Source organism: Curtobacterium sp. PhB142, assembly GCF_004341255.1.
In the GTDB taxonomy this organism is placed as follows: Bacteria; Actinomycetota; Actinomycetes; order Actinomycetales; family Microbacteriaceae; genus Curtobacterium.
Genome location: NZ_SLUT01000005.1, coordinates 113,531 through 344,216, shown reverse-complemented (window position 1 = coordinate 344,216; position 230,686 = coordinate 113,531). Strand labels below are relative to the sequence as shown.

The following is a 230,686-nucleotide window of genomic DNA, read 5'->3' as shown; positions in this document are numbered from 1 at the left end:
CGGATGGAGCATCCGGTGACGATCCCGACCGAGATCGATGAAGCATTTCGCTCCTGGTCGTTCAATCCGGGTCAGGCGCTGTCCGGAAGTCACACGTTCACCACGCTCGCCGTGGTCGTCCGGACCGCTAAGGCGTGGATGGCCCTCGATGAGGACGCTCGTGGTCGTGCTCTCGATGATCCATGGGCGTGGCGTGACCTCGTGGCGGCGGTCGACGGAACCGCGCTTCCCATCCAGCGGAATGAGCTGCTGTTCCTGGTCCATCCCGGAGTGTTCGGAGAGGTGGTCTCCGGCGACAACCGGGAGTCCATCCGGAGCGCATTCGCGGGCGAGGTCGAGGGGCAGATGGATGATGACCCCGACGCAGCGCTCCTACAGATCACGATTGCTCTGCAGCAGAAGGCGAAAGGTCCTGCGCTTTACTATGAGGAGCCGCTCTCGTCACGGTGGCAGAGGCGGCTCGTCCCTGCAGCGCCTTCCGACGACGCACAGAGCTCCGACGGGGAAGCGCCAGTGGCACCGCGAGACGATTTCCCGCGAGCGAACGGGGCGTTGACAGACTCCCTCCACATGCCGCTTCCGTGGCTGCAGGGCACCCTCGATTTCATCGAGCGCCGCAAACAGGTGATCCTCTACGGCCCTCCGGGCACCGGCAAGACGTTTCTCGCCCAGGCCCTGTCGAAGCACGTGACGGACGGCACCGACGGCGACACCACCATCGTGCAGTTCCACCCGACGTACTCGTACGAGGACTTCTTCGAGGGCTTCCGCCCCGTCGCCAACGACGACAGCGGCAACCTCGCCTTCACTCTTCGGAAGGGACCACTCCGGCGCCTCGCCGACGCGGCCGCCGCCAACCCGGAGGCGAGCTACTTCCTGGTCATCGATGAGATCAACCGCGGCAACATCGCGAAGGTCTTCGGCGAGCTGTACTTCTTGCTCGAATACCGGGACAGCGAGATCTCCCTGCTCTACAGCGACGAGCCGTTCACCCTGCCGAGCAACATCTTCGTCATCGGCACGATGAACACCGCAGATCGCTCGATCGCGATGCTTGACGCCGCGATGCGGCGCCGCTTCGCGTTCATCGAGCTGCACCCGGAACGCGACCCCGTGCAGAACGTGTTGTCGCGTTGGGTGGTGACCAAGGGCCTCCAGGACGACCGTGCCGCGCTGCTGACGCGACTCAACGCGCAGATCCAGGACCACGATGCCAAGGTCGGCCCGTCGTTCCTGATGCGCGATCTCCGTGGGACCGGTCTGCAGGACGTGTGGCGGTACGAGATCTTGCCGCTCCTGGCGGAGCACCACTACGGCGAAGGCGTCGACCTGGAGGCGCGGTACGGCCTGGCAACGCTGCGTCGGCAGACGACGCCCGCGTCGGCGGACGGGGCCGAAGGTGCTTCCGTCGACGATTGAGCTGCGGGAAGCGGACCAGCCGGTGGTGCACCGGCTGCCGCGGGCGGTCGCCGTCGGGCTCGCGGCGGCGAACATCGCGACCGTCGCGCCCACGCTCGGAGAGGACGAGTACCGCGTGAGCGGTGTCCGGAAGGTCGGCGTCGTCCGGATCGCCGGTTACACGGTGTGGTTGAAGCCGAAGACGCCAGTGCGGCGGCTGTTCGCGATGCTCGGGTACGCCCGTGCCGGGAGCGCGATATGGACGGTGGACGACTTCGGGTTCGAGGAGGACGAGGACCTCTTGCCGGCATTGGCGCACGCGTTCGTGCGGCAGGCCTCGCGGGCGTTGGCCGGAGGGCCGCTCCGCGGGTACGTCACGCGGGAGGATGCGCTGCCGCTCGTGCGCGGACGGTGGCGGATCGGGGATCAGCTGACGCGGCGGGGCGGGCAGCCGCTGCCGGTCGAGGTGTCGTTCGACGACTACGTGGAGGACATCGCGGAGAACCAGGTGCTACTGACCGCTTTGACCCGGTTGTTGCGCCTGCCGGGAGTGCCGGCGGACGTGCTCGGAGCGCTGCGGCGGATCGTGCGGGTGCTCGATGGGGTGTCGGTGATCCCGGTCGGGGCGCCGGTGCCGGTCGTTCGGGCGGATCGACGCAACGCGCGGTACTCATCGGCGTTGGCTCTGGCGTCCCTCGTGTTGTCAGGGTCGTCGGTCGAGCAACGCGCCGGGGCGGTCGTCGCGTCGGGGTTCCTGGTGGACATGTGGTCGGTGTTCGAGGACTTCGTGTCGGCTGCCCTGCGTGAGGCTTTCAGGCCGTACGGGGGAGTGCTGGTGTCGCAGTACCAATCGACGCTCGACATCGACGGCACGGTGAAGATCGCCCCGGACCTCGTGTGGCTCGTCGACGGAGAGGTACGGGCGTGCATCGACGTGAAGTACAAGGTTGAAAAGCACGGGCAGTACCCGAACGCAGATCTCTACCAGATGGTGGCGTACTGCCGGAGGTTCGGGTTGGAGGAGGGGTGGCTGGTATACGCCGGGACGGGTAGCGAAAACTCTTCGGCGGAGTTGACGAACGGTCCGACAGTCACGCGCAGTCCGGTCGATCTTGATCGAATCGGAGTCGCGTCCCGACTTGACTTCTTTCAATTGAGTGCTCGCGTTGCAGGCGGGGTGCCGTGCGAGCGGTCACGGCCGTGACTCGCTCCACTACAGGTCCGGTCCGCTGCGGTAGTCCAGAGCGGGAAGCGCCGCGACGATGCGAACCGTTTCGACGCTGACCGTCACGATGCGTTGGATCAGCTCGACGATGTAAGCCGAGTTGCCATGTTCAGCTCCCCAGTCGTTGGGATCGTTGACGATGCCGGACGCTTTGTCGGTCTTGACCTGGTACCGCTCGAGGATCCAGTCGAGTGCCGACCGAGAGCCGAGCTTGTACTCGTGCGCCGCGGCCGGGATGCCACTGATCGTTACGCCGGACGCAACGTGAATGACCGTGCGGTCCCAGTTGCCCGCCTTGCCGCCGTACCGCACCTTCGTCACGCGCAGGTCAGCGGGTATCGGCCCGCTGAGCTCTACCGGGTACAAGTCGGCGCTTTCATACCCGATGTGTAGCTCGGACAGCGCCCGACCTGCCGCCGCAAACGCCTGGAAGTCGGCCGTATCTGTCAGTTCCGGGATGCGCGGCAGCATCTTCTTCAGATCAGCGTCGAACTCGCGTCGGTAGTCCTCGGAGTGCAAGAGCCCGTAAACAGCGAAAAACACGTCATCACCGGTGACTTCCTGCCCGTACAGCTTCCGATACCGGGCGAGCGCGGTGTCGGTGATGTTGTCGCGGCGTTGCGGCCCGTCGAACATCGCGAACCCCCCGTCGTTTTGCTTAGCGTCGTAGACGTAACGCGGGAAGAACTGACCGCTGCCGGAGCCCCAAAGCGCAAGGTCGGGAACTGCGTCAACCGACAGCGCTGAAGCCGCATGGCCCGCTCCTGGCGCGGTGAGGTAGATGCCGTGGTTGCGTTCACCCGAGGGGAAATACGCCGTGTGCTGAGCAGGGCGGTGGATGACGCGAGGATCGAAATACAGCTGTTGACGGCTGAAGGGGCGGTACATGGCTGTTGTGATCTGAGCGTTGTTAACGCTGATGCGTTCGTCGCGCTTGAACCGGGCGAGCAGTGACGACGTCCAGCTGATGCGTTCCGGATTCGTATCGATGAAGTCCTCGGCAGGTTGCGGTCGGCCCGCTTGCTGCCAGCGGTCGAGTTCGGCGTTATACGCGTCGATCATGCGGGTTACGTTGCCGCGAAGCGCTGGGGCGGACGAGTTGTAGACCCACGCGTCGCGGTTGGTCTGGAGCCCCGCTGAGAAGCTACGGAAGATCGCCGACTCGGGCGCCTTGCGATCCCCGATCGCGGTGAACGTCTCGAAGGCGTCGTTGCGCTGGTTGATCCAGTCGCCGTGGTTGTTCGGGGTTATCTGCTGCCACGGGACACCGTCGGAGTCGCCGTACTGCTCCAGGAGGCCGAGCTTGTCGTCGCGGCTCAGGTAGTCGCCGATGTCGCGGTAGTGGATCGCGCCGGAAGAAGACCGGTCGGGGTTCTTCACGAGCAGTGAGATAGCGACGGAGGCGCGGCTGCCTGAGCCAAACACCTTCCCGCCTTCGCGTCGGGACTCCTCACCAGCGGTGCGTTGATTGCCGCGGAGGTTGAGGATGTAGAGCTCGGTGAATTCGTCTTGGAGGGCGAGCCGGAGGCCCGCTGCGGTGTTGCCGTCGAGAAAGCCGCCGTTGGTGACGTAGGCGACAATGCCGTGGTCCTTGATCCGGTCGGACGCCCAGCGGATCGCACGGATGTAGGAGTCGTACAGGCTGTTCTTGTTCTGCCCCGTCGACCGCGCCGCATAGGTGTTGGCAATGCGCTTGTCGAGGTAGGGGTACTTGAGGTTCTGGTTGTTGTCGTTGGCGGAGTCTTGCCCGGATGAGTAGGGCGGGTTGCCGACGATGACACGGATGTCGAGTGCGTTCTGCTGCTTGACACGTTCGTTGTTGTCGCCGAACACGCCCTGGTCGTCGTAGGTGTCGTCGTCCTCGGCGGTCTGGAATGTGTCGGTGAGGACCACGCCGGGGAACGGCACGTACTTGCCGCCCTGGAGGCTGTTGTAGGTGGCTTCGATGTTCACGGCGGCGACGTAGTACGCGAGCAGCACGATCTCGTTCGCGTGGAGCTCGTGCCGATACTTGTGCGCCAGATCGGCCGGGGTGATGAGGCCGGATTGAAGGAGGCGGACGATGAAGGTGCCGGTGCCGGTGAACGGGTCGAGGACGTGGACGCCGTGGTCGGTGAGGCCGGCACCGAAGTGGTCGCGGGAGAGCCTGTCGGCGCTTCGGAGGATGAAGTCGACGATCTCGTTGGGTGTGTAGACGATGCCGAGCCGTTCGGACGTTCCCCGGAAAGCGCCGGTGAAGAACTTCTCGTAGAGCCGTTTGATGATCGTCTGACGGCCGGAGGCGTCGCTGATGCCAGCGACGGTTCGTTGCACGCCGGCGTAGAAGCCGGCGAGGTCACTGGTTTCGGTGGTGAGGTTCTGCTCTTCGAGGGCGTCGACCATGCGTTGCATGACCTGCGAGACCGGGTTGTGGTCGCTGAAGGCGTGGCCGGCGAAGAGGGCATCGAAGACGGGTTGGGTGATGAGGTGCTGTGAGAGCATCTCGATCGCCTGCGGTTCGGTGACACCGGGGTTGAGGTTGTCCTGGAGGCCTTTGACAAAGCGGGTGAACTCGGTGTGGAGACTTTCGTTGGAGCCGTCGACGAGGCTGGTGATGCGCGCGATCTGCCGACCGGCGATTTCGGCGACGTCTTTGGCCCAGTTTTCCCAGTAGTCGCGTTCGCCGACCTTGTCCACGATGCGGGCGTAAATGGCGTTCTGCCAGTCCGCGCCGAGGATGCTCATGTCGAGCGGGATCTGCGACGTCTCCGGTGTCGCCGTGCCCGGTGCGGGCTCGGGGAGGTCGGCGTCGGTGTAGTTGGTCGCGATGACGGGACCGGTGTCAGTGCGGCCGTTTAGATCGATCTGTTCGATCTTTGCTTCGAAGCGTTCATCGTGTGCACGGAGTGCGCGGAGGACGTCCCAGACGACCTTGAACTTGGTGTTGTCGTTGAGCGCTTGCTCGGGTGACTGTCCCGCTGGTACTGCGATGGGGAGGACGATGTAGCCGTAGTCCTTGCCGGGGGCTTTGCGCATGACGCGGCCGACGGATTGGACGACGTCGACGGGGCTGTCGCGAGAGTTGAGGAAGATGACCGCGTCCAAGCTGGGCACGTCGACACCTTCGGAGAGACAGCGCGCGTTGGTGAGGATGCGGCAGACGTTCTCACCTGCCGTGTCGGCTTTCAGCCAGTCGAGCTTCTGGTTGCGTTCGAGGATGTTCATCCCGCCGTCGACATGGTCCGCTTCGAGGCGGAACGTCTGCTCGTCGCCGTCGGCGTTCCGGTCGATGCGGGCTCCGGCGAGGCTGTCCGCGCGGACGCCGTCGACGCCGTCGTAGCCGTTGAGGTATCCGCGGACGGTTTTCGAGTCGGCGATGGAGCGGGAGAACGCGACCGCCCGGCGGAGCGGCTTGTGCGCGTTCGGGGCGGTGGTGTCGATGCCCTGCACGCCCCGCTTGGCGAGGCCGTTGTAGATCCCCACGATGCGGGCAGCGTCGGGGATGTTCAGTTCCCCGTCGGCGGCGAACGTTTCCTGGAATGCGGATCCGATGGAGTCCTCGTCGATGGTGAGGACCAGCACCCTGTAGTCGGTGAGGAGGTCCCGTTCGACGGCTTCCCCGAACCCGAGCCGGTGGAACACGGGGCCGAACACGGCTTCGTCGTCCATCGAGTACAGCACAGCCGCGTTTTCATCCGCCTGGCTGCGGGCGGATTCGGCGTAGATCTTCGGCGTAGCGGTCATGTAGAGCCGCGCCTGCGTCTGGATCGACTCGTCCGAGTGCACGCGGAGAAACGCCGACTCTTCCGCGCCTTGCCGGATGAATCCAGCGGTGCGGTGTGCCTCGTCGCAGATCACGAGGTCGAAGTCGGCGAGACCCTCTGCTTGGGCTTTCGCGATCACGTCAATTGATTGGTACGTCGAGAAGAAGACGGTCAATCCGTCGGGCGCTGTACTCTTTGCGACCTCTGTGAGGAGCTGTTTGGTGTTGGTTGTTGCCGGGTATGCAAGGTCAGCAACGGTGAAGTCCTCCGAGACGCGCCCGACCTTGCTGTCGGAGCAGACCGCAAAGGCGCGAAGCGGCATGGCGCGTTCTTGGGACCATTCCCGCAAGGTCTGCGACAACAAAGCGATTGAGGGAACGAGGAACAAGACGTTGCCTCCGCGCCCGGCGACATCCTCCGCAATCCGGAGGCTTGTGAAAGTCTTGCCTGTTCCGCAGGCCATGATCAGCTTGCCCCGCGCCGACTCGGCAAACCCGGCCCGCACGGCGTTCAGTGCCTCCACCTGATGCTGGCGGAGCATCTTCTGTTGCGGGGCTGCTAACGAATCGGGGTGGTCGAAGGAGTACTCGGACCAGTCGATACCGGAGTGTTCAAACTCTTCAATCGGGATCTGCGCGGTGGGCAGCTGCTGATCGACGAGCGCTTCGAGCGCGTTCTTCCCGAGCGGGGCGGTGGCTACGATCAGGCGGGAAGAGAACGCCGCCTTTCCCGACGCGGTGAAGAACGAGTCGAGGTCGCCCTTCTGAACCGTGTTGCCCGCGTCGTGGAACTTGCACTGGATCGCGCACAACCCGCCACCATGACGCTCCCGTGCAACGAGATCGATGCCGGTGTCGGTCTTCCCGTTTCGGTCAGGCCAGTCTTGCCAGAGCCACACCTCGTCGAAGCGCGCCGTCCACTTCGGGTCGGTTGTCAGGTACGCACGAGTCAACCGTTCGAAGAGGCGGCCCTTGGTGCGCTTGTCCGGAGCGATGGTCGCGTAGACGTCGAGCAGATCGTGGATGGACATCGCCATGATGCGGTTCCCCTTGAGGTGCGGCTGGCACGGAGGCCAGGTCGGAGCGAGATCGAGACTAGCTGGCGAGATCGTCTGGCTGGTCCTGCGGCTCGCGGTTCACCGGCTCTTCCGTGTCAGCCGCGACGTTGGGTGGCGTCCCCTTCGCCGCGTTGACGATCCCGAAAGGGACGTGAACACTCGGTACTTCGTTGGCCGCCCCGCGCAGGTGATCCACTTGGTCGTCGAAGAAGATGTGCGGACGGAGGACTCGCAGGATGCGGGCCTTCTCGACACCGCCGAGGAAGAACGCATCGTTCACCCGGAGGCCCCAACCCTGCAGAGTCCGAACGACTCGTTCGTGTGCCGGCGCATTCCTCGCGGTCACGATCGCGACGTGAACGCGACGGTTGTAGGTCGGATCGGTCCCAACCAAATCCTCTTCGATGTCCTGGATGCGATTGATCCCGCGCAAGAACCGTGCCATCAACCCCTCCGGCATCGCTTCGTCGGTGTGAGAGGCCTCGTTCTCATGGAAGGCCGCGAGATCGGAGGCTTGCATGATGCGCTCGGAGGAGTCGTCCGTCAGCACACCGTCGAAGTCGAACGCGATGCGTAAGTCAGTGCCGGTCGGATCCTCTGCCGGCGTGCCGACAACGCGACCGGCAGGCAGGCCGCGGTCGATCGCAGCTCGGACGTCGTCGTCATTGGCGGAGAGGAACAACGACATGTTGAGCGCCTCCATGTATTCGTGCGACGACCGGCCCTGCATGAAGATCGCCCGCGAGATTGCGAGGTCGTGCGCTTCGAGTGACCGCATCACTCGTAGTCCCGTCTCCGGGTCGTTCCGGGAGAGGATGATCACTTCGACCAACTGCCCACCGTCCGGGCGCAGGTCGTTGAGAGACAGCAAGCGGCGGATGAACGGGAATGCGACGCCCGGGAGAAGTGTGTCGTCGAGGTGCTCTTCCTGGTGCTTCCGGTACTCGTCCTCCCCGTACTCGCGGAAGATCTTGTCCGAATCGGACAGGTCGAACAGTGCGCTCGAGGCGACACCGACGACCAACATGTCGTCTAGAGCGAAAGGCATCTCTGTTCCTTGTTTGGTGCTCATGTTGAGCGAGTCGAGGTGTGTTGTGAGGAAGGAGAATCAGCGGCAGCACTAGATGCGCCGAAGTTGTCATCGTCAGTAAGCGTGCGTCGCCACCCAGAGCCCGTCGCGCGCCCGTGTCATACCCACGTACGACTGCCGCCGCTCGAGTTCCCGGCGCTCCCGCTCGGCCTCGCTCATCAACTCATGGGTGTTGAGCGGTCTCGGCCTCGGTGCCCTCGGCGATCTCGTAGCGTCCCGCCTGCTATTCAGCTTCGTCCGCCTGCCGCCGGTGTTCGTCGGCGCGGCTGCGGAGTCGTCGAGCTTCTGCCCCTGCAGAGGTTCCGGCGATGGTCATAGTGGTGCTCCCCGAGGAGTGTCCTGATCACACCGGCGTCCCCCTCGAACCCTCCGGTACTGCAACATCCTCTCTCGTGAGCAACTGTCAAGGGAGCTCCCCGTTCTGGGGGGCTGCTCAGCGTTCGAGCAGTTCGTCGGTCGTCGCCTAGCGTTTCCATAACGAGGGGAATGGAAATGGTCTGGGACATCCCGATCGGCACGAGCATCGGACGGCGCGAGCTGCACAGCCGTCTCGGCGGTGGCAGCTGGCAGGACGGCATCACGCGTGTCGTGAAGACGAACGAGATGCTCGTCTTCACGAACGACGGCGGCGGGGAACATGGCTACGGCGTGCACGAGGGCCTCCGCGGTGACGGCCTGTTCCGCTACAGCGGGCAAGGACAGAACGGCGACCAGACGCTGACCGGCAACAACAAGGCGCTGGCGGATTCCGAGGCAATCGGTCGCCCCATCCGCGTGTTCCGGGGTCAGGGGACCGTGACCTACGTCGGGAGCTTCGCGCTCGCTGATCCTCCCTACAGCTGGGAGCGCTTCCCCGGGACCGGCTCGTCTCCTGAGCGGGACGGACTGGTGTTCAACCTCGTTGCCGTCGACGCGGACACGTCGCTCTTGCCTGCCCTCGTCGACGAGGCCGGCGACCCTTCCGGCCGCGCGTCAGCGATCGGTGCCTCTTCAGCCACGTCTGCCTGGCAACCGCTCGACTTCAGCGAGTACCAGGTGCGGCGGGTCGAAGAAGGCGAGTCGATGCGATCCGTCTCCCGTCGCGAGTTCGAGCTGCAGACCCGGTTCGGCGAATGGCTCCGTGCTCGGGGTGATGATGTGCAGGTGCTGCGTCTCACGGACGACGGTGTGACGATCGTGCCCGATCTCTACGTCCCGACGATCGGCCAGGTCGTCGAGGCGAAGAAGTCGACCGCGCGGGCGTACGTCCGAACCGCGATCGGGCAGGCGCTCGACTACGCGGCGGTCGCGAGACGTCACGGTCTGGCGGTGACACCGGCGGTCCTCCTGCCTTCCGAGCCCCAACCCTCGATGTTGGAGCTGTGCACCTCGATCGGGATCACCGTGTGGTGGCCGATATCGAGCGGTGGCTTCCGGGAGGTCAGGCCGTAGCCGCGGCTCTGCTCAGGATCCTCACTGTGGGCAGATCTGGCTCGGCCCAACCGAGCGAGCCGAGTTCGGCGGGGAGGACCCAGCGCAACTCGTCGTGGTCCGTGCTCGACGTCGGTCCGTCCGCGGCCCAGGCGACTCGGTATGTGGCGAGGTCGATGTCGACATTGCCGACACGGGTGAGGGAGCGGTCGATCGGTTCGCCAACGACGACGTCAAGACCGAGCTCTTCGTGGAGCTCGCGTCGCAGGGCTTCGGCAGCGAGCTCTCCCGGCTCGACCTTCCCGCCGGGGAACTCCCATTGGCCCGCCGCTGGTCGATCACGTGCCCTTCGACATGTGAGTACGCGACCGTCAGGCCGAGTGAGTACGCCGGCCACGACCTCGATCATGCGTTCCATCCTGCCTGAGAAACTCAGCGCGGTACGAGCGATTGCACCCCATTGATCCAGGGCGTGCTCGACGGAGGCGGCTGCCTCCTCGGGACGTTCGTGCTCCCAGAAGCGCAGCACCCGCCAGCCTTCCATCACCAAGATCGCCTGGTTCTGTGCGTCCCGCTGACGATTGGCGAGCAACTTCCGACGCCACAGCTCGGCGTTCGCCTTCGGAAGGTGGGCGTGCTCCTCACAAAAGTGCCAGAAGCACCCGTCGACGAAGACAGCGATCCGCGCACGTGGAAACACGAGGTCGGGTCGAACGCGGCACCGACTGCTCACGCGCCGATCGACGAAGAACCGTCGCCCTCGGCGGTGCAGTTCACGACGAAGTGCGAGTTCGGGCACGGTGTCTCGTCGACCAAAGCGCGCCATGTGCCGCCGACGAGCATCGTCTGCTTCCCACTTCTCCACGCTCCGATCCTCACCAAGTATTAGATGAGTTGAGGATCCGAGCGGTGATCTGTGGACGGACCGACGATGGACTGCGATGTGGGGGAAGCGGGCGATCAGCGCGAGTCGGCCGCAGTCGCTCCGACCGGCGAGACCGGCACATCGAGGGGCGCATCCGGAGCCACGGGATCACCGGACGGCACTGACGACTGCGCCTCCAGATCCGCCCTCACCGACTCCGACACCCCGAACAACAACGTCGCCACGAACCCGACGACGTACGCCACCACGAGTCCCGACCCGTACCCGAGCAACGCCCACCCGTACCCGGACGAACCATTCAGCAGCGGGATGAGCGATAGGTCCGACGCCCCGATGGCGATCGCCCCGACGGAATGCCCGAGCTGGTCGAAGAGCCCGACGACACCGCCACCGAACGCGCCACCGATGCACGCGGTGATGAACGGCCGACCGAGTGGGAGCGTCACGCCGTAGATCAGGGGCTCGCCGACACCGAGGAACCCGGCCGGCAGCGCACCACGGATGGTCCGCACCAGGGAGGCGTTCGAGCGGAACCGCACCCACAGCGCGATGCACGCACCGATCTGCCCGGCGCCACCCATCGCCAGCACGGGCAGCAGCACGGTCCACCCGGTCTGGTCGATCAGGGTGGTGTGGATCGGGATGAGCCCCTGGTGCATGCCGGTCATGACGAGCGGCAGGAAGAGGCCTCCGAGCACGAAGCCAGCGAAGGCCCCACCGTTCGCGAGCAGCCAGGTCGCCGCGGTCCCGATCGCAACGGAGACGACACCGGCGACGGACATCAGGATCCCGAGGGTGATCGACCCGGCAACGAGCACGGTCACAGTCGGCACGACGATGAGCGCGATGACGTCGGGGGTGACCTTGCGCATGAAGCGCTCGACGTAGGCGGCGAGGATGCCGCCGGCCAGAGCGCCGAGCACACCGCCCTGCCCGGGGGCGAGGGTCTCGCCGAACACGGTCACGTTCGCGACCCCGGCAGCGACGATGATGCCGCCGACAGCGCCACCGAGGATGGGCGTGCCGCCGAACTCCTTCGCGGCGTTCATCCCGACGAAGACGGCGAGCAGGGACAGGAAGCCTGAGCTCAGGACGCCGAGGAACGGCGTCACCCCGGGCAGCCACCCGAGGTTCGTCAGGATGCCGTTGATCCCGGCGATCAGACCGCAGGCGATCAGTGCGGGGATGAGCGGGATGAAGATCGCGGAGATCTTCCGGATCGCACGCATAGTGCGGCCGTCGGAGCGGGACCGTGCGGACGCCTTGATCGACGCGCCGCGAGCGGCGAGCTCCTCGGGTGACGCACCGGACGCACCGGATGCACCCGACTCGGCAGCGGCACTGGATGCACCGGACCCACCAGCCGCAACCGACGGGGCGGCCGCGCGCAGGGCCTCCAGGTCGACGGCCACGCGATCGACGAGACCCGGGCCGAGCACGATCTGCAGGTTCGAGCCGGCCGCCAGCGCGGCCATGACGCCGTCGGTGGACTTGAGCTCGTCGAGCGCGACCGCGTCGGTGGACACGACCTCGACGCGCAGGCGGGTCATGCAGTTCTCGACGTCGGCGATGTTCGCGGAGCCTCCGACGGAGTCGAGGATCTGCTGGGCGAGTTGCTGTGCATCGGGCATTGCTGTGCTCCTCGGGGGAAGGAATCGAGCGGAAGGAAAGCGGGGAAAGGGGAAGAGGTCTACAGCACGGCGCGCAACGAACCGGAAGCACCGACGAGGCGCTCACGGGCCGAAGCAGCCGAGGCGCCGGTGAGGATCACGGCGATGGCGGTCTTCACCTCGCCGTCCGAGGCATCGAGCGCCGCCTGGACGTCGGCGGAAGCAGCGCCGGTGACGTCCTGCACGAGCGAGAACGCCCGGGCGACGAGCTTCGCGTTCGTGGCCCGGACGTCGACCATGCGGTTGCCGTACGTCTTGTGGCTGCGCACCATCGCGAGCGTGGTGAGCATGTTCAGCACGAGCTTCTGCGCGGTGCCCGCCTTCAGGCGGGTCGACCCGGCGATGAACTCGGGGCCGACGACGACGTCGATGGCGATGTCCGCCTCGCGCCCCGCGGCCGAGTCGGGGTTGCACGCGACGGAGACCGACAGGGCGGAGCGGCGACGGGCCTCCAGGATGGCTGCGATCACGTAGGGCGTCCTGCCGGACGCGCTGATCCCGACGACCACGTCGTCGGCCGTCAGGCCGAGCGCGTCGAGGTCGCGGACGGCCGCTGCTTCGTCGTCCTCCGCGCCCTCGACGGCGGTGGTCAGGGCGACGTCGCCGCCGGCGATGAGCCCCACCACCTGCGAGGGGTCGGTGCCGAAGGTGGGCGGGCACTCGCTGGCGTCGAGGACGCCGAGCCGACCCGGCGTGCCGGCGCCGACGTAGACGAGTCTGCCGCCGCGCGCGAACGCTGCGGCGATCGAGTCTGCCGCCAGGGCGATGGCCGGGAGGCACGGCTCCAGTGCCGCAGGCACGCTGCGGTCGCCGGCGTTCATGCGCTGGGCAGCTTCCAGCGTGGAGATCGTGTCGATGTCGTCCAGCGAGTGGTCGGTCGCCTCGGTCGTGAGGGCGGCGAGTTCGTCGCGGAGGGCGTCATGGGTTTCGTGCGTCTGGTTCATGGTGGTGCTCAGTTCCGGTGGTGGGTGCGGACGGCGTCGCGGCTGCGGGCGAGGAGCGGCTGGGACCGCTCGTCGGTGCGCTGCGCGACGACGATGAAGAGGGCGTCGACGATCGCGAGTTGGCTCATGCGGCTGCCCATGGCGGCGGGGCGGAGGGCACTCTCGGCACCGGCGACGCCGAGCAGGACGTGGTGGGCCGTGGTGGCGAGCGGGGCGTTGGCATGGCCGGTGATGGCGACGATCGTCGAGCGCTGGGCTGCGGCGGCGTGGGCGACCTCGAGGGTCTCGGTGGTGGAGCCCGAGTGGCTGACGAGCACCAGGACGTCGTGCTCACCGATGACGCTCGCGAGGGTCAGGGCGTTGTGCGGGTCGTCGGCGATCGAGCTCACGATGCCGATGCGTTCGAGCTTGAGGTGCAGGTCCCGCGCGACGATGCCGCTCGCGCCGACGCCGTACAGGACGACGCGGCGGGCACTGGCGAGTTTTCGTGCTGATTCGTCGAGTGCGTGCGGGTCGAGCGCGGCGCGGGTGTCGGCCATCACGGCGCGGACGTCCTCGGTGACCTTCGCGATGACGGTGGCGACGTCGTCGTCGACGGCGACCCCGGCGTGGATCTCGGTGTGCTCCCGCTCGTGGATGCCGCGCTCGACGGCCCGGGTCATGCTGCGCTGCAGGCCGGCGAAGTTCGCGAAGCCCAGGTGCTGGGCGAATCGGGAGACGGTGGCGGGGGAGACGCCCGCGCGGCCGGCGAGTTCGGCGGCGTTCGTGGTGGCTGCGGCTGCCGGGTCCTCGAGGACGGCGTCGGCGATGGCGCGCATGCTCGACGGCATCGTGGCCGACTGGGTGCGGACGAGGGCGAAGGCGTCGGCGCGCTCGACCCGGTCGGCCCGCTCGGTGATCGTCATCCCGCTATGAAAGCGTCTTTCGTGCGTGAGCGCCAGAGGTGAAAGTAAATTGCGTGTTACGGGTGATGCGGTGGCCGCGCGGTGGGGCTGGCGCGTTCAGTGAGCAGAAAAGGTCGAGTCGCCGCAGCGGACTCGACGTTTTCTGCTCACTCGATGAGCGGCGGACGCGAACCCGGGCGGCCGAACCCGGGCGGCCGTGCGTCTGGCGGCCGACCGGCTCCGTCACCCCCGCCGGTACCGCGTCGCCGGCTTCCCCGGCCCGTCCGCCCGCTTCGTGTCCGTCGCGGTCAGCTTCGGCAGCATCGCTCGCCGGAACGAGTCCGGCAGCAGGCGCTCGCCGAGGATCGTCTCGTGCAGCTGCCGCAGCTCCGACATCGTGAACGGCTCGGCGAGCAGCCCGTGCGGATCCGGGGCGTCGCTGTAGGCGGACCGGAGCCGAGCGACCGCGAACTCGAGGATGTCGTCGTGCCCGTGCACCATCCCGCGCACCTCGAACACCGGCGTGAGTCGCACCTGGGGCTCGTCCAGGTCCAAAGCACGAGCCGGCACCACGTCGAGGTGCGCCACCGACAGCACCCACCCGCGGTCGTCCCGCGCCGGATCGTCGAACACGTGCAACTGCTCCGGCGCGAGCCCCGTCACGCCCGCCTTCGCGGAGAGCGACCGCAAGACGGCCGAAGCCAGCCGCTCACCCTCGTGCACGAACGTCCCCGGCAGTCGCCAGTCGCCCTCGGTGGCATCGCGGACCTGCACGACGGACAGTGGTCCGCCCGCGGGGACGGTCAGCACCGCGGTGTCCACGGCGACGGAGGGCCGCGGGTAGTCCGTCAGGCGTCGGCCGCTCGCGTCGCGGTACTCGTCGGTCATGTTCGTGAGTTTACGCACACTTGCGCAAACGTGGTGAGTGGTGCAGGATCGGTTTTACGCAATCTCGCGCAAACCTGATCCGGAGGTCCACATGACCACCCCGCAGATCCACGACCGAGCAGTCGGTGCCGTCCTCGGCTCCGCCGCCGGCGACGCCCTCGGCGCCGGGTACGAGTTCCGACCGGCAGTGCCGGAGCCGACCCCGATCACGATGACCGGCGGCGGATCCTTCGGCTGGGCGCCGGGGGAGTGGACCGACGACACGAGCATGGCCGTTCCGATCCTCCGCACGGTCGCCCGCGGCGGCGACCCAGCGTCGGAGCCAGCCCTCGACGGCCTGGTGGCCGCCTGGGCAGCGTGGTCGGTCAACGCGCCCGACGTCGGCATCCAGACGCGCAACGTGTTGACCGGTCTGGAGGCACGGATCGCCTCCGTCGCGCGGGCTTCGGCCCGGCAGGAGCACGAGTACAAGGGCCGCTCCGCCGGCAACGGGTCGCTCATGCGCACCGCACCGTTGGTGCTCGCCTACCTGCGCGGTGACGTCGGCGAAGAGGAACGGCTCGCAGCGGCGGCTCGCGCGATCAGCGACCTGACGCACTACGAGTCCGACGCGGGGGACGCGTGCGTGCTCTGGTGCGTGGCGATCCGGCACGCGGTGCTGTCCGGTGAGCTCGACCTCCTCCGCGGGATCGACCTGCTCGACCTCGACCGGCGCCGAGTGTGGGTGGACCGGATCGTCACGGCCGAGCACTCGCAGCCCGTGGACTTCACGGAGTCGAACGGGTGGGTGGTGTCCGCGCTGCAGGCCGCCTACGCCGCGGTGCGCCAGAGCTCTTCGCTCGAGGACGCCCTGGTCCGCGCGGTCCGCACCGGCAACGACACCGACACGGTCGCCGCGATCGCCGGTGGCCTTGCAGGTGCGCTGTACGGGGCGTCGTCGTTGCCGGCCCAGTGGCGGGAGCTACTGCACGGCTGGCCGAACCTGCGCGCCGACGACCTCGTCGCGCTCAGTGAGCAGGCGCTCGCCGTCTGACCGGACCGGCGTCGGAGGCTGCCGTGGGGGGAGCCTCCGCCGTCGGGCTGGTCGTTCTCGTGGGGCAGGCCCACCGCTCTGGAGGCGACCACATCGGCAGCGCGGGTGGTGGGCGGAGGTGAGCCGGGCCTCCCGGTCGGCCGCCGTCAGGCGATGCCGCGTCGCGGACGGAAGACGCCTGCACGGACCAGCCACACGTAGAGCAGGCACCCGATGCAGACGTCGAACACGGCGTTGAGGAACGCGGCGATCAGGGCGACGGCGGCGCCGATCGGCGCCGCGTACGGCACGCCGAGCAGGGCGAGGAGGAGCGCGACGGCGGTGACGAACAGGCCGACTTGCTGGGCGAAGGTCGGAGGTTCAGGAGCCTCGAGCTCGGCGGGTGGGGCGAGCCGCGGCCGGACGAAGCGACGGAAGAGCGCGCCGTAGGGGTGGCGGCGGATGCCGGCGATGCCGCCGATCGCGAAGAGCACCACGATGACCGCGAGCAGGACGATGCCGACGACCCACGTTGCGGGGATCAGCGTCAGGACGATCGTCAGGGCGAGCAGGACCGTGGTGATCGCGGCTCCGAAGCGTGGGGAGCGCGGGTCGATGCCTGCTGTGTCAGGGGCGGTGGTCATCGGGACTCCTGTGGGCCGGTGAGGACGGTGTCGAGGGCTGCGGCGAGCTCCGGTGGGCGGGGTGGCCCTCCGAAGCGGGTGCGGACGGCATGGGCACCGTCGACGAGCAGGACCGTGGGGGTCTGCAGGACGTTGAAGCGCGTGGCGAGGTGCGGGTGCTCGGTCAGGTCGATCTCGAGCCGGGTCACGCCGGCGTGCTGCGCTGCGAGGGCGTCGAGCTGGCGGGCCGTCGCCGGGCAGCGGGCGCAGGTCGGCGTGGAGAACTGGACGAGGGTGGCGCGGGTTCCGAAGGCGGTCGGGGGAGCGATGTCGGCGACGCTGCTGTCGGGGCTGGCTGGCGTGTTGCGCGCGCGGCCGGTCTGGGGGACCGCTCGGCCCGTCCTCGTGCGCAGGAGCAGGCCGATCGCGGTGGCGAGTGCGAGGACTCCCACCAGGACGGCGACGGCCACGATGACGGTCATGCCGTGACGGTACGTCGTTCTGGTGCGTCCAGGGGCGAACGTGACCGAACGTGACGGTCTCGGTGGGGTCGGACGATCGTGGAGGGGGTCGGGGTCGGGGTCGGGGTCGGAGGTCCGGCCGGCCGGTCGCTGGCCCCTAGATTAGGCATACCATTCAAGGGACCGCGACCGGGACCATCACCTGGACCGACGCACATGGCGGCGCGCGGCGGTCGCCGGACGCGGTGGACCGGCGACAAGACGCGGGAGGGCTCGCGTGTCGTCAGAGCGCGGCGCGGGCCTGTTCGATCCGCTCGATGAACGCCCGAACGCCCCAGACGACGAAGGTCAGGCGCTGCCCGTCCTGCAGGACGACCTGCATCTGCCGCGAGACGTTGCGTGAGGTGTCGTGGAGCTCCGCGATGGAGTCGAGCGGGATGCCGAACGTCGGCCGGAAGAAGTTGAACGGGTGCGCGCGGAACCAGAGGACCGCGGGGGTCAGGGTGAGTCGGCCTCCCGCGGCTTCGTGGCGGCGCATCCCGAACCGGCCGGGTGCTGCGATCGAACGGACGAGGCCGGCCTCCGCTGCCGCTTCGTCGATGACGAAGTTCGCGTTCTTGCGTGCCAGTACGGTCTCCGCGTCCCCCAGGCCCATGCGCTGACCGTACCGCGATCAGACTCGGCGGAGCAGCCGGGCGACCGTGCCCTGCAGCACGAGGAGCAGGGCCCAGAGCAGGCCGATGCTCGGGAACACCACCGACAGGACCAGAGCGAGCGACAGCAGGCCGGCTGCGATGAGCCCCCGCGCCGAGTCGCCCAGCGGAGTCGAGAGCAACTCGGGGTTCCGTCGGAGCACGAGTTCGATGCCGGTGAGCGCCAGGCTCGTCACGACCATGCTGCCGAGGTACAGCGCGTGGGCAACACGGTCGTCGTTCTCGCCGCTGTTGAGCAGGTTGGCGGCGAAGGGCAGGAACACGATGCTGATGAGCCACACGAAGTTCAGCTGCATGACCCGGGCGTTGTAGGAGCGGACGTGCTCGAACACCTGGTGGTGCAGGATCCAGAACCGCGAGATCAACCAGAACGTGATGAGGAACTCGAGCAGGGCGGGCCAGTGGGCTCTGAGCAGGTCGCCCGCGCCCTCGCCGTCGCGCAGGTCACTGGCGATGTCGACCAGCGGCAGGATCAGGAGCGTGATCGCGATGGCGACCGTGGCGTCCGAGAAGTTGACGAGTCGGTCGAGGCCGCGGTCCGTTCGAGCGTGCTCGGTCATGGCCCGAGTGTAGGAGCGCTTAGTGTCGGGGCGTGAGCGACGACGTGACTCCTGGCCGGTACTGCCACTTCAAGGGCAACGACTACGAGGTGCTGCTCGTTGCCCGTGACGTCGAGACCGAGGAACCGGTCGTCGTCTACCAGGCGCTGTACGGCGAGCGGGGGCACTGGGTCCGCTCGCTCACTGACTTCACGGCCCACGTCACCCGCGACGGGTACGACGGGCCGCGGTTCTTCAGGACCAGGCTCGACTGAGTTTGAAACATCACCGTTGAGTGCGATATACCCTTCTCAAGCAGTCAAGGGGGCTGCCAATTGGAGAAGGGGGGTGCGCAGTGAAGCGCACCATCAAGCAGACACTCGTCGTCGGCGCGGTGGTGGCTGTCGTCTCGCCGCTGCTCGCAGCTGGTCCGGCGGCCGCGACGGGCATCGATTCCTCGCTGGCAGCGTCCGGAATCGTCGTCGACCCGACGTTCGATTCCACGGACGCTGTCCGAGTCGACGAGAACGGTGACCCGCTCGGACGGGCGAATCCGTGCCATGACCGCGCGTTCACGGCGATTCCGAAGATGCTCGCGTCCGTGTCTGGTTGCAGCATCATCGGGTCGAGCACGAAGACGAAGGTCACGTACAGCTGGTACCGCGACCGAGGCCGGGTCGGGGTCTGCGTGTGGAGCAAGGGCTTCAACGCTCGTGCGCAGACGACGTGGACCGCGTCGGGATGCGGGACCGGTCGCCGTGGCGTGGTCATCAACTGGGGCAACGTTGCGGCATCGAAGCAGATTCGGGGAATGACTGCTTCGGGCGTCGCGGGCGTGCAGTGGGGCTGATCGCGACACGTCGGCGCAGGCGCTCGCTCATCTGGGTGGGCGCTTGCGCCGTCGCGGTCGCCGCGACTGGGTGCGGTGCTCCCGACTCGACGACGACCCGAACGCCCCGGACCACCACAACCGTTCGCCCGGCGACGGAAAGCGCCCGGATCATCGAGACCGTCTCGCAGCAGCGTCTTGCCGATGTGCTCATCGCGGGGCTCCCCTGTGAGGACCGGGACGACTACCAGGACGACTTGACGTTCTGGGACTCGATGCGTGGCTACGACTGCGTGGACGCGGCCGACACGGTCTCCGTTCGGGTGTACGGCAGCAGCCGGTCCGTCGACCAGATCCTCCCGTCATGGGCTGACGCTCTCGTGGACGGACGCGGCGCTCGGCGCGGCGTGAACTGGTTCGTCGTCGGACCGCGCGATCTGATCTCCCAGGTCGATCCGCCTCGCGAGGATCCCGAGGTGCGGTCGTCGTCGACATCCGCCCCTGCCCCGACGGCGCAGCAGGAGTTCCTGACCAACTGCTCCCAGTACACGTTCGACGAGGCCGTCCGTGCGATCCGCGGTGAGCGGGTGACGGAGACGGACGGTGCGTACTACAACCGGGCGTTCTCTGGCGTCGGCGAAGCCGTGCGAGCGTCGTTGGACCAGCGTGATCTCGCGCTCCTCCGTGCGGAGGACGACGAGGCGCGATGGCCATCGATGCTGTCCGAGCGCGGCCCCGCGTGGAAACAGGTGTGTCGAACAGCCATGTCACGGCACGACGACCTGCTCCGGTCTGGAGCGGAGGACTGATGCGCGTTGTGTCGATCGGACGAAGCGCCGGGGCGCTCGGGGCTCTCGGAGTGACGATCCAGGCAGCCGATGACTTCACCCGCATCTTCTTCGAGAGTCCGATGGCCAGCTCGTCCGCCGTGTTGGCGGGTGCGAGCATCGTGCTGCTGCTGATCGGGGGCGTGCTCAGCTGGCGTGGAGACCGGCTCGTGTGCTGGACGCTCGGTGCCCTGGCTGTTCAGGTGGTTGGTCGCATGGCTGTCGATGTGGAACCAATGGCCGTGTACTGGTCGGTGTCGGTTGCGCACATGCTCGGGCCGGTCCTCGCGCTCGCCATCGGCGTGGTGATCGCCCGTCGGGCCGGTTCCACGGCACTGCGGCGTCTCGGGTGCATCATCGGGATCGCCGCGGGCTGCTGGATGCTCGCGAGTTGGACGCAGGTGCCGTTGCTGCTCGTTCCGCTGACGCGCGCCGTCACGGACGGCTGTCTGCTCGCCGTGGTCGCTTGGCCTGCCGTCATTGAGGCCGGTCGGCTGGCGCGCCGCCTTTGGGACTCCGCGGAGGTGCGCTGACGCCGGCCACTGCCGTCTGACCGCGCGCGGCGCCGGTGTCGGCGGGCGGCCCTAGGCTCGCAGGGCACCAGAGAGACGGGGGAACGCATGCAGATCGGCGTCGACGGGCACGTGCTGCTCAGCCCGAGTGACCTCAGCACGTGGTCGGCCTGCGAGTGGGCGTTCCTGCGCCGACTCGACGTCAAGCTCGGTCGCGGGGAACCCCTGCCCGAGGCACACGACGACATGCTCGAGCGCACCGCCCGCCTGGGGGACCAGCACGAGCTCGACTACCTCGACATCCTCAAGGACACGCGGAACGTCGTCGAGTTCGACCGCCCCGCCCCGCCGGACTACGCACGCGCCGCAGCCGAAGCGCGACAGGCCTTCGCTGACGGCGCCGACGTCCTGTACCAGCCGACGTTCCACGCGGCGCCCACGACGGACAGCCCGGGCTTCATCGGCTTCGCGGACTTCATCATCCGCAACGACCAGGGCGAGTACGAGGTCTACGACACCAAGCTCGCCCGGCACGCCAAGATCAGCGCCCTGCTGCAGCTCGCCGCCTACGCCGAGCAGATGAAGGCACAGGACATCCCCACCGGGGCGCAGGTGCACCTGGTGCTCGGAGACCGGACGACGACCACGCACGACCTCGCCGACATCGCACCGGTGTACCGCACGCAGCGCGCCGAGCTGCAGCGGGTCATCGCCGAGCGGATCGCTGCCGACGCCGAACTGCAGTGGGGCGACCCGCGCTACTCCAGCTGCGGTCGCTGCGCCATCTGCTCGACCCAGGTGGCCGAGCACCGCGACCTCGTCCTCGTCGCCGGCATGCGCCTCGACCAGCGGGCGAAGCTCATCAAGCACGAGGTACGGACGATCGACGACCTGGCGGTCCGCACCCGGGCAGTGCCGGGCTTGTCCCGCGCGACGCAGGATCGGCTGGTGCGCCAGGCGAGCCTCCAGATCGACACGGAGACCGCCCGACGGAACGGCGCCGACGGGCCGGACCAGCCCGCGAAGCCGCGCTTCGAGGTCCTCGATGCCAGCGCGCTCGACGCGATCCCGGCACCCGACGCCGGCGACGTGTTCTTCGACTTCGAAGGCGACCCCCTGCACACCGAGGACGGCGTGCACTGGGGGCTCGACTACCTGTTCGGCCTGGTCGACGACCGCGCGGACTTCACCGCGTTCTGGGCGCACACGATCCGCGACGAGCGAGTCGCGCTGGAGCAGTTCCTCGCGTTCATCGAGGCCCGGCGGCAGCAGTACCCGGGCATGCACATCTACCACTACGCCGCCTACGAGCGGACGCACCTGCTGTCGCTCGCCGCCCGGCACGGGGTCGGTGAAGAGGCCGTCGACGACCTGCTGCGCGCTGGCGTCCTGGTCGACCTGTACCCGATCGTCCGCAAGGCCCTGGTCGTCGGCAGCCACAGCTACTCGATCAAGAAGCTCGAGCCGCTGTACATGGGCGACGACCTGCGGCTCAGCGATGTGACGAACGCGGCCGACAGCATCACCGCCTACGTCGACGCGATCGAGGAACTCCGCAACGGGGACCCCGCCGCCGGCCAGCACATGCTCGACGAGGTCGCCGACTACAACGCCTACGACTGCCGCTCGACCCTGCGCCTGCGCGACTGGCTCCGATCGCTGCGCACCGACGACCCGGACGCAGTCGATCCGGCACTCGAACTCGACGTCCCGCCGATCCCCGTCGAGCGCGAACCGAACCCGGTGTACGTCGCGCTCGCGTCACACCTGGAGGACGTCGACGCCCTCGAGCGCACGCCGGACGAAACCGCGCTGGCGCTCGCCGCAGCCGCGATCGACTACCACCGCCGCGAGGCCAAGACCTTCTGGCAGGACCACTTCGACCGCCTGCGCAAACCGGTCGACGACTGGGCCGACACCCGCGACGTCCTCGTCGTGGAGCGCGCGTCCGTCGAGCGGGACTGGGACACGCTGCCGCGTGCCCGCTCGCAGTCGCGGGAACTCCGGTTGTCGGGGACGCTCGCGCCCGGTTCGCGGCTCCGGCCGGGAGGCACGCCCCACCTCGTCTACGACGACCCGCTCCCGCCGTCGGTCGCGTCTCCGGGCCCCGGGTCGAAGGGCGCGTCATCCCGCGCCGTGATCGTGGACGTGTGGGACAACGGCGACGCCGTCGAGATGCTCGTGAAGGAGGGCCTACCCGTCGGGGCGGAACCGCACCACGAGTTCCCGGTCGCGCTCGCGCCGTCAGCACCGCCCCGCGCGAAGCCGCAGCCCGAGGCGATCGCCGAGTGGGGGCAGCAGGTCCTCGACGAGCTGCCCTCGATGGTGTCGGACCCGGCCTTCGACCTGCTGCGCCGGGTGCCGCCACGCGGAGCGATCGTGCCCGTGCAGGGCGACGACACGGTGTCCGCCGTGGTGGCGACGCTGCTCGGCCTCGACCACTCGTACCTGGCGATCCAGGGGCCTCCCGGCACGGGCAAGACGTACGTCGGGTCGAACGTCGTCGCACGGCTCGTCCGCGAGTACGGCTGGCGCGTCGGCGTCGTCGGACAGTCCCACGCGACCTCGGAGAACTTCCTGTCGTCGGTCGTGAACGCCGGCGTGCCCGCGGACCGGGTCGTGAAGGTGCCGAAGTCCGGTGCGACCGAGGACGAACTCGATGCCGCCGCGTGGACGCCCGTGAAGAACGGTGCTGCCGTCGCCGCGTTCTTGTCGTCGTGCGAGGCCTCCGGCACCGGCGGCGTGGTCGGCGGGACCGCGTGGACGTTCGCGAACGCGTCGACGATCGAGCGCCGCTCCCTCGACCTGCTCGTCGTCGACGAGGCCGGGCAGTTCTCGCTCGCGCCGACCATCGCGTCCTCGATCGCCGCGACCCGGCTCCTGCTGCTGGGGGACCCGCAGCAGCTCCCGCAGGTGTCCCAGGGCTCGCACCCGGAGCCCGTCGACGAGTCGGCGCTGGGGTGGCTGGCGGACGGCGAGCACGTCCTGCCGCCGGAGTTCGGCTACTTCCTCGCCCGCACCCGTCGGATGGAGCCGGCGCTCACCGAGTCCGTCTCGGCGTTGTCCTACGACGGGCAGCTCGCGTCGATGGTGTCCGGTCGGCACCTCGACGGCATCGACGCGGGCGTGCACCCCGAGCCGGTCGTGCACGTGGGCAACACGACCTCGTCACCAGAGGAAGCCGCCCGTGTGGTGGCCCTCGTCGGCGATGTGGTCGGCCGCACGTGGACCGACGGCTCGGACTCCCGCGCCCTGATCGACGAGGACGTCATCGTCGTCGCCCCGTACAACGCGCAGGGTGCCCTGATCCGTCAGGAGCTCGACCGTGCTGGCTTCACCGGCACCCAGGTCGGCACGGTCGACCTGTTCCAGGGCCGCGAGGCCGTGGTGTCGATCGTGTCCCTGGCAGCGTCGAGTGCAGCCGACATCCCGCGCGGGCTCGACTTCCTGCTCATGCCGAACCGGCTGAACGTGGCGATCTCGCGGGCGAAGTGGGCGGCGTACCTCGTGCACTCGCCGGCGCTCACCACGGGACTCCCACCCTCGATCGCCGGCCTGTCGCTGCTGTCCCGCTTCATCGAGCTCGTCCAGCCCGCTCGCTGACGGCCGCGCCGGCCGCGCCGGCCGCTCCGCCGCCGCTCGGTGGCGGAGCCCGGCGTGCTGCCGGGCGAGTGACGGTCCTGGTTCAGGAAGTCCGGCGATCGTGAACCAGAACCGTCAGCGTGCCAGAGCGCCGAGCCGCACCGCCGCGGCTGTGACGCCAGAACGAGGGCTGGTCCCGACACCTGTCGTCCTGGGACGGTGGACACATGGGGGAGAACGCCGCTGTCGCCGACCACCGCCCGACTCCGAGGGGCGGGGCCGCGCTGACGCTCCGAGCGCGGAAGCCCGGGTACGCGGTCATGCAGGAGTGCCTGGCCATCCAAGCTGAGGGGCCGGCGCGAACCGGCTGGCAGCGCTTCTGGGGGCACGACCCGCTTCGTGACGAAGCCCGCTCGTGGTTCAAGGGCGCTGTGGGAGAACGGCAGGTCGCTGCCCAGCTCGATGCGCTCGGCCCCGAGTTCACGGTGCTGCACGCGGTACCGGTCGGGAAGAGCACGACGGACATCGACCACGTCGTCGTCGGACCCACCGGCGTGTTCTCGATCAACACCAAGAACCATTCGGGGCAGAAGGTGTGGGTCGGCGGACGGATGCTGACCGTGAACGGGCAGCGGACACCGCACGTGCACCGCGCCCTCGCCGAGGGGGAACGAGCGACTCGCCTGTTGTCCGCCGCAGCCGGCGGACCGGTCCCGGTCCAGCCGGTCCTGGTCATCGCAGCGGGAACGCTGCAGTTCGGGAAGACCGCACCGGCCGTCGTGACGGTCGAGCCCCGTCAGATCGGCGCCTGGATCAGGGATCTGCCACGAGTCCACTCCGACGAAGCCGCCCGGTTCCTGTCGATGCTGGCCGAGGAACGTGGGACCTGGCACGTCGAGGCTGTCGTGGTGAACGACACCCTTCGCCACGTCCAGCGATTCGAACGGCTCGAGCGGGAGATCGGCCAGGCGGCGCGGCGGAAGCGGATGATGCGTCGCGCCGTCGCGGTCGCCGTGCTGGCAGTCCCGGCAGGAGCGCTGCTGGGCTACTGGTGGGCGATCGCCGGTGCCGCTCTGACCGCGAGCAGCTGAGCAGCAGCGGACCTGCCCGGCGTACTCGACTGGTACGACCGTTCGAGTCAGCCGTCGCTGGTCGGGACGCCACCCTGCATCTGCACCCGCATCTGGGCGAGGACGTCGGCGTGCAGGAAGTTCGCCTCGGCCACACTCGTGGGGTCGACCACGATGCCGAACTCCTCGGGCAGGGCGGTCACGAGCTCGGACATCGGAACCGGACGCCCCTCGGCCTCGGGCAGGCCAGCGGAGAGTTCGTCCGGGTCGGTGAAGACAGGCACGAACGGCTTGTCACGGATCATGACGTGCGCGACGCTGCCGGCCTCCGGAGTACCCGCCGGCTTCCACGGCACCCACGCCGCGCTGCGCAGGAAGCCCGCCGGCGAGGCGGCCATCCGGCGGCGGAGTTCGGCGGCCGCGGTGGGCGGGGCCTTGTCGACGCCTCGGCCGAAGGCGGATCCGTTCGTCTCGTCGTTGCTCACGCCAACCATGCTGTCATGCTGAACGGACACGCCGGGGCTGAGCCGGGCCTCCAGGTCGTCACCCGGCGCACGAGGAGGTGCGCCGGGCGTCGGACCGGTGCGGCTCAGTACGCGGCCGACTGCCCGCCGTCGATCGGGACGACCGTCGCGTTGACGTAGGACGCGTCGTCGGACAGCAGGAACGCGACGACGGCGGCGATCTCGGGGGCTTCGCCGTAGCGCTTCGTCGGGTTGACCTGGATGAACTCCTCGGCGGCCTTACGGGGGTTCTCCGCGTCGAGCTGCTTCATCGAGTTCTCGACCATCGGCGTCCAGATGGCTCCGGGCGCGATGGCGTTGATGCGGATGCCGTAGCGGCCGTACTCGACGGCGGAGTTGCGGGTCAGGCCGACGACGCCGTGCTTGGCGGCGGCGTACCCGGACTGGTTGCCGATGCCGCGGATGCCGCCGACGCTCGCGGTGTTCACGACCATGCCGGAGCCCTGCTCACGCATGACCTTGAGGACCTTCTCGAGCCCGAGGAACACGCCACGCAGGTTGATCGACACGACCTTGTCGAACTCGGCGGCGGTGAACGACTCGGTGGGGTTCTGCTTGCCCTCGATGCCGGCGTTGTTGAAGAAGCCGTCGATGCGGCCGAAGCGCTCGGTGGTGGCTGCGACGTAGGCGTCCACCTGGGCCTCGTTGGAGACGTCGGCGACGGTGGTCAGGACCTGGGCGTCGGGGGTGGCCTCGAGCACGGCGGCCTTCGAGGACTCGAGTCCCTGCTCGGAGACGTCGACGAGGGAGAGCGCGGAACCCTCGGCGGCCAGGCGGACGGCGGTGGCACGACCGAGGCCGGAGCCGCCGCCGGTGATGAGGACGACGCGGTCGGCGAAGCGCGACGTGACGGAGTTGGTTTCGGGCATGGGGAGGCCTCCTGAGGTCTTCGACGATGAATTCCCTTTAGGCTACACCTGTCGTTTTGCAGGGTGTGCTGGCGACCTCAGCTCGTGATGACCGTGGTCGTCGTCGCGGTGGTCGCCGCCATGATGACGATCATCGCCGCGGCCTGGATCTCCTCGAGCACGGCCTTCACCGCAGGGCTCGCCCAGGTGCCCGAGGTGATCTCCTGCACCAGTCCCTTGTCGACCGCGCCGAACTGCTTGCGGAGCGTGTTCGTCGCGTCGAGCAGCCCGATGACCGCAGCGGAGAACGGTGTCGGGGTCGCCCGCCGAGCCAAGACGTCCGCGATGCCCGATCGCAGCAGTGCCTCCAGGGCCCCGTCGCGCTCCGGGTGCTTCGTGGTGGGGAAGAGCCCGAGCACCTTGCCCTGCTCGACGCTGATGATCCCTCGCTCGACGAGTCCGGCGAGGACGTCGTCGCGGAGCCGCTGCTTCCCGAGCCGGCTCACCCACCACTTCGCCTTGCGCGGCGCACCGGACGCCGCGATCGAGCCGACGACGCTGTCGAGCACCGGGTCGCCCGTGGCGGCGCCGTCGACGACGGTGACCAGGCCGTTCTGCAGCGAGACGGCACCGCGGAGCGCCAGGTCGGCGAGGACCGCTCCCGCGAGACCGGTGTCCAGCGTCTGCCCGTCGAGGGACTTGCGGCCGTCGGGTTCGACCTGGAGGAGCGCGAACGCCTGCGGGACCGTGAGTTGCTCAGCCATGTCCGCAGCCTGCCACGCGGGGCGGAGGTGCGCCGGGCCTCCAGGTCGACACTCAGCGGCGGCAGACCGCCTGACGTCAGCAGGCGCCGAGCACCCGCTCCATCGCATCGCGCTCGGCGGGCACGACCCACAGGCGGTACTCGGCCTTCACGGACACCTGGTGCTCGATGTAGGTGCAGCGGAAGGCCTTGTTCGCGGGCAGCCAGGTCGCGGCGTCGCCCGAGCGCTTCTGCGAGTTCGACCGGCCGTCGACGGCGAACAGGTTCGACGGGTCGTTCGCCAGGGCCTCCCGCTCCGACTGGCTGAGCTGCTGGGCACCGGTGCGCCAGGCGTTCTCGAGCGCGACGACGTGGTCGATCTGCACGAGGGTCGAGGTCGTGTTGCCGCGCACGAAGTCGATCGTCGCCCCGGTGTACGGCGAGACGAGCGTGCCGGTCATCACCTTGCACGGACCCTGGCGCACGATGCCGCTGAGGTCGCGCGCGAGCACGTCGTTCCGGGTGTCGCAGCCGTTGTGGTCGACGTCGATCCACGCGCTGCCGAACTCGCCCGTGCGGTCGTACCCGGTGCCGGCGGCCTTGCCCTTGACGGGCAGCGTGGCGAGGAGCGCGCGGGCGTCCGCAGCGTCGGTGTCGGTCGACGTGCTGACGGTCGGATCCGTCGGATCCGTCGGATCCGTCGAATCTGTCGGACTGGAGGCTCGGCTCGGCTCCGGTGCGCCGCTGTCCGTGCCGACGGTGGCCGTGGCGACTGCCGTGGGCCCGGCAGCCGCGTCGGCGTCCGGACCGAGGACGCCGGTGGCGTCGAGCGCGTAGCCACCGACCGCGAGGGCGAGGACGACGAGGACGGAGGTGAGGCTGATGCGGGTACGGCGGCGTCGGCGGGACGTCATGCGGGTGGGGCTCCTGCGTGGTGCGGTGGTGCGGTGGTGCGGGCCGGGTGGCCTCGACGATCATGCCGGAGACCTCGGACACCGCCGCGGAGGCCACGCTCCGAACGGGCGGACGCCGACGGCGTAGACACGGGGGCATGACCGATTACGCGAATCCGTCCGTGTCCGTCACCGGTGGGTCGATGCCGCTCCTGGGCTTCGGCACCTGGCAGATCCCGGACGGCGAGGCCCCCGCCGCCGTCGGCGAAGCACTGGCGGCCGGGTACCGCCACATCGACACCGCCACCGGCTACAGCAACCAGCGCGGCGTCGGCAAGGCCCTCGCCGAGTCCGGCCTCGCCCGCGACGACGTGTTCGTGACGACGAAGCTTCCGCCGGACAGCGCCGACCGCGTCCGCGAGACGATCGAGGAGAGCCTCGACCAGCTCGGCCTCGACCACCTGGACCTCTGGCTCGTGCACTGGCCGCCGAACGGCGAGGCCCGCCCGGACGTGTGGGAGCAGGTCGTCCAGGCGCAGGCCGACGGACTGACCCGAGCCGTGGGTGTGAGCAACTACTCGCTCGACCAGATCGACGAGCTCGTCACCGCGACCGGCACCACCCCGGCCGTGAACCAGATCAAGTGGAGCCCGGTCGAGTACGACAGGACGATCGCGGACGGGTTGGCCGAACGCGGGGTCGTGCTCGAGGGGTACAGCCCCTTCAAGGCGAGCAACCTGCAGGACCCGACGCTGCTCGACATCGCGGGCGAGCACGACGCCGACAGCGCCCAGGTCATCGTCGCGTGGCACGTCGCGCACGGCTTCGTCGTCATCCCGAAGTCGTCGAACCCGGAGCGCATCCGGTCGAACGCTGCCGGTGCCCGCATCGAGCTCTCGGCGGACGAGGTCACGGCGATCGACGCGCTCGCACGCTGACGCGCTCGCCTGCCGACGCTCGCGCCCGCTGACACCCGCGCTCGCGCTCGCCTGACCGCTCCGTCGCGTCAGGCGAGCAGCGAGCGGATGTCGTCGGCCGTCAGGTCGTCGGCGAACAGGGCGTCGTCGTCGATCATCGTGGCGAACAGCTCGGCCTTGCGCGCGGCGAGTGCGAGGACCTTCTCCTCGATGGTGTCCTCGGCGATGAAGCGCTGCACGCTGACCGACCGGGTCTGCCCGATGCGGTGCGTTCGGTCGACGGCCTGCGACTCGGCGGCGGGGTTCCACCACGGATCGAGCACGAACACGGTGTCCGCCTCGGTCAGGGTGAGCCCGAAGCCGCCGGCCTTCAGCGAGATGAGGAACGCGGGCGCGGTGCCCTGCCGGAAGCGCTCGATCACCTGTGGGCGTTTGCGCGTCGAGCCGTCGAGGTACTCGTAGCCGACGCCCCGTTCGTCGAGGGCATCGGACACCATCCGCAGGAACGACGTGAACTGGCTGAACACCAGGGCGCGTCGGCCCTCGGCCGCGAGCTGCTCGAGCTCGTCGAGCAGCAGGTCGAGCTTGGCGGACGGGATCGGCGTCGACGGCGACAGGGGCGAGTCCGACCCGCTCGAGACCAACGCCGGCGACAGCGCGAGCATCCGCAGCAGCGTCAGCGACCGGAACACGATCATCCGGTTCTTCGACAGGTCGTCGATCAGGTCGAGGACCTTCAGTCGCTCGCGGTTGAGCGTGCGCTCGTACAGCTCGCGGTGCGCGGGGTCGAGCGTGACCCGAACGACCTGTTCCTGCTTCGGCGGCAGGTCGGCGGCGACGGCCTGCTTCGTCCGGCGGAGCATGAGCGGCCGGATCCGACGCCGGAGCTTCGCGGTGAGCTGCTGGCGTGCTTCGCCCCGGAGCTCGGGGGAGGCGAGCGGCTTCACGAAGTCGTCGCCGAACCGGGTCCAGGTGGACAGCAACCCGGGCGCGACGATGTGGAACAGCGCCCACAGGTCGGTGAGCCCGTTCTCGAGCGGGGTGCCGGTGATCGCGAACTTCACGGGTGCCTGCAGCTCGGACGCCACCCGGTGGGTCTGCGACTGCGGGTTCTTCACGAACTGCGCCTCGTCGAGCACGAGTGCCGACCACGGCAGGTCGGTCCACGCCTGCGAGTCGAGCCGGAGCAGCGCGTACGAGGTGACGACGACGTCGGCCTGCGAGGCCGTGCGGGCGACGAGACCGGGATCCTTCAGCGACGTCGAGGTGACGGCCGCCACCCGCAGTGACGGCGTGAACTTCGCCGCCTCGGCCACCCAGTTGCCGACGACCGAGGTCGGCGCGACGACGAGGAACGGCGCCCCGTCGGGCTCGGCGGCACGACGGGCAGCGACCATCGCGAGCACCTGCAGGGTCTTGCCGAGGCCCATGTCGTCGGCGAGCACCCCGCCGATGCCGTGCGCCGCCAGGAACGACAGCCAGGCGTACCCGGCGTGCTGGTACGGCCGCAGTTCGGCGTGCACGGTGTCCGGCACCGGGACGTCACCCGGGGGAGTCGCCCCCATCAGCCCCGCGGTGATCGCCTGCCAGCGTTCGTCGTGCGAGGTCTCGTCGGCGAGCAGGTCGAACTCGGTCCACAGCCCGGCCTGCAGCGGCGTCACCTGGATCGGCTGGTCGGGCTCCCACTCGTCGAGGTCGCGGGCCTCGTCGATGAGTTCCTTGAGCCGGTCGAACGCGGGATCGGCGAGCGACAAGTAGGAGTTGTCGACGAGCTTCAGCCGCCGCTGCCGACCGGCCAGGGCGGTGAGCAGCGGGGTGAACGGGATCTGCTTGCCGTTCACACTCACGATGATGCCGAGGTCGAACCAGTCGTGCTTGTCCGACGGCATCGTCGTGACGCGGATGTGCGGCCGCCCGCTCAACCGCTCGTAGTCGAGGCGCTCACCCTGCACCACCGTGCGGACGCCGAGCGCCGGCAACTCGGGCAGGAACTCGTTCGCGAACACGGCGACGTCGGCCCCGTCGATGGTGCCGTCCTGGAACCAGTCCAGTCCGCCACCGGGTCCGGCAGGGCGGACGGGAGGCTCGCCAGACGTCGCGTCGTCGGCTCGCGCTGTCGACGTGGCGGGTTCCAGGGCCGCGGGCACGTCGGCGTCGGCGGTCGCCGCCTCGGTGCCGGCTCGGTCGTCGGTGCTGGCTGAGTCGTCGGTGCTGGCTGGATCGTCCGCGGCGCGGAGCCCGGTCAGGTCGGGGAGCGGCCCGTGCAGCGACACCGGGTCCTTGCGGCCGTCGACGTGCCAGCGCCAGTGCAGGTGCACCCGGTCGTCGGTGCGGGGTGCCCTTGCGGGCTCGAACGTCGCCGTCAGCACGAGTTCGGGCGGGGTGCGCTCGGGCAGCTCGACCGAGCCGTCGGAGCTGACGAGCCCGAGGGCACCGCGCAGCCGGGGCGACCAGTCGGCCAGGAACTCGTCGACCTCGGCCGTCGGCACCGTGATGCGGGTGCCCTCGAGGAGCATGCGCCGTTGGTCGTCCGGCACGGGCGCCGGGGTCGGTGCGAGCCCGACCGTGAACTCCGGGCTCTCGCGGAACACGTACACACCGTGGTCGCCGACCATCCGCGCCGCACCGGGGACGACCGGGCGGCCGTCGAGCACCGCGCTCGCGCCGATCACCACGGCGTCGTCGTGCCGGGCGACACCGGGCCGAGAGACATCGAGCAGCACCTGGGCCTGCTCGCCGAGGACCACCCCGCCCTCGCGCTTGCCGGTCACGAAGGCGATGTCGAGCCCCGACGCCTGCCGGAGCAACGGCCACAGCAGCGGGCTGCGGAAGTCGTCGAGGTGCAGCCAGTCGCTCTCGCCGGGCAACCCCGCCAGCTGACCCGCACGGTGCAGGGCCGCGAGCTGCATGAACCACCCGTGCTGCTCGGCGCCGAGGCCCAGGCGGTTCTGCGAGTAGGGGAGCGTGCCCCAGGTGAGCTGCCCGCGCACCCAGTTGCCGGCGTCGCTGCGGGTCACCGGCCGGACCCCGAGCCGGACCGTGCGGGACGGCGCCGGCAGGGCTCGGCCGGCGGCCCGGGCGCGGGCCGCGAGGGCGGCGGGGACCGCGTCGCGCAACTCGAACTGCAGACCCATCCGGGTGCCCTGCGGGGTGACCGCCTGCTCGTCGTCACCGGCGAGGCGGGCGAGGTCGTGCCTCCAGTCCGAGGGCGGCGGAGCCGGCGCTTCCGGACGCGGGCCGGCGTTGGCGGCCAGGGCACGCGCGTTGATGGTGAGCAGTGCGGCGGCGACGTGCTTGCAGTCGCCGCCGAGGGGGCAGCTGCACGTGCTGCGGACCGGGCGGATGAAGTCGCCGCGCGCCACGGTCATGTCGATGCGGCACTCGTAGGGGTCGTCAGCGGTGCCCGTGACGGTCGCCGTGACGGTGCCGTCGTCGGCGTTCCAGACGGCATCGTCGACCAGGCCGGCACGGACGACGTCGCGCGCGCGACCGAAGGTCTGCGGCCCGACGAAACGGATGACGTCGACGGCGTCGATCATCGGGGCTGCTGGCACGGGTCAATCGTGCCAGGTGCCACCGACGCGCGGAGCCGCCGACCCGAACGGCACACATCGAGCAGGGCTACCGTCTGCGTGGACGGGCGACGACTGCTCGCCGCTCTCCACTCGATTGGACACGCTCATGCCGGACCGCTTGCGGTGGGTGCACGACTCCGCAGACCACTGGAACGTGTGGCTCGGCTCCGAGGTCGTCTGCGACGTCACCCGGACGGACCAGTTCACGGTGGACTCGCCGGACCACTCGATCAACGGGGCGCACTCCTCGCTCGAGAGCGCTGCGGCGCAGGTGCAGGGCTGGGTGCGCTGGAGCGGACGCTAGGGCGCCTGCTCGCTACGGCTTCGTCGCGTCGGTCGGCTCGCCGGCCGCCAACTTGCTGTGCTTCCGCGAGTAGCCGAAGTACACGCCCAGGCCGATCGCGAACCAGACCGCGAACCGCACCCACGTCTCCCACTGCAGGAACGTCACGAGCCACAGCGACGCGATGACGCCGATGATCGGGATGACGGGCATGAACGGCAGCCGGAACTGACGGTCGAGGTCGGGCTGGCGGTAGCGGAGCACGATCACCGCGGAGCAGACCACCACGAACGCGAGCAGGATCCCGATGTTCGTGAGTTCGGCGACGACTCCGATCGGCAGAACGCCTGCCAGGATCGCCGACGCGATGCCGAGGATCCACGTGACGCGGGTCGGGACGTGGCGCTTCGGGTCGGTCTTCGAGAACCACTTCGGCATCAGACCGTCGCGGCTCATCGAGAACCAGACGCGGCTGGCGCCGAGCATGAACGTGACGAGCACCGTGACGATGCCGACGATGGCGCCGATCGCGATGACGTTCGCGACACCACCGAGGCCGACCGACGCGAACGCCGACGAGAAGCCCGAGGCCGGGTCGATGTCCGTGTACTTCTGCATCCCGGTCAGCACCAGGGTCGCCAGCACGTACAGGACCATCGAGATGCCGAGGGACAGCAGGATCGCCTTCGGCATGTGCTTGCGGGCGTCGACGGACTCCTCGGCCGCGGTGGACATGGCGTCGTAGCCGAACACCGCGAAGAACACCGTCGCGGCGCCGGTCATCACGCCGCCGAAGCCGAACGGGAAGTACGGGGAGTAGTTCGCGCTGTTGATGTGGAACACGCCGAGCACGACGATGAGCACGACGAGTGCGACCTTGATGCCGACGGCGACGAACTCGAACCGGGCGGCACTGCGGATGCCGCGGGTGAGCACGAACGCGGTGACCAGGCACAGGATGATCGCGAAGACGTCGATCACGTGGCCGTCGCCGGTGCCGGGCGCGCCGAGCATCCACGCGGGCAGGTCGATGCCGAACTGGCCCACCAGGAACCCGACGTAGCCGGAGATGCCGATCGCGACCACCGCCACGATCGCCGTGTACTCGAGCAGCAGGTCCCACCCGATGAACCACCCGACGATCTCGCCGAGCACCGCGTACCCGTACGTGTACGCACTGCCGGCCTTCGGGATGAGGCCGGCGAACTCGGCGTACGACAACGCTGCGGCGGCACTCGCGACGCCGGCGACCAGGAAGCTGATGAGGACCGCGGGACCGGCGACGCCGTTCGCCACGGTGCCGGCGAGGGTGAAGATCCCCGCGCCGATGATGCCGCCGATGCCGATCGCGGTGAGCTGCCAGAGGCCGAGGTGCCGTTTCAGGCCACCCTCGGCTCCGGTGTCGTCATCGATCGTCTCGATGGGCTTCCGTCGGAAGAGCGTGCGTGTCGTCGTCGTCACCCGCCCATGGTGCACCTTGCGGCGGCTCCGTGCACCCCGCCCGCCAGCCGGACCGCAGCCGTTCGGCGTAGACACGAGCCCATGCGCCATCCCACACGGATCGAACCCGGCCCCGGACAGGAATCGGTCTGGGACTACCCCCGCCCGCCCGCCGTCGAGCCCGTCACCGCCCGCGTCGTCGTCCGGTTCGGCGGCACCGTCGTGGCCGACACCACCGATGCCGTGCGGGTCCTCGAGACCTCGCACCCGCCGGTGTACTACCTGCCGATGGCGGACCTCGACCTCCGCCCCGCCCAGGGGTCGAGCATGTGCGAGTTCAAGGGCCGGGCGCGGTACTTCGACGTGGTCGGCGGGGACGGCACCGTCGCGAGCCGCGCCGCGTGGAACTACCCGACGCCCGAGCCGGGGTACGAGTCGCTCCGGGACCGCGTCGCGATCTACCCGTCGGCGATGGACTCGTGCGAGGTCGGCGGCGAGGTCGTGCAGTCGCAGGACGGCGACTTCTACGGCGGCTGGATCACGTCGGACGTCGTCGGCCCGTTCAAGGGTGCGCCGGGCACGCTCGGCTGGTGACCCGCGTCAGCGGTTCGCGTAGGGCGACCAGAACGGCGGCGGGAACGCCCCGGCGGTCGCGATGACGAGCAGCTGCCAGAGGATCATGACCAGCCCGGCGGCGCCGATCACGATGCCGATCCACGCCCAGACCTGCACCGCCCGGCGACGGCGACCGGCGATGACGATCGCACGCCAGCCGCTCAGCACGCAGACGACGCCGAACGCCGCACCCAGCAGGACGTGCCGGACCGTGCCCTGCGCCGGCACGATGATGCCGAGGTAGAACGCGACCGGGCCGAGCAGCACGGCGAAGGTCGCGGGGGCTGCTGGCGGTTCGTGGTCCCGAGAGGGTGCTCCCATACGTCTGAATGTACCGAGCCGGTCGGGTTCCGTACACGTGCGAGCACCGTCGCCCGGGAGCAGGCACGATGGAGGCATGCGTTCCTTCCTCCGCGTCCTGCTCGGCCTGGCGCTCGTGTTCGCCGGCACGAGTCACCTCACCTTCGCGCGCAAGGAGTTCACGGCCCAGGTTCCGGAGTTCGTGCCGCTCTCCGAGGACACGACCGTGCTGGCCTCCGGTGTCGCCGAGATCACCCTCGGTTCGGCGCTCGTGCTCGCGCCGAAGCCGGCCCGGCGCTTCGTCGGCTCCGTCGCTGCGCTGTTCTTCACGGTGATCTTCCCGGGCAACCTGTCGCAGTGGGTCAACCGCCGCGACGCGTTCGGCCTGGACACCGACGAGAAGCGCGTCGCGCGCCTCTTCGGGCAGCCGCTGCTCATCGCCGCGGCCCTCTGGTCCACGCGCGGCCGGCGGTCCTGATGGACGCGCCCGCCCGGTCGTCCGGTCCGGCTGACGCCGGTTCGGCTCCCGGGTCCGGGCCGGAGTCGGTGCCCGGCTCGGGTCCGGAGTCGGTTCCGGGGGCGCGTCTCGATCCGCTCGGGTCGGCTCCGGCACGGTTCGGACGGGAGGCCCGCCACCCCCTGGCAGGGCGCCGCCGCGTCGCGGACATGGTCGCCTCCATCACCCTGCTCGTGGTGCTGACGCTCGAAGCGTTGGCAGCGGGGTGGGGCATCAAGCTCATGTCGTTGGCGTTCGTGTCGTGCGCTGCCCCGGGGAACACCTGCAACGTGGGGCTCGGTGACTCGGTCGTGACGGTCGGGCCGATCCTGATCGCGCTCGTGCTGGTCGCCTCGATCGTGGTGTGCATCCTGCGGCTGGTGCGGCGTCGGCTGGCGTGGCCGGTCGTGCTCGTCGGGATGGCCGCCGTCGTCGCGGTGTTCTTCGCGGCGCTGTTGCTCATCGAGAGCTCGGTGACGCACGGCATCTAAGGGGTGCTGCCGTCCCGAGGTTCCGAAATCTCGGCATGTCGGCGCCCTGTTCGTCGAGATCTGGAACCTCGGCGATCAGCGTGCGGCATGTCGTGGAACCTCGCCGAGCCGGTCGGGTTCGGACTGGAGGCCCGTCCAGCGACCGCGGGGGCATCGGGATCGCCGAAGTCGGACGGCTCGCGGCCTCAAGTCGTCCTCCACAGGTGGCTGCGGCGGCGAGGTTGTCCACAGATGCACACGGCGGCCGTCGGTGGGCGGGCCGGGTTCGCGACGCTGGAGTCATGCCTGACACCGACACCCTCGACCGCCTGATCCGAACCCCTGTCCGTACCGACGACGACGTCGTCCAACTCGTCGCCGCCCTGGTCGACCGCCCGGTGCGCCGGCAGTGCTGGGTGGTGTTCCTCGACGAGCTCGGGATGTCGATCCCGTTCCTGCTGCCCATCGCGGACCTGCCCTACCAACCGGACGAGCACGTCAGTGACTTCGCGTCGTTGATCTCCGAGATCGTCGGACAGCTCGGCGCGGTCGACGTCGTCCTCGCGTGGGAGCGGCCCGGTGTCGACCGCGTGCACCCGGTCGACTGGGAGTGGGTCGACGCGTGCGCCTGCGCCCTCGACGAGCACGCGATCCGGCTGCGCGCGCAGGTCATCGTCCACGACGGCGGTGCCGCGATGGTCGAACTCGACGAGCACGACCAGGACCAGGACGTCGCCTGACCGACGGGCCCGGCGGTCTCGTGCCCGGTCAGCCCTGTGGCGCGGTGTCGGGCACGGTCTCGCCCGTCAGCCCCTCGACGACGGCCTTGGCCGCGGGCCAGGACTTCGCGTAGTGCTCGGGGTCCGAGTTGATCTGCACCGCGTGCGCCATCTGCGTCGGCGTCATCGTCTTCCAGCCGGGGACCTTGACGAGCTTCGCGTAGAACATCGACGCCGCCGTGTACGGGTCCATCCGCTGCTCGTACGTGCCCCAGGCGCCGTTGTCGCGCTGCTGGAACAGGCCGCGGCTGTCCGGTCCCGCGGCGTCGCCGTGGTCCAGGTTCACCAGGCTCGACTCGCCGATCGCCGTCATGACCCCGACGGCCTGGGTGTGCGGCCCGATGCCGACCGCCTTCGCGGCCTGGATCACCGACGCGGCGTTCACCAGGCGGTCCTGGCAGAAGCCCGCGATGGGGCCGGCGGGGACGACCATGCCGCCGACGGTCTTGGAGGCGACCTTCGGGCACGTGGGGGTGGCGTCGGCGGCGCTGGACTTCGCGATGCCGGCGATCGAGTTGACCGCGATCACGACGAGCACCACGACGCCGATCCCGACGACCACGATGCCGGCGCCGAACACCGACGCGAGCGTGATGCCGACACGGCGCATGACGGGACCTCTCGACGGACGGGGCGGGGCAGGCGGAGCACGACGAGCGTACGGGCGCCGCCTGGGAACCGCACCCGCCCGATCGGGGGCCGCTGTGACGCACTGACGGTCCTGGTGCACCGAACACGGGGTTCGTGCACCAGGACCGTCAGCCGCGACGTCAGCGTCGGCGTCGGCGCGACCTGCTCCGACCCCATCCGCCGGCGGACAGGGAGATGAGCGCGATGGCGGCGATGACGGTCGTCCAGATGACGGCGGTCGCGTCCATCAGTCGTCGCGGTGGTCGTGCGGCGGGTGCTGCACCTTCGTCGGCTCGGTGACCAGGCCGGTCGGGGCCTTCTCGGGCTGCTTGCGGCCGTGCGTGAACCAGGTCACCGCCCACAGCACCACGCCGAGGGCCAGCAGTGCACCGGCGATCTGGTACTGCTGCGGGTCGCGGCCGGACGAGAACGGCAGCACGAGCCACAGACACGTGATGATGCCGATGACGGGGATGATCACGCCGGCTCGGAAGTGCTTGTGGTCGACCTTGTCGCGGCGGAGCACGACCACCGTCAGGTTCACGACGGCGAACACGGTGAGCAGCAGGAGCGAGGTCGTGCCACCGAGGACCACCACGATCGGGGAGTCCGGGTCGAGCGAGACCCAGCCGATGAGCAGCAGGGAGATCGCGGTGGTGAAGACGATCGCGTTCGACGGGGTGCGACGAGCGGGGGAGATGCGGGCCAGGAAGCCCGGCAGCACGCCCTGCTTGCTCATGCCGTACAGCAGTCGCGACGCCATCATCATGTTGATCAGGGCGGTGTTGGCCACGGCGAACATCGAGATGAACGGCAGCAGGTCGGCGATCGGGAAGTCCGGGGCGGCGGTCTGCACGACGGTCACGAGCGGGGTCTCGTTGCCGGCGAGCTCACCGATCGGCACGACGGCGACGGCGCAGATCGACACGAGCGTGTAGATCACGGCCGTGATGCCGAGGCCGGTGAGCATCACCTTCGGGAAGATGCGCGAGGGGTCCTTGGTCTCCTCGGCCATGTTCACCGAGTCCTCGAAGCCGACCATCGCGAAGAACGCCAGCGACGTCGCCGTGGAGATCGACATGAGCAGGGTCTTGTCCTCCGGGGTCTCGAACATCACCACCCGCGAGAAGTCCGCGTTGCCGCCTGCGATCGCCCAGAAGCCGATCAGGATCACCATGACGAGACCGGACAGCTCGACCAGGGTGAGGACCACGTTCGTCTTCACGCTCTCACTGACGCCGCGGAAGTTGATCGCCATCACCGCGAGCATGAAGCCCATGGCGATGAGCATCACGACGGCGTTCGGCAACTCGAGGCCGAACCCGACGCCGAGGTTGGCGGCGAACGCCCGCGACGCCGTCGACGCCGAGGTGATGCCGGAACACATCACGATGAAGGTCACGATGAAGGTGATGAAGTGGACGCCGAACGCCTTGTGCACGTAGAGCGCAGCGCCCGCGGTCTGCGGGTACTTCGTGACGAGTTCCAGGTACGAGAACGCCGTCAGCAGGGCGACCGCGAAGGCGATGAGGAAGGGGAGCCACGCTGCTCCTCCGACCTCTGCCGCGACCTGACCGGTGAGCGCGTAGACACCCGTTCCCAGGATGTCGCCGACGATGAACAGCAGCAGGAGCTTGGGACCGATGACCCTGCGGAGCTCGGGCTGCTCCTGCTGTGGTCGGTCCGTCTTGGTGGTGGCCATGCGTCACCCTTGCGCGCGAGACGCCTTGCTGTCTAGTCCCACAGGAAGGTTTCTCGCGATCGCAACACGGTCGCTCGGCGACGGATACTCTCCGGGCCATGGACCACGAGTCGAACACCACCGAAGAGCCCGTCGAGTTCGCCGACTTCAACGCGAAGCTGCTGGTGCTCGACGTCCTCTGCTACGACCTCGACGTCCTCGACCCCTACGACCCGGAGGCTGCCGACGAGACGGACGAGGACCTCGACGTCGACGGCCAGGACGACCGGGCCCGTGAGTACTACGACGACCTGGAACTCCTGCCGTCGCACCTGTCGCTCGTCACGGAGCTCACCGTCGACACCGACCTCGAGGTGCTCCAGGACGTACACCCCGGGTGGGAGGGCTCCGACGACCGCTTCGACCCGCAGAACTGGGACGACGTCCTCGACCTGCCGGCCCTCCGCACCGTGTACGCAGCTGCGCCGCTGCCCGCCCACGTCGCCGAGGCCCTGGCCGCGAAGGGCGTCGAGGTCCGCTCAGCCTGACCGGAGGGACCGGCACGGGGAACTACAGCGAGCGGTCCAACGCTCGGAGCTGCTCGGTGAACTGCTTCGCGCCACCCTGCGCAGGGTGCCGGACGGCGATCGCCTCGATGCCGGCCAACGCGAGCGCACCCTGGGCCTTCCGGCCCACCGCGACCACCCGGACCCGGTCGACGCCACCGAGTGCCTCGAGCAGCGCGAGGGCGACCGATGCTCCCGACCGCACCTCGGCCGGACGGGGTGTGCGGTTCGTCAGCCGGTCCGGGGCGACGAACGGGTGGTGCGGGAAGATCGCCCACGCCACGGGGAGCGGCCCGGCCCAGTCGGACAGTGCCGCCTGCACGACGCGCGATGAGGCCTCCCACGGGGCGGTCGGCTCCGGCGGCACCAGGTAGTCGTCGCCGAACCGGTCCGTCTCGAGCTCGCGCATGCTCGTGAACGGGATGCCGGTGTTCGTCATGCCCCGCCACCCGGGTGCCTCGGCCACGAGCAGGGTGTCCGCCGCCGGCCCGAACTGCTCCAGGTACCGCTGCAGGTTCGATCGCCGCAACCGCCCCTCGGCCGAACCGAGGTCGTAGAGCGCCTCGGCGTCCGCCTCCACCGGCACGGCGTCGAGCGCTGCCCAGAACGCGTCGAACGCCGTCATCTCACGATCCGACCCGCGACCCGCTGCCGAGCACCCGGCGGTACACGTCCTCGAGCCCCGAAGCCGATCGTTCCCAGCTCAGACGCTCCGCGTGCTCGCGCCCGGCCGAGGACAGCGCGGCCGCGTACCCGGAGTCGGTCAGGATCCGCTCGATCTCGGCGGCCCACACCGACGGCTCACGGGACTCGAGCACGACACCCGTCTCACCGTCGACCACGGCCTCACGCAGGCCCCCGGCAGCCGCGGCCACGACCGGCACCCCGGACGCCGAGCCCTCCAGCGCCACGAGCCCGTACGTCTCGGAGTGCGACGGCACCAGCACGGCTGCCGCGCCACGGAACAGGAACGCCAGGTCGGCACGCGACTGCGGCCCGATGAAGGTGACGCGGTCGGCGATGCCACGCGCGGCGGCGAGCCGACGCAGTTCGTCCACGTAGTCACCCGCCTCGCTCGAAGCATCCCCTGCGATGACCAAGGTGGGACGGGCCTCCTGGCTGATGCCCGCGATCGCCTCGATTGCCAGGTCGAGCCCCTTCAACGGCTGCACGCGAGCCGCCGCGACGACGTAGGGCGTGGCGGCCCGGCGCGCACCGGCGGCCGCCGGACGGAAGACCGACCCGTCGACCCCGGGCGGCACGATCCAGATCCGCGCGTCGGCACCGCCGAGCCGCGTCCGGACAGTCGACGCCTCGGCTTCGGACACCACGACGACCGCATCGGACTCACGCGCCAGCTGCTGCTCGCCCGTGATGCGCCCGGCGGACTCTGGCCGCTCACCCTCGGACAACGGCGTCTCGGGGTCGGCGGCGATCGAGTGGAACGACTGCACGTGCGGGATGCCGCGCTGACGGGCGACCGGCAGGGCAGCGGCACCGGAGAACCAGTGGTGCGAGTGCAGGACGTCGAACGGCCCGAGCTGCTCGAGCTCGTGGCGGAACGGCTCGATGAACGCGTCGTGCTCACCCTTCGGCACCGGCTCCGCCGGACCCGCCGACAGGAACCGCAGGCACACACCCGGCACGAGCGACACCGAGTCCGGCTGCGTCGGCGCCGAACGCCGCGTGATGATGTCGACGTGGTGGCCACGATCGGCCAGCGCCTCGGCCTGGTGCCGGACGACGACGTTCATGCCGCCGACCTCGCCCGAGCCGGGTTCGTCTCCGGGGGAGGTGTGCAGCGACACCAGCCCGATGTGCAGGGGTTCGCTCGTCGTGCTCACCGGTCAACCCTAGCCGCGCGTCGGTGCGTCCACCCGGCTCTGGAGCGCAAGGGCTCGACCGCGTAGAATCGGTCTCATGGCCAAGCGAGTCGTTCGAACCGTCAGTGGCGCCGAGCGCGCCAAGCGGTCGCACGCCGTGGCGGCGGTAATCCACTCCGGTCGACTCGAAGGGTTCGAGGACAACCCCGAGTGGATTCAGTACATGAGCCGCTTCGCACGGGGTGAGATCAGCCGCGAGGAGCTCCGGGCCTTCGCACACCGCCGGTGAGTCGACCGGTCGGCGGTTACCACGACGAGAACTTCGTTCTGCGGAACAAGTTCGGAGCGACGAGCAGAGCCGCACTCGCGGCACTCGAAGTGCCTGAGGTGCAAGACCGCGAACTCGACTTGCTGCTCGGCGAGGTCCGCGGTCTCCGCGGTCTTCGACCATCGCAGCGGATTCGACGAATCCACGCCCACCTCTTCCAGGACGTCTACGAGTGGGCTGGCGAGTACCGTCTCGACGGCATCGCGAAGAACCCGGACGAACCTTTCCTGCCTCCCCAACTCATCGCTCCGCGGATGGCCCAGCTCGACGGCGAGTTGGCTGGCGGGGGAGAGATGCTGAAGCGGCCGCTCGACTTCCTCACGGAGCAGTTCGCGACACTCAACTACATCCACCCCTTCATGGAGGGCAACGGTCGAACGCAGCGAGAGTTCTGGCGACAGTACGCCGCTGAGCACGACGTCACGCTCGACTGGCAGCAGGCGACGAAGTCCGAAAACCACTCTGCAGCCCGCCGCTCGATGCTGGGCGATCTCGGTCCACTGCGCGACCTGCTCGCAAAGGTGATCGCTTCAGACGCTCAGCGCGAGCACGACTGACCAATCTGCGGCGGCCTCCGCTGCGACGGGCGCGCAGGCGCCACCACGACCGGCCGGCGGCCCGCCTCGTCCACCGGGTCGGACGGGAGGCCCACATCGCCTCCCAGGATCTGCACGCGTTCGTCCCCGTGCCGCTCCCAGAACGCCGCCGTCCAGGCACACAGGGCACCGTCGAGCAGGTCCTCGCGGTGCTTGTGCGTCGGACCGTGCAGCACTGACGGGTCGGCGAGGCCCGCAGCCAGCGGATGCGAGTCGAGCTGCAACGGCGGGTCGAGCGGGGTCTCGCGCAGGCGCCGGACGAGCTCGTCGAACGCCTCGGCGCGGCGTGCCCGGGCCTCGGCTGCCGGCACCCTGAGGTCCAGGCGCTTGTACCGGGGCCGCTCGACGTCGTACCCGAGCTCCTCCACGCCGACCAGGGTCGTGTACGGGTAGCACTCGAACATCGCCGGCCCGGTCCTGGCGTGCATGGATGCCGTGTCGGACACGTACTCGACGCCCAGTGCGGTGAGCCGGTCGAGCAGGCTGGCGCCGGCGCTCGCCGCGGAGGCCTGGTTCGTCGGGTTCGCCGCCACCTTCCACCGGCCGTAGCGCTGCCCGACCTGCCGTTCGGACTCGCGGATGCCGGTCGGGTTCGTCACGACGAGCGAGGCGTCGACGGCGATGAGCGACCGCGGCCCGAGGTGTTCCGCGACCCAGGTCGTGACGTCGTCGACCCCGCGGGCCCATCCGGCATCGGTGATCGTGCCGTCGGACTCCATCGCGACCAGTCCGGTCTCGTTCGGGGCACGGCTCGCGGTGCCGAGCCCCCACGCCAGGTCCACTCCGAGGTACGCGCTCACTCGTCCATCGTGCACCGAGTACCTTCCGCTGCATGGCGAGCGAAGCGACGACGGTGCGGGTACCCGGGCCCGACGGGGACCGCGAGGTCCGGATCAGCAGTCCCTCGCGCGTGCTCTGGCCGGAGGCCGGGATCACCAAGGCCGACCTCGCCGAGTACCTGGTGACCGTGGGCGACGCCTTCGTCCGGGCCAACGGCGACCGGCCCATCTCGCTGCAGCGGTTCCCCGGCGGCGTCGACGGCGAGCAGTTCTTCTCGAAGAACCCGCCGAAGGGCGCCCCGGTGTACGTGCGGTCGGTCACGGTGACGTACCCGAGCGGCCGGAAGCACCCGCAGCTCGTCATCGACGAGCCGGCCGTCGCGGTGTGGGCCGCGCAGATGAACACCGTGGTCTTCCACCCGTGGGCGTCGCGCGCCGAGGACAGCGACCACCCGGACCAGCTCCGCATCGACCTCGACCCGCAGCCCGGCACGGACTTCTCGGATACGGTGCCCGTGGCGCAGGAACTCCGGAAGGTCCTGGACGAAGCGGGTCTGACGGCGTGGATCAAGACGAGCGGCAACCGCGGTCTGCACGTGTTCGCCCCGATCGCACCCGAGCACGAGTTCCTCGACGTCCGGCACGCCGTGATCGCCGCCGCCCGAGAACTCGAACGGCGGATGCCCGACCTGGTCACGACGGCGTGGTGGAAGGAGGAGCGAGGCCAGCGGGTCTTCGTCGACTTCAACCAGGCGAACCGTGACCGGACGATGGCCGGTGCCTACAGTCCACGGGCTCTCGCGCACGCCTCGGTGTCGACGCCGATCACGTGGGACGAGCTGCCGACCGCGGACCCGACGACCTTCACGATCCGGACCGTCCCCGAACGCTTGGCGACGATCGGCGACCCGTGGCAGGCGATGCACGACGAGCCAGCGAGCATCGCGCCGCTGCTGGCGTGGTGGGAGCGCGACCTGGAGAACGGCGAGGGTGAACTGCCGTTCCCGCCGGACTTCCCGAAGATGCCCGGCGAGCCGCCGCGTGTGCAACCGTCCCGAGCCAAGAAACCCTGAGTCGGGTCAGCGGGGACCGTCAGACGGAGGGCAGGGTGTCCGTCGAGCGGTCGGGGTCGTCGACGCGCGACGTCTGCATCGGCAGCCCGACGCTCGCCGTGTGCAGGCGGGTCAGGCGCGACCAGGTGCCGCGGTGCGCGTCGCTGATGCCGTCGACGATCACGAGCCCAGGCCGATCGTGACGAGTGCGAGCGCGGTGGCGGTCACGCCGGCGATGGCGCTGATGACCGCACTGAGCTGCAGGGTGCGCTGGCGGCGTGCCTCGCGTACCTCGGTGAAGGGGTTCCGCTGCGAGTGGCGGACAAGCGTGCTGGTGCTCATGTCGATCCGCTTTCGGTCCTGGGGCTCCCGGGATGGGTGCCTCGTGGTGCTGATCACCATCGTGGCAGCGTTTCGCTAGTTCGACTAACTACTTTCCTGCGATCACGGGGAAGACGACGAAAAACGGACAACCACGCGTCAGGACAGGACATCCCGCAGGTCGTACGCCGACGGCACCTCGAGCTGGTCGAACCCGCACGACGCCGCGTCGCGGTCCGGACGCCACCGTTCGAACTGCACCGTGTGCCGGAACCGGTCGCCCTCCATCTGGTCGTACCGGACCTCGAGCACGACTTCCGGCGCCAGCCGGACGAACGACGTGTCGCGACCCGACGAGAACCGCGAGCGTTCCCCGTCACCGGTGACGGGCCTCCCGTCCGCATCGCGGAGCACGACGGGCTCGAGCTCGTCGACCAGGGCGAGCCGGCGCTTGTCGGAGAAGGCGGAGACGCCGCCGACCTGGCGGAGCTCACCGTCGTCGCCGTACAGCCCGACGAGCAGCGACCCGACGCCCGAGCCGCTCTTGTGCACGCGGTACCCGATCGCGACGACGTCGGCCGTCCGGTGGTGCTTGATCTTGAGCATGGTCCGCTTGCCCGGTTCGTACGGCTTGGCCCGGCGCTTGGCGACGACGCCGTCGAGTCCGGCGCCCTCGAAGGTGGTGAGCCACTCGCGTGCCTGGTCGACGTCGAGTGTGGTGCGCGTGACGAACAGCGGGTCGGACATGCCGCTCGCGAGCTGTTCCAGCCGGTCACGTCGTTCGTCGAACGGCAGGTCGACCAGCTCGTCGCCGTCCGCTGCGAGCAGGTCGAACGCGACGAACTGCGCGGGCGTCTCGGCGCTGAGCTTCGCGATCCGCGAGGCCGCCGGGTGGATGCGCTGCGACAGTGCCTCCCAGTCGAGGCGCTCGGCTCCGGGCTCGCCCGAGCGAAGGATCACCTCGCCGTCGAGCACCACCGGGTGGTCACGGCCGCCGAACTGCGCGCGGAAGGCCTCGACGAGTTCGGGGAAGTAGCGCGTGAGCGGCTTCGCCCCGCGGCTGCCGATCTCGACGTCGTCGCCGTCGATCGTCACGATGCCGCGGAAGCCGTCCCACTTCGGTTCGTACCGCAGGCCACCGGTCACGCTGTCGGGTTCCGGGACGTCGGCGACGGCCTTGGCCAGCATCGGTGCGATCTCCATGCGTCGTGTCTACTCGGGCGCGGGTGGGGCTTGCGTGGGCGGGGTGTGCGCTTGGTGAGCAGGAATGGTCGGGTCCGGCGCGACGACTCGACCATTTCTGCTCACGAAGTGCGGCCGGGAGGCCCGGATCACCCGGGGCAGGTCGGATCGCGTCAGTAGTGTGGTGCGGGTGACGACCGTGCCCCCGTCGGCAGCGCCGGCTCCGGAACCGATCAGCCCCGTGCAGGCCGCCGCGCTCCGCGACGGCGTCCTGCCGCCCGTCGAACAGATCCGGCCGGGGATCTGGACCTTCGCGGTGCCGTTCCGGTTCGGGGTGCCCGACGCGACCCTGGTCTACGTGGTGGAGGGGTCGGACGGGTCCCTCGCGCTGATCGACCCCGGGTGGTCGGCCGACGACGGGCTCGATGAGGTCCGCGCCGCGCTGTCGGCGATCGGCCGGTCGCTCGACGACGTGTCCCTCGTCGCCGTGACGCACCTGCACGCAGACCACCTCGGTGCCGCCGCCGCGGTGCGTCGAGCGACCGGTGCGCGGGTCGCGATGCACGGGCTCGAGGTCGACGCGCTGGAGCGGGAGCGCACCGACGCGGTGCGGAACGACGCCGACATCGCCACGTGGGGCCTGCCGCCCGAGCTGCACGACGGCGTCGTCGCGGCCTGGGGGAGCGGGCGACGGATCGGGCTCGGCTGGAGCGAGGCGCCCTACGCCGACCTGCTGCTGGCCGACGGCGACGAGCTGCCGATCCCTGGGCGCACCATCCGGACCCTCTGGACGCCCGGGCACACCGCCGGTCACGTGTGCTTCGTCGACGAACCGGACGGGCTGCTCTTCACCGGGGACCACGTGCTGCCGCGGATCAACTCGGGGATCGGCCTCGGTGGTCGGACCGCCACGAACCCGCTCGGCGACTACCTGGCGTCGCTCAGCCGACTCGACGTGTACGCCGGGCTCGAGGTCTGCCCGGGCCACGAGTACCGGTTCGCCGACGTCGTCGCCCGCGCGCAGACGTTGGCTCGACACCGCGAGGAGCGGTCGCGGCACGTCGCCGAAGCACTCGACCTGCTCGACCGGCCCACGCTGTTCGAAGTCGCCGCGCGTGTGCCGTTCAGCGGCGGGATCGAGTCGATGACCGGGTTCCTGCTCGCGAGCGCACTGACGCAGACGGCGTTCCACGCCGAGCTGCTCGGCCGGTCGGACGAGATCCGTCCCGCCTGACCGCTCGCGTCCTGACCTCAGCCGAGGGTCGACGCCAGGCGCTCGATCGTCGTCTTCGCGTCGGCGAGCTCGGCGGACGCGTGCTCGGCGAGCGGGGCGAGGTCGGGCAGCCGGTCGGCCAGGGTCGCACTGACCGTGATCGGGTAGAGCTTCATGCCGAGCGCCGTGCCGAGGATGAGGTGTAGGACCGGCGAGCCGTGGTCCCAGTCCTCGGTCGGGGTGCCGGCGTCGTACGTCGCACCGCGGCTGACCACGGTCACGACCGGACGGCCGGCCAAGGGCTGCACGTCGCCCGCCAGGACCCCGGGGATGTGGATGCGGTCGATCCAGGCCTTGAGCGTCGACGGCACCGTGTAGTTGTACAGCGGCGACCCGACGACCACGACGTCGGCGGCGAGGAGTTCGTCGATGACCTCCTGGCGTAGTGCCTCGGCCTCGGGAGCGACGGACTCGTCCGCGGTGCGGTCCGCTGCCGCCCAGTGCAGCGCCGAGGTCTCGAGGTGGGGGAGCTGGTCGACGTGCAGGTCGCGGCGGACCACCGTGTACTCCGGTCCGCGTGCGCGCCAGGCATCGGCGAACGCGGCGGTCAGCGCGCGCGAACGGGAGTGGGAGAGGTCGGCCGAGGAGTCGATGTGCAGCAGCGTGGGCATGGTGCCCACGCTACCGACGGTGGGACGGAAACGGCCCCGCCGCCCCGGGGAGGCGGACAGGCGGGGCCGAGCCGGGCCTCCCGTCCGTCACGCGGGCACGCGACGGACGGGAGACGACGGGGGACCGTCAGCGCTGGTCGTACGTCAGCGCTGGTCGTCCGTCAGCGCTGTGCGCGGCGACGGCGCAGGGTGCGGGCGCCGATCAGGCCGGCACCGGCGACGAGCAGACCGAGGGCCCAGGGCAGGGCGCCGGTGGCGTCCGAACCCGTGTAGGCGAGCTGGCCGCCACGGTTCGTCGGGGTGACCGGTGCGGCCGCGGGGACCGGGGTGACCGGAGTGGACACACCGGGCACTGTCGGGACCGCGGTCGGCTGGACGTCCACCGCGAACGAGGTGGTGAAGTCACCGGCCGAGACGGACAGGTTGTGGATCGACGCGTGCGGGAACGTGACGTTCACGAGGCCGAAGAAGCCCAGGTCGGGGTCCGGCGCGATGACGTCGCTCGCCACGTCCGAGGTGACGGTCGGGACGATCGACTCCTCGTTCTCGTCGGTGATCTCGTTGCCGAACACGTCGACCAGGCCGCCGGACACGACGAGCGTCCCGCCCTGCTTGATGGTCGGCCGGCCGCCCTCGACCTCGTTGCCGGTGTAGCCGCCCTCACCGTCGCCCGTGATGGTGAACGTGTAGACCTTGCCCTCCGGGTCGATGATCCAGCTGGTCCGGGTGCTCGTGTCGTCCTCGTCCTCGCCGAGGTCGAACGCACCGGCACGGTCGGTCGTGAAGACGATGATGCCGAGCGGCGCGGCGGCCTCGACGGTCAGGTCGACGTACTGCGTGACGGTCTCGGTGCCGCTCGTCGCGGTGACCGCGAAGGTCCAGTCGGACGCTTCCGTCGAGACGCCGCTGAGCTCACCGGTGGAGGCGTCGAACGTGATGCCGTCCGGGAGCTGCTCGTCGGGCTCCGGGACGTACTCGTCACCGTTCTCGTCGTAGTACGTGGTGTCCTCGAGCTCGTCCTCGTCGAACCACGCGAGCGCGTACTTCGGCTCCGGGAAGCCCTGCGCACGGAAGGTGTGCGAGAACGCGTCACCGGCCGTGGTGCTCAGCTCGAGCGGGTGGTCAGCGTGGGCGCCGGCCTTCGTCGGCTTGCCGTCCTCGCCGAGGAAGGCTGGGGTCTGGCTGACGGGCGCGGTCGCGTCGGAGGTCACCGAGGTCGTCTCGGTGGCGCCGGGCAGGGTGCCGGTCACCGTGACGGTGATCGTCTTGCGCACGTCGGTGGGGTCGATGCGGTAGGTCGCGGTCTTCGACAGGACGTTGCGGTCCTGGTCAGCCCAGACGTACTTGTACGAGGAGTCCTCGTCGAAGCCGGTGACGACGGCGCTCAGGAGGGTGCCGACCTTGGCTGCACCGTCGATGGTGACGGTCGCGTCGGCGGCCTTCGTGGTGACGTCCGGGGTCGGCGTCGCGGTCGGAGCCGGGGTCTCGGCGGCCGGAGCCGTCGTCGCGGGGGTGGTCTGCTCGTCGGCCGGGGTGGTCGCGTCGTCGCTCGGGGTGGGGGCCGGGGTCTCCTCGGCGGGTGCCGGGGCCGGGGTCTCCGTGGTCTCGTCCGCGGGGACAGACGGCTCGTCGGTCGGTGCGGGCGTCTCCGTCGCGACGGGGGCCGTTGTCTCGTTCGAGGAGACGGGCTGCGTCGAGTCGGTCGGCTCGACGGCGCTGGCGGCGGTCGCCGACATGATGCCGAGACCGGTGGTCAGACCGACGAGTGCGACGGTGGTGCCGACGGCGCAAGCGCGACGAACGGCGGAGGTGCTGCGGTGCACGGGTTCCCCCCATGTTCAGGTCCGGCTGGGTGGCCGGATCGTAAGAATCTGCCGAGAGTTTCGGCCTGCTCGGATCGTAGTGCGGCTGCGTGGCCGTTCAGGCGTCGGTGACCGGAATGTGACCATGGTTGGGGGTCCGTGCGGAAACCCGCGTCGGACGGGAGGCCCGTGGCGGATCCGCCACGGGCCTCCCGTCCGTCATCCGGTGCGGTGCACCGCGTCAGGCGCGTCGGCGACGCAGGCGGTGGACGAGCAGGCCGCCGCCGGCGGCCAGCAGGCCGAGCGCCCAGGCGAGCGTGCCGGACGTCTCCGCGCCCGTGAACGCGAGGGTGCCGGTACCGGCCGTCGGGGGCGTGGTGCCGACGGTGGCGGCCGCGGGCTGCACGTCCACGTCGAACGAGGTCGAGACGTCACCGAGTGCGACCGTGATCGTGTGCGGCGACGCGTGCGGGAACGCGACGCGGGGCTCCCACGGGCCGTGGGGGAGCAAGACCTCGTCGCTCGACACCGTGCTCGTGACGACGGGCTGTGCGCCGTCCGACTCCTGCGTGCTGTTCCCGAACGCGTCGAGCGCCGTCACACGGATGGCCATCGTCGAGCCCTGGGCCACCGGGACCGCGTCGAACGGGATCGACTCCCCGCTCTCCGCGAAGACCTCGCGCAGCCCCCGGCCGTCGCGGAGCCAGCCCCTGGGGGACCCGATCGTCCCGACGAGCAGGCTGAGTTCCTCGGTGGCGGCCGGACGGATGGACAGGTGGACGTACTGCGTGGCCGCCCGGGAGCCGTTCATCGCCATGACCTGGAAGTCGTACTCACCGGCCACCGTCGGGGCGCCGCTCAGGACCCCGCTCGTGTCACCGACGGCGATCCCGAGCGGCGCGATCGGGGCTTCGTTGCCCGGGACGGGGAACGCGGTCGCGCCGGTCAGCAGCACGTAGTGGAGCTCGCTCGAGGACCCGGTGGCGGTGAAGGTGCGTTCGACCTGCTCGCCCGCGATCGTCTCGATGCGGATCGGGGACTCCGGCGTCGACTGCTCGTCGAACATGATGGTGTCCGGAGCCGCGGGTTCGCCGGTGCCCTCGGCGCCGACCACCACGTCGAACGCCGTGGAGACGCCGCCCTCCGAGACCGTCACGGTCCGGGTACCGGTCCCGCCGAAGGTCACGGTCGTCGAGGAGTCTCCGTCGTTCCACGTGGCCACGTCGGAGTCGTCCGTGCTGGTGACCGTCGACCGCGGGTAGTCGTCGTCACCGCCGGGGGTGGTCCGGTTGCCGTAGGCGTCGACGGCGAGCCCGGCGAGGGTGAGCGGGGTGTCCTCGGCGACGGGGATGTCCGGCACGATGCGGACTCGGCCCTGCCCGGCGGCCTGCTCCCAGATCGTGCCGTCGGCTTCGACCTGCCAGAGGCCGTCGTAGTCCGGCGTCGCGACCCCGAACGTCACGCCCACGGGGGCACCGGGGGAGACGGTGAGCTCCACGTACTCGGTGATCTGGGTCGAGCCGCTCAACGCGACGACCTCGAAGTCGAACGTGCCGGCCTCTGTCGGGGTGCCGCTCAGGACACCGGTCTCCACGTTGACGCTGTACGCCGCTGACGGGGCGTCCTGGATGGCGTAGCCCACGGTGCCGTTGCCGCCGGTGGTCTCGAAGGTGTGCGAGAACGGGGTGCCGGCGGTCGCGGTGAGGACGAGCGGGGCGTCCGCGGTCGACGGCTCCGTGAACGCCAGGTCGCTGCCGTCGTCGGCGGCGGGCGCAGCGGGCAGTGGGGTCTCCGACTCGTCGGCGGGAGCCGGCGTCGGATCGGGAGTCGTGCCTCCCGGCTGCTCGTCGGGGGCGTCGGTCGGGACGGGCGTCTCGGGCGCCTCGGGCGAGGCGGACGCAGCGGGTGTCGCGGCGCTCGTCGCCACCGGTGTCACGGTGCTGGTCGCGGTCGGTTCCTCGGCGGCGACGGCGGTCGTGGCGCCGATGCCGAGGGCCGACGAGGCGGCGACGATGGCGACGGCGGCGCCGATCGCGGCGACGCGACGCGTAGTGGACGTGCAGGGCTGACTCATGGGATCCCCCTCGGATACCGGACGGGGCACCGAGAAGTGCCCTCACCCAGGAGATGTCGTCGATCCCGCGATCCTGACGGCCCGTCAGGTCTCGGTTCGGTCTCGGTGCAGTCAGCCGGATCGGGGACGGGGCCCGTCAGTCGCCGACGGCCGCCGCGGCGCGTTCGAGGGCGGCGCGCAGCGCACGGACCGCGGGCGAGGACGCCCCGGCGGCGCGCACGACGGTGAAGATCGTGCGGCGGGGCTGCTCGGGCAGTTCGAGCAGGCGGCAGGTCGTCGTGCGTCCGGTCCACATCAGGTCCGGCATCAGGCTGACGGCGTTGCCGGACTCGACCAGTCGGATCTGGGTCTGCAGGTCGGCGGTCTCGTAGCGGACGTCCGGCTCGAAGCCCCAGCGTCGGCACACCTGCTCCGCGAAGTGCCGCGACGCCGTCCCGCGGGGTTCCATCACCCACGGCAGGGCCTCGGCGTCCTCGAGGCTCGAGACCGGTAACAGCGCCGTGTCGAGCGGCGGCAGCGCCAGCCGGACCGCATCGGTGGTCAGGTCCGAGCGGTCGAGCCCGGACAGGTGCGGGGCGGCGTGCGCCGGGTACTGCTCGGCGATGACCATGTCGAAGTCCCGCGCCCACGTCTCGTTCAGGGCGGTCTCCGGCTCGCGCTGCACCATCTCGACCCGGACGTCGGGGTGTTCGGTGGCCATCTCGTGCAGGGCGTTGGGCATCAGCGCGAGGGCGGCGGACTGGAACACGGCGACGCGCACTCGCCCCTGGACCGACGGCAGGGTGTCCTCGACCTGCGCCTGGGCCTGCTCGAGCACGTCCTGCACGTGGCCGGCGGCGGCGACGAGCACCTCGGCCTGCGGGGTGAGCTGCAACCGTCGGCCGGCCTTGCGGAGGAGCTGCACCCCTGCCTCGCGTTCCAGGGCGCTGAGCTGCTGCGAGACCGCCGACGGCGTGAAGTTCATGGCCTCGGCGACGGCCGCGATGGTGCCGCGGATCGACAGCTCGCGGAGCAGGACCAGGCGGCGGACATCGAGCATGGTCTGACGGTAGCGGGGCCGCCGTAGATTCGGTAGTGCAACTGAACGGTACCCATCAGGAACGGTCGCTTCCGCTACCGTATCCCGGGCCTCCACACTGATCCCATGACGACCCTGCAGGAGCACCCCGCCACCGACCACGACGCGCTGGCGGACCAGTCCGTCGCACTCGTCCGACAGTGGCTGGCCGAGGCCGAGTCGTTCCCGGTGGACGGCTCCGCCAAGCAGCTCGCCGGGGTGCTCGCCGACCCCGCAGGTCTGGACTTCGCCGTCGGCTTCGTGGACGGCGTCGTCCGCCCGGAAGACCTCGCCGTCGCCGCGCGCAAGCTCCGGCAGATCGCGCCCGGTGCCCCCGGGTTCCTGCCCGCCGCGATGCGCGGACTCGTGCGCCTCGGTGGCGGCATGGCACCGGTGCTTCCGGGCGTCGTCGTGCCCATCGCTCGTCGAGTGCTGCGGGGCATGGTCGGCCACCTCATCGTCGACGCGACCGACTCGAAGCTCGGGCCCGCCATCGCCAAGATCAAGCGGGACGGCGTCCGGCTCAACGTGAACCTGCTCGGCGAGGCCGTGCTGGGCGAGCGCGAGGCCGCGCGCCGGCTCGAGGGCACGCACAAGCTCCTGGCACGCGACGACGTCGACTACGTGTCGATCAAGGTCTCGTCGACCGTGCACCCGCACTCGCCGTGGGCGTTCGACCACGCCGTCGACGACATCGTCGAGCAGCTCCGCCCGCTGTTCGAGCGCGCCGTGGCCTCGACCCCGGCGAAGTTCATCAACCTCGACATGGAGGAGTACAAGGACCTCGACCTGACGATCGCGGTCTTCACGAAGCTCCTCGACGAGCCTGCGTTCCTCGGGCTCGAAGCCGGCATCGTCCTGCAGGCGTACCTGCCCGACGCCCTCGCCGCGATGGAGCAGTTGCAGGAGTGGTCCGCCGCTCGCCGGGCCCGTGGTGGTGCCGGCATCAAGGTCCGCCTGGTCAAGGGCGCGAACCTGCCCATGGAGCAGGTCGAGGCCTCGGTGCACGGCTGGCCGCTCGCCACCTGGCACACCAAGCAGGACTCCGACACCAACTACAAGCGCGTGCTCGACTGGGCACTCACGCCGTCGCGCGTCGAGAACGTCCGCGTCGGCGTCGCCGGGCACAACCTGTTCGACGTCGCGCACGCGTGGCTGCTCGCCGGTGAGCGGGGCGTGCGGGACGGCATCGAGTTCGAGATGCTGCTCGGCATGGCGCAGGGCCAGGCGTCGGCAGTGAAGAACACGGTCGGTTCCCTCCTGCTCTACACGCCGGTCGTCCACCCCGGCGAGTTCGACGTCGCGATCGCGTACCTGATCCGCCGCCTCGAAGAAGGCGCCTCGCAGGACAACTTCATGTCCGCGGTCTTCTCGCTGGTGTCGTCGCCGCCGCTGTTCGCCCGCGAAGAAGAACGCTTCCGCGCCTCGCTCGTGCCGCTCGCCACACCCGAGGGCCTCGCCGCTCCCGCGTCCCACCGCGTCGCCGACCGCTACGCGGCCGTTGGGCGCCCCGGACCCGGCCGGTTCGAGAACACGCCGGACAGCGACCCGTCGGTCGCGCCGGTGCGCCAGTGGGGGTCGGCGATCACGGACCGGATCGCGTCGTCGACGCTCGGCGTCCGCGCCGTCCAGGAGGCCCGGGTCGACTCCGCCGCGTCACTCGACTCGGCGCTCGCTCGCGTCCAGGCCGCCGGTGCGGTCTGGGGGACCTGGTCCGGTGCCGCTCGTGGCGCCGTGCTGCACGCCGTCGGCGACGCACTCGAGGCGAACCGCGCAGCACTCATCGAGGTCATGGCCGCGGAGACCGGCAAGACCATCGACCAGGCCGACCCCGAGGTGTCCGAAGCGATCGACTTCGCACACTTCTACGGCTCGCTCGCGTCCCAGCTCGACGACCTCGACGGTGCGACCTTCACCCCGGCCACGCTGACCCTCGTCGCACCGCCGTGGAACTTCCCGGTCGCGATCCCCGCCGGCTCGACGCTGGCCGCACTCGCTGCCGGGTCCGCCGTCGTCCTCAAGCCGGCGCCGCCCGCCGAGCGCTCCGGGGCCGTCCTCGCCTCGATCATCGAGACCGCGCTCGACGCCCACGGGGCCCCGGCCGACGTGCTCGCGTTCCTGCAGGTGTCCGAGAACGAGCTCGGCCAGCAGCTCATCGCCTCGCCGATGGTCGACCAGGTGATCCTCACCGGTGCCTACGAGACCGCAGAGCTGTTCCGCTCGTTCCGCTCTGACCTGCCGCTGCTCGCCGAGACCTCGGGCAAGAACGCCGTGATCGTCACCCCGTCGTCGGACCTCGACCTCGCGGTGAAGGACGTCGTCGCCTCGGCCTTCGGGCACGCCGGCCAGAAGTGCTCGGCCGCGTCGCTCGTGGTGATGGTCGGCTCGGTCGCGAAGTCGAAGCGCTTCCGCAACCAGCTCCTCGACGCCGTGTCCTCGCTCACCGTCGGCTCGCCGACCGACCCCACCACCCAGATGGGCCCGATCATCGAGCCGGCATCGGGCAAGCTGCTCGCCGGCCTGACGACGCTCGGTGCGGGGGAGACCTGGGCCGTCGAGCCGAAGCAGCTCGACGAGACCGGCAAGCTCTGGAGCCCCGGTGTCCGCCAGGGCGTCCGCCGCGGCTCGGAGTTCCACCGCACCGAGTACTTCGGCCCGATCCTCGGCATGATGACCGCTGACACCCTCGACGAGGCGATCGACATCGTCAACGAGGTCGACTACGGCCTGACCTCGGGCCTGCACTCGCTCGACCCGGCCGAGATCGGCACCTGGCTGTCGCGGATCCAGGCGGGCAACCTCTACGTCAACCGCGGCATCACGGGCGCCATCGTCCGTCGGCAGCCGTTCGGTGGCTGGAAGAAGTCGGCCGTCGGCGCGGGCACGAAGGCCGGCGGGCTGAACTACCTGCTCGGGCTCGGGTCGTGGGCGCCTGCTGCGTCGACTGCTGCGTCCGTTCCTTCCGCTCCGGTCAGCGCCTTCGTCCGTGCGGCCGGGGGCACCTCGCCGGTGCTCGACCGGTCGCTGGCGTCGGACGAGCAGGCCTGGTCGACGCTGTTCGGCACCGCGACCGACGTCTCGGCCCTGAGCGCCGAGCGGAACATCGCGCGGTACCTGCCGTTCCCGTCGGTGCAGGTGCGCCTGGCTTCTGGTGACGAGGATGCTGTTCCTGACCTCGTCCGCGTCGTCGCGGCTGCGCTCCGGGCCGGCACGACGATCGACGTCTCGACGGCCGCCGCGCTGCCGACACCCGTCGCATCGGCGCTCCGCTCGCTGCCCATCGTCCGGTCCGTCTCGCAGTCGGTCTCCGACGAGTCCTTCGCGTCGTCGATCGCGGCGGGGCCGTCGACCCGTGTCCGGCTCATCGGCGGCGACACCTCTGCGCTGTACTCGGCGATCGGCGGGCGTCCCGACGTCGCGGTGTACGGCGGCCCCGTGACCGAGGCCGGGCGGCTCGAGATCCTGCCGTTCGTCCGCGAGCAGGCGGTCTCGATCACGGCGCACCGCTTCGGCACGCCGAACCACCTGACCGACGAGCTCATCTGACCGGACCGCGGCGCTGGCGTTCGGGTCGAGCGCCGCTGTCCGGTCGCCGCACGCTGTCGGGATGCACCGAGGTGGCAGGGGTTGCCTCGGGTGCGCGTCGCAACCACGGCGCGCACCCGACAGCCCTGCGTCGGGTCGAACCCGGAGGAGCTCCACCATGACCGAACCGTTCGCACGCCCGACCGCCCTTGCCCACGTCCGCGTCACCGTGACCGACATCCACCGCAGCAAGGCGTTCTACCGGCAGCTGCTCGGCACCGACCCGGCGATCGACTTCAGCGACCAGGTCGACGAGCCCGGCGTGCGCGAGGACCGCGAGCGCTTCTACGGCGGCTCCGTGTTCCGGCTCGGCGACCAGGTCTTCGGTCTCCGCCCGGTCGCTCCGGCGGGGCAGACGTTCGACCCGGACACCGTCGGCCTCGACCACGTCAGCTTCGTCGTGGGATCCGTCGACGAGCTGCACCAGGCGGCCGCACGTCTCGACGCCGCGGGGGTCGAGCACGGCGAGGTCACCGACCTCGGTGACGCCGGCATGGTGATCCTGTCCGTGCAGGACCCCGACGACATCAACCTCGAGCTCGCTGCCCTCAAGTCCTGAGCAGTCCTCGGGCCGCGGGCTAGCATGGGGTGACGAGAGGGGACGTCATGCGCTTCGTGCAAGCCATCGGCCGGGGGATCGGCTTCGTGTTGTCGACCGTGGCGAAGGTGCTCGGGACCCTGAACGGCGCGAAGCCAGCGGGCGACGACCTCGCCGCGCGGCTGAACCAGCCGAGCCGCGACGACTACCGCCCCTGACCTTCTCGCTGCGCCAGCCCCCGGAGCCCGGTCCCGATCCGGCCTGCACAACCAAAGTGCCCTCGAGCCACGCGATTGCGCGGTTCGAGGGCACTTTGGTTGTGCGCCGAGGTGGGCAGGGTCGGCGCCCGAGCGGCGGCGCCGCGTCGGTGTCGGGCGACGGCGCGCGGGGTCAGTCGGCGACGGCGGGCTCCTGCGCGACCATCGTGCCGGTCACGAGCGCGCGCAGCGACTCCGGCAGGGGGATCGGTCGGCGGGCGCCCTCGCGGTCGATGATGACGTGCGCGAACTCGCCGGTGGCGAGCAGCGCGCCGTCGGACTGCCGGAACAGGCCGAACTCCCACGACAGGCTCGTGTTGCCGAGGTGCTTGGACCGCATCCCGACCTCGATGACGTCCGGCCAGACGGCGGACTCGACGAATCGGCAGCTCGACGACACCAGCACCGCGATCCACTCCGACGTGAAGGGGTCGAGACCCGCTTCCTCGCGGAACCAGTACGTCGACGCGTTGTCCATCGCCGAGTAGTAGATCGTGTTGTTGACGTGCCCGAACATGTCGTTGTCGTTCCAGCGCGTGGGGTAGAGGCGGCGGAACGGGTACTCGTCGATGGTCATCGGTCTCCGATCGGAGGTGCGGGTGTGGCGTGATCGGCGGCGGGGCGCAGCACGTACTCGAACGCGGCGCGTGCCCGGACGGGGTCGGGGGCCTCACCGGAGATGAACTCAGCGTAGGTGAACGACTCTGAGATCCGGACGAGCAGCCGCGCGAGCTCTTCGGCGGACAACGGGGCCGGATCGAACTCGCCGGACGACTGCTCCTCGACCACGAGCGCCGTGACCCGTTCGACGAACCGGCTCTGCACGTCGCTCTCCGAGGTGGTCAGCAGGCGCATCGCCCGCGCGGGTTCGCGGGTCAGGAAGGCGCGGAAGTAGGTGGCCTCGATGAGGTCGGCGGTGAACCGGTCGAGCACGTCGACGATGCGCGCCGCTCCGGACGACCCGATCGTGTCGGCAGCGCGGGACGCCCGGTCGAGCGTCGGGACTGCGAGGGACCACAGGATCTCGGACAGCAACCGGTCACGGTTGCCCACCCACCGGAACAGTGACGTACGGTCCACGCCGAGTGCGGCAGCCAACGCGCCCATGTCGATCCGTGAGCCGTCGATGAACGTGTGGCGAGCCTCCCGGAAGGCGCGCAGCGCAGAATCCGATGTGTACACGCGGTCCTCCCTTGCAACGTTTTCGAGAATGATGCATCGTTGGTTCCATGTCAACGCTGACGCCCACGACGGGCCTCCTCGAATCGGACTTCTACGGCTTCCAACAGCAGCTGACCGAGCCGGAGCGCGCGTCGATCGGGCGACTCCGCGAGTACCTCGAGCGCGAGGTCGCGCCCATCGCCGACGGGTACTGGGCACGCGCCGAGTTCCCGATGCAGGTGATCGCGCCCCTCGCCGAGCTGGGCATGTACGGGCCGGGGATCCCGCTCGTGCGCCAGTTCGAGAACTCGGCCGTGTACCGCGGGTGGGCTGCGCTCGAGCTCGGACGCGTCGACGCCAGCGTCGCGACGTTCATCGGCGTGCAGTCGGGTCTGGCGATGAACTCGATCGCCGTCGCCGGCAGCGAGGAACAGCAGCGCGAGTGGCTGCCGCGCATGGCGGCCGGCGAGGTCATCGGGGCGTTCGGCCTGACCGAACCGCTGTCCGGCAGCGACTCCGCCCGTGGCCTGCGCACCACCGCCCGCCGCGACGGCAACACGTGGGTGCTCGACGGCGAGAAGCGCTGGATCGGCAACGCCACCTTCGCCGACGTCGTCGTCATCTGGGCGAAGGACGTCGCCGACGAACAGGTGAAGGGCTTCCTGGTCACCACGGACACCCCCGGCTTCACTGCCACGAAGATCGAGGACAAGATCGCGCTGCGTGGGGTGCAGAACGCCGACATCGTCATGCAGGGGGTGCGCGTGCCGGAATCGCGTCGGCTCCAGCGCGCCGACTCGTTCCGGTCGACCGCCGAGGTGCTCCGTCTGACCCGCACCGAGGTGGCCTGGCAGGCCGTCGGCATCGCGGTCGGCGCCTACGACGCGGCGCTCGCGTACGCCCGCGAGCGGATCCAGTTCGGCAAGCCGATCGCGTCGCACCAGCTCGTGCAGGACCTGCTCGTGAAGTCGTTGTCGAACATCACGGCCTCGATCGCGCTCTGCACGCAGGCCTCGGCCATGCAGGACGCCGGTGTCGGGGGCGACGAGCACTCCGCGATGGCCAAGGCGTTCGCGACCGCGAAGATGCGCGAGACCGTCGGCTGGTGCCGCGAGGTGCAGGGTGGCAACGGCATCGTGCTCGACAAGGGCGTCGCCCGGTTCTTCGCGGACGCCGAGGCGATCTACTCGTACGAGGGCACCCGCGAGGTGAACACGCTCATCGTCGGTCGGGCGATCACCGGGCAGGCCGCCTTCGTCTAGCAGCCCGCCCGGATCGGGTCGGTCGGGTGGATCCGACCCGGAACGACGTTCTCGATGTCGTGCGACGTCGATCGTGTCGTTCCGGGTCGACCGCCACGCCCGCGCTACCCGAGCAGCTCCGGCCGCTCCCACTCCTGGCCGAGCACGTGCTGCCCGAGGAACGCGAACACCGTCTCGTACCAGACCACGGCGTGCTGCGGCGAGAGCACCCAGTGGTTCTCGTCCGGGAAGTACAGGAACCGGTGCGGCATCGTGCCGTCGTCGGCCGCGTGGTGCTCGGCGAGCTCGGACCACAGTCGCAGCCCCTCGCCGATCGGCACCCGGTAGTCCTTGTCGCCGTGGACCACGAGCATCGGTGACGTGATGTCCGCCACGAACCGGTGCGGGTCGTTGGCCTCGATGCCGGCGGCGTCGAAGATCGACGACCAGTACTGCGACGAGTCCGTGGTGCCGTTGAACTGGTCGAGCGCCCACAGGCTTGCGTGCGTGACGATCGCGCGGAAGCGGTCGGTGTGCCCGGCGACCCAGTTCGCCATGTAGCCGCCGAACGAGCCGCCCATCGCCGCCGTGCGGGTCTCGTCGATGTCCGCTCGGGCCTCGACCACGTCCGTGATCGCCAGCAGGTCGGTGTACGGCGCCTGCCCCCACGCGTTCCACCCACGGTTCACGAAGTCGAGCCCGTAGCCGGTCGACAGTGCCGGGTCCGGCAGCAGCACGGCGTACCCGCGCGCCGCCAGGAGCATCGGGTTCCACCGCCACGACCACTGGTTCCACGAGTTGAGCGGTCCGCCGTGGATCCAGAGCAGCAGCGGGTGCGGCCCGTCACCCTCCGGCACGACCAGCCAGCCGCGCACGCGCGCGCCGTCGGCCGCGGTCGTCTCGACCTCTTCCAGGTGCGCGGGGACCTCGGGCAGGGGCGCAGGCGTCGCGAGCGGGGTCACCTCGCCGTCCGTCGCGATCCGCACGGGGTGCAGCGGTGCCGCCCAGGAGGCCCGGAGCGCCACGACCGCGCCCGTCGCCTCCGCCACGCGCAGGCTCGAGTACGCCCAGTCGTCGTGGGTCAGCTGTTCGACGGCTGCGCCGTCGAGCGGGATGCGGAACACGGGTGCCCGGCCGTCCTGGTCGGCCACGGCGAGCAGCGCTCGGTCGCCGTGCTCGAACACGAGCTCGCTCGGCCAGCGGTCCCAGTCGGTGGCGATGCGGCGCGGGTCCGACCCGTCGATGCCGGCCGTCCAGACCTCTTGCTGGTTCGCACCGGCGGGGGTGGAGCGCACCGTCCGGACCCAGGCGATCGTGCGACCGTCGTGGCTCAGCGCGGGCATCTCGTGGTCGACGTCGGCGTCGTCGAACAGCACCGAGTGGTGGCCGCTGGTGCAGTCGATCGTGACGAGCGTCGAGCGGTCCCCACGGGCCTCCCGGACACCCACGGCTGCCAACAGGACGGAACCATCGGGCGTGAGTGCCCCGGCGACGTGGTCCAGCGACCGGCCGGGAGCCGGCGTGCGGTCGGTGAGGCGGGGGAGCGCGGTTGCGTCCTCGGCGTGGTCTTCGGTCTGGCCTTCGGCCAGGTCGAGCGTGAGGATGTGGGTCTGGGCCGGCCCGAGGTCGTGGTCCCAGTACCGCACCGGGTACGTCTCGTGCAGGATCGCGCGGACCTTCTTGTCCGTGCGGGCCTTCCGGAGCTGGGCGTCGGCGTCGACCACGGTGGCCGGGTCGGTACCGGCGCCGGGCAGCAGGTCGGCGGTGAGCGCTGCGGTGTCGGCGGCCGCAGCGGTCGCCAGGACGCCGCCGACCCCGCCGGTGAGCCGCGTCAGGGGGCGCGCTTCACCACCGGCCGCCGGGAGGACCCAGAGCTGGGCGGCGTCGGCGTCGGTGGCATCGGCGTCGGGGCGGGCGGAGACGAAGAGCAGGTCGCCGGTGCGGGTGAAGGCGATGCCGCCCTCACCCTTGGCGGAACGGGTGAGGCGGACCGCGGTACCGGCTGCGGCGCTGCCCGCTGCGTCGGCATCGGCGTTCGTTTCGGTGTCGTTGCCGGCGGGCACCTGCCAGATCGAGCGCCGGTACCCGGTGCGGTCCGGGTCGAGCGCACTGACAGTCAGGGCGACGCGCTCACCGTTCGGGCTGATAGCGATCCCGTCGACCCGGGGGAGCGCGATGTACTGGTCGAGGTCGGAGAACGGCGTCGTCATGCGACCACGCTCACCAGGTCATCGGCCCAGAAGGCGGCGATCTGCTCGGCGACCGCCGTGCCCTGGGCGCGGCCGGCCTCGGCCGAGGGCGCCTGGGTGGCCAGCGAGAGCGAGTTCGTGCCGAAGGCTTCCTGCGCGGTGCTGTCCGCCACGACGACCTCGACCGAGCTGCCGCCGGCGCGGAGCGACTCGACCGCGACGTCGAGCCACGGGCCGACCGGCGACGGACCCTCGGGACCGCAGGCGATCACGAGGACACGCTCGTGTCCGGCGGCGGCGTCGGCGTTCGTGCCGGAGCGGACCCCGCCGTCGACGTACGGTCGGCCCTCGATGCCGACGGGCGACCACACGAAGGGCACGGAGCAGCTCGCGGCGACCGCACGGGGGAGCGGGACGCCGTCGGCCGCGGTCAGCAGTCGGAACGTGCCGTCGGTGGCGTCGACCGCGGTGATCGCGAGCGGCTTCGCCGGCCAGTCGGTGGACGGCAGGGTCTCGGTGAAGGTCGCCGCGCGCTCGTCGTCGGACTGTCCGTCGGTGACCTGCTGGGCGGCGAGGCCGAGGCGGGCGCGGGCGTCCTGCTCGCCGGTCGCGCCCTCGAGCGCGGCACCGATCCGCTGCTGGACGGCGTCGGTGTCGATGGCCGGCGGCTCGACGTAGGTCGTCGGTGCGGGGGTGTGCTGCTGGTCGTACGCCTGCTGCACCGCGCCGTTCCGGACGAAGGCGCCGACGACGCTGCCGGCGCTCGTGCCGACGACCAGGTCTGCGGCGTCGAGGTCGACGCCGGCGTCCTGCAGGGCGGTGAGGACGCCGACCTCCCAGGCGATGCCGGCGACACCTCCGCCACCCAGGACGAGGGCTCTGGATCCGGGAACTGGCGTGCTGGCATCGGTCATGGGTCTTGCTTACCAGGTGCGTGCGACGGGCCGGTGGAGGCCGACAGATCCTGTGGAGAACCGACCTGTGGACAACTCCGTCTGCGTCGGTGGCGTGACCTAGCGTCGTGGTCATGGGGCAACAGCGTTCAGGACGGGTCGGCACGGTCGGGTGGCCGATCGTGGTGGCGGCCGCGCCCACTGCGGCGTTCCAGCTGCCGAACCTGTTCGTCACCCCGGCGGTCCGACTGTCGCTCGTCGTGTTCGGGCTCGTCGTGCTGGCCGGTGCCGTGGCGGTGCAGGTGGTCCGGACCCGACGCAGCGACGCTGCGCGGGCGGTGGCCGAGGAGAACGCGACCGGGGCCGAACTCGAACAGTCGACGGCGGTCCGGTACGCGTTCGGCCAGATCGCCACTCGGCTCGTCCGCTTCACCGAACTACCCCGTTCCGAGCGCCACGGCGAACTCTCCGTCGTCGCTGACCGCGTCGCCGTGGCCCTGGCGTTCTACCTGCTGCCGAAGGTGCCCGACGTCCGGGCCAACGTGTACCAGCTGTCCACCGATCTGCGTGCGCTCGAGCCGATCGGTCACGGGGGTGCCGGCGACACCGCCGGGGTCTTCCGCGCGGGCACGCCCTACGGCGACCGCAACCTCGAGTGGGTGCTGGTCGGGGGATCACCCCGGATCGTCGGCGACCGCTCGGCCGACGTCGACGTGGACCAGGACGTGCCGGGCTTCGAACCGCGCTACTCGTCGTACGTCTCGGTGGTGATCCGGTCCGACCAGTACTCGTTCGGCATGCTCACCGTCGACTCCCCGGTCCCCGACGCCTTCACCGAACTCGACGCCAAGAACATCGCGATGATGGCGTCGTTCATGGCCGTGGCGTTCTCGTTGACCTACTCGTTCCCCGAGCGCGACCGCAATCCAAGGAAAGGCCCGTGATGCTCACACGCTCTGTCGGACGCTCGACGTACGATGCCCTCATGACGACCGTGAACCCTGCTCCGCCGTCGTTCGGGCGTGCCCGGATCTCATCGCCGAACTGGAACGACACCACCACCGACGCCGACTACGAAGACCTCGACGTCATCGCCGCCAACATCGAGCGCGAGCGCGAAGCAGCCCGGATCCGGGTCGCCGCAGCCATCGCCGCGCGCCTGGGTCGCTGACCCTTCCCGCATCGTCCACCACGAACGGCTCCCACGGGTGTGGGAGCCGTTCGTCGTCTGGGCGTCGGGGCTACTACGCCTGGGGCACGTCGATCAGCACCTTGCCGACGGTGTCCTGCTCGACGGCGTCGTGCGCGTCCGCGGTGCGGGCGAGGTCGAAGCGGGTGAGCGGCAGTCCCGCGTCCGCGCCGACCGGCAGCACGCCGTCGTGCAGCGCCTCGGTGACGTCCTCGGCTGCTGCGGCCAGGGCCTCGTCACCGATCGTGTAGAGCAGCAGGAACTGGTAGCGCGCGTTCACGCTCATGTTCGGGCGGATCGGCAGCGTGGCCTCGTCGCCGCCGTTGTTCGCGTAGATCGACACGACGCCGTGGTTCGCGAGGACGTTGGCGACCAGTTCGGCGTTCTGGGGGATCGACACCTCGACGACGATGTCGACGCCGTCCCGCGCGATCTCGCGGATGCGAGCCGCGGCGTCGTCCTGCCGGTAGTTCACGACGTGGTGGGCACCCGCCGCGGTGGCGAGTGCGGCCTTGTCGTCCGAGCTGATCGTCGTGATCACCGTCGCGCCGGCCCAACGGGCGAGCTGGATCGCCGCGTGCCCCACCGCTCCGGCACCACCGGCGACGAGCACCGTGACGCCGTCGAGCGCACCGGGGCCGAGTCGTGCGGGGCCGTCCTCGTGCGTCGTGAGGGCGCGGTGCGCGGTCATCGCCGGGACACCGAGCGAAGCACCGATGTCGAAGCTCGTCTCGTCGGGCAGGCGGACCGCTCGGGTCTCCGGCACGACGGTGTACTCCTGAGCAGTCCCGGTCGGGCGCGAGGCGGCGGCCATGAAGAGCCACACGCGGTCACCGACGGCGAGGTCCTCGACACCCGGGCCGACCGCGTCGACGACACCGGCGCCGTCCTGGTTCGGGGTGATCTCGGGGAAGGGCAGTCCGTCGCCGTAGGTACCGCCCGCCCGGGCCTTCCAGTCCGTCGGGTTCACGCCGGAGACGACGACGCGGACGCGGACCTCGCCGGCGCCGGGTTCGGGGACGTCCCGCTCGACGAGTTCGAGGACGCTGCTGTCACCGGGCTTCGTGTAGACGATCGATCGCATGTCCCCAGGCAACCACTCGCCGCCGTCGGGGATTCCGAGTGTGGGCGTGGCGGCACTTCGTGAGCAGAAATGGTCGGGTGCGTTCGGCGGACCCGACCATTTCTGCTCACGAAGCGCCCCCCGCCCCGCCCGCGCCCGCCGCGCCAGGTCAGCGCGCGTCGTACTCCACGCGCGACACCGCGACGTCGTCCATGTGCGAAGTGGCCCACGCCTCGAGCGGCTCGAGCACCCGGCGGAGCGACCGCCCGCGATCGGTGAGCTCGTACTCGACGTGCGGCGGGATCTCGGGGAACACCGTGCGGGTGACGAGTCCGTCCCGCCCGAGTGCCCGGAGGGTCTGCGTGAGCATCTTCTGCGACACGCCCTGCACCCGGTTCGCGATCGCCGAGTACCGTTGCGGCCCGTCGGCGAGGGTGCCGATCGTCAGCACGCTCCACCGGTCGCCGATGCGGTCGAGCAGCTGGCGACTGGGGCAGTCGGCCGCGTAGGGGCTGTACTCGAGTGCTGACATCTGGCCTGGCCTCCGTGACGAACGCGCTCCGATACGCACCGTGAGGTGCCTACTTACTCAAAGAGAGTAACTCTTGTACGGTGAGCTGCACCAGCCCCACGAAAGGAACAGCATGACCAGCATCGTCGTCTTCGGAGGCACCGGCTACGCCGGCTCCGCCATCACCAGCGAAGCCCTCTCCCGTGGCATCGCCGTCACCGCCGTCGCGCGCGACACGAGCAAGCTCGACGCCGCCGAGGGCCTGACCCTGGCGCAGGGCGATGCCTTCGACGCCGACTTCGTGGCCGAGGTCACGAAGGACGCCGACGTCATCGTCGTCGCACTGCACGCGGTCCAGGCCGACGGCAGTGAGCTCAAGGACGAGTTCCAGCACTTCGTCGACGCTGCGGCCAGCGCCGGTGCGCGTCTCGGCATCGTGGGCGGCGCCGGTTCGCTGCTCGTCGCCGACGGTGGACCGCGCCTGTTCGACTCGGCCGAGTTCCCGGACGCGTTCAAGGGCGAGGCGAAGAGCCACGCGCAGATCCTCGACGCGCTCCGTGCCTCGGACACCGACGTCGACTGGTTCTACGTCAGCCCGGCCGCCGGCTACGGCAGCTACAACCCGGGCGAGCGTCGTGGCACGTACCGCACGACCGACGAGGTCCTGCTGACCGACTCCGAGGGCAACTCGGACATCTCCGGCGACGACTTCGGCCTGGCCTTCGTCGACGAGATCGCGAACCCGGCGCACCACCAGGCCCGTTTCGGCGTGGCTTACTGAGGCAACCGCTCACCGGACGGGAGGCGCGTGGCGGGGCCGCCCCGTGCCTCCCGTCCGTCCGGGACCGCGTCCGCGCCCTGTTGCGGGCATTGCGCCCCTGTGTGTCGGGGCGCGACGCCCGCAACAGGGCGCAACGCCTTGGCGCGCGGCGGACGGGAGGCCCGTGGCGACGCCGCCACGCGCCTCCCGGTCGGCGCGCCGGTGCGTCCACCGCCCCGCTCAGTGGGCGACGATGGCCGGCAGCGGCACGTGGTGGCGCATGCGCACGGCGAGGTGCAGGCCACCTCGGCGGGCGAGGACGAGCGCGATCACGGCAGCGGCCGCCGCGGGCACCCCACCGGCGACCATCATCCCGACGTGCGCCCCGAAGTGGTCGACGACCTGGCCCATCAGCGGCCCGCCGATCGCCTGGCCGCCGAGCAGCACGAGCACGTAGAGCGACATCACCCGGCCGCGGATCGCCACGTTCGACGACAGCTGCACGAGCGAGTTCGACGCGGTCTGGAACAACAGCTGCGACATCCCGACGGCGACGAGCGCCACGGTGAACGGCGCGATCACGGGGATGGACCCGGAGACCACGAGCAGCACCCCGGTCCAGAACACCCCGCCGACGATGGTCCGGAGCCGCACGACCGCCCGCCGCGTGGAGAGCAGGGCGCCGACGAGCGCACCGATCGCCACGGCCGAGTTGAACACGCCGTACCCGGCGGCGCCGACGTCGTACACCTGTGACGCGAAGGCCGACAGCAGCACGGGCATCGTCAGGGCGAACACCGAGAAGAACGCGACGAGGATCACCGGCACGATGATCGTCGGCTTGTTCACGGCGTAGCGGAGCCCCTCGATCAGCTGTCCCTTGCCGCGGGGCGCCGGGGGCGTCCGGTGCAGCTCCGACACCTTCAGGAACCCGAGCGTCACGACGACGGCGACGCAGGCGATCGCGTTCACGCCGAACGACCACCCGGCCCCGACGGCGACGAGCAGCGCGCCGGACAGCGCCGGGCCGATCATGCCGCCGAGCTGGAACACCGACGAGTTCACGCTGATCGCGTTGCGGAGGTGCTGGTGTCCGACGATCTCGGTGACGAACACCTGGCGAGCCGGGTTGTCGATCACGGTGACCATGCCGACCAGGAACGCGATCACCCAGATGTGCCAGGCCTCGACCACACCGGCGAGCGTCAGCACGGCGAGCAGTGCGGACAGCACCGCGAAGGCGCCCTGCGTGATCATCATCAGCGCGCGCTTCGAGAACCGGTCGACGAGCACGCCGCCGAGCAGCCCGAACAGCAGCATCGGCGCGAACTGGCAGGCGACGGTGATGCCGACCTGCGCGACCGAGCCGGTCAGCTGCAGGACGAGCCAGTCCTGGGCGATGCGCTGCATCCACCCGGCGGTCATCGCGACGAGGTTGGTGGCCGTGAACAGCCGGAAGTTCGGCACGGACAGGGCGATGAGGGTGTGCCGCCAGGGCGGGCGGGTGGCCTGGATCGGGAGTGGTTCGGTGGGCGGGGGGAGGGTCGTCGATGACGCACTCACGGTGAGGGGTTCTCCGGACGTCGTTGCGGATCTGGTACCCCAACGAAACTACGTGGCCGCGGGCCATTCGACACCCCTATGGTGGCTATCAATCCATTGCGATGTCGAATGACCGCGCGAACGACCGCGCGAACGAACGAGGTGCCCGTGCTCGATCCGGTCCTGCTGCAGACCTTCCTGGCCGTCGCCGAGACGCAGAGCTTCACGCAGGCCGGAGCCCGCCTCGGCATCAGCCAGCCCACCGTCTCCCAGCACGTCCGGCGGCTCGAGACCGCGGTGTCCCGCACGCTCGTCGCCCGCGACACCCGTGGCGTCACCCTCACGGACAACGGCGACGCGATGGCCGGCTTCGCCCGGACGATCCTCGCGGCCCACGCCACCGCGGATGCGTACTTCTCGGGGTCGGCGACCCGTGGGCGCCTCCGGTTCGGTGCGGCCGACGACCTCGCGATCACGCAGTTGCCGCGCATCCTCCGGGACTTCCGGCGGCTGCACCCGCAGGTGAACCTCGAGCTGACGGTGAACCAGTCGTCACCGCTCCTGCGCCGGGTGCACGCCGGGCAGCTCGACCTGGTGTTCATCAAGCAGACCGCGGGGGAGTCCGCCGAGGGGACCCGGGTCGCGACCGACCAGATGGTGTGGATGGCGCAGGACGGCATCGCGGTCGAACGCGACGAGCCCGTGCCGCTCATCGCGTACCAGGCGCCGAGCATCAGCCGGCAGATGGCGATCGACGCCCTCGAGGCAGCGGGCCGCACCTGGCGGATCACCTGCAACACCCGCGACGTGAACGGCGTGCTGGCGGCGGTGCGGGCGGGGATCGGCGTGGCGGTGTTCCCGCACTCGCTCATCCCTGCGGACCTGGTGAAGGTGTCGCAGCGGCTCGGGTTGCCGGATCTGCCGGCGGTCGACTACGTCCTCATCGCCAACCCGACGGTGCAGCGCGAGCCGATCGACGCCCTGACGAACGCGATCCTGTCGCGCGGGGTCGTCCGCGCCGTCTGACCGCCAGCCGAGGGGCCGAACCGGAGACCGAGCCCGCTACGGCGCGAGGGTCGGGGTCGTCCCGGTCCCGGTCAGGTCGGGCAGCGTCACCCCGGCGAGCGGCAGCAGCGCCGACGCGACGGCCCACAGCAGCACGAGCGTTCCGACGCCACCGAGCACGGCGCCGAGCAGCGCGACCGGCCGCTGCCACGTCGCCGCGCGGTCGCGGAGCGTCACGAGCGACACCACCAGCGCGAGGAGTCCGAGCACGACGCCGACACCGTGCACGGTCGCCGGCGCGGTGAACCACCAGGCCGCGAGTCCGAGCGTCGCGATGCCCGCCACGGCGCCCAGGACCGCCCCGGGCGTCGCACCGAGTGCGCGGCGCGGCTCCGGCTCGGCGGCTGCGGCCACGGGCTGGTCGAGCAGTTCGGTCGGGAGGCCCGGCTCGGCCCCGACGGACGCACTCGCCTCCGCCACGGGTGCGGTCGAGGGCACGGTGGCGTTCGTGGGCACGGTGGCGTTCGTGGCCGCGGGTGCAGCCGCGGACTCCGGCGCCTGCAGGACCGCGTCGAAGGAGCGCACGTGGGCGGACGCCGGGGTCGGTGCCGGGGTCACGGCGGTGGCGGCGGCCTGCTGGTGGGCGAAGCGGCGGGGCGTGCGGAAGCCGATCGGACCGACGGGTTCGGGCTCGGTGCCCTCGACGACGACGTGCTCCAGGCCGGGCACGGAGAACCGGGGCTGTCCGGCGGAGGGCACGGGCGACGGTGCGGGGGCCGGCGCGGTGCGGGGAGCGGCGTCGATCGGTGAGACCGGGGTCGGTGCGGAGGCCACGGCGGCGGTGTCGAACGGCACGGTGTGCACAGTCGGTGATGTGGGGGCCGGCGGCAGGAGGTCCTGCTGCGGCGGGTAGTCGGGGACCGTGACGTCGTCCTCGACCAGGGTGGCGATGGACGCAGGCTCCGGCGTCGGCGCTGCCGTCGGGTCGAGCGTGGCCGTCGGCTGCGGGGCGGAGCCGAGCACGGCGGTGGGAGCCGGTGCACCGTGGGCGGCGCGCGACGTGGCGGGGGTGGGACGGGCCTCCTGGCCGGTGCTCGCTGCGGAGTCGGACGCGACCCGCCCGGCGGACGCGGCCGGTTCGACGACCGGTGCGGTCACCCAGGACGGGACGGGACGGCGCGGCCGTTCCGAATCCTGCATGCGATGCGACGCCACTGCGGTGCTCCCTTCGTCGACTGATCCATCGTCAGTTCTAGCGGCAACGGTCGCGGATGTCGCAGCCCCAGTTCCGGGGTCGCCGGTACGTTCGGGGCATGACCGGAATCGAACACCGTCCACTGGGCCCCTCGGGGCTCGTCGTCTCCACCGTCGGCCTCGGCTGCAACAACTTCGGGCGGCCGGGGACCGCCTCCGAGTCGCAGGAGGGCACCGACGCCGTCGTGCGGGCGGCACTCGACGCCGGGGTCACGCTCTTCGACACGGCCGACATCTACGGCGGCCGGCCCGGCATGTCCGAGGAGATGCTCGGCCGGTCGATCGCGGGGCGGCGTGACGAGATCGTGCTCGCGACGAAGTTCGGCATGGACATGCAGGGCGCGAACGGCCCGGACTGGGGTGTGCGGGGGTCGCGACGGTACGTCCGGTTGGCCGTCGAGTCGTCGCTCCGTCGCCTCGGCACGGACTGGATCGACCTGTACCAGATGCACCGTCCCGACGACGTGACCCCGATCGAGGAGACGCTGTCGGTCCTCGACGACCTGGTCCGCGAGGGCAAGATCCGCTACATCGGGCACTCGAACTTCGCGGGGTGGCAGATCGCCGAGGCCGAGTTGACCGCGTCGATCGCCGGCACCACGGCGTTCGTGTCCGCGCAGAACGAGTACAGCCCGCTCGCCCGTGCCGCCGAGGCCGAGGTGCTGCCGGCCGTCCGCGCCTACGCCCTCGGGTTCCTGCCGTTCTTCCCGCTGTACAACGGGCTGCTGACCGGCAAGTACACGAAGGCCGGGGGTCCGGCCGACGGGCGTCTGTCGACGTCGAAGCCGCAGCTGCTCGAGGACGCCCCGTGGGACGTGCTCGACGACTACCAGCGCTTCTGCGACCACCGCGGTGTCACGATGCTGCAGGCGACCTTCGCGTGGTTGCTCGCGCAGCCGGGGCTGTCGAGCGTCATCGCGGGGGCGACGAAGCCGGAGCAGATCACGCAGAACGTCGAGGCCGGCACCACGTGGGAGCCGACCGAGGACGACATCGCCGACATGACGGTCATCTTCGACCGGGCGTAGGCGGGCCGTCGGCGCCGGGTTTCGCGCTGGACGACAGTTCGCGGGCTCCGCAGCTCGTGATGTGTCGCTCAGCGCGAAACCGCGCGCGTCAGCGGGTGGCTGCCTGCAGTGCGTCGCGCAGCTGGTCGGCGGTCAGGCGCGGGCCGTAGCCGGGGGTGTCCCGCTGGATGCGCCAGCCCTCGGCGAGGGGTCCGGCGTCGACGACGTCGAAGCCGAACTCGTCGATGAGGTCCGCGGTGACCTGCTTCGCCTCGGCGTCGTCGCCCGCGATCACGAGGGCGCGACGGTCCGGGGTACGGGCCGGGCTGGCGTGGCCGGTGAGGTCCGCGGCGCCGATGTGGTTGAACGCCTTGACGACCCGGGCGCCGGGCAGGTGGTCCTGCAGCAGCTCGGCCGTCGTCGTCGACTCGTCGTCGAGCGCAGGGATGTGGCCGTCGCGCTCCCAGTAGTAGTTGTTCGTGTCGATGACGACTTTGCCGACGAGCGGCTCCGCCGGGATCGTCTCGATTGCGGCGAGCGGCACCGTCACGACGACGACCTCGCCGGCGGCGGCGGCTTCGTCACGGGTGACCGCACGGGCCTGGTCGCCGAGTTCGGCCACCAGGCCGGCCAGGGTCTCGGGGCCGCGGGAGTTCGCGATCACGACCTGGTGGCCGTGCTGTACCGCGAGCCGTGCCAGTTGGGATCCGATGTTGCCTGCGCCGATGATGCCGATCGTTGTCATGGTGTCCATCCAACGCTCGGCGGCCACGAGCATTCCCGGTGGGGCACGTGCGCCCCGGGCGGAGCATGATGGCGGCGTGGACCACGAGTTCCGCGACGAGACCGACCAGGACCGCTACGCGATGTACGTCGGCGGCGAGCTCGTGAGCGTGCTCGACTACCGCGAGAACGGCGACGCGATCGCGTTCCCGCACACGTACACGGTGCCGAAGCACCGCGGGCACGGCTACGCGGCCGAGCTCGTCGAGTACGCGGTCGCCGACGTCGAGACGAACTCGACGAAGCGGGTCGTGCCGATGTGCTGGTTCGTCGGCAAGTGGTTCGACGAGCACCCCGAGAAGTCAGACCTGCTCATCCGCAGTGCCGCGGACTGAGCCGACGCGAGAAGAGCGCCCCATGCCCACCATCACCCCCTTCCTCTGGTACGACGACCAAGCCGAGCAGGCCGCCCGGTACTACGTCGACCTGTTCCCCGGTAGTTCGATCGACAGCGTGGCGAAGACCCCGGACGGCGCGACCCTGGTCGTCGAGTTCACCTTGCTCGGGCAGCCGTACCGGGCGATGAACGGCGGCCCCGGACACCCGCACACCGATGCCGTCTCGTTCCAGGTCGACGTCGACACGCAGGACGAACTCGACCGCATCTGGGACGCCCTGCTCGCCGACGGCGGGAAGCCGAGCATGTGCGGCTGGTTGTTCGACCGCTGGGGTGTCGCGTGGCAGGTGACCCCGTCGATGATGGGTGAGCTCATGACCGGGTCGGGCGACCCCGAGGCGAACGCCCGTGTCTTCCAGGCGATGATGACGATGCAGAAGCTCGACATCCCCGCGCTCCGGGCCGCAGCTGCAGGTCACTGAGCCCGAATCTCGCGTACCGACCGGTATGGTGTCGGCACAGAAGACCGCCGGCCGGCGCCGGCACCGAAAGGCTGGAGCCACGATGGACCACCCGAGCTCCGGGATCCGGAACAGCGAGATCGGCCGGGCGTACACCGAGCTCGCCCGGATCACCCGACGTGCGAGCATCCGTGCCCGCGGGTCCGACCAGGCACTGAGCGTGGTCGACCAGTCCCTCGTCGACTTCGTGGTGCAGCACCCCGGCTGCATGGCCATCGACATCGCCCGGTACCTGCGCCTGAACCGCTCGACGATCTCGCGCCAGCTGTCCGGGCTCCTCGCCACGAAGCTGATCGAGACGACCGACGGCGGTACCGGCAACGCGAAGCCCCTCGTGGCGACGGACGCCGGTCGCACCGCGCTCGAACGCTCCGTGCAGCTGCACCGGGATGCGCTGGAGGAACGGCTCGCCGGCTGGTCCGACGACGACATCGCCCTGCTCGCCGGACTGCTCGAACGGCTCGGTGCCTCGGACGAGGCCGGGCTGCCGATGCCCGGACGATCCTCGACGTGACCACGTCGTTCGTCCTGCTCTCCGACACGCACCTGCCGAAGCGGGCGAAGGACCTGCCCGCGGCGCTCTGGGCGGACGTCGACGCCGCCGACCTGGTGGTGCACGCGGGGGACTGGGTCGACCTCGCCACCCTCGACGCCGTGCAGGCCCGATCCCACCGGTTCGAGGGTGTGCGCGGCAACAACGACGGCCCCGAGTTCGACGACCGGCTGCCGCTCGTCGCGCACTTCGCGGTCGAGGACCTGCGGTTCGCGCTCGTGCACGAGACCGGTGCCGCGACGGGCCGGGAGCGCCGGATGGCCGCCGAGTACCCGGACGTCGACGTGCTCGTCTTCGGGCACTCGCACATCCCGTGGGACACCGTCGCACCGTCCGGGCTGCGACTGCTCAACCCCGGCTCGCCGACCGATCGCCGTCGGCAGCCGGACTTCACGTGGATGCGCGGCACCGTGACCGGCGCCGAACTGGCCGTCGAGCTGGTGCGCTTGCCGCCGCCGGCCCGCTGAGGCCGCGCGAACTGGCCCGTTCGCGAAAGCGACAGATCCCCGCGGAACATCGGCGGACATCTGTCGCTTTCGCGGGGTGGTCGGCGGTCGTCAGCGTAGAAGTGACGCTTCCGCGGCAATGACCCCGGCACCAGCGCCGGCACCCGGAACGGCCAGCGGCATCGCGAAGAACGCCAGCTCCCACTCGGTCGAGCGGCGGAACGCGCGCGCCATCCGCCCCCGCTCGGACGGGGTCGCGGCCGCCGCCATCTCCTCGACCAGACGGGTCGCCTCGGCACTCGACGCCGCGAAGCCCGGGTCGCCGTACGCCGTGATCCAGTCCGCGAACGCGTGCCCGTCCGGCGCCGCGCCGAGCTGCGCCCCCACCCACGCGTAGACCCGGAAGCAGGGGAGCACTGCCGCGGCGAGCACGGCCGCCGACCCGGAGTCCGCCGCCTCCTGCAGGTGTGCGAGGTACCCGGCGCACGTCGGGTGGACGGGATCGTCGGCGTGGGTGCCGGCGAGGCGTCGGTGGTGCAGGTCGCGGGCCTCGGCGGCGCACCCCTCGGACGCCGCCGTCCAGAAGGCGGCAGCCACAGGACCACGACCAGCGCCGGCAGCCGCAGGGCCAGCAGCAGCACCAGCGCCACCAGCGCCACCAGCGCCACCAGCGCCCGCAGCGCTCGCCGCCAACGCCGCCAGGTGCTGCTCGTAGGCCCGCAGGTAGTGCACGTCCTGCGCGAGGTACCCGGCGAAGACGTCCGCGTCGAGCGTCCCGTCGCGCAGCCCGACCAGGAACCCGCACTCGATCGTGGCCTGCAGCACGGAGTCGACGTCGGACCACCACACGTCGGTGAACCGGACCTCGGGCAGCAACGCGCGGATCACGGCGCCGTGGTCGATCGGCCCGTTGCCGGACCCGACCTCCAGGGCATCGGCTCCGCGCAGAGCCGCCGTCAGCCAGGGCTTCGCCACCCCGACCGCGAGTTCCCAGTCCCCGTGCCGGGCGGCGAGCGTCGCGATGGCGCTCGACAGGGAGCACCCGGTGCCGTGCGTGTTGGCCGTCGCGACGCGGGGACCGGTGAACCGCCGGGCGGACCCCGACGGCGACACGAGCACGTCGTCGGAGGTCGGCCCCTCGTCGTGCCCGCCCTTCGCCAGCACGAGCACGTCCCACGTCGACGCCACGAGCCGCGCAGCGTCGAGCGACGACAGCGACGAAGGCGCCGCACCAGCCGCAGAACCAGCGGCACCAGCACGAGCACCACCAGCCCCAGCCCCGGCCAGCTCCGCCAACACCTGCAACTCGGCTCGGTTCGGCGTCACCAGGTCGGCCAGCCCGAACAGCGCCCCCATCGCCGCGGCGGCGTCCTCGTCGAGCAACCGGTCACCACTCGTCGCCACCATCACCGGGTCCACGACGACCACGGGCGGCCGGTGCTCCCGCAACCAGTCCGTCACGACGCGGACGACGGGTGCTGTGCCGAGCATCCCGATCTTCACGGCGTCGATGGTGACGTCGTCCGACACCGCGTCGAGCTGCTCCCGCAGGAACGCGACGTCCGGCACGTGCACCGACCGCACCCCGTGCGTGTTCTGCGCGACGAGGGCGGTGACCACGCCCATGCCGTAGCCGTCGTGCGCGGCGATCGCCTTGAGGTCGGCCTGCAGTCCGGCGCCGCCCGTCGGGTCGGTCCCGGCGATGGCCAGGACGCGCGGGACGCTCACGACCAGGCCCCGGCCGGGAGGCCCGGATCACCCTGACCGGGTCCCCTCGCCTCCGCCCTGTGGCCGGTTCCAGGTCCCCACGCGGCCACGTACGCCGCCGCGGCGGATCCGGGGTCGGCCGCGGCGCAGATGCCCGAGACGATCGCGACTCCCGCGGCACCGGCATCCCGGAGCGGCACGACGTCGTCGAGGGTCACCCCGCCGATCGCCACGCACGGCACGTCGGTCGCGGCGGCCAGCCGGGCGAACCCGTCGTGGCCGAGGGCCGGCGGGTGGTCCGCCTTCGTCGCCGTGGGGTGCACGACCCCGACGCCGAGCAGGTCCACGGTGCCGCGGGGCAGGCGGGCGACGACGGCCAGGTGCTCCGGGGTGTTCGCGGTCAACCCGACGTGTGCGTCCGGCCCGAGCAGGGCACGAGCTGCGATCACGGGGACGTCCGACTGGCCGAGGTGCACCCCGGCGACCCGGTGTCCCGCGTGCCGAGCGGCGAGGGCGACGTCGAGCCGGTCGTCGACCACCACGGCGGCGCGGTCGCCCACGGCGTCGGCCACGGCAGCGGTCAGTGCCAGCAGGTCCCGTGCCGAGGCGTCCTTGTCCCGCACCTGCACGATCCGGACCCCGGCGTGCACCGCGGCGCGGACCACCCCGAGCACACCGACACCGTGCCGGTCGGCCAGGGCACCGTCGGTGACCAGGTACACGCCGAAGTCCTCCGGCAGCCCGCTCATGCCGGCACCACCAGGGACGCAGGCTCGGCCTCGACCGTGATCCGGGCCTCGCGGACGACGTCCTCGGGGGTGAGCGACGCCAACCGGTCCAGGAACACCGGCTGGAAGGTGCCGGGGCCGCCGGCCTCGCGGGCGGCGAGCTCCGCGGCGATCGTGTGCACCGCGGTCGCCGCGACGGCGGCCGCACCGGCGTCGTCGGGCGCGACCGACGTGAACGCGGCGACGACCGCGCCGAGGGCGCACCCGCCCCCGGTGATCCGCGTCAGCAGCTCGGTGCCGTTCGCGACCCGGACCACACCGGTGCCCGGAGCGACCAGCAGGTCGACGGGACCCGACACGGCCACCGCGGCCACGAGCCTCCCGGCCGCCTGACCGGACACGGCGTCGACCGCAGCCGCACGGGCGTCCTCGGTGCCCACCGTGCTGTCGACACCGCGGCCACCGGCCGACGTGCCGAGCAGGGCGAGGACCTCGGACGCGTTGCCGCGCAGCACCGTCGGGTGCAGCGCCAGCAGGTCGCGGGCCAGGGCGGTGCGCACCGGTAGCGAGCCGACCGCGACGGGGTCGAGCACCCAGGGGGTACCGGTGTCGCGGGCGGCGTGCGCGGCCTCGAGCGCCGCGACCCGGGGTTCGGCGTGCGGGGTGCCGGTGTTCACCAGCAGGGCGTCGGCGACCCGGGCGAACGGTCCTGCCTCGGTCGCCACGTCGACCATCGCGGGCGAGGCCCCGAGGGCGAGCAGCACGTTCGCGGTGACGTTCTGCACCACGGTGTTCGTGATGCACTGCACCAACGGACTCCGGGCCCGGACGGCCTCGAGCAGTTCGGCGGTTCGGTGGGCCCAGGCAGGGGAGGGCGCAGCGGTTTCCATGGACGATCCCTTCGCGAGTACGAGCTCGAGCAGGTTCGACGGGTGTGATCTCAGCCGCTGGTTGCGGCACCCCGTGTCTCGATCGACACCGTACACGAGCAGCTGCGCCGGGCCACGGCTCGTCGTCTCCGGCGTCGTCGTCTCCGGCCCCGTCGTCTCCGGTCACATGCCCTGCACCGTGTGACAGGGTTGGTGTGTGCCTGACTCCACCCCTCCCGGACCGCCACCGGGCCCCCGCGACCCCGGCGATGCCTGGGCGGTCGGTCCCGACGGCACCAAGGCCTGGGGACTCTTCGGCGCCGCAGGCCTGCTCGTCGACGACGGCGCCGGACGCGTGCTCCTGCAGCACCGCGTCGAGTGGAGCCACCACGGCGGCACGTGGGGCATCCCCGGGGGCGCACGCCACCAGGGCGAGGAGGCCGTCACCGGCGCGCTCCGCGAGTCCGCCGAGGAAGCCGGTGTGCCCCACGACGGCGTCGACCTCCGCCACACGGCACTCCTCGACCTGGGGTTCTGGACCTACACGACCGTGGTGGGGCGTGCCGCTCGGCCGTTCGAACCGGTGATCGCGGACCGCGAGAGCCTCGCCCTGTCCTGGATCCCCGTCGACGAGGTCGACGACCTGCCCCTGCACCCCGGGTTCGGGAGGTCGTGGCCGGCGCTCCGCGCGTCCCTCACCACCACCCCGCACGTCGTGGTCGACGCGGCGAACGTCGTCGGCAGCGTGCCCGACGGCTGGTGGAAGGACCGGGCGGGAGCCGCTGCACGCCTGCTGTCGTCGGTGACGGCGCTCGCCGAGTCCGGGGTGACCGCCGACGTGCTGGCGCTGCCGTTCGCTCGCTGGTGGCCGCGGTGGACCGTGGTGCTCGAGGGCGAGGCCCGCGAAGCCCGGGGTGCCTCCGGGTCGTCGGACGGCGCACTGCACGGCGCACTGCCCCGTGCACTGCCCCGTGCACTCGACGTCGTCGCAGCGCCGGGTTCGGGGGACGACGCCATCGTGGACGCCGCTCGTGCCGCGGTCGAGGCCGGCGACGGTCCCGTCGTGGTCGTCACGGCTGATCGCGAGCTCCGTGCCCGCGTCGAGGCGCTCGGTGCCGTGGTGCACGGGCCGTCTTGGCTGCGCGACCAGTTCTAGCGGCGGTACGCCGTCGGCGCACGGTGCGAGGTCGCACGGCGCACGGCGCGCGGCGTCCGGCGCACGGTGCATGGCGTCCGGCGCACGGTGCGAGGTCGTTCGTTCGGTGCTGGCTTGATCGCTCCGTGCGCCGCATCAACCTCGCACCGAGCGGCCTGTGTCGCACGGACTGACGCACCGCGCACGGTGCGGCACGCCCCCGCGCCCCCGCGCCCCTACGCCCCTACGCCGTCGGCAGGTACCGCCGCGACGACACGAGCACCGCGCCCCACGACACGACACCGAGCCCCACGATCACCCAGAGGACCACCGGCAGCGCCACGACGTTCGCGATCGCCGCGATCACGGCCGGCGCCAGGAACCCCGCGTACGCCGCCGCGTAGAACACCCCGGTCAGTCCGGCCAGGTCGCGGGACCCGGCGATCCGCTGCACCTCGAGCAGTGACGACACCAGGGCGAGCCCGATCCCGACGCCGATGACGACGTTCGCGACGAGTCCGACCACGACGGACTGCAGCTCGATCGCGACGACGACCACGGCGATGCCGGCCGTCATGCACGCGAGGGCCGTCGTGAGCCCGCGGGCCGAGGTCAGCGAGTGCACGCGCCGCGCGAGGGGTTGGACCGCACTGGACACCCCGAGGGCGACGACGGTCGCGGCGGTGGCGAACAGCAGGCCCCACGCGCCGGTGGCTCCGGTGAGCCGGGTCGGCAGGTAGCCGTACCCGATCGCCGCCGAGCCGAAGATCCACGGTGCGGTGACGAGCACCACGCGGGTGAACCGTCGGTGCCCGGCGCTCGGTACCCGCAGCTGGCGCCACCACGGACCGGGGACCCCGCCGGAGCGGTTGGTCTCGGGGGTGCGCCAGACGACGACGGCGAAGGGCAGGGCGACGACGATGTGGACCAGGAAGGGCAGCACCTCGGGGATCGGGCCCCACTGTGCGATGAGTCCGGCCACCAGGGCGCCGGAGGCCGAACCGAGCGTGAACGCCAGCGAGGCCCGGCGGGCACCGGACCCGGCGTCGGCGGCGGGGTCGAAGCGTCCCTGTGACAGCTCCTTGACCCAGCTGTTGCCGACGGCCATCGCGATGCCGACGGTGATGCCGGAGAACAGCCGTCCGGCCGCCAGGAACCCGGGGCCGAGCGGTCCGAGCGCGAGCAGTCCGCTGCCGACGACGGCGGACACGATGGCGGCGAGCATGAGGGGCTTGCGGCCGTGCCGGTCGGACAGCGACCCGGCGACGAGCAGCGCCGGCGCGAGCCCGAGCACGTAGACGCCCAGGAAGACGTTGACGACGACCGACGAGTAGTGCTCGCGGCCCTCGTACATGAGCAGCAGGGGCGAGAACTGGTTGCCGCCCCACGAGCAGACGAACACCGCGCCCCACACGGCGACCCAGGGCATCACGCGCGCCGAGGGGACGGACAGCGAGCCGGTGGTGGGGATGCTCCCCGTCGCGCTCACAGGGCGCCCCGGTGCGAGGCGACGTGGGCGTGCAGGACCTCGGCGTAGCGGGCCGAGTCGCCTGCTGCCAGGGCTGCCGCGAGGGCTCGGTGGTCGTCGAGCGATGCCTGCAGCTGTGACGGCTGCACCCGCATCAGCTGGTGTCGGAGCCGGTTCTGCCGGTCACGGAGCGTCTGCGCGAAGCGCACCGCGATCGCGTTCCGCGACGCGCCGATCACCGCACCGTGGAACGCCGCGTCGACCTCGATGAACCGGTCGACGTCGCCCGTCGCGACCGCCTGCTCCTGCTCCGCCAGCATGGCCTGGAGGCCCGGGGTGACGTCCGCCACGCGGCCGTCGGTCACGACTCGGGTCGCCGCCGTGGCCTCGATCGCCTCGCGCATCTCGAGCACGTCCGCCGCCTCGTTCGGGGACATCGGGCGCACCACCGCACCCTTGCGGGACTCCAGGGTGAGCAGGTCCTCGGCGGCCAGGCGCAGGAAGGCCTCGTGCACGGGGGTGCGGGACACCCCGATCTCCTGGCACAGGGCGTTCTCGCTGATCGCGGTGCCACCGGGGAGGTCGCCGCGGATGATCGCCCGTTTGACGTGGTCGTACGCGCGGTCGGATGCGGCCTGGGTCGTCGTGTGCTGCTCCACGGTGCACGATCGTACGCCCTTGCATGCAACGCTGCATGCCGTCACGTGACGTGTTGTTCACACCACCGGGTCACACGCGGCGGCACACGTCGATACGCTGGCCGGACGTCAACGGAGACGCACACACAGGAGGTTCCCCATGGAGCGGATCACCAGGGCCGACGACCGAGTCCACCGCCCGGCCGGACCGTGGACACCGACCGTCCACCGGCTGCTCGCACACCTGCACGAACAGGGGTTCGTCGCGGCGCCGGAACCGATCGAGCACGGCGACACCCTCGAGACGGTGTCGTTCGTCCCCGGGGTCGCGGGGGAGTACCCGTGGACCGAGGACGTCGCGAGCGAAGCCGCCCTCGTCACGAGCGCACGACTGCTCCGGCACTTCCACGACGCCGCGACCACGTTCCCGCGTGACGGGGCACGCGACTGCTGGTCGCAGGCCGAACGCACCCCCGTCGAGACGATCGTGCACGGCGACTTCGCCCCGTACAACTGCGTCTACGACGGCATCCAGGCCGTGGGCCTCATCGACTTCGACACCGCACACCCCGGCCCCCGGGTCTGGGACGTCGCGAGTGCCGTGTACCGGTTCGCCCCGTTCACCACCGGCGCCGTCGAGGGCATGACCGCCCCGGACCTCGACGACCGGCTCGCCCGCGCAGCCGAGTTCTGCCGCGCCTACGACCTCGACGACCGCTCCCGCAGCGTCCTCGCCGAGACGATGGCCGCGTCCCTCGTCGCGATGGTCACCACCATGGAGACCGAGGCTGCTGCCGGCAACCCGAAGTTCGTCAGCGACCTGGCGCACGGGCACGCCGACCTGTACCGGGCCGACGTCGCCTACATCGAGCAGCACGCCGACGCCATCGCCGCCGCCGTCGCGTGACCCCGACCCCTGCGCAGCTCCGCACGCTGCGGCTCGCCGCGCAGGGGATCGCCGTCCCCGGCCTCAGCCCCACCGCGGCCGTCGAACGGATGACCGCCGTGCAGGGGCAGGACCTCGGCCAGGTCCTCTGGGCCATCGGGGTCCGCACACCCGGAGCCACCCGTGACGACGTCCGCGCCGCCTTCGACCGCGGCGAGCTCGTCCGCTCCTGGCCGATGCGGGGCACCCTGCACGCCATGCGCCCCGACGACCTCCGGCTCCTGCTCTCCCTGACCGCCGAACGGACCCTGCGCAGCATCGCCCGACGCGCCACCGAACTCGGCATCGACCAGCACTTGCTCGCCCGAGCACGGGACACCACCGTCGCCGCACTGTCCGGCGGCCGCGCCCTCGTCCGCGACGAACTCTTCGACGAGTACCGCGCCGCCGGCATCGACCCCACCGCCGGCCGCGGCTACCACCTGCTGCTGCAGCTCTCGCAAGAGGGACTCGTCGCCTGGGGCCCCACCGCCCGCGTCGGCCAGGGACTCGTGCTCCTCGACGAGTGGGCACCGGCGCTCGCCGAGGTCCCCGACCGCGACGAAGCACTCCGCCGGGTCCTGCTCGGGTACCTCCGCGGCCGGGGCCCCGCCACCGAGGCTGACGCCGCCAGCTGGACGAAGCTCCCGCTCGGCGACCTCCGCCGTGCCCGAGCCGCCGCCGGCGACTCCGTCGAGGACCTCGGCGACGGACTCCTCGCGCTCGCCGACCGTCCCACCACCGGCGGCACACCCACCGGGCACCTGCTACCCGGGTTCGACGAGTACCTGCTCGGGTACGCCGACCGCTCCGCCCAGCTCGACCCCGCACACGCCGACCGGGTCGTCCCGGGCGCCAACGGGATGTTCCTGCCGATGGCCGTCGTGCGCGGGCGGGTCGTGGGCACGTGGAAGCGGACTGAGCGTGCCAGCGGGGTGGCCGTCACCGTCACACCCTTCGCGGAACTCGACGTCGCCTCGGTGCGCGCGCTCGAGGCGGCCGCCGCCCGGTACGCGCGGTTCCTCGACGCGCCCGTCGCGTTCGGGGTGGTGGAGGCGACCAACCGCTGACCGCAGCCGGTGGGCTCGAGTCCATCCCAGCCTCCAGGCCGTCCCCAGCAACCACGCGGCGGACTCGTACCCTGCCTCGGGTAATGTCGCAGGGCCATGACCGACAGCCCGGCCGACGCCACCCCGTACGAAGTCCTCGGCGTCCCCGCGACCGCCGACGACGACGCGCTCCGCCGCGCCTACCGGCGCGCCGCCCGCGAATCCCACCCCGACCTCGGCGGCGACGCCCAGCACTTCCGCCGCGTCCAGCTCGCCTGGGAACGCATCGGCACGCCCGCAGCACGCCGCGCCTACGACGCCGGCTCCCGCGGATCGTTCAGCAGCAGCGGCGCCGGTCCGTTCGGCGCGTCCGGTGCGTCCGGTTCGTCGACCGGGAGGCCCGACAGCGGTCGCGATGCCTACGCACCCCCGTCAGCCCGTCGCGACACCCGCCCCCGCGCCCGGTCCCACGGACACCCCGGCGGACGCTCCCGCGAGGTCTTCCTGCAGGCAGAACGCGAATGGGTCGGACTCGGCGACCCCATCGAGGACCCCTACGACCCCACCCTCATCCGTTCCGCGCCCCGGCACATCCGACGGCTGCTCGGCGAAGCGCTCGCCGAAGAGGCCACCGCCTCGATCGTCTCGGACATGGGCATCGGCGTCACCGTCTGGCACGACCTCGACGCCGGGTCCGAGGGCAAGCTCGACCACGCCGTCCTGACCCCGAGCGGGCTCTGGGCCGTGGAGTCGATCGACTGGGGAGCCCCCGTCCGGGTCGAGCACGGCGACATCGTCGGGGAGACCCTGGCGCCCGGCGAGCGTCCGGTGAAGGAACTCGTCCGCGCCGCCCGTGCCGTGCAGAAGCAGACCCGGGTGCGGTTCACTGGCCGGCTGCTCGTCGTGCCGGACTCCGCCGTCGAGGTCGACGTGCAGCTCGTCGGCTCCCCGAAGAAGCCGACTGCCCTGGTTGTCCGCCGCAGTGCGCTCGGGCAGGTGCTGAACGGCGTGTGGTCCCCGCCCGGATCGGTCGACGTGTTCGAGATCCGCGACCGACTGCAGCAGACCGTCCGCTTCGTCTAGCGACGGGCGTCAGTAGCCGCGGAGCTTCTCGAGGTCGCGGCGCTCCCGCTTGCTCGGACGCCCGGCACCGCGGTCGCGCATCGGTACGAACCCCGCCTCTTCCTTGGACAGCCGCGGAGGGGTCTTGTCCTCGAAGTGCTTCGCGGCCTCGGGGGCGCTCGTCCGCTTCAGGATGATGCCCGTGACGACGACGATCCGGTCGAAGCCGTTCTGCCGCACCCGGACCTCGTCGCCGGGGCCGATCGGCTGCGCGGGCTTCGCGCGCTCCCCGTTCACCCGGACGTGCCCGGCCTTGCACGCGGCGGTCGCAGCGGAGCGGGTCTTGGTGATCCGCACCGCCCAGATCCAGCTGTCCACGCGAGCCTTGGCCATCCCCTCACTCTAGGCGGCCCCTACGCTGGGCGGGTGAGCACCGGGGAACAGGCAGCGATCGCGCGGGCCCGTGCGCTCGGCGCGCTGCACGATGCCGCGATCGGGGACCGGCTCGTGGTCCGGGCGCACCACGGCGACGGCGCACAGGACGCCCTCGGGGACCTCGTCGCCCGCACCCCCGACACCGTGACGATCGCCACCCGCCGCGGCCTGGTCGATGTCCTGCTCGACGACGTCGTCGCCGCGAAGCCCGTCCCGCCGCCCCCGGCCCCGCGCTCGCCCCGCCGCTGACCTCGCACCGTGCGAGGTTCGTGCGCCGTTGGTCGCGCCCGCACGGTGCGGGGTTGGTCAGGCCGTGCGAGCGAGGTTGCTCGGTGCGAGCTTGCTGCGCTGCACGGTGCGGTCAGACCTGCACCGGTTGGCGGCGGACGCACCGTGCACGTCTCGCGTCGCCGCGCCCGCACGGTGCTCGGTTGGTCAGGCCGTGCGAGCGAGGTTGCTCGGTGCGAGCTTTCTGCGCTGCACGGAGCCGCCAACCTCGCACCCGGCGACGAGACCCGCACCGTGCGAAGCGCACGCACCCGCCCGCGCGCGCACGGCGAGCCGCACCCCTCCGCACCCCGCACCCGACGTAGCCTCGACCCATGGCAGTCCCCGTCCCGCTCGGCACCGAGGACCGCACCGCCCGCCTCACCCTCCGCCGCCCCGACCAGTGGCGCCGCGAGGACTCTGCCCAGGCGGACCTGCGCGTCACCGGCGACGACATCGTCCTCACCGTCCGATCCCGACCCAGCGACCGCGCGATCGGCGACGAGAACACGGGCCTCCTCGCGAGACTGCCCGGTTCCGTCGAAGGGCTGCTGCTCGTCGGCTGCGACACCTGGACCGCTGCCGGGGCTCCCGCGCGCCTGGTCGAGTACGTGCGTCCCGACGAACACGGCGACGTCGCAGGTGCGCACCTGCTCTTCGTCACCGGGCGGCACCGCGTCGACCTGACGATCGAACGCCCCCTGGCACGCCTGCTCGAGACCGACGAGCTCGTGTTCGCGGTCCTCGAGAGCGTCCGCGCCGCCGAGCCGTCCCCGGTCCGCCCCGAGCGGGACCTCGAACCACTGCCCGCCCCGGTGCCCGGCCCGGAGCTCGACGGCCCCCGCCTGAGCGCCGACGCGGTCGGCACGCTCAAGAGCCTCGCCGGACGCCGCTGGAACCCGACGCTCCTCCGCACCGCGGCGGGCCGCGAACTCATCGAGGCGGGCTTCGTCGGCCGGCTCGGCACGCTGCCGGAGTCGACCCAGACACTGCTCGAACCGTGGCAGGGCGATGCCCAGCCGGTCACGCTGGAACAGCACCTGCCCGACGGAGGCGAGTCGCGCCTCCAGGCCTGGTCGCAGACCGTCGTGGACGGGACCGCCGAGGCGGGCGCGGTGGTCGCGTCCGTCACGCCGGACCGGGCGGTCGCGCTGACGGCCGGGAGGCTCGGCATCGGTCCGACGTGGACCTTCCCGTTCCGCACGGGGTCGCTGCCAGGGCACCTGCTCGGCCGCCGGCTGGCCGGCGGCTCCGACGCACCGGACCTGCCGGAGGCCCTCGTCGAGGCGGACCCGCGGCTCGCGCGCTTCTGGGCCGCGCCGTGGACGGTGTCGTACCTGCGTCGGCCGGGCAAGCCGAAGCCCGTGACGATCGTGCGCGTCGAGGGGATCGGCTTCGCCCGCGTGGGCAAGACGGAAGCCGGGGAGACCGTCTTCCAGACGGACTCCCCGGCCAACGTGTACCGGTCGGTGGTGCGGGCGCTGCTCGGCTGAGCCGGCGCCCGCTCGCGCTTCTGCTTCTGCTTCTGCTTACGCGGCCGGGCCGGCGGTCAGGGTGACGGTGACGGTCTTGGCGGCGCCGGAGCTGTCGGTGTAGCCGACCACGACCTTGTCGCCGACGGAGTGCGACTGCACGGCCGCGGTGAGCTCGTCCGAGGTCGTGACCGTCTTGCCGCCGAGGCTCGTGATCGTGTCGCCCTCGGCCAGGCCGGCGCTCGCGGCACCGGAACCTTCGACCGTGCCGGCGACGGCGACGCCGCCCGTGGAGCTCGCGGTGCTGCTGACCTGGACGCCGAGGAACGCGGGCAGGCCGATGGTGATCGTGCTCGAGGACTCCCCGGCCAGGATCTTCTCGGCGATCGCCTTCGCGGTGGTGATCGGGATGGCGTAGCCGGTGACGTCCGCGGTGCCCGAGGACGCCGCGGTCGCCATGCCGACGACCTCGCCCTCGCTGTCGACGACGGGGCCGCCGGAGTCGCCGGAAACGATGTTCGCCGCGATCTCGATCAGACCGGACAGCGACTCGGTCCCGGTGCCGGACTCGCTCTGCACCTGGATGTCCTGGTCGGTGGCCGTGACGGTGCCCTCGGCGGCGACGAGGTTGCCCGTGCCCTCGGCGTTGCCGACGTCGGTGACGGTGTCACCGGTGCTCGGCTCGCCGTCGTCGTCGAGCGTGACGGTGGACAGGCCGGACGCGTCCTCGAGCTTCAGCACGGCGACGTCGTTCGTGGCGTCGGTGCCGACCACGTCCGCCTTGTACTCCTTGCCGGTGGTCTCGTCGGTGACGGTGATGCTCGTGGCGCCCTGGATGACGTGGTTGTTCGTCAGGACCGTGCCGTTCGCGCTGAGGATCATGCCGGTGCCGGCCGCCTGCGACGACTCGTCGTAGTTCAGGACGGTGTTGATCGTCACGACGCCCTTCTTCTGGGCGGCGGTCGCTGCGGTGGCGGCGGACTCGGTGCTCGTGCCGGTGCTGCCGTCGGTGCCGTTGCCGGTGGTGCCGCTGCCGTCGGTGCCGTTGCCGGTTCCGCTGCCGGTGCCGCTGCCGTCTCCGGGGACGGTGAAGCCGTTCGTGCCGTCGCTGCTACCCGTGCCGCTGCCGGTGTCGGGTAGCGTCGTGGTGCCCTGCGACTGGCTCGACGTCGTGGTCGTGCTCTGCGAGGACAGGCCGAGGGCCGTGCCGCCGGCGGCGCCGACGATCGCGAGGGCCGCGATGCCGGAGCCGATCATCAGCCCGAGGCGACGCGGGCGCTTCGTGCTCGCTCCCGGGTGGTTCGCCGTCGCCGCGGTGTGCGCCCAGGCGTGGTGGGTGCCGGTGAGCGCAGGGCTGCCGATCAGGTACGGGCCGCGGCCGTCGGGGGAGTAGGCGTAGGGACCGGAGCCGTCCGGGCCGTACAGGTACGGGCCGGAGCCGTCGAAGGCGTAGGCCGGACGGAGGGTGGCGGGGTCGGCATGGGGTGCCTCCCAGCTCATCCCGTACGCCTGCTGCTGCCGCTGCTGCTGCGTGCCGTCGGTCCGGGCGGTGCCCTGCTCGTCGTGCTCGCGGTCGGCGTCGGCGGCGGGGTTCGGGGTCTCGTTCATCGGTGCTCTCCGGTCGTCCCTCGACGACCCGGGCGGGTGTCGATGGAGACCAGTACAGGCGGCGATCCAATGACGAGCCTATGAACGGACCCAGCGACTGCTCCGGGCTTGCTCGGGGGACGCCGAGTGGGCTGCCGGTTCGGTCGCCCGGGGTCCGTTAGGGTTGCCTTACTTCCCATGCGCTCCTCCACGTCCGCGCCACCGGCGCCCGCCTCCGTCTCCCGTCTGGTCGGGGCGACCGTGCTGGCCGTCGTCGTCCTCGCCGTGGCGTGCGCGCTGTCGATCGCCTACGGATCCCGGCCGATCCCGCTCCACACCGTGCTCGACACCGTCCTGCACCCGGGGCGGAACGACGAGGTCGGGCTGATCGTGCTCGGCAACCGCGTCCCGCGCACCGTCGTCGGGCTCCTCGCGGGTGCCGCCCTCGGTGTCGCCGGCGCGGTGATGCAGGGCGTGACCCGCAACCCGCTCGCCGACCCGAGCGTCCTGGGCATCAACTCCGGGGCAGCCCTCGCCGTGGTCGCCGGCATCGCGCTCTTCGGGGTGAGCGGCACCGCCGCCTACCTGCCGTTCGCGTTCGTCGGTGCTGCCCTGGCCGCACTGCTCGTCTACGGGATCGCCGCCGTCGCCCGGCGCGGACTGTCGCCGGTCGGCCTCGCGCTGTCCGGTGCCGTGGTGGCCGCCGCGCTGTCGTCGATCACGACGGCGGTGCTCGTCACGAACGCGAGCCTGCTCGACCAGCTGCGGTTCTGGCAGGTGGGCGCCCTCGCCGGCAAGGACCTCGGCACCGCCGGCATCATCACGGCGCCGGTGCTGATCGGTCTCGCGATCGCGTTCGGCCTGGGCCGCTCGCTGAACACCCTCGCCCTCGGCGACGAGCTCGCGGCGTCGCTCGGGCAACGCGTGGTGCTCGTCCGGGCCGTCGGCGGGCTCGTGACCGTGCTGCTCGCCGGCTCGGCCGTGGCCGCAGCGGGGCCGATCGCCTTCGTCGGGCTCGCCGTGCCGCACGCCGTCCGTCGGCTGAGCGGCCCCGACCACCGGTGGACCATCCTGCTGTCCGCGATCGTCGCGCCGGCGCTGCTGCTGGTGGCCGACGTCATCGGTCGCGTCGTGGCGTACCCGGGGGAGCTGCAGGTCGGCATCGTCACGGCCCTCATCGGTGCGCCGGTGTTCATCGCGCTCGTGCGGTCGAGGGCGGTGCGGGGCCTGTGAGTCGTGTCCGCCGGTCGGTCGGCGTCCGGCAGGAGCTCGTCGGTGCCCGGCGCGAGCTCGTGGTCCTGGCGGTCGTCGTCGTCGTGCTCGTCGCGCTGGTGCTCATCGGACTCGGGGTCGGCTCGATCCCGCTCACCCCGGCGCAGGTGGTCGGCGCGCTGTTCGGCCAGGGCGACCGCATCTCGGACTTCGTCATCGGACAGCTGCGCGGCCCCCGGGTGCTCGGTGCGGTCCTGGTCGGCGCCAGCCTGGGGGTCGCGGGCGCCATCGTGCAGAGCGTCGTCCGCAACCCGATCGCGAGCCCGGACGTCATCGGCATCACCTCGGGTGCCAGTGCTGCGGGTCTCACCGCGATCGTGCTGTTCGGGGCGTCCGGCGGCACCCTGTTCTCGGTCGTGCTCGTCGGCGCGGTCGTGGTGTCGATCGTGATCGCCGGACTGGCCTGGCGGCGGGGGATCACCGGCAACCGGGTCGTGCTCGTCGGGATCGGCGTCTCGGCGATCTGCCTGAGCATCACGGGGTGGATGCTCACCAGCGGCACCGTCACCCAGGCCGGCACTGCGCTGCTGTGGTTGTCCGGCAGTCTGAACGCCGTCGACCGGAACCTGGTCGGCGTGCTCGGCGTCGCGTTCGTCGTGCTCTTCCTGCTGGCCCTGCTGCAGTCGTCGCGCCTGACCGTCCTGACGCTCGGCGACGAGGTCTCGGCGGCCCTCGGGCTCCGGCCGGACCGCGCGAAGGTGCTGCTGCTCCTCACCGCCGTGTGCCTCACCGCCGCTGCGGTCGCCACGGCGGGGCCGGTGGCGTTCGTCGCACTGATGGCGGCGCCGATCGCCCGTCGGCTCGTCGGCGGCGGCCGCGTCGCCCTCGGGCCGGCAGCCGCGGTGGGAGCGGCGATCACCCTCGGCAGCGACCTCATCGCCCAGTTCGCGATCCCCGGCAACGCCCTGCCAGTCGGCGTCGTGACGGGTGTCGTCGGCGCCCCGTACCTGCTCTGGTTGCTCGCGCGCGGTCGCTGAACCCGGGCCGCGCGTTCGCGCACCGCGGACGATCGTCCACAGGCCCAGTTCGGGGCTGCCGCTGGAGCCCTCCTTTCCGATACGCTGGTGGGCCAAGAGGAGGAGGTCCACCGATGCCAGATCCAGTGGTCCCGCAGCCGGACGGTCAGAAGACCCCGGAGCAGCGGCTGGTCGACACCACGTTGACCTTCAGCATGGACATGGGCGCGGCGCTCACCGCCGAGTCCGGTGTCTCAGCGGAAGAGCGCGAGGCGGTCAACGCCCTGCCGTCCGGATCGGCGCTGCTCGTCGTGCGCCGCGGTCCGAACGTGGGTGCGCGGTTCCTCCTCGACTCCGACGTCACGACGGCCGGACGACACCCCGACGCCGACATCTTCCTCGACGACGTCACGGTGTCGCGCAAGCACGCGCAGTTCCTGCGGCACGGCACGGCGTTCACCGTCAAGGACAACGGTTCGCTCAACGGCACGTACTTCGACGGTGACCGCATCGACGAAGCACCGCTCACCGACGGGGCAGAGGTCCAGGTCGGCAAGTTCCGTCTGACGTTCTACGCGTCCCGGGTCGACCTGGCGCGCCTGGCGAACGCGTAGTGGCCGCACGGTCCGCTGCGGCCCGGGCGGGGTCAGCGGCACCGGACCTGCTCACGATCGGGCAGGTCCTCGCTCGCCTCAAGCCCGAGTTCGCGGACCTGTCGAGTTCCAAGCTGCGCTTCCTCGAAGAGCGGGAGCTCGTCACGCCGATCCGCACGGCCAGTGGGTACCGCAAGTTCTCGGCGGCCGACGTCGATCGCCTCCGGGTGATCCTCGGTCTGCAGCGCGACCACTACCTGCCGCTCAAGGTCATCAAGGACTACCTCGCCGACCTCGACGCCGGGCGCGAGCCCGTGCTGCCGGGCGGTGGGGACGCCCCCCGCCCCTCGATCCTCGGGCGCGAACGCCGGTACACCCGTGACGAAACGGCCCGAGCGGCCGGCGCGTCCCCGATGCTCCTGGCCGACGCGGTCTCCGCATCACTGCTCCCCGCCACCGAGACCTACGGCGAGGACAGCGTGTCCGTCCTCAAGGCACTCGTCGAGCTGCAGCGGACCGGCATCGAACCGCGGCACCTGCGCACGCTCCGCAGCACCGCCGAGCGCGAGGTCGGACTCATCGAATCCGCGCTCATGCCCGTGTCCCGCCGGGGCGATGCGACGTCACGGGCGAAGGCCACGGAACTCGCACGCGAGATCGCCGTCCAGCTCGAGGTCATCCGCTCGAGCCTCATCCGCGCGGCGATCGGTCGTCTCGACGCATGATCCGTTCCGGTGGTCCGCGGGGGCTTGTGCGTCAGTGGGTGGGGCGTATCCTCGACACGCCGGACGCGCCGAGTCGGATGTCCCGCGCGGGAGCGGTCGGAGTCGCTACCGTTGACCTCGGAACAACTCTCAACCCGTCGTTGAACCTTCGGGTGGGAGCTCGATCGTCGTGGAAGGCAAGCGCATGAGTGGGAACGACACCCCAGGCACCGAGTCGGACACGACGCGGTACGACCTCGGGCTGCTCTTCACCGACGGCCTCCCCGAGCACGACGAGCAGAACGGCTACCGCGGCACCGTCGCCGCACGTGCAGCCGGCATCTCGTACCGACAGCTCGACTACTGGGCACGCACCGAACTCGTGCAGCCCACCATCCGCGGCGCTGCCGGCTCCGGTTCCCAGCGCCTGTACGGCTTCCGCGACATCCTCGTGCTCAAGCTCGTGAAGCGCCTGCTCGACACCGGCATCTCGCTGCAGCAGATCCGCACCGCCGTGAACCAGCTCCGCGAGTCGGGCGTGTCCGACCTCGCCCAGACGACGCTTATGTCCGACGGCGCCTCGGTCTACCTGTGCACCTCGGACGACGAGGTCATCGACCTGGTGTCCCGCGGTCAGGGTGTCTTCGGCATCGCGGTCGGCAAGGTCCTGCGTGAGGTCGAGACCTCCCTGGTCGAGCTCGACGCCTCCGCGGCGGCCGACCCGTCCGACGAGCTCGCCGCGCGTCGCGCTTCCCGCGCTTCCTGACCAGGTTCTCGCGGTTCTCGTCCCGCGGATCGCCCCGAGTGGTCACCCCCCGTCGTGTGCGCGTCGCCGAGTGGTCACGAACCGTCGTCCGCGCGGCCGTCGGCCGACAGATGGTGACCGCTCGGCGGACGTGAGCGGGATGTTGTGACCGCTGGGAGAGCCGGGGCCGGGCGTGTCTGCCGGGGCACAGACGGGCCTCCTGGCAGTCGGCGCGTGGTCACGCACCGTCGTGTGCGCGTCGCCGAGTGGTCACGAACCGTCGTCCGCGCGGCGGTCGGCCGACAGTTGGTGACCGCTCGGCGGACGTGAGCAGCGCGTCGCGCCCGCGCGGCAGCGACTACGCGCCTACTGCACCCGAACCGTCGGCGTAGGGCCCGATCTTGCCGGTCCGCATGATGCGCTCGAGCAGCTGGTCGAAGTTCTTCGCCATCTCCTGCGCAGACTCTCCGGGCCACACGTGCAGCGGCTTCGCGGCACCCTGCGCCTGCTGCAGCGACGTGCGCTCGGGCAGCTGCGGCGACAGGACGAGCGGGCCGAACATGTCGCGGAGTTCCTTGATGCGGAACTGGTGCTCGAGCGACTGGACGCGGGCACGGTTCACGATGATGCCGAGCGGCTGCAAGCGGGGGGAGAGACCGCGGCGGATCTCCTCGATGGCACGGAGCGCGCGGTCGGCGGCGGCGACGGAGAACAGGCCGGGCTCGGTGACGACGGTGACGCGGTCGGACGCTGCCCACGCGGTGCGCGTGAGGGCGTTCAGCGACGGTGCGCAGTCGATGAGCACGAGCTCGTAGTCCTGCTCGACGTTGGCCAGGGCCTCTTCGAGCTTCCAGATGTCGCGGATGGAGGGGTGCGGCCCGTCGAAGTTGATCGCGGAGGGCGACCCGACCATGACGTCGATCTTGCCCTGCGAGCCCTTCGTCCACCCGGAGGGGGCGATCGCCTGGCGGACGATCTTCTCCTTCGGGTTCTCGAGGACGTCGGCCACGTTGAGGTGTCCGGCGATGTTGATGTCGAGGCCGGTGGAGACGTCGGACTGCGGGTCGAGATCCACCACCAGCGTGCGCAGTCCCTTGGCGAAGGCGGCCGAAGTCAGGCCGAGCGTCACCGTCGTCTTGCCGACACCGCCCTTGAGGGAGCTCACGCTGAGTACATGCACGATCAGCAACGTTACCGCCACTAGGGTTGTCTCACCTCAACCCGGGCTGAAAGGGACGTCGTGTTCAGCAAGATCCTCGTGGCGAACCGTGGTGAGATCGCCATCCGCGCATTCCGTGCCGCGTACGAACTGGGGGCGCGCACCGTCGCCGTCTACCCCTACGAAGACCGGAACTCCCTGCACCGTCTGAAGGCCGACGAGGCCTACCTGATCGGTGAGCGTGGCCACCCGGTCCGGGCGTACCTGGACGTCTCCGAGATCATCCGCGTGGCGCACGAGTCGGGCGCCGACGCGATCTACCCGGGGTACGGCTTCCTGTCCGAGAACCCGGAGCTCGCCGCCGCGGCCGCCGCAGCCGGCATCACCTTCATCGGTCCGGGCGAACACGTGCTCGAGATGGCCGGCAACAAGGTGACCGCGAAGGAGCACGCGATCGCGGCCGGCGTCCCGGTCCTCGCGAGCACCCCGGCGAGTCGCGACATCGAGGAGCTCATCGCCGGCTCCGACGCCATCGGGTTCCCGGTGTTCGCCAAGGCCGTCGCCGGTGGTGGCGGTCGTGGCATGCGCCGGGTCGAGACCAAGCCCGAACTCCGTGCAGCGCTCGAAGCAGCGATGCGCGAGGCCGACAGTGCGTTCGGCGACCCGACCATGTTCCTCGAGCAGGCGGTGATCCGGCCGCGGCACATCGAGGTGCAGATCCTCGCCGACGCAACGGGCACCGAAGCGGGGACGATCCACCTGTTCGAGCGGGACTGCTCCGTGCAGCGCCGCAACCAGAAGGTCGTCGAGATCGCCCCGGCGCCGAACCTCGACCCCGCCATCGCCCGGGCTCTGCACCGCGACGCGGTCGCCTTCGCCCGCTCGATCGGCTACGTGAACGCCGGCACCGTCGAGTTCCTGCTCGACACCGAGGGCGAGCGCGAGGGGCAGCACGTCTTCATCGAGATGAACCCGCGCATCCAGGTCGAGCACACCGTCACCGAAGAGGTCACCGACGTCGACCTGGTGCAGTCGCAGATGCGCATCGCCTCGGGCGAGTCGCTCGCCGACCTCGGCCTGTCGCAGGACACCGTCTCCGTGCACGGGGCCGCGCTGCAGACCCGCATCACGACGGAGGACCCGACGCAGGGCTTCCGGCCGGACACCGGCCGCATCACCACGTACCGCAGCCCCGGCGGCGCCGGCGTGCGCCTCGACGGCGGCACGGTCGCCACCGGTGCGCAGATCAGCCCGCACTTCGACTCGATGCTCGCCAAGATGACGTGCCGCGGACGCGACTTCCCGACGGCCGTCGCCCGTGCGAAGCGCGCCCTCGCCGAGTTCCGCATCCGCGGCGTCAGCACGAACATCCCGTTCCTGCAGGCCGTGCTCGAGGACCCGGACTTCGCCCGCGGCGACGTCTCGACGAAGTTCATCGAGGAGCGTCCGCAGCTGTTCAGCGGCCACGTGTCGAAGGACCGCGGCACCAAGGTCCTGAACTGGCTGGCCGACGTCACGGTGAACAAGCCGAACGGTGACCGGTCGCCGCTGGTCACCGACCCGAGCGCCAAGCTCCCCGCCCTCGACCTCAGCGCCCCGGTGCCCGAGGGCCAGCGCGACCTGCTGCTGGCGCAGGGTCCGGCCGAGTGGGCGAAGGCACTCCGCGCCCAGACCCGGCTCGCCGTGACGGAGACGACGATGCGGGACGCGCACCAGTCGCTGCTCGCCACCCGTGTCCGCACGAAGGACCTCGTCGCCGTCGCACCGTACGTCGCGCGGCTCACGCCGCAGCTGCTGAGCGTCGAGGCCTGGGGTGGAGCGACGTACGACGTCGCCCTCCGGTTCCTCGGCGAGGACCCGTGGGAGCGCCTGGCCTCGCTGCGCGAGGCGATGCCGAACATCCCGATCCAGATGCTCCTGCGCGGCCGCAACACGGTCGGCTACACCCCGTACCCGACCGAGGTGACGGACGCGTTCGTCGCCGAGGCCGCCGCCACGGGCGTCGACGTCTTCCGCGTGTTCGACGCGCTCAACGACGTCAGCCAGTTGCGACCGGCCCTGGAGGCAGTGCTCGCGACCGGCACGGCCGTCGCCGAAGCGGCGCTCTGCTACACCGCCGACCTCCTCGATCCTGCCGAGGACCTGTACACGTTGGACTACTACCTCCGCCTGGCGGAGCAGATGGTCGAGGCCGGCGCGCACGTCATCGGCATCAAGGACATGGCCGGCCTGCTCCGCGCCGGCGCCGCCGAGAAGCTCGTCGGCGCGCTGCGCGAGCGCTTCGACCAGCCCGTGCACGTGCACACGCACGACACCGCCGGTGGGCAGCTCGCGACGCTCCTCGCCGCCGCGCGTGCCGGTGCGGACGCGGTGGACGTCGCCTCGGCGCCGATGGCCGGCACGACGAGCCAGCCGAGCATGTCCGCGCTGGTCGCCGCCCTGGCCCACACGGAGCGCGACACCGGACTGTCCCTCGACGCGGTCGGCGACCTCGAGCCCTACTGGGAGGCGGTCCGTCGGGCCTACGCCCCGTTCGAGTCCGGGCTGCCCGGTCCGACGGGTCGGGTCTACAAGCACGAGATCCCCGGTGGTCAGCTGTCGAACCTGCGCCAGCAGGCGATCGCGCTCGGCCTGGGCGACCGGTTCGAGCAGGTCGAGGACTGGTACGCCGAGGCGAACCGGATCCTCGGACGCCCGACCAAGGTCACGCCGTCGTCGAAGGTGGTCGGTGACCTCGCGCTGCAGCTCGCCGCGGTGAACGCCGACCCGGCCGACTTCGAGCAGAACCCGGACAAGTACGACATCCCGGACTCCGTCGTCGGGTTCATGGCCGGCGAGCTCGGTGACCTGCCGGGTGGGTGGCCGGAGCCCTTCCGCACGAAGGTCCTGGCGGGCCGCGACGTGCGCCTCGAGATCACCCCGGTGCCGGACGCCGAGCGCGCGCACCTCGACGCCCAGGGGCCCGAGCGCCAGCAGGCGTTGAACCGGCTGCTGTTCCCGCAGCCCACGGCGCAGTTCGAGCGGGTGCGCGAGCAGTACGGCGACCTGTCCGTGGTGCCGACCGTCGACTACCTGTACGGGCTGCGTCCCGGGCAGGAGCACGTCGTGCCGCTCGGCAAGGGCGTCAACCTGTTCGTCGGGCTCGAGGCGATCGGCGAGGTCGACGACAAGGGCATCCGCACGGTCATGGCCACGATGAACGGGCAGCTCCGCCCGGTCTCGGTCCGCGACCGGTCGATCGAGGTCGAGACGAAGGTCGCCGAGCAGGCCGACAAGTCCGATCCGAAGCACGTCGCCGCGCCGTTCTCCGGTGTGGTGACGCTCAAGGTCGCCGTCGGTGACGTCGTCGAGGCCGGAGCGGCCGTGGCGAGCATCGAGGCGATGAAGATGGAAGCGGCCATCACGGCGCCCGTGGCGGGCACCGTCGGCCGTCTCGCGATCCCGGCGACCCAGCAGGTGGACGCCGGCGACCTCCTGGTGGTGCTGCAGTAAATTGACCGTCCGTCCCATCCGCCTGTTCGGCGACCCCGTCCTCCGTTCGCCTGCGGACCCGATCGCTCCGGCGGCACTCGGGTCGAGCGGGGTCCGCGACCTCGTGCAGGACCTGATCGACACCGTCAAGGAGCCCGGCCGCGCCGGTGTGGCCGCGCCCCAGATCGGTGTCGGACTCCGCGCGTTCTCGTACAACGTCGACGGCGAGGTCGGGTACGTCCTGAACCCCGAGGTCGTCGAGGTGTCGGGGGAGCCCGAACTCATGGAGGAAGGGTGCCTGTCCGTTCCCGGGCTCGGCTACCCGACCCGGCGGCACCCGTACGCCAAGGTCCGTGGCGTCGACGTCGACGGCGCCGAGGTGGTGCTCGAGGGCACCGGGCTGATGGCCGAGGCGCTGCAGCACGAGGTCGACCACCTGGACGGCACCGTCTACGTGATGACGCTCGAACCAGAGGTCCGACGGCAGGCGCTGCGGGACATCCGGGCGCAGGAGTGGTTCCACTGATCCGCTGGTCATGAGTGCCTGCTCATGACACCCCCACGGGGGATTGTCGCTTTGTCCTGACGAAGAGGTACCGTATCCGCGTCGGCCTCCCACCGACGACCATCCCATCCCCCAGGACTCCCGCATGACCAGTCAGACTGACGAGCTCAGCTCGCACCGCACCCGCACCAACCGTCGTCCGGCCGACACCACGGTCGCCACCGGTTCGACCGCCGTTCTCGACGCCCCCGCGACGGAGCAGTCGCCGGAGGCCTGAGCCCCGCGCGCGCCTGCACTCCGCGCGCACACACCCCGTGCGCACCTGGCGCAATCGGGCGTCCCTGGTCGGAAGAAACGACCTGGTACGCCCGAAACGCCTTGGTACGCCGAGACGGCGGGACGCTACGCGCTACGCGCGGCGCGCGCGACGCTCCTCGATGACGGGCGTCGCGGTCGTCTGCACCTTCGACCCCGAGTAGATGTGGTCGATGTCGGCCGCGAAGTCGCGCAGGATGACCGACCGCTTGATCGTCAGCTTCGGCGTCAGGTGTCCGGAGCCCTCCGTCAGCTCGGTGTCCAGGATCGTGAACGACCGGACCGACTCGGCTCGTGAGACCCGGCCGTTCGCGGTGTCGATCGCCTCTTGCACGGCGGTGAGCACGCGTTCGTCGTACGCGGCCTCGTGCGCGGAGAGCGCCGGGGTGATCCCGCGGCTCTCGCACCACCCCGGGAGCATCTCGCGGTCGAGCGTGACGAGGGCGGCGATGAAGGGCTTGCCCTCGCCGACGACCACGACCTGCCCGATGAGCGGGTGTTCGCGGACGCCGTCCTCGAGCGGTGCCGGTGCGACGTTCTTGCCGCTCGCGGTGACGATGAGTTCCTTGGCGCGTCCGGTCACCGTCAAGATGCCGTCGTCGTCGAGCCGTCCGAGGTCGCCCGTGCGGAACCAGCCGTCGTCGGTGAACGCCCGCTCGGTGGCCTCGTCGTTCCGCCAGTAGCGGTCGAACACGTCGACGCCGCGGATCAGGATCTCCTGGTCGTCGGCGATCCGGATCTCGACCCCGGGGAGTGCCGGTCCGACCGTCCCGATGCGCAGGTCCGCCGCACGGTTCACGGTCGCGGGGGCCGTCGTCTCGGTGAGCCCGTAGCCCTCGAGGATGAGCACCCCGATCGAGCGGAAGAAGTGCGAGAGCCGCGGTGAGAGCGGCGCCGAACCACTGACCGCGTACTCGGTGCGGCCACCGAGGGCGTTCCGGAGCTTCGCGTAGACGAGCTTGTCGAACAGCTTGAACTTCAGGCCGAGCACGAGCGGGACCCGACCGGCGGCCAAGGCCTCGGAGTGGGCGACCGCGGTGTCCGCAGCGGCCCGGAAGATCTTCCCCTTGCCGCCGAGGTCGGCCTTCTGCTCGGAGGCGTTGTAGATCTTCTCGAACACCCGGGGGACCGCCAGCAAGAAGGACGGCTTGAACGACGACACGGCCTGCATGAGGTCCTTCGTGTCCGGCTCATGGCCGACCAGTACCCCGGCGGACACGGACATCGCCGCGATGAAGCGGGCGAACACGTGGGCCATCGGGATGAAGAGCAGGGTCGAGGCGCCGTCCGCGACGACCTCGGGCATCGCGACACTGGCGTTCTCGACCGTCGCGGTGAAGTTGTCGTGCCGCAGGACGCACCCCTTCGGGCGTCCGGTCGACCCGGAGGTGTAGATGATCGTCGCGTCGTCGTGGCCGTGCACCGACGCCGTCCGCGCGTCGAGTTCGTCGTCGGTGACGTCCTCGCCGAGCCGGGTCAGGTCGTCGAGCCCGCCGCCGTCGATCGTCCAGTGCTGCCCGAGGTGCGGCAGGTCCGGAGCGATCGAGGCGACCCGACGCGCGTGCTCCTCCTGCTCGACGACGATCGCGACGGCCTCGGAGTCGGAGAGGATCCACCGGACCTGGTCGGGGGAGCTCGTCTCGTAGACGGGGACGGAGACCAGTCCTGCCGTCCACACCGCGAAGTCGACGAGGGTCCACTCCAGGCGGGTGCGGGACAGGATCGCGACGTGGGCGCCGGGCTCGAGGCCGGCGGCGACGAAGCCCTTCGCGATGCCGCGGACCCGTGCGAGCACCTCGCCGGCGGTGATCGTCGTCCACGTGTCGCCGTGGCGCTGGGCCAGGATCGGACGCGACGGCGTCAGCCGGGCGCGGTCGCCGAGCAGCCGCGCTGCGGAGCCGTGGTCAGGAGCGACGGGGCCGCTCGTCGGACGCGAGGCGTGCCTCCCGGTCGGGACCTGACTGGCGCGTTCGGGTCGCTGATCGTTCACGGTGACTCCCTTGTCTGCCGGTTCGATTCGAGGGCGCCTCATCCTGCGAGGCGACACAGTCAGCATAGGACGCGTCACCGGGCGTTCCGTGAGTTCGCGGTGAACCGGTAGGCTCTTGGACCGTGCACGCCATCGGAATCGACATCGGGGGCACCAAGATCGCGGGAGCGGTCGTGACGGAACTCGGCGAGATCATCGCCGAGGACCGCGTGGCCACCAACGCTGCGGACCCGAACGCCATGCTCGACGACGTCGTCTCGATGGTCGAGCGACTCAGCTCAGGCCACGAGGTCGGCGCGGTCGGCGTCGCGGCCCCGGGCTTCATCGACGCCTCGCAGTCGATCGTCTACTACACGCCGAACATCCGGTGGCGGAACGAGCCCCTGCGCCAGAAGCTGCAGCAGCGCCTCGGCGACCTGCACATCACGGTCGACAACGACGCCAACGCCGCCGGGTGGGCCGAGTTCCGCTTCGGCGCCGGCCGGCTCGTCTCCGACATGACGATGCTCACCATCGGTACCGGTGTGGGCGGCGCCATCGTGACCGAGGACCGCCTGTTCCGCGGTGGGTTCGGCACCGGCGGCGAGATCGGTCACCTGCGCATCGTGCCGAACGGTCTGCCGTGCGGCTGCGGCGCGCGTGGCTGCATCGAGCAGTACGGTTCCGGCCGTGCCCTGCAGCGGATGGCGAACGACGTCGCCGACGCCGGCGGCATCGGATCCGCGCTGGCCGACGCGCGTGAAGCCAACGGCGGCGAGCTCGACGGACACATCGTGGGCGACCTGATCCTGGCCGACGACCCGGGCGCCCTCGCGGCGCTCCGTCGCCTCGGCCGTCACCTCGGTGAGGCCTGCGCCTCGCTGTCCGCGGTGCTCGACCCGCAGCTGTTCGTGTTCGGCGGCGGGGTCGCCAGCGCGGGGGACCGGCTGCTCGACCCGATCAAGCAGGCGTACCTCAACAACCTGCCGGCGCGTGGCTACCACCCCGAGCCGGACTTCGTGATCGCCGAGCTGGTGAACGACGCCGGAGTCGTCGGCGCCGCCGACCTGGCCCGCATCCACGCCCGCACGGCGTAACCGCGTACCGGCCCGCACGGCGTAGGGTCGCTCAGGCCCACCCCACCACCTGGAGTCGTCGATGACCTACTGGCTGCTGAAGAACTTCCTGCTCGGCCCGCTCATCCTCACCCTGTTCCGCCCGTGGGTGGTCGGCCGTGAGAACGTCCCCGCCAAGGGCCCGGTCATCTTCGCGTCCAACCACATTTCGTTCATCGACTCGGTGATCCTGCCGGCCGTGCTCGACCGGCGGCTGTCCTTCCTGGCGAAGAGCGACTACTTCACCGGGCGCGGACTCAAGGGCTGGGCGACGAAGACGTTCTTCAACGCCATCGGCCAGCTGCCGATCGACCGCTCCGGTGGCAAGGCGTCCGAGGCGTCGCTCCGCACCGGCCTGCAGGTCCTGGCGCGCGGCGAGCAGCTCGGCATCTACCCGGAGGGCACCCGCAGCCCCGACGGCAAGCTCTACCGCGGTCGCACCGGCATCGCGCGGATGATCCTCGAGGGCCGGGTGCTCGTCGTCCCCGTCGCCATGGTCGGCACGCGTGAGGTGCAGCAGATCGGGCAGCGCTTCCCGAAGATCAAGCGCGTCGGCGTGGTGTTCGGCAAGCCGCTCGACTTCTCGCGCTTCCAGGGATTCGAGACCGACCGGTTCATCCTGCGCAGCGTCACCGACGAGGTCATGCACGAGCTCGCGGGGCTGAGCCGTCAGGAGTACGTGGACGTCTACGCGACGAGCGTCAAGGAACGGGCGAGCTCCGCTCGCGAGGCAGTCATGCGGGAACGGAAGTCGTCGCCCGCACGTTAGGCTCTGATGGTCCCTGCACTCCGCCAGGACGCCCGTTCTGCCGCCTTCCCGCGGCCAGGCGGGCCGCCCGCACAGAACACCGAGGTAACGCCCTTGTTCGAGTCGACCGACTTCGTCGCCCTGCAGGATCCGGACGTCATCGAGGGCCTCGACTATTGGCGCACCCTCCCCATCAAGCAGCAGCCCACGTGGCCCGACGCCGCAGCGGCCGAGGCCGCCTCGGCCGAGATCGCCACGCTGCCGCCCCTCGTCTTCGCGGGCGAGGTCGACAAGCTCCGCGAGCGGCTCGCCGCCGCCGCACAGGGCAAGGCGTTCCTGCTGCAGGGCGGTGACTGCGCCGAGACCTTCGCCGGCGCGACCGCCGACTCCATCCGCGACCGTGTCAAGACGATCCTGCAGATGGCCGTCGTCCTGACCTACGGTGCATCGATGCCCGTCATCAAGATGGGCCGCATGGCCGGGCAGTTCGCCAAGCCGCGCTCGAGCGACTTCGAGACCCGCGGCGACGTCACGCTGCCCGCCTACCGCGGCGACATCGTGAACGGCTACGACTTCACGCCGGAGAGCCGGACGGCCGACCCGCGCCGCCTGGTGCAGGGGTACCACACGGCCGCGTCGACGCTGAACCTCGTCCGCGCCTTCACGCAGGGTGGCTTCGCCGACCTGCGCCAGGTGCACTCGTGGAACAAGGGCTTCGCGTCGAACCCGGCGAACGCCCGCTACGAGCACCTCGCCAAGGAGATCGACCGCGCGATCCGGTTCATGGACGCCTGCGGTGCCGACTTCGAGGCACTGAAGCACGTCGAGTTCTACGCGTCGCACGAGGGTCTGCTCATGGACTACGAGCGCCCGATGACCCGCATCGACTCGCGTTCCGGTCTGGCCTACGACACCTCCGGCCACTTCATCTGGATCGGGGAGCGCACGCGTGACCTCGACGGTGCGCACGTGGACTTCCTGTCGCGGGTGCGGAACCCGATCGGCGTGAAGCTCGGCCCGACCACGAGCGTCGACGACATGAAAGCGCTGGTCGACAAGCTCGACCCGAACCGCGAGCCCGGCCGTCTGACCTTCATCACGCGCATGGGTGCCGGCAAGATCCGCGGCGAGCTGCCCAAGCTGCTCGAGGCGATCAAGGGAATGGACGCCAACCCGCTGTGGGTCACCGACCCGATGCACGGCAACGGCCTGACCACGCCCACCGGCTACAAGACCCGTCGGTTCGACGACGTCGTGGACGAGGTCCTCGGCTTCTTCGAGGCGCACCGCCAGGTCGGTACGTACCCGGGTGGCATGCACGTCGAGCTCACCGGTGACGACGTCACGGAGTGCCTCGGCGGGTCGGAGCACATCGACGAGGCCACCCTCGCCACCCGCTACGAGTCGCTGTGCGACCCGCGGCTGAACCACATGCAGTCGCTCGAGCTCGCGTTCCTCGTGGCCGAGGAGCTCGGCGCGCACCCGCACGTGCGCACGTAGCGCGCAGCGGGTCGCGTCAGTCCCGCCAGAGCGACAGAACCCCGCGAACTGTTCGCGGGGTTCTGTCGCTTCCGCGTGCCGGACGGGAGGCCCGTGGCGGCCCTGCCTCGCGCCTCCCGTCCGCCGTGCCGGTTGCGTCCACGTAGCGCCCCGCGACGCGTCGGCCACGCCGGTCCGCGAAAGCGACAGTGTGCCGCCGATGTTCGGCGGCACACTGTCGCTTTCGCCGTGCCTTCGGCGACGCCGTGCGGACAAGTGTCGCTTCGGCGGACCGGACCGGACCGGGCGGGCGGGACCGCCTACTGGTCGTAGGAGAGCGTGACCGTGTCGCCGCGGTACACCGTGGCTCCGCCGCCCGGGTCGGTGCCGGTCACGGGGAGCTTCGACTTCCAGTCGTAGAACCCGCACAGGATGTTCGTGCAGTCCGGCACGGCGACCTTGAGCCCGAGGCCCTCGAGCGTCGCGGTGGCCTCGTTGATCGTGGCGCCGACGACGCCGTCCTCGGGCACGGTGATCGGCGTCGGGCCCTTCGACACGACGACGTCGATCGCGGTGCCGCGCACGGCGGGGGAGTCCTGCACCTCGGCGGAGACGATCTGTCCGGAGGGGACGTCCTCGCTGAACTCCTCGGTGCGGGCGCCGAGGATGAGGCCGACCGCGTCGAGTTCGGCGGAGGCCTGGTCGACGGACTTCCCGACGACGTCCGGTACGGCGCCGAGGGACACCGTGAGCGTGACCGGACCGGTCTCGCCGTAGGCCTTGACCGACGTCAGGTCGAGCGCCTTGCCGCCGGACGCCCGGCCGGTCGCCGCGATGACGGTGTCCTTCGCGGCGTCGGCCGAGAACTCGTACCGGTTGTCCTGCAACTCGAAGTCGTCGTCGAGCGCGGCGGTGACGGTGGAGATCGGCTGCCCGACGATCGTCGGCAGCGCGATCATCTTCGGCCCGTTCGACACGACGAGCTGCACCGAGGTGCCCTTCTGCACCTCGCGCTTCGCGGCCGGCTTGGTGATGGACACCTGTCCCTTCGCGACGACGGCGTCGAACCGGGTTCCGGTCTTCGACGCCGCGTGCAGGCCCTGGGCTTCGAGCAGCTGCCGGGCCTGCGAGACCGACTTGCCCGTCACTTCGGGGATGCGCACGTTGCCGCCCGGCCCCGGCCCGAAGTACCAGCCGAAGCCCGCGCCGATGAGCAGGAGCACGACGAAGACCGACAGCGCGATCCAGCCGCGCTTGCGACGCTTCGCGGAGAGGTCGGCCAGGCGCTGTCCCGCGGGCGAGAGCACCCCGGGCTGCGCGCCCGTGCGGCGCGGGCCCGGACCGGTGTTGCGGTTCCGGGTCGTGGGACGCCCGCGGTCGGGGCTGTCGATGATCGCCGTGGCATCGGTGGCCGCCGGTGCGTCGGCGGCAGCAGCACGGGCACCAGCGGCAGCAGCACCGACACCGGCAGCGGTCCCGCCGCCGGACGGCAGGATGGCGGTCGCGTTCTCGGGCCGCAGCACGGCGGTCCGGTACTGGCCCGTGGCACGCTGCTGGTTGCCCGCCATGTGGTCGAGCATCTCGCGGGCATCGCGCGGGCGGTCCTCGGGGTCGCGGGCGGTCGACCAGGCGACGAGTTCGTCGAGCTCGGGCGGGACGCCGGACACCGCGGCACTCGGGACGGGCACCGTGTCGTTCGCGTGCTGGTAGGCGATCTGCATCGGCTGCTCGCCCTTGTAGGGCTGCTCGCCGGTGAGCATCTCGTAGAGCATGATGCCGAGCGCGTAGATGTCGCTGCGCGAGTCGGCGGCGCCACGGGTGACGAGCTCGGGGGAGAGGTACGCGATCGTGCCGAGCAGGGCGGCCCCGGTCGCGGTGTTCGCCGTCGTCGCCCGGGCCAGGCCGAAGTCGCTGAGCTTGATGCGGCCGTCGTCGGCGAGCAGGACGTTCTCGGGCTTCAGGTCGCGGTGCACGATGCCGGCGCGGTGGGCCGAGGCGAGACCAGCCAGCACGGCCCGCAGGATGTCGGTCGCCTGCTCGGGCGTCAGGGCGTGGTGCTCCTGCAGCAGGTCCCGCAGCGTGATGCCCGGGATGTACTCCATGACGATGTACGCGGTGTCGTCCTCGGCGCCCTGGTCGTAGACGCCGACCAGGTTCGGGTGGGACAGCCGCGCGGCGGACCGCGCCTCTTGGATGAAGCGCTCACGGAAGGCCTGGTCGTCGGCCAGGTGCCCGTGCATGATCTTGATCGCGACGCGTCGCTCGAGGCGGACGTCGGTCGCGAGGTACACGGTCGCCATGCCCCCGCGCGCGATGCGGGAGCGGACGCGGTACCGCTGATCGATCATGCGACCGATCATCGGATCCGTGGCGGCGTTGGTGGTCATCGGCGGCATTCTACGAATCGAGACTGCACGACACCGCACCGGCGCACCGGTCGTGACCCAATCTCGATCTTCCGGATGAGACTCAGAGGGTCGCCAGCCAGCCCTGGGCCGCGCTCGCCCAGTTGGCGTAGGCCTTGGGGTAGGCGGAGAGCTGCACGGCCTGGGCGGCGTCGGTGATGCTCATCGACGACCACCCGGGCACGTCGAGCAGCCCGCGGGTCTTGCCGACGTTCGGGTTGCTGCGACCGCCGAAGAACAGCTTCGTCGCGTACGCGGGGTCCTGCAGCTTCGCCGCGCTGCCCCAGCCCTGGCTCGGCCGCTGCTGGAACAGGCCGACCGAGTCGCGGTCGCCGTGGGGCAGGTTGCGCAGGCTCGACTCCTGCATCGCGGCGGCCAGCGCCACCACGATGCCGCGGTCGGACACCCCGAGGGAGCGGCCGACGGCGACGATGGCGGCCGCGTTCTGGCGCTGCTCGGCACTCAGTCCGACGGCGGCGCTCACCGCGGCACGCGACGGCGCCGCGGCGGTCGTCGCAGCAGTGCTCGACGACGGGATGACGAGGGTCTTGCCCGCGTAGATCGTGCTCGTGTAGGTCAGGCCGTTCGCCGACAGCAGCGAGGCGACGGAGACGTGGTGGGACGCAGCGATCGAGCCGATCGTGTCGCCCGAGGAGATCTTCACACTCGACTTCGACGAACCCGACGAGCCCGACGACGCTGCGGCCGTGGACACCGAGCCGCCACCGGACGCGCCGTGCGGTACCCGGAGCGTCTGACCGGGGTAGATCACGCTGCGCTGCGAGAGCTTGTTGGCGCTGAGGAGCGCCGTGGTCGACACGCCGACCCGCGACGCGATGCCGGACACGGTGTCGCCCGACTTCACGTGGTAGCTGGAGGTGCTCGACCCGGACCCGGACGTCGATCCCGCGCTCGTGGTCGCGCGCGCCGTGGTCACCGCGGGCGTCGACGCCAGGTGCAGCGTCTGTCCGGGGTGGATGATCGTGTTCCAGCCGAGGCCGTTGCGCACCAGGACCTCCTGCGCCGACAGGCCGAACCGGGCGGCGATGCCCGAGACCGTGTCGCCCTGACGGACGGTGTAGGTCGTGGGGGCGGGTGCCTTCGTCGTCGCGGCGACCGTCGTGACGACGGTCTGCGACGGACGTGCGACCGCGGTGCCGAAGACCGGACGGTTGCCGACGTTGCGGTCCTGGTCGACGTGACGCTTGTGGTTCGAGTCCGCGTCGTCGTGTCGCGGTTCGGCGTGGGCGACCGGGCCGGTCAAGCCGGCGGTCACCGCGATCGTGCCCGCGAGGACGATGGGCATGGTCGCGAACCGGGCGGATCGTGCGCGCCGGGCGGCTTCGTCTGCAGCGTTGTCCACGGTTTCTCCTGATCTCGACTGTCCCGTGCGCGTGCATGCGCGCACTCACAGGTGGCACAACGCTGGCATGGTGTGATTCCCAAGTCAACCAGAGAGCCGGATGTGGTGCGTGTGACGAATGTGACGAACGTTGCGTACTCACTCGGGGCCCCGCTCTGGCACCATGGGCGTGTGAGTGCTGCACCCGTCGACGACCTCTCCCTCTCCGAGCGCTGGCTGACCGTCCCCGAACTGGTGGACCTGTTCAGCACCAGCCCCGGCCGGATCCACCGCCTGTTCGAGGAGAAGACCCTGCTGGCGGCCCGCGTCGGTGGTGTCCTGCGTGTGCCGAGCGAGTTCCTCGAGGACCGCGAGCCCATGCCCGAGCTGCGCGGCACCCTGACCGTGCTCAGCGACAACGGCTTCACCGACGACGAAGCCGTCCGCTGGATGCTCACGGTCGACGACTCGATGGGCGTCTCGCCCATCGCGGCGCTGCGCGCCGGTCGCAAGGCCGAGGTGCGTCGCGTGGCCCAGTCGCTGCTCTAGACGCGTTCCGGACGGACGGGAGGCCCGGTGCCAGCTGGCACCGGGCCTCCCGTCTGTCCTGGTGTCGCGTCTACGACGACCGGCGGCTGACCGTGTCGGCCAGCGACGCGAGCTGCTCCCGTGCCGACGGCGTCAGCGGCGACGCGTCGAGCGCCGCCTTCGCACGCTGCACATGCCGGTCGATGGAACGCTCGACCGCGGCGACCGCACCGGACTCGGTGAGGGTGGCCCGGAGCATCTGCACCTGCTCCTCGTCGAGGTCGGGGTCGCCGAGGAGCTCGTCGAGCAGCTGCCGCGGGCCACTGGCCAGCGCCTTGCGGGCCGAGGCGATGAGCACGGTCCGCTTGCCCTCGCGCAGGTCGTCGCCGGCGGGCTTGCCGGTGACCTCGGGGTCGCCGAACACGCCGAGCATGTCGTCGCGCAGCTGGTAGGCGACGCCGAGGGGGAGCCCGAAGGCGCGGAGGCCCTCGAGCTGCGAGTCGCTCGCGCCGGCCACCAGCGCGCCGATGACGAGCGGTGCCTCGATCGAGTACTTCGCGGACTTGAAGACGATGACGCGCTGGGCGCGGAGGAGGTGCTCGGACTCGTCGATGACGGGCCAGGCGGTCTCTTCGTGCACGTCGAGGTACTGGCCCGCGGTGACGTCGAGGCGCATCGCGTGGAACTCCTGGCGCACGATGCGGGCGCGCACCGGGTCGAGGAGCGCGAGGCCCTCGTCGAACACCGAGTCGCTGAGGGACAGCAGCAGGTCGCCGAGCAGCAGCGCCGAGTTCGTGCCGTACTGCCCGCGGTCGCCGACGAAGCCGGACTCCTGGTGGAGGGACTCGAACCGGCGGTGTGCTGCGGGACGCCCACGGCGGGTGTCCGAGCGGTCCATGATGTCGTCGTGCACCAGGGCCGCTGCGTGGAAGACCTCGAGCGCTGCGGCGACCGTGACGATCGCCTCGGCCGTGGTCTGACGGGAGCCCTCCGCCAGCGGGTCGAACGAGCCCGAACGGCCCGCCACCGACTGCCATCCCCAGTAGCAGAACAGCGCCCGGAAGCGCTTGCCGCCGGACAGCAGATCTCGGGCGTACAGGTCGAACGGGGCGAGATCGGGGCTGATCGCGAGGAGCCGTTCACGCTGCTCGTCGAGTGCCCGGTCGATACGCGCCGATACGAGGTCCACTAATCGCGTACTCTCAGCCACAGTCCCTACCCTAGTGGAGCGGTTGGGACATAGAATCGGTCCACTCAACCGAGTGTTTTCCAGCCCGGTTGTTCAACCCCGCGTCGATCCCAGGAACAGAGGGAACCAAGATGCCGCTCTCGGAACAGGAGCAGCGCCTTCTCGAAGAGATGGAGCGCAGCCTCTACCAGAACGATTCCGATTTCGTGGCGCGTGTCACACGTCGACAGGGTCGTCCGACGTACACAGCCATCACGCTCGGAGTGCTCGGTGCACTCGCCGGCGTCGCGATCGTGATCGTCGGTCTCGTGATCAAGGCCCCGCTGCTGGGCATCCTCGGCTTCGTCGTGATGCTCGCCGGTGTGCTCTTCGCGTTGCGCCCGGGCATGCGTGCCCCGAAGGCGAAGCCCGCTCGGCCGGGTGCTCCGGCGTCCGGTGGTTCGGCTCGTCCGGCCAGTGGCGGCGGTGGCGGCGGGTCCTTCATGGACCGCATGAACGACCGCTGGGACAAGCGGAACGACCAGGGGCAGTAGCAGCCCTCCAGACTCCTCCCTCGTGACGGGGCCGGCCTTCGGGTCGGCCCCGTTTCGCGTTCCCGGGGCGGGCAGGATCGGGCGGGGCAGGTTCGTGTGCGCGCGAGTGGTCACGACATGCCGCGCGGTGGTCGCCCGGGGGCCACGAACTGTCGGCTGCGGTCCGCGCGAGCGACGGTTCGTGACCACTCGGCGTCGCGGCGGCAGTACGTCGTGACCGTGCGCTGACCGGCGGCTGGCCGTGGTGGAGCCGCCCGTGAGCCTCGGCGCGCCACGGGACGCTCCACTGGCTGCGAAAGTCCTCCACTTTCCTCCACGCCCACCACTCCCGCCCAGATCCCCGGCACGACGGGCATCCGCCACGGCTGGCCGGGCTTCGGCGCTGCCGAAACGGCCCCAAAAGGGGTGCCACGCGGCGAAAAGGGAGCGGAATCCTGGCCGAGGGGAGGGCAGTGGAGTAAAGTGGGGCTTGCAACGGTCCGGTGGAGCGGAGGGGAGGCCCGACGTGCTGCTCGGTACTCATGCCCCGAAGCTCGACGAGAAGGGTCGCGTGATCCTCCCCGCCAAGTTCCGGGACGAACTGTCCGGGGGACTCGTGATGACCCGCGGCCAGGAACGCTGCGTCGTGGTCTTCAGCGCCCGGACGTTCGAGGAACTCCACGAACGCATCCGGACCGCACCGATGACGTCGAAGCGCACCAGGGACTACATGCGCCTGTTCCTCTCGGGGGCCAGCGCTGAACAGCCCGACAAGCAGAACCGCGTGACGATCCCGCAGAACCTCCGTGAGTACGCGGGGCTCGAACGGGACCTGACGGTCATCGGCAGCGGTGACCGTGCCGAGATCTGGTCGACCACCGCGTGGGAGGCCTACTACGCCGAAGCCGAAGAGGCGTTCGCCGACAACGACGAGGAGGTGATCCCGGGGATCTTCTGATCCGTGGATCGGGACTCCCAGCCGTGAAGCCCTGACATCACTTCCCCGATGTCAGGTCGCATGGATGGGGATCCGGACCCGCGGCCCGGAAGACGAGGGGCCGCACATGGCCGACAACGACAACGGGGCACCACGCTTCCCGCACACGCCGGTGATGCTCGAGCGCATCGTCGACCTGTTCACACCGACGCTCGACGGCCCGGGCAAGGTCGTCGTCGACGCCACGCTCGGCATGGGCGGACACTCCGAGGGGCTGCTCGAGCGGTTCCCGGACCTGACGCTGATCGGTCTCGACCGTGACACCGACGCCCTCGGCATCGCGGGGGAGCGCCTGGCCCGCTTCGGCGACCGCGTCCGCCTGGTGCACACCGTGTACGACGGCATCGTCGACGCGATCGAGGGCGAGGGCTTCCGCCAGGTTGACGGCGTGCTGTTCGACCTCGGCGTCAGCTCGCTGCAGCTCGACCGGGCTGAGCGCGGCTTCGCGTACAGCCAGGACGCTCCGCTCGACATGCGGATGGACCGGACCGAGGGGCAGACCGCCGCCGACGTCCTGGCCACCTACGACGAGGGCGAACTGCGCCGCATCTTCCAGCGCTACGGCGAGGAGAAGCTCGCCGGCCGCTACGCCCGGGCCATCGTCGACCGCCGCGCGAGCGTGCCGTTCGAGATGTCGGGCGACCTGGTGCAGGTGCTCCACGACGCGACCCCGGTCGCGATCCAGCGCCAGGGCCACCCCGCGAAGCGCGTGTTCCAGGCGCTGCGCATCGAGGTGAACGCCGAACTCAGCGTCCTGGAACGCGCGATCCCGGCGGCGCTCGACGCCATCGCGGTCGGCGGTCGCATCGTCGTGGAGTCGTACCAGTCGCTCGAGGACCGCATCGTCAAGCGGGCGCTGGTGGCGCGCACGAAGTCGAGCGCCCCTGCCGGGCTGCCGGTCGAGCTCCCCGAGCACGCCCCCACCTTCTCCCTGATCGTCAAGGGCGCCGAGCTGGCCGACGAGGCCGAGCGCGCCGCCAACCCCCGAGCAACACCCGTGCGCCTGCGCGCGGCCGAGCGGATCCGGAAGTGACATGAGCACGAACCTCGCACTCGTCGACCCCGCCGTCGTCCCGTCCCGCGCCCCGCGCCCGGACCGCCAGAACCGACCGGAGCTCGTCGAGGTCACACCGACCGCGGCCCAGCGCCGTGCACGGCCCCGCATCGGCTACGCCGTCACCGCGGTCGTCGCCCTCGGCGTCCTGCTGCTCGCCCAGCTCGGCATCAGCATGGTGCTCAGCCAGGGGGCCTACACGCTGAGCGCGCTCGGCACCGAGCAGACGAATCTGTCCCGCACGCAGCAGTCGCTGTCCGAGGAACTCCGGGTGCTCGACTCGCCGCAGAACCTGGCCCGCAACGCGCAGTCCCTCGGGATGATCGCGAACTCCACGCCGGTCTACCTCGACCCCAAGACGGGCCGGGTCTACGGCACGCCGACCCCGGCGGTCGCCGACCAGGCCACCGCAGCGACCTCGAACCAGGTGCCGAACTCCCTGCTCAACGACGTCCCCCTCGCTGCGAAGCAGGGCGACACGTCGACGAGCAAGGAGACGGGCTCGACCACGGGCAGCGCCGGTACCGACGCGAAGGCCGACGACACCGCCGGCAACAGCACCGCCGACAGCACCACCGGCACCGCCGCGTCTGGGAAGACGAGCGGCGCCAGCGCGTCGGACGGGGGTTCCTCGAAGTCCTCCGTAGAGTCCGACGCGAACCAGCTCCAGGCGCCCTCCACCCGGTGACCTGCGGGTCTGAACCACCCTCAGCACCATCCGGGAAGGACCTCACCGCGTGACGAAGACGATCCGCAACCGCCGACTGCGCTACAGCATCGTGATGATCGCCGTGATCGCCCTGGTGGGTGTCTTCGTGGTCCGCCTCGTCGACATCCAGGTCGTGCAGGCCTCGGCCCTCAACGAGCAGTCGACGCAGAAGCGCAGCATCCCGGTGACGATCTACGGCACCCGCGGGTCGATCGTCGACCGCAACGGCACGGAACTCGCCGACAGCGTCACCCGGTACAACATCACCACCGCCCCGCGCCTGGTCAAGGCCTTCAAGGGCAAGCTCGGCGGGACCCGGGTCAAGGACATCAGCGTGTCGACGGCGCTCACCGCCCTGGCGAAGGCCTCGGGTGGCGACGTCGCGACCATGCGGAAGAACATCGCCGCGAACCCGAAGTCGGACTTCGCGTACCTGGTCAAGGGCCTCGACGTGAAGCACTACGAGGCCGTCACGGACCTCGGCATCCCCTGGATCTACAAGGAGCAGCAGGCGTCTCGGGTCTACCCGACGGGTGCGACCACGGGCAACGTCACCGGCTTCATGGGCACCGACGGCGCACAGGCCGGCCTGGAGTACGCCTACAACAAGTGCCTCGCCGGCACGAACGGCTCGGAGACGTACGAGCGCGGCGAGGACGGCGTCCAGCTGCCCGGCAGCACCGTGACGAAGAAGCAGGCCAAGGACGGCGGCACGCTCGTCACGACGATCGACAGCGACCTGCAGTACATGGCGCAGCAGACCATCGCGTCCGCCGCGAAGACCCTGCAGGCGGCGTCGGCGACGGCCACGGTCACGAGCGTGAAGACGGGCGAGCTGCTCGCGGTCGCCGACTACCCGACGGTCGACCCGAACGACGTCGACGCCACGACCGACAAGGGGGCGTTCGGCTCCCGTGCGCTCACCGACTCCTACGAGCCCGGTTCGACGATCAAGGCCGCCATCGCCGCCGCCCTGATCGACCAGGGCAAGTCGAGTCCCACCGACCAGGCGGTCGTGCCGTACTCGCGCACCTTCCCCTGGGGCGGCACGATCCACGACTCCGAGTTCCACGAGACCGAGAACCTGACGCTGACGGGCATCCTGCAGAACTCGTCCAACGTCGGCATCACCGAGCTCGGCGCGCGGCTGACGGCGCAGCAGCGGTACGACTACATGCAGAAGTTCGGACTGTTCGAGCCGGAGTCGGCGATCGACTACCCGGGCCAGCCGTCGATGGACTACGGCTTGAGCCCGAACTGGGACCAGCAGACGAACATCAACTCGATGTTCGGCCAGGGCATCTCGACGACCGCGGTCCAGGTCGCCAGCGTGTTCCAGACCATCGCGAACGACGGTGTCCGGATCCCGCTGCACTTCGTCAAGGGCTGCACCACCTCGGACGGCAAGACCATCGACGCGCCCGACGTGCAGAAGCAGCGCGTCGTGTCCGCCGACGCTGCGACCCAGGTCACCGACATGCTCCAGAGCGTGGTCACGGGCGGCACGCTCGTGGGCATGAAGCCGATCTCGGGCTACAACATCGCCGCGAAGACCGGTACCGCCGAGGTGGCCGAGGGCTCGAAGGGCTACGGCGGTCAGCGCATCACCTCGGTGGCCGGAATGGCACCCGCCGAAGACCCCCAGTATGTTGTCACGGTGACGTTCACGAAGCCGCAGACCAACAAGTGGTCGAGCGGAGCGGCTCCGGCGTTCCGCACACTCATGTCCCAGGTGCTCGAGAAGTACCGAGTAGCCCCCTCCGCGTCCGAGGCGAAGCTCTACCCGTCCACGTGGTGAGGAAGAAGGAACACTTGTCCGCACGGATCCCCCCGGTCCTCCGGCCCGAACACCCGACCCCGAGGGCGGTCGCCGAACTCGCGAACGCGTTCGGCCTCCGCGTCGTCGGTTCCCTCGACGCCGTCGAGACGACCGGTGTCACGCTGAGCGCCGCCGAGGTGCAGCCGGGTGACGTCTTCGTCGGCGTGCACGGTGCGAACCGGCACGGCGCGGAGTTCTCCACCGAGGCCGCCGAGCGCGGTGCCGTCGCCGTCCTGACCGACGACGCCGGCGTGGAGAGCGCACGAGCGGCCGGCCTGCCGGTCCTCGTCGTGGACGACCCCCGTGCAGCCCTCGGCGACGTGTCCGCCTGGGTGTACCGCACCCACCCGGACGAGGCCACCGACCTGCCGCAGCTGTTCGCCGTCACCGGCACGAACGGCAAGACGAGCACGTCGTACATCCTCGAGGGGATCCTCAAGCAGCTCGGCCTGGTCACCGGCCTGAGCTCGACCGCCGAGCGCCACATCGGCACGCTCAGCGTGACGAGCCGCCTCACCACGCCCGAGGCCAGCGAGATGCACGCGCTCCTCGCCCGGATGCGCGAGAGCGAGGTGCGCGCGGTCGCCGTCGAGGTGAGCGCGCAGGCCCTCAGCCGTCACCGGGTCGACGGCATCGTCTTCGACGTCGCGGCCTTCACGAACCTGTCGCACGACCACCTCGACGACTACGCCGACATGGAGGAGTACTACCAGGCGAAGCTCCCGCTGTTCCAGCCCGAGCACGCCCGTCGCGGCGTCGTCTCGCTGGACACCGACTGGGGCCACCGCGTGGTGCAGGACTCCCGCATCCCGGTCACGACGATCACCGTGCACCCGGACGTCGAGGCCGAGTGGCACGTCGACATCGTCGAGGCGCACGCCGCGTACACCGAGTTCCGCCTGACCGGTCCCGAGGGCCGCGAGCTCACCACCCGTGTGCCCCTGATCGGCTGGCACATGGCCGCGAACGCCGCACTGGCGATCGTCATGCTGGTCGAGGGCGGCTTCGAGCTCGGTGCCATCGCGCACGCGCTCGACAGCAACCACCGCCGCTACCCGGACGAAGACGACCGCGACGAGCACGAGGCCCGAAGCGACCGTGACCGCGACGGCGCCGTGCGCCGCGTCTCCGCCATCGAGTGCTACCTGCCCGGCCGGACCGAGCGCGTCTCGGGCGAGCACGGCCCGAGCGTCTACGTCGACTTCGGTCACAGCGCCGACGCGTTCGAGAACACCCTCGCGGCCGTCCGCCAGTTCACGTCCGGCAAGGTCCTCATGCTGTTCGGCGCCGACGGCGACCGCGACACCACGAAGCGCGGCGACATGGCCCGCGTCGCGGCGGCCGGCAGCGACATCCTCGTCGTCACCGACCACCACCCCCGCTTCGAGGACGCCGCGTCGATCCGGAAGACCCTGGTCGACGCCGCGCGCGAGGCGTTCCCGGACCACGAGCTGCACGAGGTGAGCCCGCCCGAGGCCGCCATCCGCGTGGCCGTCGGTCTGCTCGGTGAGGGCGACTCCATCCTCTGGGCCGGCCCTGGCCACCAGGACTACCGCGACATCGCCGGTGTCCGCACCCCCTACTCGGCACGCGACGAGGCCCGTCAGGCCCTGCGCGAAGCCGGTTGGGAGCCGAACTCCGGTCCGGCCGAGGACCTCCGATGATCGCGCTCACCCTCGCCGAGATCGCCACCGCGGTCGGCGGCGAGCTGATCGGTGGTGCCCAGGCGACCGACGTCGCCGAGCCCGGCGACCTGGTGGTGGAGGGCTCGGTCGAGACCGACTCGCGCCTGGTCCGCCCCGGCAGTGTCTTCTTCGCCCTGCCCGGCGAGGTCACGGACGGGCGCCGCTTCGTGCCCGCCGCGACCGAGGCCGGTGCCGCGCTGGTCATCACGCCCGAGCGCGTCGAGACCACCGCGCCGCAGATCGTCGTCGCGGACGGCTACGCCGCCCTCGCCGCGCTCGCGCACGAGGTCGTCACCCGGGTCCGGATGGCATCCGCCGACCGCGTCGACGCCGAGGGGCGTCCGGCACCGCTCAAGGTCGTCGGCATCACCGGCTCGAACGGCAAGACGAGCACGAAGAACATGCTCCGCACGATCCTCGAGCAGCACGGCGAGACCGTCGCGCCCCAGGGGTCCTTCAACAACCACGTCGGGGCACCGATCTCGATGCTCCGGGTCACGTACGACACCCGGTTCCTGGTCGTCGAGATGGGGGCCAGCGGCGTCGGTCACATCGCGGCACTCGTCCGCATCGCCGAGCCGGACGTCGGTGTCGTGCTCAAGGTGGGCCTGGCGCACGCCGGCGAGTTCGGCGGCATCGAGGCGACGCAGCGCGCGAAGTCCGAGATGGTCACCGACCTGCCCGCCTCCGCGACCGCACTGCTCAACGTCGACGACGACCGGGTCGCGTCGATGCGCGACCTGACGGCCGCCCAGGTGGTCGGCTTCGGCACGTCGGCGGATGCCGACTACCGCATCACCGGCATCGAGACGGACCGCAGCGGCACCCGCTTCACCCTCACCGCGCCTCCCGTCGATCAGGAAGGCGACCGTCCGACGGACGGTACCCAGCCTGGAGGCCCGGATCACGTGGACGTGCGCCTCGCGATCCTGGGTGAGCACCACGCGATGAACGCGGCCGCCGCCCTGACGGTCGCCCACCGCTGGGGCGTCCCGCTCGCCGACGGCGCCGCGGCGCTCGCGTCGATGACGCGCGCCGAGCGCTGGCGCATGGAGCTGCTGCAGGGCGGCCCCGAGGGCGTCACCGTGATCAACGACGCCTACAACGCGTCGCCGGACTCGACCGCAGCGGCGCTGCGGACCCTGGCGCAGATCGTGCGCCCGGGGGAGCGGACCGTCGCCGTGCTCGGCGAGATGGCCGAGCTCGGCGAGTTCTCGACCGAGGAGCACGACCGCATCGGTCGGCTCGTCGTCCGTCTCGGCATCGGTCAGCTCGTGGTCGTCGGCCGCGGCGCGATGCCCATCCACCAGGCAGCCACCCTCGAGGGATCGTGGGACGGCGAATCGGTGTTCATCGAGGACGTCGACGACGCCGTCCGGTCACTCCAGGACATGCTCCGCCCCGGCGACGTGGTCCTGGTCAAGTCCTCGAAGTCGGCCGAACTGCGATTCCTCGGCGACCGCCTCGGAGGTGTCACCGAATGATCGCGCTCCTCATCGCCGGCGCTACGTCGCTGGTGTTCACGTTGCTGCTCACCCCGTTCTTCATCAAGCTGTTCCACCGTCTCGGGTGGGGGCAGTTCATCCGTGACGACGGTCCGCAGTCGCACCACACCAAGCGCGGCACCGCGACGATGGGCGGCATCGTCCTCATCATCGGCGCCGTGATCGGGTACTTCGTCGGCCACCTGGTCGGACGTGACTCGATCACCCTGTCCGGCCTGCTCGTGCTGTTCCTCATGGTGGGGCTGGGCTTCGTCGGGTTCATCGACGACTTCCTCAAGGTCCGGCGCCAGCGGAGCCTCGGGCTCGGCGGGTGGGCCAAGGTCCTCGGCCAGGTCATCGTCGGCGTCATCTTCGCCACGGTCGCCCTGGTCGTGCCGACGTCGAACGGCAAGCCCCCGGCGTCGACCATGATCTCGGCGATCCGTGACATCCCGTGGCTCGACTTCATGGCGCTCGGCACGGTCATCGGCACCGTGCTGTTCCTGGCCTGGATCGTGCTGCTCACGGTGTCGACGTCGAACGGCGTCAACGTCGCGGACGGGCTCGACGGTCTCGCGACCGGCTCGAGCATCCTGGCGATCGGCTCGTACGTCATCATCGGCTTCTGGCAGTCCAACCAGATCTGCGGCGGCGCCCGTCTCGACTCGAACACCGCACACGCCTGCTACACGGTGTCGAACCCGCTCGACCTCGCCGTGGTCGCGGCCGCGGTCTGCGGTGGGCTCATCGGGTTCCTCTGGTACAACACCTCGCCGGCGCAGATCTTCCTCGGCGACACCGGTTCGCTCGGCCTCGGCGGCGCGCTGGCGGGTCTCGCGATCCTCAGCCGCACCGAGCTCCTGCTCATCCTGATCGGTGGCCTGTTCTTCATCGTCACCGGCTCGGTCATCCTGCAGCGGGCGTACTTCAAGATCACCCACGGCAAGCGGATCTTCCGGATGAGTCCGCTGCACCACCACTTCGAGCTGAAGGGGTGGGCCGAGGTGACGGTCGTCGTCCGGTTCTGGATCATCGCGGGGCTCTTCGTCGCCGCGGGGGTCGGCCTCTTCTACCTCGAATGGATCGCACGCGTTGGTTGACCCGGTGTCCTCGTCCTCCCGCCTCCAGTCCCTCGACAGCTGGTACTCCGAAGGGTGGAAGGGCCTGAACGTCGCCGTGCTCGGGCTCGGCGCGACCGGGTTCTCGGTCGCCGACACCCTGGTCGAGCTCGGCGGTGCGGTCACGGTGTACTCGTCCGACGCGCCGTCGGACAGCGTCGACCTGCTCGACGTCATCGGTGCGCGCTTCGTGCAGACGCCGCTCGACACCGTGCCGGCCGCGCTGCAGGAGCAGGCACCGGACGTCGTCATCGTGTCGCCCGGCCTGCCGCCGCACAACGCGACCGTGCAGTGGTCCGTCCAGAACAGCACGGTCTGGGGCGACATCGAGCTCGCCTGGCGCGTGCGCGACAAGGTCGTGCGCGGTCCGGTCGCGGCACCGTGGATCACGATCACGGGCACGAACGGCAAGACCACCACGACGCAGCTCACGACCGCGATGTACGAGGCCGGCGGCCTGCGTGCCGTGGCCTGCGGCAACATCGGCGTGCCGGTGCTCGACGTCGTCCGCGACCCGGACGGCTACGACGTGCTCGTCGTCGAGCTCTCCAGCCACCAGCTGCACTACATGGCGACCTCAGGCGACGGCGCGGTCGTGCCGCTCGCGAGCGCCTGCCTGAACATCGCCGACGACCACCTCGAGTGGCACGGCTCCGCCGCGGCGTACCGCGCCGCGAAGGCCAAGGTCTACGAGCGCACCGTGATGGCGTGCGTCTACAACACCGCCGACGACGTCACGCGCGACATGGTGCAGGACGCCGACGTCGTCGAGGGCTGCCGTGCCGTCGGCTTCACGCCGGGGGTGCCCGCGCCCGGTGACGTCGGCATCGTCGAGGACGTCCTGTGTGACCGCGCCTTCAACGACGACCGTCGGAACAGCGCGCTCGAGCTGTCGACCCTCGCCGACCTCGAGGTCGCCGGGCTCGCCAGCCCGCACATGACGATGAACGTCCTGGCCGCCGCGGCCCTCGCCCGTGCCGGCACCGTCCAGCCGAGTGCGATCCAGTCCGCCGTCCGGGCCTTCCGCGCCGACCACCACCGCACGGAGCTCGTGGCGGAGTCAGCCGGCGTCGCGTGGGTGGACGACTCGAAGGCCACGAACCCGCACGCCGCCACCGCCTCGCTCGCCTCGTTCGACACCGTGGTGTGGATCGTCGGCGGCCTGTTCAAGGGCGTCGACGTCGACGGGCTCGTCGCACGCTTCGGCCCCGAGGTCCGTGCCGTCGTCGTGATCGGCACCGACCGGACCCCCGTCCTGGAGGCATTCGCGCGACACGCGTCCGGGGTGCCGGTGCTCCAGGTGGAGACGACGGACACTGATCAGGTCATGCCCGAGGCGGTCCGGCATGCCGCATCGGTCGCGAGGCCGGGCGACACGGTCCTCCTCGCCCCGGCGGCTGCGTCGTTCGACCAGTTCGGCTCCTACGCCGACCGGGGGCGTCGTTTCGCGGCGGCGGTCCACGAGCACCTGGGAGGCAACGCCGATGGCGACGACGGATCTTCCGAACAGTCGTAGCACGCCGGCGACGGGCACTTCGCGTCGCACGAACGGTGCACTCGTCGCCGTCAAGAACGTCTTCGTCGCCGAGTCCAGCACCTTCTACACGATCCTCGGCGTCACGCTCTTCCTGGTCGTCTTCGGTGTCGTGATGGTCCTGTCGTCGTCGAGCGTCGAGCAGTACGCCGCGACGCACGACTTCTTCGGCGCAGCGTCCCGCCAGGGGCTGTACGCGGTCCTCGGCATCCCGCTCATGCTCGTCGCGAGCCGAATCCCGACACGGCTGTGGCGGAAGTGGGCGATGCGGTTGCTCGGTGCCGCCCTCGTCCTGCAGCTGCTCGTGTACACACCGCTCGGCATCGACGTCCAGGGCAACCGGAACTGGATCGGCATCGGCTCGTTCACCGCGCAGCCGTCCGAGGTCGTCAAGCTCGGCCTGGTGCTCGGCATCGGCGCGATCATGTACGTCAAGCGCGACAAGCTCGACGACTGGAAAGAGGTGTTCATCCCGATCGGGATCGCCTCGCTCCTGTCGCTCGGCCTCGTGATCCTCGGTGGCGACCAGGGCACCGCGATGATCATGCTCATCCTGGTCCTCGGTGCGCTCTACGTCGGCGGGGCCCGCGCGCGGCACCTGCTCGTCGGCTTGGCGGCGATGGCGGTCATGTTGCCGTTCGTCACGATGGCGTCGTCGTCCCGCCAGGTGCGCATCAGCGCGTGGCTGTCCGGCTGCACCGACTCGAACCAGTACGCCGACCTGTGCTGGCAGCCCGTGCACGGCATGTGGGCGCTGGCGTCCGGTGGCGTGTTCGGCGTCGGACTCGGCAACTCCAAGGCGAAGTGGTCGTGGCTGCCCGAGGCGGACAACGACTACATCTTCGCGATCATCGGCGAGGAGCTCGGCCTGATCGGCGCCGTCGTCGTGCTCGCCCTGTTCGTCGTGCTCGCCGTCGGCATGATCAAGATCATCCGGCAGTCCCGCGACCCGTTCGTGAAGACCGTCACGGGCGGCATCCTGGCTTGGATCATCGGCCAGGCGCTCGTGAACATCGCCGTCGTGCTCGGCCTGCTGCCGGTCCTCGGCGTCCCACTGCCGCTGATCTCGGCCGGCGGGTCCGCGCTCATCATGACCCTGGTGGCGATCGGCGTCGTGCTGTCGTTCGCCCGCGACCTGCCCGGGAAGAACGACCCGCGCACCACGAACCCGCCCCTCGACAGCACCACCACGAACGGACGACTCCGGTGAGCAAGTACCTCTTCGCCGGCGGGGGCACCGCCGGACACGTCAACCCCCTGCTCGCGGTCGCCGACCGGCTGACCGAGCGCGAGCCGGATGCCGAGGTGCTCGTCCTGGGCACCGCCGAAGGCCTCGAGTCCCGCCTGGTGCCGATGCGCGGCTACGAGCTCCTGACGATCCCGCGCCTGCCGTTCCCCCGGAAGCTGAACGGCGCGGCCCTCCGCTTCCCGCAGCGCTTCGCCGCGGCCGTCAAGCGCACCGAGCAGATCATCCGCGAGCACGAGGTCGAGGTCGTCCTCGGCGTCGGCGGCTACGCGGCGGCGCCGGCGTACATCGCGGCCCGGCGCACCGGCACCCCGATCGTCGTGCACGAGCAGAACGCGAAGCCGGGGTTGGCGAACCGCCTCGCCGCGTTCCTCACCGAGCACGTCGGCCTGACCTTCTCGAACACCCGACTGCGGCACGGCCGGGTCGTCGGCATGCCGCTCCGGCGCGAGATCGAGTCGCTCGACCGCCGTGCCAGTCGTGCCGAGGCCCTCGCCGAGTTCGGGCTCGACCCGGCTCGCCCGGTGCTCCTCGTCACGGGGGGTTCCTCGGGCGCCCGCAGCATCAACCGCACGATCAACAAGTCCGCGGCGACCATCGTGGGCGCCGGCTGGCAGGTCCTGCACGTCGTCGGTGCCGCGTCGGACATCGGTCCGAGCGACCTCGACGGCTACCACGTGCTCGCCTACTGCGACCGGATGGACCTGGCGTACGCGGCGAGCGACTTCGTCGTGTCCCGCTCCGGCGCCGGCATGGTCTGCGAGCTCACCGCGGTCGGGCTGCCGAGCGTGCTCGTGCCGTACCCTGTCGGCAACGGCGAGCAGCGGCACAACGCGAAGGACGTCGTCGATGCCGGGGGAGCAGTGCTCGTGGCGGACGGGGAATTCGACCCCGACTGGGTGACGTTCCAGCTCCTGACGATCCTGCAGGACCGGGCCCGCATCGCGGACATGACGGTCCGGGCGGGCAGCGTCGGACACCGCGACGGCGCGGACCGGATGACCGACCTCGTCCTGGACGCAGCACGAGGCACCGAACGAGGTGCCGCACGAGGAACCGCACGAGGCAACGGCGCCGCCAGCACCACGGAGGAACCATGACCATCAAGCCGGACCTGACGCAGCCGATCCCGGACGACCTCGGCACCGTGCACTTCGTCGGCATCGGCGGCGCTGGCATGAGCGGCATCGCCCGGATGTTCCTCGCCGCCGGTCGCCGCGTGACGGGCAGCGACTCCCGCGAGACCGAGACGACGGGCATCATGCGCGACCTCGGCGCCGCGGTGCACATCGGCCACGACGCCGCGAACGTCGGCGACGCGGACACGATCGTCGTCACGAGCGCGCTGTGGCCGGACAACCCCGAACTGCTCGAGGCGCAGCGCCGCGGCCTGCCGGTGCTGCACCGGTCCCAGGCCCTCGCCGCCCTCATCGCCGAGCACCGCCTCGTCGCGGTCGCCGGCGCGCACGGCAAGACCACCTCGACCGGCATGATCGTCACCGCGATGGTCGAGCTCGGCCTCGACCCGAGCTTCGTCAACGGCGGCGTCATCCAGTCGCTCGGCACGAGCTCGGCGCCGGGCTCGAGCGACCTGTTCGTGGTCGAGGCCGACGAGTCCGACGGCTCGTTCCTGCTCTACGACGTCGCCGTGGCCCTGATCACGAACGTCGACGCCGACCACCTCGACCACTACGGCAGCGAGGAGGCCTTCACCGACGCGTTCGTCGAGTTCGCCGCGAAGGCGAGCGAGCGCGTCGTCATCTCGAGCGACGACGCCGGCGCGAAGACCGTCACGGCGGGCATCCGCGCGCGTGCCGACGCCCCCGAGGTCGTCACCTTCGGCGAGGCCGTCGACGCCGACGTGCGCATCGAGCGGATCATCGAGTCCGCGGGCGTCGAGGTCGCGTTCCGCGCCGGTGGCGAGGCACACCACCTGACCCTCCGCGTGCCGGGCCGGCACAACGCGATCAACGCCGTCGGCGCCTTCGCGGTCCTGACCGGTCTGGGAGTGAGCGCCGCCGACGCGATCCGCGGGCTCGAGGCCTTCGGCGGCACCCAGCGCCGCTTCGAACTGCACGGTGTCGAGCGCGGGGTGTCGGTCTACGACGACTACGCGCACCACCCGACCGAGGTCGCCGCGGCGCTCAAGGCCGCCCGCAACGTCGTCGGCGACGGCCGCATCATCGCGATCCACCAACCCCACCTGTACTCGCGCACCCGTCTGATGGCCGGTGACTTCGCGCGGGTCTACGAGGAGCTCGCCGACCACACGGTCGTCCTCGACGTCTACGGTGCGCGCGAGGACCCGGAGCCCGGCGTCACCGGCGCCCTGGTGCAGGAGCGCTTCGCCGACCAGTCCCGCGTGGAGTTCCTGCCGGACTGGGACGAGGCCGCCGCCCGTGCCGCCGCGGTCGCCCGCGACGGCGACATCATCATGACGCTCAGCTGCGGTGACGTGTACCGGATCATCCCGCAGGTGCTGGGAGCGTTGGGCCGGTGAGGCGACCCGAGGGGTTCGACGAGGGGGACGCCCGCAGGGACGCCCCGGTCGAGGGCGCCGACGCGCCTCGGCAGCGTCGTGGCCCCTCGATGCCGCGGCTCCCGTTCCGCGGGCGCACACCCGACGACCGGGAGGCCCGTCCCACGCCCGACGAGTCGGCTGCGGTCGACGAGGCCCCGGCCGTCACTCCCGCACCCGGTTCCTCCGGATCGCGCCCCCCAGCGGTCGGTGCGCCCCCGAGCACCGGGGCGCGACGGCCGTCCGCGGGCGCGGAACCGACCACCGATGCCGCAGACTCGACGCGCGACCGCGTCGGCGCCCTCGCGGGCGCGGCCGGCCGCCGCGTCGGCGCCGGCTTCGGCGCCGTCGCCGACCGCCTGCGCGAGTACACACCGGACGAGGAGCACCGCGACCCGCGCCCCGACGCGGGCAACGCGCCCCGAGGAGACGGGGCGCGACGACCGTCCGGGGGCGCGGCGGGCAGTGCACGCGAGCACGACGCGACCGTGACCGACGTGCTCGACGCTGGGAGTGCCTCCCGGCCGGTCCAGCACGACGACGCACCCATCGGTGCCGGTGTCCGCGCTGCCGAGACCGCGCGTGAGGCGCGCATCGCGAAGCGTCGCCGTCGCCTGCTCGAGCGGGCCGAGGTGCGGCGGTTCACCCGGCGCAGTCGCCACCGTCGCGCCGCGTGGATCACCGCGGCCGGCATCGTGCTCGTGCTCGGCGTCTCGATCCTGGTGGCGGTGTTCTCGCCGCTGATGGCCCTGCAGACGATCGAGGTCAAGGGCACCAACCGCGTCGACGAGACCGCGCTGCGGCAGGCCCTGTCCGACCAGATCGGCACCCCGCTCGCGCGGCTCGACTTCGACGAGATCAAGCAGGACATCGCCGGCTTCCCGCTCATCGAGAGCTACGTGACCGAAGAGGCCCCGCCGCACACCCTCGTCGTGACGGTGACCGAGCGCACGCCCGTCGTCGCCGTGAAGTCCGGCAGCTCGTTCGACCTCGTCGACCCGGCCGGCATCGTCGTGCAGTCGTCGCCGCAGCGTCCGGCCACCATGCCGCTCGCCGACATCGCCCGTGCGCGCCTCGGGTCCTCGAGCTTCCGCACGATGACCGAGGTCGTGCTGGCGCTGCCGTCGACCGTCCGGTCGCAGGTCACGCGGGTCGCCGGGTCCACCGCCGACGACGTGACCCTGACGCTCAAGGACGGCTCGACCGTCGTGTGGGGGAGCCCCGACGACTCCGAGGCGAAGGCCGCGCTGCTCGCCGCCCTGGTGAAGGACCACGCGGCGCGGAACCCGGGCGTCGTGGTCGAGTACGACGTATCCGCACCGGACAACGGCGTGATCCGCGCGAAGGACTGAATTGCCGACCTGATCGGCGACACGCGGCGTGGCGGGGCGACAGTGCGCGGAACCCACCCGTAGCGTCGAAGCCAGCACCACATCTACCAGCATTGCCCCTGAACTTCAAGTAGAGGTTGAGGGTTCAACCGGAGGCCTGACTGACGTGACCACGAACCACAACTACCTCGCCGTCATCAAGGTCGTCGGTGTCGGCGGCGGCGGCGTCAACGCCGTCAACCGGATGATCGAACTCGGCCTCCGTGGCGTCGAGTTCATCGCGATCAACACCGACGCGCAGGCGCTGCTGCTCAGCGACGCCGACGTCAAGCTCGACGTCGGCCGCGAGATCACCCGCGGCCTCGGCGCCGGCGCGGACCCCGAGGTCGGCCGTCGTGCCGCCGAGGACCACGCCGAGGAGATCGAAGAGGCCCTCGCCGGTGCCGACATGGTCTTCGTCACCGCCGGTGAAGGCGGTGGGACCGGCACGGGTGGTGCGCCCGTCGTCGCCCGCATCGCCAAGTCGATCGGCGCCCTCACCATCGGTGTCGTCACGAAGCCGTTCAGCTTCGAGGGCAAGCGTCGCCAGTCCCAGGCCGAGAACGGTGTCGCCGGGCTCAAGGACGAGGTCGACACGCTCATCGTCGTGCCGAACGACCGCCTGCTCGAGATCAGCGACCGCGGCATCTCGATGGTCGAGGCGTTCGCCACGGCCGACCAGGTGCTCCTCGCCGGCGTGCAGGGCATCACCGACCTCATCACCACCCCGGGTCTCATCAACCTCGACTTCGCCGACGTCAAGTCCGTCATGCAGGGTGCGGGTTCCGCGCTCATGGGCATCGGCTCGTCGCGCGGCGCCGACCGTGCCATCAAGGCCGCCGAGCTCGCCGTCGCGTCCCCGCTGCTCGAGGCCTCGATCGACGGAGCGCACGGTGTGCTGCTCTCGATCCAGGGTGGCTCGAACCTCGGCATCTTCGAGATCAACGACGCCGCGCGTCTGGTGCAGGAAGCCGTGCACCCCGAGGCGAACATCATCTTCGGTGCGGTCATCGACGACACCCTCGGCGACGAGGTCCGCGTGACCGTCATCGCCGCGGGCTTCGACGGCGGCGAGCCGGCGCAGCAGCAGAAGGAGCGTCGCTCGAGCTACGTCGACCCCGAGTCGAGCGCGACGGCCCCCGTCGCCGCCTCGACCGGTGCGATCGAGGACTCCAGCACGTCGAGCCCCTCCTGGGCCTCGCAGGAACACCAGCCGCCGGTGCAGCGCGCCGCCGACCCGGCGTTCGACGACGACGACGAGCTCGACGTCCCCGACTTCCTGAAGTAACCCCTCCTTGGTAGCAGACACGCGCCTCCCGTCCGCCTCGTCATCAGACGACGGACTGGAGGCGCGTCTCGCGTCCGTCAGAGGTGGCATCGCCGACGCGGCGCGCGCCGCAGGGCGCTCGGCCGACGACCTCACGCTGATCGTCGTCACGAAGTACCACCCGGCGTCACTCGTCCGTGCGCTGGCGTCACTCGGCGTCACCGACGTGGGGGAGAACCGCCACCAAGAGGCACAGGCCAAGGCCGCGGAGCTCGCCGACCTCGACCTGACCTGGCACTTCATCGGGCAGCTGCAGTCGAAGAAGGCCCGGCAGGTCCGTCGCTACGCGCACGTCGTGCAGTCCCTCGACCGCACGTCGGTCGTGGATGCCTTCGCACCGACCGAGGCCGAGCCGGATCCACCGGTCATCGACGGGTTCGTGCAGGTCAACCTGACCGACGACCCCGGCCGCGGCGGCGTGCAACCGGAAGACGTCGAGGCGATGGCCGCACGCGTGCTCGAGACCGGCACCATCCGGTTGCGCGGGGTCATGGCCGTCGCGCCGCTGGACGAGGAGCCCCGTGCGGCGTTCGCTCGGCTGCGGGCGATCTCGGACCAGGTGGTGGCGCTCGAGCCCGGCGCCACCGACATCTCGGCCGGCATGAGCGGCGACTACGCCGACGCCGTGCTCGAGGGCGCGACACACCTGCGGATCGGTACCGCAATCACGGGAAATCGGCCGGCGGCACCCTAGCCTCGTTGCAGGGCATCCACGTGCACCAACCTCCGGAGGAACCATGGCCAACCCGCTGAAGAAGACGATGGTCTACCTCGGCCTCGCCGACGAGGAACTCGACTACGAGGACGAGCAGCCGCAGCAGGCCGCGCCCACGCGCCAGCAGGCTCCCGCCACTCCGGCCGCAGCCCCGCAGGATGCCCCCGCCCCGGCGGACGCTCCCGCGGCCGCCGCAGCTCCGGCAGCGGCCCCGGCCGCCGCTCCCGCGAAGACGCACACCCACCAGCGCGGCGCCCAGGTCACTCCGCTCCGCCGCTCGCACACGACCGCACAGAAGGCGACCCCGGTCCAGGAAATGAACGAGATCCTCACCGTCCACCCGCGCGAGTACAAGGACGCCCAGTCCATCGCCGAGAGCTTCCGCGACGGGATCCCCGTCATCATCAACCTCTCGCAGATGACCGAGAACGACGCCCGACGCATGATCGACTTCGCCTCCGGCCTGTCGCTCGGCCTGTACGGCAAGATCGAGCGCGTCACGAACAAGGTCTTCCTGCTGTCGCCCGCACACGTCGCAGTGAGCGGTGAGCCGGCTGAGGTAGAGTCCGACATCGAGGCGAACTTCTTCGCCCAGTCCTGAGCCGTCCCCCGGCCACCCGCCCGTGAGCGTCGTCGCATGACGGCACTCGCCCGAGACGAGCGAGCCCCATCGTGTCCGTGATCCTAGGGATCATCTCCCTCGCCCTCCTGCTGTACTTCTTCGTCATGTGGGGGCGGTTCGCGCTCGACCTCGTGCAGAACTTCAACCGGTCCTGGCGGCCGCGCGGGGGGCTGCTCGTGGTCTCCGAGTTCGTCTACACGATCACCGATCCGCCGATCCGCGCGGTCCAGCGGGTCCTGCCGCCGCTCCGCATGGGGCCGGTGGCACTCGACTTCGGCTGGACGATCGTCATGCTCGTCGTGATCATCGCCCGGGTCGTCGTCAACGGCATCGCCGTCGCGGTCTGACCCGATCCAGGTCCGTTCCTGGCTCGATCCCGGCCCGCTCGTGGGTCGATCCAGGTCCGCGACACGCGCCGCGCCGATGCAGCGGTCGTCGTTCCTCCCCGTCGTCGGTGTACGGTGGTCGGGATCGATGCTCGCCTCCGGCGCGGCATCCGCACCACACGTGGTGACTGGTAAGTTCGGTCACGACGCAAGTGGTTCCACACGTTCAGCAGTTCTATTGAGGTGACGGCAATGGCTTTGACGCCGGAAGACGTAGTCAACAAGCGGTTCCAGCCGACGAAGTTCCGCGAGGGCTACGACCAGGACGAGGTCGACGACTTCCTCGACGAGGTCGTGGTCGAGCTGCGTCGCCTGACCGCGGAGAACGACGAGCTCCGCCAGCGCCTGCAGGCGGTCGAGTCGGCCCCGCAGTCGGCGCAGACCGAGCAGCCCGCTCCCGCGGCAGAACCCGAGCCGGAGCCCGTGCCGGCCCCGGTCGAGGCGGCTCCCGAGCCCGCTCCGGTCGCAGCGGCCGCCCCGGCGACCACGGTCCCGGCGGACGAGGATACCGAGGGCACCACGAACCTCCTGACGCTCGCGCGTCGTCTCCACGAGGAGCACGTCCGCGAAGGCGTCGAGAAGCGCGACGCGCTCATCGCCGAGGGCACCGCCCAGGCAGCGCGTCTCGTGTCCGAGGCCGAGGCCAAGCAGCGCCAGATCATCGCCGACACCGAGAACACGAACCGTCAGCGTGTCCAGGTGCTCGAGCAGGAGCAGCGCCAGCTCGAGGGCAAGATCGACGAGCTCCGGACGTTCGAGCGCGACTACCGCGCCCAGCTCAAGAGCTACATCCAGGGGCAGCTCTCCGAGCTCGACTCCTCGAACGAGCAGTCCGGTCTCACCCCGGCGCCGGCATCGGCGCAGGGCTTCGGCAACTGACGTTGTCACGACCAGCATCACGAGCGAAGGTCAGTGTCCGCGCAATCGCGGCACTGGCCTTCGCCGCTGTCGTGGTGGTGGCGTTCGACCAGGTCGCGAAGGCACTGGTCGTCGCGAACCTGCCGTACGGCACCCCCGTCCCGATCCTGGGCGGGGCGCTCCAGTTCCTGTACGTCCGGAACCCCGGGGCGGCGTTCTCCTTCGCGGTGAACATGACGTGGGTGTTCTCGATCATCTCGGCGGCGGTCGTCGTCGCGATCATCATCTACTCGCGTCGGATCCGGTCGATGTGGTGGGCGGTCGTGCTCGGCATGCTGCTCGGCGGCGCGCTCGGCAACCTGATCGACCGACTCTTCCGTGAGCCCGGCTTCGGCCGCGGCCACGTGGTCGACTTCATCTCGACGCCGTGGATGATGCCGGCGATCTACAACGTCGCCGACTCGTTCATCTGCATCAGCATGGTGGTCTTCGTGCTGCTGGTGATCCTCGGGGTGAACCTCGACGGGTCCCGCACGGTGTCCGCCAAGCGCGGCGCTGCGCAGGCGGACACGACGGAGCCGCTCGACGGCGGGGCCGCGTTCTCGTCAGCTGACGCTGCTGTCGACGAGCCGACCCGCGCCTCCAGGCCGAACGACGGCGACCGGCGCGACGCGCTGGGGCACGACGCCACGTGAGCGAGTCGCGTTCCCTTCCCGTCCCCGACGGGCTCGCCGGCGAGCGTGTCGACGCCGCCATCGCGAAGCTCCTCGGGTTCAGCCGGTCGTTCGCGGCCGACGTGGTCGCCGCCGGTGGGGTCCGGGTAGACGGCGTCCCCGTCGACAAATCCGACCGCCTGCACGCCGACTCGTGGCTCGAGGTCGAGTGGTCCCCGAAGGAGCCGCCGCGCATCGTGCCGGCGGCCGTGCCCGGGATGACGATCGTGCACGACGACGAGGACATCGTCGTCGTCGACAAGCCCGTCGGCGTCGCCGCACACCCCTCGCCCGGCTGGGACGGCCCGACCGTGCCCGGCGGCCTCGCCGCTGCTGGGTTCACCATCGCGACCTCGGGCGCCGCCGAGCGAGCGGGCATCGTGCACCGCCTCGACGTCGGCACGTCGGGACTCATGGTCGTCGCGAAGACCGAGCTCGCGTACACGCACCTCAAGCGGGCGTTCAAGGAGCGCACGGTCGAGAAGGTCTACCACGCCCTCGCGCAGGGGCACCCCGACCCGACCTCCGGCACCGTCGACGCCCCGATCGGTCGGCACCCGTCGAGCGACTGGAAGTTCGCGGTGACCGCCGACGGCAAGCCGAGCGTCACCCACTACGAGACCCTCGAGGCGTTCCGGTCGGCGACCCTGCTCGAGGTGCACCTCGAGACCGGGCGCACCCACCAGATCCGCGTGCACATGGCCGCGACCCGCCACCCGCTGGTCGGTGACGCGATGTACGGCGCCGACCCGGTCCTGGCGCAGGAGCTCGGGCTGACCCGCCAGTGGCTCGACGCCGTGCGACTCGGGTTCGACCACCCGCGCACCGGCGAGTGGGTGTCGTTCCAGGCGGAGTACCCCGACGACCTGCGCCTCGCGCTCGACCGCATCCGAGCCGCTTCGTCCTGACGGGCGTGCGCGTCGTCGCGCCGGTCGCGCCGTCGCGTCGGTCGCGCCGGTCGCGTCGTCGCGTCGTCCCGCTGAGGTTCCGAAATCTCGGCATCTAGGCGCGCTGTGCGTCGGTCTGTGGAACCCCGGCGGAGCGCACGCGGCGTGTTGTGGAACTCCGGCGGGGGAGCGACGGGCGTGTCGCGCGTGACGAGCGCGTGACGCCCACCCCCGGCCGGGAGGCCCGTGGCGCCGCCGCCCCGTGCCTCCCGTCCGCCACGCGCGGGCTCCACCGCCGTGGGGACACGATCTGCAGGCTTCGGGCCCGCCGAGCGACGGTTCCTGCACCCTCGCCGGGCTGCGCGCGGCGTGTCGTGCGACCTCGGTGTCGGACCGCTCGGACACGCGCGGGTTTGTCCGCGGTCGCGGTTAGGCTGTTCGCGTCCCGCAAGCAGCTCGTTCGACCGGAGGTTCCGTGGCGGATTCCGACTCCTTCGTCCACCTGCACGTGCACAGCGAGTACTCGATGCTCGACGGCGCGGCCAGGCTCGGCGACCTCGTGCAGGAGACCGCTGCGCAGGGCATGCCGGCCGTGGCGGTGACCGACCACGGCAACATGTTCGGCGCCTTCGAGTTCTGGAAGGCCGCCAAGGCCGGCGGCGTCAAGCCGATCATCGGGACCGAGGCGTACATCACGCCCCGGACGCACCGCACGGACAAGACCCGTGTGCGGTGGGGCGACGGCGGTGGGGACGACGTCTCCGGTGCCGGTTCGTACACGCACATGACGATGTTCGCCGAGAACACGACGGGCATGCACAACCTGTTCCGGCTGTCGTCGAAGGCGTCGCTCGAGGGCTACTACTTCAAGCCGCGCATGGACATCGAGCTGCTCGAGGAGTACCACGAGGGCATCATCGCCACGACGGGGTGCCCGTCGGGCGAGGTCCAGACGCGCCTGCGCCTCGGCCAGTACGACGAAGCCGTCAAGGCCGCCGCCGACTACCGCGACATCTTCGGCAAGGAGAACTACTTCGCCGAGGTCATGGACCACGGACTCGAGATCGAGCGTCGGATCATGAGCGACCTGATCCGGCTGGCGAAGGACCTCGACATCCCGCTGGTCGGCACGAACGACTTGCACTACACGCACGCGCACGACGCCAAGTCGCACGCGGCCCTGCTGTGCGTGCAGTCGGGTTCGACGCTGAACGACCCGAACCGGTTCAAGTTCGACGCCGACGAGTTCTACCTGAAGTCCCCGCAGCAGATGCGGCACGTCTTCCGCGACAACCCCGAGGCCTGCGACAACACGCTGCTCATCGCCGAGCGGTGCAACGTCGAGTTCGACACCTCGGCGAACTACATGCCGAAGTTCCCGGTGCCGGCGGGCGAGACCGAGCACTCCTGGTTCGAGAAAGAGGTCGCGAAGGGGCTGGACTACCGGTACCCCGACGGCATCCCGGCCGAGGTGCAGGAGCGTGCCGACTACGAGGTCGGCATCATCAACCAGATGGGGTTCCCGGGGTACTTCCTCGTGGTCTCCGACTTCATCCTGTGGTCGAAGAACAACGGCATCCGCGTCGGCCCCGGCCGTGGTTCCGGTGCCGGCTCGATGGTCGCGTACGCGATGCGCATCACCGACCTCGACCCGATCCGGCACGGCCTGATCTTCGAGCGGTTCCTGAACCCGGACCGCGTCTCGATGCCCGACTTCGACGTCGACTTCGACGACCGGCGCCGCGGTGAGGCGATCAAGTACGTCACCGAGAAGTACGGGTCGGAGCGCGTCGCGCAGATCGTCACGTACGGCACGATCAAGGCGAAGCAGGCGCTGAAGGACTCCTCGCGCGTCCTCGGGTTCCCGTTCGGCATGGGCGAGAAGCTCACCAAGGCGATGCCGCCGCCCGTGATGGGCAAGGACATCCCGCTCACCGGGATCTTCGACAAGGACCACCCGCGCTACAAGGAAGCCGTCGACGTCCGCACCGTGGTCGAGAACGACCCCGAGGCGAAGACCGTCTTCGACACCGCGCTCGGGCTCGAGGGGCTGAAGCGCCAGTGGGGCGTGCACGCGGCCGGCGTCATCATGTCGAGCGACCCGCTCATCGACATCATCCCGATCATGAAGCGGGAGCAGGACGGCCAGGTCGTCACGCAGTTCGACTACCCGGCAGCGGAGTCGCTCGGCCTGATCAAGATGGACTTCCTGGGGCTCCGCAACCTCACGATCATCAGTGACGCCCTCGACAACATCAAGAACAACCGTGGCATCGAGCTCGACCTCGAGACCATGGGGCTCGAGGACCCCGAGGCGTACGCGCTCCTGCAGCGCGGTGACACGCTCGGTGTCTTCCAGCTCGACGGTGGGCCGATGCGTGGCCTGCTGCGTCTGATGAAGCCCGACAACTTCGAGGACATCTCCGCGCTCATCGCCCTGTACCGTCCGGGCCCCATGGGTGCGAACTCGCACACGAACTACGCGCTCCGCAAGAACGGCGAGCAGGCGATCACGCCGATCCACCCGGAGCTCGAAGAGCCCCTGGCGGAGATCCTCGGCGGGACCTACGGCCTGATCATCTACCAGGAGCAGGTCATGGCCATCGCGCAGAAGGTCGCGGGGTTCTCCCTCGGCCAGGCGGACATCCTCCGCCGCGCGATGGGCAAGAAGAAGAAGTCCGAGCTCGACAAGCAGTACGCGGGCTTCGAGAAGGGCATGCTGGACAACGGCTACTCGGCCGCGGCGATCAAGATGCTGTGGGACATCCTGCTGCCGTTCTCCGACTACGCGTTCAACAAGGCGCACTCCGCCGCGTACGGCGTCGTCTCGTTCTGGACCGCCTACCTGAAGGCGCACTACCCGGCCGAGTACATGGCGGCGCTGCTCACCTCGGTGGGCGACGCCCGCGACAAGCTCGCGCTGTACCTGAACGAGTGCCGCCGCATGGGCATCAAGGTCATGCCGCCGGACGTCAACGAGTCGATCGGCTTCTTCGCCGCTGTCGGTGAGGACATCCGGTTCGGCATGGGCGCGATCCGCAACGTCGGGTTCAACGTCGTCGACGACATCGTGAAGGCCCGCACCGACAAGGGCGCGTTCGAGTCGTTCCACGACTTCCTGCGCAAGATCCCGATCTCGTCGGCGAACAAGCGGACCGTCGAGTCGCTCATCAAGGCGGGTGCCTTCGACGAGTTCGGCGATTCCCGCCGCGCCCTGGTCGAGATCCACGAGGGCGCGGTCGAAGGCGCCGTCAAGGTCAAGCGTGACGAGGCCCACGGCAACGTCGGCTTCGACTTCGACTCGCTGTTCGCCGAGGTCGCCGAGGAATCACCGGCCACCGGTCCGGTGTCACAGGTGCCCGACCGTCCGGAGTGGTCCAAGCGCGACAAGCTCGCGTTCGAGCGCGACATGCTCGGCCTCTACGTCTCCGACCACCCGCTCGCGGGGCTCGAGATCGAGCTCGCGAAGCACCAGTCGATCACCATCGCCGACCTCATCGCGGCCGACGACTCGGTCGAGGGCGAGACCGTCACGGTCGCGGGTCTGCTGACGAGCGTGCAGCACCGGGTGGCGAAGACGAGCGGCAACCCGTACGGCATCGTCGACATCGAGGACTTCGGCGGTCAGATCGGCGTGATGTTCCTCGGCAAGACCTACCAGGAGTTCGGTCCGTCGCTCGTGGCCGACTCGATCGTGGTCCTGCGCGGTCGTGTGAACGTCCGCGACGACGGCAAGGCCCTGCACGCAGTGAGCATGTTCCAGCCGGCGATCGGCGACGCGATGGGCTCCGGCCCGCTCACGTTGTCGTTGCCGGAACGGCAGGCCACCACGTCCACGGTGACGGAGCTCGCCGCCGTGCTCGGACGGCACCAGGGCGAGACCGAGGTCCGGCTGAAGCTGCTGAAGGACGACGTCGCGCGCACGTTCGAGTTGCCGTTCCCGGTGAACCTGACACCCGACCTGTTCGGCGAGCTGAAGAGCCTGCTCGGGCCGCGCTGCCTGGTGTAGCGGGGGCGTGAGCGTGGCCGGACACCGGATCTTCGGGACGCCCTTCGCGGCGGTCTACCCGCACTACCTGGCGAAGGTGGAGCGGAAGGGCCACACGAAGGGCGAGCTCGACGCCGTCATCACGTGGCTGACCGGGTTCGACGACGCAGCGCTCGCACGGCACCTGGCGGACGAGACCACGTTCGAGGGCTTCTTCGCCGCCGCGCAGCTGCACCCGAACGCGTCCCTCATCACGGGCATGATCTGCGGCGTCCGGATCGAGGAGATCGACGACCCGCTCATGCGGCAGATCCGGTACCTCGACAAGCTCGTCGACGAGGTCGCGAAGGGCCGTCCGATGGCGAATGTGTTGCGGACCGCGTGACCGGAGCGGGCGGGAGCGTTCCCGGCGCCAAGGCGCTGCGTGCCTTCGGGGTCGCCGGGTCCACGCCCGTGCCGCTCGCGGGTGGGCGCGGGCTGACCTGGCGTGCCGGGGGCATCGTCCTCCGGCCCCACGACGGCGTTGCGGTGACCGACTGGCGTGCCGGCCTCCTGGCGGACCTCGACCACGCAGCGGAGTCCGAGCACCCGGCCGAGTTCCGGACACCCCGCCCCGTGGTCGCCCGCGACGGCAGCTGGCGGTCGGGGGACTGGGAGGCGTGGGAGTTCGTGCCCGGCGTGGCCGACGAGTCCCGCGTTGAGGACGTGATCCGAGCGGGTCGTGCCTTCCACCGCGCGATCGCCGACCTGGAGCGGCCCGCGTTCCTCGGCACGGATCCCGGCACCAGCACGGGCGTCACCGCATCCAGCGCCGCTACCGACCCGTGGGCCCGTGCCGACCAGATGGCGTGGGGCGAGGAACCGCTGCCCTCGGACCCGACCCTCGACCGGCTCGCCGCGGCGTTCCGGCCGGTCCGAGCACCGTCGCAGCTGGTCCACGGGGACCTGCTCGGCAACGTGCTGTTCGCCGACGGGCAGCCACCGACGATCATCGACTGGCCGCCGTACTGGCGCCCGGCGGGGTTCGGCACCGCGATCGCGGCCGTCGACGCGGTGTGCTGGCACGGGGTCCCGGTCGATCGGCTCGACGCGCTCGGCGCCGACGAGCCGGAGTGGCGTCAGCTGCTGGTCCGGGCGCTCGTGTTCCGCATCGCGACGCTCCACCAGCTGGGCGCGTGGGACGCGACGTGCGTCGCACGCCACCGTCCGGTGGTCGACGTGGTCGCCGTCTGACGGGAGGCCCGTGGCGGGGCCGCTACGGGCCTCCCGTCAGACGAACGTGGAGTCTCAGACCCCACGGCCGGCGATCGATCGCAAGCGGGCGGTGAGCCGCGGGTTGCGTGCGCCGAAGGCGAGGGCAGCGAGGCGCCGCATGGAGACACTCGCTGGATGGACCATGAGGCCAGTGGCCTCGGCGATGTCGGTCACGGCCGTCCAGCGAGCGCGGAGACGGTCGGCATCGATCGGCTCTGCCGCAGTGGACCGGACGACATCGAAGAGGTCCGCCGGTCCCCGCCACGGAACGGTGCGGTCCTCGAAACGACGGATGATGCGGTCCAGGGCCGTCGAACGGTGATGTGCCACAGCCAGGGACCACCGGGTCAGCGGTGCGATCGCATCGACGAGCACCCAACGGGGAGCGCTTGCGTTCAGCGCGGTGAGCGCGTCGAACGTCGTGACCGGCCCCAGCGCGATGCCCACGTCGTACACCTGGCGAGAACGGACGCCTGCCGCGACGCGGGCCCCCGGGAAGGCTGACCGCGCGGCCCGCAGCTGTTGCCGGGTGACCACCAGCGTCACGACCACGTCCTCGGGGGCGTCGGAGAGGAAGGCTTCCACCCGAGCGACGGCGGACGCGTCGACCACCGTCGGGAGGTGCAGCGCAACGCGGACGACGCCGTCGTTCGGCAGGAAGGCATCGGCGAAGACGTCGACGGCGTCGCGGAACCGGCTCTGGAACAGCGCCAGGGCGCCGCTGTAGAACGGGTACCGCTCGAGCAGGATGCGCTCGTGTGCGAGCCGCAAGGTCGGCCCGCGATCACCGCTGAAGCTCGTCGAGCCGGTGTGGATCACGAGCGCTCTGTTCGCGAAGACCGACGTGAACCCGTGCTCGTTGATGCGGAGGCAGTAGTCGTTCTCCTCGCCGTACCCGGGCGAGAAGACCTCGTCGAAGAGGCCGAACCGATCGATCAACGATCGGCGAGTGAGGAAGCAGAAGCCCATGGCCACCGGTGCCGGCGTCGACCGGGGGAGCAGATCGCGCACGGCCGCGTGGACCTGTTTCGTCCGTTCGGGAGAGGTCTTCGCAGAAGGGTTGCGGCGGGAGAACGGGATGGACGCGATCGTCGCGTTGTCGCTCCGGGCGCACACGACACCGATCATGTCGTCTGATGCGAGCACCGAGGCCATCTCGTCGACGAATCCGGCCAAGGGGACCGTGTCGCTGTTGAGCAGGAGCACGTCATTGCCGGAGGTATCGACCTCGAGTACGGCGCGGTTGCAATTACCGACGAACCCCAGGTTGCGTTCGTTCCGAACGTAGGTGAACCCCCGGTGGCCTCCGATCAACTCGAGCACCCGGCGCTCGATGACATCGGCATTCGGGCCGACGTCGTTGCTGAGGAGCACCTGGTCGACCTCGAAGTCCACGACTTCGCGGAGCGACACGATGCAGCGTTCGAGCCCGGGGAGGTCGTCGTAGATCGGGACGACGATGGTGACCGGGCGACGTGAGACCTTCATCGTTGGACGAGCCTCCTGACGATCGCTCCGGGCATGGCCAGCAGACGTCCGACAACACCGGAGCGGGTGCGCAAGCGGTCGGCGAGCAGACCGACGGCGGCACGAGCGCTGGTCGCGCCGAGGGAGGCATAGGCACCGGGGAGTGCGAACCAGTACTGGGCGATCTCGGGCAAGCGGTAGCCGTCGCCGGCGAGGGCAACTGCGCGCAGATGCTCGATCGCAGCCGCATTCGTGTGGGCGCCTCCCATCAGTCTCGACAGGTGTCCGGGCGCGGCATCGCCGTGTGCAGCCGCCCGGCCCCGGTCTCGCGCGTACGTCTCGAGCGCCTCGGCGAGCGAGTCGATGTCCTCGACGTCGAAGAGCCGCCCGGTCTCACCGTCGGCGACGAGTTCAGCGCTACCACCCGAAGAAGATGCGACCACTGCTCGACCGAGTGCCATGTACTCCGCGGTCGTCCGGCCGAACGCTTCGAGGGTGGACGGCGTCACACAGACCTCCGCTGCCTCGATGTAGGGCGCCGGGTTGCGCTGCTCACCGACGAAGACGACCTGGTCCGCGACCCCGAGCGCGCGGGCGCGCGCGAGCAGCTGCAGGTCGTAACCGGGGTGCTTCCACGAGCCGACGAAGCACGCGGTGACGGTCAAGCCGCGTCCGCGCAGTACTCCGAGCGCATCGATGACGCGGTGCTGCCCCTTGCCGTCCTCGACACGCCCGACGACCGTGACGCGGAGATCTGACGCGGTCTGTGGGAACGGCGTGACCGCCGGAGCGCTCCCGCGGCCGGCGAGCAGCCCGTCGATGTCGACCACGGGGTAGGCGACGGTGATCTTGTCGTCGTCGATGTCCGCCGCGAGGTGCGCGCGCATGGCTTCGGAGTTCGTGACGACCGCGCCGGACATCAGACCGATGTCGCGGAACGTGGCATTGCGGCCGATCTGGAAGTGGAGGCCGTGGTCGAGATCGCCGTACTCGCGGACGATCCAGGCTTGCGGGATGCCGAGCGCGGCGGCGGCGAACGAGGCCCAGGGAGCGACCAGGGTGTTGGTGACGACCAGATCCGGGCGGTTCTTCCGGAACAGTTCGATCATCGCCCGCACAGCGGCGTAGTCGACCGTGGCGAACGCGGCCTGCTCGGCGGCAGGAGCCGGTTGCGGGCTGGGAAGTGCCCAGCCGCGGTACCGGTACGCCCTGAACGGCCAACCACGTTCCTTGAGCGCCTTGATGAAGGTGCCCTCCGGGGCCTTCGTCACGAACACCGGCTCGAGTTCGGGGTCGATGCGCTGCCAGTCCTCGACGAACCGGAGGAGCGAACGTTCCGCGCCTCCGAGGTTGGTCGGAGCCGACGAATGATTCGCGAATATTACTCGCACCTGAGAACCCTACTTGATTGCGTCCCGCCCGACACATCGGGCGGGGTGTCGACCCGGGGCCACGCCACGACGCGGGCCACGGATGCTGTGGATCCGTCCAACATAGGGCGCTCCGAGGGTAGTTGCCGAGAGACGCTCGGAGACGTGTGAGAATGGACCGTCCCTGAGTATTTCGGGGTGGCGTCGATCGTCACCGCCCCCGGAGAGAACCGAATGACCTACCTCAACGAGCTCGCATCGTCTCGCGAGCTCCTCGCGAACCTGATCGCTCGGGAGGTGAAGGGGAAGTACCGGCGGACGCTCTTCGGCCAGTTGTGGTCGCTCATCAACCCGCTCGCGCTGATGCTCATCTACACGTTGGTGTACTCGTTCATCTTCCGGGCGAAGATCGAGATCGGCGACCCTTCAGGTCTGAACATCTACCCGCTGTGGCTGATGTGTGGTCTGCTCCCCTGGACGTTCTTCACGAGTGTGGTGAACGGTGGGATGTCGTCGATCGTCTCGAACGGCTCGCTGGTGAAGAAGGTGTACTTCCCACGTATGGTGTTGCCGATCTCGGCCATGGGCTCAGTGGGCTTCACCTGGTTGCTCGAGATGGGCGTACTCGCGGTGGCGCTCTTGCTGTTCGGAGCCAACATCTGGGTCTGGCTGCCGCTGACAGTCGCGTTGATGGTGCTGCTTGCGATGTTCGCTGTCGGGTTGTCGATGGTGCTCGCCGTGATCAACGTGCACTTCCGTGACATGCAGCATCTGGTCGGCATCCTGCTTCGCCTCTGGATGTACCTGACGCCGATCATCTACCCCATCTCCTTGGTAGAGGACGCGGTCACGCCGAAGACTGCGTGGCTTGTCGACCTCTACCACCTGAACCCGATGGAGCACTTCTCCGTGGCGTTCCGGAATCTGCTCTACGACAACCGCATGCCCGCTGGCGTCGACATCCTCTGGTGCGTCATCGCTGCATTCGGCATGCTCGCGATCGGCTTCTGGGTCTTCGCAAAGAACGAGAAGAAGTTGGCTGAACTCCTGTGAACGAACCCGCTGTCTCCGTCGAGAACGTCTCCAAGCGCTTTCGGCTGTACCACGAGCGGAACAGCTCGTTGAAGAGTGCCGTGATGCGCGGCAAGAAGAGCGTCCACGAGGACTTCTGGGCTCTGCGTGACGTCTCCTTCCAGGTACCGCAAGGATCGACGTTCGGACTGATCGGCAAGAACGGGTCAGGGAAGTCGACTCTGTTGAAGTGCCTTGCGAAGATTCTCTGGCCCGAGCACGGATCGATCGCCGCGAACGGCAAGCAGGCCTCGCTGCTCGAGGTCGGGTCCGGCTTCCATCCGGAACTGTCCGGACGAGAGAACGTCTTCCTCAACGGGTCCATCCTCGGCATGAGCCGCAAGGAAGTCGCTCGGAAGTTCGACGACATCGTGTCGTTCTCCGGCGTCGGGCACTTCATCGACCAACCGGTGAAGAACTACTCGTCCGGCATGTACGTTCGCCTCGGCTTCTCCGTTGCGATCAGTGTGAGTCCCGACATCCTCGTCGTGGACGAGGTACTCGCCGTTGGCGACGCGACGTTCCGTAAGCGCTGCGAGGGGAAGTTCAAGGAGATGCAGAAGGAAGGTCGCACGATCATCCTCGTCTCGCACTCCATGGGCATGGTCCAGTCCATGTGCGATCAGGTGGCATGGCTCGACGGCGGCGAGCTCAAGCAGGTTGGATCCGCGAAGGACGTCATCGCGGCGTACAACCAGACCGTCTGAGCCTCATCGTGGACCCTGGTCCGCGCCAGAGATGCGGGCTGCCCGGGAGGCGAGTGTCCTCGCCCCCGGGCGAGCCGCCCGATCATCTGCGTTCAGTTGGCCGTCGGTGCTTCGACGACGTAGAACGCTGTGCGATCGATCGTCTCCTCTTGGGTCAAGCGGCGACGCTCCGACCATTCGTCGACCACAGACCGTTCGTCGGCGCGGTCGGCGTCGTCGACGGCGATGACGGTGCCCGCCGCGACGCGCTGATCGAGCAGGGGGAGGGCCGGCCACCTGGAGTGGATGCGGACCGAGGCTGGCGGTCCGTCAACGAAGAGCAGATCGATCCGCTCGATCGAGTCCCACGCCGCGCGGCCGTACCACGGGAAGTGCTCGCCGTCGAACGCGTAGCCCTCGAGGGGCGCGTGGCGTACTTGCGCATGCGCCGCCAATCCGGCCTCGTCGAGCATCTGCTGCGTCTCGGCAGCGAAGTGCGCGTCGTGGTCGAGGGAGACCAGCCGCAGGTCCGGGCGGCTCTTCGCGATCGCCGCAGCGAGTCGGACCGTCGAGTGCCCGCTGCCGAGCTCGACGATCGTGGCGTCCTGCGGGAGCGTCATCGCGCGGTGGACGAGCGCCAGCTGCGTCTCGACCGTCGCAGCGTAGGAGGTCGCTTCGACCGAACCCGCTCCGACGGGAGCAAGCGCTTCGAGTTCTGCATCGAGCTGCCCTCTCGCGGTCTTGTCGTCGTGCTGCTCAGACTCGTGGAGCAACGTGCCGAGTGCGGTCCCGTCAGCCTCTCGCACCTCCGGAACCGGGCCGAACGCGGCTTCAGCGGTGGTTGTCACGTCATGCAGCAAGTAGGTCACGTTCCGGACGTCGCGCCCGGAGGCGAGGTCCTCGACGACGAGCGTTCGCGTCGCCACGATGTTGCGGGGGGCCTCAGCCACACCTGTGAGCATGGAAGCCGCAGTGACCACGACGACGTCGGCTGATGCCCGGTCCGCGTCGTGGAGTTGGGAGATCCGCCCGGCACCCACCATGTCCTGCAGATCGTCGGGCAAGAGTGCGGCGTCCTTCGACGTGCTCACGGAGTCGATCTGTGCAATGGCGACGGAGGACGAACCGGCGAGCTCGTCGAGCTGCGCGATGAGTCGTTCGAGGGTGCCCGGGGTGTTCGCTCCCGGGCGGAAGTCCGAGACCACGACCACGTCGAAGTTCCGGGCGGGCACCGTCTTGCCCTGGATGTACTCGTTCGCGGGGTAAGGCCGATCCGCCATCGGGTGCGCCATGTACGGGCCGGCCTGCCCGGCAGCGATCTGATCGTGCCAACGGAGCCAACCACTCTTGTACGCGACCCTCGCGGAGTGCACCCACCCGTCCCCGAAGTCCGAGCCGGTGAGTGAAGTCCGCGAGTAGCGGACGAGCATCAGTGGGGACGGGAGCTCGAGGAGCGGGACCCGCGTGCCGAAGGCTGCCTCGATGCGCAGGCGGAACTCGCTGTCGGCGCCCTTCCGGACGTCGTCGTAGTACCCGATTCGTTCGACGACCTGGCGGCGGCGGAAGAGCAGCGACGTCTCGGTTAACCGGAGAGACGCACTCCGCGGCTGGACGAAGGCAAGGTCGTTCGTCACGCGGAGCGAGGAGGTGACGTTCCCCACGAGATCTGGGTTCGCCTCGAGATGCCGGACCTGGATCTCCAGGCGCCGCGGGTGCGCCCAGTCGTCGGAGTCGTGCATCGTGACGAATTCGCCGAACGACCGACGGATCCCCTCGTTGCGCTGGTAGTACGTACCGTGGTTTTCGACCGAGCGGATCACGCGCACCCGGCGGTCCATCGCAGCGGCCTCCGCGAGCACGGCGTCGAACTCGGGGCCGGAACCGTCGTCGATGACGAGCAACTCCCAGGACCTCCAGCTCTGGCGGATCATCGAACGGATCGCCGTGATGATGCCGGAATCGGGACGGAAGCAGGTCATGATCACCGAGATCAGCGGCCCTTCGGTCACGCGATCGCTCGGGACGCACTCGAGGCGGTCGAACGGCGTCTCACCGCTTGAGCCGAGGCGGACCGGCTCGAGGGAGTGTTCCGTGTAGACCAGGTTGAAGAGATCGAGCCAGGCCGACGCGGAGCGGTCCTCGTGGCCCGGGAGGTGCGGATTGGCGAGGTCTGCGCGGTGCAGGGACGATCGGTAGTCGGGGTTAGTAGTGCGCTGGACGACGCGTTCCGCGCTCGCCTCGTCGCCGGCGAGCAGCAGGAGTTCCGTCGCCACGTGACGTGCCTCCGTCGACAGCCGAGCACCGGCTGGGCCGGAGAGGTGGCGCAGGATGCGTTGAGCCTTGGTGCCTTCTGGCTCGGTCTCAAACGAAGCGAGCAGTCGGGCGAGCGTGAGGAGCGTGCCTGGATCGAACGATTCCGGAGCGCCCTTCACCGCGGCGAGGACCGCTCGATCGAGAGCTTCCAGCCCGTATCGACCGCGGCTGGCGCGGAACGCCAGGACCTCGGCGGCCCACATCGACCGGTTCTTGGCCCCGAAGCGCTGGATCGATCGAGGATTGGCGCGCGACCAGTGCGCGACGACCGAGCGCCGCGCTGCCGCAGTCGACAGGTTCCGCATCGGCACGGCACGGACCACTTTGGCGGCGGCGGCCTCCGCCGCTGCTGCTGCCGCCCGCGCGGCAGCTTCGTCGGCATCGTGCTCGGCCTGCGCGCTCTCTCGGGCCGCTCGCTCGTTGCGCGCGGTGCGTGCGCGCCGCTGCCGAGCAGTCACTTCCGCGCGGGCGCGCCGCCGTGCGACTGCGAAGAGCCCTCCGACTACCAAGGCGGACAGGGCGAGCCACGCCGCGAGGACCGTCCATCCGATCCAGGTCTCCTCGATCCCGGCGAGCACCGCGATCGCTGCGATGACGATGGATGCACCGACCCAGCTGAGGACCACCAAGAGACGGACGTCGGGTCGACTTGTGTCGATGGGGCGCACGGAAGGCCTTTCAAAAGCGGACGGAGCAACGATCAATCTAGCGGCACAGGTGCTCGGGCCAGCGTTCAGAACACACTAGGCTTGTCCAGGTTTTGTAACGAATGCTCATGGAGGAAGCTTGCGTCTCGTCGTCGTCGGTCAGGGGTACGTCGGTCTTCCCCTGGCTCAGGAAGCAGTGAAAGCCGGTCTGCAGGTCATCGGGTTCGAACAGAACACGGCAAGGGTGGCGGACCTCAACAACGGGCGATCCCACGTCGATGACATCAGCGATGCCGAGGTTCGGACGATGGCCGAGGCGGGCTATCGTGCCTCTGCTGATCCCGCCGATCTCGGCGGCGCGGATGCGATCGTCATCTGCGTCCCGACGCCGCTCACCATCGACGGCGCACCAGACCTGTCGGCCGTTCGTGGCGCTGTCGGCTCGATCGCAGAGAACCTCACGGACGGTACGTTGGTCGTCCTCGAGAGCACCACGTACCCGGGTACGACTGAAGAAGTCGTCCTCCCTATTCTCGAGGCAGGTGGTCTCCGCCTCGACCAGCACTTCTACCTCGCCTTCTCACCGGAACGGATCGATCCAGGAAATCCGCACTACGGCCTCGCGAACACGCCGAAGGTCGTCGGAGGCGTGAGCGACCGATCGACTGACGTCGCTGTCGCCTTCTACTCGCGGTTCGTGGACACGGTCGTCCGGGCGAAGGGCGCGAAGGAAGCCGAGACTGCGAAGCTGCTCGAGAACACGTACCGGCACATCAACATCGCGCTCGTCAACGAGATGGCGAAGTTCTGCCACGACCTCGGGATCGACATCTGGGACGTCATCGACGCCGCATCATCCAAGCCGTTCGGCTTCCAGGCGTTCCGCCCCGGACCCGGCGTGGGCGGGCACTGCATCCCGATCGACCCGAATTACCTCAGTTTCGAGGTGAAGCGACGCCTGGGGTACCCGTTCCGGTTCGTCGAGCTCGCTGAGAGCATCAATGCTTCGATGCCGTCCTACGTCGTCGACCGTGTCGGCGAGATCCTGGCCGGGCACGAGACGACCTTGGAAGGCGCCTCGATCCTCCTGCTCGGCGTGACGTACAAGGCGAACATCGCTGACCAGCGCGAGTCGCCGGCGGTCGACGTCGCTGAGGAGCTGCTGCGGCGCGGTGCATCTGTCAACTTCCACGACCCACACGTGGAGCGATGGTTCCTCGACTCCGGTGAACGCACTCGGGTTGAATCCCTCGACGAGTCCATCGTCGGGGCGGACGTCGTAGTGCTCCTGCAGGCGCACGATGAGTACGAGGTCGATGCGCTCGCTGCCCGTTCCCGCAACTTCTTCGACACCCGCGGCGTCACCCGGGCGCCGGGCGCCGTTCGGCTCTGACCCACGCCCCGTCGTCGTTCCGCCAGTACCAAGGATGTCACCCGTGTTCCCCTCGTCCGTGATCGCCGCCTCCAACAGCAGGCTCCCCGAAGAGGGAATCTCGGGGTACGCATTGATCGGTCCAGACGTCGTGCTCGGCGACGACGGCGGACGGGCTTACGGCGCTGTACCACCGGACGCGGATGGCGCATACGTCACCGTTACGCGATCCGGCACGACAGCTACGGTGGGCACCGACACATCTGGATACGCCAGGTTGTTCGTTTACGAACATGCTGATCACTGGGCGATCGGCTCGTCTTTGCTCGAGCTGGCGCAGTGGGTGCACGAGGCACGGTGGCATCTGGATGGTGACCCGGACCAGGTGTCGGTTTTCCTCTTCGAGAATGCCATCGGCAACCAGCTTGTCAGCGAGCGAACCGCGTTCCGACAGATCCGACTCGTGCCGCTCGGGGCCCGGGTGACGATCACTTCGGGCCGTCGCCGTCGCTACCGCGTGGACCCACCCGTGGCAGTGCCAGCATGGTCGTCCTTCGGAGGGATGCTCCGGCAGGGCTTGTGGGAAGTAGCTAGCCGTGCTCGGACCCTCATCCACAGCGGAATACCATTGGTTGCCGACGTCGACGGTGGGCGAGACTTCCGGGTCGTGCTCGCCGCTCTGCTGGCCGGCAACGACACCGGGCGACCCATCGGAGAGCTCGTCCGGTTCCGGTGCGACCGGAACCGCCCCGAAGTGTTCGCCGCCGCCCAAGCGCTCGACGATGAGTACGACTTGCGCCTGAACCGTCGGACCGGCATCGCACGGTCACTCATCGATCCCGATCAGGGGTTCTCTGAGTGGCGGAGGAACGACCTCGGCGTGTACGGACCGATCTACCCGTACCGGAGTTCGAACGGCGAATTCCAGATCTCCGGGGCTGGGGGCGAGGCCCATCGACGGATTTACAAGAGTCCTTCGATGGCTGCGGTCCTTGCCCAGGCAACACCTGCCGAAGTCACACCCTCCGCCGTGGCCTCGCTCACCGCAGCGATGAACGCGAGCCTCGAGTTGACTGTCCGGGGCGGTGCGGATCCTCGTGTACGTCACTTCTCGGAGTACCGAGAACGTCTGCACGGGGGGCGTCCAGCCCTTCGTCAGCCGATTTTTGCTCCGCTCGCCGATGGTGTCCTTCGTCGAGCATCCCGGCTGCGGGACCCGTCCGGAGACCTCGGAGCCCAGATCACCGTAGATGTGATCAGGAACCTCGCTCCGGACCTGCTCACGATCCCGCTGGAGCCCGGTTCGAAGCACTTCCCGAAACGTCAGGTGTCTGGCGCGACCACGGTTTCTCTGAAACCGGTCACCACTGGCACGGTGTTCGGGACCATGCCTGAGGCGCCCGCGACCGACGCTGCGCAACAGCGGCAGGTCCTCGAGCCCTTCCGATCAGCCTTCGTCGAAGCTGCCCGCCGGGTGCGTATCGCCGGAACGCTACCAGAGAGCGTGTTGGATCGCGCCGCTGCGGTGCTGGAGCAATCCGCCGATCGAGACCGTTTACCGCACGCAGCAGACGGCAAGGCAGTTGCTGCGGTCTTGCTCGCCGGAGAAATCGACCGCTTGACATGATCAGCATGGAACGGACCGGCTCGTGCTCACATGCCGATGCCTGCGAACGCCTTCGATACGTACGGGGCGAGCGTTCTCGAGTACGTGGCGGTGAGGTGGTGCGTGTCGCGGTAGACGATCACGCCGCCGATCGCGGTGTCGCACCAGCGTGAGTCACACAAGTACCGGTTGAAGTCCAACACCGTCGCACGGCCTCCCGCGGCTGCGGCTGCCATGAGATCAGGGGAGGGGAACGCCGCTTCTCGTGAGAGCGAGCATTCGCTCACGTCGACGTCTGGACGGGCGAGGCAGGCAAGAGCCCCATCCGGCGCACGCGGCGTGTCCTGGAACACGACAATCTGCGCGCCTCGCTCGGCCATCGGCTGCCAGACGGCTCGGTAGCCGGCGATGGCGTCGGCGTCGCTCCGGAACCGCGCAGCCGTCGACGAAGCGGCGGTGATGACGACGTCGTACGGCTCCGCCGCAGCGATCTTCTGGCGCATCGCCTCGCGCCACTGAACACAGGAGGCGCGGATGACGCTGTCGCCATTCGTCGTGTCTGCGGTCGTCAGCGGGCACGCGGACTTGGTGTAGGTGTCAATCGTCCAACCGCGCTCTTTTGCGACAGCCTCGAGTGCTGGCTCCCAGCTGAGGGCATGCGAGTCGCCGATGAGCGCGACACGTCGCGGCCCGTTGCCGAGCTGGCAGACGTTGGTGATGTCACCGGTGGTCGTGGCGTGGCAGCGGTTCGCATAGGCCGCGGGAAGGTCTTCAGTTGCTGCCTCGGGTGAAGGTGTAAGCGGATCAGACATCTGTTCGCAGGAGCCAGGATCGGCCATCGCTGCTGCGCCGAAGCAGGCGGCCGCCGCGGAGGCTCGTGCCTGGGCGCGCTGTACCTCCGCGATCCGCGAGTCCTGCAACATCGTGGCCGATGCCTGGAGCGGCATCGCAACGAGTAGCGCCGCGACGACGGATGCCGCGGCGAACGCAAATGCCTGCCGCTGTCGCTGCACGCGACGTCGACGCAACGGCGATTCAACGAAGCGGTAACTGAGCTCGGCCAAGGCCGCCACGATGACCAGCAGCACGAGTTTCGTGCGCCAGCTGATGTCCTCGCCCAGCCGCGCATGAGCGATGACGAGAGCCGGCCAGTGCCAGAGATAAAGCGAGTATGAGCGGTCGCCTACCAAGGTGCCCACGCGAGCGATCGAAGCTGCCGGGCCCTTCGTCGGCACGGCAGGTCGCGACACAAGGACGAGTGCTGTGGAAAGGACTGGAATGGCCGCGATCGATCCGGGAAAGGGAATGTCCGGCGTGATCACGAAGAGGGAGAGAATCAGGCCGATGGCACCGAGTGTGCCGGCTGCGGTACGCACCCAGCGAGCTCGGAAGACGCTCGTCTGAGTCGCGGCGACAAGAGCACCGACACCAAATTCCCATGCCCGCGTGAGTGTTGAGAAGTATGCGGGCTCGGGAGACGAACCGGTCTGGAAGATCGACCACAGGAACGATGCCACCGTGATGGCAGCGAGCGAAGCGACAACCAAAGGACGGGAGCTTGCCGCGGATCTCTTCCGCGCGAGGAGTGCGATTGCGACGAAGACCAGTGGGCAGAAGACGTAGAACTGCTCTTCCACCGACAGCGTCCAAAAGTGTTGGACAGCGGTTGGCGCGTTGTCGGCGGCGAGGTAGTCGACGGAGTCTGCCGCGAGAAGCCAGTTCTGAACGTACACCGCAGAAGCAGCGAGCTGACGGAACGTCGTCTCCCAGGTCGTCCTCGGCAGGAGGAGGAGCGTGGCGACGGCGGTGATGACGATGACGGTGAGTGCAGCTGGCAACAAGCGTTTGCCGCGCCGTGCCCAGAAGTAAGCCAGGCGCACGGAGCCGGTCCTCGCGAGCTCATCGAACAGATGTCCGCAGATGAGGTAGCCGGAGATGACGAAGAACACGTCGACGCCGACGAACCCGCCCGGTAGTCGGAACGGCCAGAAGTGGTAGCTGATCACCGCCAACACGGCGAAGGCGCGGAGTAGCTGTATGTCGGGTCGGAACGTGGACTGCGGTGCGGCCGCGACACTCCGGTGTCTGCTCACCGTCGACCGACCCGGGGTCGGACTCGGTTCAATGCGGACGAAAGCGCGGACGCGGCCCGGTACACGCGTGAACGCTTGATCGACTCGAGCTCCCGCGAGGTTTGAACGTGCGAATCGGCGATGTCATGGTGTTCCAGATCGACCCGTGCAAACACGTCGCGTCCGAGCGCCCCGCTTCGCTCGCGCAGCTCGGCGGCACGTCGCGTGATCGGCCGGTCGTACCACTCAGCCGCGAACGCAGCGGCGGTGGCCACATCACCGACCGATGGGAAAGCCGTCTGGATCGCGGCGGGCCGTCCGTTCGCCGTGCCCAGACCATCGATGTACCGGTCGAGTGCGCCTGCCGGGTTGGCACCCAGAACGAGGACGAGCGCACCGTGCCGGTGCGCATCGAGCCCGGTGGTGGGGGACAGGTCCGCTGCGCGCACGGCTGCCACCTCGACCAGGTCGTCCGGGTCGAAGTGCGAGCGGACCGCCACGCCTTCGAGGTCCTCCAGCTGCGCCGCGTCGCGAGGACGGACGATCACCTCGGGCCGAGCACGCGGGTCGACGTCGGTCAGACCGGCCCAGCGCTGCGCGAGTTCGCGGAGGTCGGTGGCCGGGGCGAAGCGCAGGTCGAGCGAGAACCGACGAACGTCTCGTTCCGGCCGTACCAGGCACGATGCGAAGCGATCGACCGGATCCGTCCCTGCCGCGAGGAACATGGCGAGAGATCGCGACAGCGAGGGGTATCGGCGGTCGAGGATCCGCTGGTGGGCGCGTCGAAGAGCGTTCCGACGCTTGCCCGCGAAGCTCTTCGACCCCGCGTGGAAGACCAGAGCGTGGTTGGCGATGAGTGACCTGTACCCGGCTTCGCCGATACGAAGGCAGAAGTCGTTCTCTTCGCCGTAACCGGGCGCGAACACCTCGTCGAAGAGCCCGTGCTCGCGGATCGCGGCGCGGCGGATCAGCAGACAGAAGCCCATGGCGACCGGAACGGTGTACGTCTCCGGAAGGAGGGGGAACAGCTCGTCGAACACCTGCTGCGTCCGCTCGAACGTCCGCGCCGCAGACGAGTCGCTCAGACGGTGCGGGAGGCTCGCGATGGTCGCGTTGTTGCTCCGGGGAGCGACAGCGCCATTTGCCTCGTCGAGGCCGAGTACTCGTTCGAGTTCGTCGAGGAAGCCCGGCGTCGGCACGGCGTCGCTGTTGAGCAGAAGGACGTCCCGAGCGGTCGTGTCCAGATCGAAGACCGCCCGGTTGCAGGTTCCCACGAAACCGAGGTTGGTGTCGTTGCGCTCGTACCGGAACGCCCCGTCCTGCCCGACGAGTTCGAGGATCGCCGACTCCATCGCGTCGACCTCCGGTCCACAGTCATTGACGACGAGGACCGTATGGCGGCTGCGGTCGATCGTGCTGCCGAGCGCTCGAAGGCAGTCGACCACGGAGGGGATGTCCCCATAGACCGGAACGACGACGACGATTCCCGCATCGCTCATCGAGAGACCCCCAGAGCGTGGGCGACCGAGTCGATAGCGGTGTCGAGTGCACCGCCGAGCTTTTCCGAAGCCACTTCTCTGAACCCCCCGGGTCCGGTGGTGCGTACTTCGCGAATGGACTGCGCAACGGCCTTCCCGAGCGATTCCGGATCAGGTTGGGCTGCGACGAGCATCGGGTGCAGTCCTGCTCGCGTTCCGTAGAACTCGTTGGTCACGGCGCGGGCTCCAGAGATCGCCGCGTCGAACGGCGGGTGACTCGGATGGGGACTGTGTTGCAGGGACAGCACGACGTTCGCTGATGCGATGTACTCGAAGTAATCGTTCCACGGCAGTGAGCCGAGACTCTCGAGCTTGTGGCCGTGCCCGAGGTCGACGTTGCGGTGCTTCTCACCCGCCGAAGTGAAACGGATCGACGCGTCGGGGCCGAGCTCGGATGCAGCCACCTTGAGTGCGGCGAGCCCGAGGCGGTACAGGTTGCGGTGTTTGGACGGCCTGCCGTAGAAGAAGACCGTGACTTCGTTCGAGTGCGAGCGTGCGGCAGCGACCTGCCGTAACAGCTCGAGATCGAGGTGCGGAGCGAACACTCGGTCGTCGCTCACTGTCAGACCTTCCTCGCGTTCGAGGTGTTGGCGCAATGGAGCCGAGTTCACGATCAGCTGGAAACCCGCTTGATAAGTAGACCGCGCGATCGCGAATTCCGTCGACCACGGACTGAAGCCGGGTTCGTAGTCCTGCACCAGGTAGACGACACGCTCGCGTGTGATCGCACCCGCTCGCGCGGCGACGTCGACGGCGTGAGCGGTCTTCCAGTGCGTCGCCATCCAGAAGTCCTCGGCGCCGAATTCGGCGTCGAGGATCCGTTCCCGCGCGACGACGTCCTGGGCGACCGGGCCGAAACGTTCCGAGATCACCGACGCTGCGCTGGCCTCGGAGACTCCGGGTACGGTCCAGCTCGTCATCACTACCCGCAGCGGCACACCCAGCCGTTCGGCCAGCTTCACGGCGGCGGCGACGGCGGTCTGTATCCCGGCGAACGCCTTGCCGTCTCGAACCTCGTTGACGACGAGATTGAGCGTCGGCGCGGTGGCCGTCGCGACGATCCCAGCGAGGGCGAGACTCGTCTCCGCGAGCTCTCGGTAGGGACGAGCGGCTTCCGGTGCACGGTCGAACTCGCGCTGCCCGACGTTCGACCGCGCGTTCACCTCGCCGCTCGGCGCGGGCGGGTTCAGCTGAGTCCGCAGATCGCTGCGGTACGGCCCGTCGGAAAGGTATCGCTTGTTGACCCGAAGCAGGTCGGTGAGGTTGCGCTGCAACGACGTGAAGTTCATTGGTCCTATGGGATTCGGTGAGGGAACCTCCGAAGCCTAACGGAGCGAGGGCACGGCCTGTGTTCGGAGCACCTCGGTAGGCTTGTCCCCTGATGATGCAGCGAATCGACCTCCGTGGTGGCCTGCCCGCCCGTGCCGAACTCCTCCGACTCATGCCGCGCGCCGTGGGTGACGTCTCGCACGCGGTCGACGCCGCCCGCGAGCTGGTCGAGGACGTCCGACACCGCGGAGCGGACGCACTGCACGACCAGGCCGAACGCTTCGACGGCGGCGCCCCGGCGAACGTCCGGGTGCCGGTCGCCGAGATCGCGGCAGCCGTCGCCGGGCTGACCCCCGAACTGCGGGAAGCGCTCGACGAAGCCATCCGCCGCGTCCGAGCCGCCAGCGCCGCACAGGTGCCGGCCGGCTCCGTCACCACGCTCGCCGACGGCGCCGAGGTGCACCAGCGCTGGCAGCCGATGCGCCGCGTCGGCCTCTACGTGCCCGGCGGCAAGGCCGTCTACCCGTCGAGCGTCGTCATGAACGTCGTACCCGCGCAGGTCGCCGGGGTCCGGTCGATCGCACTCGTGTCCCCGCCGCAGCGCGACCACGGCGGTGCGGTCCACCCGACGATCCTGGCCGCGGCCGGACTGCTCGGCATCGACGAGGTCTACGCGATGGGCGGTGCCGGGGCGATCGGCGCGCTGGCGTACGGCGTCCCCGCGATCGACCTCGAGCCCGTCGACCTGGTCACCGGTCCTGGCAACAACTACGTCGCCGCCGCGAAGCGCCTGGTGCGCGGTGTCGTCGGCATCGACGCCGAGGCCGGCGCGACCGAGATCCTCGTGATCGCCGACGAGACAGCCGACCCCGGGTTCGTCGCCGCCGACCTCATCAGCCAGGCCGAGCACGACGAGCAGGCAGGCAGTGTGCTGGTGACGACGTCGGCGACGTTCGCCGATGCGGTCGAAGCCGCCATCCCGGAACGCACGGCGGTGCTCGGGACGGCTGCGCGCCTCCAGACCGCCCTGGACGGACCGCAGTCCGCGATCGTGCTGGTGGACTCCCTCGCCGACGCCGCGACCGTGAGCAACGCGTACGGGCCGGAGCACCTCGAGATCCAGACGGCCGACGACGACGCGGTGCTCGCCGACATCGACGCCGCCGGAGCGGTGTTCGTCGGGCCGAGCACGCCCGTCAGCCTGGGGGACTACCTGGCCGGGTCGAACCACGTGCTGCCCACCGGCGGCCAGGCGCGCTTCGGTTCCGGGCTGTCCGCGTCGACGTTCCTGCGGCCGCAGCAGGTCATCCGGTACTCGGCGTCCGCGCTCGACGAGGTCGCCGCGCACATCGTCGCGCTGTCGACCGAGGAGCAGCTCCCCGCGCACGGCGCCGCCGTGACGGAGCGCACGAACCGATAGCCTGGGCGACGACATGTTCTGCCCTTTCTGCCGCCACCCGGACTCCCGCGTCGTCGACTCACGGACGAGCGACGACGGAACCTCCATCCGCCGCCGTCGACAGTGCCCGAACTGCGGACGACGCTTCTCGACGACCGAGACGGCGTCGCTCAACGTCGTCAAGCGCAACGGCGTCACGGAACCCTTCAGCCGCGACAAGATCGTCTCCGGCGTGCGCAAGGCCTGCCAGGGGCGACCGGTCACCGACGGCGACCTGGCCGTGCTCGCGCAGCGCGTCGAGGAGACCGTGCGGTCGTCCGGTTCGAGCCAGATCGACGCCAACGACATCGGGCTCGCGATCCTCGCGCCGCTCCGTGAGCTCGACGAGGTCGCGTACCTGCGGTTCGCCAGCGTCTACCAGGCGTTCGACTCGCTCGAGGACTTCGAGGACGCCATCAGCCAGCTGCGCCGTGACCACCGCGGTGCTGCGGCTACCGGGGTTGCGAGCGCGGGGATCGCGGGTGCCGGATCGCCGGCGGGTGCGGCCGGATCGTCGTCGGGCGCCGCCAGCTCGCCGGCGGGTGCCGGCGCGTGAGCGGCGTCGCGGAAGGCCTGGTCCGGTCCGGGTACGCCGTCGTCTTCCGGTCGGTCTTCGCCAAGATGGACCCCGAGCGGGCCCACCACCTGGCGTTCGCCGTCATCAAGGCGCTGCCCCACGTGCCGTTCGTGGGCGGTCTGGTCGAGCGGTACTCCCGCCCGGCAGCTGCTGACGGCATCACGACGATGGGCATCCACTTCCCGTCGCGCTTCGGCCTCGCCGCCGGGTTCGACAAGGACGCACGCGGCATCGGCGGCCTCGGCCTGCTCGGCTTCGGCCACGTCGAGGTCGGCACGATCACGGCGAAGCCCCAGCCCGGCAACGAGCGCCCGCGCCTGTTCCGTCTCGTCGAGGACCGCGCCCTCATCAACCGGATGGGCTTCAACAACCACGGCGCCGGTGCTGCTGCCCGACGGCTCGAGCGCGCCCGACGCAACCCGGGTCGCCCGGTCATCGGCGTGAACATCGGCAAGAGCCGGGTCGTCGCCGTCGAGGACGCCATCGACGACTACCTCGAGTCGACACGACGCCTCGCGCCGTTCGCCGACTACCTGGCGGTCAACGTCAGCTCCCCGAACACGCCCGGCCTGCGCGGCCTGCAGGAACTCGACCAGCTCCGACCGCTGCTGTCCGCCGTCCGCGACGCCGCCGGCGACACGCCCGTGCTGGTGAAGATCGCGCCGGACCTGACCGACGAGCAGGTCGACGCCATCGCCGGCCTCGCGGTGTCGCTCGGGCTGTCGGGCGTCATCGCCAACAACACGACGATCTCCCGCGATGGCCTCACCGCGGACCCGGCCGACGTCGAGGCAATGGGTGCCGGGGGACTCTCCGGCGCTCCCGTGGCCGCGCGCTCCCTCGAGGTGCTGCGTCGGGTCCGTGCCGCGGTGCCCGCCGAGTTCTGCGTCATCGCCGTCGGCGGGGTGACGACCGAGCAGGACGTGCAGGACCGCATCGACGCCGGGGCCACCCTGGTGCAGGGCTACACGGCGTTCCTCTACGAGGGGCCGAGCTGGGCCACGCGCATCAACCGCTTGCGTCGCAAGCGGCTGCGCCGCGCCGCGCGCTGAGCGCGGGCGGGGGCGGCCCGTCCTGCCCGCGCGTCCCGCCCGGCGCCCTCCAGGTTCCGAAATCTCGGCATCTCGCGGCCCTCAGCGGCCGTCTGTGGAACCTCGGCGGCGTGCACGCGGCGAGTCGTGGAGCCTCGCCGTCCACCCCTGGGACGGGAGGCCCGGTGCGGTCCCGCCACGGGCCTCCCGTCCGCCGGTGCGTGGCCAAGCCCGGCCGCGGCCGCCGAGTGTCCGAGATTTCGGAACCTCGGCGCGCGGGCGGGCCGTCTGTGGAACCTCGGCGACGCGCACGCGGCGAGTCGTGGAACCTCGCCGGCCACCCCTGGGACGGGAGGCCCGGTGCGGTCCCGCCACGGGCCTCCCGTCCGCCGGTGCGTGGCCACGCCCGGCCGCGGCCGCTGAGTGTCCGAGATCTCGGAACCTCGGCGCGCGGGCGCGTCGTCTGTGGAACCTCGGCGGCGTGCATGCGGCGAGTCGTCGAACCTCGCCGACCACCCCTGGGACGGGAGGCCCGGTGCGGTCCCGCCATGGGCCTCCCGTCCTCCGGTGCGCGGCCACGCCCCGCTGCGGCCGCTGAGTGTCCGAGATTTCGGAACCTCGGCGCGCGGGCGGGCCGTCTGTGGAACCTCGGCGACGCGCACGCGGCGGGTCGTGGAACCTCGCCGCGCAGCGCGCACGCCGGAACGACGAAGCGCCGCCCGGCGAGGCCGGACGGCGCTTCGGGACAGCGACGCTGGGGTCAGAGGGCGGGGTACTGCCCCCGCTTGACCTGGGGCTTCGGCAGGCGCAGGAACCGCAGCTGCCACGCCCGAGTCAGGATGTAGAGGAACGTGCCGCGCTGCATCTCGCCGAACTTGGTGGTGAGCTTGCGACGCATCGACAGCCAGAGGACCACGCAGTCGATCACGAACAGGGCCACGAACGCCCACACGAGCAGGAGCGAGTACGAGGCGATCGCGGTCTGCGAGGCGGCGAACCCGACGATCAGGAACAGCACGAGCACCGGCATCATGATCTCGCCGACGTTCCAGCGCGCGTCGATCCAGTTGCGGACGAAGCGACGCTGCTCACCGCGGTCCTTCGCCGGCAGGTAGCGCTCCTCGCCGTTGGCCATGCCGACGCGGGCACGCTCGCGGTCGGAGTTGAGACGCGCGCGGGCGGCCTTCTTGTCGACCGGCGTGTTGCCGACGAGGGGGCGGCGGTTCGCTGCCTCGCGCTCACGGCGGGACGGCGTCGGGCGGCCCTTGCCCTGCTCGAGGAGTTCTTCCTCGGTGGGGTTCACGGTCGTGTTGGTCTTGGGGGCTGCCTTCGCCACGGTGCGTTCCTAACGGCGTTGTGCGTGCGGGATCGTCCTCTAGATTACCGGGCATGACCGACACCGCACAGCCCAGCTCCGCGACCGACCCCGCTCTCCTCGACGCCCTGCGCGAACAGGTGCAGGGTGCACTGCCCTCGACGATCGCCGATCTGTCCGCGCTGGTGCGGATCCCGTCGGTGTCCTGGTCGGCGTTCGACGAGTCGCACGTGCTCGCGAGCGCGCGTGCCGTGGCGGACCTGGCGCTGAGCACCGGTGTCTTCGCCGAGGACCAGGTCGAGATCATCCGGTCGGCGATCAGCGACGACGAACCGCTCGAGCTCGGCCAGCCCGCGGTGCTCGCCGTCCGCCCGGCCCGGAACGGCAAGCCGACCGTGATGCTCTACGCCCACCACGACGTGCAGCCGCAGGGTGACGACGCCCTCTGGGAGACGCCGCCGTTCGAGCCGACCCTCCGCGGTGACCGGCTGTACGGTCGCGGCGCCTCGGACGACAAGGCCGGCGTGATGACCCACATCGCGTCGCTCCGGGCGATCCACGCGCAGTTCGGCGACGACCTCGACCTCGGTGTCGTCCTGTTCGTCGAGGGCGAGGAGGAGTTCGGCTCCCGTTCCTTCCGCACCTTCCTGCGTGAGCAGAAGGAGCACCTGGCCGCCGACGTCATCGTGGTCGCCGACAGTGACAACTGGTCGGTGGACGTGCCGTCGATCACCGTGTCGCTCCGCGGCAACGTCACCTTCAAGCTCACCCTGACGACCCTCGAGCACGCCAGTCACAGCGGGATGTTCGGGGGAGCGGCGCCGGACGCGATGATCCCGATGGTGAAGCTGCTCGCGTCGCTGCACGACGACGCCGGCTCCGTCGCGGTCGAGGGGCTCACCTCGTACGAGGCCGACGTCCCAGCCCGCACCGACGACGAGCTCGCCGTCGACGCGGCCCTGGTGGCGGGCGTCCGACCGATCGGCACCGGCGAGGTCCTGTCCCGCATGTGGTTCCAGCCGTCGATCACCGTGACCGGCATGGACGTGCCGAGCGTCGCGAACGCGTCCAACACGCTGCTGCCGACCGTCTCCGCCCGCGTCTCGGTCCGGGTCGCACCCGGCCAGCCCGCCACGGAGGCGTACGCGGCCGTCGAACGGCACCTGCGGGCACACGTGCCCTTCGGTGCCCGCATGGAGATCTCCGAGCCGGACAGCGGCGACGGCTTCCTCGTCGACACGGCCGGCTGGGCCGTCCAGGAGGCCCGCACGGCCATGCGCGAGGGCTGGGGTGCCGAGGCGGTCGAGCAGGGCATCGGCGGCTCGATCCCGTTCGTCTCGGACCTCGCCGCGGAGTTCCCGGAGGCCCAGATCCTGGTCACCGGGGTGGAGGACCCGGACACCCGTGCCCACAGCCCGAACGAGTCGCAGCACCTCGGCGTCCTGCACCGGGCCATCGCGTCCGAGACGATCCTGCTCGCCAGGCTCGCGACGCGCAGCTGACGGTGCTTACAATCGACGCCAGGCGCGGTGAACCGCACCGCCCGGAGGGAGACGCGCGATGAGCGACACCATCACCACCGACGCACCGGTGACCGAGGCGGCCTCGCACGGCGTCCTCCTGAGCGACGCCGCGGCCGGCAAGGTGGCGAGTCTCCTCGAGCAGGAGGGCCGCGACGACCTGCGCCTGCGCCTCGCCGTCCAGCCCGGGGGATGCTCGGGTCTGATCTACCAGCTGTACTTCGACGAGCGCCTGCTCGACGGTGACGTCACCGCCGAGTTCGACGGGGTCGAGGTCGTCGTCGACAAGATGAGCGTCCCGTACCTCGACGGTGCGACGATCGACTTCGAGGACACCATCCAGAAGCAGGGCTTCACGATCGACAACCCGAACGCGCAGGGCAGCTGCGCGTGCGGTGACAGCTTCCACTGATCACCAGCCGATCCGACACGCGAGCGGGGAGCGACCGACACGGTCGCTCCCCGCTCGCGTTCGTCGGGGGATGCGGTCGCAGTGTGACCGGGGAAAACGGCCGGTCAGGAGTGCGGATCGCGGCGATGAGCGTGTCGGGTGTGCGCGAGCGGTACCGAGCTGCGAGTAAGCTAGGAGTGTTCCAATCAAGCTGGGAGCCAGCCAAGTGTCGCCTTCGTGCGACTCGGCGGGTTCGGCTCCGGGCTCACGTCTTTTGCGAGAGGTAACAGTGCGTTCGAATCGCCGTATACGTTGGGCGGCCGTCCCGGTGGCCGTCGGTCTGGTCATCGCACTGGCTGGCTGCACGCAGCAGCAGATGAACGGATGGCTCCCCGGCACGGAGGAGACGAAGGACGTCACCAACCACACGAGCCGCATCGTCGGCCTGTGGACCACCAGCTGGGTGGTGCTCCTCGCCGTCGGTCTCATCGTCTGGGGCCTGATCATCTGGGCCGCGATCGTGTACCGCCGCCGGAAGGGCCAGACCGGCCTGCCCGTGCAGATGCGCTACAACATGCCGCTCGAGATCTTCTACACGATCGTGCCGCTCATCCTCGTGCTGGGCTTCTTCGCCTTCACCGCGAAGGACCAGGCCGCGATCGAGAAGCCGTTCGACGACCCCGACGCCACCGTGCACGTGTACGGCAAGCGCTGGGCGTGGGACTTCAACTACATCAACAAGGACAACCCCGAGGACAGCGTCTACTACCAGGGCATCCAGGCCCAGGAAGAAGAGAACGCCAAGGGCGCCATCGACGAGTCGCAGCTGCCGACCCTCTACCTGCCGCAGGGCAAGAAGGTCGCGATCGAGCTCTCCTCGCGCGACGTCGACCACTCCTTCTGGATCATCGACTTCCTGTACAAGAAGGACATGCTCCCCGGCAAGACGAACTGGGAGTACTTCATCCCGGAGAAGCTCGGGACGTACCAGGGCAAGTGCGCGGAGCTCTGCGGTGAGTACCACTCGCTGATGCTCTTCCAGGTGAAGGTCGTCACGCCGGCGCAGTACCAGGACTACCTCGACACCCTGAAGGACCAGGGCAAGGTCGGGCTCCTCGGTGACGAGTACAACACCAACACGAACGAACCGAACAACAAGGCGCCGGTCGAGGCGTCCAGCGAGAACAAGTAGGGGCTCGTCAGATGACAACGTCTTTCGTCGGCCAACCGACCCAGACTGCTTCGCCGGACTTCCAGGCGTCGAAGGTGGGCCGGAAGGGCAACATCATCGTCCGGTGGATCACCTCCACCGACCACAAGACCATCGGGTACATGTACCTGATCGCGTCCTTCGTCTTCTTCCTGCTCGCGGGTGTGATGGCCCTGGTCATCCGTGCCCAGCTGTTCGAGCCCGGCCTGCACGTGGTCGCGACGAAGGAGCAGTACAACCAGCTCTTCACGATGCACGGCACGATCATGCTGCTGATGTTCGCGACGCCGCTCTTCTCGGGCTTCGCGAACGCGATCATGCCGCTCCAGATCGGTGCTCCCGACGTCGCCTTCCCGCGACTCAACGGCTTCGCGTTCTGGCTCTACCTGTTCGGCTCGCTCATCGCGGTCGGCGGCTTCCTCACCCCGCAGGGTGCGGCCTCGTTCGGGTGGTTCGCCTACGCGCCACTGAGTGACACGACGTTCACACCAGGGCTCGGCGGCACACTCTGGGTCTTCGGACTCGGCATGACCGGCTTCTCGACGATCCTCGGCGCGGTGAACTTCATCACCACCATCATCACGATGCGTGCCCCGGGTCTGACCATGTTCCGCATGTCGATCTTCACGTGGAACACCCTCGTGACGGCACTGCTCGTGCTGATGGCCTTCCCGGTGCTCGCCACCGCGCTGTTCGGTCTCGGCCTCGACCGCGTGTTCGACGCGCAGATCTTCAACCCGGCCAACGGCGGAGCGCTGCTCTGGCAGCACCTGTTCTGGTTCTTCGGGCACCCCGAGGTGTACATCATCGCGCTGCCGTTCTTCGGCATCGTGTCCGAGGTCTTCCCGGTCTTCAGCCGCAAGCCGATCTTCGGGTACAAGACGCTCGTCTACGCGACCATCTCCATCGCGGCCCTGTCCGTCACGGTCTGGGCGCACCACATGTACGTCACCGGTGGCGTCCTGCTGCCCTGGTTCTCGCTCATGACGATGCTCATCGCGGTCCCGACCGGCGTGAAGATCTTCAACTGGGTCGGCACCATGTGGCGCGGCTCGGTGACCTTCGAGACCCCGCTGCTGTGGGCCGTCGGCTTCCTCATCACGTTCACGTTCGGTGGCCTCACCGGTGTGATCCTGGCCTCGCCGCCGCTGGACTTCCACGTGTCCGACTCGTACTTCGTCGTGGCGCACTTCCACTACGTGGTCTTCGGCACCGTCGTCTTCGCGATGTTCTCCGGCTTCTACTTCTGGTGGCCGAAGTGGACGGGCAAGATGCTCAACGAGCGTCTCGGCAAGATCCACTTCTGGCTCCTGTTCATCGGGTTCCACACCACGTTCCTCATCCAGCACTGGTTGGGCGTCATCGGCATGCCGCGTCGCTACGCGACCTACCTGCCGAACGACGGCTTCACCTGGATGAACCAGCTGTCGACGATCGGCTCGATGATCCTCGCGATCTCGTTCCTGCCGTTCATCTTCAACGTCTACGTGACGGCCCGGAACGCACCGAAGGTCGCCGTGAACGACCCGTGGGGCTACGGCCGCTCGCTCGAGTGGGCCACCAGCTGCCCGCCGCCCCGCCACAACTTCACGTCGATCCCGCGGATCCGTTCCGAGTCCCCGGCCTTCGACCTGAACCACCCCGAGGCAGGTGTGCCGATCGGTGTCGGCCCCGCGAAGGACGCCCCGGATGCCCCGACCTACGACGCCGCGAAGGGCGAGGTGAAGTAAGCCGATGCGCGCGAACACCAACCTGTTCTGGATCCTCTTCGGGTTCTTCATCCTCGCGGACGCCGCGTACACGATCTGGGCGCTGCTCTACTACGGCCACCCGGAGTGGGTCGGCACCGTGGCGATCGGCCTGACCGGCATCATGTCCGCGTTCATCGCCTTCTACCTCGGCAAGGTCATGGCGTCCCAGGGCGGCGTGCTGCCCGAGGACCGCCCCGACGCCAACATCGAGGACGGCGACGCCGAGCTCGGGCACTTCAGCCCGTGGTCGTGGTGGCCCATCCTGCTGGCAGCAGCGGTCGCCGTCTGCTTCCTCGGTGTCGCAGCCGGGCTGTGGATCGTCCCGATCGGACTCGCCCTGGTGGCGGTCACCCTGGTCGGCTGGGTCTACGAGTACTACCGCGGCAACTTCGGGCACTGACCTGACGCTGCAACGCACCTGACACTTCGGGCGGCACCACATCCGGTGCCGCCCGAAGTGCGTCCAGGCGCTGCCGACGCAGCGCACGACCCGGCGCTGCACACCCCAGCGCACGACCCGGCGCTGCACACCACAGCGCCCCACGATCTCCGGTCCCCGATCCGGAACAAACGGGCCCGCCCGCGGCTTGACTGGAGCGGACCTCCCACCACAGCGAAAGGAGTCACCTCAGGTGACCGACAAGCGCACCCTCATCATCTTCGGCGCGACGGGCGACCTCGCCTCCCGCCTGCTGCTGCCGGGCCTCGGCACGTTCCTGCAGAGCGGTCGAGCGGTTCCCGTCCAGCTCATCGGCACGGGCCGCAGCGCCCGCAGCGAGGAGCAGTGGAAGGACATCGTCACGAAGTCCTTCGCGTCGCAGGACGTCAAGGGCCCCGAGGTCGACGCGACGCTCGCGTCGACCCAGTTCATCCAGGGCGACCCCACCGACCCGGAGCACCTCACGGCACTGCTCGACGCGGCCGAGGCCGAGCCGATCCTCTACTTCGCCCTGCCCCCGCAGATCGCCTCCGACATCTGCGAGGCACTGCAGCAGGTCGAGCTCCCCGCCGGCACCACCCTCGCCTTCGAGAAGCCGTTCGGCACCGACGTCGCGAGCGCCCAGGCCCTCAACGAGACCGTGCTGAAGCTGGTCCCGGAAGAGCGCGTGCACCGCACCGACCACTTCCTCGGACGCACCACGGTCCTGAACATCATCGGTCTGCGCTTCGCGAACCGCCTGTTCGAGCCGATCTGGAACGCCGACAACATCGAGAAGGTCGACGTCTTCTACGACGAGACCCTCGGTCTCGAGAACCGCGCCCAGTACTACGACGAGGCCGGTGCGATGGTCGACATGATCCAGTCGCACCTGCTGCAGATCCTCGGCATCGTGACGATGGACGCCCCGGCGGACATCGACGCGGTCGAGTTCCGCTCGTCCCTGGCCCGGGTGCTCCGTTCGACGCGGCTCAAGGGTGACGACGCGAAGATCGCGTCGCGCCGTGCCGTCTACACGGCCGGCACGATCGATGGCAAGGAGCTGCCGTCGTACCAGGACGAGGACGGCGTCGACAAGTCGCGGAGCACCGAGACGCTCGCCGAGATCTCGGTCGAGGTCGACACCGCCCGTTGGAAGGGCGTCCCGTTCACGCTGCGGTCCGGCAAGGCACTCGGCAACAGCCGGAAAGAGGTCCTGATCACCTTCAAGCCGGTCACGCGCCTGCCCTCCGGCCTGAGCGGTCGCCCGAAGGCGGACACGCTCCGCATCGTCCTGAACCCGGACGAGATCGAGCTGACCGTGTCGGCCAACGGCGGTGGCAACCCGTTCGAGATGGGCCAGGTCACCCTGTCGTCGTCGTTCAGCGACGGCGAGCTGACCCCCTACGGCGAGGTCCTGAACGGCATCTTCCACGACGACCCGCTGCTCTCGATCCGCGGCGACGTGGCCGAGCGCTGCTGGGAGATCGTCGAGCCGGTCGTCAAGGCATGGAAGGCCGACGAGGTCCCGCTCGAGGAGTACCGCGCCGGTTCGCGCGGCCCGGCGGACTGGGAGTCGTCGTCCTGACGGACGTGACCGTCGCGCCCTGAACGGGCGGAACTGCGGACGGGAGGCACGGTGCCAGCTGGCACCGTGCCTCCCGTCCGTTTCGTGGTCAGGACCACCGCATCAGGCGGGGTTGCCCGCCCGCTCGCCCCCGCCGGTCCACGAGCGGGTGCCACCGTCGTGTACGGGCAGCCGCGTGCGGTGCCCGGTCGACGCGCCCCGCGCCCGCGCGATCGCGTCCGACGCGGACACGAGCGTCAGGTGCGACAGCACCTGCGGCGTGTTGCCGACGTGGTGTCCGGTGGCGACGTCGATCTCCTCGGAGAGCATGCCGACGTCGTTGGCGTACCCGACGAGCACGTCCATGAGGCGCTCGGCGTCGTCGATCCGCCCCGATGCCGCGTACTGCTCGACCAGCCAGAACGAGCACGCCAGGAACGGGTGCTCCGCGCCGGCGAGCCCGTCGAACCCCGACGACGTCCGGTACCGCAGCACGAGACCGTCGGAGCCGGTGGACAGGTCCTGCTCGATGGCGGCGACGGTGCCGGTCATGCGCGCGTCGCGGGCGGAGACGTAGCCGATCTGCGGCAGGACGAGCAGGCTCGCGTCGACCTCGTCGGTGTCGTAGTGCTGCCGGTAGCTGCCGCGTGCAGCGTTCCAGCCGTGCTCCTCGATCTCGGCCCGGACCTGGTCGCGCAGGGTGCGCCAGCGGTCCACGGGCCCTTCGAGACCGAACTCCTCGACCGCGGCGACCCCACGGTCGAACGCGGCCCAGATCATCGCGCGCGAGTGCGTGAAGTGCCGTCGCGGGCCGCGCATCTCCCAGATGCCGTTGTCGGGCTCCTGCCAGTGCTCCTCGACGTAGCCGAGCAGGGCGCGCTGCAGGGCCCACGAGTCGGCGTTCTCCTCGACCCCGAGCTCGCGGGCGTCGTGCAGGGCGGCCAGGACCTCGCCGAACACGTCGCCCTGGTACTGCGTGTACGCGCCGTTGCCGACCCGGACGGGCGTCGAGCCGGCGTACCCGGGCAGGTGCGGGAGCTCCCGTTCCGGCAGTTCGCGCTCCCCGGCGATGCCGTACATGATCTGCACGTCGGCGGGGTCGCCCGCGATGGCGCGGAGCAACCAGCCGCGCCAGTGCGCCGCCTCGTCGCGGTAGCCGTGCGCGATGAGCGAGGCGAGGGCGAGGGATGCGTCGCGGAGCCAGACGTAGCGGTAGTCCCAGTTGCGTTCGCCGCCCGGGTCCTCCGGCAGGCTCGTGGTCACGGCGGCCACCACCCCGCCGGTCTCGCCGTGGGTCATCGCGCGGAGCAGCAGGAGGGAGCGGCGGGCGGCGTCGGCGTAGCGTCCCTCGGTGCGCGCCGTCGCCATCCAGTCCGTCCACCACGTCACGGTGCGGTGGAGTTCGGCGTCGACGTCGACGGGCTCCGGGGGCTCGCGGTGCGAGGGGTACCAGGTGAGCACGGTGTCGAGCACGTCACCGTCGTGGATGATCGCGGTGGCCGTGTGCCGGTGGTCCGAGGCCCGGAAGCGCGGGCCGCGCACGATGACCGACCCGGGGCCGGCGGTGGCGAGCAGTGCCGGGTCCTCGTCGCCGCCGATCTGGCGCACCCACGGCAGCGCGAGGGCGTAGTCGAACCGGATCCGCAGGGTCTGCTGCACCTCGACCGAGCCGCTCAGGCCGCGGACACGCCGGACGATGGACGGGCGGTGGGCGCCGACGGGCATGAACTCGGTCACCTCGACGGCACCGTCCGCCGTGGTCCAGACCGTCGACAGGACGAGGGTGTCGCCTCGGTACTTCCGGTGCGCCGTCGCGGCGGGGTCGGTCGGTCGGAGCGTCCAGTGCCCGTGGTCCTCGGTGCCGAGCAGCGAGGCGAACGTGGCGGCGCTGTCGAACCGCGGCAGGCACGCCCAGTCGATCGTGCCGTCGCGGCCGACGAGTGCGGCGGTCGAGGTGTCGCCGATCACGGCGTGGTCCTCGATCAGGTTCGGGGGAGTCGCGGGGGGCGCGGGTGCTCGCTCGGCGTCGGCGGTCCGGTCCGTGTCGGTGCTCATGCCCCGATCGAACACCCGGAGGCCGAGCGTCGTGGCCGCGCGGACGGGTCGCCGGCCGTCTGGCGGCCGTGTGCCGTCGGTGTGCCTGAAGCCTCGCTCAGGCCGGGTCGGAGGCGTCCGCCTCGGCGAGCCCGACCCGCGCGAGTTCGGACCAGAGCCCGGCACCGTCCGGTGCGTAGACCCACGGCGCCGAGGTGTCGCGGGAGCGTTCCTGCGCCCGGGAGCGTCCGCCGGCCAGGACCGCCTCGCTCGTGGACAGCTGCCGGATGGCGACGCCCGCGACGTTCTCCGGGTGCTCGCGGGCGAACTCGCCGTACAGCGACTCGTCGTGTTGCCCGTCGTCGCCGACGAGCAGCCACTGCACGTCCGGGAAGTCCTTCGCCAGGCGCCGCAGGTTCTGCTGCTTGTGCAGCTGCCCGCTCCGGAAGAAGCGGTCGTGCGTGGGGCCCCAGTCGGTGAGCAGGAGCGTGCCGGACGGGTACATGTTGCGGGTCAGGAAGCGCTGCAGGGTCGGCGCGACGTTCCAGGCACCGGTGGACAGGTACACCGTCGGGGAGCCGGGGTGCTGCGCCTGCACGCGTTCGTACAGCACGGACATGCCCGGCACGGGGCGGCGGGCGTGCTCGGTGAGGACGAAGGAGTTCCACGCCGCCAGCATCGGACGGGGGAGCGAGGTCACCATGACGGTGTCGTCGATGTCGGACAGCAGCCCGAAGCGGGTGTCGGGGTGCACGACGAACACGTCGGCCTCGACGTCGCGCCCGCCGCCGGCCGACAACCGGACGGTGCGCCAGCCCGGCTCGAGGTCGATCGGCACGATGGTGTCGACGACCCCGCCACGGTCGGTCTCGACGACGTGCGAGACCCCTCCGGCGGTGACGGTGACCTCGGCGTGGTCGACCGCGACGCTCGTGAAGCTCTTCCATCCGCGGACACCGGCGTACGAGACGTCGGAGGCGAGGCCACGGCGGGTCAGCAGCACGCGGCAGAGGATCCGGACCCATCCGGGAGCGCCGTAGCCGGTGTAGGGGACGACGGTCGGGACCAGGCCACGGCTTCGGGCGCGGTGCTCGCGGAACTCCTGGACGGCGTCCTCGATGCGGGCCGCGCGGTGCAGGAGCGGCTCGGCCAACGACGGCTCGTGGGGCGTCGGGTCGGGCATCGCCCCATCATCCCATGCGGGACCCGGAAGTCCACGTCCCGCGGCACCTGTGGTGAGTCGCAGCCATGTTCCAGCCGGTCTCTGCGAAAATCGTCCTCGTCACACCAACGAACCGCGCTGGAGCGCAAGAGGAGAACACGTGCTCGTCACCGAGGTAACGAACGCTCTGCCGGGGGGATCATCACTGCTCAGGAACGAGCCGGTCCAAGCCCGCAGTTCGGCGCGCCTCGCGGGTCTGCTCGACGCTGCTGCCGCGGTGATCGACGAGATCGGGTTCGAGCGACTCACGACCGCGATGGTCGCCGAGCGGGCCGGAGCGTCCATCGGCACCGTCTACCGCTACTTCCCGGACCGCATCGCCGTGGTCGACGCGCTTGCCATCCGCTGCACGCAGCGGCTGGCCGCGCGCTTCGTCGCGGCGCTCGACGCGAGCGGCGCGGAGACCTGGCAGCAGGCCTGCGACGCGCTGATCGACGAGACCGCCGAGCTGTACCGCACCGAGCCCGGCTTCCGCGCGATCCGCTTCGGCGACACCGCGGACACCGGCACCGGTGACGCCGAGGACCGCATGGGAGCGCTCGGCGCCGCCGTCGGGCAGATCATGCGCGACCGGTTCGGGCTGCCCGACAACGAGCGCATGGCACGTGCCTGGGTCGTGCTGGCCGAGTCCGGCCACGCCGTGCTGGCGCGGGCGCACCGCGACCGCGAGCACCCCGACTCGGCGCTCATCGCCGAGTACCGCACGATGAGCCGTGCCCACATGGAGTCCGTGGTCGCCGCCGGCTGACCGCCGCGGGGTCCCGCACCCATCCGACGACGCCCGTGCTTCCGAACAGGAGGCGCGGGCGTCGTCGTCCGCGCTGGTTCCGTCGTGCGCTCGGTCCGGTCCACGGCGGTGCGCACCTGTCCGGGACGCGCCGCGTGCCGGAACGGGTGAACCGCTGTCGGACCCGACGGGTACTCTCATCCGGAGTCGGGCTACCTCCGAACAGAAGGGCACCCATGATCGAGTTCCGCTCGGTACGAAAGACCTACCCGGACGGCACCACCGCGGTCGACGACTTCGACCTCGTGATCCCGTCCCGGACCACGACCGTCTTCGTCGGCTCCAGCGGCTGCGGCAAGACGACGCTGCTCCGGATGATCAACCGCATGGTCGACCCCACCTCGGGTTCCGTGCAGATCGACGGATCCGACGTCTCCGGCGTCGACCCCGTGAAGCTCCGGCGGAGCATCGGGTACGTCATGCAGAACTCCGGTCTGCTGCCGCACCGCAAGGTCGTCGACAACATCGCGACCGTGCCCCTGCTCACCGGGGTGTCGAAGGCCGACGCCCGCACGCGTGCGCTCGAGCTCATGGACACCGTGGGACTCGACCGGGCGTTCGCCGACCGGTACCCGTCCCAGCTGTCCGGCGGGCAGCAGCAGCGCGTCGGTGTGGCCCGCGGCCTCGCCGTCGACCCGAACATCCTGCTCATGGACGAGCCCTTCGGCGCCGTCGACCCGCTGGTCCGCAACGACCTGCAGGACGAGCTCATCCGCCTGCAGCGTGAACTCGGCAAGACCGTCGTGTTCGTGACGCACGACATCGACGAGGCGTTCAAGCTCGGCGACCAGGTCGTCATCCTGAAGAAGGGCGGCGAGATCGCCCAGCAGGGCACGCCGTCCGAGATCCTGGCCGAGCCGGCGGACGACTTCGTCGCGAACTTCATCGGCGTGGGCCGGGGGCGTCGGTCGCTGCGCGTCGAGCACACCCCCACGGGCCCCATCGTCGTGGACGGCGACGGGCGTGCAGCCGGTGTCCTCACCGGACCGGTCAACGTCGTCGACGCCGCCGCAGCGGTCCAGGCCGACCCCGCATCGAACCAGGCCGGAGCGTCGCTCGACGCCCCGGGTGCTCCGGCGCAGGGTGAGGGCACGCGGTGAAGTGGGTCCTCGCGAACCTCGACACGATCCGTGACGCGACGGTCGCGCACCTGGCCATCGCCATCCCGCCGATCATCATCGCGTTCCTGCTGTCCATCCCCATCGGCTGGCTCGTCGTCCGACTCCAGCGCCCCGGCGGATCGCGGTTCGCCTCGGGTGTCGGCAGCGGCATCGTGACGTTCGCCGGGCTGCTCTACGCGATCCCGTCCCTGGCGCTGTTCGTGGCACTGCCGGGCATCATCGGCACCGGGCTGCAGAGCCCGGTCAACGTCGTGATCGGGTTGACCCTGTACGGCCTCGCGCTCATGGTCCGGTCGACCGTCGACGGGCTCACCTCGGTGGACTCGGGGACGAAGTCGGCCTCGACCGCGATGGGGTACTCGTCGGCGCAGCGGTTCTTCCGCGTCGAACTGCCGCTGGCCGGGCCGGTGCTGCTCGCCGGGCTGCGGGTGGTCTCGGTGTCCACGATCTCGCTGACCACCGTCGGCGCCGTCCTCGGCATCCAGAGCCTCGGCTCGCTGTTCACGGACGGCCTCGGCCGCGGGATCTACGAGGAGATCATCTCCGGCATCGTCATGGTCCTCGTCCTGGCGTTCGTGCTCGACGGGATCCTGGTGCTGCTCGGCCGGATCGTCATGCCGTGGACCCGGACGACCTCGGTGTCGCGTCGACGGACCCGCCGTGTCCTGCAAGCAGCGGAGGTCGCCTCGTGATCATCGGACAGGCCTTCGCCTGGGTCTTCGACCCCACCAACTACTCCGGGTACAACGCGATCCCCGGCCGCCTCTGGGAGCACATCTGGATCACGCTGCTCGCCGTGGTGATCGCCTCGGTGATCGCCGTGCCGATCGGGTACGCCATCGGCCACACGCGCCGCGCACGGGGCTTCTCGATCGCCGTGTCCGGCGGGATCCGCGCACTGCCGACGCTCGGCGTGCTCTCCCTGTTCGGACTCCTGCTCGGCATCGGCCTGCAGGCTCCGCTCCTGGCGCTCGTCGTGCTCGCCATCCCCTCGGTGCTGGCCGGTGCGTACTCGGGCATCGAGTCGGTCGAACCGGTGACCGTCGACGCCGCCAAGGCCCAGGGCATGACGGGCTGGCAGATCCTGTGGAAGGTCGAGGTCCCGCTCGGCCTGCCCCTGCTGATCGGCGGCTTCCGCGCAGCCGTGCTGCAGGTCGTGGCCACGGCCACGCTCGCCGCGTACGTCGGCGCCGGCGGCCTCGGCGGCTACTTCTTCCTCGGTCTGAAGACCCAGGACTACGCCGAGATGCTCGGCGCCTCCATCCTCGTGATCGCACTCGCGATCGCGTTCGAGATCGTGTTCGCCGTGCTGCAGCGGGCGTCGGTGCCCAAGGGCACCGCCGACCCGTCGGCCCGGCAGCGCCAGGGATCGCGCGAGCGAGCCCGCAATCCCATCCCGGAAGGAAATCCATCGTGATCACAGCAAAGATCCGTGCGGGCGTCGCAGCAGCGCTCGCACTGGGCGTCGCCGCCGCCCTGACCGGCTGCGCGTCGAGCGACCCGCTCGACAGCGGCTCCAGCGCGTCGTCCGACTCCAAGACGATCGTCGTCGGCTCGCAGCAGTACTACTCGAACGAGATCATCGCCGAGCTGTACGCACAGGTCCTCGAGAAGAACGGCTTCGAGGTCAAGCGCAACTTCAACATCGGGCAGCGCGAGGTCTACATCCCGCAGCTCGAGAAGGGCGCGATCGACGTCATGCCCGAGTACAGCGGCAACCTGCTGCAGTACTTCGACAAGAAGTCCGACGCGAAGACCGCGGACGAGATCGACAAGGGCCTCGAGACGGCGCTGCCGAAGGGTCTCCGTGTGCTCGACGAGGCCGAGGCGACCGACCAGGACAGCTACACCGTCACGAAGAAGTTCTCCGAGGACAACGACGTGACGAGCCTGGCTGACCTGAAGGACGTCACGTCGAAGCTCACCGTCGGTGCGAACTCCGAGTTCCAGACCCGTCCGTACGGTCCGAAGGGCCTGAAGTCGGTCTACGGCGTCGACGTCGACTTCAAGGCGGTCGAGGACTCCGGCGGGGCCCTGACGGTCAAGGCGCTGAAGGACGGCACCGTCCAGCTCGCCGACATCTACAGCGCCGACCCGAGCATCAAGGCGAACGACTTCGTCACGCTCGAGGACCCGGAGAACCTGATCCTGCCGCAGAACGTCATCCCCGTCGTCTCCGACAAGGTGAACGACAAGGCCGCAGACGCGATCGACTCGGTCAACGAGAAGCTGACGCCCGAGGCCCTGATCGAGCTCAACACCAAGAGCACGGCGGACAAGGAGAAAGCGTCCACCATCGCCAAGGAGTTCCTGACCGACGAGGGCCTGCTGTAACAGCAGTCCTCGTGCGTTAGACGACAGGCGTCGGGCAAATGCCCGGCGCCTGTCGTCGTTCGGCGGAGCGCGAATCGGCACATCCGTGCCGCACGGTTGTGCCGTGCAACACCCTTGCACGTTCGTGCACAGAACATTTCTACAAGTTGTCGAAGTCGGTGGTGACGCGGTACCGTTGAAGAGTCCCAACGGCTGTGACATCTGATGTATCCGTTCCACAGGAAGACACTGACGTGCACCGACTGCGCGCGGCGACCCGACTGGGAAGTGCCGCATGACCGACCTCCTCGACCCGCTCATCCTGTCGCGGTGGCAGTTCGGTCTGACGACCATCTACCACTTCCTCTTCGTCCCGCTGACGATCGGCATGGCCGCCGTGGTGGCCGTGTTCCAGACCGCCTGGTACCGGACCGGTCGCGCGCACTACCTGCAGCTGACCCGGTTCTTCGGACGCATCTTCCTGATCAACTTCGCGATGGGCGTCGTGACGGGCATCGTGCAGGAGTTCCAGTTCGGCATGAACTGGTCGAACTACTCGCGCTTCGTCGGTGACGTCTTCGGCGCCCCGCTCGCGCTCGAGGGGATCCTGGCCTTCTTCTTCGAAGCCGCGTTCATCGGCGTCTGGATCTTCGGCTGGGACCGCTTGCCGAAGGGACTGCACCTGGCGAGCATCTGGTGCGTCAGCGCCGGCACGATCATGTCGGCGTACTTCATCATCGCCGCGAACGCGTTCATGCAGCACCCGGTCGGCTTCTCGATGAACGAGGCCAAGGGGCGCGCGGAGCTCACCGACATCTGGGCGGTCCTCGGCAACAAGGTCGCCCTCGCCGCCTTCCCGCACACGTTGTTCGCCTGCTTCATGGTCGCCGCAGCAGTGATCATCTCGGTCGCCGCCTACCACCTGGCGCGGAACCAGAACCTCGAGACGATGATGCCGGCGCTCAAGTTCGGCATGTGGACCATGGTGGCGGCGGGTGCCCTGACGGTGCTCACCGGCGACCAGCTCGGCCTGACCATGGTCGACACCCAGCCGATGAAGATGGCCGCAGCCGAAGCGCTGTACAACACGGCGACCGGCAAGGACGCCTCGTTCTCGATCTTCACGCTCGGCACCCCCGACGGCGTGCACGAACTGTTCTCGATCCGGGTGCCCTACCTGCTGTCGTTCCTGTCCACGCACACCTTCAACGGCACGGTCGAGGGCATCAACGACCTGCAGGCGCAGTACACCCAGGTCTACGGGCCCGGCGACTACAAGCCGATCATCTGGGTCACCTACTGGTCGTTCCGCTGGATGATCGCGCTCGGCGTCGGTGCGGTCATGGTGTCGCTCGCCGGCCTCTGGCTGACCCGCAAGGGCCGCTTCCCGACGAAGCGCTGGATCTGGCGCGTCGCCACCTGGACCGTCCCGCTCCCGATGGCCGCGATGATCGTCGGCTGGATCTTCACCGAGATGGGTCGCCAGCCGTGGCTCGTGTTCGGGTTGCTCAAGACCAGCGACGGCGTCTCTCCGAACGTGACCGGGCTCGAGGTCCTCATCTCGCTCGTCGTGTTCACCGTGATCTACGGCTCGCTGGCGGTGGTCGAGTTCAAGCTCATCAAGAAGGTCGCGCAAGAGGGCCCTGCCGCTCCGGCAGAGGTCGACGAGGAGACCGGCGAGGTCAAGCACGAAGTGACGGTGTACTGAGATGGATCTGCCTGTCCTCTGGTTCGCGATCGTCGGCGTGTTCTTCGTCGGTTACTTCGTCCTCGACGGCTTCGACTTCGGGGTCGGCATGTCCCTGCCCTTCCTGGGCAAGGACGACACCGACCGTCGGGTGCTCATCAACACGATCGGCCCGGTCTGGGACCTCAACGAGACGTGGGTCATCGTCGCCGGCGCCTGCTTGTTCGCGGCGTTCCCCGAGTGGTACGCCACGATGTTCTCCGGGTTCTACCTGGCGCTGCTGCTCATCCTCGCGGCGCTGATCCTGCGGGGTGTCTCGTTCGAGTACCGCCACCAGAACAAGCACCTCGAGTGGAAGCGTCGCTTCGACTTGATGATCATCGTCGGGTCCGCCCTGCCGTCGTTCCTCTGGGGCGTCGCGTTCGGCAATGTCGTCCGCGGGATCCCGATGGACTCGGGGCACAACTACACGGGCACGCTCTTCGACCTGCTCAACCCGTTCGCGCTCCTGACCGGCGTGGCGACGCTGCTGGTGTTCTTCACGCACGGCGTCGTGTTCGTGGCGCTGAAGACCGAGGGCGAGATCCGCGAGCGGGCGAAGCGCCTGGCGACCCGGGCCGGCATCCTGACGATCGTCGTCGGTGCCGCGTTCCTGGTCTGGATGGCGTTCGTCCGGGCGACCCCGGCCTCGCTCGTGCTCTCGGTGGTCGCGGCACTCGCGCTCGTCCTGGCCGTGCTGTGCAACGCCTGGGGCAAGGAGGGCCGGGCGTTCACGCTCATGGCCGTCACCATCGCCGCGATCGTGCTCGCCATGTTCACGGCGATCTTCCCGGACGTCATGCCCGCCACCAACGACCCGGCGAACAGCCTGAACGTGTACAACGCCTCGAGCGGTTCGTACACGCTGACGGTGATGAGCTGGGTGGCGCTGATCTTCGTGCCCCTCGTGTTCGCGTACCAGGCCTGGACGTACTGGGTGTTCCGCAAGCGTGTCTCGCGGGCCCAGGTCACCCAGGCCGCGCACTAGGCAGGCGACGGTGAAGCCGCTCGACCCGCGACTCCTGCGCCTGTCGCGGACGGCGCGCGGCTTCATCGTCGCGGCTGCCGGCACCGGCGTCCTCCGCACGGTCGCGACCATCGCGATCGCGTGGGGGATCGCCGCCGCCGTGACCCTCGGCATCGACGCGGTCCAGGACGGCCGTGTCCCGAGCGCCTTCGGGCAGGCGCTCGCGCTGCTGGGCGGCGCGTTCGTGCTCCGTGCCGTGGCGGCCTGGGCGACCGACGACCTGGCGGCCCGCGCCGCGGCGAAGGTGAAGAGCGAGATGCGCACCACGGTGCTCGCCCGCGCCGCCGAGCGGGGTCCGTCCTGGCTGGCGGGCCGGTCGAGCGCGGGGTTCGCCACCACCCTCGGGCCGGGCCTCGACGCGCTCGACGCCTACTTCGGTCGCTACCTGCCGCAGCTCGCGCTCACCGCCATCGCCACACCGCTGCTGCTCGTCGCGATCGGCCTCGGTGACCTGACGAGCGGGCTGATCATCCTGTTCGCCCTGCCGGTCATCCCGGTGTTCATGATCCTGATCGGACTCGCGACCCAGTCGTTGCAGCGGAAGCAGTCCGACGCCCTCGCCAAGCTCGGCGGCGCCTTCCTCGAGGCCGTCGAGGGCCTGGCCACCCTCAAGGTGTTCGGTCGCGCCCGGCGCCAGGTCGGCCGCATCGGCGCCGTCACGGACGAGTACCGTCGCGGCACGCTCGAGGTGCTCCGGCTGTCGTTCGTCAGCGGGTTCGCGCTCGAGCTCGCCGCGAGCCTGTCCGTCGCCCTCGTCGCGGTGTCGATCGGCATCCGGCTGGTCGACGGCTCGCTCGGGCTCGGCGCCGCGATGTTCGTCCTGGTCCTCGCCCCCGAAGCGTTCGCCCCCATCCGCCAGGTCGGCGCGGACTTCCACGCCGCCCAGGACGGCGTCGAGGCATCGGCAGCGGTCCTCGACGTCCTCGACGACGACACGGAGCCCGCGCCGCACCACGACACGGACCCCGCGGCGACCGCTCCGGCTGCCACGGCGCTGGCCGTGCACGGTCTGACCGTCCGCCGGCCCGACGTGGTGATCGGCCCGCTCGACCTGCACGCCGACCCCGGCACCGTCGTCGTGCTCGCCGGCCCGAGCGGCTCGGGCAAGTCGAGTGTCATCGCCGCACTCCGCGGCGTCCTGCCGCACGACGGCACCGTGGTCGTCCCCGGCGCCGCCGGTACGACCGCCGCCGGCCGCACCACCTGGGCCGACCAGCGACCCCGCCTCGTGCGCGGGACCGTCGCCGAGAACGTCGCGCTCAGCGCGACCCCCGACGCCGTGGACGTCCAGACCGCGTTGCGCGACGCGGGGCTGGGGGTCGACCCGGGCCTCCCGATCGGCGCCGGCGGCAGCGGACTGTCCGGCGGCCAGGCGCAGCGCGTCGCCGTCGCGCGGGCGCTGTACCGCGCCCGCCGCGTCGGCACACCGTTGGTCCTGCTCGACGAACCGACGTCGGCGCTCGACGCCGAGGCCGAGGCCCACGTCGTCGCCGCGATCCGCGGCCTGGCGGCCGACGGCGCGGTCGTCGTGGTGGCCAGCCACCGACCGGCGGTCGTGGCCGCGGCCGACGTCCGGGTCGACATCGGCACCGGTGGGTCGGTCACCGTCCGGACGGGGGTGCGCGCATGAGCCGGCAGCGGGTGCTGTCCCGGGAGGCCCGTGGAGCGTCCGTCCTGCGGCTCGCGATGCCGCACGGGTCGGGTTGGGCCAAGGCGGTCGCCGCCGGCGCGCTCAGTGCGGTCTGCGCCGTGGCGCTCCTCGCCGCGAGCGGCTACCTCATCACCCGTGCCGCGGAGCACCCGCCGATCCTCTACCTGACCCTCGTGATGGTCGGCGTGCGGGCGTTCGCACTCGGGCGTGCGGCGCTGCGCTACGTCGACCGGCTCGCCGGGCACGACGCGTCCTTCCGGCAGCTCGCGGTGGTGCGCACCGAGATGTACCGGCGGCTCGCCTCGGTCGCACCGGCAGGGCTCGGCAGCACCGGCCGTGGCGACCTGATGACCCGCCTGGTCACCGACACCGACCGGCTGCAGGACCTGCCCATCCGCGTCGTCGGGCCGCTGGTGTCCGCCGGGGTCGTCGCCCTGCTGTCCGTCGTCGCGGTGGCGATCGTGTCGGTGCCGGCCGCCCTCGTGCTCCTGCTCGGCCTGGCGGTCGCGGCGCTGCTCGGGTCGGTCGTGACACGGTCGATCGCCGAGCGCTCCGACCGTGAGACCGCAGCGGACCGTGGTCGGGTCGCCGACCTCGTGCTCGACACCGTACGGACGCTCGACGTGTTCGCGGCCTACGGCACCGTCGACGAGCGGCTGGCGCACATCGCCCGTCTCGACGTCGGCGTCACCCGTGCGGTGCGCCGCCGTGGCACGGTCGAGGCGCTCGTCGGTGCCCTGGTCGGGCTGGTCGGCGGCGGCGCGGTCATCGGGATCCTGGCCGTCGGTGCACCGGTCGTGGTGTCCGGGGCGCTCGACGGACCGCTCTGGGCACTGACCGTGTTCGTGCCGCTCGCCCTGTTCGAGGTCGTCGGCGGGGTCCCGCTCGCCGTCCTCACGCTGCGCCGCGTGCGCGCCGCCGCTGAGCGGGTCGAGCAGGTCGTCCCGGCACGGGTGCCCGCGGGCATCGTGCCAGAACCCGAGCAGGACGCCGACCCGGCCGAACTGGCGGTGTCCGGTCCGGTCACCGTGGCGGTGCGCGACCTGACCGTGCAGTGGCCCGGAGCCACGACGCCGGCGGTCGACGGGGTCTCGCTCGACCTGCACCCCGGCGAGGTCGTCGTGCTCGAAGGGCCGAGCGGCGCGGGGAAGTCCACGCTCGTCGACGCGCTCGTCCGGTTCGTCGACCACCAGGGCTCGTACACGCTCGACGGGGTCCCGGCGAAGGACATGCACCCCGACGCCGTCCGTGCCCGCATCGGGCTCATCGAGCAGGACCCGTTCGTCTTCGACCAGTCCGTCCGACAGAACCTGCTGTTCGCCCGCGAGACCGCGACCGACGACGAGCTGCTCGCCGTGCTCGACCGGGTCGGCCTCGGCGAGTGGGTCGGACGTCGCGGCGGGCTCGATGCCTCGGTGGGGGAGCGCGGTGGCCTCGTCTCCGGCGGACAGGCGCACCGGCTCGCCCTGGCACGTGCGCTCCTGCACGCGTTCCCGGTGCTGGTGCTCGACGAACCCACGGCCGACATCGACCCGGACCTCGGCGACGCCGTCCTGCACGACCTCGTCACGACGGCCCGCGCAGCGGGCCGGACGGTCGTGATCGTGTCGCACGTGCCGGTCCGGGCGGACCTGGTCGACCGCACCCTGCGGATGGTCGCCGGCCGCCTGCTCGTCGGATGACCCGACAGGCGGACGCTGGACGGGCCTCCCGGCTTGTATCGTTGACGTCCGTGACCACCGAGCAGCACGCCGAGGACCCGAACGCCTACGACTTCCGTCGTATCCAGGAGAAGTGGCAGCCCCGCTGGGAAGAGCTCGGGCTCTTCACCACCGACCTGGACGACACGCGTCCGCGCAAGTACATCCTCGAGATGTTCCCGTACCCGTCCGGCGACCTCCACATGGGGCACGCCGAGAACTGGGCCCTCGGCGACTTCGTGGCGCGCTACTGGCGTCAGCAGGGCTTCAACGTCCTGCACCCCATCGGCTGGGACTCCTTCGGCCTGCCCGCCGAGAACGCCGCGATCAAGCGCGGGGTGGACCCGAAGGACTGGACCTACGCGAACATCGCGCAGCAGAAGGCGTCCTTCAAGCGCTACGCGCCGTCGTTCGACTGGAGCACCGAGATCCACACCTCGGACCCCGAGTACTACAAGTGGAACCAGTGGCTGTTCCTGAAGATGTACGAGAAGGGCCTGGCGTACCGCAAGGACAGCTGGGTCAACTGGGACCCGGTGGACCAGACCGTGCTCGCGAACGAGCAGGTCCTGCCCGACGGCACCTCGGACCGCTCCGGCGCCGTCGTCGTCAAGAAGAAGCTCACGCAGTGGTACTTCAAGATCACGGAGTACGCCGACCGCCTGCTCGACGACCTCAACCAGCTCGAGGGACGGTGGCCCGCCAAGGTCATCGCGCAGCAGCGCAACTGGATCGGCCGGTCGGTCGGCGCCGACGTCGACTTCGTCATCGAGGGCCGTGACGAGCCCGTCACGGTGTTCACGACGCGTCCCGACACGATCCACGGCGTGACGTTCCTGGTCGTCGCACCGGACTCGGACCTGGCCGCGTCGCTGGTCGCTTCTGCGTCCTCCTCAGTCCGTGCGGACTTCGATGCCTACCTCGTCGCCACGCAGAAGACGTCGGAGATCGACCGGCAGAACGCGGACCGCCCGAAGACCGGTGTGCCGCTCGGCCGTTTCGCGATCCACCCGCTGACGGGGGAGCGCCTGCCCATCTGGGCCGCCGACTACGTGCTGGCCGACTATGGTCACGGCGCCGTCATGGCCGTCCCGGCGCACGACCAGCGCGACCTCGACTTCGCCCGGGCGTTCGACCTGCCCGTGAAGGTCGTCGTCGACACCAACGCCGCGGTCACCGGAGCGATCCCGGTGATCACCGAGGACACCGAGCTGCCCGACCTCAACCCCGCCACCACGGGCGAGGCACTGACGGGTCAGGGCCGGATGATGAACTCCGGCCCCCTCGACGGCATGTCGAAGCAGCACGCGATCACCGCCGCGATCTCCCTGCTCGAGGAGCGCGGGACCGGTCGCGCCGCCAAGACCTACCGCCTGCGCGACTGGCTCATCTCGCGCCAGCGCTTCTGGGGCACGCCGATCCCGATCATCCACGGCGCCGACGGCAGCGAGCACCCCGTGCCGCTCGACCAGCTGCCGGTGCGGCTGCCCGACACCGAGGGGCTCGACCTCAAGCCCAAGGGCACCTCGCCGCTCGGCGGAGCGACCGACTGGGTCAACGTCCCGAACCCCGTCGACGGTACGCCCGCGCTCCGTGACACCGACACGATGGACACCTTCGTCGACTCGTCGTGGTACTTCCTGCGCTTCCTGGCGGCGAACGACGACACCCAGGCGTTCGACCCCGCGGTCGCCCGCAAGTGGGCGCCGGTCGACCAGTACATCGGCGGGATCGAGCACGCGATCCTGCACCTGCTGTACGCGCGCTTCGTCACCAAGGTGCTCTTCGACCTCGGTTACCTCGACTTCACCGAGCCGTTCTCGGCACTGCTCAACCAGGGCATGGTGCTGTCCGGCGGCTCGAAGATGTCGAAGTCCAAGGGCGGCGTCTCGCTCGGGGACGAGCTCGACGCGAACGGCGTCGACGCGATCCGCCTGGTGATGGGCTTCGCCGGCCCGCCCGAGGACGACATCAACTGGGAGGACGTCTCGCCGTCCGCCTCGGCACGCTTCCTGGCCCGCGCCTACCGCCTGGCGACCGACGTCACGTCGACCCCCGACGTCGTCTGGGCCGAGGGTGACCGCGCCCTGCGCCAGGTGACGCACCGGTTCCTGGCCGATGCGCCGGGCCTGATGGAGTCGTTCAAGTTCAACGTCGTGATCGCGCGGCTCATGGACCTGGTCAACGTGACCCGCAAGGCGATCGACAGCGGCCCCGGTGCCGCCGACCCCGCCGTGCGCGAAGCCGTCGAGACCGTCACGCTCGGCCTCGCCGTGTTCGCGCCGTACACCGGCGAGGAGATGTGGGAGCAGCTCGGGTACGAGGCCACCGTCGCGCTGCACGGTTGGCGGAAGGCCGACCCGACGCTGCTGGTGCAGGAGACCCTCACCGCCGTCGTGCAGGTCAACGGCAAGGTGCGCGACTCGTTCGAGGTGTCGAAGTCGATCGAGCCGTCCGAGCTGGAGGAACTCGCGCGGAACTCGGCGAACGTGCAGCGGTACATCGGTGACCGCGAGATCGTGAAGGTCATCGTGCGGGCGCCGAAGCTCGTGAACATCGCCATCAAGGGGTAGTCCTCGGGCGGCGCGGCCGTCCACGGGGTGGGCGTCTGGCCGTCCACAGGGTGGGCGTCTGGCCGTCCACAGGGTGGGCGTCCGACGCACCTGTCCACAGACCAGCACTCCGGAGCCCGGCCGATCGGCCGGGCTCCGTAGCGTTCGGGGCATGTCGTCGCCCTCGTCACCGGACCCTCGGTCAGTGGACGGCGCGCCCGCATCGGGACGCGTGCTCTGGTCGCGACTGGTGCTGTCGCCGCGGGCCGCGGTGGTGCTGGCCGGGGTCGTCGTGGTGGTCGCGCTCGTGGTGGTCCTGGTCGGGTCGCTGACGGGGCGTGGTGGTGCAGGGGCGGGCGGGGTCGTCGTCAGTGGTGCGCCCACCGCCGGCGCGCCGACTGCTGGGGTGCCGACCGCTGGTGCGCCCACCGCCGGGGTGCCGACCGCTGGGTCTGGTGCGGCGCGTGTGGTGGTGCACGTGCTCGGGGCGGTCGAGCGCGACGGCGTGGTGCGCCTGCCGCCGTCGAGCAGGGTCACCGACGCGATCGAGCGGGCCGGCGGCGCGACGGCGGACGCGGACCTCGACCGACTGAACCTGGCGCGGGTCCTGACCGACGGCGAGCGGCTGTACGTGCCCCGCGTGGGCGAGGACGAGGTGCCAGCGGCGCTCGATCCGGTCGACGGCGGTGCGGCCGCGGCGGGCAGCAGCGGGGACGGCAGGACGGGTGCCGCGGGTGCCTCGGGAACCGGTGCTGACGCCGTCGTCGACCTGAACAGCGCCGACCAGGCTGCGCTCGAGACCCTGCCCGGCATCGGCCCGGGGTTGGCCGGCCGGATCCTCGCCTGGCGCGACGAACACGGCCGGTTCACCGCGGTCGAGGACCTGCTCGACGTCAGCGGCATCGGCGACGTCCGGTTCGCGGAGCTGCGTGACCGCGTGCGGGTCTGAGCTGTGCCCGTGCAGCTGCGACCCAGTGCGACGGACCTGCGGGTTGCGGTGCCGGTGGCGATCGCCTGGATCGTGACGACCGTGCTCGTCGGAGGACCGGCGGCAGCGCCCGTGGTCGGGATCGTGGCCGCCGTGCTGGCCGTGCTGGCCGGAGGGAGTGCGATCGTCGCGGGTCGTCGTTGCTCGGGCCGTCGCTGCCGCACCGTGACCGCCTGTGCCGGCCCGGTGCTCGTCGCGGCGGCGCTGACCGCGTTGCTCGCGGTGTCGGTCACCGTGGGTGAGACCCGACGAACGCCGGAGGTGCTCCGCGCCCTCGCCTCCGGGTCGGGCACCGTGTCGTTCGACGCAGTCCCGTCGCGCGACCTGGGCCCGGGTGACCGCTCCGTCCTCGCGACGCTCGAGCGTGCCGACACGGAGCGTGCGCTCCGGGTACCGGTCCGGCTCGTGCCGCCGGGCGACGGTGCGCTCGTCCCGCCGGGTGACGATCACGACCGCGTGCTGGCCGCGGGAACGCGGGTGACCGGCACCGGGACGATCGAGGCCGACGTCCCCGGTTCCGCGACCGCGTTCGTGCTGTTCCTCCGGGGTGTGCCCGCCACCGAGCCACCCGGGGGACTGCTCGGAGCCACCGACACCGCGCGCCGGGCCTTCGTCCGTGCGACGGCGGACCTGCCCGAGCCCGGGGCTGCGCTCCTGCGTGGCCTGGCGATCGGCGACCGGTCCGGCCTCGACGCCGCGACCGAGGCAGCGATGGAGACCTCGGCGCTGACCCACCTGACCGCGGTGTCCGGGGCGAACTGCGCGGTGATCGTCGGCCTCGTCGTGGTGGTCGGGCGACTCTGCGGGATGCCTCGGGGGCTCCGGGCGGCGTCTGCCGTCGCCGTGCTGCTCGCGTTCGTGGTGCTCGTACGGCCAGACCCGTCGATCGTCCGGGCCACGTTGATGGCGGTCGTCGTGCTGGTCGTGCACCTGTCCGGCCGCCCCGTGCGCGGCGTGCCCCTCATCGCCCTGGCCGCGATCGGCATGCTGGTGGTCGACCCCTGGTTCGCGCGGTCGTTCGGGTTCGCGCTGTCGGTACTCGCCACGACCGGCATCGTGGTGCTCGGACCACCGCTCACCACGCTCCTCGCCCGACGGCTGTGGACCCCGGCGGCCGCTGCCCTCGCCGTGCCGGTGGCGGCGCAGGTCGCCTGCTGGCCCGTGACGATCCCGCTGTCCGCGGCGCTGCCGACCTACGCGGTGCCGGCGAACCTGCTGGCCGAGCCCCTGGCACCGATCGTCACCGTCGTCGGCCTCGGTGCGTGTCTGCTCGCGCCGGTCTGGCCGTGGGGTGGGTCGGTACTGGCAGCCGTCGCCTGGGCCCCCGCGTCGGCGGTCGGGGGCATCGCCCACGGTGCAGCGCTGCTGCCGTACGCGTCGGCGCCGTGGCCGGGTGGGACCGTCGGGGTGGTCGGCGCCGTGGTCGTCAGCGCGTGCCTCGCGGTCGCCGTGCTGAGCACTCCGACGGCGCGGAGCCGCCTGCTGCTCGTCGCGGGAGTCGTCGTCGTGGTCGGTGTCGCCGCCGTCGCGGTACCCGTGCTGGTCGTGCGCGGTACCGTCCCGCGCGACTGGGCGGTCGCGGCGTGCGACGTCGGACAGGGCGACGCCGTGCTGGTCCGTGGCGGCGACAGCACGGCCCTGATCGACACCGGGGACGACCCGGACCGCCTCCGGGCCTGCCTCGACCTGCTGCGGGTCCGCCGGATCGACCTGCTCGTCCTCACGCACTTCGACCGCGACCACGTCGGGGCTGTCGACGAGGTCGCGGGCATCGTCGACACGGCGCTCGTCGGACCCGTCGGCCGTGCGTCGGACAGCCGCGTCGTGCAGGACCTGCAGCGCGGCGGCGTCGACGTCCGGCAGGCCGACGACCGGGTGTCCGGCGTGCTCGGGCCGCTCGGTTGGCGCGTGGTGTGGCCGCGGGCGGGCAGCCCGGACGCCGGCAACGACGCGAGCATCGTGCTCGTGACCGAACCACTGCCGGGCGACGACTGCCCCACGTGCCTGTCCGGGGTGTTCCTCGGCGACCTGGGGGAGACCGCGCAGCGTCGGGTCCGCTCCGGCAGTGCGCTGCCAACAGGCCCCGTCGACGTCGTGAAGGTCTCGCACCACGGTTCGGCCGACCAGGACCCGCTGCTGTACCGGCAGCTCGCGGCCCGCGTCGGACTCGTCGGCGTCGGCGCGGACAACACCTACGGCCACCCGACACGGTCGGCGCTGTCGATGCTCGCATCGTCCGGGACCGCCACGTACCGCACCGACGAACTCGGCACCGTCGTGGTGGGTCGGGCGGCCACCGACGACCTGCGGGTGTGGACGGAGCACACGCCGTCGGTGGCCGCCCGTAGGATCGTCGGAGCACTCGTCGCACCGGCACCGTCCGGGTCGGCACCACCGGAAGGACCGCATGCCCGCCAAGAAGCCCGCGCGCGCCGCAGCGAAGATCGACCAGGTCCCCTGGTCGGGGATCCGGCCGGCCCCGGTCGTGCTCGTCACCGGGCCCGAGGCGTTCCTGGCCGACCGGGCCAGCAGCGTGCTCAAGGACCTGCTCGTGGGCGAGGACCCGGCGCTCGAGGTGCACGACCTCGAGGCCGACCAGTACGCTCCCGGGCTGCTCGCGACCCTCGCCAGCCCGTCGTTGTTCGGCGAGCCGCGGCTCGTGCGGGTCACCAACGTCGAGAAGTGCACCGACGCCTTCATCACCGAGACGATCTCGTACCTGCAGGGCCCGGCCGACGACGTCACCCTGGTGCTCCGGCACGGCGGCGGGGTGCGTGGCAAGAAGCTGCTCGACACGATCCGCAGCGGGGTCGGCGGTGGGGTCGAGGTCCTGTGCGACGAGCTCAAGCGCGAGACGGACCGCATCGACTTCGTGAACGCCGAGTTCCGCGCCGCCCGACGCAAGATCGCGCCGTCGGCGGTCCGCACCCTCGTGGTCGCCTTCGCGGACGACCTCGCCGAGCTCGCCGCTGCGTGCCGGCAGCTCCTGGCGGACGAAGCGCAGGAGATCACCGACAAGGTCGTCGACAAGTACTACGGCGGCCGCGTCGAGACCAACGCGTTCAAGGTGGCCGACATCGCCCTGGCCGGACGGTCCGCTCCGGCGATCGTCGAGCTGCGGCACGCGCTGGCGACGGGCGAAGCCCCCGTGCCGATCGTCGCGGCGTTCGCGAGCAAGATCCGCACGATGGCGAAGGTCAGTGCCTTCCGCGGGCCGAGCGGTCAGGCAGCGTCGGCGCTCGGCATGGCCCCGTGGCAGGTGCAGCGCGCGCAGCGTGACGTCGCCTCGTGGAGTGAGACGGGTCTCGCGAACGCGATCACGAGCATCGCCGAGGCGGACACCGCGGTGAAGGGCGGCTCGCGCGACGCGCACTACGCACTCGAGGTCATGGTCCGCACCATCGCCCGACGCGGCGAGGCGCGCTGAGGCGACCCGCGCCTCCCGGTCGTCGCACGCTCGCGCGCCCACACCCGCGCACTTGGTGAGCAGAAATGGTCGAGTGCCGACCGGCCACTCGACCATTTCTGCTCACGAAGCGTGCGGCCCGCCGCCGCGCCCACGCCACCCCGACGCCCAACACACCCCCGCACACGACGAAGGCCCCACACCGTTCGGTGCGGGGCCTTCGTGCAGCGCTCAGGAGATCAGAGCGACGCAACCTTCTTCGCGATGGCCGACTTGCGGTTCGCGGCCTGGTTGCGGTGGATGACACCCTTGCTCACGGCCTTGTCGAGCTTCTTCGACGCGGTGGCCAGGGCAGCAACGGCCTTGTCCTTGTCGCCAGCGGCAACGGCGTCGTTGGTGTGACGGATGAACGTCTTCAGCTCCGACTTGTAGGCCTTGTTGCGCTCGGTGGCCTTGAGGTTGGTCTTGATGCGCTTGATCTGCGACTTGATGTTCGCCATGTGTAGCTCCTGCTTCGTCTCGTACGGGTGGGCGCGACCGCGGGGTAGAGGGGCCCTCGGTCGCATCGCGTTCCACCCGTGGGCGGGGAACGCGCAAGCCAGCCACCAACATTACCAGGCGAACGCCCCGCCACCAAAGCACGAAACACCGCCGGATCGGCGTGATCTCGCGGCAACACGCACCGGATACGGTGTCGGGCATGCCATCCCTCGCTCCTCGGATCGACACCGTGCCCGCCTCCGGCATCCGGAGGGTCTTCGAGCAGGCAGCGCTGCTGCAGTCCGCCGGCACCCCGGTCACGATGCTCGTGATCGGCGAGCCGGACGTGCCCGTGGCACCGCACATCGGTGACGCGGCCCGTCGCGCGTGGACCGAGGACCGCACCGACTACACGCCGAACGGCGGCATCGCACCCCTGCGCGAGGCGATCCGCGACAAGCTCCGCCGCGAGAACCGCATCGAGGCCGACCTCGAACAGATCTGGATGACGATCGGTGCGACGCAGGCCCTGTTCCAGGCGATGACGCTGACGCTGAGCCCCGGCGACGAGGTCCTGGTGCCGGACCCCGGTTACACGACCTTCACGATGAACGCGCACATCCTCGGGGCCACGCCAGTGCCGTACCGGCTCGAACCGCAGCACGGGTTCGAACCAGACCTCGAGGCACTCGAGGCGAGCGTCACCGAGCGCACGCGCGTGCTCGTGGTGAACTCGCCGTCGAACCCGCTCGGCTCGGTGTTCGGCGAGGACACCCTCCGCGCGCTGCTCTCCTTCGCGAAGCGGCACGACCTGTGGGTGATCAGCGACGAGGTCTACGAGTACTTCACCTACGGCACCCGTCACGTCAGCCTGGCCGCGCTCGACGAGGACGACCGGGTGTTCTCCGCGTTCTCGCTGAGCAAGACCTACGCGATGACGGGCGTCCGGGTCGGGTACCTCGTCACGCCGAAGGGCCTCGGGCCGACGATGCGCACCACGCAGGAGGCGATGATCAGCTGCGTCGCCGAGCCCGACCAGTACGCGGCGCTGGCGGCGATCGTGGGTGACCACTCCGCGGTGCGCGACGCCCGCGAGCACTACCGGGCGAACCTCGAGGTCGCGAAGGAGGTCCTCGACGCCGCCGGCATCCGGTACCTCGACCCGCGCGGCGCCTTCTACCTCTGGGTCGACGTGTCGCACGCCTCGGACGGCGACGTCGCGGCGTGGGCGCTCGGCCTCCTGCAGCGCGAGGCCGTCGCGGTCGCGCCCGGCAGCGCGTTCGGCCGCACCGGCGAGGGCTGGATCCGCGTCTGCCTGGCCGCCACCCCCGACGACCTGCGGCGCGGCCTGGGCGCGTTGCCCGCACCGGCGCACGCCTCCGTCTGACGGGCGATCGCGGCCAGGAGGCCCGGAGCCGGTCGGCGCGACAGCGCACGGTGCGCAGTCCTCCACCTGGTGCGAGGATGCTCGCCCCGTGCCGCGCAGCATCCGGTCACGGGGCGGTCAACCGCGCACGGGCCCGCCGACCTCGCACCGTGCGGGGCCGGCACACCGGCGCGAGGGCGCACCAAGCGCGCGTCGCATGGACCCGCGTAGCCGCGCTGCGCGACGCCGGCACGCAAGCATGGGAGACTGGGCCGACCGTCCGACCCACCTGAGGAACCGTGAGCCCACAAGCATCCGCTCCGCTCGAGCCCGCCGCGACCCCGGCCGGCGCGATCCGCAACTTCTGCATCATCGCGCACATCGACCACGGCAAGTCCACGCTGGCCGACCGCATGCTGCAGATGACCGGCGTCGTCGAGGAGCGCGCGATGCGCGCGCAGTACCTCGACCGCATGGACATCGAGCGCGAGCGCGGCATCACGATCAAGTCGCAGGCCGTCCGCATGCCGTGGGAGCTCGACGGTGAGACCTTCGCGCTCAACATGATCGACACCCCCGGGCACGTCGACTTCTCGTACGAGGTCTCGCGTTCCCTGGCAGCGTGCGAGGGCGCGATCCTGCTCGTCGACGCCGCCCAGGGCATCGAGGCACAGACGCTGGCGAACCTGTACCTGGCGCTCGAGAACGACCTCGAGATCATCCCGGTCCTCAACAAGATCGACCTGCCGGCGGCCGAACCCGAGAAGTACGCGGCCGAGCTCGCGCAGCTCATCGGCGGCAAGCCGGAGGACGTCCTGCGGGTCTCCGGCAAGACGGGCGTCGGCGTCCCCGAGCTCCTCGACCTGGTGGTCCGTCGTGTGCCGGCACCGGTCGGCGACGTCGAGGCCGCGCCTCGCGCGATGATCTTCGACTCGGTCTACGACAGCTACCGCGGCGTCGTCACGTACATCCGGATGATCGACGGCTCGATCAAGCCGCGCGAGAAGGTCCAGATGATGTCGACCAAGTCGACGCACGAGATCCTCGAGATCGGGGTGTCGAGTCCCGAGCCGATCCCGACGAAGGGGCTCTCCGTCGGCGAGGTCGGCTACCTGATCACCGGCGTGAAGGACGTCCGCCAGTCCAAGGTCGGCGACACCGTCACGAGCGCGCAGAAGCCCGCGACCGAGGCCCTGCCCGGCTACACGGACCCGAAGCCGATGGTGTTCTCGGGCCTGTACCCGATCGACGGGTCGGACTACCCGGACCTCCGTGACGCGCTCGACAAGCTCAAGCTCTCCGACGCGGCGCTGGTCTACGAGCCCGAGACCTCCGTGGCGCTCGGCTTCGGCTTCCGCTGCGGGTTCCTCGGGCTGCTGCACCTCGAGATCATCACCGAGCGGCTCTCGCGCGAGTTCGGCCTCGACCTCATCACGACCGCGCCCAGCGTGATCTACGAGGTCACGAACGAGGACAACTCCGTGACCGAGGTCACGAACCCGTCCGAGTTCCCCGGCGGCCGCATCGTCGAGGTCCGCGAGCCCATGGTCCGCGCGGCGATCCTCGCCCCGAAGGACTACGTCGGCGCGATCATGGAGCTGTGCCAGTCGCGTCGCGGCTCGCTGCTCGGCATGGAGTACCTCGGCGAGGACCGCGTCGAGATCCGCTACGAGATGCCCCTCGGCGAGATCGTGTTCGACTTCTTCGACCAGCTGAAGAGCAAGACGCAGGGCTACGCCTCGCTCGACTACGAGCCCATCGGCGACCAGGCGGCCGACCTCGTCAAGGTCGACATCCTGCTGCAGGGCGACCAGGTCGACGCGTTCAGCGCGATCGTGCACCGCGACAAGGCCTACGCCTACGGCACGCTGATGACCGAACGGCTGCGCAAGCTCATCCCGCGCCAGCAGTTCGAGGTCCCGATCCAGGCGGCCATCGGCGCGCGGATCATCGCCCGCGAGAGCATCCGCGCGATGCGCAAGGACGTCCTGGCGAAGTGCTACGGCGGTGACATCACCCGCAAGCGCAAGCTCCTCGAGAAGCAGAAGGAGGGCAAGAAGCGCATGAAGACCATCGGCCGGGTCGAGGTCCCGCAGGAAGCCTTCATCGCAGCGCTCTCCGGCGACGTGGAAGAGAAGAAGAAGTAGCGACGGGTCAGCGGGTCCGAGCGGCCCGCGCCCGCAGCACGGCCAGGCAGAGGGCCGGGAGGCTCGCGGCGGCCAGTCCCGCCAGTGCGGTCCGCAGGATGACCAGCCCGGCGGCCGCACCGAAGTCCGTCTGCTGGGTCGCGGCGATCCCGGATACGACGGCGCCGAGGGCCAGGGCGATCGTCACGGCGCCGAGCCACTGCGGCATCCGCGTGGCCCGGTGCCGCCGCACGGCGGACACGAGGCTGGCGCCGAACAGCAGGACCCCGGCTCCGGCGCAGCACGCACCGACCGCGGCGATCGCGTTGGCGGTGTCGAAGGCGTCCCACTGCGCGGCCGGCACGGTGACGTACCGCGTCGACGAGCCGATGCTCGCCGTCGTCGCGTCGACCAGGACACGCGCGAGTGCGGCGGCGCCGAAGGCGACGAGCGTGAGCGAGGCGAGCGTCGCGGTCCGACGGTCGACGGACCGCCAGGGCGCGGGGGTGGAGCGGGGCACGCTGCAACGATAGGGGCGGGGCGGGCGGGTGTCGGGCCTCCAGTTCGGGGTGCACGCGAACCGGACGACGCGACCCGGCCGACGCGACCTGGCCGACGCGACCTGAGCGGTGATCGGTTCGATCCGACGGGGCAGGCGCAAGTAGGCTGGCGGCATGAGCATCCGCGGGAGCTACCGGACCGCCCTGACCTACGGCGCGGTGGGGGCGACCCAGGCGTCGGACCTCATGACGTACCCGCCCGAGGGGTTCACCCCCACCGAGTCGCGTGCCCGGATCGGGCATGGCGACCAGCGGTTCGAGACCGCGGTGACGCAGGCCCTGACGTGGCAGATCCAGGAGCGCAGCGGCATCCGTGTGCGCGTCGAGGAACAGCCCGACGACGACGAGGTCCGGTACAACCCGGTGACGTTCGACGACGACGGCGTCCCGATCGCCCCGGCCTCGATCGGCACGCCGCGGGTCGAGAAGTTCGCGCCGGACGGCACCCCGCTCGCGACCGCCGGCACGTCGGCGACGCTCACGATGCACGCCTTCGGGCGGACCGTGCAGGCGCCCGTGCGGGTCGTGTCGATCATCGACGAGCACGACCGCAAGGGCTTCGCGTACGGCACGCTCGAGGGGCACCCGCTCTCCGGCGAGGAGTCGTTCGTCGTCGAGCGCACGTCGGACGGTTCCGTGTGGCTGCAGATCCGGCAGTTCTCGCAGCCGTCGAGCCGGAAGTGGCAGTTCGTCGCGCCGCTGCTGCGTCGGCAGCAGAAGGTGATGGCGGAGCAGTACCTGGCGGCGCTGCGGGGCGACTAGCGGCGAGCGCGTGCGAGCGTTCACGCGCTTGCGGGCGCTTGCGCGCTGGGTCAGCGCAGTGGCGGCAGCGCCGCGATGGCGTCCTCGATCAGCGCGGCGTCGACCCGGCAGTCCCGCGCGACCGTGACCGCGTTGGTGACCCGCAGCGCCTCGACGTCGAACACCCCGGTGGCGACCGCCAGGAAGGGGATGCCGGCGGCGTCCGCGGCCTCGCCGTCACGCGGGGTGTCGCCGACGATCACGGCACGGGTGCCGGCGAGCTCCGCCGCCGCGCGGGTGGTGACGTCCGCACGCTCCACCTCGGTGTCGCCGAAGTAGGAGTGGTTCCAGTCGAACAGGCCCTCGTCGAACCCGGCACCGGCCAGCTTGACGCGTGCGCGGTACTCGGAGTTCCCGGTGAGCAGGCCGTTCCGCCACCCGAGCTCCGCGAAGCGGGTGAGCAGCGCGGTGGCGCCGGGGACGGGGGACCGGTGGTCGCCTGAGGCGTGCCGCTCGGCGGTGAGGTCGCGCAGGTGGCGGCTGACCGTCGGGATGATCGTGTCCTCGAACGCGTGCGCACGGACGTGCTCGGCGATGAGCCCGGCATCGGTCCGACCGTGCTGGTGCCCGACGCGCAGGGTGAGGTCGCGGCCGACCGCACGCTCGAGCGCGAGGTGGTAGAGGTTGCCCGGGGACGACGCGTTCATCACGAGGGTGCCGTCGATGTCCCACAGGACCGTGGTGGGGACGGGGTGGTGCTCCATGCGTCCATCATGACGGACAATGGACTCCATGCCGAGTGCTCTCCCGATCGCCGATCCGGCACCCGCTGACGGACTGATCGTGCCGCGAGCCGCGGCGGGCTCCGCCGCCGGTTCCGACCCGGCGGCCGTGCCGTTCGGGGTCTACGTCCACGTGCCGTTCTGCCGGGTGCGCTGCGGCTACTGCGACTTCAACACGTACACGGCGTCCGAGCTCCGCGGCGTGCGCCGCGACGACTACGCCGGCCACGCCGTGCGGGAGATCGAGTGGGCCGCGACCGTGCTCGACCGCTCCGGCGTCCCGCGCCGGCCCGTGTCGACCGTGTTCTTCGGTGGCGGGACCCCGACGATGCTGCCGGCGTCCGATCTGGCGATGATCCTGCGGGCCATCGACGACACGTGGGGGATCCTGCCCGGCGCCGAGGTCACGACCGAGGCGAACCCGGACTCGGTCGACGCGTCCTCGTTGCAGACGCTGCACGAGGGTGGGTTCAACCGGATCAGCTACGGCATGCAGTCCGCGGTCCCGCACGTCCTCGCGACCCTCGACCGCACGCACGACCCGTTGCGCGTGCCGGTCGTCGTCGACCTCGCGAAGCAGCAGGGGCTCGACGTCTCCCTCGACCTCATCTACTCGACACCGGGGGAGTCCCTCGACGACTGGCGCACCTCGCTCGACGCCGCGCTGGCCTGCGAGCCCGACCACGTGTCGGCGTACTCGCTCATCGTCGAGGACGGCACCGCGATGGGCCGCATGGTGGCGCGCGGGGAGCTCCCGGCCCCCGACGACGACCTGGCCGCCGACATGTACGAGCTCGCCGACCAGGTGCTCGGGGACGCCGGGTACTCCTGGTACGAGGTGTCGAACTGGGCGCGCGGCGACGCGCACGCGAGTCGCCACAACCTGTCCTACTGGAAGGGCCACGACTGGTGGGGTGTCGGCCCCGGCGCGCACTCCGCGGTCGCCGGCACGCGCTGGTGGAACGTGAAGCACCCGGCCGCGTACGCGAACCGGGTGCTGTCCGGCGAGTCGCCGGCCGCCGGGCGCGAGGTCATCGACGACGAGACCCGCTACGTCGAGCGCCTGCTCCTCGCCGCGCGGGTCCGCGGGGAGCTCGCGACGAGCGAGATCCGCCAGGAGGCCCGTGGCCGGGTCGCGGGACTCATCGCACGGGGTCTCGTGGACGGGTCGGCCGCGGTGCGGGGACGCATCGACCTGACCCTGCAGGGTCGCCTGCTCGCCGACGCGGTGGTGCGGGAGCTGCTGGACTGACCGGCGTCCCTACTGCTTGATGAACTCGATCGACAGGGGGTAGCGGTAGAACTGGCCCTGGTTCGCGGCGACCGCCGCCATGATGCCGAAGACGATCGTCAGCACGACGACGATCGGGAACAGCAGCGCGCCGATGACCACGACGCTCAGGATGGCGCACGCGATGTACGCGATCGCCACGGTGATGTGGAAGTTCAGTGCGACCCGGGTGTGCTCGCGGATGAAGCCGCCGCGGTCGCGCAGCACCAGGTACGCCACGAGCGGGGCGACGAAGTTGAAGAAGATCCCGCCGATGTGCGTCAGCGTGGCCCAGAGGCGCTGGTCCTCCGGGCTCATCGGCTGCGGTGGGGTGTACCCGCCCGGGTACTGCGGCCCGTTGGGGTTCTGCGGGCCACCGGGCTGCTGTCCGTAGGTCATGCCGGAAGCGTATCGGGGGTGCAGTCGTGCGGGCGTAGGATCAGCAGTCGACACGTCCGAGTGCCAGGTCGACCAGGAAGGAGCGCTCGTGGTCAGTGAACGCAGCCTCGAGGTCCTGAAGGCCATCGTGCGCGACTACGTGGCGTCCCGCGAACCGGTCGGCTCCAAGACGATCGTCGAGCGGCACGCCTTCGGCGTCAGTGCCGCCACGATCCGCAACGACATGGCCCTGCTCGAGGACGAGCAGCTCATCGTCGCGCCGCACACCTCGTCCGGCCGGGTGCCGACCGACAAGGGCTACCGGCTGTTCGTCGACCACCTCGCCGCAGCCCGGCCGCTGACGAGCGCCCAGCGGCACGCCATCGAGACCTTCCTCGGGGCCCCGAACGACCTCGACGAGGTCCTCGGCCGCACCGTGCGCCTGCTCAGCCAGCTCACGAACCAGGTCGCCCTGGTGCAGTACCCCTCGATGGTGCGCGCCCGGGTGCAGCACGTCGAGCTGGTGCGCCTCGGCGACGCCCGGCTCATGGTCGTGCTCATCACCGACACCGCCCGGGTCGAACAACGCGTCGTCGAGACCGACGTCGCGCTCGACGAGCCGCTGCTGACCGAACTCCGCACCGTGCTGAACGGCGCGGCCGTGGGGCTCCTGCTGCAGGACGTGCCCACCGCGCTCCGTGCGGTGCCGCAACAGCTCCGGCCCGACGCCCAGGCGCTCGGCGGGGTCGTCGTGGCGACCCTCATCGAGCAGGTCGCGGCGAACCGGCAGGACCGCCTGGTGATGGCCGGCGCCGCGAACCTGGCGAAGAGCGAGCAGGACTTCTCCGGCGGCCTCTTCCCGGTGCTCGAAGCGATCGAGGAACAAGTCACCCTGCTCCGGTTGTTCGGGGAGATGCAGGTGGACGACATCGCGGTGGCGGCGAGCATCGGCGTCGAGAACGCCGAGTACGGGCTCGACGCCACGAGCATCGTCGCCGGCGGGTACCTCGCCGGTGGCGGCGAGGTGGCACGCCTGGGTGTCCTGGGACCGACCCGGATGGACTACGGCACGAACATGGCTGCCGTCCGGGCCGTCGCACGGTACCTGTCCAAGCTCCTGGGCGAACACTGATCGACTGCAACACCGACCGACCGACCGAACACAACCGACTGAGGGATACGTGGCAGACCACTACGACGTCCTCGGCGTCCAGCGAGACGCCTCCGATGCCGACATCAAGAAGGCCTACCGCCGCCTGGCGCGTGAGCTCCACCCGGACGTGAACCCTGCCCCAGAGGCAGCCGAGCGGTTCAAGGACGTCACGCACGCGTACGACGTCCTGAGCGACCCGGAGCAGCGGCGCCGGTACGACGCCGGGCCCCAGGCCGACAGCCCCTTCGGTGGCGGCGCCGGCGGGTTCAGCGACATCTTCGACGCCTTCTTCGGCGGCGGTGGCGGTGGCGGCCGGGGCAGTGGTCCCCGCAGCCGTGCCGAGCGCGGGCAGGACGCCCTGCTCCGCATCGACGTCGACCTCGACGAGGTCGTCTTCGGCACCCACAAGGACGTCGAGGTCGACACCGCCGTCCTGTGCGAGACCTGTCACGGGTCGTGCTGCGCACCCGGCACCAGCCCGCGCACCTGCGACATCTGCGGCGGTTCCGGCAACATCCAGCGCCAGGTCCGCTCGCTGCTGGGCAACGTCGTGACGAGCGCCCCGTGCGGCACCTGCCGCGGCTACGGCACCGTCATCCCGAGCCCCTGCCCGACCTGTCAGGGTCAGGGTCGCGTCCGCGCCCGTCGCACCGTGCCGGTCGACGTCCCCGCCGGCGTCGACTCGGGCCTGCGCCTGCAGATGCCCGGCCAGGGCGAGGTCGGCCCCGCCGGTGGCCCCTCCGGCGACCTGTACCTGGAGATCCGGGTGCGGCACGACGACGTCTTCAGCCGCGACGGTGACGACCTGCTCGCCACCCTCGAGGTCGCGATGACCGACGCCGTGCTCGGCACCACCACGACGATCGACGGACTCGACGGGCCCGTCGAGCTCGAGATCCGTCCGGGGGTGCAGAGCGCGGACGTCCTGGTGATCAAGGACCGCGGCATCACGAAGCTGCGCGGGAGCGGCCGCGGCGACCTCCGGGTCGGCGTGCAGGTCGTCACCCCGACGAAGCTGTCGCACAAGGAACGCCAGCTCGTCGAGCAGCTCGCGAAGTCGCACAAGGCGTCGGCGCCGCAGCTCGCCCGGTTCCAGCAGGGCATGTTCGGCAAGCTCCGCGACCGCTTCTTCAACTTCTGATGGCATCGCTCTACGTCGTGGAGTCGCTCGACGGGGTCGCCGTCGGTGGCTCCGTGACGCTCGACGGGGCAGAGGGGCGGCACGCCGTGACCGTCTCGCGCGTGCGGGTCGGTGAGACGCTGCGGCTCTCGGACGGACGGGGGACCGTCGTGTCCGGAGCGGTGGAGTCCGTCGACCGCGACTCGCTGGTGCTGTCCGTGGCATCGCTGTCCGTCGACCCGCTGCCGGTCCCGTCGCTGACGCTCGTGCAGGCCCTCGCCAAGGGCGGCCGCGACGAGATGGCGGTGCAGGCGTCGACGGAGATCGGCGTCGACCGGATCGTTCCGTGGTCGGCCGCGCGCAGCGTCTCCCGGTGGGAGGGCCCGAAGGTCGAGAAGGGCCGATCGCGGTGGACGGCCATCGCGCACGAGGCCTCGAAGCAGGCGATCCGGTCGCGGGTGCCCGAGGTCGGGCCGCTCGTCACGACGGCGCAGCTCGTCCCCGCGCTCGGTGCCGGTGCTGCGGTGCTCGTGCTCGACCCCACCGCGACCGTGCGGCTCGCGACCTGGGAACCGACGGCGGACCTCGACGAGATCGCCCTCGTGGTGGGGCCGGAGGGCGGCATCGACGCCTCCGAGCTCGAGCGGCTCGAGGCCGCGGGAGCGATCAGGGTCCGGCTCGGCGACAGCGTGCTGCGGACCTCGACCGCCGGCCCCGCGGCACTCGCGATCCTGCAGGCCGGACTCGGGCGCTGGTGAGGGAAGGCCCGAGGTCGGTCCTGCGTTCTACGATGGAGTCATGAGCACCAGCACGCCCAGCGTCTTCAGCAAGATCATCGCGCGCGAGATCCCGGCGACCGTCGTCGCCGAGGACGACCGCGTGATCGCGATCGAGGACATCGCCCCGAAGGCACCCGTCCACGTGCTGGTCATCCCCAAGACCGAGCAGTATGCGAACGTCGCCGAACTCGCGGCCGGTGACCCCGACCTCCTCGCCCACCTGGTCGCCACCGCGCAGCGCATCGCCGACGAGCGCGCCGGCGGCCAGTTCCGTCTCGTCTTCAACACCGGCGAAGCCGCCGGTCAGACCGTGTTCCACGTGCACGCGCACGTACTCGCAGGTGAACTGCAGGAAGGCACCCTTGCCGGCTAACGAACCAGCACAGCCCACCACCGACGACGACCAGGTCGTCTCCGTCGCCCTCCAGGTCGACGGCATCGCCATGGTCCAGCTCCTCGGTCCCCAGGACCGCCTGCTGAAGACCGTCGAACGGCAGTACCCGGGCGTCAAGGTCGTCGTCCGCGGCAACGAGGTCACGCTCACCGGGCCCGAGCGCGAGGTCGCGCGGGCGAAGGCGCTCGTCGACGAACTCGTCGGCATGGTCAAGCGCGGGCAGGACATCGGCCCGTCGGACATCCCGATGTCGGCACGGATCCTCGACGACGACCGCAAGCCGTCCGACACCTTCGGCACGCCGATCGTGTCGAGCCGCGGCAAGTCCGTGCGGCCGAAGACCGACGGGCAGCGCGCCTACGTCGACGCCATCGACGAGCACACCATCACGTTCGGCATCGGCCCCGCCGGCACCGGCAAGACGTACCTGGCGATGGCGAAGGCCGTCCAGGCCCTGCAGCGGCGCGAGGTCACCCGGATCATCCTGACCCGTCCCGCGGTCGAGGCCGGCGAGCGGCTCGGCTTCCTGCCGGGCACGCTCACCGACAAGATCGACCCGTACCTGCGGCCGCTCTACGACGCCCTGAACGAGATGATGGACCCCGAGCTGGTCCCGAAGCTGCTGGCTGCGGGCACGGTCGAGGTCGCGCCGCTCGCGTACATGCGCGGCCGGACGCTCAACGACTCGTTCGTCGTGCTGGACGAGGCACAGAACACGACGCCCGAGCAGATGAAGATGTTCCTGACGCGTCTCGGGTTCGGCTCGAAGATGGTCGTGACGGGTGACATCACCCAGGTCGACCTGCCGGGCAACGTGTCCGGACTCCGGCTCGTGACGCGGATCCTCGAGACGGTCGAGGACATCCACTTCGCCCGCCTCGGCAGCGAGGACGTCGTGCGGCACACGCTCGTCGGTCGCATCGTCGACGCCTACACCGTCTACGACGAGGAACGTCTCGCCGAGCAGGCCGGTCACCGTCCCGGTGGCCGCGGCACCGCGCCGGTCGGCAACCCCGACGGCGCCAACCGTGCCGAGCGCCGTGGTCGGCCGCCGCAGGACCGCCAGCGACCCCCGTACCCCCAGAACGACGCCCGAGGAGGCAACCGGTGAGCATCGAGCTCAACAACGAGTCCGGGGTCGAGGTGGACGAGGCAGCCATCCAGCGCCTCGCCGCGTTCGCCCTCGACGCGATGCACGTGCACGCGGACGCCGAACTCGCGATCGTCCTGGTCGACGAGGGCGCGATGGAGCAGCTGCACGTGCGGTGGATGGACGAGCCCGGCCCCACCGACGTCCTGAGCTTCCCGATGGACGAGCTCCGACCGGGCACCGAAGAGGACCCCACGCCCGCCGGCCTGCTCGGCGACATCGTGCTCTGCCCGCAGGTCGCCGAGGAACAAGCGAAGACCGCCGGGCACTCCAGCACCGACGAGATGCTGCTGCTCACCTGCCACGGCATCCTGCACCTGCTCGGGTTCGACCACGCCGAGCCGGACGAGAAGGCCGAGATGTTCGGGCTGCAGGGCGAGATCCTGACGGCCTTCGCGGCCCAGCGCCGGGGTCGGTAGCCGATGCTCGTCGTCGTCGGTCTGCTCGCGGTCGCGCTCGGGCTCGTCGTGCTCGGCGGGCTCCTCGCCGCGAGCGACGCCGCGCTCTCCGTGGTGTCCCGTGCCGACCTCGACGAGATCGCCCGCGGCAACAAGCGTCGTCGTGCGCTCGAGGCGATCGCGGACGACGTCGGCGCGCACGTCAACGCCCTGAACTTCTTCCGCGTGCTCGCCGAGACCGCCGCAGCCGTGCTCGTCACGATCGCCCTGGTGCGGGCGTTCGACAGCTGGTGGGTGGCGCTCATCGTCTCCGCCGCGATCATGACGGCCGTGTCGTTCGTGCTCGTCGGGTCGAGTCCGCGCAGCGTCGGACGGGCGCACGCCGAACGGCTGCTGGCGTCCACCGGCGGCCTGGTCCGCGCCGTCCGGATCGTGCTCGGTCCGCTCGCCGGCCTGCTCGTCCGGATCGGTGACCGCGTGACCCCGGGCCGCGGCCGCAGCGCCTCGACGGTGTCGAGCGAAGAACAACTGCTGTCCCTCGTCGACGAGGCCACCGAGAGCAACGTGCTCGAGGACGAGGACCGCGAACTCATCCACTCGGTCTTCGAGTTCAGCGACACCCTCGTGCGCGAGGTGATGGTGCCGCGCACCGACATGCTCACGGTCGACGGCTCGGACACGCTCGCCGCGGGCATGGAGCAGTTCCTCGCCGCCGGGGTGTCCCGCATGCCCGTCACCGGCAAGGACAGCGACGACGTCCTCGGCGTCCTGTACCTGCGTGACGTGTCTCGGGCGCTCTACGAGCGACCGGGGTCCGGCAGTGAGCGGGTCACCCGGCTGCTGCGTCCGGCCGAGTTCGTGCCGGAGTCGAAGGCCGCCGACGACACCCTGCGGCACATGCAGGTCGCGAAGAACCACCTGGTCCTGGTCGTCGACGAGTACGGCGGCGTCGCCGGTCTCGTCACGATGGAGGACCTCATCGAAGAGCTCGTCGGGGACATCTCCGACGAGTACGACCGCGCCGTGGTCGACCGGGTCGAGGTCGAGCCCGGCCTCTGGCGCATCTCGGCCCGACTGCCCGTCGACGAGCTCGGCGACCTGTTCGGCATCGAGCTCGACGACGACGACGTCGACACCGCCGGCGGTCTGCTCACCAAGGAGCTCGGCCACCTGGCGGTCTCCGGCGACACGGTCACGGTGTCCGGCGTCGTCCTGACGGCCGACCGGGTCGAGGGCAAGCGCCGCCACCTCATCACCGTGCTCGCCGAACGCACTGACGCCCTCGCGGGTGTCGAGGGCGCCTACGACGACGCCACCACCACGACGGGAACCACGCACGCATGACCGACTCCGACTCCACCCCCACCGCCTCGGGCAAGCCCTACCGCGCGGGCTTCGTCTCGTTCGTCGGGCGTCCGAACGTGGGCAAGTCCACGCTGACGAACGCGCTGGTGGGCCAGAAGGTCGCGATCACCTCGTCGAAGCCGCAGACCACCCGTCGCGCGATCCGCGGCATCGTGCACCGGCCCGACGGCCAGGTCATCATCGTCGACACCCCGGGCGTGCACCGTCCCCGCACCCTGCTCGGCGAGCGGCTCAACGACCTGGTGCAGTCCACGCTCGGTGACGTCGACGTCATCGGGTTCTGCGTCCCCGCCAACGAGCCGATCGGCCCGGGTGACCGCTTCATCAACGACACCCTCGACCAGTACCCGCGGGCCAAGAAGGTCGCGATCGTCACCAAGATCGACCGCACCTCGAAGGACAAGGTCGGCGAGCAGCTGCTGGCCGTCTCCCGGCTCCGCGACTGGGACTCGATCATCCCGACGTCCGGCACGAAGGGCCAGCAGCTCGAGGACCTCCTCGGCGAGATCACCTCGTTGCTGCCGGAGTCGCCCCAGCTGTACGACTCGTCGGCCGTGACCGAGGAGACCGACGAGGAGCGCATCAGCGAACTCATCCGCGAAGCCGCGCTCGAGGGCGTCCGCGACGAACTGCCGCACTCACTCGCCGTCGTGATCGAGGACATCGTCGAGCCGGACGAGGACGACGACGCCGACGGGCCGCTGCGCATCTTCGCGAACCTGTTCGTCGAGCGCGACAGCCAGAAGGCGATCGTCATCGGCCACAAGGGGGAGCGCCTGAAGGACGTCGGCTCCCGCGCCCGCGTCGAGATCGAGTCGCTGCTCGGCGGTCGGCACGTCTACCTCAACATCCGTGTGAAGGTCGCCAAGGAGTGGCAGCGTGACCCCAAGCAGCTCGGACGCCTCGGCTTCTGAGCGTCCGGCGGCAGGAGTCATCCACACGAGGGACGCGCCCGTGAGCCGAGCGCCGTACCGTGGACGCGTGTTCCGTCCCATGCTGCGCGCGCAGGTCATCACCGATGTCGTCATCGCCGTGGTGCTCGGCTCGCTGGTGCTGATCACCTCGGCGCGGGGCATGGACTCCCCGCTCGCGGTCGTCACGGTCGTCGGCATGACCGCTGCGCTCGCGCTCCGACGGCTGTCGCCCGGACTCGCCTTGGCCGTCGCCTGGGTGTTCGCGGTCTTCGAGATGGTCACGGGCCAGTTGCCCGACCTGTCGAACGCCTTCATCGCCGCGGTGCTCTACACGACGAGCGCCTACGGCAGTCGGCGGGTCCGGCTGGCGGGACTCGTCTCCGCCATCGTCGGGTCCGTCACCGCGGCCCTGTACATCGGTGTCGGCGACTACCGGAACCGGTTGACGATCGAGACCGCGTCGACCCCGTTCCAGGAGTCGGTGCAGGTCACGGTCTCGTACTTCGCCGTCGTCCTGCTCCTGTTGCTGCTGCCGTGGTTGGCGGGCCTCGTGGTCCGCACCCGTCGGTCGGCGAGCATGAGCCGCGAGGCCCAGCTGCTCGCCGAGCGCGACGCCGCCCGCGCCGACCGAGCGGTCGCGGTCGAACAGGAGCGCGTGCGCATCGCCCGCGACATGCACGACATCGTCGCGCACTCGCTCGCGGTCGTCATCGCCCAGGCGGACGGAGCCCGCTACGCACTGAAGGCCGACCCCGCCGTCGCGGACCAGGCCCTCGGCACCATCTCGAGCACCGCCCGCCGGGCCCTCGGCGACGTCCGCGAGCTCCTCGGCGCGCTGCGGCACGAGCAGGGGACCGTCCCGACGCCGGAGATCGACGACATCGACCGGCTCGTCGGCGAGATGCGCCAGGTCGGCCTCGACGTCCGGGTCGAGCGCGAGGGCGACCCGACCGGCCTCCCCACCACGACGCAGCTCGCGGTGTACCGGATCGTGCAGGAGAGCCTGACGAACGCCTACAAGCACGGTGAGCCCGGCACGCCGGTGCACGCATCACTGACCTACCGCCCGGACACCGTCGAGATCGCGGTGGTGAACCGCCGCGCCGACGACGGCACCCGGGGTCCTGGCACCGGGCACGGCCTGGTCGGCATGCGCGAGCGTGCCACCATGACCGGGGGCACGATGACCGCCGGGGTCCGCGGCCCTGACTTCGAGGTCGCCGTGCGCATGCCCGCCGTCCCCGCGAGCGGGCAGATGCCCCGCGGGCGCATCAGCCCGACCACGAGCCCGACCGCGAGCCCGACCGCGAGCCCGGCTGCGGGCCCGACCGCCGAGTCGGCCCCCGCCCCGACCATCAGTCCGACCGAGCAGGAGCGCACCGCCCGATGACCACCACCCCGCCGGCCGACGGCCGCATCCGCGTCGCCCTCGTCGACGACCAGGCACTCTTCCGCACCGGCATCCGGATGCTCATCGGCTCCCAACCCGACCTGCACTTCGTGGGCGAGGCGGGCGACGGTGCCGAGGGCGTCGAACTCGTCCGGCGCACCCGGCCGGACGTCGTGCTCATGGACGTCCGGATGCCCGTGATGGACGGCATCACGGCGACCGCGCACATCGTCGAACAGGCCGGCACCGACGGCGCGAAGGTGCTCGTCCTGACCACGTTCGACTTCGACGAGGCCGCGGCGAAGGCCATCCGGGCCGGGGCGAGCGGCTTCGTGCTGAAGGACGCCGACCCCGAGTTCCTGCTCGCCGCCGTGCGGACCGTGCACGCCGGCACCGCGGTCTTCGCGGCCTCGGCGACGCGGGAACTCCTGCGGCGCTACGACGACTCCGTCGAGCAGGCCGCCACCGTGCCGGCGACGTTCGACGACCTCACCCCGCGCGAGCGCGAGATCTTCGACCTGGCGGCCCGCGGCTTCAGCAACAGCGAGATCGCGCAGCACGAGTACGTCAGCGAGGCGACCGTGAAGACCCACATCTCGCGGGTCCTGACGAAGCTCGGACTCCGCGACCGCGTGCGCCTCGTCGTGTTCGCGCACGAGCACGGGCTGGTGAGCAAGGCCGACTGACGGACGTCATCCGATCGGATGACCCGTCCACAGGAAGTCGAGCCGAGCGGCTCATCCACAGGAGCCGCCCGACGGACGCGGGGCGGGCCTCCCGGACGCCATCGTTGGTGCATGACCACCAGCCACGCTCCGATCATCCGACTCGACCACGTGTCCAAGCACTACGGCGACGCCGCGCGCCGGGTGACGGCGCTCGACGACGTCAGCGTCGACATCGGCGCGGGGGAGTTCACCGCCGTGATGGGGCCGTCGGGGTCCGGCAAGTCGACGCTCATGCACGTCGCCGCGGGCCTCGACGCGGTGTCCGCGGGCCGCATCGAGATCGACGGGGTCAACATCACGGGGCTCGGTGACAAGGACCTGACCGAGCTCCGTCGCCGCCGGCTCGGGTTCGTGTTCCAGTCGTTCAACCTGGTGCCGACGCTCGACGTCAGCGAGAACATCCGGTTGCCGTTCCTGCTCGGCGGGCACAAGCCGTCGAAGGACGAGAGCGCGTGGATCGACCGTCTGGTCGACCAGCTCGGACTCGGCAACCGGCTCTCGCACCGGCCGCACCAGCTGTCGGGTGGGCAGCAGCAGCGCGTCGCCATCGCCCGGGCACTCGCCTCGCGGCCGGCGGTCGTCGTCGCCGACGAGCCGACCGGAGCCCTCGACTCGCGCACCGGCCGTGACGTGCTCGCGATCCTGCGCGGGGCCGTGCAGGAGTGGGGCCAGAGCGTCGTCATGGTGACGCACGACCCCGTCGCCGCCGCCAACGCCGACCGGATCCTGTTCCTCGCCGACGGCCGGGTCGTCGCCGACCGCCCGGCGATGGACGCCGGCGCGATCTCCACCACGATGCTGGGGATGGAGGCGGCAGCGTGAACGGCGTCCGCTCCTTCGCCCCCACCGTGCTGGTCGCGGCGCTCGGCACCACGTTCGGGTCAGCACTCGTCATCGCGCCGGGCATCGTGACCGAGGCGCTCGGCGCCGCCGGGCTCGCCGACCTCGGCCCGGTCAGGGCGATCCTGTCCGTCGTCGGGTGGTTGTTCCTCGGCATCGCGCTGTACGTCGGCGCGATCGTCACCGCCAACACCTGCGCGACCCTCATCGCCGGGCAGACCCGCATCATCGCCTTGCAGCGGCTCGTCGGTGCCACCGGCGCGACGCTCCGGGCCCGGATCACCCGGACCGGACTGGTCGTCGGGGTGCTCGGCGGACTGATCGGCGCCGTCGTGGGTACCGGGCTGTCCGCGGTGTTCGTGGTGGTGCTGCGCGGCAACGGGTTCCTGCCCGACACCGACTACACGCTCCTGCCGTGGGAACTCGTGCTGCCGGTCGTGGCCGTGGTCCTGGCGACCTGGGGGGCCTTCGCCGCGGGCTCCCGCCGGGTGCTGACCGTCACCCCGCTCGAGGCGCTGTCCTCGAGCGTCGAACCGAGCCACGACGACGTCCGCTCGGGCACCGCCCGCAAGGTCTGGGCCATCGTGCTCATGGCCGGCGGCGCGGCGCTCATGCTCATCGGGCTCGCGGTCAGCGCGAGCTCGCCGATCGCGGTGCTGCCAGCTGCCCTCGGTGGGTTCGTGTCGTTCGCCGGCGTCGCCGTCGGAGCGACCATCGTGATGCCGCCGGTGCTGCAGCTCATCGGTCGGATCGGCTCGCACGACCCCGTCGTCCTGCTCGCCGGCCGCAACGCCATGCGTGCGCCGGGTCGGTCCTCGCGGGCGACGATCGGGCTCGTCATCGGCGTCACCCTGCTCGTCACCTTCGCCGTCGCACTGGGGATCATGCAGCACGTGCTCGAGGCGCAGCTCGAGCAGATGGGGCAGGGCCAGATGACGACCGAGATGGTGCAGGCGCAGCGCGACTTCTTCGTCCAGCTGAACGCCGTCGTCAGCGTCATCGTCGGGTTCTCGGCCGTGATCGCCGCCGTCGGGGTCGTCAACGCGCTGGCACTCGGGGTCCTGCAGCGCCGACGCGAGCTCGGGCTGCTGCGGGTGCTCGGACTCACCGGGGCACAGGTCCGCCGGATGATCGTGACCGAGGCCGTGCAGATGGTCGTCGCGGCCGTCGTCTCGGGGCTCGTGCTCGGCACCTTCTACGGGTGGGTCGGCGGGCAGACGCTGCTCGGGTCGCTCGGGCACCCGGTCACGCCCGTGCTGCCGCCGCTCACCATCGGGATCGTCGTCGTCGGGGCGCTCGTGCTGGCGGTCGTCGCGACGATCGCGCCGGTGCGGCGCGCGATGCGCGTGCCCCCGACCGAGGCGCTCGCGGTCGACTGACGCCGCGCTTTGGTCGCACCACGCGGCGGACGGGAGGCCCGGTGCCAGCTGGCACCGTGCCTCCCGTCCGTCGCGTGGTCGCGTGGACGTGTGCCGCACCGCAGTGCCACGCCGCTCACGTCCGTTGAATGGTCACGAACTGTCGCCTGGACGCGGCTCAGGTGACAGAACGTGACCGCTCGGCGGCCGACCCGCGGCATGTCGTGACCGATCGCCCCCGTCCGGTGTCCGGCTCGGACCGTGCCTGGCCGCCCCCGCGTCACGCGCTTGTCACACAGCAGCCCGCCGGTGCTACCGTGGACTCGATGTACTCGGCACTCCTCCTCCTTCGCTGCCGCGACGAGGCCTGACACACCGGCCCACCTCGTCGCGGAGTCCGTCGTGGCCGCACTCACCAGAGCACACGAACACGCGACGAAAGCGACGAACGATGCAGAACACGCAGCAGCCCTCCGGGATGCCGATCCACAAGTACGTCCCCTTCCACGAACAGATCTCGGTCGAACTGCCCGACCGCACCTGGCCGACGAAACGCATCGAGCGAACCCCGCGCTGGTGTGCGGTCGACCTGCGCGACGGCAACCAGGCCCTCATCGACCCGATGGACGCCGAGCGCAAGCGCGCCATGTTCGACCTGCTCGTCGGCATGGGCTACAAGGAGATCGAGGTCGGGTTCCCGAGCGCCTCGCAGACCGACTTCGACTTCGTCCGCAGCCTGATCGACGAGGGCGCGATCCCCGACGACGTCACCATCCAGGTGCTGACCCAGGCGCGCGAGCACCTCATCCAGCGCACGTACGAGGCGATCGACGGCGCGAAGCAGGCCATCGTCCACCTGTACAACTCGACGTCGATCGTGCAGCGCGAGGTCGTCTTCCGCACCGACGTCCAGGGTGTCGTCGACATCGCGGTGGCCGGCGCGAAGCTGTGCAAGGCGGCCGAGGCGACGCTGCAGCACGACACGACGGTCTACTACGAGTACTCGCCGGAGTCCTACACGGGCACCGAGCTCGAGGTCGCGCTGCAGATCTGCAACGCCGTGCTCGAGGTCTTCGAGCCCACCCCCGACCGCAAGGTCATCATCAACCTGCCGGCCACCGTCGAGATGGCGACGCCGAACGTCTACGCCGACTCGATCGAGTGGATGTCGCGCAACCTCGCGCACCGCCAGGACGTCATCCTGTCGCTGCACCCGCACAACGACCGCGGCACCGCCGTCGCCGCCGCCGAGCTGGGCTACATGGCCGGCGCGGACCGCATCGAAGGCTGCCTGTTCGGCAACGGTGAGCGCACCGGCAATGTCGACCTCGTCGCGCTGGGCATGAACCTGTTCACGCAGGGCATCGACCCGGAGATCTCGTTCGCGGACATCGACCAGGTGAAGCGCACCGTCGAGTACTGCAACCAGCTGCCGGTGCCGGAGCGTCAGCCGTGGGCGGGCGACCTCGTCTACACGGCGTTCAGCGGTTCGCACCAGGACGCCATCAACAAGGGCTTCGAGGCGATGAAGGCCAAGGCCGCCGCCGCGGGCAAGGACATCGACGAGATCGAGTGGGCGGTGCCGTACCTGCCCGTCGACCCGAAGGACATCGGCCGGTCGTACGAGGCCGTCATCCGCGTCAACTCGCAGTCCGGTAAGGGCGGCGTCGCGTACCTGCTCAAGACCGACCACGCCCTCGACCTGCCCCGCAAGCTGCAGATCGAGTTCTCCGGAGTCGTCCAGCGGCACACCGACACCGAGGGCGGTGAGTTCTCGTCGCAGCGCATCTGGGACGTGTTCCAGGACGAGTACCTGCCCGCCTCGACCGACGACGACAAGTGGGGCCGGTACGAGCTCACCAAGACGGCGACCTCGAGCGACTTCGACGGCACGACCTCGCTGTCGGTCGCACTCCGCGTCGACGAGGGCTCCGTCACCGCCGACGCAGTGGGCACCGGTCCGATCGACGCGTTCCTCAAGGTCCTCGCCGAGCAGGGCGTCCAGGTCACGCTGTACGACTACTCGGAGCACACGATGAGCGCCTCCGGTGACGCCAAGGCGGCGTCGTACGTCGAGCTCGACGTCGACGGCGTGCGCCTGTGGGGCGTCGGCATCGACGCCGACATCTCGACGGCCTCGCTCAAGGCGATCGTGTCCGCGGTGAACCGCGCGGTGCGCGCCGGTGCTGCAGCCGGCGCCGACTCGCCGGAGCTCGTCTCCGCCTGAGACGCGGCCAGACCGGGAGGCGCGGTGCAGGTCCGTCCTGCACCTGGGCCCACCCGGCCGGTTCCGGGCCGACGCGCCAGCGGCGGACCGGCCGTGCCCGGTGGGGAGCCTCCCGTCTGTGCCCGGTCTTTCCCCCGTCACGCGCGATGGCAAGTCGAATCGGGCGTACCTGATCGTTTCTTTCGACCAGGTACGCCCGATTCCGCTCGGTACACGCACTGGCCGCTGCGCGCGGCGCGCGCGGCTGCGCGCTGCGCGCCGCACGCGGTGTCGGCGGGGCGGGGGATACTGGAGGCATGCCGCTGTACCGGGACGAGTGCGTCGTGTTGCGCACCCACAAGCTCGGGGAAGCCGACCGCATCGTCACCATGCTCAGCCGGCAGCACGGCAAGATCCGTGCGGTGGCCAAGGGCGTGCGGCGGACCGCGTCGAAGTTCGGCAGCCGGCTCGAACCGTTCATGGTCGTCGACGCCCAGTTCTACGAGGGCCGGTCGCTCGACATCGTCACCCAGGCCGAGTCGCTCGGGGCCTACGGGGCGCAGATCGTCGCCGATTACGGTGCCTACACGGCAGCCAGCGCGATGGTCGAGACCGCCGACCGCCTGAGTGAGGCCGACGCCGGGCTGCAGCAGTACCTGTTGCTCGTCGGCGCGCTGCGGTCGCTGTCGCGCGGTGAGCACCACTCCAGCGCCACGCTCGACTCCTACCTGCTCCGTGCGATGAGCATCGCGGGCTGGGCGCCCTCGTTCAGCGACTGTGCGGTCACGGGGGAGCCCGGGCCGCACTCCGCGTTCGTCGTGCAGCTCGGCGGGGTCGTCGCCGACCGGGCTGCGCCTCCCGGCACACCGCGGCTCGACCCGGCGACCCTCGGCGTGCTCGGTTCGCTGCTCGCCGGCGACTGGGCGAGCGTCGACGCCACCGACGAACGGACGCGGTCGCGGGCCTCCGGCGTGGTCGCGGCCTACGCCCAGTGGCACCTGGAACGATCGCTCCGGTCCCTGCCGCACGTCGACCGCTCGGAGCACCCGCTGCCCGTGCCGCTGACCCACGACGGACCCGAGGCGACAGCACGCGCGGTGGCCTCGACCCCCGCACCCGCCGTCCCCGAGCCCGATCCCGCCGCGGAAGGAACCCGCACCGTGGAAGGAACCCCCACCGCATGAGCCCCCGCCGCCCCGACGACGCCGAGCCGTTCCGCCCGATCGACTGGACCGGTGAGACGCCTCCGGCGATCCCGGCCCGGTTCGTGCCGGACCACGTCGCGATCGTGATGGACGGCAACGGCCGGTGGGCCAACGGCCGCGGGCTCACCCGGATCGAGGGGCACAAGGCGGGCGAGGCCTCGCTGCTCGACGTCGTCGCCGGTGGGATCCAGATCGGCGTCAAGCACATCTCGGCGTACGCGTTCTCCACCGAGAACTGGAAGCGTTCGCCGGAAGAGGTCCGGTTCCTGATGGGCTTCAACCGCGACGTGATCCGTCGTCGGCGCGACCAACTGAACGAGTGGGGCGTCAAGGTGCGGTGGGCCGGACGCCGTCCTCGGCTGTGGCGGAGCGTCATCGACGAGCTCGACCGTGCCGAGCAGATGACCGCGCGCAACGACGTGCTGACCTTGACGATGTGCGTCAACTACGGCGGCCGGAACGAGATCGTCGACGCCGTGCGGGGGATGGCCGAAGAGGTCGCCGCCGGACGCCTCAAGCCGAGCCAGGTCACCGAGAAGGCCCTGGCGAAGCGGCTCTACGTGCCCGAGATGCCCGACGTCGACCTGTTCCTGCGCAGTTCGGGGGAGCAGCGCACGAGCAACTTCCTGCTGTGGCAGTCGGCGTACGCCGAGATGGTGTTCCTGGACCGCCTGTGGCCGGACTTCCGGCGCACCGACCTGTGGGGCGCGATCGAGGAGTACGCACGCCGCGACCGGCGCTACGGCGGTGCGGTCGACGCCCCGACCGCCTGACGCACCCGTCAGCCGGGCAGCGGCCCGTCGAGCAGGTGTGCCGCCGACCGCACCGCGTCCAGGGCGGCACGGACGCTCGGGACACGCTCGGCCCCTCGGGCGATGACGACCTCGACCCGGCGGGCCAGGTCGTCGTCCACGGGGTCGACCCGGACCTCGGCGGGGATGACCGTCGTCGCGAGCGCCAGTCGGGGGAGCAGGGCCACGCCGAGTCCGGCGGCGACGAGCCCCACCACCGCTGCCGCGTTGTCGGTCTCGAGCACGATGTCCGGGGTGAACCCGGCGGTCGCACACGAGGCGAGCAGGTGGCCGCGGCACCGGGGGCAGCCGCCGATCCAGCGGGCGTCGCGGTGCGATGCGAGGTCGACGGCGGAGCCCACGGCACCGGAGTCCCCGGTGCGGACGCCGCCCGAGCCTCCGACCGGCGTCACCAGGGCGAGCGGATCCCGCCCGAGTGCCCGCGTGACGAGCCCGGGGTCCGGGGCAGACCCGACCTCGTCGCCGACGTAGGTGAAGGTCAGGGCGACGTCGACCTCCCCGCTCCGCAGCAGGTCGAGCGCCTCGGGCGGTTCGACCTCGACGTACGAGGTCGTCACGCCCGGAGCCGTCGACGCCAGCCGGGCGAGCACGGCGGGCACGAGAGCCGAGGACGCGCTCGGGAACCCGGCGAGGCGCACGCGGCCGCGGGTCAGCCCCCCGACGGCGTCGAGGTCCTCGCGCGCGGCGGTCAGCGCGGCCTGCACGTGCAACGCGTGGTCCGCGAGCACCCGACCGGCGTCCGTCAGGGTGGCACCGCGCCCGCCGCGACCGTCCTGCCCGGACCGCAGCACCAGGGTGTGCCCGAGCCGACGTTCGGCCCGGGCGAGCAACTGGCTGACCGCGGGTTGGCTCGACCCGAGTGCTGCGGCGGCGCGCGTGATCGACCCGCCGTCGGCCACAGCGCGGAGGATCCGGAGCAGCTGGGGATCGATGTCGTCCATCACGCGATGTTATCGGCTGCACAACAGAACAGGACTGGTGTGATGGGGCACGAGCCGGGACGCTGTCCGCATGGACTCCTTCCCCGCCGGCCGTGGCTACCTCGCGGCGTGCACCGCCGGTCTGCCGACCCGGGCCACGCTCGCCGCCCAGCGGGCCGACCTCGACGCGTGGTCCCGCGCCGAGACCTCGCCGGCCCACTACGGGGCGTTGGTCGAGGAGGGCCGCGCGCTGTTCGCCGCCCTCGTCGAGGTGCCGGTGTCCCACGTGGCGACCGGCTCGCAGACCTCGGTGATGGCTGCGGTCGTCGCCGATGCGTTGCCGGACGGTGCCGAGGTGGTCGTCCCCGACGGTGACTTCAGCTCGGTCGTGTTCCCGTTCCTCGCCCAGGCACACCGCGGCGTGCGGGTCCGGAGCGTCCCGCTCGACCGGCTCGCCGCGTCCGTCGGGCCCGACACCGCCCTCGTCGCGTGGTCCGCGGTGCAGTCCGCCACCGGCGCGGTCACGGATCCGTACCCGATCGTCGCCGCGGCCCGGCGGGTCGGTGCCCTCACCCTCTGCGACCTCACGCAGGCAGCCGGCGTCCTGCCCGTCGACGCGGCACTGTTCGACGTGACGCTCACGCACGCCTACAAGTGGCTCTGCGCGCCGCGCGGCGTCGCCTTCATGACACTCTCCGACACCGCCCTCGGTCGGCTCCGCCCGGTCCAGGCCGGCTGGTACGCCGGCGCGGACGTGTGGTCGTCCTGCTACGGCCCCGACATGCGCCTGGCCGACGACGCCCGTCGCTTCGACGTCTCGCCGGCCTGGCAGGCGTGGCCCGGTGCCGTGGCCGCGCTCGAACACGCGGTCGCGCTCGACCAGCAGGCGGTCTGGAGGCACGCCACCGGTCTCGCAGATCGGCTGTGCGACGCCCTCGGGTCGCCTCGTCAGGCCGACGGGCAGGCGATCGTGACGTTCGCGGACGCCGACGGGTCGGCCCTCCGGGCCCTCACCACCGCCGGACTCACCGCGTCGGGGCGTGCCGGGCGACTCCGGATCGCGTTCCACCTGTGGAACGACGAGTCCGACGTGAGCGACGTGGCGGCCGCACTGGGCGGGGTGGGGGCGACCACGTCGGCGAGGTGAGTGCTGCGGGCGGACGCGGGGCGGGCCTCCCGGCCGACGAACGCCGGTAGTCTTGCCCGGACCGTTTCCGCACCGAGCACCCAGCTCGGCGACCTCTGGAGCACTCTTTGGCACAGCCCACCCGTCTCGACAGCGTCATCGCCCTGGCCAAGCGCCGCGGCTTCGTCTTCCAGTCGGGTGAGATCTACGGAGGCTCCCGCTCCGCGTGGGACTACGGGCCCCTCGGTGTGGAGCTCAAGGAGAACATCAAGCGTCAGTGGTGGCAGCGATTCGTCCGCGGCCGTGGCGACATGGTCGGCCTCGACTCCGCCGTCATCCTGCCCCGCAAGGTGTGGGAGGCCTCCGGCCACGTCGCGACCTTCACCGACCCGCTCGTGGAGTGCCTGCACTGCCACCACCGCTTCCGCGAGGACCACCTGATCGAGGCGTTCGTCGCCAAGAAGGGCCGCGACCCCGAGGGCCGCATGGCCGAGATCGCCTGCCCGAACTGCGGCACCCGCGGCGAGTGGACCGAGCCCCGTGAGTTCTCCGGGATGCTCAAGACGTACCTCGGCCCGGTCGAGTCCGAAGAGGGCCTGAACTTCCTGCGCCCCGAGACCGCGCAGGGCATCTTCGTCGACTTCGCGCAGGTCGTGACGACCAGCCGCATGAAGCCCCCGTTCGGCATCGGCCAGGTCGGCAAGGCGTTCCGCAACGAGATCACGCCCGGCAACTTCATCTTCCGCACCCGCGAGTTCGAGCAGATGGAGATCGAGTACTTCGTGCCGCCGGCCGAGGCGGGGGAGCACTACGAGCATTGGATCGCCGACTCGATCGCGTTCTACACCGAGCTCGGCATCGACCCGGAGAACCTGCGCCGCTTCGACGTGCCGGACGGCGAGCGGGCGCACTACTCCGACGCCACCGCCGACATCGAGTACCGCTTCGGGTTCACCGGCTCGGAGTGGGGCGAGCTCATGGGCGTCGCGAACCGCACCGACTTCGACCTCAACAACCACATCGAGTCGTCCGGCCAGGACCTGCGCTTCTTCGACCAGGCCGCCAACGAGAAGTACGTGCCGTACGTCATCGAGCCGTCCTTCGGCCTGACCCGTGCGCTCATGGCGTTCCTGCTCGACTCGTACCACGAGGACGAAGCACCGAACGCGAAGGGCGGCGTCGACAAGCGCACCGTGCTGCGACTCGACCCGCGCCTGGCGCCCGTCAAGGCCGCGGTGCTGCCGCTGTCGCGCAACGAGCAGCTGTCGCCGGTCGCCCGCGGCCTGGCCGACGACCTGCGCAAGAACTGGAACGTGGACTTCGACGACGCCGGTGCGATCGGTCGTCGCTACCGTCGCCACGACGAGATCGGTACGCCGTTCTGCATCACGGTCGACTTCGACACGCTCGAGGACAAGGCCGTCACGGTGCGCGAGCGCGACACGATGGCGCAGGAACGGGTCGCCCTCGACCAGCTGAAGGGCTACCTGGCGCAGCGCCTGCTCGGCGCGTAGGGGTCTCGCGGGCGTCGCGGCGTCGCGGCGTCGCGGCGCGTCGGAACCAGGTTCCGGTCACAGCACCACGAAGATCCACGGTGCGGTGTCCGGAACCAGGTTCTGCGGGAATGCAAGCGCAACGTCCGCGTTGGGATCAGCATGAACGACTCCGTGAAGGTCGATGTCTGGTCGGACATCGCCTGCCCCTGGTGCTACATCGGCAAGCGCAAGTTCGAGGCCGGCGTCGCCGCGTTCGGCGCCTCGGCGGACGGCCGCCCGGTCGAGGTCGAGTACCACTCCTTCGAGCTCAGCCCGGACACCCCCGTCGACTTCGAGGGCACCGAGGCCGAGTTCCTGTCGAGCCACAAGGGCATGCCCGTCGAGCAGGCGCAGCAGATGCTCGACCAGGTCACCGGCATCGCGGCCTCGGTCGGGCTGGACTACGACTTCGAGGCCATGCACCACACGAACACCGTGAAGGCGCACCAGGTCATCCACCTCGCCAAGCAGCACGGCAAGCAGCTGGACATGGTCGAGCGCCTGTTCACCGCCTACTTCGAGCGCGGCGAGCACGTCGGCGACGACGCGACGCTGGCCGACCTGGGCGCCGAGATCGGCATCGACCGCGACGAGGTCCTCGCGACGCTCCGTGACGACTCGCAGCTCGCAGCCGTCCGCGCGGACCAGGCCCAGGCGCAGGCCTTCGGCATCAACGGCGTCCCCTTCTTCGTCATCGACGGCAAGTACGGCGTCTCCGGCGCGCAGGACCCGGCAGCGTTCGAGCAGGTGCTGACGCAGGTCGTCGCGCTGCGCGGCACGACGCCGGACGAGGTCGCCTCGGCGACCGAACGCGCTGCGGACGACGCGAGCGCCGATGTGGCGGCGACCCGATGACGGGCGCGACGGTCACCGTCGGGGGTGGGGCGGGCCTCCCGTCCGCCCCGTCGGTCCCGGATGCGATCTCCGGTCTGGAGGCGCGCCCCGGCCTGCTCACGCTGGTCACGCCCGGCGGTGCGCCGGTCTGCGACGGTGATTCGTGCCTGATCGACGCCGGATCGTTCGCCGGTGCCGAGGGCGACTGGACCGAGGTGCCGGACTGACGGATCCGTCGGTCGCGCTTCGCGCGCTGCTCGTCCCGCGCCGCGCGCTGCTGGTCCCGCGCCCCCGTGCGGTCGTTGCGCCCCGACTCTGCGGGGCGCAACGGCTGTGCGGGGGCGCGATCCGTCGGTCGCCGGACCGGTCAGGCGCGCTGCGGTTCCTCGTCGGTGATGTCGGCGACCGTCGCGCCGTACGCGGCGACGAGGTCGTCGGCGTCGACGAAGGCACTCGCGCCGTGCCGGCCCGCGCCGAGGGCGACCCGTCGACCGACGATGCGTTCGTCGGCGTAGACGGGCAGGTCGCCGGTCGCTCCGATGGGCGTGATCGTGCCGCGCTCGTAGCCCGACGCCTGGAGCGCGGTCGCCGCGTCGGGCATCGAGAGTTTGTTCACCCCGACGACGGTGCGGAGCTTCTTCCACGCGATGCTCCGGCCGCCCGGCACGAGCGCGAGCAGGAAGCCGCCGTCGTGGCGCTTCACGACGAGCGTCTTGACGATGTCGCCGGGGTCGATGCCGAGCAGCTCGGCGGCCTGCTGCAGGGAGTCCGCGGCGGGGCGTTCGACGACCTCGACCGTCAGGCCGCGGGCTGCTGCGTCGGTGTCGAACCGGGTGCTGGCGTCGATCGTCATGTGGAGAACGCTACCGGCGAGCACCGACGTGGGAAGATGGGACAGGTATGACGATCACACAAGCCCCAGCACGGCCTCTGCGCATCGGCCCGATCGAGGTCGACGTGCCAGTCGTGCTCGCGCCCATGGCGGGCATCACGAACATGGCGTACCGCCGGCTCTGCCGCGAGTACGGCGCCGGTCTCTACGTCTGCGAGATGATCACCTCGCGCGCACTGGTCGAACGCACCCCCGTGTCGATGCAGCTCATCCAGCACCACGAGTCCGAGACCCCGCGGTCGATCCAGCTGTACGGCGTCGAGCCGAACACCGTGGCCGAGGCCGCTTCGATCCTGGTGGGCGAGGACCGTGCCGACCACATCGACCTGAACTTCGGCTGCCCGGTGCCCAAGGTCACCCGCAAGGGCGGCGGCGCGGCCCTGCCCTGGAAGCTCGAGCTGTTCCGCGAACTCGTCACGAAGACCGTCCGCGCCGCAGGGAACGTGCCGGTCACCGTGAAGATGCGCAAGGGCATCGACGAAGACCACCTGACCTACCTCGACGCCGCCCGCATCGCGCGGGACGCCGGCGTCGCCGCGGTGTCGCTGCACGCCCGCACGGCGAACGAGCACTACTCCGGTCACGCCGACTGGTCGGCGATCGCGACGCTGAAGGAGGCCGTCACCGACATCCCGATCCTCGGCAACGGGGACATCTGGTCGGCTGCCGACGCCCTGCGCATGGTCGACGAGACCGGCGTCGACGGCGTCGTCGTCGGACGCGGGTGCCTCGGGCGCCCGTGGCTGTTCGGCGACCTGGCGGCGGCGTTCCGCGGCGAAGGGCTGCGGTACATGCCGACCCTGGGCGAGGTCGCTGACGGGTTCCGTCGGCACGCCGAACTGCTCGTCGAGTTCTTCGGGTCCGAGGACCACGGCTGCCGCGACGCCCGCAAGCACGTGGCCTGGTACTTCAAGGGGTACCCGATCGGCAGCGACGTGCGGTCCGGTCTCGCGCTGTCGTCGAGCCTGCAGGAGATCGACGACCTGCTCGGGCAGCTCGACCGCGACGCACCGTACCCGGGCGAGGGCGCCGAAGGCCCCCGTGGTCGCTCCGGCAACCCGAAGCGCACCGCACTGCCCGACCGCTGGCTCGAGTCCCGCGACGTCGACAGCGAGTTCCGCAAGGTCCTCGCCGCCGCCGAGCTGCACCACAGCGGCGGATGAGCGCCACCGCCTCGTACGGCCCGGCCGACGCCGAGCGCTGGCTCCCCGAAGAGCACGGCAACCGCCGATCGGACTTCGCCCGTGACCGCGCACGGCTGCTGCACTCCAGCGCGCTCCGTCGCCTCGCCGCCAAGACCCAGGTGCTCAGCCCGACGACCGGGCTCGACTTCGCCCGCAACCGCCTGACCCACTCGCTCGAGGTGGCGCAGGTCGGTCGCGAGCTCGCGGACTCGTTGGGCCTCGACCCCGACGTGGTGGACACCGCGTGCCTGGCGCACGACATCGGCCACCCGCCCTTCGGCCACAACGGTGAGACCGCCGTCAACGCCTGGGCCGCCGGCATCGGCGGGTTCGAGGGCAACGCGCAGACGCTGCGGCTGCTCACCCGGCTCGAGCCGAAGGTGTACGGCGTCCGGCTCGGCGCCGACGTCGACCGTCCGTTCGGACTCAACCTGACCCGTGCGTCGTTGGACGCCAGCTGCAAGTACCCGTGGCCCGCGGCGCAGGGCGTCTCCGAGTCGTCATCGGGCCGGACCAAGTTCGGCTTCTACGACGACGACCACGACGCCTTCGAGTGGCTCCGTGCCGGGGCGCCCCGTCGGCAGCGGTGCATCGAGGCGCAGGTCATGGACCTGTCCGACGACATCGCGTACTCGGTGCACGACTTCGAGGACGCCGTCGTCGCCGGGTTCATCGACGTCGCGGCGCTCGGCGACCGCGTCGGCGAGAACGACATCGTCACCGCGATGCACGCGTGGGTGGGCGACGACCTGAGTCGTGAGGAACTGCTCGAGGCGTTCGACCGCCTCCGGGCCCTGCCGCTCTGGATGACCTCGTACGACGGGTCCCGGCGCGACGCGGCACACCTGAAGAACCTCACCTCGCAGCTGATCGGACGCTTCGCGCGGACGGCGACGGCCGCGACCCGCGAGTCCTACGCGTCCGGGTCCCTGGTCCGGTTCGCGGCGTCCGTCGTGACGCCGCCGGAGATCATCGGCGAGATCGCGGTCCTCAAGGGGATCGTGGCGGCGTTCGTGATGACGCAGGGCGACCGGCAGCCCGTGTACGAAGACCAGCGTCGGATCCTGACGGAGCTGCTCGACGCCCTGGCGGCGTCGGGTGCGTCGGACCTCGAGCCCGGCTTCGCCGCCGACTGGCGTGCGGCGTCCGACGACGACGGCCGACTCCGCGCCGTGGTCGACCAGGTCGCGAGCCTGACGGACCAAGGGGCGATCGCCTGGCACCGGCGGTTGGTCGTCGGCGAGCGGGAAGCGGTCCACATCCCGGTGTGAGCGGGGTGCTCCGTCGGCCTCGGTGGTTCGTCCACATCTCGGGGCCGCGGTCGGCCGAGGTCGGTCCCACGAACTAGGATCAGAGGGTGGCTGGCAGGATCGCGCGGAACGACATCGACGAGGTCCGCTCGCGTGTCAACATCGCCGACGTCGTCGGCGACTACGTCACGCTGAAGAACGCGGGCGTCGGCTCGATGAAGGGGCTCTGCCCCTTCCACGACGAACGCTCTCCGTCGTTCCACGTCCGACCCCAGGTCGGCCGGTACCACTGCTTCGGGTGCGGCGAGGACGGCGACGTCTTCAGCTTCATCATGGCGCAGGACCACACCACCTTCGCCGAGGCCGTCGAGCGCATGGCCGCGAAGATCGGCTTCACCCTGCACTACGAAGAGGGCGACGGGCCACGCACCGATTACAACACCCGCGCCCGGCTGATCGCCGCCAACGAAGCCGCGCTCGAGTTCTACACGGCGCAGCTCACGACCGCCGCGGCCGACCCCGCACGGCGGTTCCTGGGGGAGCGCGGGTTCGATCCCTCGGCGGCGCAGCACTTCGGCGTCGGCTTCGCCCCGAAGTCGTTCGACATGCTCAAGGACCACCTGCGCGGTCGGGGCTTCACGCTCGAGGAACTCACCTCGGCCGGGCTCGTCAGCCAGGGCGACCGCTCGCCCTACGACCGGTTCCGTGGGCGCCTGATGTGGCCGATCCGCGACGTCACCGGGGCGACGATCGGGTTCGGTGCTCGTCGCCTGCTCGAGGACGACAAGGGCCCGAAGTACCTCAACACGCCCGAGACCCCGATCTACCACAAGAGCCAGGTGCTCTACGGGCTCGACCTGGCCCGCCGCGACATCTCGAAGCAGAAGCAGGTCGTGATCGTCGAGGGCTACACCGACGTCATGGCCTGCCACGTCGCCGGCATCACCACCGCGGTCGCCACGTGCGGCACCTCGTTCGGCGTCGACCACATCAAGGTGCTGCGCCCGATGCTCGGCGACCTGGCCGGCGCCGACCCGAACGCCAACGGCGAGGTGGTCTTCACCTTCGACCCGGACGAGGCCGGACAGCGTGCCGCATCCCGCGCCTTCGCCGAGGAACAGCGGTTCGCCGCGCAGACGTTCGTCGCCGTGGCGCCCGGTGGTCTCGACCCGTGCGACCTCCGGCTGGCCCGCGGCGACGACGCCATCCGCCGCCTGATCACGAACAAGCGCCCGATGTTCGAGTTCATGATCCGCCGCACGTTGGAGGGCCACGACCTCGAGACGGTCGAGGGCCGCGTCAGTGCCCTCCGCGCCGCCGCGCCCGTGCTCGCCGGCATCCGCGACCGCTCGCTCACCCAGGGCTACGTCCGCGAGCTCGCCGGCTGGCTCGGCATGGACATGCCCGAGGTTCGTCGATCGGTCGAGACCGCGCGTCGGCGTGCGGGGTCGACGGACGATCGGTCAGGAGGCCCGGGGCGCGACGGTCGCGCCGGTCACGCAACCGACGGGGCCGGTGTGGTCGAGGAGCCCGTCGCCGGGATACGCTCGCTGCCCAACGACCCGATCAGCCGCATGGAGCGCGACGCCGTCATGGCGATGGTGCAGCAGCCGACCTCGGTCGGAGCGCCGCTGCTCGGGCTCGCCGCATCGGCCACGTTCTCGGCGCCGATGCTCGCCGTCGTGCGGGACGCCGTGGTCGCCAACGTCGACGTCATCGGGGCGGGGGACTGGCTCGACCGGTTGCTCGCCGACGTGCCGACCCCCTTGCGCACCCTGACGCACGAGCTGGCCCTCGCGCCGATCCCCGCCCGCAACGCCGAGGACCTCGCCGCGTACTGCCGGAGCATCGTCGTCGCCCTGGTCGAGCGGGACCTGCTCGCCCGCAAGGCCTCGTTGCTCGGACAACTGCAGCGTGCGGACCCGCACGAGCAGGCCGAGCGGCGCGCCGAGATCCAGCGGCAGCTCGTGGACATCGACGCGCAGCGCATGCGGCTCCGCGCCGACGCCGAGGCGTCCTAGCCCCTCGCTCTCGCCGCCCGAGTGCCGGGTGCCGGGCGCGCGGCTGTGTCGGGCGTCGAGTGGTCGCAAGGCGTCGGCTGGCCGGGGTCCGGCCGACGGGACGTGACCGCTCGGGGTGGGACGGGCGGTGTGTCGTGACCGGTCGGCGGGGGCGAGGGACGGGGCCGACGTGGGGCGAGCCTCCAGGCCGACGGTGTGGCCGCACGACGTGCCGGGTGTCGGGCGTCGAGTGGTCGCAAGGCGTCGGCTGGCCGGGGTCCGGCCGACGGGACGTGACCGCTCGGGGTGGGACGAGCGGTGCGTCGTGACCGGTCGGCGGGCGCGACCACCCAGGTTGCAGCGCGCAACTTTCGTGTGCGGCGCGCCGGGTCGATGCGCACGAATGATGCATCACGCGACGGGTGCTTGCATTACAGCGGTGTAAACAAATCGCTCCCGGTTCGATCTGTTCCGTGACAGGGTGATACCAATGAGCGTTCCTGGCCGGGCACACAGACGTACCACCCGCCGGTCCGGACACTTGCACCCATCTTCAAGAGAGGCATCGAACATGGCATCCGTGTTCAAGAAGCACACAGGCACGTGGGGCAGGCGCGGCATCGCGCTCGGCGCCGGAGCAGCAGCGACGGCGCTGGTGCTGACCGGCTGCGCGAGCAGCAGCGTGAGCGACACCGAGCTGAACGGCCTGAGCATCGGGACGACGGACAAGATCACGTCCCTCGACCCCGCCGGCTCCTACGACAACGGCTCGTTCGCCGTGCAGAACCAGGTCTTCCCGTTCCTGATGAACACGCCCGTGGGCAGCCCGGACGTCGAGCCGGACATCGCCACGAAGGCGGAGTTCACGAGCCCGACCACGTACGAGGTCACCCTCAAGGACGGCCTCGAGTTCGCGAACGGCAACAAGCTCACCTCGAGCGACGTGAAGTTCTCGTTCGACCGCGAGCTCAAGATCAACAACGAGAACGGCCCGCAGTCGCTGCTCGCCAACCTCAAGAGCATCGACACCCCGGACGACACGACCGTGGTGTTCAACCTCGACCACGCCGACCAGACCTGGCCGCAGGTGCTCTCGAGCCCCGCCGGCCCGATCGTCGACGAAGACGTCTTCAGCGCGACGAAGCTCACCAGCGCGGACGACATCGTCAAGGGCAAGGCGTTCGCCGGGCAGTACCAGATCAGCTCCTACAAGGAGAACCAGCTGATCCAGTACAAGACGAACCCGAAGTACGACGGCCTGCTCGGCAAGGCGAAGACGTCCGAGGTGACGGCCAACTACTACACCAAGGAGACCGACCTCAAGCTCGCCGTGCAGCAGGGCGACGTCGACGTGGCGTACCGCTCGCTGACGCCGACCGACATCTCGGACCTGCGCAAGGACGACGACCTCAAGGTCACCGACGGCCCCGGCGGCGAGATCCGCTACGTGGTCTTCAACTTCAAGACGCAGCCGTTCGGCACCGGTCAGGACGACGCCGACGAGGCGAAGGCCCTCGCCGTGCGCCAGGCCGCCGCTGACGTGGTCGACCGCGCCGCCCTGGCGAAGGAGGTCTACAACGACACCTTCACGCCGCTGTACTCGATGGTGCCGGACGGCCTCACCGGTGCGGTCCAGCCGTTCAAGGACATGTACGGCGACGGCGACGGTGGCCCCGACGTCGACAAGGCGAAGAAGACGCTCGCCGACGCCGGTGTCTCCGGCAAGGTGCAGCTCGACATCCAGTACGCGCCCGACCACTACGGTTCGGCCTCGGACGACGAGTACGCGCTGCTGAAGACGCAGCTCGAGGACTCGGGCCTGTTCACCGTCAACATCCAGTCGACGGTCTACACGACCTACGCGCAGGAGCGCACGAAGGACGCGTACCCGGAGTACCAGCTCGGCTGGTTCCCGGACTTCTCCGACGCCGACAACTACCTGTCGCCGTTCTTCACCAAGGAGAACTTCGTCCAGAACCACTACGACGACTCGGTCATCCAGGACCTCATCGCGAAGGAGCAGGCGGAGTCCGACCCGGACAAGCGTGCCGACCTGATCGAGCAGGCCCAGGAGCGCGAGGCATCGCAGATCTCGACGCTGCCCCTGCTGCAGGGCAAGTCCGTCGCCGTCGCCGGCAAGGACGTCAAGGGCCTGACCCTCGACGCCTCGTTCAAGTTCCGGTACGCCACCCTCAGCAAGTAGCACCACGCCCCTCGCGCAGGCCGCGGGCGTTCCCACGAGGAACGCCCGCGTGCCTGCGCACCGGCATGAAAGGCACCCTCCCCGTGACCCTGAGCACCCCAGAGGCGACCCAGGACGTGAACGGCACCGATCCGACCAAGCCACAGGCACAACGTCGTGCCAAGAGCAGTGGCGGCGGACTCGGCCGGTACGTCCTCGTCAGGTTCCTCCTCATCATCCCGACCGTCTTCATCCTGGTGACGCTCGTGTTCTTCCTGATGCGCGTCATCGGGAACCCGATCACCGCGTCGGTCGGCGGCCGACTCACCCCGACGCAGCTGCAGGAACGCCTGCACGCCGCCGGGTACGACCGTCCCGTGCTCGTGCAGTACTTCGAGTACCTCGGCGGCATCCTGCGCGGTGACTTCGGCAACGCGTCGACCGACAACCGGCCGATCACCGAGATCATCCTGCAGTACGGCGGCGCGACCGCCGAGCTCGTCTTCTACGCCCTCGTCGTCGCGCTCGTGCTCGGCATCCCGCTCGGCATGCTGGCCGCGTACACGCGCGACAAGTGGCCCGACGTGCTGCTCCGTGCCCTCGCGATCCTGACGTACGCGACCCCGGTGTTCTTCGGCGGCCTGCTGCTCAAGCTCGTCTTCTCGGTGTGGCTCGGCTGGCTGCCGCTCGGCGACCGCGCGTCGACCAGGGTGGAGCTCATCCTCGACGGCATCCCCGGCGCGAGCGGCATCTACATCATCGACGCGCTCCGGACCGGCAACGCGGCGGTCATCGGCGACGTGCTGCAGCACGCCGTCCTGCCGGCGCTGACCCTCGGACTGCTGACCGCCGGCATCTTCCTGCGCCTGGTGCGCGCGAACATGATCGGGTCGCTCGGCTCCGAGTACGTCGACGCGGCCCGCTCCCGCGGTGTCCGCGAGTCGCGGCTCGTCCGGACGCACGCGTTCCGCCCCGCCCTCGTGCCGATCATCACGGTCATGGGCCTGCAGATCGCGATGCTGCTGGGTGGTTCGGTCCTGACCGAGACCACCTTCGGCTGGCGCGGCCTGGGCTTCGAGCTCAACCAGTACCTGTCGGCCCGTGACTTCGTCGCGGTCCAGGGCATCGTCGCGATGCTGGCGGTGATCGTCGCGGTGACCAACTTCATCGTCGACGTCGTCGCCGCCCTGATCGACCCGAGAGTGAGGTTCTGACGATGGCCGACACCACCCTCGTCGACCGCCACGAGCCGCTCTGGAAGCGGCTGCCCGTGGTGGTCCAGCTCCGCAAGAGCACCGGCTGGCAGCGCGCCATGCTCATCGTCGGCGTGGTCATCTGCGCCCTGTACCTGCTCGTCGCGGTCTTCGCGCCGCTGCTGGCCCCGTACGGCTTCGGCCAGCTGCAGGGCGCGGACGGCGAGAGCTTCCCGCGCACGGGCGCACCGAGTGCCGAGCACATCTGGGGCACCACCGTCGGCGGGTTCGACGTGTTCAGCCGCGTCGTCTACGGCGCCCGGACCGCGGTCCTCGTCGTGATCGTCGCGGTCGTCGTGTCGATCATCGTGGGCGTCCTGCTCGGCCTGGTCTCCGGCTACCTGGGCGGTTGGCTGGACCGGGTCCTCGTCGTGGTCGCCGACGCGGTCTACGCCTTCCCCTCGCTGCTGCTCGCGATCGTCGTGTCGATCGTGATCTCCGGCGGCAACTCGAGCTACTCGGGCGGCATCGTCGCGGCGGCGATCTCGATCACCGTCGTCTACGTGCCGCAGTACTTCCGGGTGGTCCGCGCCGAGGCTGTGCGCCTGAAGAACGACGCGTTCGTCGAGTCGGCGCGCGTGATGGGCACGAACCCGTGGCGCATCATGATCCGCCACGTGCTGCGGAACTCGACGCGGTCCCTGCCGCTCATCCTGACGCTCAACGCCAGCGATGCGATCCTGACCCTGGCCGGCCTCGGCTTCCTCGGGTTCGGCATCGGGCCGACCAGTGGTGCGGAGTGGGGCTACGACCTCAGCCGTGCGCTGTCCGACGTCGCGAGCGGCGTCTGGTGGACCGGTGTCTACCCGGGTGTCGCGATCGTGGTGCTCGTGCTCGGTGTGACGTTCATCGGCGAGAGCCTCAACGACATCTCCGACCCCCGTCTGCGTGCGCGCCGACGGCTCAAGCAGCTGGTGTCCACGCGCGACGCGCGCAACACGGCCACCGCGGAAGGATCGGGCGCATGACGACCGACACCGAGAACGCACCCGTGGTCGTCGTCGACGACCTCACCGTCACCTTCGCCACCGACGGCGGCGCCGTCGACGCGGTGAAGGGTGTCAGCCTCGACGTCCGCCCCGGCGAGGTCCTCGCCCTGGTCGGCGAGTCCGGCTCCGGCAAGTCCGTCACAGCGCGCGCCATGCTCCGGCTCATGCCCGAGACGGCGACGCTCGGCGGCGCGGTGCTGCTCGACGGCACCGACGTCGTCACCGTCGGCGCGCAGAAGCTGCGCAGCCTGCGGGGGACCGCCGGTGCGATGGTCTTCCAGGAGCCGTCGACCGCCCTCAACCCGGTCTTCACGGTCGGGTGGCAGATCGCCGAGGGGCTCCGCGCCCACGGCGGCATGTCCAAGAAGGAGGCGCGGGCGAAGGCCATCGACTACCTCGGGCGCGTCGGCATCCCCGACCCCGAGACCCGCGTCGACCACTACCCACACCAGTTCTCCGGCGGCCAGAAGCAGCGTGTCGTCATCGCGAGTGCCCTGGCCCTCGAGCCGTCGGTGATCATCGCCGACGAGCCGACCACGGCGCTCGACGTCACGGTGCAGGCCGAGATCCTCGACCTGCTCCGCCGCTGCCGCGACGAGTTCGGCACGGCGATCGTGATCATCACGCACAACATGGGTGTGGTGGCCGACCTGGCCGACCGCGTCGCCGTGATGTACCAGGGCGAGATCGTCGAAGAGGCCTCGGCGACGGACCTGTTCGCGCGTCCGCAGGCCGACTACACGAAGCGGCTGCTCGCCGCCGTGCCCCGGCTCGAGGCGTCGACGGGCACCGCCCGCCGTGCCGCGATCACCGAGGACGTCACCCCGCTGGTCGAGGCGAAGGGGCTCGAGATCGAGTACCCCGGCCGCCTCGGTTCGCCCGCGTTCCGCGCCGTGAAGGGCGTCGACCTGGCGATCCGTCCCGGCGAGGTCCTCGGCTTGGTGGGGGAGTCCGGCTCCGGCAAGACCACGATCGGTCGCGCCATGGCCGGGCTGACGAAGGTCACCGGCGGCTCGCTGAAGGTCCTCGGCGCCGAGATGCTCGGCTACCGGGAGCGCGACTTCAAGCACCTGCGCAAGGACATCGGGTTCGTGTTCCAGGACCCGGCGACGTCGTTCAACCCGCTGCTCACGATCGCCGAGTGCGTCGCCGAGCCGCTGGTCGTCCACAAGGAGGTGTCGAGCCCGCGTGCGGCCCGTAAGCGCGTCGACGAACTCCTCGAGGCGGTCCAGCTGCCGAAGGCGTACGGGGACCGCTACCCGCACGAGCTCTCCGGTGGGCAGCGCCAGCGCGCGTCGCTCGCCCGGTCGCTCGCGCTCCGGCCGAAGCTGCTCATCGCCGACGAGCCGACGAGTGCGCTCGACGTGTCGGTGCAGGCCCGCGTGCTCGAGCTCTTCCTCGAGCTCCAGCAGGACCTGGGCTTCGCGTCGCTGTTCATCAGCCACGACCTGGCGGTCGTGGGCGCGCTGTCCGACCGGATCGCGGTGCTTTACCGCGGCGACCTGGTCGAGGTGGGCACGACGGCGCAGGTCCTCGGCGCTCCGCAGCACCCGTACACGCAACGCCTGCTGGCGTCGCTCCCGGTGCCGGACCCTGCGGAGCAGGCCGAGCGACGGCGTACGCTGGAGCAACTGGAGAACGTCGGGTCCTGACCCGATGCGACCCGCGTCTGGTCCCGACCCGGCGCGACCCGTCCAGGAGGCCCGTCCAGCGTCGTCGACGCACGCCGGGCCTCCTGGACGGTCGCCTCCACAGCTGTACGCACGACGGTCCTGCCAGCGCGGTCCGTCGCGAACCGCCGCCAGGGGGCGGCGTGGAAGGGGACCCATGATCGCGGTCAACGGACCGGCGGTCGTCGCGGACGACGTGTCGATCGAGTACCGGGGCGGACGGGGGTCCGAGTCGATCCGAGCGGTCGACGGGGTCAGCCTGACGGTGCGGCAGGGCGAGATCCTCGCACTGCTCGGTGAGTCGGGGTCGGGCAAGTCGACCTTCGCCGCCGCGATCGCGGGGCAGCTCGGGTCGCACGGCGAGGGTGACGGTGCGCTGCGCCGGCACATCGTCGGGGGCGAACTGACCGTCCTCGGCCAGAAGACCCGCGGCCTGCGCGGTTCGTCCCGCAAGCTCGAGCGGCTGAGCGGCCGCATCGGCTACCTGCCGCAGGACGGCGCCGACCGGCTCAGCCCGGACCTCACCGTCGGCGAGGCCATCGCTGAACCGATCTACCAGCGCGACCGCCGCTTCGACCGGAAAGAGGCGGGCCTGATCGTCGCGCGCCTGGTCGACGCCGTGCACCTGCCGCTCGGCGTGATGCGGCTGAACACCTGGGAGCTCTCCAGCGGGCAGCGGCAGCGTGTCGCCCTGGCGCGGGCCCTCGTGCTCGAACCCCAGCTCCTGGTCGCCGACGAACCCGCCCGCGGCGTCGACGTGCTCGTGCGCCAGTCGGTGCTCGAGGCCCTGGCGACCCTGCAGCGCAACCGGCAGTTCTCCGCCGTCGTGGTGTCCAGCGACCTGCGTGAAGCCGGCGCCCTGGCCGACCGCGTCGCCGTGATGGCCGATGCCCGGCTGGTCGGCCTCGGCACCTTCGACGAGGTCCTCGACAACCCCGTCGACCCCTACGTCAAGACCCTGGCCGCGACCGCGGCCCGCGGCGTGAAGCGTCGCCCGGCACCCACCGCCCCGCGCCGCTCGACGGCGCCACGCCGACCGGTCGCCGCCGGCACCGGCCCCCGCACGGACCGACAGGAGAACCCGTGAGCACCGCCACCCGAGGCCACCGCGCCGTCGTCCCCACCTCCGGCGCCCCGCTGCCGATCGACGCACCGCAGTCCGGCCCCGTCGCCGTGCTGCCGGAGCCGACCGACCTGCACGTCACCGCGGTGACCGAGGCCGGCGGAACCGTCGCGCCGCTCGACGCGGACACCCGCGGGCTCGTCTGGCTGGACCCCCGCGACCCGTCCGGCCTCGCCGACGCGCTCGACGCCGCACCGGGGATCGGCTGGGTGCAGCTGCCGTTCGCCGGGGTCGACGCCTTCGCGCACCTCATCCAGGAGCACGGCGACCGAGTGCTCTTCACCTCGGCGAAGGGCGCGTACGCGGAGCCCGTCGCCGAGCACGCCCTGGCACTGACGCTCGGGACGCTGCGGGTCCTGCAGAAGCGTGCCCGTGCACACTCGTGGGCCACCGAGCCCGAGGGTGTGTCGCTCTACGGCCGGAACGTCGTCGTGATCGGCGCCGGCGGGATCGCGCTCGAGTACATCCGCCTGCTCGCCCCGTTCGACGTCGACGTCACCGTGGTGCGTCGCTCTGCCGACCCGGTGGACGGCGCATCGCGCACCGTCACCACCGACCAGCTCGACGAGGTCCTGCCCGACGCCGACGTCGTGATGATCGCAGCAGCCATGACCTCGGGCACCGCGAAGCTCTTCGGCGGTCATCAGTTCGCGATCATGAAGCCGTCCGCCCGGCTCGTCAACATCGCCCGCGGGGGACTCGTCGACACCGACGCCCTGGTCGAGGCCCTGCGCAGCGGTGCGATCGCCGCCGCAGGGCTCGACGTCACCGACCCCGAGCCGTTGCCGGACGGCCACCCGCTCTGGTCCGAGCCCGGCGCGGTCATCACGCCGCACCAGGCGGACACCCCGGAGATGGTCGCGCCGCTGCTCGCCGAGCGGGTGCGACTCAACACCACGGCGTTCCTCGACGGCAGCGGCGAGGGCTTCGTCGGTGTCGTCGACCCGGTCGCCGGGTACTGAGGAGCAGTGCTGCACCGGGGGCCACAGCGCGGCGCGCCCGGGCGGCGTGTCCGATGCGGTGAGGGGCGCTGCGGTGCTGCTATGCTGTTACCCGTTGTTCGCACGACATTCGCCAGCGAACAGTGATCCTCGATAGCTCAATTGGCAGAGCAGCCGGCTGTTAACCGGCAGGTTGTTGGTTCGAGTCCAACTCGGGGAGCGTCTGGCCCGGATCCTCACGGATCCGGGCCTTTTGCGTTTCCGGCGCGGTGCCCACGGCCGCCCGCCGCGCGGCCGCCCGCCGCGCGGCCGCCCGCCGCGCGGCCGCCCGCCGCGCGACCGCCCGCCGCACGGGCGCGCCGGTCAGGACGCGGGGGTGCTCGGCTCGATGTGCAGCGTGCCGTCGCGGTTGTTGTCGTCGATCGTGCCGGTCTTCGGCACGTAGACGTCGAGGTAGTCGAGCCGGAAGTGGTCGAGCTGATCGGCGTACTCGGACAGGAACTCCGTGACCTGGTGGGGCATGGCCCGACGGTCGTCGTGGCCGACCACGATCGCGTCGAACGGTCCGTACTGCGGCTTCTGCGTGCCCCGGTCGGGCAGGTAGATGCGCCAGGTGTTCGCACTGAAGCGGGCGAACAGCACGCCCTCGGAGTCCTTGCCGCGCACGTGCAGGGCGTCGGAGAGCAGGGCGATGCCGCTCGGGCGGGACTGTGCCACCGCGACCCCGAGCCGCACCGCCGGCACGAGCAGGCAGGCGACGAGGACGGCCGCCGCGATGCGTCCGACGGGTGGCCGCACCGATGCCAGCCGGCCGTACCCGATGGCGGCCAGGGCGATGATCAGCGGCATCCAGGCGTCGTAGTAGTACGGGAGCGAGACCTTCGCGACGATGACGTAGAACACGAGGAAGACACCGAGCGCGATGCCGAGGAACGCGACGAGCCGGTCCGGCCGGATCGCCAGAGCGCAGGCGACGCCGATGACCAGCACCGTGAGCAGCAACCAGCCGGTGCCCGTCGCCAGGAACGCGAAGTTGGCCCACCACGGTGCCTGGGGGTAGATCGTGCCGAGGATCGCCGTCGGGTGTCCGTGCGCGTTCTGCTGTGCCTGGAACTTCAGCATGTGCCCGATGGCGGTGAAGAGCCCCACTGGCAGGTACAGGAGCACGAAGACCACCACGAACGCGACGCCGCCGTACAGTGCGCCCACGCCCAGGTCGCGCCAGCGGCGGAACAGCAGGGGCAGCGCGCCGATCGCGAGCACGAGCACGGCGGTCGAGACCTTGGACGTGACGGACATCGCGAGCAGCGCCCCTGCTGCGGCGATCCACCACCGGTTGCCGGTGCGCATCCAGGTCCAGGCGGCGGCGAGCGACGCGATCGCGAAGAAGACCATGAGGGGCTCGAGCATCGCGAAGCGGTCGATCCGCGCGCCGATCACCGAACCCGCCTCGGCCCACGACGCACCGGACCCGCGCGGCGTCAGCCACCACGCACCGGCGGCGAGGAGCCCCGTCCAGAAGCCGACCTCGCGGCGCAACCAGACGAACAGGACCACGCCGGTGCCGAGCATCGCGGCCGCGGCGACCAGGCGGGGCCCGAGCGGCCCCTGTCCGACGACGAGCTGCGCGATGCCGTACAGGTACTTCGCCGTCGGCGGGTGCTCGAGGTTGAGCGAGAAACTGCCGTGCACGTACGCCCAGCTCGCCCGGAGGTAGACGAACTCGTCGTTGACGATGGTCGGGCGGCCGAGGTGCCAGAAGGCGACGAACAGGGCGGCCACGGCGACGACCACGAGGGCGGCGACGCGGACGGGGCGGGAGTGCAGGCGGGGGATGAGGACCTCCAGGGCGGGGCATGCCCGACCATCATCGCAGGAGCGACCGTGCGGGTCCTGCCGGGCAGATGCTGTTAGCGTTCACAGGTGCACCGATCCCGTCCGCCCCGCGCCGCGCTCCTCGGCGTGCTGCTCGCGGCGGTCATCGCGCCCGTACTCGTCGGGTGCAGCGGTGCCGGACCGGACACCGACTCGTCAGAGGAACCCACGAGCTCGGAGACCGGGCTCGGGTCGGGTGCTTCGCCGGTGGTGTTCGCCTTCGTGTGCGACGACGGCGACCGCGAGACCTACACGACGTACTCGGCGGTGTGGGAGGACGAGCGGACCTCGTGCACCGCGAAGCGGCTCACGGGCTCGGTGCCGTCGACGCAGCAGCAGGCCGCCGTCGACGCGACCCGGGGCGACGCCACCCTCGTCGAGCTCGCGAGCACCTGCGCCGTGACGGGCACTGACCCGTGGACGTCGGCCGTGGCCGACGACGGCGCAGCGCACGTCGCCGCCGGCCTCCTGCAGTACTGCCCGGGGCACCCGGAGACCGACCACCTGCGCGACGCGCTGTCGACGTACCGGGGCTGAGCCGGGCCTCCCGGTCGTCAGCTGACCACGGCTGGCGACGCGCCGGCCGGACCGGCCCGTCAGCCCTCGGGGTGGTCGCGACCCGGCAGCCACGACTGGCCGGGGCCGCCCCAGCTGTTCTTGCGGATGGCCTTGGCGACCAGCTTGCCGTAGGGGTGCACCAGGCGGTCGGCGTAGAGCCAGCCGTCCAGGTGGTCGTACTCGTGCTGGAAGATGCGCGCGAGCCAGCCGTCGGCCCGGACCTCGAACGGTTCGCCGTGCTCGTCGAACGCCCGGAGCAGCGCGCTGCCGGAGCGTCGGAGCGGGAAGCGTTCGCCCGGCACGGACAGGCAGCCCTCGGACTCGTCGTCCTCGTCGAGCTCGTCGACCGACTCGGGGACCGGCGGGCTGATCCAGAGGACCGGGTTCACGGCTGCGGCGCGGTGCAGTACGTCGTCGTCGTCGGTGTACGAGTACACGAACAGGCGCTTGCCGACGCCGACCTGGGGTCCGGCCAGCCCGACGCCGGGGGCGAGGTCCATGGTCTCGAACATGTCGGCGACGAGGGAACGGAGGTCGTCATCGAACTCGGTGACCTCGGCTGCACGCTCGTGCAGGACGGGTTCGCCGGTGATGCGGATCGGGAGAACGGCCATTCACCCAGGTTATCCGGCGGTGGACGGTAGCCTCGACGCGTGACGACGGACCTCCAGCTGCCCGACGCAGTGAACCTGACGCCGTTCCAGGCCCTCATGATCCCCGTCGCGCTCATCGGTGCGGTGTTCCTGTCGCTGGGAGCGCAGTTCCAGAGCCGGGGCGTGCAGCGGGTCGAGGCGCGGCTGGGGCGGCAGTCGAAGGGGCTGAGCGTCCGGCACGTCGTCGGGCTGGTCTCGAGCGGCTACTGGGTGCTCGGCACGCTGATGCTCGGCATCGCGGTCGTGCTGCAGCTCATCAGCATCACGTACGCGCCGCTGATCGTCGTGCAGCCGCTCGGGGCGGTCGCGCTCGTGATCACCACGTGGTTCTCCTCCCGGTCGTCGGGCGTGCCGCTGGGCCGTCGGGCGAAGCGTGCGGTGTGGACCTGCATCATCGGTGTCGCGATCTTCGTCGGCATCGCGGCGTTCGTCGGGCACGAGAGCGCGATCACCCGGCAGCAGCTGGTGACCGTCCTGATCATCCTGGCCGTGGTGCTCGTGCTGGTGCTGGTGTCGTTCCGACTCGTGGCCAAGCACAAGAGCGCGCTCTACTACATCGTCGGCGCGGGCATCCTCTACGGGTTCGTCGCGACGCTCGCCAAGGTCGTGCTGAACCGGTTCGTGAACGGCACGTTCGACTGGTTGACGGTCCTGGCGATCATCGGGGTGGTCGTCGCGGCGTCGCTCGGCGGGTACTTCGTGCAGAACGCGTACTCGGCCGGTTCGGCGGACCTCGTCATCGCGGGGCTGACCGTGATCGACCCGATCGTCGCCGTCGGGATCGGCGTGGTGGTGCTCGACGAGGCGTCCGGGGCACCGTGGGGTGCGGTCGCCGGGTTCGTGGTCGCGGCCGGCATCGCCATCACCGGGGTGTTCCTGCTCGCCAAGCACCACCCGCAGACGCGCGCCTGACCGCGGGGCCGCGGGCGGCGCAGCGCCGTCGCCCGTCACCCCGAGGTACCACGGGGTCCTCCGCGCGGCTGACGCGGCCGCGGATGCGGGTGCGGTACCGTCGGCAGTCCGACCAGCAATCGCCCACGAGAGGACGACGCCAGCCGTGTCAGGAGACGTCACCACCGCCACCGCCGAACCGACGGGCGCGACGGGCGGACACCGACCCTTGCGCATCCTGATCGCCGCGGACACCTTCCCGCCTGACGTCAACGGCGCCGCCACCTTCGCCGAACAGCTCGCCGTCGGCCTGGCCGAGCGCGGGCACGAGGTCCACGTCGTCGCCCCGGCCTCGAGCCGCAACTACGGCACCTTCGACGAGGAGCACCAGGGCGTGACCCTCGTCGTGCACCGCCTGAAGTCGTACAAGTGGCCGCTGCACGCCTGGCTCCGTTTCGTGTGGCCGTGGAGCGTCAAGAAGTGGACCGGCCCGATCCTCGACGCCGTGAAGCCCGACGTCCTGCACATCCAGTCACACGTCGTCATCGGTCGCGGGATCGTCCCCGAGGCGAACGCGCGCGGCATCCGGGTCATCGCGACGAACCACTTCATGCCCGAGAACCTGCTCGAGTACACGCCGTTCGGCAAGTGGACGCTGCCCATCGCGCTGAAGATCGCGTGGAGCGACGCCGCGAAGACCTACCGGCTCGCCGACACCATCACGACGCCGACGAACCTGGCCGCCGACTACCTGCGCAAGGCCATCGCCGGACAGCGGGTGCTCGCGATCTCGTGCGGGATCGACGCGTCGCGGTACGTGGCGCGCGAGGGCCGTCCGGTCAACAACGACATCGTGTTCGTCGGCCGCGTGGCGCCGGAGAAGAACCTCGACGTGCTGGTCCGGGCCGTGGCGCTGCTGCCCGGTTCGCTCGCGGCGACCCTGACGATCGTCGGCGACGGCGAGATGATCCCGAAGCTGACCGCCCTGGCGAAGGAGCTCGGGCTCGAGGACCGCGTCCGGTTCCTCGGGTTCGTCTCGGACGAGGTCAAGCGCACCGCCCTGACGAACGGCACCGTGTTCGCGATGCCCTCCACCGCCGAGCTGCAGAGCATCTCCTCGCTCGAGGCCATGGCGTCCGGGCTGCCGGTCGTCGCGGCCGACTCGATGGCGCTGCCCCACCTCATCGACGGCAACGGGTACCTGTTCGCCCCCGGCGACGAACACGACCTCGCCGCCAAGCTCGAGGCGGTGTTGACGGCGTCGGAAGCGGAGTACACGGCCATGCGGGAGCGCAGTTCGGCCATGATCGAGGCACACGACATCAACCGCACGCTCACGACGTTCGAGGCGCTGTATCGTGGGGAACCGGTGGCCTGACGGTCGTCGAGGGGCGGTAGCCAAGCTGGTCAAGGCAGTCGGCTCATAACCGAACGATTCGCGGGTTCAAGTCCCGCCCGCCCTACGTGCAGATGAAACGCAAGCGCGAGGACGACCACGACGCAGCTGGTCCGACGCCGAACGTCACGTTCCAGGTGAACCGTGGTGGCACCGGCGTGCGCGTCAACGCCTTCCGCATCGGGTTCATGGGTGCCATCGGTGTGCTCGTCGCGCTGCTCGCCGGCACCATCATCGGCGAGCTCAGCACCGTCCTCGTCTACATCGGGGTCGCGCTCTTCCTCGCGCTCGGCATCGACCCGCTCGTCTCGTTCCTCGAGCGGCTCATCCCGCGGTGGGCGGCGATCACCGTCGTCGTCGTGGGGGTCCTTGCGGCGTTCGCCGGGGTCGTCTTCGCGGTCGTCCCGATCCTGGTCGAGCAGGCGACGAACCTGATCCAGAACTTCCCCGAGGTCGTCGACGACATCTCGAAGCAGCAGTGGGTGCAGGACCTGTCGAAGCAGTTCGCCGGGTCGTTCGACATCGACCACGCGCTCGAGTCGGTGCAGTCGTTCGTCGAGAACCCGGGCAACCTGCTCAGCGTCGGCGGCGGCATCCTGGCGGTCGGCAGCGGCATCCTGTCGGGGCTCACCGGCGTGCTCATCGTCCTCATCCTGATGCTCTACTTCCTCGCGTCGATGCGGGGCATGAAGCGTGCGGCGTACCGGTTCGTGCCGGCGTCGCGCCGCGAGAACTTCATCGACGTCAGTGAGCAGATCACCCAGGCGGTCGGTCGGTACGTCGTCGGCCAGGTGTCGCAGGCGCTCATCAACGGCATCCTGAGCCTGGTGTTCCTGCTCATCATCGGTGCGCCGCTGCCCGTGCTGCTGGCCTCGTTCGCGTTCCTCGGCTCGCTCATCCCGCTCGTCGGCACCCTCGGCGCCGCGGTCGTCATCTCGTTGCTCTGCCTGTTCGCGTCGCCCGCGACCGCCCTCGCAGCGGCGATCTACTACCTCGTCTACATGCAGGTCGAGGCGTACCTCATCTCGCCGCGCATCATGTCGCGTGCCGTGCAGGTGCCCGGGGCCCTCGTGGTCATCGCCGCGGTGGCCGGTGGCACGATCGGCGGCGTGCTCGGCGCCCTGGTCGCCCTGCCCGTCGCCGCGTCGATCATCATCATCGTGCAGAAGGTCATCTACCCGCGGCAGGAGCTGGCGTGACGGACGCCGCCGCCGACTTCGCCGACCATGTCGCGGAACGCGATCGCTGGGCACGCGGGCCTCGTGGCCCCTTGGCCCTGGTGAACGCCCAGCACGTCGACTCCCCGCAGCCGGTGTGGCCGGTCCCCGGCACCTGGGCACCCGCGGTCGGCGGCCTCACGGTGACGGCCGCCGCCACCGACGGTGTCGTCGTGGACGGCGTCCCGGTGGACGGCACGGTGCTCGTCGCCGGTGACACCGCCGTGGTCCCGTCCGCCGTCGCGTTCCCCGACGGCTTCGCGGGCACGGTGTCCGGTTCGACGCTGCGCGTCTGGGACCCCGCGGCGGAGCCGATCCACCGCTTCGCGCGCATCGCCCGGTTCGACCGGTCCGACGACTGGGCGGCTTCCGGCACGTACGTCCCGCTGGACCCCGGTGCGGGCGACGACCGGGAGGCCCGTGGCAGCGTCCTCGACGCCGCCGGCGACGCCCTGCCGGTCGCCGGGCACATCGAGACGGCCGTCGGCAGCACGACCATGCGGTTCGTGGCGGTCCGCTCCGCCGCCTTCCGGGGTGCTCCGCGGCTGCAGCTCATCGTGCAGGACGCCACGAGCGCCCTCGCCGAGGACGACCCCGGCAGCACCTACTCGATGGGCCGCTTCCTGTACCTCGACGACCCCGGCGCCGCGGGCCCGGTCGAGCTCGACTGGAACCTGCTCGTGCTGCCGCCCTGCGCGTTCTCGTACCAGTTCGCCTGCCCGATCCCGCCGGCCGAGAACCGCGTGCCCGCGCCGATCACGGCGGGCGAGCGGCACCCCGTCGACGCTGCGGGCACCGTCCTGCACTGAACCGGACCGCGCTCGGCGGGGTCCTTGCCGTTCCCAGCCGGAACGCTGCATAATGGGCGTGTCCTGTCGGGACATCACAATCGCATACCGAATGGTTCCGTGGCTCGCAGCCGCTCGGATCCTCCGCACCAGGTCGATGGGGAAGTCGCACCTGACGTATCGGAGGAACCGTGAACGGAACGACGACAGGAGTGCTCTACGTGCACTCCTCACCCCGCGCGCTCTGCCC

Annotated in this window: 204 protein-coding genes, 2 tRNA genes, 1 pseudogene and 1 riboswitch (2 of these 208 cut by a window edge); of the genes and pseudogenes, 139 read left to right on the top strand and 68 right to left on the bottom strand. The window is 70.5% G+C overall.

Going from position 1 to position 230,686, the window contains the following annotated elements; genetic code table 11:
- Window positions 1-1,419 carry the 3' portion of an AAA family ATPase gene (locus EDF31_RS12400; protein WP_131846325.1) on the top strand. It extends 690 nt beyond the left edge of the window, so the window shows 1,419 of its 2,109 coding nt (coding positions 691-2,109); its start codon lies beyond the left edge, outside the window; the stop codon is at window positions 1,417-1,419.
- Window positions 1,400-2,602, top strand: coding sequence for a restriction endonuclease (locus EDF31_RS12395; protein ID WP_131846324.1), 1,203 nt, complete (start codon window positions 1,400-1,402; stop codon window positions 2,600-2,602). The genes EDF31_RS12400 and EDF31_RS12395 overlap by 20 nt, the downstream gene beginning before the upstream one ends.
- A gap of 9 nt (window positions 2,603-2,611) precedes the next feature.
- Here EDF31_RS12395 and EDF31_RS12390 read toward each other — a convergent pair whose 3' ends face one another.
- Both EDF31_RS12390 and EDF31_RS12385 read right to left on the bottom strand, forming a co-directional pair.
- Entirely contained in the window at window positions 2,612-7,402 is a 4,791-nt protein-coding gene (locus EDF31_RS12390) for a type ISP restriction/modification enzyme (RefSeq protein WP_131846323.1), read from the bottom strand.
- 58 nt (window positions 7,403-7,460) lie between these two features.
- Window positions 7,461-8,495 carry a 5'-nucleotidase gene (locus EDF31_RS12385; RefSeq protein ID WP_243650019.1) on the bottom strand — a complete coding sequence of 345 codons (1,035 nt, stop codon included), beginning with the start codon at window positions 8,493-8,495 and terminating at the stop codon, window positions 7,461-7,463.
- 510 nt (window positions 8,496-9,005) lie between these two features.
- Between EDF31_RS12385 and EDF31_RS12380 the strand changes: the two genes are divergently transcribed.
- Window positions 9,006-9,944 (top strand): hypothetical protein, encoded by a 939-nt coding sequence (locus EDF31_RS12380; RefSeq protein ID WP_131846322.1) that lies wholly within the window; start codon window positions 9,006-9,008, stop codon window positions 9,942-9,944.
- Here the strand turns inward: EDF31_RS12380 and vsr are convergent.
- The 5 genes from vsr to EDF31_RS12350 all read right to left on the bottom strand — a co-directional run bounded on the left by vsr (window position 9,934) and on the right by EDF31_RS12350 (window position 15,195).
- On the bottom strand, window positions 9,934-10,788 hold the full coding sequence (gene vsr / locus EDF31_RS20365; RefSeq protein WP_243650018.1) for a DNA mismatch endonuclease Vsr: 855 nt from the start codon (window positions 10,786-10,788) through the stop codon (window positions 9,934-9,936). The two genes, EDF31_RS12380 and vsr, sit on opposite strands and share 11 nt — an antisense overlap.
- A gap of 95 nt (window positions 10,789-10,883) precedes the next feature.
- Window positions 10,884-12,440, bottom strand: a complete 1,557-nt coding sequence (locus tag EDF31_RS12365; protein WP_131846321.1) for a PTS transporter subunit EIIC — start codon at window positions 12,438-12,440, stop codon at window positions 10,884-10,886.
- Between the two features lie 59 nt (window positions 12,441-12,499).
- Entirely contained in the window at window positions 12,500-13,423 is a 924-nt protein-coding gene (gene murQ, locus EDF31_RS12360) for an N-acetylmuramic acid 6-phosphate etherase (protein ID WP_131846320.1), read from the bottom strand.
- 8 nt (window positions 13,424-13,431) lie between these two features.
- The gene (locus EDF31_RS12355; RefSeq protein WP_131846319.1) at window positions 13,432-14,328 is read right to left on the bottom strand and encodes a MurR/RpiR family transcriptional regulator; all 897 of its coding nucleotides are present in this window, start codon (window positions 14,326-14,328) and stop codon (window positions 13,432-13,434) included.
- A 222-nt stretch (window positions 14,329-14,550) separates the two neighbouring features.
- Complete coding sequence (locus EDF31_RS12350) at window positions 14,551-15,195, bottom strand: NUDIX domain-containing protein (protein ID WP_131846318.1); 645 nt, start codon at window positions 15,193-15,195, stop codon at window positions 14,551-14,553.
- Between the two features lie 91 nt (window positions 15,196-15,286).
- Here EDF31_RS12350 and EDF31_RS12345 point away from each other — a divergent pair, with 91 nt between their 5' ends.
- The gene (locus tag EDF31_RS12345) at window positions 15,287-16,228 is read left to right on the top strand and encodes an ADP-ribosylglycohydrolase family protein (RefSeq protein WP_131846317.1); all 942 of its coding nucleotides are present in this window, start codon (window positions 15,287-15,289) and stop codon (window positions 16,226-16,228) included.
- A gap of 146 nt (window positions 16,229-16,374) precedes the next feature.
- Here EDF31_RS12345 and EDF31_RS12340 read toward each other — a convergent pair whose 3' ends face one another.
- The 4 genes from EDF31_RS12340 to EDF31_RS12325 all read right to left on the bottom strand — a co-directional run bounded on the left by EDF31_RS12340 (window position 16,375) and on the right by EDF31_RS12325 (window position 18,564).
- Window positions 16,375-16,851, bottom strand: coding sequence for a DUF4395 domain-containing protein (locus tag EDF31_RS12340; RefSeq protein ID WP_131846316.1), 477 nt, complete (start codon window positions 16,849-16,851; stop codon window positions 16,375-16,377).
- Window positions 16,848-17,312 (bottom strand): thioredoxin family protein, encoded by a 465-nt coding sequence (locus EDF31_RS12335; protein ID WP_131846315.1) that lies wholly within the window; start codon window positions 17,310-17,312, stop codon window positions 16,848-16,850. The genes EDF31_RS12340 and EDF31_RS12335 overlap by 4 nt, the downstream gene beginning before the upstream one ends.
- A 262-nt stretch (window positions 17,313-17,574) precedes the next feature.
- Window positions 17,575-17,946 carry a hypothetical protein gene (locus EDF31_RS12330; RefSeq protein ID WP_131846314.1) on the bottom strand — a complete coding sequence of 124 codons (372 nt, stop codon included), beginning with the start codon at window positions 17,944-17,946 and terminating at the stop codon, window positions 17,575-17,577.
- A gap of 18 nt (window positions 17,947-17,964) precedes the next feature.
- A complete protein-coding gene (locus EDF31_RS12325; RefSeq protein ID WP_131846313.1) occupies window positions 17,965-18,564 on the bottom strand; it encodes a TMEM175 family protein in 600 nt (199 codons plus the stop codon).
- A 32-nt stretch (window positions 18,565-18,596) separates the two neighbouring features.
- Between EDF31_RS12325 and EDF31_RS12320 the strand changes: the two genes are divergently transcribed.
- From EDF31_RS12320 to EDF31_RS12300, 5 genes are all read left to right on the top strand, one after another.
- Window positions 18,597-18,818, top strand: a complete 222-nt coding sequence (locus EDF31_RS12320) for a DUF1653 domain-containing protein (RefSeq protein ID WP_243650016.1) — start codon at window positions 18,597-18,599, stop codon at window positions 18,816-18,818.
- Window positions 18,819-19,269: 451 nt separating this feature from the next.
- Complete coding sequence (locus tag EDF31_RS12315; protein WP_131846312.1) at window positions 19,270-20,181, top strand: hypothetical protein; 912 nt, start codon at window positions 19,270-19,272, stop codon at window positions 20,179-20,181.
- Window positions 20,182-20,231: 50 nt separating this feature from the next.
- Entirely contained in the window at window positions 20,232-20,732 is a 501-nt protein-coding gene (locus EDF31_RS12310) for a hypothetical protein (RefSeq protein ID WP_131846311.1), read from the top strand.
- Between the two features lie 87 nt (window positions 20,733-20,819).
- Window positions 20,820-24,314 (top strand): TM0106 family RecB-like putative nuclease, encoded by a 3,495-nt coding sequence (locus EDF31_RS12305; protein ID WP_131846310.1) that lies wholly within the window; start codon window positions 20,820-20,822, stop codon window positions 24,312-24,314.
- 206 nt (window positions 24,315-24,520) lie between these two features.
- Complete coding sequence (locus EDF31_RS12300; protein ID WP_131846309.1) at window positions 24,521-25,384, top strand: nuclease-related domain-containing protein; 864 nt, start codon at window positions 24,521-24,523, stop codon at window positions 25,382-25,384.
- A gap of 47 nt (window positions 25,385-25,431) precedes the next feature.
- Here the strand turns inward: EDF31_RS12300 and EDF31_RS12295 are convergent, their stop codons facing one another.
- From EDF31_RS12295 to EDF31_RS12280, 4 genes are all read right to left on the bottom strand, one after another.
- Entirely contained in the window at window positions 25,432-25,848 is a 417-nt protein-coding gene (locus tag EDF31_RS12295) for an SseB family protein (RefSeq protein ID WP_165901408.1), read from the bottom strand.
- A gap of 104 nt (window positions 25,849-25,952) precedes the next feature.
- Complete coding sequence (locus EDF31_RS12290) at window positions 25,953-26,756, bottom strand: SDR family oxidoreductase (RefSeq protein WP_131846307.1); 804 nt, start codon at window positions 26,754-26,756, stop codon at window positions 25,953-25,955.
- Window positions 26,757-26,833: 77 nt separating this feature from the next.
- Entirely contained in the window at window positions 26,834-27,499 is a 666-nt protein-coding gene (locus tag EDF31_RS12285) for a GPP34 family phosphoprotein (RefSeq protein ID WP_165901407.1), read from the bottom strand.
- 76 nt (window positions 27,500-27,575) lie between these two features.
- Complete coding sequence (locus tag EDF31_RS12280; RefSeq protein WP_131846305.1) at window positions 27,576-28,391, bottom strand: HNH endonuclease family protein; 816 nt, start codon at window positions 28,389-28,391, stop codon at window positions 27,576-27,578.
- 137 nt (window positions 28,392-28,528) lie between these two features.
- Between EDF31_RS12280 and EDF31_RS12275 the strand changes: the two genes are divergently transcribed.
- Window positions 28,529-29,308: an aldo/keto reductase gene (locus EDF31_RS12275; RefSeq protein WP_207896185.1), complete on the top strand. Its 780-nt coding sequence runs from the start codon at window positions 28,529-28,531 to the stop codon at window positions 29,306-29,308.
- A 68-nt stretch (window positions 29,309-29,376) separates the two neighbouring features.
- On the opposite strand, the gene EDF31_RS12270 is transcribed toward EDF31_RS12275, so the two are convergent.
- Complete coding sequence (locus tag EDF31_RS12270) at window positions 29,377-32,841, bottom strand: DEAD/DEAH box helicase (protein WP_131846304.1); 3,465 nt, start codon at window positions 32,839-32,841, stop codon at window positions 29,377-29,379.
- Between the two features lie 127 nt (window positions 32,842-32,968).
- Between EDF31_RS12270 and EDF31_RS12265 the strand changes: the two genes are divergently transcribed.
- Window positions 32,969-33,166, top strand: a complete 198-nt coding sequence (locus EDF31_RS12265) for a hypothetical protein (RefSeq protein ID WP_123292404.1) — start codon at window positions 32,969-32,971, stop codon at window positions 33,164-33,166.
- Between the two features lie 12 nt (window positions 33,167-33,178).
- Here EDF31_RS12265 and EDF31_RS12260 read toward each other — a convergent pair whose 3' ends face one another.
- Complete coding sequence (locus EDF31_RS12260; protein WP_123292405.1) at window positions 33,179-34,606, bottom strand: amino acid permease; 1,428 nt, start codon at window positions 34,604-34,606, stop codon at window positions 33,179-33,181.
- A gap of 81 nt (window positions 34,607-34,687) precedes the next feature.
- Here EDF31_RS12260 and EDF31_RS12255 point away from each other — a divergent pair, with 81 nt between their 5' ends.
- Window positions 34,688-35,179, top strand: a complete 492-nt coding sequence (locus EDF31_RS12255) for a DUF427 domain-containing protein (protein ID WP_123292406.1) — start codon at window positions 34,688-34,690, stop codon at window positions 35,177-35,179.
- A 6-nt stretch (window positions 35,180-35,185) separates the two neighbouring features.
- On the opposite strand, the gene EDF31_RS12250 is transcribed toward EDF31_RS12255, so the two are convergent.
- Window positions 35,186-35,521: a hypothetical protein gene (locus tag EDF31_RS12250; protein WP_131846302.1), complete on the bottom strand. Its 336-nt coding sequence runs from the start codon at window positions 35,519-35,521 to the stop codon at window positions 35,186-35,188.
- Between the two features lie 76 nt (window positions 35,522-35,597).
- Here EDF31_RS12250 and EDF31_RS12245 point away from each other — a divergent pair, with 76 nt between their 5' ends.
- From EDF31_RS12245 to EDF31_RS12235, 3 genes and pseudogenes are all read left to right on the top strand, one after another.
- The gene (locus EDF31_RS12245; RefSeq protein WP_111086844.1) at window positions 35,598-35,978 is read left to right on the top strand and encodes a hypothetical protein; all 381 of its coding nucleotides are present in this window, start codon (window positions 35,598-35,600) and stop codon (window positions 35,976-35,978) included.
- Window positions 35,945-36,487 (top strand): annotated as a pseudogene (locus EDF31_RS20360) (DUF6264 family protein); the annotation flags it as partial. The gene EDF31_RS12245 and the pseudogene EDF31_RS20360, both read left to right, overlap by 34 nt.
- A gap of 281 nt (window positions 36,488-36,768) precedes the next feature.
- Entirely contained in the window at window positions 36,769-37,206 is a 438-nt protein-coding gene (locus EDF31_RS12235) for a hypothetical protein (protein WP_123292410.1), read from the top strand.
- 28 nt (window positions 37,207-37,234) lie between these two features.
- On the opposite strand, the gene EDF31_RS12230 is transcribed toward EDF31_RS12235, so the two are convergent.
- Together EDF31_RS12230 and EDF31_RS12225 are read right to left on the bottom strand one after the other, a co-directional pair.
- Window positions 37,235-37,855, bottom strand: a complete 621-nt coding sequence (locus EDF31_RS12230; RefSeq protein ID WP_123340324.1) for a hypothetical protein — start codon at window positions 37,853-37,855, stop codon at window positions 37,235-37,237.
- Between the two features lie 267 nt (window positions 37,856-38,122).
- Window positions 38,123-39,577, bottom strand: a complete 1,455-nt coding sequence (locus tag EDF31_RS12225; RefSeq protein ID WP_131846300.1) for an APC family permease — start codon at window positions 39,575-39,577, stop codon at window positions 38,123-38,125.
- 98 nt (window positions 39,578-39,675) lie between these two features.
- Between EDF31_RS12225 and EDF31_RS12220 the strand changes: the two genes are divergently transcribed.
- Entirely contained in the window at window positions 39,676-40,104 is a 429-nt protein-coding gene (locus EDF31_RS12220; RefSeq protein ID WP_131846299.1) for a hypothetical protein, read from the top strand.
- Window positions 40,105-40,126: 22 nt separating this feature from the next.
- Here EDF31_RS12220 and EDF31_RS12215 read toward each other — a convergent pair whose 3' ends face one another.
- Together EDF31_RS12215 and EDF31_RS12210 are read right to left on the bottom strand one after the other, a co-directional pair.
- A complete protein-coding gene (locus EDF31_RS12215; protein ID WP_131846298.1) occupies window positions 40,127-40,747 on the bottom strand; it encodes a uracil-DNA glycosylase in 621 nt (206 codons plus the stop codon).
- A gap of 1 nt (window position 40,748) precedes the next feature.
- Complete coding sequence (locus tag EDF31_RS12210) at window positions 40,749-41,966, bottom strand: glycosyltransferase (protein WP_131846297.1); 1,218 nt, start codon at window positions 41,964-41,966, stop codon at window positions 40,749-40,751.
- Between the two features lie 76 nt (window positions 41,967-42,042).
- Between EDF31_RS12210 and EDF31_RS12205 the strand changes: the two genes are divergently transcribed.
- Together EDF31_RS12205 and EDF31_RS12200 are read left to right on the top strand one after the other, a co-directional pair.
- On the top strand, window positions 42,043-42,234 hold the full coding sequence (locus EDF31_RS12205) for an antitoxin VbhA family protein (RefSeq protein WP_131846296.1): 192 nt from the start codon (window positions 42,043-42,045) through the stop codon (window positions 42,232-42,234).
- A complete protein-coding gene (locus tag EDF31_RS12200; RefSeq protein WP_131846295.1) occupies window positions 42,231-42,830 on the top strand; it encodes a Fic family protein in 600 nt (199 codons plus the stop codon). Before EDF31_RS12205 ends, EDF31_RS12200 begins: the two co-directional genes overlap by 4 nt.
- Here EDF31_RS12200 and EDF31_RS12195 read toward each other — a convergent pair.
- The gene (locus tag EDF31_RS12195) at window positions 42,812-43,669 is read right to left on the bottom strand and encodes a DUF429 domain-containing protein (RefSeq protein WP_131846294.1); all 858 of its coding nucleotides are present in this window, start codon (window positions 43,667-43,669) and stop codon (window positions 42,812-42,814) included. The genes EDF31_RS12200 and EDF31_RS12195 overlap by 19 nt on opposite strands.
- 32 nt (window positions 43,670-43,701) lie before the next feature.
- On the opposite strand from EDF31_RS12195, the gene ligD reads away from it, so the two are divergent.
- Window positions 43,702-44,721: a non-homologous end-joining DNA ligase gene (ligD, locus tag EDF31_RS12190; RefSeq protein ID WP_131846293.1), complete on the top strand. Its 1,020-nt coding sequence runs from the start codon at window positions 43,702-43,704 to the stop codon at window positions 44,719-44,721.
- A 19-nt stretch (window positions 44,722-44,740) separates the two neighbouring features.
- Here the strand turns inward: ligD and EDF31_RS19980 are convergent, their stop codons facing one another.
- The 3 genes from EDF31_RS19980 to EDF31_RS12185 all read right to left on the bottom strand — a co-directional run bounded on the left by EDF31_RS19980 (window position 44,741) and on the right by EDF31_RS12185 (window position 46,224).
- Complete coding sequence (locus EDF31_RS19980) at window positions 44,741-44,884, bottom strand: hypothetical protein (protein ID WP_165901405.1); 144 nt, start codon at window positions 44,882-44,884, stop codon at window positions 44,741-44,743.
- The gene (locus EDF31_RS19975) at window positions 44,881-45,042 is read right to left on the bottom strand and encodes a hypothetical protein (protein ID WP_159573681.1); all 162 of its coding nucleotides are present in this window, start codon (window positions 45,040-45,042) and stop codon (window positions 44,881-44,883) included. The genes EDF31_RS19980 and EDF31_RS19975 overlap by 4 nt, the downstream gene beginning before the upstream one ends.
- Before the next feature lie 138 nt (window positions 45,043-45,180).
- Window positions 45,181-46,224 carry an ATP-dependent DNA ligase gene (locus tag EDF31_RS12185; RefSeq protein WP_131846292.1) on the bottom strand — a complete coding sequence of 348 codons (1,044 nt, stop codon included), beginning with the start codon at window positions 46,222-46,224 and terminating at the stop codon, window positions 45,181-45,183.
- A 169-nt stretch (window positions 46,225-46,393) separates the two neighbouring features.
- Here EDF31_RS12185 and EDF31_RS12180 point away from each other — a divergent pair, with 169 nt between their 5' ends.
- On the top strand, window positions 46,394-47,437 hold the full coding sequence (locus EDF31_RS12180) for an MBL fold metallo-hydrolase (RefSeq protein WP_165901404.1): 1,044 nt from the start codon (window positions 46,394-46,396) through the stop codon (window positions 47,435-47,437).
- A 17-nt stretch (window positions 47,438-47,454) separates the two neighbouring features.
- Here EDF31_RS12180 and EDF31_RS12175 read toward each other — a convergent pair whose 3' ends face one another.
- From EDF31_RS12175 to EDF31_RS12160, 4 genes are all read right to left on the bottom strand, one after another.
- Window positions 47,455-48,087, bottom strand: a complete 633-nt coding sequence (locus EDF31_RS12175; protein ID WP_131846290.1) for an NAD(P)H-dependent oxidoreductase — start codon at window positions 48,085-48,087, stop codon at window positions 47,455-47,457.
- Window positions 48,088-48,248: 161 nt separating this feature from the next.
- Window positions 48,249-49,910 (bottom strand): putative Ig domain-containing protein, encoded by a 1,662-nt coding sequence (locus EDF31_RS12170; protein WP_131846289.1) that lies wholly within the window; start codon window positions 49,908-49,910, stop codon window positions 48,249-48,251.
- 220 nt (window positions 49,911-50,130) lie between these two features.
- On the bottom strand, window positions 50,131-51,963 hold the full coding sequence (locus tag EDF31_RS12165) for a hypothetical protein (RefSeq protein WP_131846288.1): 1,833 nt from the start codon (window positions 51,961-51,963) through the stop codon (window positions 50,131-50,133).
- Between the two features lie 136 nt (window positions 51,964-52,099).
- Window positions 52,100-53,002, bottom strand: a complete 903-nt coding sequence (locus EDF31_RS12160; RefSeq protein ID WP_111086860.1) for a LysR substrate-binding domain-containing protein — start codon at window positions 53,000-53,002, stop codon at window positions 52,100-52,102.
- A gap of 105 nt (window positions 53,003-53,107) precedes the next feature.
- On the opposite strand from EDF31_RS12160, the gene EDF31_RS12155 reads away from it, so the two are divergent.
- From EDF31_RS12155 to EDF31_RS19970, 3 genes are all read left to right on the top strand, one after another.
- Window positions 53,108-56,566 (top strand): bifunctional proline dehydrogenase/L-glutamate gamma-semialdehyde dehydrogenase, encoded by a 3,459-nt coding sequence (locus EDF31_RS12155; RefSeq protein WP_131846287.1) that lies wholly within the window; start codon window positions 53,108-53,110, stop codon window positions 56,564-56,566.
- 157 nt (window positions 56,567-56,723) lie between these two features.
- On the top strand, window positions 56,724-57,164 hold the full coding sequence (locus tag EDF31_RS12150) for a VOC family protein (RefSeq protein ID WP_131846286.1): 441 nt from the start codon (window positions 56,724-56,726) through the stop codon (window positions 57,162-57,164).
- Between the two features lie 47 nt (window positions 57,165-57,211).
- A complete protein-coding gene (locus EDF31_RS19970) occupies window positions 57,212-57,361 on the top strand; it encodes a hypothetical protein (RefSeq protein ID WP_165901403.1) in 150 nt (49 codons plus the stop codon).
- Between the two features lie 172 nt (window positions 57,362-57,533).
- On the opposite strand, the gene EDF31_RS12145 is transcribed toward EDF31_RS19970, so the two are convergent.
- The gene (locus EDF31_RS12145) at window positions 57,534-57,977 is read right to left on the bottom strand and encodes a thioesterase family protein (protein ID WP_123292423.1); all 444 of its coding nucleotides are present in this window, start codon (window positions 57,975-57,977) and stop codon (window positions 57,534-57,536) included.
- Entirely contained in the window at window positions 57,974-58,582 is a 609-nt protein-coding gene (locus EDF31_RS12140; RefSeq protein ID WP_123292424.1) for a QsdR family transcriptional regulator, read from the bottom strand. The genes EDF31_RS12145 and EDF31_RS12140 overlap by 4 nt, the downstream gene beginning before the upstream one ends.
- Before the next feature lie 47 nt (window positions 58,583-58,629).
- Between EDF31_RS12140 and EDF31_RS12135 the strand changes: the two genes are divergently transcribed.
- Window positions 58,630-59,823: an acyl-CoA dehydrogenase family protein gene (locus tag EDF31_RS12135; RefSeq protein WP_131846285.1), complete on the top strand. Its 1,194-nt coding sequence runs from the start codon at window positions 58,630-58,632 to the stop codon at window positions 59,821-59,823.
- Between the two features lie 104 nt (window positions 59,824-59,927).
- Here EDF31_RS12135 and EDF31_RS12130 read toward each other — a convergent pair whose 3' ends face one another.
- Window positions 59,928-62,012 carry an alpha/beta fold hydrolase gene (locus EDF31_RS12130; RefSeq protein WP_131846284.1) on the bottom strand — a complete coding sequence of 695 codons (2,085 nt, stop codon included), beginning with the start codon at window positions 62,010-62,012 and terminating at the stop codon, window positions 59,928-59,930.
- Window positions 62,009-62,905 carry a patatin-like phospholipase family protein gene (locus EDF31_RS12125; RefSeq protein ID WP_131846283.1) on the bottom strand — a complete coding sequence of 299 codons (897 nt, stop codon included), beginning with the start codon at window positions 62,903-62,905 and terminating at the stop codon, window positions 62,009-62,011. The genes EDF31_RS12130 and EDF31_RS12125 overlap by 4 nt, the downstream gene beginning before the upstream one ends.
- 113 nt (window positions 62,906-63,018) lie before the next feature.
- Here EDF31_RS12125 and EDF31_RS12120 point away from each other — a divergent pair, with 113 nt between their 5' ends.
- Window positions 63,019-63,828: a GAF domain-containing protein gene (locus EDF31_RS12120; RefSeq protein WP_123939195.1), complete on the top strand. Its 810-nt coding sequence runs from the start codon at window positions 63,019-63,021 to the stop codon at window positions 63,826-63,828.
- Window positions 63,829-63,869: 41 nt separating this feature from the next.
- Window positions 63,870-64,055, top strand: a complete 186-nt coding sequence (locus EDF31_RS12115; RefSeq protein WP_123312988.1) for a hypothetical protein — start codon at window positions 63,870-63,872, stop codon at window positions 64,053-64,055.
- 73 nt (window positions 64,056-64,128) lie between these two features.
- On the opposite strand, the gene EDF31_RS12110 is transcribed toward EDF31_RS12115, so the two are convergent.
- Both EDF31_RS12110 and EDF31_RS12105 read right to left on the bottom strand, forming a co-directional pair.
- Window positions 64,129-65,157, bottom strand: a complete 1,029-nt coding sequence (locus EDF31_RS12110) for an NADPH:quinone reductase (protein WP_131846282.1) — start codon at window positions 65,155-65,157, stop codon at window positions 64,129-64,131.
- Window positions 65,158-65,305: 148 nt separating this feature from the next.
- Complete coding sequence (locus tag EDF31_RS12105; RefSeq protein WP_131846281.1) at window positions 65,306-65,668, bottom strand: helix-turn-helix domain-containing protein; 363 nt, start codon at window positions 65,666-65,668, stop codon at window positions 65,306-65,308.
- Between the two features lie 112 nt (window positions 65,669-65,780).
- On the opposite strand from EDF31_RS12105, the gene EDF31_RS12100 reads away from it, so the two are divergent.
- Window positions 65,781-66,428, top strand: coding sequence for an NAD(P)H-binding protein (locus tag EDF31_RS12100; RefSeq protein WP_131846280.1), 648 nt, complete (start codon window positions 65,781-65,783; stop codon window positions 66,426-66,428).
- Window positions 66,429-66,647: 219 nt separating this feature from the next.
- Here EDF31_RS12100 and EDF31_RS12095 read toward each other — a convergent pair whose 3' ends face one another.
- Window positions 66,648-67,970: an MFS transporter gene (locus tag EDF31_RS12095; protein ID WP_123292432.1), complete on the bottom strand. Its 1,323-nt coding sequence runs from the start codon at window positions 67,968-67,970 to the stop codon at window positions 66,648-66,650.
- Between the two features lie 147 nt (window positions 67,971-68,117).
- On the opposite strand from EDF31_RS12095, the gene EDF31_RS12090 reads away from it, so the two are divergent.
- On the top strand, window positions 68,118-68,975 hold the full coding sequence (locus tag EDF31_RS12090) for a LysR substrate-binding domain-containing protein (RefSeq protein ID WP_123292823.1): 858 nt from the start codon (window positions 68,118-68,120) through the stop codon (window positions 68,973-68,975).
- 36 nt (window positions 68,976-69,011) lie between these two features.
- On the opposite strand, the gene EDF31_RS12085 is transcribed toward EDF31_RS12090, so the two are convergent.
- Window positions 69,012-70,112: a hypothetical protein gene (locus EDF31_RS12085; RefSeq protein ID WP_131973741.1), complete on the bottom strand. Its 1,101-nt coding sequence runs from the start codon at window positions 70,110-70,112 to the stop codon at window positions 69,012-69,014.
- A 155-nt stretch (window positions 70,113-70,267) separates the two neighbouring features.
- Between EDF31_RS12085 and EDF31_RS12080 the strand changes: the two genes are divergently transcribed.
- Window positions 70,268-71,236 (top strand): aldo/keto reductase, encoded by a 969-nt coding sequence (locus EDF31_RS12080; RefSeq protein WP_131846278.1) that lies wholly within the window; start codon window positions 70,268-70,270, stop codon window positions 71,234-71,236.
- Between the two features lie 88 nt (window positions 71,237-71,324).
- Here the strand turns inward: EDF31_RS12080 and EDF31_RS12075 are convergent, their stop codons facing one another.
- Window positions 71,325-71,960 (bottom strand): NAD(P)-binding domain-containing protein, encoded by a 636-nt coding sequence (locus tag EDF31_RS12075; RefSeq protein WP_131846277.1) that lies wholly within the window; start codon window positions 71,958-71,960, stop codon window positions 71,325-71,327.
- 76 nt (window positions 71,961-72,036) lie between these two features.
- On the opposite strand from EDF31_RS12075, the gene EDF31_RS12070 reads away from it, so the two are divergent.
- From EDF31_RS12070 to EDF31_RS12055, 4 genes are all read left to right on the top strand, one after another.
- Window positions 72,037-72,333 (top strand): GNAT family N-acetyltransferase, encoded by a 297-nt coding sequence (locus EDF31_RS12070; RefSeq protein ID WP_111087034.1) that lies wholly within the window; start codon window positions 72,037-72,039, stop codon window positions 72,331-72,333.
- Between the two features lie 22 nt (window positions 72,334-72,355).
- Entirely contained in the window at window positions 72,356-72,817 is a 462-nt protein-coding gene (locus tag EDF31_RS12065) for a VOC family protein (protein WP_123292436.1), read from the top strand.
- A gap of 82 nt (window positions 72,818-72,899) precedes the next feature.
- Entirely contained in the window at window positions 72,900-73,370 is a 471-nt protein-coding gene (locus EDF31_RS12060; RefSeq protein ID WP_123939187.1) for a MarR family winged helix-turn-helix transcriptional regulator, read from the top strand.
- Window positions 73,367-73,876: a YfcE family phosphodiesterase gene (locus EDF31_RS12055; protein WP_131846276.1), complete on the top strand. Its 510-nt coding sequence runs from the start codon at window positions 73,367-73,369 to the stop codon at window positions 73,874-73,876. Before EDF31_RS12060 ends, EDF31_RS12055 begins: the two co-directional genes overlap by 4 nt.
- A gap of 90 nt (window positions 73,877-73,966) precedes the next feature.
- On the opposite strand, the gene EDF31_RS12050 is transcribed toward EDF31_RS12055, so the two are convergent.
- From EDF31_RS12050 to thiM, 3 genes are all read right to left on the bottom strand, one after another.
- Window positions 73,967-75,583: a bifunctional hydroxymethylpyrimidine kinase/phosphomethylpyrimidine kinase gene (locus tag EDF31_RS12050; protein WP_243650014.1), complete on the bottom strand. Its 1,617-nt coding sequence runs from the start codon at window positions 75,581-75,583 to the stop codon at window positions 73,967-73,969.
- Window positions 75,580-76,311 carry a thiamine phosphate synthase gene (thiE, locus tag EDF31_RS12045; RefSeq protein ID WP_131846274.1) on the bottom strand — a complete coding sequence of 244 codons (732 nt, stop codon included), beginning with the start codon at window positions 76,309-76,311 and terminating at the stop codon, window positions 75,580-75,582. The genes EDF31_RS12050 and thiE overlap by 4 nt, the downstream gene beginning before the upstream one ends.
- Entirely contained in the window at window positions 76,308-77,180 is an 873-nt protein-coding gene (gene thiM, locus EDF31_RS12040) for a hydroxyethylthiazole kinase (protein WP_207896186.1), read from the bottom strand. The genes thiE and thiM overlap by 4 nt, the downstream gene beginning before the upstream one ends.
- Window positions 77,169-77,264: riboswitch (TPP riboswitch) on the bottom strand. It overlaps the preceding gene by 12 nt.
- 112 nt (window positions 77,265-77,376) lie before the next feature.
- Between thiM and EDF31_RS12035 the strand changes: the two genes are divergently transcribed.
- Window positions 77,377-78,315 carry an NUDIX hydrolase gene (locus EDF31_RS12035; RefSeq protein ID WP_131846273.1) on the top strand — a complete coding sequence of 313 codons (939 nt, stop codon included), beginning with the start codon at window positions 77,377-77,379 and terminating at the stop codon, window positions 78,313-78,315.
- Between the two features lie 223 nt (window positions 78,316-78,538).
- Here the strand turns inward: EDF31_RS12035 and EDF31_RS12030 are convergent, their stop codons facing one another.
- On the bottom strand, window positions 78,539-79,783 hold the full coding sequence (locus tag EDF31_RS12030; protein WP_207896187.1) for an MFS transporter: 1,245 nt from the start codon (window positions 79,781-79,783) through the stop codon (window positions 78,539-78,541).
- Window positions 79,780-80,421 (bottom strand): GntR family transcriptional regulator, encoded by a 642-nt coding sequence (locus tag EDF31_RS12025; RefSeq protein ID WP_123292442.1) that lies wholly within the window; start codon window positions 80,419-80,421, stop codon window positions 79,780-79,782. The genes EDF31_RS12030 and EDF31_RS12025 overlap by 4 nt, the downstream gene beginning before the upstream one ends.
- 139 nt (window positions 80,422-80,560) lie before the next feature.
- On the opposite strand from EDF31_RS12025, the gene EDF31_RS12020 reads away from it, so the two are divergent.
- The 3 genes from EDF31_RS12020 to EDF31_RS12010 all read left to right on the top strand — a co-directional run bounded on the left by EDF31_RS12020 (window position 80,561) and on the right by EDF31_RS12010 (window position 83,457).
- Window positions 80,561-81,307, top strand: a complete 747-nt coding sequence (locus EDF31_RS12020) for an aminoglycoside phosphotransferase family protein (RefSeq protein ID WP_123292443.1) — start codon at window positions 80,561-80,563, stop codon at window positions 81,305-81,307.
- Entirely contained in the window at window positions 81,304-82,395 is a 1,092-nt protein-coding gene (locus EDF31_RS12015; protein WP_131846272.1) for a winged helix DNA-binding domain-containing protein, read from the top strand. The genes EDF31_RS12020 and EDF31_RS12015 overlap by 4 nt, the downstream gene beginning before the upstream one ends.
- Window positions 82,396-82,491: 96 nt before the next feature.
- On the top strand, window positions 82,492-83,457 hold the full coding sequence (locus EDF31_RS12010) for a DnaJ domain-containing protein (protein ID WP_131846271.1): 966 nt from the start codon (window positions 82,492-82,494) through the stop codon (window positions 83,455-83,457).
- A gap of 9 nt (window positions 83,458-83,466) precedes the next feature.
- On the opposite strand, the gene EDF31_RS12005 is transcribed toward EDF31_RS12010, so the two are convergent.
- Complete coding sequence (locus tag EDF31_RS12005) at window positions 83,467-83,829, bottom strand: RNA-binding S4 domain-containing protein (protein ID WP_123292446.1); 363 nt, start codon at window positions 83,827-83,829, stop codon at window positions 83,467-83,469.
- Window positions 83,830-83,862: 33 nt separating this feature from the next.
- Between EDF31_RS12005 and EDF31_RS12000 the strand changes: the two genes are divergently transcribed.
- Window positions 83,863-84,120, top strand: a complete 258-nt coding sequence (locus EDF31_RS12000) for a hypothetical protein (protein WP_243650012.1) — start codon at window positions 83,863-83,865, stop codon at window positions 84,118-84,120.
- A 353-nt stretch (window positions 84,121-84,473) separates the two neighbouring features.
- Window positions 84,474-85,631: a hypothetical protein gene (locus EDF31_RS11995; RefSeq protein WP_131846270.1), complete on the top strand. Its 1,158-nt coding sequence runs from the start codon at window positions 84,474-84,476 to the stop codon at window positions 85,629-85,631.
- 36 nt (window positions 85,632-85,667) lie between these two features.
- Here EDF31_RS11995 and EDF31_RS11990 read toward each other — a convergent pair whose 3' ends face one another.
- The gene (locus EDF31_RS11990) at window positions 85,668-87,218 is read right to left on the bottom strand and encodes a trypsin-like peptidase domain-containing protein (protein ID WP_243650010.1); all 1,551 of its coding nucleotides are present in this window, start codon (window positions 87,216-87,218) and stop codon (window positions 85,668-85,670) included.
- A gap of 177 nt (window positions 87,219-87,395) precedes the next feature.
- Between EDF31_RS11990 and EDF31_RS11985 the strand changes: the two genes are divergently transcribed.
- From EDF31_RS11985 to EDF31_RS11965, 5 genes are all read left to right on the top strand, one after another.
- Entirely contained in the window at window positions 87,396-88,430 is a 1,035-nt protein-coding gene (locus EDF31_RS11985) for an iron chelate uptake ABC transporter family permease subunit (RefSeq protein ID WP_131846269.1), read from the top strand.
- Window positions 88,427-89,446 carry an iron chelate uptake ABC transporter family permease subunit gene (locus tag EDF31_RS11980; RefSeq protein ID WP_243650008.1) on the top strand — a complete coding sequence of 340 codons (1,020 nt, stop codon included), beginning with the start codon at window positions 88,427-88,429 and terminating at the stop codon, window positions 89,444-89,446. The genes EDF31_RS11985 and EDF31_RS11980 overlap by 4 nt, the downstream gene beginning before the upstream one ends.
- A 113-nt stretch (window positions 89,447-89,559) precedes the next feature.
- The gene (locus EDF31_RS11975) at window positions 89,560-90,039 is read left to right on the top strand and encodes an FHA domain-containing protein (RefSeq protein WP_123292449.1); all 480 of its coding nucleotides are present in this window, start codon (window positions 89,560-89,562) and stop codon (window positions 90,037-90,039) included.
- The gene (locus EDF31_RS11970; protein ID WP_123312968.1) at window positions 90,039-90,743 is read left to right on the top strand and encodes a MerR family transcriptional regulator; all 705 of its coding nucleotides are present in this window, start codon (window positions 90,039-90,041) and stop codon (window positions 90,741-90,743) included. The genes EDF31_RS11975 and EDF31_RS11970 overlap by 1 nt, the downstream gene beginning before the upstream one ends.
- A gap of 184 nt (window positions 90,744-90,927) precedes the next feature.
- Window positions 90,928-91,488 carry a MerR family transcriptional regulator gene (locus EDF31_RS11965; protein WP_111085817.1) on the top strand — a complete coding sequence of 187 codons (561 nt, stop codon included), beginning with the start codon at window positions 90,928-90,930 and terminating at the stop codon, window positions 91,486-91,488.
- A gap of 337 nt (window positions 91,489-91,825) precedes the next feature.
- On the opposite strand, the gene EDF31_RS11960 is transcribed toward EDF31_RS11965, so the two are convergent.
- Window positions 91,826-92,647 (bottom strand): ParA family protein, encoded by an 822-nt coding sequence (locus tag EDF31_RS11960; protein WP_131846268.1) that lies wholly within the window; start codon window positions 92,645-92,647, stop codon window positions 91,826-91,828.
- A 60-nt stretch (window positions 92,648-92,707) separates the two neighbouring features.
- On the opposite strand from EDF31_RS11960, the gene EDF31_RS11955 reads away from it, so the two are divergent.
- The 3 genes from EDF31_RS11955 (at window position 92,708) to EDF31_RS20510 (ending at window position 96,879) form a co-directional block, all read left to right on the top strand.
- The gene (locus tag EDF31_RS11955) at window positions 92,708-96,118 is read left to right on the top strand and encodes a pyruvate carboxylase (protein WP_131846267.1); all 3,411 of its coding nucleotides are present in this window, start codon (window positions 92,708-92,710) and stop codon (window positions 96,116-96,118) included.
- A 1-nt stretch (window position 96,119) separates the two neighbouring features.
- Entirely contained in the window at window positions 96,120-96,623 is a 504-nt protein-coding gene (locus EDF31_RS11950; RefSeq protein WP_123292453.1) for a peptide deformylase, read from the top strand.
- A 124-nt stretch (window positions 96,624-96,747) separates the two neighbouring features.
- Window positions 96,748-96,879 carry a hypothetical protein gene (locus tag EDF31_RS20510; RefSeq protein WP_260095359.1) on the top strand — a complete coding sequence of 44 codons (132 nt, stop codon included), beginning with the start codon at window positions 96,748-96,750 and terminating at the stop codon, window positions 96,877-96,879.
- A 132-nt stretch (window positions 96,880-97,011) separates the two neighbouring features.
- Here the strand turns inward: EDF31_RS20510 and EDF31_RS11945 are convergent, their stop codons facing one another.
- Complete coding sequence (locus EDF31_RS11945; RefSeq protein WP_243650006.1) at window positions 97,012-98,907, bottom strand: long-chain fatty acid--CoA ligase; 1,896 nt, start codon at window positions 98,905-98,907, stop codon at window positions 97,012-97,014.
- A 122-nt stretch (window positions 98,908-99,029) separates the two neighbouring features.
- Between EDF31_RS11945 and EDF31_RS11940 the strand changes: the two genes are divergently transcribed.
- The 3 genes from EDF31_RS11940 (at window position 99,030) to EDF31_RS11930 (ending at window position 102,249) form a co-directional block, all read left to right on the top strand.
- On the top strand, window positions 99,030-99,983 hold the full coding sequence (locus EDF31_RS11940) for an ROK family glucokinase (RefSeq protein WP_111085799.1): 954 nt from the start codon (window positions 99,030-99,032) through the stop codon (window positions 99,981-99,983).
- Between the two features lie 61 nt (window positions 99,984-100,044).
- On the top strand, window positions 100,045-100,770 hold the full coding sequence (locus EDF31_RS11935) for a lysophospholipid acyltransferase family protein (RefSeq protein WP_123292455.1): 726 nt from the start codon (window positions 100,045-100,047) through the stop codon (window positions 100,768-100,770).
- Between the two features lie 93 nt (window positions 100,771-100,863).
- Window positions 100,864-102,249, top strand: coding sequence for a 3-deoxy-7-phosphoheptulonate synthase class II (locus tag EDF31_RS11930; protein ID WP_131846266.1), 1,386 nt, complete (start codon window positions 100,864-100,866; stop codon window positions 102,247-102,249).
- Between the two features lie 299 nt (window positions 102,250-102,548).
- Here the strand turns inward: EDF31_RS11930 and pknB are convergent, their stop codons facing one another.
- Together pknB and EDF31_RS11920 are read right to left on the bottom strand one after the other, a co-directional pair.
- The gene (gene pknB, locus EDF31_RS11925; RefSeq protein WP_131846265.1) at window positions 102,549-104,615 is read right to left on the bottom strand and encodes a Stk1 family PASTA domain-containing Ser/Thr kinase; all 2,067 of its coding nucleotides are present in this window, start codon (window positions 104,613-104,615) and stop codon (window positions 102,549-102,551) included.
- An 82-nt stretch (window positions 104,616-104,697) separates the two neighbouring features.
- Complete coding sequence (locus EDF31_RS11920; RefSeq protein ID WP_243650004.1) at window positions 104,698-105,996, bottom strand: LysM peptidoglycan-binding domain-containing protein; 1,299 nt, start codon at window positions 105,994-105,996, stop codon at window positions 104,698-104,700.
- Between the two features lie 171 nt (window positions 105,997-106,167).
- Here EDF31_RS11920 and EDF31_RS11915 point away from each other — a divergent pair, with 171 nt between their 5' ends.
- Complete coding sequence (locus tag EDF31_RS11915; RefSeq protein ID WP_111085815.1) at window positions 106,168-106,524, top strand: Rv2175c family DNA-binding protein; 357 nt, start codon at window positions 106,168-106,170, stop codon at window positions 106,522-106,524.
- A gap of 70 nt (window positions 106,525-106,594) precedes the next feature.
- Here EDF31_RS11915 and EDF31_RS11910 read toward each other — a convergent pair whose 3' ends face one another.
- On the bottom strand, window positions 106,595-107,692 hold the full coding sequence (locus tag EDF31_RS11910) for a polyprenyl synthetase family protein (protein ID WP_235036036.1): 1,098 nt from the start codon (window positions 107,690-107,692) through the stop codon (window positions 106,595-106,597).
- A gap of 131 nt (window positions 107,693-107,823) precedes the next feature.
- Here EDF31_RS11910 and EDF31_RS11905 point away from each other — a divergent pair, with 131 nt between their 5' ends.
- The 23 genes from EDF31_RS11905 (at window position 107,824) to EDF31_RS11795 (ending at window position 134,467) form a co-directional block, all read left to right on the top strand.
- Window positions 107,824-108,225 (top strand): DUF3040 domain-containing protein, encoded by a 402-nt coding sequence (locus tag EDF31_RS11905; RefSeq protein ID WP_131846264.1) that lies wholly within the window; start codon window positions 107,824-107,826, stop codon window positions 108,223-108,225.
- Between the two features lie 505 nt (window positions 108,226-108,730).
- Window positions 108,731-109,162 carry a division/cell wall cluster transcriptional repressor MraZ gene (gene mraZ / locus EDF31_RS11900; protein WP_071254530.1) on the top strand — a complete coding sequence of 144 codons (432 nt, stop codon included), beginning with the start codon at window positions 108,731-108,733 and terminating at the stop codon, window positions 109,160-109,162.
- 106 nt (window positions 109,163-109,268) lie between these two features.
- On the top strand, window positions 109,269-110,234 hold the full coding sequence (gene rsmH, locus EDF31_RS11895; protein ID WP_131846263.1) for a 16S rRNA (cytosine(1402)-N(4))-methyltransferase RsmH: 966 nt from the start codon (window positions 109,269-109,271) through the stop codon (window positions 110,232-110,234).
- A gap of 1 nt (window position 110,235) precedes the next feature.
- Window positions 110,236-110,943 (top strand): hypothetical protein, encoded by a 708-nt coding sequence (locus EDF31_RS11890; RefSeq protein WP_131846262.1) that lies wholly within the window; start codon window positions 110,236-110,238, stop codon window positions 110,941-110,943.
- 49 nt (window positions 110,944-110,992) lie between these two features.
- Window positions 110,993-112,762 (top strand): penicillin-binding protein 2, encoded by a 1,770-nt coding sequence (locus EDF31_RS11885; RefSeq protein WP_131846261.1) that lies wholly within the window; start codon window positions 110,993-110,995, stop codon window positions 112,760-112,762.
- A 14-nt stretch (window positions 112,763-112,776) separates the two neighbouring features.
- Window positions 112,777-114,447 carry a UDP-N-acetylmuramoyl-L-alanyl-D-glutamate--2,6-diaminopimelate ligase gene (locus tag EDF31_RS11880; protein WP_131846260.1) on the top strand — a complete coding sequence of 557 codons (1,671 nt, stop codon included), beginning with the start codon at window positions 112,777-112,779 and terminating at the stop codon, window positions 114,445-114,447.
- A complete protein-coding gene (gene murF, locus EDF31_RS11875; RefSeq protein ID WP_123292462.1) occupies window positions 114,444-115,952 on the top strand; it encodes a UDP-N-acetylmuramoyl-tripeptide--D-alanyl-D-alanine ligase in 1,509 nt (502 codons plus the stop codon). Before EDF31_RS11880 ends, murF begins: the two co-directional genes overlap by 4 nt.
- Window positions 115,949-117,052 carry a phospho-N-acetylmuramoyl-pentapeptide-transferase gene (gene mraY, locus EDF31_RS11870; protein ID WP_131846259.1) on the top strand — a complete coding sequence of 368 codons (1,104 nt, stop codon included), beginning with the start codon at window positions 115,949-115,951 and terminating at the stop codon, window positions 117,050-117,052. The genes murF and mraY overlap by 4 nt, the downstream gene beginning before the upstream one ends.
- Before the next feature lie 4 nt (window positions 117,053-117,056).
- Window positions 117,057-118,586 carry a UDP-N-acetylmuramoyl-L-alanine--D-glutamate ligase gene (gene murD / locus EDF31_RS11865; protein ID WP_131846258.1) on the top strand — a complete coding sequence of 510 codons (1,530 nt, stop codon included), beginning with the start codon at window positions 117,057-117,059 and terminating at the stop codon, window positions 118,584-118,586.
- Window positions 118,555-119,814, top strand: a complete 1,260-nt coding sequence (gene ftsW, locus EDF31_RS11860; protein ID WP_131846257.1) for a putative lipid II flippase FtsW — start codon at window positions 118,555-118,557, stop codon at window positions 119,812-119,814. The genes murD and ftsW overlap by 32 nt, the downstream gene beginning before the upstream one ends.
- Complete coding sequence (murG, locus tag EDF31_RS11855) at window positions 119,811-120,950, top strand: undecaprenyldiphospho-muramoylpentapeptide beta-N-acetylglucosaminyltransferase (protein ID WP_243650002.1); 1,140 nt, start codon at window positions 119,811-119,813, stop codon at window positions 120,948-120,950. The genes ftsW and murG overlap by 4 nt, the downstream gene beginning before the upstream one ends.
- Entirely contained in the window at window positions 120,947-122,350 is a 1,404-nt protein-coding gene (gene murC / locus EDF31_RS11850; protein ID WP_131846256.1) for a UDP-N-acetylmuramate--L-alanine ligase, read from the top strand. The genes murG and murC overlap by 4 nt, the downstream gene beginning before the upstream one ends.
- Window positions 122,347-123,720 (top strand): FtsQ-type POTRA domain-containing protein, encoded by a 1,374-nt coding sequence (locus EDF31_RS11845; RefSeq protein ID WP_131846255.1) that lies wholly within the window; start codon window positions 122,347-122,349, stop codon window positions 123,718-123,720. The genes murC and EDF31_RS11845 overlap by 4 nt, the downstream gene beginning before the upstream one ends.
- Before the next feature lie 145 nt (window positions 123,721-123,865).
- Window positions 123,866-125,026, top strand: a complete 1,161-nt coding sequence (gene ftsZ, locus EDF31_RS11840; protein WP_111085783.1) for a cell division protein FtsZ — start codon at window positions 123,866-123,868, stop codon at window positions 125,024-125,026.
- Between the two features lie 7 nt (window positions 125,027-125,033).
- Complete coding sequence (locus tag EDF31_RS11835; RefSeq protein ID WP_131846254.1) at window positions 125,034-125,759, top strand: YggS family pyridoxal phosphate-dependent enzyme; 726 nt, start codon at window positions 125,034-125,036, stop codon at window positions 125,757-125,759.
- A 43-nt stretch (window positions 125,760-125,802) separates the two neighbouring features.
- A complete protein-coding gene (gene sepF / locus EDF31_RS11830) occupies window positions 125,803-126,381 on the top strand; it encodes a cell division protein SepF (RefSeq protein WP_131846253.1) in 579 nt (192 codons plus the stop codon).
- 71 nt (window positions 126,382-126,452) lie between these two features.
- Window positions 126,453-126,749, top strand: a complete 297-nt coding sequence (locus EDF31_RS11825; protein WP_131846252.1) for a YggT family protein — start codon at window positions 126,453-126,455, stop codon at window positions 126,747-126,749.
- A 231-nt stretch (window positions 126,750-126,980) separates the two neighbouring features.
- Window positions 126,981-127,667, top strand: coding sequence for a DivIVA domain-containing protein (locus EDF31_RS11820; RefSeq protein ID WP_165901402.1), 687 nt, complete (start codon window positions 126,981-126,983; stop codon window positions 127,665-127,667).
- A 2-nt stretch (window positions 127,668-127,669) separates the two neighbouring features.
- Window positions 127,670-128,341 carry a signal peptidase II gene (gene lspA / locus EDF31_RS11815; RefSeq protein WP_279387365.1) on the top strand — a complete coding sequence of 224 codons (672 nt, stop codon included), beginning with the start codon at window positions 127,670-127,672 and terminating at the stop codon, window positions 128,339-128,341.
- Complete coding sequence (locus tag EDF31_RS11810; RefSeq protein ID WP_131846251.1) at window positions 128,338-129,267, top strand: RluA family pseudouridine synthase; 930 nt, start codon at window positions 128,338-128,340, stop codon at window positions 129,265-129,267. The genes lspA and EDF31_RS11810 overlap by 4 nt, the downstream gene beginning before the upstream one ends.
- A 454-nt stretch (window positions 129,268-129,721) precedes the next feature.
- Window positions 129,722-133,255 carry a DNA polymerase III subunit alpha gene (gene dnaE, locus EDF31_RS11805; RefSeq protein WP_123340376.1) on the top strand — a complete coding sequence of 1,178 codons (3,534 nt, stop codon included), beginning with the start codon at window positions 129,722-129,724 and terminating at the stop codon, window positions 133,253-133,255.
- 13 nt (window positions 133,256-133,268) lie between these two features.
- On the top strand, window positions 133,269-133,619 hold the full coding sequence (locus EDF31_RS11800; RefSeq protein WP_131846355.1) for a DUF2200 domain-containing protein: 351 nt from the start codon (window positions 133,269-133,271) through the stop codon (window positions 133,617-133,619).
- Complete coding sequence (locus EDF31_RS11795) at window positions 133,616-134,467, top strand: hypothetical protein (RefSeq protein ID WP_243649998.1); 852 nt, start codon at window positions 133,616-133,618, stop codon at window positions 134,465-134,467. Before EDF31_RS11800 ends, EDF31_RS11795 begins: the two co-directional genes overlap by 4 nt.
- 54 nt (window positions 134,468-134,521) lie before the next feature.
- Here EDF31_RS11795 and EDF31_RS11790 read toward each other — a convergent pair whose 3' ends face one another.
- Window positions 134,522-135,976 carry a glycosyltransferase family 2 protein gene (locus EDF31_RS11790; RefSeq protein WP_131846250.1) on the bottom strand — a complete coding sequence of 485 codons (1,455 nt, stop codon included), beginning with the start codon at window positions 135,974-135,976 and terminating at the stop codon, window positions 134,522-134,524.
- Entirely contained in the window at window positions 135,973-137,346 is a 1,374-nt protein-coding gene (locus EDF31_RS11785) for a glycosyltransferase family 4 protein (protein ID WP_131846249.1), read from the bottom strand. The genes EDF31_RS11790 and EDF31_RS11785 overlap by 4 nt, the downstream gene beginning before the upstream one ends.
- Window positions 137,347-137,523: 177 nt before the next feature.
- On the opposite strand from EDF31_RS11785, the gene EDF31_RS11780 reads away from it, so the two are divergent.
- Entirely contained in the window at window positions 137,524-138,378 is an 855-nt protein-coding gene (locus tag EDF31_RS11780; protein ID WP_131846248.1) for an ABC transporter permease, read from the top strand.
- Window positions 138,375-139,103, top strand: coding sequence for an ABC transporter ATP-binding protein (locus EDF31_RS11775; protein ID WP_243649996.1), 729 nt, complete (start codon window positions 138,375-138,377; stop codon window positions 139,101-139,103). Before EDF31_RS11780 ends, EDF31_RS11775 begins: the two co-directional genes overlap by 4 nt.
- A 92-nt stretch (window positions 139,104-139,195) precedes the next feature.
- On the opposite strand, the gene EDF31_RS11770 is transcribed toward EDF31_RS11775, so the two are convergent.
- Window positions 139,196-142,021, bottom strand: coding sequence for a glycosyltransferase (locus EDF31_RS11770; protein ID WP_131846247.1), 2,826 nt, complete (start codon window positions 142,019-142,021; stop codon window positions 139,196-139,198).
- Between the two features lie 160 nt (window positions 142,022-142,181).
- On the opposite strand from EDF31_RS11770, the gene EDF31_RS11765 reads away from it, so the two are divergent.
- Both EDF31_RS11765 and EDF31_RS11760 read left to right on the top strand, forming a co-directional pair.
- On the top strand, window positions 142,182-143,435 hold the full coding sequence (locus EDF31_RS11765) for a nucleotide sugar dehydrogenase (RefSeq protein WP_131846246.1): 1,254 nt from the start codon (window positions 142,182-142,184) through the stop codon (window positions 143,433-143,435).
- A gap of 43 nt (window positions 143,436-143,478) precedes the next feature.
- Complete coding sequence (locus EDF31_RS11760) at window positions 143,479-145,041, top strand: hypothetical protein (RefSeq protein WP_131846245.1); 1,563 nt, start codon at window positions 143,479-143,481, stop codon at window positions 145,039-145,041.
- A gap of 26 nt (window positions 145,042-145,067) precedes the next feature.
- On the opposite strand, the gene EDF31_RS11755 is transcribed toward EDF31_RS11760, so the two are convergent.
- From EDF31_RS11755 to EDF31_RS11745, 3 genes are read right to left on the bottom strand one after another with little or no spacing between them, the layout of a single operon-like run.
- Window positions 145,068-147,113 carry an acyltransferase family protein gene (locus tag EDF31_RS11755; RefSeq protein WP_279387366.1) on the bottom strand — a complete coding sequence of 682 codons (2,046 nt, stop codon included), beginning with the start codon at window positions 147,111-147,113 and terminating at the stop codon, window positions 145,068-145,070.
- Window positions 147,110-148,591, bottom strand: coding sequence for a glycosyltransferase family 2 protein (locus EDF31_RS11750; protein WP_131846243.1), 1,482 nt, complete (start codon window positions 148,589-148,591; stop codon window positions 147,110-147,112). Before EDF31_RS11750 ends, EDF31_RS11755 begins: the two co-directional genes overlap by 4 nt.
- Window positions 148,588-149,919: a glycosyltransferase gene (locus EDF31_RS11745; protein ID WP_131846242.1), complete on the bottom strand. Its 1,332-nt coding sequence runs from the start codon at window positions 149,917-149,919 to the stop codon at window positions 148,588-148,590. Before EDF31_RS11745 ends, EDF31_RS11750 begins: the two co-directional genes overlap by 4 nt.
- Before the next feature lie 92 nt (window positions 149,920-150,011).
- On the opposite strand from EDF31_RS11745, the gene hisD reads away from it, so the two are divergent.
- From hisD to EDF31_RS11730, 3 genes are read left to right on the top strand one after another with little or no spacing between them, the layout of a single operon-like run.
- Window positions 150,012-151,319 (top strand): histidinol dehydrogenase, encoded by a 1,308-nt coding sequence (hisD, locus tag EDF31_RS11740; protein ID WP_123340378.1) that lies wholly within the window; start codon window positions 150,012-150,014, stop codon window positions 151,317-151,319.
- Between the two features lie 13 nt (window positions 151,320-151,332).
- Window positions 151,333-151,893: a transcriptional regulator NrdR gene (gene nrdR / locus EDF31_RS11735; RefSeq protein ID WP_131846241.1), complete on the top strand. Its 561-nt coding sequence runs from the start codon at window positions 151,333-151,335 to the stop codon at window positions 151,891-151,893.
- Window positions 151,890-152,966: a quinone-dependent dihydroorotate dehydrogenase gene (locus EDF31_RS11730; protein WP_131846240.1), complete on the top strand. Its 1,077-nt coding sequence runs from the start codon at window positions 151,890-151,892 to the stop codon at window positions 152,964-152,966. Before nrdR ends, EDF31_RS11730 begins: the two co-directional genes overlap by 4 nt.
- A gap of 739 nt (window positions 152,967-153,705) precedes the next feature.
- Here the strand turns inward: EDF31_RS11730 and EDF31_RS11725 are convergent.
- On the bottom strand, window positions 153,706-154,281 hold the full coding sequence (locus tag EDF31_RS11725) for a DUF3043 domain-containing protein (RefSeq protein ID WP_235035956.1): 576 nt from the start codon (window positions 154,279-154,281) through the stop codon (window positions 153,706-153,708).
- A 53-nt stretch (window positions 154,282-154,334) separates the two neighbouring features.
- Between EDF31_RS11725 and EDF31_RS11720 the strand changes: the two genes are divergently transcribed.
- The 6 genes from EDF31_RS11720 to EDF31_RS11695 all read left to right on the top strand — a co-directional run bounded on the left by EDF31_RS11720 (window position 154,335) and on the right by EDF31_RS11695 (window position 161,138).
- Window positions 154,335-155,762 (top strand): dipeptidase, encoded by a 1,428-nt coding sequence (locus EDF31_RS11720; protein ID WP_131846239.1) that lies wholly within the window; start codon window positions 154,335-154,337, stop codon window positions 155,760-155,762.
- Between the two features lie 58 nt (window positions 155,763-155,820).
- Window positions 155,821-156,192 (top strand): iron-sulfur cluster assembly accessory protein, encoded by a 372-nt coding sequence (locus EDF31_RS11715; protein ID WP_111085771.1) that lies wholly within the window; start codon window positions 155,821-155,823, stop codon window positions 156,190-156,192.
- 268 nt (window positions 156,193-156,460) lie between these two features.
- On the top strand, window positions 156,461-157,363 hold the full coding sequence (gene coxB, locus EDF31_RS11710; RefSeq protein WP_111085770.1) for a cytochrome c oxidase subunit II: 903 nt from the start codon (window positions 156,461-156,463) through the stop codon (window positions 157,361-157,363).
- 11 nt (window positions 157,364-157,374) lie between these two features.
- The gene (gene ctaD, locus EDF31_RS11705) at window positions 157,375-159,111 is read left to right on the top strand and encodes a cytochrome c oxidase subunit I (protein ID WP_207896188.1); all 1,737 of its coding nucleotides are present in this window, start codon (window positions 157,375-157,377) and stop codon (window positions 159,109-159,111) included.
- 4 nt (window positions 159,112-159,115) lie between these two features.
- Window positions 159,116-159,532: a cytochrome c oxidase subunit 4 gene (locus tag EDF31_RS11700; protein ID WP_111085768.1), complete on the top strand. Its 417-nt coding sequence runs from the start codon at window positions 159,116-159,118 to the stop codon at window positions 159,530-159,532.
- A gap of 232 nt (window positions 159,533-159,764) precedes the next feature.
- On the top strand, window positions 159,765-161,138 hold the full coding sequence (locus EDF31_RS11695; protein WP_123292491.1) for a glucose-6-phosphate dehydrogenase: 1,374 nt from the start codon (window positions 159,765-159,767) through the stop codon (window positions 161,136-161,138).
- A 102-nt stretch (window positions 161,139-161,240) separates the two neighbouring features.
- Here EDF31_RS11695 and EDF31_RS11690 read toward each other — a convergent pair whose 3' ends face one another.
- Window positions 161,241-163,172, bottom strand: a complete 1,932-nt coding sequence (locus EDF31_RS11690; protein WP_131846238.1) for a glycoside hydrolase family 15 protein — start codon at window positions 163,170-163,172, stop codon at window positions 161,241-161,243.
- Between the two features lie 97 nt (window positions 163,173-163,269).
- Window positions 163,270-164,334: a phosphatase domain-containing protein gene (locus EDF31_RS11685; RefSeq protein ID WP_111085765.1), complete on the bottom strand. Its 1,065-nt coding sequence runs from the start codon at window positions 164,332-164,334 to the stop codon at window positions 163,270-163,272.
- A 139-nt stretch (window positions 164,335-164,473) separates the two neighbouring features.
- On the opposite strand from EDF31_RS11685, the gene EDF31_RS11680 reads away from it, so the two are divergent.
- The 12 genes from EDF31_RS11680 to holA all read left to right on the top strand — a co-directional run bounded on the left by EDF31_RS11680 (window position 164,474) and on the right by holA (window position 181,665).
- Window positions 164,474-165,121, top strand: coding sequence for a TetR/AcrR family transcriptional regulator (locus EDF31_RS11680; protein WP_243649994.1), 648 nt, complete (start codon window positions 164,474-164,476; stop codon window positions 165,119-165,121).
- A 215-nt stretch (window positions 165,122-165,336) separates the two neighbouring features.
- The gene (locus EDF31_RS11675) at window positions 165,337-166,260 is read left to right on the top strand and encodes an ATP-binding cassette domain-containing protein (protein ID WP_123292493.1); all 924 of its coding nucleotides are present in this window, start codon (window positions 165,337-165,339) and stop codon (window positions 166,258-166,260) included.
- Window positions 166,257-166,973: an ABC transporter permease subunit gene (locus EDF31_RS11670; protein ID WP_123292494.1), complete on the top strand. Its 717-nt coding sequence runs from the start codon at window positions 166,257-166,259 to the stop codon at window positions 166,971-166,973. Before EDF31_RS11675 ends, EDF31_RS11670 begins: the two co-directional genes overlap by 4 nt.
- Window positions 166,970-167,698 carry an ABC transporter permease gene (locus tag EDF31_RS11665; RefSeq protein ID WP_111085762.1) on the top strand — a complete coding sequence of 243 codons (729 nt, stop codon included), beginning with the start codon at window positions 166,970-166,972 and terminating at the stop codon, window positions 167,696-167,698. The genes EDF31_RS11670 and EDF31_RS11665 overlap by 4 nt, the downstream gene beginning before the upstream one ends.
- On the top strand, window positions 167,695-168,615 hold the full coding sequence (locus tag EDF31_RS11660) for an ABC transporter substrate-binding protein (RefSeq protein ID WP_131846236.1): 921 nt from the start codon (window positions 167,695-167,697) through the stop codon (window positions 168,613-168,615). The genes EDF31_RS11665 and EDF31_RS11660 overlap by 4 nt, the downstream gene beginning before the upstream one ends.
- Before the next feature lie 274 nt (window positions 168,616-168,889).
- Window positions 168,890-170,302 carry a cytochrome ubiquinol oxidase subunit I gene (locus EDF31_RS11655; RefSeq protein WP_123292497.1) on the top strand — a complete coding sequence of 471 codons (1,413 nt, stop codon included), beginning with the start codon at window positions 168,890-168,892 and terminating at the stop codon, window positions 170,300-170,302.
- A 1-nt stretch (window position 170,303) separates the two neighbouring features.
- The gene (gene cydB, locus EDF31_RS11650) at window positions 170,304-171,308 is read left to right on the top strand and encodes a cytochrome d ubiquinol oxidase subunit II (protein WP_123340389.1); all 1,005 of its coding nucleotides are present in this window, start codon (window positions 170,304-170,306) and stop codon (window positions 171,306-171,308) included.
- Between the two features lie 10 nt (window positions 171,309-171,318).
- The gene (gene cydD / locus EDF31_RS11645; RefSeq protein WP_131846235.1) at window positions 171,319-172,977 is read left to right on the top strand and encodes a thiol reductant ABC exporter subunit CydD; all 1,659 of its coding nucleotides are present in this window, start codon (window positions 171,319-171,321) and stop codon (window positions 172,975-172,977) included.
- Window positions 172,974-174,680 (top strand): thiol reductant ABC exporter subunit CydC, encoded by a 1,707-nt coding sequence (gene cydC, locus EDF31_RS11640; RefSeq protein WP_131846234.1) that lies wholly within the window; start codon window positions 172,974-172,976, stop codon window positions 174,678-174,680. Before cydD ends, cydC begins: the two co-directional genes overlap by 4 nt.
- A gap of 50 nt (window positions 174,681-174,730) precedes the next feature.
- Window positions 174,731-177,271 carry a leucine--tRNA ligase gene (gene leuS / locus EDF31_RS11635; protein ID WP_131846233.1) on the top strand — a complete coding sequence of 847 codons (2,541 nt, stop codon included), beginning with the start codon at window positions 174,731-174,733 and terminating at the stop codon, window positions 177,269-177,271.
- A 184-nt stretch (window positions 177,272-177,455) separates the two neighbouring features.
- On the top strand, window positions 177,456-178,199 hold the full coding sequence (locus EDF31_RS11630; RefSeq protein WP_243649993.1) for a helix-hairpin-helix domain-containing protein: 744 nt from the start codon (window positions 177,456-177,458) through the stop codon (window positions 178,197-178,199).
- Window positions 178,200-180,645: 2,446 nt separating this feature from the next.
- Window positions 180,646-181,665: a DNA polymerase III subunit delta gene (gene holA / locus EDF31_RS11620; protein ID WP_131846231.1), complete on the top strand. Its 1,020-nt coding sequence runs from the start codon at window positions 180,646-180,648 to the stop codon at window positions 181,663-181,665.
- Window positions 181,666-181,883: 218 nt separating this feature from the next.
- Here the strand turns inward: holA and rpsT are convergent, their stop codons facing one another.
- Window positions 181,884-182,144: a 30S ribosomal protein S20 gene (rpsT, locus tag EDF31_RS11615; RefSeq protein WP_111085752.1), complete on the bottom strand. Its 261-nt coding sequence runs from the start codon at window positions 182,142-182,144 to the stop codon at window positions 181,884-181,886.
- 200 nt (window positions 182,145-182,344) lie between these two features.
- Here rpsT and EDF31_RS11610 point away from each other — a divergent pair, with 200 nt between their 5' ends.
- Both EDF31_RS11610 and lepA read left to right on the top strand, forming a co-directional pair.
- On the top strand, window positions 182,345-183,511 hold the full coding sequence (locus EDF31_RS11610; RefSeq protein WP_123292543.1) for an aminotransferase class I/II-fold pyridoxal phosphate-dependent enzyme: 1,167 nt from the start codon (window positions 182,345-182,347) through the stop codon (window positions 183,509-183,511).
- A gap of 278 nt (window positions 183,512-183,789) precedes the next feature.
- Window positions 183,790-185,637, top strand: a complete 1,848-nt coding sequence (gene lepA / locus EDF31_RS11605; protein ID WP_123292544.1) for a translation elongation factor 4 — start codon at window positions 183,790-183,792, stop codon at window positions 185,635-185,637.
- Between the two features lie 7 nt (window positions 185,638-185,644).
- Here lepA and EDF31_RS11600 read toward each other — a convergent pair whose 3' ends face one another.
- Window positions 185,645-186,136 (bottom strand): hypothetical protein, encoded by a 492-nt coding sequence (locus tag EDF31_RS11600; RefSeq protein ID WP_131846230.1) that lies wholly within the window; start codon window positions 186,134-186,136, stop codon window positions 185,645-185,647.
- 154 nt (window positions 186,137-186,290) lie between these two features.
- Between EDF31_RS11600 and EDF31_RS11595 the strand changes: the two genes are divergently transcribed.
- Window positions 186,291-186,938: a DUF1990 domain-containing protein gene (locus tag EDF31_RS11595; protein ID WP_131846229.1), complete on the top strand. Its 648-nt coding sequence runs from the start codon at window positions 186,291-186,293 to the stop codon at window positions 186,936-186,938.
- 50 nt (window positions 186,939-186,988) lie between these two features.
- Here EDF31_RS11595 and EDF31_RS11590 read toward each other — a convergent pair whose 3' ends face one another.
- On the bottom strand, window positions 186,989-187,681 hold the full coding sequence (locus tag EDF31_RS11590; protein WP_165901400.1) for an HAD family hydrolase: 693 nt from the start codon (window positions 187,679-187,681) through the stop codon (window positions 186,989-186,991).
- A 28-nt stretch (window positions 187,682-187,709) separates the two neighbouring features.
- On the opposite strand from EDF31_RS11590, the gene hemW reads away from it, so the two are divergent.
- Window positions 187,710-188,951 (top strand): radical SAM family heme chaperone HemW, encoded by a 1,242-nt coding sequence (gene hemW, locus EDF31_RS11585; protein WP_131846227.1) that lies wholly within the window; start codon window positions 187,710-187,712, stop codon window positions 188,949-188,951.
- Window positions 188,952-188,960: 9 nt separating this feature from the next.
- On the opposite strand, the gene EDF31_RS11580 is transcribed toward hemW, so the two are convergent.
- On the bottom strand, window positions 188,961-189,368 hold the full coding sequence (locus tag EDF31_RS11580) for a DUF4870 domain-containing protein (protein WP_347812691.1): 408 nt from the start codon (window positions 189,366-189,368) through the stop codon (window positions 188,961-188,963).
- Between the two features lie 88 nt (window positions 189,369-189,456).
- On the opposite strand from EDF31_RS11580, the gene hrcA reads away from it, so the two are divergent.
- From hrcA to EDF31_RS11505, 15 genes are all read left to right on the top strand, one after another.
- Entirely contained in the window at window positions 189,457-190,479 is a 1,023-nt protein-coding gene (gene hrcA / locus EDF31_RS11575) for a heat-inducible transcriptional repressor HrcA (protein WP_123340397.1), read from the top strand.
- A gap of 49 nt (window positions 190,480-190,528) precedes the next feature.
- Entirely contained in the window at window positions 190,529-191,641 is a 1,113-nt protein-coding gene (dnaJ, locus tag EDF31_RS11570; protein WP_111085744.1) for a molecular chaperone DnaJ, read from the top strand.
- Complete coding sequence (locus EDF31_RS11565) at window positions 191,641-192,378, top strand: 16S rRNA (uracil(1498)-N(3))-methyltransferase (RefSeq protein ID WP_131846226.1); 738 nt, start codon at window positions 191,641-191,643, stop codon at window positions 192,376-192,378. The genes dnaJ and EDF31_RS11565 overlap by 1 nt, the downstream gene beginning before the upstream one ends.
- Window positions 192,379-192,418: 40 nt before the next feature.
- Window positions 192,419-192,772, top strand: coding sequence for a histidine triad nucleotide-binding protein (locus EDF31_RS11560; protein ID WP_123292550.1), 354 nt, complete (start codon window positions 192,419-192,421; stop codon window positions 192,770-192,772).
- A gap of 70 nt (window positions 192,773-192,842) precedes the next feature.
- Complete coding sequence (locus EDF31_RS11555; RefSeq protein ID WP_228510585.1) at window positions 192,843-193,904, top strand: PhoH family protein; 1,062 nt, start codon at window positions 192,843-192,845, stop codon at window positions 193,902-193,904.
- A complete protein-coding gene (ybeY, locus tag EDF31_RS11550) occupies window positions 193,901-194,362 on the top strand; it encodes an rRNA maturation RNase YbeY (protein ID WP_111085740.1) in 462 nt (153 codons plus the stop codon). Before EDF31_RS11555 ends, ybeY begins: the two co-directional genes overlap by 4 nt.
- A gap of 3 nt (window positions 194,363-194,365) precedes the next feature.
- The gene (locus EDF31_RS11545) at window positions 194,366-195,685 is read left to right on the top strand and encodes a hemolysin family protein (protein ID WP_131846225.1); all 1,320 of its coding nucleotides are present in this window, start codon (window positions 194,366-194,368) and stop codon (window positions 195,683-195,685) included.
- Entirely contained in the window at window positions 195,682-196,620 is a 939-nt protein-coding gene (era, locus tag EDF31_RS11540) for a GTPase Era (protein WP_131846224.1), read from the top strand. The genes EDF31_RS11545 and era overlap by 4 nt, the downstream gene beginning before the upstream one ends.
- Window positions 196,621-196,687: 67 nt before the next feature.
- On the top strand, window positions 196,688-198,010 hold the full coding sequence (locus EDF31_RS11535) for a histidine kinase (protein ID WP_243649991.1): 1,323 nt from the start codon (window positions 196,688-196,690) through the stop codon (window positions 198,008-198,010).
- The gene (locus EDF31_RS11530; RefSeq protein ID WP_111085737.1) at window positions 198,007-198,696 is read left to right on the top strand and encodes a response regulator transcription factor; all 690 of its coding nucleotides are present in this window, start codon (window positions 198,007-198,009) and stop codon (window positions 198,694-198,696) included. The genes EDF31_RS11535 and EDF31_RS11530 overlap by 4 nt, the downstream gene beginning before the upstream one ends.
- Before the next feature lie 111 nt (window positions 198,697-198,807).
- Window positions 198,808-199,560: an ABC transporter ATP-binding protein gene (locus EDF31_RS11525; protein WP_131846223.1), complete on the top strand. Its 753-nt coding sequence runs from the start codon at window positions 198,808-198,810 to the stop codon at window positions 199,558-199,560.
- Complete coding sequence (locus EDF31_RS11520; RefSeq protein WP_123292556.1) at window positions 199,557-200,957, top strand: ABC transporter permease; 1,401 nt, start codon at window positions 199,557-199,559, stop codon at window positions 200,955-200,957. The genes EDF31_RS11525 and EDF31_RS11520 overlap by 4 nt, the downstream gene beginning before the upstream one ends.
- Window positions 200,958-201,387: 430 nt before the next feature.
- Window positions 201,388-203,163, top strand: a complete 1,776-nt coding sequence (gene leuA, locus EDF31_RS11515) for a 2-isopropylmalate synthase (RefSeq protein ID WP_131846222.1) — start codon at window positions 201,388-201,390, stop codon at window positions 203,161-203,163.
- Window positions 203,164-203,459: 296 nt separating this feature from the next.
- Window positions 203,460-204,326 (top strand): DNA repair protein RecO, encoded by an 867-nt coding sequence (recO, locus tag EDF31_RS11510; protein WP_131846221.1) that lies wholly within the window; start codon window positions 203,460-203,462, stop codon window positions 204,324-204,326.
- Window positions 204,323-205,120 (top strand): isoprenyl transferase, encoded by a 798-nt coding sequence (locus tag EDF31_RS11505; RefSeq protein ID WP_131846220.1) that lies wholly within the window; start codon window positions 204,323-204,325, stop codon window positions 205,118-205,120. The genes recO and EDF31_RS11505 overlap by 4 nt, the downstream gene beginning before the upstream one ends.
- An 8-nt stretch (window positions 205,121-205,128) precedes the next feature.
- Here EDF31_RS11505 and EDF31_RS11500 read toward each other — a convergent pair whose 3' ends face one another.
- The gene (locus EDF31_RS11500) at window positions 205,129-206,100 is read right to left on the bottom strand and encodes a LysR family transcriptional regulator (RefSeq protein ID WP_131846219.1); all 972 of its coding nucleotides are present in this window, start codon (window positions 206,098-206,100) and stop codon (window positions 205,129-205,131) included.
- A gap of 70 nt (window positions 206,101-206,170) precedes the next feature.
- Here EDF31_RS11500 and EDF31_RS11495 point away from each other — a divergent pair, with 70 nt between their 5' ends.
- The 4 genes from EDF31_RS11495 (at window position 206,171) to EDF31_RS11480 (ending at window position 209,801) form a co-directional block, all read left to right on the top strand.
- On the top strand, window positions 206,171-207,226 hold the full coding sequence (locus EDF31_RS11495; protein ID WP_131846218.1) for an aminotransferase class V-fold PLP-dependent enzyme: 1,056 nt from the start codon (window positions 206,171-206,173) through the stop codon (window positions 207,224-207,226).
- 107 nt (window positions 207,227-207,333) lie between these two features.
- Window positions 207,334-208,719, top strand: a complete 1,386-nt coding sequence (locus EDF31_RS11490) for a glycine--tRNA ligase (protein ID WP_131846217.1) — start codon at window positions 207,334-207,336, stop codon at window positions 208,717-208,719.
- Window positions 208,720-208,860: 141 nt separating this feature from the next.
- Entirely contained in the window at window positions 208,861-209,595 is a 735-nt protein-coding gene (locus tag EDF31_RS11485; RefSeq protein ID WP_131846216.1) for a DsbA family oxidoreductase, read from the top strand.
- Complete coding sequence (locus EDF31_RS11480) at window positions 209,592-209,801, top strand: hypothetical protein (RefSeq protein WP_123340411.1); 210 nt, start codon at window positions 209,592-209,594, stop codon at window positions 209,799-209,801. Before EDF31_RS11485 ends, EDF31_RS11480 begins: the two co-directional genes overlap by 4 nt.
- Before the next feature lie 140 nt (window positions 209,802-209,941).
- On the opposite strand, the gene EDF31_RS11475 is transcribed toward EDF31_RS11480, so the two are convergent.
- Complete coding sequence (locus tag EDF31_RS11475) at window positions 209,942-210,427, bottom strand: YbaK/EbsC family protein (RefSeq protein WP_123292565.1); 486 nt, start codon at window positions 210,425-210,427, stop codon at window positions 209,942-209,944.
- Between the two features lie 47 nt (window positions 210,428-210,474).
- Here EDF31_RS11475 and dusB point away from each other — a divergent pair, with 47 nt between their 5' ends.
- The 10 genes from dusB to EDF31_RS11425 all read left to right on the top strand — a co-directional run bounded on the left by dusB (window position 210,475) and on the right by EDF31_RS11425 (window position 223,278).
- The gene (gene dusB, locus EDF31_RS11470) at window positions 210,475-211,629 is read left to right on the top strand and encodes a tRNA dihydrouridine synthase DusB (RefSeq protein WP_123340413.1); all 1,155 of its coding nucleotides are present in this window, start codon (window positions 210,475-210,477) and stop codon (window positions 211,627-211,629) included.
- On the top strand, window positions 211,626-212,921 hold the full coding sequence (locus EDF31_RS11465) for a deoxyguanosinetriphosphate triphosphohydrolase (RefSeq protein ID WP_131846215.1): 1,296 nt from the start codon (window positions 211,626-211,628) through the stop codon (window positions 212,919-212,921). Before dusB ends, EDF31_RS11465 begins: the two co-directional genes overlap by 4 nt.
- Before the next feature lie 86 nt (window positions 212,922-213,007).
- Window positions 213,008-214,921 (top strand): DNA primase, encoded by a 1,914-nt coding sequence (dnaG, locus tag EDF31_RS11460; RefSeq protein WP_131846214.1) that lies wholly within the window; start codon window positions 213,008-213,010, stop codon window positions 214,919-214,921.
- Window positions 214,922-215,471: 550 nt separating this feature from the next.
- On the top strand, window positions 215,472-217,103 hold the full coding sequence (locus tag EDF31_RS11455) for an ABC transporter substrate-binding protein (RefSeq protein WP_131846213.1): 1,632 nt from the start codon (window positions 215,472-215,474) through the stop codon (window positions 217,101-217,103).
- A gap of 116 nt (window positions 217,104-217,219) precedes the next feature.
- Window positions 217,220-218,296: an ABC transporter permease gene (locus tag EDF31_RS11450; RefSeq protein WP_123292841.1), complete on the top strand. Its 1,077-nt coding sequence runs from the start codon at window positions 217,220-217,222 to the stop codon at window positions 218,294-218,296.
- 2 nt (window positions 218,297-218,298) lie between these two features.
- Window positions 218,299-219,303, top strand: a complete 1,005-nt coding sequence (locus tag EDF31_RS11445) for an ABC transporter permease (protein WP_131846212.1) — start codon at window positions 218,299-218,301, stop codon at window positions 219,301-219,303.
- Window positions 219,300-220,976 (top strand): ABC transporter ATP-binding protein, encoded by a 1,677-nt coding sequence (locus tag EDF31_RS11440; RefSeq protein ID WP_123292571.1) that lies wholly within the window; start codon window positions 219,300-219,302, stop codon window positions 220,974-220,976. Before EDF31_RS11445 ends, EDF31_RS11440 begins: the two co-directional genes overlap by 4 nt.
- 175 nt (window positions 220,977-221,151) lie before the next feature.
- Window positions 221,152-222,081 carry an ATP-binding cassette domain-containing protein gene (locus EDF31_RS11435; protein WP_123292572.1) on the top strand — a complete coding sequence of 310 codons (930 nt, stop codon included), beginning with the start codon at window positions 221,152-221,154 and terminating at the stop codon, window positions 222,079-222,081.
- Window positions 222,078-223,079 (top strand): D-isomer specific 2-hydroxyacid dehydrogenase family protein, encoded by a 1,002-nt coding sequence (locus tag EDF31_RS11430; RefSeq protein WP_243649989.1) that lies wholly within the window; start codon window positions 222,078-222,080, stop codon window positions 223,077-223,079. The genes EDF31_RS11435 and EDF31_RS11430 overlap by 4 nt, the downstream gene beginning before the upstream one ends.
- 126 nt (window positions 223,080-223,205) lie before the next feature.
- Window positions 223,206-223,278 (top strand) — tRNA-Asn (locus EDF31_RS11425).
- A 143-nt stretch (window positions 223,279-223,421) separates the two neighbouring features.
- Here EDF31_RS11425 and EDF31_RS11420 read toward each other — a convergent pair.
- Complete coding sequence (locus EDF31_RS11420) at window positions 223,422-224,840, bottom strand: hypothetical protein (protein ID WP_131846211.1); 1,419 nt, start codon at window positions 224,838-224,840, stop codon at window positions 223,422-223,424.
- A gap of 141 nt (window positions 224,841-224,981) precedes the next feature.
- Here EDF31_RS11420 and EDF31_RS11415 point away from each other — a divergent pair, with 141 nt between their 5' ends.
- Window positions 224,982-225,470 (top strand): hypothetical protein, encoded by a 489-nt coding sequence (locus tag EDF31_RS11415; RefSeq protein WP_131846210.1) that lies wholly within the window; start codon window positions 224,982-224,984, stop codon window positions 225,468-225,470.
- Between the two features lie 59 nt (window positions 225,471-225,529).
- Here the strand turns inward: EDF31_RS11415 and def are convergent, their stop codons facing one another.
- Window positions 225,530-226,105 (bottom strand): peptide deformylase, encoded by a 576-nt coding sequence (def, locus tag EDF31_RS11410; RefSeq protein ID WP_131846209.1) that lies wholly within the window; start codon window positions 226,103-226,105, stop codon window positions 225,530-225,532.
- Window positions 226,106-226,144: 39 nt separating this feature from the next.
- Here def and EDF31_RS11405 point away from each other — a divergent pair, with 39 nt between their 5' ends.
- The 6 genes from EDF31_RS11405 to EDF31_RS11380 form a co-directional block, all read left to right on the top strand.
- Window positions 226,145-227,056: a DMT family transporter gene (locus EDF31_RS11405; RefSeq protein WP_181437562.1), complete on the top strand. Its 912-nt coding sequence runs from the start codon at window positions 226,145-226,147 to the stop codon at window positions 227,054-227,056.
- 145 nt (window positions 227,057-227,201) lie between these two features.
- A complete protein-coding gene (locus EDF31_RS11400; RefSeq protein WP_131846208.1) occupies window positions 227,202-228,413 on the top strand; it encodes a glycosyltransferase in 1,212 nt (403 codons plus the stop codon).
- A gap of 10 nt (window positions 228,414-228,423) precedes the next feature.
- A tRNA-Ile gene (locus EDF31_RS11395) sits at window positions 228,424-228,498 on the top strand.
- A gap of 7 nt (window positions 228,499-228,505) precedes the next feature.
- Window positions 228,506-229,630: an AI-2E family transporter gene (locus EDF31_RS11390; protein ID WP_207896192.1), complete on the top strand. Its 1,125-nt coding sequence runs from the start codon at window positions 228,506-228,508 to the stop codon at window positions 229,628-229,630.
- On the top strand, window positions 229,627-230,457 hold the full coding sequence (locus tag EDF31_RS11385; RefSeq protein WP_131846207.1) for a DUF1684 domain-containing protein: 831 nt from the start codon (window positions 229,627-229,629) through the stop codon (window positions 230,455-230,457). Before EDF31_RS11390 ends, EDF31_RS11385 begins: the two co-directional genes overlap by 4 nt.
- A 170-nt stretch (window positions 230,458-230,627) precedes the next feature.
- A protein-coding gene (locus EDF31_RS11380) for a DUF3145 domain-containing protein (protein WP_235035923.1) crosses the window boundary here: on the top strand, window positions 230,628-230,686 show its start. Its footprint extends 442 nt past the window's final position; 59 of the gene's 501 nt are visible here — the first part of the coding sequence; the start codon lies at window positions 230,628-230,630; its stop codon lies off the right edge, out of view.

What these genes read in the sequence shown, in the direction of transcription:
- EDF31_RS11685 (WP_111085765.1), bottom strand. Translation starts at nt 164,334, where the DNA reads ATGCCCGACCCGACGCCCCACGAGCCGTCGTTGGCCGAGCCGCTCCTG.
- EDF31_RS11965 (WP_111085817.1), top strand. Translation starts at nt 90,928, where the DNA reads ATGAGTGGGAACGACACCCCAGGCACCGAGTCGGACACGACGCGGTAC.
- EDF31_RS12145 (WP_123292423.1), bottom strand. Translation starts at nt 57,977, where the DNA reads ATGACCATCGACGAGTACCCGTTCCGCCGCCTCTACCCCACGCGCTGG.
- EDF31_RS11595 (WP_131846229.1), top strand. Translation starts at nt 186,291, where the DNA reads ATGAGCATCCGCGGGAGCTACCGGACCGCCCTGACCTACGGCGCGGTG.
- EDF31_RS12130 (WP_131846284.1), bottom strand. Translation starts at nt 62,012, where the DNA reads ATGACGACGCCGTTCTCCGACCTCGACCAGTACATCGCGCTCCCCCGG.
- EDF31_RS12305 (WP_131846310.1), top strand. Translation starts at nt 20,820, where the DNA reads ATGCAGATCGGCGTCGACGGGCACGTGCTGCTCAGCCCGAGTGACCTC.
- EDF31_RS11555 (WP_228510585.1), top strand. Translation starts at nt 192,843, where the DNA reads ATGGTCCAGCTCCTCGGTCCCCAGGACCGCCTGCTGAAGACCGTCGAA.
- cydC (WP_131846234.1), top strand. Translation starts at nt 172,974, where the DNA reads ATGAGCCGGCAGCGGGTGCTGTCCCGGGAGGCCCGTGGAGCGTCCGTC.
- dusB (WP_123340413.1), top strand. Translation starts at nt 210,475, where the DNA reads ATGACGATCACACAAGCCCCAGCACGGCCTCTGCGCATCGGCCCGATC.
- EDF31_RS12005 (WP_123292446.1), bottom strand. Translation starts at nt 83,829, where the DNA reads ATGGCCAAGGCTCGCGTGGACAGCTGGATCTGGGCGGTGCGGATCACC.
- EDF31_RS12175 (WP_131846290.1), bottom strand. Translation starts at nt 48,087, where the DNA reads ATGCCCACGCTGCTGCACATCGACTCCTCGGCCGACCTCTCCCACTCC.
- thiM (WP_207896186.1), bottom strand. Translation starts at nt 77,180, where the DNA reads ATGGAAACCGCTGCGCCCTCCCCTGCCTGGGCCCACCGAACCGCCGAA.
- EDF31_RS11690 (WP_131846238.1), bottom strand. Translation starts at nt 163,172, where the DNA reads ATGAGCACCGACACGGACCGGACCGCCGACGCCGAGCGAGCACCCGCG.
- EDF31_RS12100 (WP_131846280.1), top strand. Translation starts at nt 65,781, where the DNA reads ATGACCAGCATCGTCGTCTTCGGAGGCACCGGCTACGCCGGCTCCGCC.
- EDF31_RS12275 (WP_207896185.1), top strand. Translation starts at nt 28,529, where the DNA reads ATGACCGATTACGCGAATCCGTCCGTGTCCGTCACCGGTGGGTCGATG.
- murC (WP_131846256.1), top strand. Translation starts at nt 120,947, where the DNA reads ATGACCATCAAGCCGGACCTGACGCAGCCGATCCCGGACGACCTCGGC.
- EDF31_RS12010 (WP_131846271.1), top strand. Translation starts at nt 82,492, where the DNA reads ATGACCGACAGCCCGGCCGACGCCACCCCGTACGAAGTCCTCGGCGTC.
- EDF31_RS12280 (WP_131846305.1), bottom strand. Translation starts at nt 28,391, where the DNA reads ATGACGTCCCGCCGACGCCGCCGTACCCGCATCAGCCTCACCTCCGTC.
- EDF31_RS12235 (WP_123292410.1), top strand. Translation starts at nt 36,769, where the DNA reads ATGCCTGACACCGACACCCTCGACCGCCTGATCCGAACCCCTGTCCGT.
- EDF31_RS12385 (WP_243650019.1), bottom strand. Translation starts at nt 8,495, where the DNA reads ATGAGCACCAAACAAGGAACAGAGATGCCTTTCGCTCTAGACGACATG.
- sepF (WP_131846253.1), top strand. Translation starts at nt 125,803, where the DNA reads ATGGCCAACCCGCTGAAGAAGACGATGGTCTACCTCGGCCTCGCCGAC.
- ligD (WP_131846293.1), top strand. Translation starts at nt 43,702, where the DNA reads ATGGCGAGCGAAGCGACGACGGTGCGGGTACCCGGGCCCGACGGGGAC.
- EDF31_RS11890 (WP_131846262.1), top strand. Translation starts at nt 110,236, where the DNA reads ATGAGCACGAACCTCGCACTCGTCGACCCCGCCGTCGTCCCGTCCCGC.
- EDF31_RS11655 (WP_123292497.1), top strand. Translation starts at nt 168,890, where the DNA reads ATGACCGACCTCCTCGACCCGCTCATCCTGTCGCGGTGGCAGTTCGGT.
- EDF31_RS12125 (WP_131846283.1), bottom strand. Translation starts at nt 62,905, where the DNA reads ATGACCGATGCCAGCACGCCAGTTCCCGGATCCAGAGCCCTCGTCCTG.
- era (WP_131846224.1), top strand. Translation starts at nt 195,682, where the DNA reads ATGACCGACTCCGACTCCACCCCCACCGCCTCGGGCAAGCCCTACCGC.
- EDF31_RS11935 (WP_123292455.1), top strand. Translation starts at nt 100,045, where the DNA reads ATGACCTACTGGCTGCTGAAGAACTTCCTGCTCGGCCCGCTCATCCTC.
- EDF31_RS12105 (WP_131846281.1), bottom strand. Translation starts at nt 65,668, where the DNA reads ATGTCAGCACTCGAGTACAGCCCCTACGCGGCCGACTGCCCCAGTCGC.
- EDF31_RS12255 (WP_123292406.1), top strand. Translation starts at nt 34,688, where the DNA reads ATGCGCCATCCCACACGGATCGAACCCGGCCCCGGACAGGAATCGGTC.
- ctaD (WP_207896188.1), top strand. Translation starts at nt 157,375, where the DNA reads ATGACAACGTCTTTCGTCGGCCAACCGACCCAGACTGCTTCGCCGGAC.
- EDF31_RS11995 (WP_131846270.1), top strand. Translation starts at nt 84,474, where the DNA reads ATGGCAGTCCCCGTCCCGCTCGGCACCGAGGACCGCACCGCCCGCCTC.
- EDF31_RS11530 (WP_111085737.1), top strand. Translation starts at nt 198,007, where the DNA reads ATGACCACCACCCCGCCGGCCGACGGCCGCATCCGCGTCGCCCTCGTC.
- EDF31_RS12215 (WP_131846298.1), bottom strand. Translation starts at nt 40,747, where the DNA reads ATGACGGCGTTCGACGCGTTCTGGGCAGCGCTCGACGCCGTGCCGGTG.
- EDF31_RS12325 (WP_131846313.1), bottom strand. Translation starts at nt 18,564, where the DNA reads ATGACCGAGCACGCTCGAACGGACCGCGGCCTCGACCGACTCGTCAAC.
- EDF31_RS12265 (WP_123292404.1), top strand. Translation starts at nt 32,969, where the DNA reads ATGCCGGACCGCTTGCGGTGGGTGCACGACTCCGCAGACCACTGGAAC.
- EDF31_RS11435 (WP_123292572.1), top strand. Translation starts at nt 221,152, where the DNA reads ATGATCGCGGTCAACGGACCGGCGGTCGTCGCGGACGACGTGTCGATC.
- EDF31_RS12115 (WP_123312988.1), top strand. Translation starts at nt 63,870, where the DNA reads ATGACGACCGTGAACCCTGCTCCGCCGTCGTTCGGGCGTGCCCGGATC.
- EDF31_RS11505 (WP_131846220.1), top strand. Translation starts at nt 204,323, where the DNA reads ATGAGCCCCCGCCGCCCCGACGACGCCGAGCCGTTCCGCCCGATCGAC.
- EDF31_RS12185 (WP_131846292.1), bottom strand. Translation starts at nt 46,224, where the DNA reads ATGGAGATCGCACCGATGCTGGCCAAGGCCGTCGCCGACGTCCCGGAA.
- EDF31_RS12335 (WP_131846315.1), bottom strand. Translation starts at nt 17,312, where the DNA reads ATGACCGTCATCGTGGCCGTCGCCGTCCTGGTGGGAGTCCTCGCACTC.
- EDF31_RS11985 (WP_131846269.1), top strand. Translation starts at nt 87,396, where the DNA reads ATGCGCTCCTCCACGTCCGCGCCACCGGCGCCCGCCTCCGTCTCCCGT.
- EDF31_RS12110 (WP_131846282.1), bottom strand. Translation starts at nt 65,157, where the DNA reads ATGCGATCGATCGTCTACACGAAGCCCGGTGACAGCAGCGTCCTCGAA.
- pknB (WP_131846265.1), bottom strand. Translation starts at nt 104,615, where the DNA reads ATGACCACCAACGCCGCCACGGATCCGATGATCGGTCGCATGATCGAT.
- EDF31_RS12330 (WP_131846314.1), bottom strand. Translation starts at nt 17,946, where the DNA reads ATGGGCCTGGGGGACGCGGAGACCGTACTGGCACGCAAGAACGCGAAC.
- EDF31_RS11675 (WP_123292493.1), top strand. Translation starts at nt 165,337, where the DNA reads ATGATCGAGTTCCGCTCGGTACGAAAGACCTACCCGGACGGCACCACC.
- EDF31_RS12135 (WP_131846285.1), top strand. Translation starts at nt 58,630, where the DNA reads ATGTCAACGCTGACGCCCACGACGGGCCTCCTCGAATCGGACTTCTAC.
- EDF31_RS11745 (WP_131846242.1), bottom strand. Translation starts at nt 149,919, where the DNA reads ATGAACTTCACGTCGTTGCAGCGCAACCTCACCGACCTGCTTCGGGTC.
- EDF31_RS19970 (WP_165901403.1), top strand. Translation starts at nt 57,212, where the DNA reads ATGCGCTTCGTGCAAGCCATCGGCCGGGGGATCGGCTTCGTGTTGTCG.
- EDF31_RS12225 (WP_131846300.1), bottom strand. Translation starts at nt 39,577, where the DNA reads ATGGCCACCACCAAGACGGACCGACCACAGCAGGAGCAGCCCGAGCTC.
- EDF31_RS12290 (WP_131846307.1), bottom strand. Translation starts at nt 26,756, where the DNA reads ATGCCCGAAACCAACTCCGTCACGTCGCGCTTCGCCGACCGCGTCGTC.
- recO (WP_131846221.1), top strand. Translation starts at nt 203,460, where the DNA reads ATGCCGCTGTACCGGGACGAGTGCGTCGTGTTGCGCACCCACAAGCTC.
- EDF31_RS12365 (WP_131846321.1), bottom strand. Translation starts at nt 12,440, where the DNA reads ATGCCCGATGCACAGCAACTCGCCCAGCAGATCCTCGACTCCGTCGGA.
- EDF31_RS12065 (WP_123292436.1), top strand. Translation starts at nt 72,356, where the DNA reads ATGCCCACCATCACCCCCTTCCTCTGGTACGACGACCAAGCCGAGCAG.
- EDF31_RS11485 (WP_131846216.1), top strand. Translation starts at nt 208,861, where the DNA reads ATGAACGACTCCGTGAAGGTCGATGTCTGGTCGGACATCGCCTGCCCC.
- ftsW (WP_131846257.1), top strand. Translation starts at nt 118,555, where the DNA reads ATGGCGACGACGGATCTTCCGAACAGTCGTAGCACGCCGGCGACGGGC.
- EDF31_RS11750 (WP_131846243.1), bottom strand. Translation starts at nt 148,591, where the DNA reads ATGAGCGATGCGGGAATCGTCGTCGTCGTTCCGGTCTATGGGGACATC.
- EDF31_RS11495 (WP_131846218.1), top strand. Translation starts at nt 206,171, where the DNA reads ATGGACTCCTTCCCCGCCGGCCGTGGCTACCTCGCGGCGTGCACCGCC.
- EDF31_RS12060 (WP_123939187.1), top strand. Translation starts at nt 72,900, where the DNA reads ATGGACCACCCGAGCTCCGGGATCCGGAACAGCGAGATCGGCCGGGCG.
- nrdR (WP_131846241.1), top strand. Translation starts at nt 151,333, where the DNA reads ATGTTCTGCCCTTTCTGCCGCCACCCGGACTCCCGCGTCGTCGACTCA.
- EDF31_RS12165 (WP_131846288.1), bottom strand. Translation starts at nt 51,963, where the DNA reads ATGAGTCAGCCCTGCACGTCCACTACGCGTCGCGTCGCCGCGATCGGC.
- EDF31_RS11905 (WP_131846264.1), top strand. Translation starts at nt 107,824, where the DNA reads ATGCCGCTCTCGGAACAGGAGCAGCGCCTTCTCGAAGAGATGGAGCGC.
- hemW (WP_131846227.1), top strand. Translation starts at nt 187,710, where the DNA reads ATGCCGAGTGCTCTCCCGATCGCCGATCCGGCACCCGCTGACGGACTG.
- hisD (WP_123340378.1), top strand. Translation starts at nt 150,012, where the DNA reads ATGATGCAGCGAATCGACCTCCGTGGTGGCCTGCCCGCCCGTGCCGAA.
- EDF31_RS11545 (WP_131846225.1), top strand. Translation starts at nt 194,366, where the DNA reads ATGCTCGTCGTCGTCGGTCTGCTCGCGGTCGCGCTCGGGCTCGTCGTG.
- EDF31_RS11820 (WP_165901402.1), top strand. Translation starts at nt 126,981, where the DNA reads ATGGCTTTGACGCCGGAAGACGTAGTCAACAAGCGGTTCCAGCCGACG.
- EDF31_RS12160 (WP_111086860.1), bottom strand. Translation starts at nt 53,002, where the DNA reads ATGCTCGATGTCCGCCGCCTGGTCCTGCTCCGCGAGCTGTCGATCCGC.
- EDF31_RS11480 (WP_123340411.1), top strand. Translation starts at nt 209,592, where the DNA reads ATGACGGGCGCGACGGTCACCGTCGGGGGTGGGGCGGGCCTCCCGTCC.
- EDF31_RS11990 (WP_243650010.1), bottom strand. Translation starts at nt 87,218, where the DNA reads ATGAACGAGACCCCGAACCCCGCCGCCGACGCCGACCGCGAGCACGAC.
- EDF31_RS12080 (WP_131846278.1), top strand. Translation starts at nt 70,268, where the DNA reads ATGACCGGAATCGAACACCGTCCACTGGGCCCCTCGGGGCTCGTCGTC.
- EDF31_RS11475 (WP_123292565.1), bottom strand. Translation starts at nt 210,427, where the DNA reads ATGACGATCGACGCCAGCACCCGGTTCGACACCGACGCAGCAGCCCGC.
- EDF31_RS20510 (WP_260095359.1), top strand. Translation starts at nt 96,748, where the DNA reads ATGACCAGTCAGACTGACGAGCTCAGCTCGCACCGCACCCGCACCAAC.
- EDF31_RS12230 (WP_123340324.1), bottom strand. Translation starts at nt 37,855, where the DNA reads ATGCGCCGTGTCGGCATCACGCTCGCGTCGGTGTTCGGCGCCGGCATC.
- def (WP_131846209.1), bottom strand. Translation starts at nt 226,105, where the DNA reads ATGGCCGTTCTCCCGATCCGCATCACCGGCGAACCCGTCCTGCACGAG.
- murF (WP_123292462.1), top strand. Translation starts at nt 114,444, where the DNA reads ATGATCGCGCTCACCCTCGCCGAGATCGCCACCGCGGTCGGCGGCGAG.
- EDF31_RS11975 (WP_123292449.1), top strand. Translation starts at nt 89,560, where the DNA reads ATGCCAGATCCAGTGGTCCCGCAGCCGGACGGTCAGAAGACCCCGGAG.
- EDF31_RS11715 (WP_111085771.1), top strand. Translation starts at nt 155,821, where the DNA reads ATGAGCGACACCATCACCACCGACGCACCGGTGACCGAGGCGGCCTCG.
- EDF31_RS11700 (WP_111085768.1), top strand. Translation starts at nt 159,116, where the DNA reads ATGCGCGCGAACACCAACCTGTTCTGGATCCTCTTCGGGTTCTTCATC.
- leuA (WP_131846222.1), top strand. Translation starts at nt 201,388, where the DNA reads ATGCAGAACACGCAGCAGCCCTCCGGGATGCCGATCCACAAGTACGTC.
- EDF31_RS12220 (WP_131846299.1), top strand. Translation starts at nt 39,676, where the DNA reads ATGGACCACGAGTCGAACACCACCGAAGAGCCCGTCGAGTTCGCCGAC.
- EDF31_RS11455 (WP_131846213.1), top strand. Translation starts at nt 215,472, where the DNA reads ATGGCATCCGTGTTCAAGAAGCACACAGGCACGTGGGGCAGGCGCGGC.
- EDF31_RS12155 (WP_131846287.1), top strand. Translation starts at nt 53,108, where the DNA reads ATGACGACCCTGCAGGAGCACCCCGCCACCGACCACGACGCGCTGGCG.
- rsmH (WP_131846263.1), top strand. Translation starts at nt 109,269, where the DNA reads ATGGCCGACAACGACAACGGGGCACCACGCTTCCCGCACACGCCGGTG.
- EDF31_RS19975 (WP_159573681.1), bottom strand. Translation starts at nt 45,042, where the DNA reads ATGAGCACCAGCACGCTTGTCCGCCACTCGCAGCGGAACCCCTTCACC.
- holA (WP_131846231.1), top strand. Translation starts at nt 180,646, where the DNA reads ATGCCCGCCAAGAAGCCCGCGCGCGCCGCAGCGAAGATCGACCAGGTC.
- EDF31_RS12350 (WP_131846318.1), bottom strand. Translation starts at nt 15,195, where the DNA reads ATGACCGACGAGTACCGCGACGCGAGCGGCCGACGCCTGACGGACTAC.
- EDF31_RS11580 (WP_347812691.1), bottom strand. Translation starts at nt 189,368, where the DNA reads ATGACCTACGGACAGCAGCCCGGTGGCCCGCAGAACCCCAACGGGCCG.
- EDF31_RS12345 (WP_131846317.1), top strand. Translation starts at nt 15,287, where the DNA reads ATGACCACCCCGCAGATCCACGACCGAGCAGTCGGTGCCGTCCTCGGC.
- EDF31_RS11590 (WP_165901400.1), bottom strand. Translation starts at nt 187,681, where the DNA reads ATGGAGCACCACCCCGTCCCCACCACGGTCCTGTGGGACATCGACGGC.
- EDF31_RS11560 (WP_123292550.1), top strand. Translation starts at nt 192,419, where the DNA reads ATGAGCACCAGCACGCCCAGCGTCTTCAGCAAGATCATCGCGCGCGAG.
- EDF31_RS11390 (WP_207896192.1), top strand. Translation starts at nt 228,506, where the DNA reads ATGAAACGCAAGCGCGAGGACGACCACGACGCAGCTGGTCCGACGCCG.
- EDF31_RS11465 (WP_131846215.1), top strand. Translation starts at nt 211,626, where the DNA reads ATGAGCGCCACCGCCTCGTACGGCCCGGCCGACGCCGAGCGCTGGCTC.
- EDF31_RS12355 (WP_131846319.1), bottom strand. Translation starts at nt 14,328, where the DNA reads ATGACGATCACCGAGCGGGCCGACCGGGTCGAGCGCGCCGACGCCTTC.
- EDF31_RS12150 (WP_131846286.1), top strand. Translation starts at nt 56,724, where the DNA reads ATGACCGAACCGTTCGCACGCCCGACCGCCCTTGCCCACGTCCGCGTC.
- EDF31_RS11565 (WP_131846226.1), top strand. Translation starts at nt 191,641, where the DNA reads ATGGCATCGCTCTACGTCGTGGAGTCGCTCGACGGGGTCGCCGTCGGT.
- EDF31_RS12250 (WP_131846302.1), bottom strand. Translation starts at nt 35,521, where the DNA reads ATGGGAGCACCCTCTCGGGACCACGAACCGCCAGCAGCCCCCGCGACC.
- EDF31_RS12020 (WP_123292443.1), top strand. Translation starts at nt 80,561, where the DNA reads ATGGAGCGGATCACCAGGGCCGACGACCGAGTCCACCGCCCGGCCGGA.
- EDF31_RS12285 (WP_165901407.1), bottom strand. Translation starts at nt 27,499, where the DNA reads ATGGCTGAGCAACTCACGGTCCCGCAGGCGTTCGCGCTCCTCCAGGTC.
- EDF31_RS12380 (WP_131846322.1), top strand. Translation starts at nt 9,006, where the DNA reads ATGGTCTGGGACATCCCGATCGGCACGAGCATCGGACGGCGCGAGCTG.
- EDF31_RS11525 (WP_131846223.1), top strand. Translation starts at nt 198,808, where the DNA reads ATGACCACCAGCCACGCTCCGATCATCCGACTCGACCACGTGTCCAAG.
- EDF31_RS12245 (WP_111086844.1), top strand. Translation starts at nt 35,598, where the DNA reads ATGCGTTCCTTCCTCCGCGTCCTGCTCGGCCTGGCGCTCGTGTTCGCC.
- EDF31_RS12205 (WP_131846296.1), top strand. Translation starts at nt 42,043, where the DNA reads ATGGCCAAGCGAGTCGTTCGAACCGTCAGTGGCGCCGAGCGCGCCAAG.
- EDF31_RS12300 (WP_131846309.1), top strand. Translation starts at nt 24,521, where the DNA reads ATGGGGGAGAACGCCGCTGTCGCCGACCACCGCCCGACTCCGAGGGGC.
- EDF31_RS11720 (WP_131846239.1), top strand. Translation starts at nt 154,335, where the DNA reads ATGACCGACACCGCACAGCCCAGCTCCGCGACCGACCCCGCTCTCCTC.
- EDF31_RS11440 (WP_123292571.1), top strand. Translation starts at nt 219,300, where the DNA reads ATGACGACCGACACCGAGAACGCACCCGTGGTCGTCGTCGACGACCTC.
- thiE (WP_131846274.1), bottom strand. Translation starts at nt 76,311, where the DNA reads ATGAGCGGGCTGCCGGAGGACTTCGGCGTGTACCTGGTCACCGACGGT.
- EDF31_RS12390 (WP_131846323.1), bottom strand. Translation starts at nt 7,402, where the DNA reads ATGGCGATGTCCATCCACGATCTGCTCGACGTCTACGCGACCATCGCT.
- EDF31_RS12075 (WP_131846277.1), bottom strand. Translation starts at nt 71,960, where the DNA reads ATGACAACGATCGGCATCATCGGCGCAGGCAACATCGGATCCCAACTG.
- EDF31_RS11790 (WP_131846250.1), bottom strand. Translation starts at nt 135,976, where the DNA reads ATGAAGGTCTCACGTCGCCCGGTCACCATCGTCGTCCCGATCTACGAC.
- EDF31_RS12340 (WP_131846316.1), bottom strand. Translation starts at nt 16,851, where the DNA reads ATGACCACCGCCCCTGACACAGCAGGCATCGACCCGCGCTCCCCACGC.
- EDF31_RS11445 (WP_131846212.1), top strand. Translation starts at nt 218,299, where the DNA reads ATGGCCGACACCACCCTCGTCGACCGCCACGAGCCGCTCTGGAAGCGG.
- EDF31_RS11500 (WP_131846219.1), bottom strand. Translation starts at nt 206,100, where the DNA reads ATGGACGACATCGATCCCCAGCTGCTCCGGATCCTCCGCGCTGTGGCC.
- murQ (WP_131846320.1), bottom strand. Translation starts at nt 13,423, where the DNA reads ATGAACCAGACGCACGAAACCCATGACGCCCTCCGCGACGAACTCGCC.
- EDF31_RS11610 (WP_123292543.1), top strand. Translation starts at nt 182,345, where the DNA reads ATGCCATCCCTCGCTCCTCGGATCGACACCGTGCCCGCCTCCGGCATC.
- rpsT (WP_111085752.1), bottom strand. Translation starts at nt 182,144, where the DNA reads ATGGCGAACATCAAGTCGCAGATCAAGCGCATCAAGACCAACCTCAAG.
- cydB (WP_123340389.1), top strand. Translation starts at nt 170,304, where the DNA reads ATGGATCTGCCTGTCCTCTGGTTCGCGATCGTCGGCGTGTTCTTCGTC.
- mraY (WP_131846259.1), top strand. Translation starts at nt 115,949, where the DNA reads ATGATCGCGCTCCTCATCGCCGGCGCTACGTCGCTGGTGTTCACGTTG.
- EDF31_RS12120 (WP_123939195.1), top strand. Translation starts at nt 63,019, where the DNA reads ATGGGGCAACAGCGTTCAGGACGGGTCGGCACGGTCGGGTGGCCGATC.